This is a genomic window from Pseudoxanthomonas wuyuanensis, assembly GCF_900215535.1.
Lineage (GTDB): Bacteria > Pseudomonadota > Gammaproteobacteria > Xanthomonadales > Xanthomonadaceae > Pseudoxanthomonas_A > Pseudoxanthomonas_A wuyuanensis.
Window position 1 is genome coordinate 1 of the sequence record NZ_OCND01000001.1, and the last position, 229,517, is coordinate 229,517.

General features: G+C 65.5%; 202 protein-coding genes, 11 tRNA genes and 1 other RNA gene (1 of these 214 running past the window's edge). 113 read left to right on the plus strand and 101 right to left on the minus strand.

Annotated elements, in window-relative coordinates; all coding sequences use genetic code 11:
- Positions 1–425: 425 nt before the first annotated feature.
- The 15 genes from CRO39_RS00005 to CRO39_RS00065 form a co-directional block, all read right to left on the minus strand.
- Complete coding sequence (locus CRO39_RS00005) at positions 426–761, minus strand: immunity protein Imm33 domain-containing protein (protein ID WP_217991828.1); 336 nt, start codon at positions 759–761, stop codon at positions 426–428.
- A gap of 17 nt (positions 762–778) precedes the next feature.
- A complete protein-coding gene (locus CRO39_RS20310) occupies positions 779–1,144 on the minus strand; it encodes a hypothetical protein (protein WP_141400656.1) in 366 nt (121 codons plus the stop codon).
- A gap of 387 nt (positions 1,145–1,531) precedes the next feature.
- The gene (locus CRO39_RS00010) at positions 1,532–1,876 is read right to left on the minus strand and encodes a hypothetical protein (RefSeq protein ID WP_097119825.1); all 345 of its coding nucleotides are present in this window, start codon (positions 1,874–1,876) and stop codon (positions 1,532–1,534) included.
- A 57-nt stretch (positions 1,877–1,933) separates the two neighbouring features.
- Entirely contained in the window at positions 1,934–2,320 is a 387-nt protein-coding gene (locus tag CRO39_RS20315) for a hypothetical protein (RefSeq protein WP_141400657.1), read from the minus strand.
- An 873-nt stretch (positions 2,321–3,193) separates the two neighbouring features.
- The gene (locus tag CRO39_RS20320) at positions 3,194–3,619 is read right to left on the minus strand and encodes a hypothetical protein (protein ID WP_141400658.1); all 426 of its coding nucleotides are present in this window, start codon (positions 3,617–3,619) and stop codon (positions 3,194–3,196) included.
- Positions 3,620–3,677: 58 nt separating this feature from the next.
- Positions 3,678–4,088 carry a hypothetical protein gene (locus tag CRO39_RS00015; RefSeq protein WP_097119826.1) on the minus strand — a complete coding sequence of 137 codons (411 nt, stop codon included), beginning with the start codon at positions 4,086–4,088 and terminating at the stop codon, positions 3,678–3,680.
- 422 nt (positions 4,089–4,510) lie between these two features.
- The gene (locus tag CRO39_RS00020) at positions 4,511–4,891 is read right to left on the minus strand and encodes a hypothetical protein (protein WP_141400659.1); all 381 of its coding nucleotides are present in this window, start codon (positions 4,889–4,891) and stop codon (positions 4,511–4,513) included.
- Positions 4,892–5,334: 443 nt separating this feature from the next.
- A complete protein-coding gene (locus CRO39_RS00025; protein ID WP_097119828.1) occupies positions 5,335–5,730 on the minus strand; it encodes a hypothetical protein in 396 nt (131 codons plus the stop codon).
- A 58-nt stretch (positions 5,731–5,788) separates the two neighbouring features.
- The gene (locus tag CRO39_RS21470; RefSeq protein ID WP_484564489.1) at positions 5,789–6,241 is read right to left on the minus strand and encodes a YbbD-related protein; all 453 of its coding nucleotides are present in this window, start codon (positions 6,239–6,241) and stop codon (positions 5,789–5,791) included.
- A 578-nt stretch (positions 6,242–6,819) separates the two neighbouring features.
- Positions 6,820–7,368: an HAD family hydrolase gene (locus CRO39_RS00040; RefSeq protein ID WP_097119831.1), complete on the minus strand. Its 549-nt coding sequence runs from the start codon at positions 7,366–7,368 to the stop codon at positions 6,820–6,822.
- Between the two features lie 106 nt (positions 7,369–7,474).
- Entirely contained in the window at positions 7,475–7,816 is a 342-nt protein-coding gene (locus CRO39_RS00045; RefSeq protein WP_141400660.1) for a hypothetical protein, read from the minus strand.
- A gap of 1,102 nt (positions 7,817–8,918) precedes the next feature.
- Entirely contained in the window at positions 8,919–12,401 is a 3,483-nt protein-coding gene (gene mfd / locus CRO39_RS00050) for a transcription-repair coupling factor (protein ID WP_097119833.1), read from the minus strand.
- 91 nt (positions 12,402–12,492) lie between these two features.
- Positions 12,493–12,765 (minus strand): DUF4242 domain-containing protein, encoded by a 273-nt coding sequence (locus CRO39_RS00055; RefSeq protein ID WP_097119834.1) that lies wholly within the window; start codon positions 12,763–12,765, stop codon positions 12,493–12,495.
- 15 nt (positions 12,766–12,780) lie between these two features.
- Entirely contained in the window at positions 12,781–13,830 is a 1,050-nt protein-coding gene (locus CRO39_RS00060; RefSeq protein WP_097119835.1) for a class I SAM-dependent methyltransferase, read from the minus strand.
- A 189-nt stretch (positions 13,831–14,019) separates the two neighbouring features.
- A complete protein-coding gene (locus tag CRO39_RS00065) occupies positions 14,020–14,562 on the minus strand; it encodes a GNAT family N-acetyltransferase (protein WP_097119836.1) in 543 nt (180 codons plus the stop codon).
- A 265-nt stretch (positions 14,563–14,827) separates the two neighbouring features.
- Between CRO39_RS00065 and CRO39_RS00070 the strand changes: the two genes are divergently transcribed.
- On the plus strand, positions 14,828–15,772 hold the full coding sequence (locus tag CRO39_RS00070; RefSeq protein WP_097119837.1) for a cation diffusion facilitator family transporter: 945 nt from the start codon (positions 14,828–14,830) through the stop codon (positions 15,770–15,772).
- On the plus strand, positions 15,769–16,713 hold the full coding sequence (locus tag CRO39_RS00075; RefSeq protein ID WP_097119838.1) for a YwqG family protein: 945 nt from the start codon (positions 15,769–15,771) through the stop codon (positions 16,711–16,713). The genes CRO39_RS00070 and CRO39_RS00075 overlap by 4 nt, the downstream gene beginning before the upstream one ends.
- 315 nt (positions 16,714–17,028) lie before the next feature.
- On the opposite strand, the gene CRO39_RS00080 is transcribed toward CRO39_RS00075, so the two are convergent.
- Positions 17,029–17,883: a 23S rRNA (adenine(2030)-N(6))-methyltransferase RlmJ gene (locus CRO39_RS00080; protein WP_097119839.1), complete on the minus strand. Its 855-nt coding sequence runs from the start codon at positions 17,881–17,883 to the stop codon at positions 17,029–17,031.
- Positions 17,884–17,892: 9 nt separating this feature from the next.
- Entirely contained in the window at positions 17,893–18,840 is a 948-nt protein-coding gene (locus CRO39_RS00085) for a LysR substrate-binding domain-containing protein (protein ID WP_097119840.1), read from the minus strand.
- Positions 18,841–18,939: 99 nt separating this feature from the next.
- Here CRO39_RS00085 and CRO39_RS00090 point away from each other — a divergent pair, with 99 nt between their 5' ends.
- The 7 genes from CRO39_RS00090 (at position 18,940) to CRO39_RS00120 (ending at position 25,619) form a co-directional block, all read left to right on the plus strand.
- Complete coding sequence (locus CRO39_RS00090) at positions 18,940–19,635, plus strand: FMN-dependent NADH-azoreductase (protein WP_097119841.1); 696 nt, start codon at positions 18,940–18,942, stop codon at positions 19,633–19,635.
- 73 nt (positions 19,636–19,708) lie between these two features.
- Positions 19,709–20,383 carry a two-component system response regulator CreB gene (gene creB / locus CRO39_RS00095; RefSeq protein WP_097119842.1) on the plus strand — a complete coding sequence of 225 codons (675 nt, stop codon included), beginning with the start codon at positions 19,709–19,711 and terminating at the stop codon, positions 20,381–20,383.
- Positions 20,384–20,561: 178 nt separating this feature from the next.
- Entirely contained in the window at positions 20,562–21,992 is a 1,431-nt protein-coding gene (gene creC, locus CRO39_RS00100; RefSeq protein ID WP_097119843.1) for a two-component system sensor histidine kinase CreC, read from the plus strand.
- 216 nt (positions 21,993–22,208) lie between these two features.
- Positions 22,209–23,588 (plus strand): cell envelope integrity protein CreD, encoded by a 1,380-nt coding sequence (gene creD, locus CRO39_RS00105; protein ID WP_097119844.1) that lies wholly within the window; start codon positions 22,209–22,211, stop codon positions 23,586–23,588.
- A gap of 7 nt (positions 23,589–23,595) precedes the next feature.
- Entirely contained in the window at positions 23,596–24,024 is a 429-nt protein-coding gene (locus CRO39_RS00110) for a hypothetical protein (protein ID WP_097119845.1), read from the plus strand.
- Positions 24,025–24,135: 111 nt separating this feature from the next.
- Positions 24,136–24,741, plus strand: a complete 606-nt coding sequence (locus CRO39_RS00115) for a GNAT family N-acetyltransferase (protein ID WP_097119846.1) — start codon at positions 24,136–24,138, stop codon at positions 24,739–24,741.
- Entirely contained in the window at positions 24,738–25,619 is an 882-nt protein-coding gene (locus tag CRO39_RS00120) for a carbon-nitrogen hydrolase family protein (protein WP_097119847.1), read from the plus strand. Before CRO39_RS00115 ends, CRO39_RS00120 begins: the two co-directional genes overlap by 4 nt.
- A gap of 181 nt (positions 25,620–25,800) precedes the next feature.
- Here CRO39_RS00120 and CRO39_RS00125 read toward each other — a convergent pair whose 3' ends face one another.
- From CRO39_RS00125 to CRO39_RS00155, 7 genes are all read right to left on the minus strand, one after another.
- The gene (locus CRO39_RS00125; RefSeq protein ID WP_097119848.1) at positions 25,801–26,352 is read right to left on the minus strand and encodes a phosphatase PAP2 family protein; all 552 of its coding nucleotides are present in this window, start codon (positions 26,350–26,352) and stop codon (positions 25,801–25,803) included.
- The gene (locus tag CRO39_RS00130) at positions 26,330–27,469 is read right to left on the minus strand and encodes a glycosyltransferase family 4 protein (protein WP_097119849.1); all 1,140 of its coding nucleotides are present in this window, start codon (positions 27,467–27,469) and stop codon (positions 26,330–26,332) included. The genes CRO39_RS00125 and CRO39_RS00130 overlap by 23 nt, the downstream gene beginning before the upstream one ends.
- A gap of 87 nt (positions 27,470–27,556) precedes the next feature.
- Positions 27,557–29,086, minus strand: a complete 1,530-nt coding sequence (gene ppx, locus CRO39_RS00135; RefSeq protein WP_097119850.1) for an exopolyphosphatase — start codon at positions 29,084–29,086, stop codon at positions 27,557–27,559.
- A gap of 260 nt (positions 29,087–29,346) precedes the next feature.
- Positions 29,347–31,437, minus strand: a complete 2,091-nt coding sequence (gene ppk1, locus CRO39_RS00140) for a polyphosphate kinase 1 (RefSeq protein ID WP_097119851.1) — start codon at positions 31,435–31,437, stop codon at positions 29,347–29,349.
- Complete coding sequence (gene phoR, locus CRO39_RS00145) at positions 31,434–32,774, minus strand: phosphate regulon sensor histidine kinase PhoR (protein ID WP_097119852.1); 1,341 nt, start codon at positions 32,772–32,774, stop codon at positions 31,434–31,436. Before phoR ends, ppk1 begins: the two co-directional genes overlap by 4 nt.
- 326 nt (positions 32,775–33,100) lie before the next feature.
- On the minus strand, positions 33,101–33,790 hold the full coding sequence (phoB, locus tag CRO39_RS00150) for a phosphate regulon transcriptional regulator PhoB (RefSeq protein ID WP_097119853.1): 690 nt from the start codon (positions 33,788–33,790) through the stop codon (positions 33,101–33,103).
- Between the two features lie 83 nt (positions 33,791–33,873).
- A complete protein-coding gene (locus tag CRO39_RS00155; RefSeq protein WP_097119854.1) occupies positions 33,874–35,517 on the minus strand; it encodes a M48 family metalloprotease in 1,644 nt (547 codons plus the stop codon).
- 166 nt (positions 35,518–35,683) lie between these two features.
- On the opposite strand from CRO39_RS00155, the gene grxC reads away from it, so the two are divergent.
- From grxC to CRO39_RS00175, 4 genes are all read left to right on the plus strand, one after another.
- The gene (gene grxC / locus CRO39_RS00160; protein ID WP_097119855.1) at positions 35,684–35,971 is read left to right on the plus strand and encodes a glutaredoxin 3; all 288 of its coding nucleotides are present in this window, start codon (positions 35,684–35,686) and stop codon (positions 35,969–35,971) included.
- Positions 35,972–36,112: 141 nt separating this feature from the next.
- Positions 36,113–36,514, plus strand: coding sequence for a carboxymuconolactone decarboxylase family protein (locus CRO39_RS00165; RefSeq protein ID WP_097119856.1), 402 nt, complete (start codon positions 36,113–36,115; stop codon positions 36,512–36,514).
- A gap of 342 nt (positions 36,515–36,856) precedes the next feature.
- Entirely contained in the window at positions 36,857–37,864 is a 1,008-nt protein-coding gene (locus CRO39_RS00170; protein WP_097119857.1) for an isocitrate dehydrogenase, read from the plus strand.
- Positions 37,865–37,997: 133 nt separating this feature from the next.
- Positions 37,998–39,326: a Na+/H+ antiporter NhaC family protein gene (locus tag CRO39_RS00175; RefSeq protein ID WP_097119858.1), complete on the plus strand. Its 1,329-nt coding sequence runs from the start codon at positions 37,998–38,000 to the stop codon at positions 39,324–39,326.
- A 237-nt stretch (positions 39,327–39,563) separates the two neighbouring features.
- Here CRO39_RS00175 and CRO39_RS00180 read toward each other — a convergent pair whose 3' ends face one another.
- Positions 39,564–40,325 carry a Bax inhibitor-1/YccA family protein gene (locus CRO39_RS00180; RefSeq protein ID WP_162125939.1) on the minus strand — a complete coding sequence of 254 codons (762 nt, stop codon included), beginning with the start codon at positions 40,323–40,325 and terminating at the stop codon, positions 39,564–39,566.
- Between the two features lie 161 nt (positions 40,326–40,486).
- On the opposite strand from CRO39_RS00180, the gene CRO39_RS00185 reads away from it, so the two are divergent.
- The 13 genes from CRO39_RS00185 to CRO39_RS00245 all read left to right on the plus strand — a co-directional run bounded on the left by CRO39_RS00185 (position 40,487) and on the right by CRO39_RS00245 (position 50,864).
- Positions 40,487–40,563, plus strand: a tRNA-Pro gene (locus CRO39_RS00185).
- Positions 40,564–40,618: 55 nt separating this feature from the next.
- Positions 40,619–40,695, plus strand: a tRNA-Arg gene (locus CRO39_RS00190).
- A gap of 36 nt (positions 40,696–40,731) precedes the next feature.
- Positions 40,732–40,808: transfer RNA gene (locus CRO39_RS00195), tRNA-His, on the plus strand.
- Positions 40,809–40,883: 75 nt separating this feature from the next.
- Positions 40,884–40,959, plus strand: a tRNA-Lys gene (locus tag CRO39_RS00200).
- 610 nt (positions 40,960–41,569) lie between these two features.
- Positions 41,570–41,655 (plus strand) — tRNA-Leu (locus CRO39_RS00205).
- Between the two features lie 332 nt (positions 41,656–41,987).
- Positions 41,988–43,283 (plus strand): trigger factor, encoded by a 1,296-nt coding sequence (tig, locus tag CRO39_RS00210; protein WP_097119860.1) that lies wholly within the window; start codon positions 41,988–41,990, stop codon positions 43,281–43,283.
- A gap of 89 nt (positions 43,284–43,372) precedes the next feature.
- Positions 43,373–43,999 (plus strand): ATP-dependent Clp endopeptidase proteolytic subunit ClpP, encoded by a 627-nt coding sequence (clpP, locus tag CRO39_RS00215; RefSeq protein WP_097119861.1) that lies wholly within the window; start codon positions 43,373–43,375, stop codon positions 43,997–43,999.
- A gap of 126 nt (positions 44,000–44,125) precedes the next feature.
- Positions 44,126–45,409: an ATP-dependent Clp protease ATP-binding subunit ClpX gene (gene clpX / locus CRO39_RS00220; protein ID WP_097119862.1), complete on the plus strand. Its 1,284-nt coding sequence runs from the start codon at positions 44,126–44,128 to the stop codon at positions 45,407–45,409.
- 135 nt (positions 45,410–45,544) lie between these two features.
- The gene (gene lon / locus CRO39_RS00225) at positions 45,545–47,986 is read left to right on the plus strand and encodes an endopeptidase La (protein WP_097119863.1); all 2,442 of its coding nucleotides are present in this window, start codon (positions 45,545–45,547) and stop codon (positions 47,984–47,986) included.
- A 211-nt stretch (positions 47,987–48,197) separates the two neighbouring features.
- On the plus strand, positions 48,198–48,470 hold the full coding sequence (locus tag CRO39_RS00230; RefSeq protein WP_097119864.1) for an HU family DNA-binding protein: 273 nt from the start codon (positions 48,198–48,200) through the stop codon (positions 48,468–48,470).
- Positions 48,471–48,481: 11 nt separating this feature from the next.
- Positions 48,482–48,556: transfer RNA gene (locus tag CRO39_RS00235), tRNA-Val, on the plus strand.
- 86 nt (positions 48,557–48,642) lie between these two features.
- Positions 48,643–48,719 (plus strand) — tRNA-Asp (locus CRO39_RS00240).
- Between the two features lie 171 nt (positions 48,720–48,890).
- Positions 48,891–50,864, plus strand: coding sequence for a peptidyl-prolyl cis-trans isomerase (locus CRO39_RS00245; RefSeq protein ID WP_097119865.1), 1,974 nt, complete (start codon positions 48,891–48,893; stop codon positions 50,862–50,864).
- Between the two features lie 71 nt (positions 50,865–50,935).
- Here CRO39_RS00245 and CRO39_RS00250 read toward each other — a convergent pair whose 3' ends face one another.
- The 3 genes from CRO39_RS00250 to gloB form a co-directional block, all read right to left on the minus strand.
- A complete protein-coding gene (locus CRO39_RS00250; protein ID WP_097119866.1) occupies positions 50,936–51,730 on the minus strand; it encodes an enoyl-ACP reductase FabI in 795 nt (264 codons plus the stop codon).
- A 67-nt stretch (positions 51,731–51,797) separates the two neighbouring features.
- Positions 51,798–53,063 (minus strand): lytic transglycosylase domain-containing protein, encoded by a 1,266-nt coding sequence (locus CRO39_RS00255; RefSeq protein WP_097119867.1) that lies wholly within the window; start codon positions 53,061–53,063, stop codon positions 51,798–51,800.
- Positions 53,060–53,839: a hydroxyacylglutathione hydrolase gene (gloB, locus tag CRO39_RS00260; protein WP_097119868.1), complete on the minus strand. Its 780-nt coding sequence runs from the start codon at positions 53,837–53,839 to the stop codon at positions 53,060–53,062. The genes CRO39_RS00255 and gloB overlap by 4 nt, the downstream gene beginning before the upstream one ends.
- A gap of 54 nt (positions 53,840–53,893) precedes the next feature.
- Between gloB and CRO39_RS00265 the strand changes: the two genes are divergently transcribed.
- The 4 genes from CRO39_RS00265 to dnaQ are packed head-to-tail and all read left to right on the plus strand — an operon-like array spanning position 53,894 to position 56,299.
- Positions 53,894–54,547 carry a methyltransferase domain-containing protein gene (locus CRO39_RS00265; RefSeq protein ID WP_097119869.1) on the plus strand — a complete coding sequence of 218 codons (654 nt, stop codon included), beginning with the start codon at positions 53,894–53,896 and terminating at the stop codon, positions 54,545–54,547.
- 13 nt (positions 54,548–54,560) lie between these two features.
- On the plus strand, positions 54,561–55,013 hold the full coding sequence (gene rnhA / locus CRO39_RS00270) for a ribonuclease HI (protein WP_097119870.1): 453 nt from the start codon (positions 54,561–54,563) through the stop codon (positions 55,011–55,013).
- Positions 55,014–55,017: 4 nt separating this feature from the next.
- A complete protein-coding gene (locus tag CRO39_RS00275; protein ID WP_097119871.1) occupies positions 55,018–55,551 on the plus strand; it encodes a GNAT family N-acetyltransferase in 534 nt (177 codons plus the stop codon).
- Positions 55,552–55,561: 10 nt separating this feature from the next.
- The gene (gene dnaQ / locus CRO39_RS00280) at positions 55,562–56,299 is read left to right on the plus strand and encodes a DNA polymerase III subunit epsilon (RefSeq protein WP_097119872.1); all 738 of its coding nucleotides are present in this window, start codon (positions 55,562–55,564) and stop codon (positions 56,297–56,299) included.
- 144 nt (positions 56,300–56,443) lie between these two features.
- Here dnaQ and CRO39_RS00285 read toward each other — a convergent pair whose 3' ends face one another.
- Positions 56,444–57,148, minus strand: a complete 705-nt coding sequence (locus CRO39_RS00285) for a PP2C family protein-serine/threonine phosphatase (RefSeq protein ID WP_097119873.1) — start codon at positions 57,146–57,148, stop codon at positions 56,444–56,446.
- 197 nt (positions 57,149–57,345) lie between these two features.
- On the opposite strand from CRO39_RS00285, the gene CRO39_RS00290 reads away from it, so the two are divergent.
- Positions 57,346–57,436 (plus strand) — tRNA-Ser (locus CRO39_RS00290).
- A 486-nt stretch (positions 57,437–57,922) separates the two neighbouring features.
- Here CRO39_RS00290 and CRO39_RS00295 read toward each other — a convergent pair.
- Complete coding sequence (locus CRO39_RS00295; RefSeq protein ID WP_097119874.1) at positions 57,923–58,618, minus strand: SDR family NAD(P)-dependent oxidoreductase; 696 nt, start codon at positions 58,616–58,618, stop codon at positions 57,923–57,925.
- Between the two features lie 161 nt (positions 58,619–58,779).
- On the opposite strand from CRO39_RS00295, the gene CRO39_RS00300 reads away from it, so the two are divergent.
- Positions 58,780–59,187, plus strand: a complete 408-nt coding sequence (locus CRO39_RS00300) for a DUF6165 family protein (protein WP_097120716.1) — start codon at positions 58,780–58,782, stop codon at positions 59,185–59,187.
- An 87-nt stretch (positions 59,188–59,274) separates the two neighbouring features.
- Here CRO39_RS00300 and CRO39_RS00305 read toward each other — a convergent pair whose 3' ends face one another.
- Together CRO39_RS00305 and CRO39_RS00310 are read right to left on the minus strand one after the other, a co-directional pair.
- Positions 59,275–62,349 carry a spermine/spermidine synthase domain-containing protein gene (locus tag CRO39_RS00305; protein ID WP_097120717.1) on the minus strand — a complete coding sequence of 1,025 codons (3,075 nt, stop codon included), beginning with the start codon at positions 62,347–62,349 and terminating at the stop codon, positions 59,275–59,277.
- 22 nt (positions 62,350–62,371) lie between these two features.
- On the minus strand, positions 62,372–63,409 hold the full coding sequence (locus CRO39_RS00310) for a glycosyltransferase family 9 protein (RefSeq protein ID WP_097119875.1): 1,038 nt from the start codon (positions 63,407–63,409) through the stop codon (positions 62,372–62,374).
- 152 nt (positions 63,410–63,561) lie between these two features.
- On the opposite strand from CRO39_RS00310, the gene CRO39_RS00315 reads away from it, so the two are divergent.
- The 7 genes from CRO39_RS00315 to CRO39_RS00345 are packed head-to-tail and all read left to right on the plus strand — an operon-like array spanning position 63,562 to position 68,312.
- On the plus strand, positions 63,562–64,311 hold the full coding sequence (locus CRO39_RS00315) for a 3-deoxy-D-manno-octulosonic acid kinase (RefSeq protein WP_097119876.1): 750 nt from the start codon (positions 63,562–63,564) through the stop codon (positions 64,309–64,311).
- Complete coding sequence (locus CRO39_RS00320) at positions 64,311–65,069, plus strand: MBL fold metallo-hydrolase (RefSeq protein ID WP_097119877.1); 759 nt, start codon at positions 64,311–64,313, stop codon at positions 65,067–65,069. The genes CRO39_RS00315 and CRO39_RS00320 overlap by 1 nt, the downstream gene beginning before the upstream one ends.
- Positions 65,066–66,085 carry a GTP 3',8-cyclase MoaA gene (moaA, locus tag CRO39_RS00325; protein ID WP_097119878.1) on the plus strand — a complete coding sequence of 340 codons (1,020 nt, stop codon included), beginning with the start codon at positions 65,066–65,068 and terminating at the stop codon, positions 66,083–66,085. Before CRO39_RS00320 ends, moaA begins: the two co-directional genes overlap by 4 nt.
- Positions 66,086–66,126: 41 nt before the next feature.
- Positions 66,127–66,618: a cyclic pyranopterin monophosphate synthase MoaC gene (gene moaC, locus CRO39_RS00330; RefSeq protein WP_097119879.1), complete on the plus strand. Its 492-nt coding sequence runs from the start codon at positions 66,127–66,129 to the stop codon at positions 66,616–66,618.
- Complete coding sequence (locus CRO39_RS00335) at positions 66,615–66,860, plus strand: MoaD/ThiS family protein (RefSeq protein WP_097120718.1); 246 nt, start codon at positions 66,615–66,617, stop codon at positions 66,858–66,860. The genes moaC and CRO39_RS00335 overlap by 4 nt, the downstream gene beginning before the upstream one ends.
- A gap of 1 nt (position 66,861) precedes the next feature.
- The gene (locus CRO39_RS00340; protein WP_097119880.1) at positions 66,862–67,290 is read left to right on the plus strand and encodes a molybdenum cofactor biosynthesis protein MoaE; all 429 of its coding nucleotides are present in this window, start codon (positions 66,862–66,864) and stop codon (positions 67,288–67,290) included.
- Between the two features lie 20 nt (positions 67,291–67,310).
- Positions 67,311–68,312 (plus strand): YncE family protein, encoded by a 1,002-nt coding sequence (locus CRO39_RS00345; RefSeq protein ID WP_097119881.1) that lies wholly within the window; start codon positions 67,311–67,313, stop codon positions 68,310–68,312.
- 743 nt (positions 68,313–69,055) lie between these two features.
- Here the strand turns inward: CRO39_RS00345 and ffs are convergent.
- Both ffs and CRO39_RS00355 read right to left on the minus strand, forming a co-directional pair.
- An RNA gene (ffs, locus tag CRO39_RS00350) (signal recognition particle sRNA small type) lies at positions 69,056–69,152 on the minus strand.
- A gap of 201 nt (positions 69,153–69,353) precedes the next feature.
- Positions 69,354–69,446: transfer RNA gene (locus tag CRO39_RS00355), tRNA-Ser, on the minus strand.
- Between the two features lie 153 nt (positions 69,447–69,599).
- Here CRO39_RS00355 and dnaX point away from each other — a divergent pair.
- The 4 genes from dnaX (at position 69,600) to CRO39_RS00375 (ending at position 73,007) form a co-directional block, all read left to right on the plus strand.
- Positions 69,600–71,390, plus strand: coding sequence for a DNA polymerase III subunit gamma/tau (gene dnaX / locus CRO39_RS00360; RefSeq protein ID WP_097119883.1), 1,791 nt, complete (start codon positions 69,600–69,602; stop codon positions 71,388–71,390).
- 16 nt (positions 71,391–71,406) lie between these two features.
- Positions 71,407–71,727, plus strand: a complete 321-nt coding sequence (locus tag CRO39_RS00365; RefSeq protein ID WP_097119884.1) for a YbaB/EbfC family nucleoid-associated protein — start codon at positions 71,407–71,409, stop codon at positions 71,725–71,727.
- 206 nt (positions 71,728–71,933) lie between these two features.
- Positions 71,934–72,530, plus strand: coding sequence for a recombination mediator RecR (recR, locus tag CRO39_RS00370; RefSeq protein WP_097119885.1), 597 nt, complete (start codon positions 71,934–71,936; stop codon positions 72,528–72,530).
- Positions 72,531–72,653: 123 nt separating this feature from the next.
- Positions 72,654–73,007 carry a histidine triad nucleotide-binding protein gene (locus CRO39_RS00375; protein WP_097119887.1) on the plus strand — a complete coding sequence of 118 codons (354 nt, stop codon included), beginning with the start codon at positions 72,654–72,656 and terminating at the stop codon, positions 73,005–73,007.
- 163 nt (positions 73,008–73,170) lie between these two features.
- On the opposite strand, the gene CRO39_RS00380 is transcribed toward CRO39_RS00375, so the two are convergent.
- From CRO39_RS00380 to CRO39_RS00395, 4 genes are all read right to left on the minus strand, one after another.
- Positions 73,171–73,692, minus strand: a complete 522-nt coding sequence (locus CRO39_RS00380) for a Slp family lipoprotein (protein ID WP_097120719.1) — start codon at positions 73,690–73,692, stop codon at positions 73,171–73,173.
- 20 nt (positions 73,693–73,712) lie between these two features.
- Complete coding sequence (locus CRO39_RS00385) at positions 73,713–75,662, minus strand: transglutaminase TgpA family protein (RefSeq protein ID WP_097119888.1); 1,950 nt, start codon at positions 75,660–75,662, stop codon at positions 73,713–73,715.
- A complete protein-coding gene (locus CRO39_RS00390; protein WP_425479635.1) occupies positions 75,646–76,614 on the minus strand; it encodes a DUF58 domain-containing protein in 969 nt (322 codons plus the stop codon). Before CRO39_RS00390 ends, CRO39_RS00385 begins: the two co-directional genes overlap by 17 nt.
- A 292-nt stretch (positions 76,615–76,906) precedes the next feature.
- Positions 76,907–77,833, minus strand: a complete 927-nt coding sequence (locus CRO39_RS00395; protein WP_097119889.1) for an AAA family ATPase — start codon at positions 77,831–77,833, stop codon at positions 76,907–76,909.
- A gap of 74 nt (positions 77,834–77,907) precedes the next feature.
- On the opposite strand from CRO39_RS00395, the gene CRO39_RS00400 reads away from it, so the two are divergent.
- On the plus strand, positions 77,908–79,749 hold the full coding sequence (locus tag CRO39_RS00400; protein ID WP_097119890.1) for a glycosyltransferase family 39 protein: 1,842 nt from the start codon (positions 77,908–77,910) through the stop codon (positions 79,747–79,749).
- 11 nt (positions 79,750–79,760) lie between these two features.
- On the opposite strand, the gene CRO39_RS00405 is transcribed toward CRO39_RS00400, so the two are convergent.
- Positions 79,761–80,330 (minus strand): Maf family protein, encoded by a 570-nt coding sequence (locus CRO39_RS00405; RefSeq protein WP_097119891.1) that lies wholly within the window; start codon positions 80,328–80,330, stop codon positions 79,761–79,763.
- Positions 80,331–80,452: 122 nt separating this feature from the next.
- Here CRO39_RS00405 and CRO39_RS00410 point away from each other — a divergent pair, with 122 nt between their 5' ends.
- The 14 genes from CRO39_RS00410 to CRO39_RS00475 all read left to right on the plus strand — a co-directional run bounded on the left by CRO39_RS00410 (position 80,453) and on the right by CRO39_RS00475 (position 91,846).
- Positions 80,453–80,959: a YceD family protein gene (locus CRO39_RS00410; protein WP_097119892.1), complete on the plus strand. Its 507-nt coding sequence runs from the start codon at positions 80,453–80,455 to the stop codon at positions 80,957–80,959.
- Between the two features lie 65 nt (positions 80,960–81,024).
- Positions 81,025–81,219 carry a 50S ribosomal protein L32 gene (rpmF, locus tag CRO39_RS00415; RefSeq protein ID WP_097119893.1) on the plus strand — a complete coding sequence of 65 codons (195 nt, stop codon included), beginning with the start codon at positions 81,025–81,027 and terminating at the stop codon, positions 81,217–81,219.
- 84 nt (positions 81,220–81,303) lie between these two features.
- On the plus strand, positions 81,304–82,299 hold the full coding sequence (locus tag CRO39_RS00420; protein WP_097119894.1) for a beta-ketoacyl-ACP synthase III: 996 nt from the start codon (positions 81,304–81,306) through the stop codon (positions 82,297–82,299).
- A gap of 80 nt (positions 82,300–82,379) precedes the next feature.
- Positions 82,380–83,177 (plus strand): BUD32 family EKC/KEOPS complex subunit, encoded by a 798-nt coding sequence (locus CRO39_RS00425; RefSeq protein WP_097120721.1) that lies wholly within the window; start codon positions 82,380–82,382, stop codon positions 83,175–83,177.
- Between the two features lie 104 nt (positions 83,178–83,281).
- Positions 83,282–84,223, plus strand: coding sequence for an ACP S-malonyltransferase (fabD, locus tag CRO39_RS00430; protein WP_274382258.1), 942 nt, complete (start codon positions 83,282–83,284; stop codon positions 84,221–84,223).
- Positions 84,224–84,266: 43 nt separating this feature from the next.
- A complete protein-coding gene (fabG, locus tag CRO39_RS00435; RefSeq protein WP_097119896.1) occupies positions 84,267–85,010 on the plus strand; it encodes a 3-oxoacyl-ACP reductase FabG in 744 nt (247 codons plus the stop codon).
- Between the two features lie 146 nt (positions 85,011–85,156).
- On the plus strand, positions 85,157–85,396 hold the full coding sequence (gene acpP, locus CRO39_RS00440; RefSeq protein ID WP_014161144.1) for an acyl carrier protein: 240 nt from the start codon (positions 85,157–85,159) through the stop codon (positions 85,394–85,396).
- Positions 85,397–85,499: 103 nt separating this feature from the next.
- Positions 85,500–86,738, plus strand: coding sequence for a beta-ketoacyl-ACP synthase II (fabF, locus tag CRO39_RS00445; RefSeq protein ID WP_097119897.1), 1,239 nt, complete (start codon positions 85,500–85,502; stop codon positions 86,736–86,738).
- 114 nt (positions 86,739–86,852) lie between these two features.
- On the plus strand, positions 86,853–88,214 hold the full coding sequence (locus tag CRO39_RS00450; RefSeq protein WP_097119898.1) for an aminodeoxychorismate synthase component I: 1,362 nt from the start codon (positions 86,853–86,855) through the stop codon (positions 88,212–88,214).
- A 142-nt stretch (positions 88,215–88,356) separates the two neighbouring features.
- Complete coding sequence (gene mltG, locus CRO39_RS00455) at positions 88,357–89,385, plus strand: endolytic transglycosylase MltG (protein WP_425479653.1); 1,029 nt, start codon at positions 88,357–88,359, stop codon at positions 89,383–89,385.
- On the plus strand, positions 89,382–90,029 hold the full coding sequence (gene tmk / locus CRO39_RS00460; protein WP_097119900.1) for a dTMP kinase: 648 nt from the start codon (positions 89,382–89,384) through the stop codon (positions 90,027–90,029). The genes mltG and tmk overlap by 4 nt, the downstream gene beginning before the upstream one ends.
- Positions 90,026–91,003, plus strand: coding sequence for a DNA polymerase III subunit delta' (locus CRO39_RS00465; protein WP_097119901.1), 978 nt, complete (start codon positions 90,026–90,028; stop codon positions 91,001–91,003). Before tmk ends, CRO39_RS00465 begins: the two co-directional genes overlap by 4 nt.
- 14 nt (positions 91,004–91,017) lie before the next feature.
- A complete protein-coding gene (locus CRO39_RS00470) occupies positions 91,018–91,371 on the plus strand; it encodes a PilZ domain-containing protein (protein WP_097119903.1) in 354 nt (117 codons plus the stop codon).
- Positions 91,372–91,561: 190 nt separating this feature from the next.
- Positions 91,562–91,846, plus strand: a complete 285-nt coding sequence (locus tag CRO39_RS00475) for a DUF6959 family protein (protein WP_097119905.1) — start codon at positions 91,562–91,564, stop codon at positions 91,844–91,846.
- Between the two features lie 87 nt (positions 91,847–91,933).
- Here the strand turns inward: CRO39_RS00475 and CRO39_RS00480 are convergent, their stop codons facing one another.
- On the minus strand, positions 91,934–92,566 hold the full coding sequence (locus CRO39_RS00480; protein WP_141400661.1) for a hypothetical protein: 633 nt from the start codon (positions 92,564–92,566) through the stop codon (positions 91,934–91,936).
- Positions 92,567–92,835: 269 nt separating this feature from the next.
- Positions 92,836–94,911 carry a 3-hydroxyacyl-CoA dehydrogenase NAD-binding domain-containing protein gene (locus CRO39_RS00485; RefSeq protein WP_097119909.1) on the minus strand — a complete coding sequence of 692 codons (2,076 nt, stop codon included), beginning with the start codon at positions 94,909–94,911 and terminating at the stop codon, positions 92,836–92,838.
- Between the two features lie 231 nt (positions 94,912–95,142).
- On the opposite strand from CRO39_RS00485, the gene rpoE reads away from it, so the two are divergent.
- The 9 genes from rpoE (at position 95,143) to recO (ending at position 104,016) form a co-directional block, all read left to right on the plus strand.
- Positions 95,143–95,763, plus strand: a complete 621-nt coding sequence (gene rpoE / locus CRO39_RS00490; protein WP_097119911.1) for an RNA polymerase sigma factor RpoE — start codon at positions 95,143–95,145, stop codon at positions 95,761–95,763.
- Positions 95,760–96,665, plus strand: a complete 906-nt coding sequence (locus CRO39_RS00495) for a sigma-E factor negative regulatory protein (protein WP_097119913.1) — start codon at positions 95,760–95,762, stop codon at positions 96,663–96,665. Before rpoE ends, CRO39_RS00495 begins: the two co-directional genes overlap by 4 nt.
- Positions 96,666–96,755: 90 nt before the next feature.
- On the plus strand, positions 96,756–98,258 hold the full coding sequence (locus CRO39_RS00500; protein WP_097119914.1) for a DegQ family serine endoprotease: 1,503 nt from the start codon (positions 96,756–96,758) through the stop codon (positions 98,256–98,258).
- A 188-nt stretch (positions 98,259–98,446) separates the two neighbouring features.
- Entirely contained in the window at positions 98,447–100,240 is a 1,794-nt protein-coding gene (lepA, locus tag CRO39_RS00505; protein ID WP_162125769.1) for a translation elongation factor 4, read from the plus strand.
- 111 nt (positions 100,241–100,351) lie between these two features.
- Positions 100,352–101,146 (plus strand): signal peptidase I, encoded by a 795-nt coding sequence (gene lepB, locus CRO39_RS00510; protein WP_097119916.1) that lies wholly within the window; start codon positions 100,352–100,354, stop codon positions 101,144–101,146.
- 46 nt (positions 101,147–101,192) lie between these two features.
- A complete protein-coding gene (locus CRO39_RS00515; protein ID WP_097119919.1) occupies positions 101,193–101,573 on the plus strand; it encodes a DUF4845 domain-containing protein in 381 nt (126 codons plus the stop codon).
- A 3-nt stretch (positions 101,574–101,576) separates the two neighbouring features.
- A complete protein-coding gene (gene rnc / locus CRO39_RS00520; RefSeq protein ID WP_097119920.1) occupies positions 101,577–102,239 on the plus strand; it encodes a ribonuclease III in 663 nt (220 codons plus the stop codon).
- Positions 102,236–103,189 carry a GTPase Era gene (era, locus tag CRO39_RS00525; protein ID WP_162125764.1) on the plus strand — a complete coding sequence of 318 codons (954 nt, stop codon included), beginning with the start codon at positions 102,236–102,238 and terminating at the stop codon, positions 103,187–103,189. Before rnc ends, era begins: the two co-directional genes overlap by 4 nt.
- A gap of 92 nt (positions 103,190–103,281) precedes the next feature.
- Positions 103,282–104,016, plus strand: a complete 735-nt coding sequence (gene recO, locus CRO39_RS00530; protein ID WP_097119922.1) for a DNA repair protein RecO — start codon at positions 103,282–103,284, stop codon at positions 104,014–104,016.
- Between the two features lie 144 nt (positions 104,017–104,160).
- On the opposite strand, the gene CRO39_RS00535 is transcribed toward recO, so the two are convergent.
- Positions 104,161–104,865 (minus strand): Hpt domain-containing response regulator, encoded by a 705-nt coding sequence (locus CRO39_RS00535; protein WP_238394588.1) that lies wholly within the window; start codon positions 104,863–104,865, stop codon positions 104,161–104,163.
- Positions 104,866–104,899: 34 nt separating this feature from the next.
- Between CRO39_RS00535 and CRO39_RS00540 the strand changes: the two genes are divergently transcribed.
- The 3 genes from CRO39_RS00540 to rlmD all read left to right on the plus strand — a co-directional run bounded on the left by CRO39_RS00540 (position 104,900) and on the right by rlmD (position 109,548).
- Positions 104,900–106,918 (plus strand): hypothetical protein, encoded by a 2,019-nt coding sequence (locus CRO39_RS00540; protein ID WP_097119924.1) that lies wholly within the window; start codon positions 104,900–104,902, stop codon positions 106,916–106,918.
- 17 nt (positions 106,919–106,935) lie between these two features.
- The gene (locus CRO39_RS00545) at positions 106,936–107,571 is read left to right on the plus strand and encodes a YdbL family probable chaperone protein (protein WP_097119925.1); all 636 of its coding nucleotides are present in this window, start codon (positions 106,936–106,938) and stop codon (positions 107,569–107,571) included.
- A gap of 612 nt (positions 107,572–108,183) precedes the next feature.
- Positions 108,184–109,548 (plus strand): 23S rRNA (uracil(1939)-C(5))-methyltransferase RlmD, encoded by a 1,365-nt coding sequence (rlmD, locus tag CRO39_RS00550; RefSeq protein ID WP_097119927.1) that lies wholly within the window; start codon positions 108,184–108,186, stop codon positions 109,546–109,548.
- A 15-nt stretch (positions 109,549–109,563) separates the two neighbouring features.
- Here the strand turns inward: rlmD and CRO39_RS00555 are convergent, their stop codons facing one another.
- Complete coding sequence (locus tag CRO39_RS00555) at positions 109,564–110,175, minus strand: hypothetical protein (RefSeq protein ID WP_097119929.1); 612 nt, start codon at positions 110,173–110,175, stop codon at positions 109,564–109,566.
- Positions 110,176–110,284: 109 nt separating this feature from the next.
- On the opposite strand from CRO39_RS00555, the gene CRO39_RS00560 reads away from it, so the two are divergent.
- The 7 genes from CRO39_RS00560 (at position 110,285) to CRO39_RS00590 (ending at position 117,086) form a co-directional block, all read left to right on the plus strand.
- Positions 110,285–110,803, plus strand: a complete 519-nt coding sequence (locus CRO39_RS00560; RefSeq protein ID WP_097119931.1) for a CYTH domain-containing protein — start codon at positions 110,285–110,287, stop codon at positions 110,801–110,803.
- Positions 110,804–110,812: 9 nt separating this feature from the next.
- Positions 110,813–111,835: a beta-N-acetylhexosaminidase gene (gene nagZ, locus CRO39_RS00565; RefSeq protein WP_097119933.1), complete on the plus strand. Its 1,023-nt coding sequence runs from the start codon at positions 110,813–110,815 to the stop codon at positions 111,833–111,835.
- Positions 111,835–112,410 (plus strand): hypoxanthine-guanine phosphoribosyltransferase, encoded by a 576-nt coding sequence (locus tag CRO39_RS00570; RefSeq protein ID WP_097119935.1) that lies wholly within the window; start codon positions 111,835–111,837, stop codon positions 112,408–112,410. The genes nagZ and CRO39_RS00570 overlap by 1 nt, the downstream gene beginning before the upstream one ends.
- A gap of 92 nt (positions 112,411–112,502) precedes the next feature.
- Positions 112,503–113,249: an S-methyl-5'-thioinosine phosphorylase gene (locus CRO39_RS00575; protein ID WP_097119938.1), complete on the plus strand. Its 747-nt coding sequence runs from the start codon at positions 112,503–112,505 to the stop codon at positions 113,247–113,249.
- Between the two features lie 90 nt (positions 113,250–113,339).
- The gene (locus tag CRO39_RS00580; protein ID WP_097119939.1) at positions 113,340–113,546 is read left to right on the plus strand and encodes a cold-shock protein; all 207 of its coding nucleotides are present in this window, start codon (positions 113,340–113,342) and stop codon (positions 113,544–113,546) included.
- A gap of 70 nt (positions 113,547–113,616) precedes the next feature.
- Entirely contained in the window at positions 113,617–114,900 is a 1,284-nt protein-coding gene (locus CRO39_RS00585; protein WP_097119941.1) for an FAD-dependent oxidoreductase, read from the plus strand.
- A gap of 554 nt (positions 114,901–115,454) precedes the next feature.
- Positions 115,455–117,086: an acyl-CoA dehydrogenase family protein gene (locus tag CRO39_RS00590; protein WP_097119944.1), complete on the plus strand. Its 1,632-nt coding sequence runs from the start codon at positions 115,455–115,457 to the stop codon at positions 117,084–117,086.
- A gap of 67 nt (positions 117,087–117,153) precedes the next feature.
- Here the strand turns inward: CRO39_RS00590 and fabR are convergent, their stop codons facing one another.
- Positions 117,154–117,780, minus strand: a complete 627-nt coding sequence (gene fabR, locus CRO39_RS00595) for an HTH-type transcriptional repressor FabR (RefSeq protein ID WP_097120723.1) — start codon at positions 117,778–117,780, stop codon at positions 117,154–117,156.
- 115 nt (positions 117,781–117,895) lie between these two features.
- Here fabR and CRO39_RS00600 point away from each other — a divergent pair, with 115 nt between their 5' ends.
- Both CRO39_RS00600 and CRO39_RS00605 read left to right on the plus strand, forming a co-directional pair.
- Positions 117,896–119,005, plus strand: coding sequence for a ferredoxin reductase (locus CRO39_RS00600; RefSeq protein WP_097119947.1), 1,110 nt, complete (start codon positions 117,896–117,898; stop codon positions 119,003–119,005).
- Complete coding sequence (locus tag CRO39_RS00605) at positions 119,005–120,168, plus strand: fatty acid desaturase family protein (RefSeq protein WP_097119948.1); 1,164 nt, start codon at positions 119,005–119,007, stop codon at positions 120,166–120,168. The genes CRO39_RS00600 and CRO39_RS00605 overlap by 1 nt, the downstream gene beginning before the upstream one ends.
- 134 nt (positions 120,169–120,302) lie before the next feature.
- Here CRO39_RS00605 and CRO39_RS00610 read toward each other — a convergent pair whose 3' ends face one another.
- Genes CRO39_RS00610 through CRO39_RS00625 form a run of 4 tightly spaced genes read right to left on the minus strand, consistent with a single transcriptional unit; the run spans position 120,303 to position 124,303 of the window.
- On the minus strand, positions 120,303–122,096 hold the full coding sequence (locus CRO39_RS00610; protein ID WP_097120724.1) for an ABC transporter transmembrane domain-containing protein: 1,794 nt from the start codon (positions 122,094–122,096) through the stop codon (positions 120,303–120,305).
- Entirely contained in the window at positions 122,089–122,700 is a 612-nt protein-coding gene (locus tag CRO39_RS00615) for an IMPACT family protein (protein ID WP_097119949.1), read from the minus strand. The genes CRO39_RS00610 and CRO39_RS00615 overlap by 8 nt, the downstream gene beginning before the upstream one ends.
- On the minus strand, positions 122,697–123,746 hold the full coding sequence (locus CRO39_RS00620; protein WP_097119950.1) for a hypothetical protein: 1,050 nt from the start codon (positions 123,744–123,746) through the stop codon (positions 122,697–122,699). Before CRO39_RS00620 ends, CRO39_RS00615 begins: the two co-directional genes overlap by 4 nt.
- A complete protein-coding gene (locus tag CRO39_RS00625) occupies positions 123,743–124,303 on the minus strand; it encodes an RNA polymerase sigma factor (RefSeq protein WP_425479654.1) in 561 nt (186 codons plus the stop codon). Before CRO39_RS00625 ends, CRO39_RS00620 begins: the two co-directional genes overlap by 4 nt.
- 259 nt (positions 124,304–124,562) lie before the next feature.
- Between CRO39_RS00625 and CRO39_RS00630 the strand changes: the two genes are divergently transcribed.
- Positions 124,563–127,460, plus strand: a complete 2,898-nt coding sequence (locus CRO39_RS00630; protein ID WP_097119951.1) for a bifunctional diguanylate cyclase/phosphodiesterase — start codon at positions 124,563–124,565, stop codon at positions 127,458–127,460.
- A 76-nt stretch (positions 127,461–127,536) separates the two neighbouring features.
- Here CRO39_RS00630 and CRO39_RS00635 read toward each other — a convergent pair whose 3' ends face one another.
- The 6 genes from CRO39_RS00635 to CRO39_RS00660 all read right to left on the minus strand — a co-directional run bounded on the left by CRO39_RS00635 (position 127,537) and on the right by CRO39_RS00660 (position 135,752).
- A complete protein-coding gene (locus CRO39_RS00635; RefSeq protein ID WP_097119952.1) occupies positions 127,537–129,306 on the minus strand; it encodes a vWA domain-containing protein in 1,770 nt (589 codons plus the stop codon).
- A 116-nt stretch (positions 129,307–129,422) separates the two neighbouring features.
- The gene (xseA, locus tag CRO39_RS00640; protein WP_097119953.1) at positions 129,423–130,751 is read right to left on the minus strand and encodes an exodeoxyribonuclease VII large subunit; all 1,329 of its coding nucleotides are present in this window, start codon (positions 130,749–130,751) and stop codon (positions 129,423–129,425) included.
- Positions 130,752–130,789: 38 nt separating this feature from the next.
- The gene (locus CRO39_RS00645; RefSeq protein WP_097119954.1) at positions 130,790–131,332 is read right to left on the minus strand and encodes a response regulator transcription factor; all 543 of its coding nucleotides are present in this window, start codon (positions 131,330–131,332) and stop codon (positions 130,790–130,792) included.
- Complete coding sequence (locus CRO39_RS00650; RefSeq protein ID WP_097119955.1) at positions 131,329–132,561, minus strand: ATP-binding protein; 1,233 nt, start codon at positions 132,559–132,561, stop codon at positions 131,329–131,331. Before CRO39_RS00650 ends, CRO39_RS00645 begins: the two co-directional genes overlap by 4 nt.
- A gap of 89 nt (positions 132,562–132,650) precedes the next feature.
- A complete protein-coding gene (locus tag CRO39_RS00655) occupies positions 132,651–134,087 on the minus strand; it encodes an aldehyde dehydrogenase family protein (RefSeq protein ID WP_097119956.1) in 1,437 nt (478 codons plus the stop codon).
- 24 nt (positions 134,088–134,111) lie between these two features.
- Positions 134,112–135,752, minus strand: a complete 1,641-nt coding sequence (locus CRO39_RS00660; protein WP_097119957.1) for an acetolactate synthase large subunit — start codon at positions 135,750–135,752, stop codon at positions 134,112–134,114.
- A gap of 137 nt (positions 135,753–135,889) precedes the next feature.
- Between CRO39_RS00660 and ispG the strand changes: the two genes are divergently transcribed.
- Together ispG and CRO39_RS00670 are read left to right on the plus strand one after the other, a co-directional pair.
- A complete protein-coding gene (gene ispG / locus CRO39_RS00665) occupies positions 135,890–137,155 on the plus strand; it encodes a flavodoxin-dependent (E)-4-hydroxy-3-methylbut-2-enyl-diphosphate synthase (RefSeq protein ID WP_097119958.1) in 1,266 nt (421 codons plus the stop codon).
- On the plus strand, positions 137,136–137,861 hold the full coding sequence (locus CRO39_RS00670) for a phosphatase PAP2 family protein (RefSeq protein WP_097120726.1): 726 nt from the start codon (positions 137,136–137,138) through the stop codon (positions 137,859–137,861). The genes ispG and CRO39_RS00670 overlap by 20 nt, the downstream gene beginning before the upstream one ends.
- A 29-nt stretch (positions 137,862–137,890) precedes the next feature.
- Here the strand turns inward: CRO39_RS00670 and CRO39_RS00675 are convergent, their stop codons facing one another.
- The 3 genes from CRO39_RS00675 to CRO39_RS00685 form a co-directional block, all read right to left on the minus strand.
- A complete protein-coding gene (locus CRO39_RS00675; RefSeq protein WP_097119959.1) occupies positions 137,891–138,526 on the minus strand; it encodes a hypothetical protein in 636 nt (211 codons plus the stop codon).
- A gap of 63 nt (positions 138,527–138,589) precedes the next feature.
- Positions 138,590–139,996, minus strand: a complete 1,407-nt coding sequence (locus tag CRO39_RS00680) for a pectin acetylesterase-family hydrolase (protein ID WP_097120727.1) — start codon at positions 139,994–139,996, stop codon at positions 138,590–138,592.
- 274 nt (positions 139,997–140,270) lie between these two features.
- On the minus strand, positions 140,271–140,966 hold the full coding sequence (locus tag CRO39_RS00685) for an aspartate/glutamate racemase family protein (RefSeq protein WP_097120728.1): 696 nt from the start codon (positions 140,964–140,966) through the stop codon (positions 140,271–140,273).
- A 184-nt stretch (positions 140,967–141,150) separates the two neighbouring features.
- Here CRO39_RS00685 and CRO39_RS00690 point away from each other — a divergent pair, with 184 nt between their 5' ends.
- Entirely contained in the window at positions 141,151–142,095 is a 945-nt protein-coding gene (locus tag CRO39_RS00690) for a DedA family protein/thiosulfate sulfurtransferase GlpE (protein WP_097120729.1), read from the plus strand.
- A gap of 24 nt (positions 142,096–142,119) precedes the next feature.
- On the opposite strand, the gene CRO39_RS00695 is transcribed toward CRO39_RS00690, so the two are convergent.
- On the minus strand, positions 142,120–143,016 hold the full coding sequence (locus CRO39_RS00695; protein ID WP_097119960.1) for a GGDEF domain-containing protein: 897 nt from the start codon (positions 143,014–143,016) through the stop codon (positions 142,120–142,122).
- Between the two features lie 112 nt (positions 143,017–143,128).
- On the opposite strand from CRO39_RS00695, the gene CRO39_RS00700 reads away from it, so the two are divergent.
- The 4 genes from CRO39_RS00700 to CRO39_RS00710 all read left to right on the plus strand — a co-directional run bounded on the left by CRO39_RS00700 (position 143,129) and on the right by CRO39_RS00710 (position 151,539).
- On the plus strand, positions 143,129–145,846 hold the full coding sequence (locus tag CRO39_RS00700; RefSeq protein WP_097119961.1) for a serine/threonine-protein kinase: 2,718 nt from the start codon (positions 143,129–143,131) through the stop codon (positions 145,844–145,846).
- Positions 145,847–146,006: 160 nt separating this feature from the next.
- A complete protein-coding gene (locus CRO39_RS20325) occupies positions 146,007–147,764 on the plus strand; it encodes a hypothetical protein (protein ID WP_141400662.1) in 1,758 nt (585 codons plus the stop codon).
- An 11-nt stretch (positions 147,765–147,775) separates the two neighbouring features.
- Positions 147,776–150,898: an RHS repeat-associated core domain-containing protein gene (locus CRO39_RS21045; protein WP_162125762.1), complete on the plus strand. Its 3,123-nt coding sequence runs from the start codon at positions 147,776–147,778 to the stop codon at positions 150,896–150,898.
- A complete protein-coding gene (locus CRO39_RS00710) occupies positions 150,895–151,539 on the plus strand; it encodes an SMI1/KNR4 family protein (RefSeq protein ID WP_097119963.1) in 645 nt (214 codons plus the stop codon). Before CRO39_RS21045 ends, CRO39_RS00710 begins: the two co-directional genes overlap by 4 nt.
- Before the next feature lie 125 nt (positions 151,540–151,664).
- Here the strand turns inward: CRO39_RS00710 and CRO39_RS00715 are convergent, their stop codons facing one another.
- The 8 genes from CRO39_RS00715 to CRO39_RS00750 form a co-directional block, all read right to left on the minus strand.
- Positions 151,665–152,573: a DMT family transporter gene (locus tag CRO39_RS00715; RefSeq protein WP_097119964.1), complete on the minus strand. Its 909-nt coding sequence runs from the start codon at positions 152,571–152,573 to the stop codon at positions 151,665–151,667.
- Between the two features lie 54 nt (positions 152,574–152,627).
- A complete protein-coding gene (gene murB, locus CRO39_RS00720; protein WP_097119965.1) occupies positions 152,628–153,668 on the minus strand; it encodes a UDP-N-acetylmuramate dehydrogenase in 1,041 nt (346 codons plus the stop codon).
- Positions 153,665–154,720 (minus strand): quinone-dependent dihydroorotate dehydrogenase, encoded by a 1,056-nt coding sequence (locus CRO39_RS00725; RefSeq protein WP_097119966.1) that lies wholly within the window; start codon positions 154,718–154,720, stop codon positions 153,665–153,667. The genes murB and CRO39_RS00725 overlap by 4 nt, the downstream gene beginning before the upstream one ends.
- A gap of 3 nt (positions 154,721–154,723) precedes the next feature.
- Entirely contained in the window at positions 154,724–154,999 is a 276-nt protein-coding gene (locus CRO39_RS00730; protein ID WP_097119967.1) for a DUF4190 domain-containing protein, read from the minus strand.
- A gap of 46 nt (positions 155,000–155,045) precedes the next feature.
- Positions 155,046–156,578 carry an L-piperidine-6-carboxylate dehydrogenase gene (gene amaB / locus CRO39_RS00735; RefSeq protein ID WP_097119968.1) on the minus strand — a complete coding sequence of 511 codons (1,533 nt, stop codon included), beginning with the start codon at positions 156,576–156,578 and terminating at the stop codon, positions 155,046–155,048.
- A 206-nt stretch (positions 156,579–156,784) separates the two neighbouring features.
- A complete protein-coding gene (locus CRO39_RS00740; protein WP_238394587.1) occupies positions 156,785–159,130 on the minus strand; it encodes a DUF559 domain-containing protein in 2,346 nt (781 codons plus the stop codon).
- 6 nt (positions 159,131–159,136) lie between these two features.
- A complete protein-coding gene (cphA, locus tag CRO39_RS00745) occupies positions 159,137–161,926 on the minus strand; it encodes a cyanophycin synthetase (RefSeq protein ID WP_097119969.1) in 2,790 nt (929 codons plus the stop codon).
- Between the two features lie 368 nt (positions 161,927–162,294).
- On the minus strand, positions 162,295–163,140 hold the full coding sequence (locus tag CRO39_RS00750) for a cyanophycinase (protein WP_097119970.1): 846 nt from the start codon (positions 163,138–163,140) through the stop codon (positions 162,295–162,297).
- Between the two features lie 263 nt (positions 163,141–163,403).
- Between CRO39_RS00750 and CRO39_RS00755 the strand changes: the two genes are divergently transcribed.
- From CRO39_RS00755 to CRO39_RS00780, 6 genes are all read left to right on the plus strand, one after another.
- A tRNA-Arg gene (locus tag CRO39_RS00755) sits at positions 163,404–163,480 on the plus strand.
- A gap of 316 nt (positions 163,481–163,796) precedes the next feature.
- On the plus strand, positions 163,797–166,289 hold the full coding sequence (thrA, locus tag CRO39_RS00760; RefSeq protein WP_097119971.1) for a bifunctional aspartate kinase/homoserine dehydrogenase I: 2,493 nt from the start codon (positions 163,797–163,799) through the stop codon (positions 166,287–166,289).
- A complete protein-coding gene (locus tag CRO39_RS00765) occupies positions 166,241–167,206 on the plus strand; it encodes a homoserine kinase (RefSeq protein WP_176520156.1) in 966 nt (321 codons plus the stop codon). The genes thrA and CRO39_RS00765 overlap by 49 nt, the downstream gene beginning before the upstream one ends.
- Positions 167,207–167,894: 688 nt before the next feature.
- Complete coding sequence (thrC, locus tag CRO39_RS00770; RefSeq protein WP_097119973.1) at positions 167,895–169,190, plus strand: threonine synthase; 1,296 nt, start codon at positions 167,895–167,897, stop codon at positions 169,188–169,190.
- A gap of 273 nt (positions 169,191–169,463) precedes the next feature.
- Positions 169,464–170,474, plus strand: a complete 1,011-nt coding sequence (locus tag CRO39_RS00775; RefSeq protein ID WP_238394586.1) for a L,D-transpeptidase — start codon at positions 169,464–169,466, stop codon at positions 170,472–170,474.
- 64 nt (positions 170,475–170,538) lie between these two features.
- Positions 170,539–171,300, plus strand: coding sequence for a murein L,D-transpeptidase catalytic domain family protein (locus CRO39_RS00780; RefSeq protein WP_097119975.1), 762 nt, complete (start codon positions 170,539–170,541; stop codon positions 171,298–171,300).
- Here CRO39_RS00780 and CRO39_RS00785 read toward each other — a convergent pair.
- From CRO39_RS00785 to CRO39_RS00800, 4 genes are read right to left on the minus strand one after another with little or no spacing between them, the layout of a single operon-like run.
- Positions 171,297–172,160 (minus strand): MBL fold metallo-hydrolase, encoded by an 864-nt coding sequence (locus CRO39_RS00785; protein WP_097119976.1) that lies wholly within the window; start codon positions 172,158–172,160, stop codon positions 171,297–171,299. The two genes, CRO39_RS00780 and CRO39_RS00785, sit on opposite strands and share 4 nt — an antisense overlap.
- A gap of 4 nt (positions 172,161–172,164) precedes the next feature.
- The gene (locus CRO39_RS00790) at positions 172,165–172,515 is read right to left on the minus strand and encodes a rhodanese-like domain-containing protein (protein ID WP_097119977.1); all 351 of its coding nucleotides are present in this window, start codon (positions 172,513–172,515) and stop codon (positions 172,165–172,167) included.
- A 19-nt stretch (positions 172,516–172,534) separates the two neighbouring features.
- Positions 172,535–172,873: an ArsR/SmtB family transcription factor gene (locus CRO39_RS00795; protein WP_097119978.1), complete on the minus strand. Its 339-nt coding sequence runs from the start codon at positions 172,871–172,873 to the stop codon at positions 172,535–172,537.
- Positions 172,866–173,279 (minus strand): rhodanese-like domain-containing protein, encoded by a 414-nt coding sequence (locus tag CRO39_RS00800; protein ID WP_097119979.1) that lies wholly within the window; start codon positions 173,277–173,279, stop codon positions 172,866–172,868. The genes CRO39_RS00795 and CRO39_RS00800 overlap by 8 nt, the downstream gene beginning before the upstream one ends.
- Positions 173,280–173,439: 160 nt before the next feature.
- Here CRO39_RS00800 and CRO39_RS00805 point away from each other — a divergent pair, with 160 nt between their 5' ends.
- The 8 genes from CRO39_RS00805 (at position 173,440) to CRO39_RS00840 (ending at position 182,240) form a co-directional block, all read left to right on the plus strand.
- Positions 173,440–174,711 carry an NAD(P)/FAD-dependent oxidoreductase gene (locus tag CRO39_RS00805; RefSeq protein WP_097119980.1) on the plus strand — a complete coding sequence of 424 codons (1,272 nt, stop codon included), beginning with the start codon at positions 173,440–173,442 and terminating at the stop codon, positions 174,709–174,711.
- Positions 174,712–174,737: 26 nt separating this feature from the next.
- Positions 174,738–174,941: a YgaP family membrane protein gene (locus CRO39_RS00810; RefSeq protein ID WP_097119981.1), complete on the plus strand. Its 204-nt coding sequence runs from the start codon at positions 174,738–174,740 to the stop codon at positions 174,939–174,941.
- An 8-nt stretch (positions 174,942–174,949) separates the two neighbouring features.
- Positions 174,950–176,026: an efflux RND transporter periplasmic adaptor subunit gene (locus tag CRO39_RS00815; protein ID WP_097119982.1), complete on the plus strand. Its 1,077-nt coding sequence runs from the start codon at positions 174,950–174,952 to the stop codon at positions 176,024–176,026.
- Positions 176,019–179,261 carry an efflux RND transporter permease subunit gene (locus tag CRO39_RS00820; protein WP_097119983.1) on the plus strand — a complete coding sequence of 1,081 codons (3,243 nt, stop codon included), beginning with the start codon at positions 176,019–176,021 and terminating at the stop codon, positions 179,259–179,261. Before CRO39_RS00815 ends, CRO39_RS00820 begins: the two co-directional genes overlap by 8 nt.
- Complete coding sequence (trxC, locus tag CRO39_RS00825; RefSeq protein ID WP_097119984.1) at positions 179,258–179,713, plus strand: thioredoxin TrxC; 456 nt, start codon at positions 179,258–179,260, stop codon at positions 179,711–179,713. Before CRO39_RS00820 ends, trxC begins: the two co-directional genes overlap by 4 nt.
- Before the next feature lie 290 nt (positions 179,714–180,003).
- Positions 180,004–180,480 (plus strand): OsmC family protein, encoded by a 477-nt coding sequence (locus CRO39_RS00830; protein ID WP_097119985.1) that lies wholly within the window; start codon positions 180,004–180,006, stop codon positions 180,478–180,480.
- Positions 180,477–181,121 (plus strand): Tll0287-like domain-containing protein, encoded by a 645-nt coding sequence (locus CRO39_RS00835; protein ID WP_162125760.1) that lies wholly within the window; start codon positions 180,477–180,479, stop codon positions 181,119–181,121. Before CRO39_RS00830 ends, CRO39_RS00835 begins: the two co-directional genes overlap by 4 nt.
- An 81-nt stretch (positions 181,122–181,202) precedes the next feature.
- Complete coding sequence (locus CRO39_RS00840; protein ID WP_238394585.1) at positions 181,203–182,240, plus strand: LacI family DNA-binding transcriptional regulator; 1,038 nt, start codon at positions 181,203–181,205, stop codon at positions 182,238–182,240.
- Positions 182,241–183,008: 768 nt separating this feature from the next.
- On the opposite strand, the gene CRO39_RS00845 is transcribed toward CRO39_RS00840, so the two are convergent.
- Together CRO39_RS00845 and CRO39_RS00850 are read right to left on the minus strand one after the other, a co-directional pair.
- Positions 183,009–184,679 (minus strand): alpha-amylase family glycosyl hydrolase, encoded by a 1,671-nt coding sequence (locus CRO39_RS00845; RefSeq protein ID WP_097119986.1) that lies wholly within the window; start codon positions 184,677–184,679, stop codon positions 183,009–183,011.
- On the minus strand, positions 184,679–186,172 hold the full coding sequence (locus CRO39_RS00850; RefSeq protein ID WP_097119987.1) for an MFS transporter: 1,494 nt from the start codon (positions 186,170–186,172) through the stop codon (positions 184,679–184,681). The genes CRO39_RS00845 and CRO39_RS00850 overlap by 1 nt, the downstream gene beginning before the upstream one ends.
- 348 nt (positions 186,173–186,520) lie before the next feature.
- Here CRO39_RS00850 and CRO39_RS00855 point away from each other — a divergent pair, with 348 nt between their 5' ends.
- Complete coding sequence (locus CRO39_RS00855; protein ID WP_097119988.1) at positions 186,521–188,140, plus strand: alpha-glucosidase family protein; 1,620 nt, start codon at positions 186,521–186,523, stop codon at positions 188,138–188,140.
- A 507-nt stretch (positions 188,141–188,647) separates the two neighbouring features.
- Positions 188,648–191,410, plus strand: a complete 2,763-nt coding sequence (locus CRO39_RS00860; protein WP_097119989.1) for a TonB-dependent receptor — start codon at positions 188,648–188,650, stop codon at positions 191,408–191,410.
- Between the two features lie 162 nt (positions 191,411–191,572).
- Here the strand turns inward: CRO39_RS00860 and CRO39_RS00865 are convergent, their stop codons facing one another.
- The 3 genes from CRO39_RS00865 to CRO39_RS00875 all read right to left on the minus strand — a co-directional run bounded on the left by CRO39_RS00865 (position 191,573) and on the right by CRO39_RS00875 (position 195,133).
- Positions 191,573–193,792 carry a two-component system sensor histidine kinase NtrB gene (locus CRO39_RS00865; RefSeq protein WP_097119990.1) on the minus strand — a complete coding sequence of 740 codons (2,220 nt, stop codon included), beginning with the start codon at positions 193,790–193,792 and terminating at the stop codon, positions 191,573–191,575.
- Positions 193,793–193,971: 179 nt separating this feature from the next.
- Positions 193,972–194,364 (minus strand): response regulator transcription factor, encoded by a 393-nt coding sequence (locus CRO39_RS00870; RefSeq protein WP_097119991.1) that lies wholly within the window; start codon positions 194,362–194,364, stop codon positions 193,972–193,974.
- A gap of 190 nt (positions 194,365–194,554) precedes the next feature.
- On the minus strand, positions 194,555–195,133 hold the full coding sequence (locus CRO39_RS00875; protein WP_202926294.1) for a response regulator transcription factor: 579 nt from the start codon (positions 195,131–195,133) through the stop codon (positions 194,555–194,557).
- Between the two features lie 699 nt (positions 195,134–195,832).
- Here CRO39_RS00875 and CRO39_RS00880 point away from each other — a divergent pair.
- From CRO39_RS00880 to CRO39_RS00910, 7 genes are all read left to right on the plus strand, one after another.
- Positions 195,833–198,064, plus strand: a complete 2,232-nt coding sequence (locus CRO39_RS00880) for a patatin-like phospholipase family protein (protein ID WP_244904246.1) — start codon at positions 195,833–195,835, stop codon at positions 198,062–198,064.
- A 133-nt stretch (positions 198,065–198,197) separates the two neighbouring features.
- Positions 198,198–198,749 (plus strand): DUF4136 domain-containing protein, encoded by a 552-nt coding sequence (locus tag CRO39_RS00885; protein ID WP_097119994.1) that lies wholly within the window; start codon positions 198,198–198,200, stop codon positions 198,747–198,749.
- A gap of 525 nt (positions 198,750–199,274) precedes the next feature.
- Entirely contained in the window at positions 199,275–199,775 is a 501-nt protein-coding gene (locus tag CRO39_RS00890) for a Spy/CpxP family protein refolding chaperone (protein WP_097119995.1), read from the plus strand.
- Positions 199,776–200,017: 242 nt separating this feature from the next.
- Positions 200,018–200,773 (plus strand): hypothetical protein, encoded by a 756-nt coding sequence (locus tag CRO39_RS00895; protein ID WP_141400664.1) that lies wholly within the window; start codon positions 200,018–200,020, stop codon positions 200,771–200,773.
- Between the two features lie 57 nt (positions 200,774–200,830).
- Complete coding sequence (locus CRO39_RS00900) at positions 200,831–201,292, plus strand: glycine zipper family protein (protein WP_238394584.1); 462 nt, start codon at positions 200,831–200,833, stop codon at positions 201,290–201,292.
- Between the two features lie 26 nt (positions 201,293–201,318).
- Positions 201,319–202,131, plus strand: coding sequence for a transporter (locus CRO39_RS00905; protein WP_238394583.1), 813 nt, complete (start codon positions 201,319–201,321; stop codon positions 202,129–202,131).
- A 36-nt stretch (positions 202,132–202,167) separates the two neighbouring features.
- Complete coding sequence (locus CRO39_RS00910) at positions 202,168–202,932, plus strand: bestrophin-like domain (protein WP_141400665.1); 765 nt, start codon at positions 202,168–202,170, stop codon at positions 202,930–202,932.
- Between the two features lie 165 nt (positions 202,933–203,097).
- Here the strand turns inward: CRO39_RS00910 and CRO39_RS00915 are convergent, their stop codons facing one another.
- The 23 genes from CRO39_RS00915 to rnd form a co-directional block, all read right to left on the minus strand.
- A complete protein-coding gene (locus CRO39_RS00915; protein WP_097119999.1) occupies positions 203,098–203,763 on the minus strand; it encodes a MarC family protein in 666 nt (221 codons plus the stop codon).
- Between the two features lie 16 nt (positions 203,764–203,779).
- The gene (locus tag CRO39_RS00920; RefSeq protein WP_097120000.1) at positions 203,780–204,994 is read right to left on the minus strand and encodes a hypothetical protein; all 1,215 of its coding nucleotides are present in this window, start codon (positions 204,992–204,994) and stop codon (positions 203,780–203,782) included.
- Between the two features lie 221 nt (positions 204,995–205,215).
- Positions 205,216–207,534: an arylsulfatase gene (locus CRO39_RS00925; protein WP_202926293.1), complete on the minus strand. Its 2,319-nt coding sequence runs from the start codon at positions 207,532–207,534 to the stop codon at positions 205,216–205,218.
- A 128-nt stretch (positions 207,535–207,662) separates the two neighbouring features.
- Positions 207,663–208,025: a hypothetical protein gene (locus tag CRO39_RS00930; protein ID WP_202926292.1), complete on the minus strand. Its 363-nt coding sequence runs from the start codon at positions 208,023–208,025 to the stop codon at positions 207,663–207,665.
- Positions 208,026–208,074: 49 nt separating this feature from the next.
- The gene (locus CRO39_RS00935) at positions 208,075–208,566 is read right to left on the minus strand and encodes a YidH family protein (protein ID WP_097120003.1); all 492 of its coding nucleotides are present in this window, start codon (positions 208,564–208,566) and stop codon (positions 208,075–208,077) included.
- A complete protein-coding gene (locus CRO39_RS00940; protein ID WP_097120004.1) occupies positions 208,563–208,910 on the minus strand; it encodes a DUF1622 domain-containing protein in 348 nt (115 codons plus the stop codon). Before CRO39_RS00940 ends, CRO39_RS00935 begins: the two co-directional genes overlap by 4 nt.
- A 3-nt stretch (positions 208,911–208,913) precedes the next feature.
- Complete coding sequence (locus tag CRO39_RS00945; RefSeq protein ID WP_238394582.1) at positions 208,914–209,882, minus strand: formylglycine-generating enzyme family protein; 969 nt, start codon at positions 209,880–209,882, stop codon at positions 208,914–208,916.
- A 444-nt stretch (positions 209,883–210,326) separates the two neighbouring features.
- Positions 210,327–210,731, minus strand: a complete 405-nt coding sequence (locus CRO39_RS20330; protein WP_141400666.1) for a hypothetical protein — start codon at positions 210,729–210,731, stop codon at positions 210,327–210,329.
- Between the two features lie 124 nt (positions 210,732–210,855).
- Positions 210,856–211,020 carry an SEC-C metal-binding domain-containing protein gene (locus tag CRO39_RS21355; protein ID WP_097120735.1) on the minus strand — a complete coding sequence of 55 codons (165 nt, stop codon included), beginning with the start codon at positions 211,018–211,020 and terminating at the stop codon, positions 210,856–210,858.
- A gap of 317 nt (positions 211,021–211,337) precedes the next feature.
- Entirely contained in the window at positions 211,338–212,639 is a 1,302-nt protein-coding gene (locus CRO39_RS00955; RefSeq protein WP_097120005.1) for an aminotransferase class V-fold PLP-dependent enzyme, read from the minus strand.
- Positions 212,614–215,016 carry a TonB-dependent receptor plug domain-containing protein gene (locus CRO39_RS00960; protein ID WP_097120006.1) on the minus strand — a complete coding sequence of 801 codons (2,403 nt, stop codon included), beginning with the start codon at positions 215,014–215,016 and terminating at the stop codon, positions 212,614–212,616. The genes CRO39_RS00955 and CRO39_RS00960 overlap by 26 nt, the downstream gene beginning before the upstream one ends.
- A 350-nt stretch (positions 215,017–215,366) precedes the next feature.
- Positions 215,367–216,092 (minus strand): XAC0095 family protein, encoded by a 726-nt coding sequence (locus CRO39_RS00965; protein ID WP_102047681.1) that lies wholly within the window; start codon positions 216,090–216,092, stop codon positions 215,367–215,369.
- Between the two features lie 373 nt (positions 216,093–216,465).
- On the minus strand, positions 216,466–216,945 hold the full coding sequence (locus CRO39_RS00975) for a DUF4019 domain-containing protein (RefSeq protein WP_162125758.1): 480 nt from the start codon (positions 216,943–216,945) through the stop codon (positions 216,466–216,468).
- A gap of 63 nt (positions 216,946–217,008) precedes the next feature.
- Positions 217,009–217,794: a hypothetical protein gene (locus CRO39_RS20335; protein ID WP_141400667.1), complete on the minus strand. Its 786-nt coding sequence runs from the start codon at positions 217,792–217,794 to the stop codon at positions 217,009–217,011.
- A 57-nt stretch (positions 217,795–217,851) separates the two neighbouring features.
- Positions 217,852–218,196, minus strand: a complete 345-nt coding sequence (locus CRO39_RS00980) for a hypothetical protein (protein WP_097120008.1) — start codon at positions 218,194–218,196, stop codon at positions 217,852–217,854.
- A 52-nt stretch (positions 218,197–218,248) separates the two neighbouring features.
- Positions 218,249–218,614, minus strand: coding sequence for a DUF6404 family protein (locus tag CRO39_RS21360; RefSeq protein ID WP_425479636.1), 366 nt, complete (start codon positions 218,612–218,614; stop codon positions 218,249–218,251).
- 1,185 nt (positions 218,615–219,799) lie between these two features.
- A complete protein-coding gene (locus tag CRO39_RS00990) occupies positions 219,800–220,093 on the minus strand; it encodes a HigA family addiction module antitoxin (RefSeq protein ID WP_097120010.1) in 294 nt (97 codons plus the stop codon).
- A 141-nt stretch (positions 220,094–220,234) separates the two neighbouring features.
- Positions 220,235–220,735 (minus strand): nuclear transport factor 2 family protein, encoded by a 501-nt coding sequence (locus CRO39_RS01000; RefSeq protein ID WP_097120011.1) that lies wholly within the window; start codon positions 220,733–220,735, stop codon positions 220,235–220,237.
- A 140-nt stretch (positions 220,736–220,875) separates the two neighbouring features.
- The gene (locus tag CRO39_RS20340) at positions 220,876–221,181 is read right to left on the minus strand and encodes a hypothetical protein (RefSeq protein ID WP_141400668.1); all 306 of its coding nucleotides are present in this window, start codon (positions 221,179–221,181) and stop codon (positions 220,876–220,878) included.
- 81 nt (positions 221,182–221,262) lie between these two features.
- Complete coding sequence (locus tag CRO39_RS01005) at positions 221,263–221,772, minus strand: YybH family protein (RefSeq protein ID WP_244904247.1); 510 nt, start codon at positions 221,770–221,772, stop codon at positions 221,263–221,265.
- 457 nt (positions 221,773–222,229) lie between these two features.
- Complete coding sequence (locus CRO39_RS01015) at positions 222,230–222,496, minus strand: hypothetical protein (RefSeq protein WP_141400669.1); 267 nt, start codon at positions 222,494–222,496, stop codon at positions 222,230–222,232.
- A gap of 741 nt (positions 222,497–223,237) precedes the next feature.
- A tRNA-Ala gene (locus CRO39_RS01020) sits at positions 223,238–223,313 on the minus strand.
- 17 nt (positions 223,314–223,330) lie between these two features.
- Positions 223,331–224,446: a ribonuclease D gene (gene rnd, locus CRO39_RS01025; protein WP_097120015.1), complete on the minus strand. Its 1,116-nt coding sequence runs from the start codon at positions 224,444–224,446 to the stop codon at positions 223,331–223,333.
- 89 nt (positions 224,447–224,535) lie between these two features.
- Here rnd and CRO39_RS01030 point away from each other — a divergent pair, with 89 nt between their 5' ends.
- The 3 genes from CRO39_RS01030 to CRO39_RS01040 are packed head-to-tail and all read left to right on the plus strand — an operon-like array spanning position 224,536 to position 227,868.
- Positions 224,536–226,392 (plus strand): formylglycine-generating enzyme family protein, encoded by a 1,857-nt coding sequence (locus tag CRO39_RS01030; protein WP_097120016.1) that lies wholly within the window; start codon positions 224,536–224,538, stop codon positions 226,390–226,392.
- Between the two features lie 19 nt (positions 226,393–226,411).
- A complete protein-coding gene (locus tag CRO39_RS01035; protein WP_097120017.1) occupies positions 226,412–227,317 on the plus strand; it encodes a M48 family metallopeptidase in 906 nt (301 codons plus the stop codon).
- A complete protein-coding gene (locus CRO39_RS01040) occupies positions 227,314–227,868 on the plus strand; it encodes an SRPBCC family protein (protein ID WP_097120018.1) in 555 nt (184 codons plus the stop codon). The genes CRO39_RS01035 and CRO39_RS01040 overlap by 4 nt, the downstream gene beginning before the upstream one ends.
- A 177-nt stretch (positions 227,869–228,045) precedes the next feature.
- On the opposite strand, the gene CRO39_RS20740 is transcribed toward CRO39_RS01040, so the two are convergent.
- The 3 genes from CRO39_RS20740 to phaR all read right to left on the minus strand — a co-directional run.
- Positions 228,046–228,216, minus strand: coding sequence for a hypothetical protein (locus tag CRO39_RS20740; protein ID WP_162125757.1), 171 nt, complete (start codon positions 228,214–228,216; stop codon positions 228,046–228,048).
- A 53-nt stretch (positions 228,217–228,269) separates the two neighbouring features.
- On the minus strand, positions 228,270–229,010 hold the full coding sequence (gene phbB, locus CRO39_RS01045) for an acetoacetyl-CoA reductase (RefSeq protein ID WP_097120019.1): 741 nt from the start codon (positions 229,008–229,010) through the stop codon (positions 228,270–228,272).
- A 93-nt stretch (positions 229,011–229,103) separates the two neighbouring features.
- Positions 229,104–229,517, minus strand: partial view of a polyhydroxyalkanoate synthesis repressor PhaR gene (gene phaR, locus CRO39_RS01050; RefSeq protein WP_097120020.1) — the 3' portion only. 90 nt of this gene lie beyond the right edge of the window; the window shows 414 of its 504 coding nt (coding positions 91–504); its start codon lies beyond the right edge, outside the window — the gene reads right to left on this strand; its stop codon occupies positions 229,104–229,106.

Sequence of the window (229,517 nt, forward strand, 5' to 3'; positions counted from 1 at the left end):
AGACCCCAGAATATCGACTTCTGGGAGATGCAAGCCAGCTCAGACTGCCCATATGCCTTGGTGCTGCGGGCTTTCAGGGATTTTGCAGGGCCGACTAAATAGCGCGCCGTGCACGAAGAGTATAGAAACGCATAGCGGAACTACACCGCACCAGCAGGCCAACTTGTAATAGAGCGGAAGTGCTTTGTAGCGCTCGCCCTTTTCCGGGCAGCGATTGAACTCTCTTTTGTTTAGCAGCGCGACGAGCGCTAAGGCTACGGCATACGTTAGTAGGATCCATCCCAGTCTCATAACCTCTCCCTGAGCCCTAACGACTGAGTTAAGCCGACCCGTGGCGGGGCGGCGACTGGGTGCTAGCGTAGCGGAAAAGCACCCAGGCGTTGCCCCGATGCGGGTTCGGCTTGAACGAATTGTTAGGCCGCAGACTATGTGGCAGTGAGAGCCGGGTCATACCAGACATCCGTCTGCTCGGGCGCAAGCAAAACGCGCCAGCCTGGAGCAAGTGCAAGGTATGGAACCAACTTTGGTGCGTGCTCCACAATGTGATGCACATGCAGCGGCTGGAAAAAGTCTGGATCCTCCGAATAGTCGCCGCCCCAGATGTACCAGCCGCATGTCCCATGCTCTGGTGGGTGTCGAAGAGCATTGAGAGGCAGTTGCGAGAGCGTGGAGAGTGCGACTCCCAAACGATCGACCTCAGCGGGTGGCTGATAGAGCGATCCGAACTGTTTGCATGTGTCCGATTGCGACGCCTGCTTCATGCGGCCTAACACCTGAGTTAAGCCGACCCGCGAAGCGGGTTCGGCTTGAACGAATTGTTAGGTGATGACACGGATGCCATACGAGAGAGAAGAACAAGAAATAATCCAAGCACGATCATGAAGGCTCCTGAGGCGAACAAAACCCAGAATGTATTGCTTAGAACGTCGATCAAAGCGAGTCCAGCGCTATGAGAATCCTTGGCGATATAAGCCTTGTCTCCGGTGAGCGTACTCACAACCTGCGCCGAGTGGCGACGGAGAGGCGACCCCATGTGTTGTGAAGCATCCCAAGCGTAGAAGATCCAGACCCAGCTGAACAATCCAGCCGCGATCGAAGCTATACCGAGGATCAGGCTTGCGGAACTAGCAGGGGCTGATTTCATCACCTAACGCCTGAGTTAAGCCGGCCCGCCCTGGCCGACTGTCAGATCAAAGCCGTAACGATGCGGGCTCGGCTTGAACGAATTGTTAGGCACCGGACAAGGCCTCTCAAAGAGAAGTATCCCAAAGTACAAAGCTATCTGTCTCAGGGGACCGCAAAGGGAGTAACGGCTTTGGGTCAACGCACCAGCGGCGAAATACGATTAGGAGCTGCCGAACGGTGTCCGCACTCACCGGATGCGCCAGCTCCAAGTCCAAGGTGGTGCCTCTGCCGCGAATGTCCTTGTACTCAGGTAGCGAGTACAGCCACCCAAAGAACTGACCCTCGTCCTCAGATGCAAAGAATGTTGGACCTTTGAAGGAGATGATCACGGGGCCTAACGCTTGAATTAAGCCGCGCCGCGAAGCGGCGTCGGCTTGAATGAGTTGTTAGGGCTCATGCGGCGAGCGATGAAGCCCCAGGCCAGCCAAGTGAGCAGAACTAAAAATGTTGGCAGGACCCAGCCGAAGAGTGCTGCAAATGCATGGGCGGCTCCATTGATCCCGGAAACGTCTTTGGCCGTGATCGCTTGGGCCGCAATGGCGTACGCAAAATTGAATGACCAGCCTGTTGCCACTGCGGCAATAGCGGCGAACAAGCAACGCAAGTGGGAACGCGGACGAAAGAGCAGGAACACAATGACGGGCAGTGCCAAAGCGGTAAGCCACAGAACGGAGATGGCAAAACGTTCCATGGGGCCTAACGCCTGAAATAAGCCGACTTGCGAAGCAAGTTCGGCTTGATTGAATTGTTAGGCGCCATGCTGCAGATCTTCAAGGCTCAACTCAAGTGCCTGGGAGAAGTGTCCTGAAAATTCAGGAAGCCGGACGGCCACGAGCTCGGCCATGAGAGATGATAGTACTGAACCACCAGGAGTAGCCACGCGACAATACTGGCCCGTGGGCTCATGCCAGTCATAGGCGAAAAGGCCGGCAGCCGCATAACTTGCCCAGACTTGCGGCGAGCCCCACCCAGTCACCGGAATAAGATCATTAGCACTGCCGTGGAGCTCCAATGCCTCCAGGACGCAGTCCGGAACAGCTCCGTTACCCGCCGTGGCAAATAGTGCTAGTGCTCCCGACGAGTCCCGGGCAAACCAATCGAACTCTTGCCCTTGAACTACGGAGATGTTGGTCATGGTGCCTAACGCCTGAATTAAGCCGGCCCGCAGCAGGGCGGCGACTGAGTGCAAATATAGCCGAAGGCATGCACTTAGGCGCCGCCCTGATGTGGGCTCGGCTTGAATGAATTGTTAGGCGCCTGCACGTAACCGAATCCGCTATCCCGAACCGCCGAAGCCTAGTTGCTACACGTTGTGCCTGGGGTACCAAACGCCTTTTACTACAATGGGCCCGACGTTTGGAGCGATATGATCCTGATCTAGTTCGGCAAAGGTCACCCCTGGAATAACGCTCGTTACCTCCTCGCCAGCGTAGGGATAACCGTATCCCCTGAGCAGCTGCACAGCCTCACCTTGTGACGTGGCAGTTACGCCATATCCAAGACCGCGATTCGTGTTGAACCAGAAAGGAATAAGCATTTAGCGCCTAACACCGGAGTTAACCGGACCCGCCATGGGTCCGTCCCGAAGCCAATCATAGCCGGTTCTCTGGCGAAGACGCGGCCCTGAGGCGGGTTCCGGTTGAACGACTAGTTATGCGGCAGCGGTCCGGATGCGTGCGATGCGGAGCGTCCGCTTCCGTGATGCCGGCTACCTGGAACCCCTCCGCCGAAGCGCCCGGCAAAAGCGGCTGACCGGAGCACCGCAAGCCCCGGCTTGTGGCGCGCCGGTTGCGCCGCTTTTGTAGCAGGTGGTCAACGTCGCTGGCAATCGGAAAGCGGCGCGCAGTCATGTCGGACTTTGCCCACGTCACAGGGAGCTGATTCCGCTCTGCCGTATAACGCCTGAGTTAAGCCGGCCCGAAGCGGGGCGGCGACTGCGTGCTAGCGTAGCGTAGGCACGCAGGCGCTGCCACGATTTTGGCTCGGCTTGAACGAATTGTTAGGCGCGCTACGGCTCGCCAACCAGTGTGATCTGGCTTTCATTGCTGAGGACGACACGTAAGGCTGCGTCGAGGCGGGAAAGCTCTGGACCAGTGTCTATTCTTTTGAGCAGCCGAGACAAGAACGGAACCTCGGCGGCGGGGAAGCAGTGCCAAGTCACGGACTCTTTAGATGGCAACGGGTCGTCTGGCTTGGCATCGAAATCCTCGATGCTCCCGCATGCGACAAATAGTCTGTGCGATTCACAGTTGCACTCAACGCACCAACCCCAGTCCTCCGGGAAGACATCTGCAACGGCGTAGCCATGCCGTTCCAATTGAGGTTTCAGCCAATGGGCGAGTTGACGCCCATAGATACGCGGATTGACCTCCTCATCCTCGCCAGGTTCGATCTCAAACAATGTTGATTTGAACCAGTATCCAGGAAGTGTCATAAGCGCCTAACGCCTGAATTAAGCCGACCCGCGAAGCGGGTTCGGCTTGAATGAATTGTTAGCCCGCACGCGACGCACAATCGTCACCGGGCTCAGTGCAGACGAACTCAACATTTGCCATGCCGCGGATCGTTGGAACGGCAACAAACGAAATTGGCGTGGGGAGCGTTGTCTCTTGCACCCCAATCCATGTGTCACCCTCCCAGATGGAGATTGCCTCAAGTTGATCACTCTGGGAGTGGTAGCTGGCAGAGCCAATGATGTTGCTGCCCTTGACCATGAGGGTAATGACCGGCTCAGTCATTGCCTCAGAGACGTCCGATGTATCAAGAACAGGGCATTGCCAAGTCTCATCGTCAGCCTCTCCCTCTAACCCAGCCTCCCAGACCCAGAGCCAAATGGGATGCGTCTGCACGTCTTGTGCAGAGATCTCATCGAGTGGTTTTGGGGTTCCTACCTTGAACGCCATGAAGGCTCCTATGCGGGCTAACGCCTGAATTAAGCCGACCCGCGAAGCGGGTTCGGCTTGAATGAATTGTTAGAGCGCGCCAGCATGAACTGCAAGCCCTAGGAAGAAGATGATGCCGCCAACTAAACCAGCCAGAACAGACCCACGTGTTAGCTTCTTGGTGGGATGTTGGTAATAGTAGATGGGGACCGTGATCAAAGCCCAACCTAGTGCGCAAATTACGAGCCCAGGCTTCTCAGAAAGGATGCCGGAAGCTAGGAAAACGCCGGCGAATAAAGCGCTAGACGCGACCATCAAGCTGGCCGTTAGCCAGTGAACTGCATTTAAGAATCTTGATGTGGCGGGTTGTGTCATAGCGCTCTAACGCCTGAATTAAGCCGAGCCGCGAAGCGGCTTCGGCTTGAATGAATTGTTAGGTGTCACTAGTCCATGAAGACCGTGTGCACCTCGGCGATCAACTTGCTGTTACGGAACAGCCCGATGATATCGACACCTCCGGGCCCTCGGCGCGGAACGCACCAGACATTGCGCAACTCATCACCGGGCTCCATGATTTTTATCATCTCTATCCAATCGATGCGTTGATCAATTTGTGGAGCCCCGACCAACTCAGCACCCTTTACTGCCTCGTATAGCGTAAGCGGTACAGAAACCGCGCACTTAGGAAAGCCGAAGCGCGATATGAATTCTTGTTTGCTGATTTTTGAGGAAGTGTCAATCTTCGGGCCAAGAGTGTCGTGCGCACAGGCGGATAAGAGCCATATCAGCATGAATGCTTTTGTCAGATGGCTTGAAACTTTCATGTGACACCTAACGCCTGAATTAAGCCGGCTCGCAGCAGGGCGGCGACTGAGTGCAAATATAGCCGAAGGCGCGCACTTAGGCGCCGCCCTGATGTGGGCTCGGCTTGAATGAATTGTTAGGCCGCAACATCAGGCCCAATTTCCGATTCGTAAACCTCGGCGCCCCATCGATACTTTCCATCTCGCCCTACACAGTACACAAGGCATCCGGGCTCGCCGTCAGGAAAGGTGAAACCCTGGTCCAGCTCGACGACGTCACCGACTTGAGGCGTGCTCCCATCGTACGAACTGAATCGCGACGGGGGAATCTCTGCGATTAGCGGGGCCCTCTTCATCGCCTACCTCTGCAACGGTGCGACATCTGACCGCAGTACGGCCTAACGCCTGAGTTAAGCCGACCCGTAGCGGGGCGGCGGATAGGTGCTAGCGTAGCGTAAAAGCACCTAGGCGGTGCCCCGATACGGGTTCGGCTTGAACGAACTGTTAGGCTGCGCGCCGGCCAGCTTGCGGACCAGATACCTCACGGCAAACGCAACCACCTCAAGGACGATATACCAGATGCCGATGCCTGCTACGTAGATCCAGCCACTTGCCCGATTGGGGCCGCAGTGCTCACCAATGAGGCAGCTAAATATGCGCACAACCAAGTGCCCCTGTGCGACCAGAAGGGCTGTGGCTACAAGCGCAAAGAACACAATTGCGAGCTTGGCAAGAATTGAGACGTGCCAGTAGCCGACAATCTGCCGCATGACCAGAAAGGACCGTATCGGAATCAGTGAGATGCCCGCCAGTCCAACGAAACCAAGGGCATAGAAAGCAAACTGCAGAAGCGTGTCCATAGCAGCCTAACGCCTGAATTAAGCCGACTTGCGAAGCAAGTTCGGCTTGAATGAGTTGTTAGCGGGCATGCGCGCGCCAATGGAGCCCGTGCTGTCCGGATTTATGTCGGCCCACCCAGGTGGCCGCGGATGAGAACGGTACGTCGCCGTCGCAGCGATAAAAGTCGAACACGCGCTCGAGTGAGTCACGAGGTGGCCACCAGCTACGAGAGAACCGAGGCGAGGTCATTTGCGAGTACTTGACGGGCTGGCAATCATCAGGGACTTCCCAGCTCTCGGCGGGATCGTACTTGAAGGCCAGCATGCTCTCATTTGTGTCGATGTCATGCATCTCTTGGATGGCCGTTGCGCTGGAGGGAATCCACGCGGGGATCCAGCCCTTATCAACCGCCCCGGCACGTTTAGCTTCTGCGAAGGACGAGTAGGAGGATTCTGGCCGCTCCCAGAAGCATGACGACACGGCCACAGTGAGTAGCAGTACAAGTGGAAGTCGCCGTGGAAAATGCTTCATGCCCGCTAACGCCTGAATTAAGCCGAGCCGCGAAGCGGCTTCGGCTTGAATGAATTGTTAGGCCCCGCAGCCAATAGATGTGCAGACCATGTGCTGTTACAAGTTGAGTAGATGAATATGGTTGCGCAAAGGATCAGAAAAGTCGCACGTGGCAAGGGACTCATACAGAGCCACAGCCATTTCGCTGCGGTCGGGGTCTAGGTCCCGCTGGTGTGGCTCAACGATATCTCGGAATCGCCGGACGGAAATGTTGGACTCTTTTGTGTAGGTGTACTGGTCGTACGAGATGTTCCAGAGGAGGGCGCTAATAACTTTTCTGATGCCGATATGGTTGGTGTGAGCAAACGTGAATGACCAAAGATCTCCGTTTGAGTCAATCACATGGCAAGTCTTGTTGTTAAGCATGTTGTGACGGGTCTGCATGACGGCATTTAAGAAGACCCCGTCAAACTCCGTCAGTACTGCAAGATTATGCTGTCGAACTTCAACTATCGGAGTTTTCATCGCGGGCCTAACACCTGAATTAAGCCGAGCCGCGAAGCGGCTTCGGCTTGAATGAATTGTTAGGCTTGGCGCCCTTATCGATGCAGACGCTCACGCCAGTTACGCTTCTCGATAGCGCGGACGTTTGGTTGCGCACTAAGGTTCTCCAAGTAATGGGGGAGATGTGCCAGCTCGTCATCTGATGGGTCGCCGGTGAACTCTTGTACTAAAACGAGATTGCCGTAGTTCCTGGCGTATTTGCTGGGAGTGTCATCTATGCCAATTATCTGCTCGAGCTTGAACCCGAGCTTCTTGAGTTTGGCCAGGCGCTTCTGGGTCGAATGGGCACCTGTCTCCCAATCTCTGGCCAAGCTGCACCGCATAGAAGACCACACGAACTCTATTGAACGGTTTGGCATCAACTGTGCGACCAGCGGCTCTGCATAAAGCCTCCCAGATGATGTCCATACCCCGACTTTGAACCTAGAGAAGGCAAATTCTAGAAATGAGTCGAGGTGTGGGCGCTTGTACACGTGATAGCCGACGACGCTCAGGTCAGCGGGGCGATCTAGCTGCCGCTCAGTCGAAAAGACGAGAGTCTCATCGAGGTCAAGTACCAGCAGCTTTTGATCCTGAGTAATCATGAGCCTTCTTGCCAAGCCTAACGCCTGAATTAAGCCGGCCCGCTACGAGACGGCTGAAGTTTGCCGAGACCGCGAGGCGGGCTCGGCTTGAATGAATTGTTAGGCCCTACAACTGATCGCGTAACGACCATAAGATCAGTCCAAACGTTAGGGTCAGGGTAGCCAACAGCCAAACAACAAGAGCTGGAATAAAGGTGACTACGATCTTGAATCGATTGTTATAAAAATCCGCCTCCGAATATTTGCCTTTGGCAATACTGGCTCGCATATCGCGCCATAGGTAGCCCGTCAATGCCAGCGCCGATATCCAAAGGATGGCTATCGACCCGGAGGAAACATCAAACCCATTTGACTCATACAGCGCTAGGAGAATTACAGCGAAAGGGAGAGAGATCATCCCACAAACGATCAGGAATCGAGTCCAGCCAAGACTAAAGGTTCCAATCATCAAAGATCTCTCAAGGGCCTAACGCCTGAGTTAAGCCGGCCCGCCCTGGTCAGCTGTCAGATCAAAGCCGTAACGATGCGGGCTCGGCTTGAACGAATGGTTAGGCGGCACGAGAGACACTGTATGCCGCCCCGCAGTGAATGCAAACAAATTGCTGGCGCTTGACCACGCCAAGAACTACACCGGCCCAGCCATCCATAGCCGAAGTCCGAGCCTGCGGATGAACAGGAGCAAATCCTTGGATAGTCGGATGCTTTGAACACTCAGGGCATCTGTGTGCAAAGGCAAGTAGCAAATGGGCAGTTACCGAGAGCAGGAACAACGCGCCTGCCACAGAAAGTAGTGGCAGAAGTGGCAAGCCGACCAAAACTAGAACAAGAAGGATGGCTACCAAGCCCAGGCTCGCCCACGCGGCCACGACCGAGTAGGCATCAAATCTAATGACTTTGGATTGTGGGTACTCGCGCATAACCTTCCATGCCGCCTAACACCGGAGTTAACCGGACCCGCCATGGGTCCGTCCCGAAGCCAATCATAGCCGGTTCTCTGGCGAAGACGCGGCCCTGAGGCGGGTTCCGGTTGAACGACTAGTTATGCGGCAGCGGTCCGGATGCGTGCGGTGCGGAGCGTCCGCTTCCGTGATGCCGGCTACCTGGAACCCCTCCGCCGAAGCGCCCGGCAAAAGCGGCTGACCGGAGCACCGCAAGCCCCGGCTTGTGGCGCGCCGGTTGCGCCGCTTTTGTAGCAGGTGGTCAACGTCGCTGGCAATCGGAAAGCGGCGCGCAGTCATGTCGGACTTTGCCCACGTCACAGGGAGCTGATTCCGCTCTGCCGTATAACAACTATTCGACCCCTCAAATGGGGCGTTGCGCGGAGTATGGGGTAGTTTTCGGACAAATCCAATCAGAAGATTCCTACCTGTAAACAAGGGGTTAGGCGATAGGCGCGTGGTCGGAGAAAAGGCAAGCTCCATGCGTTATCGGACTGAAGTGGGGGCGTATGAAATACGCAGGTACCAAGGGGGTGTATCGGGTACGGGCAGCGGGGTGGTGTGGCATGCGTAGGGCCCGGCCTACGACGCGGTTTTGGGCGTTGGCGGTCCTCAAGCTGCCCGGCTCAACGTGGTCAGCAGGCCTTTGGCCGCGCTGAAGCGGTCGGGCGCTTCGGGTAGCGGCAGTTTGATGCGCAGTTTGTCCGGGCCGTCCATCGAGTACAGCCGGGGCTGTTTCTGAATCAGCTGGATGACGGCCATCGGGTCGATGTTGGGCTTGGCGTCGAAGGCGATACGGCCGCCGTTCTCGCCCAGTTCTAGCTTGCGGATGCCCAGGTCGGTGGCGGCGAGTTTGAGTTCGGCAATGGCGAACAGATACTTGGCCGGGTCCGGCAGCAGGCCGAAGCGGTCGATCATCTCGACCTGCAGGTCGCGCAGCTCATCGGCGTCGCGGGCGCTGCTGATGCGCTTGTACAGGGTCAGGCGGGTATGCACGTCGGGCAGGTAATCGTCGGGAATCAGCGACGGCACATGCAGTTCGACTTCGGCGCCGCGGTGCTCGTGCCCGGCATCCACGTCCGGCAGCTTGCCTTGTTTGATGCTGCGTACCGCGCGTTCCAGCAGTTCGGTGTACAGGCTGAAGCCGATCTCGGCCATCTGTCCGCTCTGGTCTTCGCCCAGCAGCTCGCCGGCGCCGCGGATTTCCAGGTCGTGGGTGGCAAGGGTGAAGCCGGCGCCCAGTTCGTCCATCGAGGCGATGGCATCCAGCCGGCGCTGCGCGTCGGCGGTGATGCCGCGCTTGTCCGGCACCACCAGGTACGCGTACGAGCGGTGGTGCGAACGGCCGACGCGGCCGCGCAACTGGTGCAGCTGGGCCAGGCCGAACTTGTCGGCGCGGTTCATGATGATGGTGTTGGCGTTGGGAATATCGATGCCCGATTCGATAATCGTCGTGCACAGCAGCACGTTGAAGCGCTGCTTCTGGAAATCCAGCATCACCTGTTCCAGCTCGCGCTCGGGCATCTGCCCGTGCACCACGCCGATGCGCGCTTCCGGTACCAGTTCCTGCAGTTCGCGTTGCATGCGGCCGATGCTTTCGACGTCGTTGTGCAGGAAATAGGCCTGGCCGCCGCGCGCCAGTTCGCGCTGGAAGGCCTCGCGCAGCATCGCGCCATCCCATGGCGTGACGAAGGTCTGCACCGCCATGCGGTTGGCCGGCGGCGTGGCGATGATGGAGAGGTCGCGCAGGCCAGCCATGGCCATGTTGAGCGTGCGCGGGATGGGCGTGGCGGTCAGGGTCAGCAGGTGCACATTGGCGCGCAGCGCCTTCAGCGCTTCCTTCTGGCGCACGCCGAAGCGCTGTTCCTCGTCCACAATGACCAGGCCCAGATCCTTGAACTTGACGTCCGGCTGCAGCAGGCGGTGCGTACCGACGATGACGTCGATCTTGCCTTCGGCCAGTTTTTCAAGCTCGGCCTTGATTTCCTTGGTGGTCTTGAAGCGCGACAGCACTTCCACCTTCAACGGCCAGTCGGCGAAGCGGTCGCGGAAATTGCGGTAGTGCTGTTCGGCCAGCAGCGTGGTCGGCACCAGTACTGCGACCTGCTTGCCGGCGCTGGCGGCGGCAAAGGCGGCGCGCACCGCGACTTCGGTCTTGCCGAAGCCCACGTCGCCGCAGACCACGCGGTCCATCGGCTGGCTGGAGGCCAGGTCGCGGATCACCGATTCGATGGCGTGGTGCTGGTCGGGGGTTTCCTCGAACGGGAAGCCGGCCGCGAACGGTTCGTACATGGCCCGGTCCAGATGCAGCGCCAGGCCGGCACGGGCCTGCCGGCGGGCCTGGATTTCCAGCAGTTCGGCGGCCACGTCGCGGACTTTTTCCGCTGCCTTTTTCTTGGCCTTGCTCCAGGCCTCGCCGCCCAGCGAGTGCAATGGCGCGGTTTCCACCGATGCGCCGGAATAGCGGCTGATCAGGTGCAACTGCGCCACCGGCACATACAGGCGGTCGCCCTTGGCGTATTCGATTTCCAGGAACTCGCCCGGCATGCCGCCGGCTTCCAGCACCACCAGGCCGCGGTAGCGGCCGACGCCGTGATCCTCGTGGACGATCGGCGCGCCTTCGCTCAGTTCGCCCAGGTCGCGGATGATCGCTTCGGGTTCGCGGCCGGTGCGCTTGCGCCGGTGCGCCTGGGTGGCGCGCTCGGGGAACAGCTGGCGTTCGGTCAGGACCGCAATCTGCGGCGCGTCAAGCGCAAAGCCGTCTTCAAGCGGGGCGACGGCGATGGCGAAACGGGCGTCCTGCTGCAGGAATTGCGGAAGACCACCAGTCGTCGGCGGTTGCAGATCCGCGGCCTGCAACACTTCCAGCAGCGCTTCGCGCCGGCCCGGGGAATCGGCGGCAATCAGCACGCGGCCGGGGTAGCTGGACAGGAACGACTTCAGCGCTTCGGCGGGCTGATGGTCCTTGGCCGCCAGCGGCAGCACCGGGACCGGTTGTTCGCCCAGCGGCCGCGCCTCGTCGCGGCGCGCGTGCTCGACCCCGCAAACCTCGATGCGCGCCAGTTGGTTGAGCCGTTCGCGCAGCTTGTCCGGCGGCAGGTAAAGCTCTTCCGGCGGCAGCAGCGGCCGTTCGATGTCGTGGCGGCGCTGCTCGTAGCGGTTCAGCGTCTGCGCCCAGAACGCTTCGGCAGCGTCGCTGGCGCCATCGCCCAGCACCGGCATCACCTTGTCGTCCAGGTAGTCGAACAGGGTGGCGGTCTGGTCGAAGAACAGCGGCAGGTAGTACTCGATGCCGGCAGGCACCAGGCCGGACTTCAGATCCTGGTACAGCGCGCTGCGCCGGGTGTCGACATCGAAGCGTTCGCGCAGCAGCCGGATCGCGCGTTCGGTCGCCGCGTCGTCCAGCGGCACTTCGCGGCCGGGCAGCATCTGCACCGCGTCGGTCTTTTCCAGCGAACGCTGGGTTTCCGGGTCGAAGGCGCGAATCGAGTCGATGCTGTCGTCCAGCAGTTCGATGCGCAAGGGCGAATCGGCACCCATCGGGTAGACGTCCAGCAGGCCGCCGCGCACGGCAAAGTCGCCCGGGTCCAGCACCTGCGGCACGTTGCGGTAGCTGGCCGATTCCAGCCGGAGTTTTTCGGCATCGAAGTCCAACTGCTGGCCGACCCGGTAGTCGAAGCTGCCGCCGGCGATATGGCGCAGCGGAGGCAGCCGTTGCATCAACGTCTGCACCGGCACTACCACGATGCCGTGCGTTAGCGTTGGCAGCGTATGCAGGGCGGCCAGGCGCTGGGAAATGATGTCCGGGTGCGGGCTGAACTGGTCGTAGGGCAGGGTTTCCCAATCCGGAAACGGCAGCACCGGCAGGTCGCCAGCAGGCCCCAGCAGCGTATGCAGATCCGCTTCCAACTGGTGCGCGTCATGGTTGTCGCGCGCGATGGCCAGCAACGGGCCGTCATGATTCTCGGCCGCACGGGCCAGGAACCACGCCAGCGCGGTGGGCGAGGTCGGCGCACGCCACCAGGCGCGGGTCTGGCCGCGCTTGGGCAGGGGAGGAATGGGGAATGCGGGGGGACGTGAGGTGGGTTTGGTCATCTGCGCACAAAACAACGGCAGCGCCGGGTGCGGTCGCACCCAGCGCAAGGGAGGCCAGTTTAACCGCTGCCGTCCGGCGGTGCGCCGCCGCTCACTCCGCGGTAAGCGGGTCGATGATGGTGTTTACTTCAGAAACCCGGTCGGCCGGAAATCCGCCCTGGCGGGCGTGTTCGCGGATCATCTCGGCGTTCGGTGCGATGTAGACGCAATACACCTTGTCGGCGGTGACGTAGCTGTGCTGCCACTGGATTTTCGGCCCCAGCGATTGCAATACATCGCAGGACTTCTGCGAGATGGCGTGAAGTTCCTGCGGCGACAGCTTGCCGGCGCCGGGGATGTCGCGTTCGATGACGTAGCGGGGCATGTCGGTCTCCTCATGTCAGGGGCGTGCTTCGAATACCAGGTTGAAAGGGGTTTGCGCGGCGCGGCGGAACTGGCTGAAACCGGCCTCTTCCATGACTGCCCGCAAGCGGACCTCGCCGGCCTGCGCGCCCAGCGCCGGTCCTTGGCGCGCCAGCGACACCGGCACGCAGATCTGCGAAGACGCGCCGTAGTACACGCGCCCCACCGGGTTGAGATTGTCTTCGACGCGGTCGCCGGCAAACGGTTCCACCAGCAGGCAGTGACCGTCGGCTTTCAACGCCTGCCGCGCGTGCCGCGCTGCGCCGGCCGGGTCGCCCATGTCGTGCAGGCAGTCGAAGAACGCGATCAGGTCGAAGTCGCTATCGTGGTAACCGGTCGCATCGGCCACCTCGAAGCGCGCATTGTCGGCGCCGACGCTGCGCGCGCGTTCGCCGGCGATGCGGATCGACTCGGGGTGATAGTCGTAGCCGACGAACTGCGACTGCGGGTAGGCCTGCGCCATCAGCACCGTGCTGGCGCCATGGCCGCAGCCCACGTCGGCCACCTTGGCTCCGCTGCTCAGCTTGGCGGCGGCGCCGTCCAGCGCCGGCAACCATTCGTTCAACAGATGCGCGTTGTAGCCGGCGCGGAAGAAGCGCTCGGTGCCGTGGAACAGGCACGGGTGGTGTTCGCCCCATTCCAGCCCTTCGCCGCTGCGGAAGTTGTCGACCGTACGGTCCAGCGCGTGGAACACCGCCTCGATGATGTAGTAGGCGCCGGGCAGATCGACCGGCCCGCCCGGGTCGGCCAGGCACAGCGCCTGTTCTTCCTCCAGCCGGTAGCGGCCGCTGTCGGGCTCGTAGCTCAGGTAGCCGCCGGCGGCCTGGTTGGCCAGCCATTCGCGCACGTAGCGCTCGTGGGTGCCGGTGCGTGCGGCCAGTTCGGCCGACGTGGCAGGGCCTTGCGCCAAGGCCTTGTACAGGCCCAGCCGGTCGCCGGCCAGGATCAACGTGGCGCTGATTGCCGCGCCCAGGTCGCCGACCGCCTTGCCGAGAAAATCGTTGAGTTTCGCTTCGCTGATGCTCATGGGACCACTCCCGCGCCGAACAACGGCAGGGCCTGCCGCGGGCTCCCCACTAGGGGCAACGGGGGCCGGGGCACAGGCAGGACAAACGGGAAGCGACGGCGAATCCGCCGGCGGTGCGGGCATTCAATCCGGCCGGACACCCAGACGGAGAATCGAGGGGCTCAGCCCCAAGCGGGCCAGGCCGTTCTGTCAGGGATTGAGATCCAGCACCACCCGCACCAGGCCGGGGGTATCGAGTTCGCGTACGCGGTTGAAGCCCAGCGACTGCGCCAGCTGCAGCATCGGCAGGTTGCTGTCCAGCACGTCGCCGTACAGCCGGTCCAGCTTCTTGGACTTGGCCCATTTGACCAGTTTGCGCATCAGGTGCCGGCCCAGGCCCTGTCCGGCGATGAAATGGCTGACCAGGATGGCGAACTCGGCATCGCGGCTGCGTCCGACGACCGCCGCGCGCGCCACCGCGCCAACCAGCGCTTCGCCGGGCGGCAGCGGCTCGGTGGCCACCAGCGCAAATTCGTTCTGCGGGTCCGGCTGACTCAGCCGCTGCGCCATTTCCGGGGTCAGTTCCTTGAGCGCGTACAGGAAACGCTGGCGGATTTCGTCCGGCCCCAGCAGGCTGAAGGCGCCGCGGATGGGACCGGCATCCTCCGGGCGAATCGGACGGATCAGCAGCTCGCGTCCGCTGGGAAGGCGGAACTGCTCGTGCCAGGGAGGAAGTCGCTTGTGGCCGGTCATGATGGCTGGATCATCCCACGTCTGCAGTGAATGGTTGCTCTAGGGCGTGTCGTCGATTCCCGAGCGGCCTGCCCGGGAAGCGACGACACGTTCTGGACCGATAGGGAAAGTCACGGTGTTTTCCAGCGGTTGCCAGGTGGTTGCGCATGGCCGACCCGAGCGACGACGGGCGCACCGGCCGGCGGCGGCGACCCGGGCACAATGCATCCGCCCCCAAAGTTAATGGCTCCGCCTAGAATTACCGCCGGACGAAGAGGATATTCCCATGGCAGGTGGCGGTGATTCTACGCGCGCGATTTTCTTTGCGCTGGGAGCGAATCTGGCGATTGCCGCCGCCAAGGGCGTGGCGGCCTTTGTAACCGGTTCCGGCGCGATGCTGGCCGAAACCGTCCATTCGCTGGCCGACTGCGGCAACCAGTTGCTGTTGCTGCTGGGCCTGCGCCAGGCGCGGCGGCCGGCCTCGTCGGAATATCCGCTGGGTTATGGCCGCGCCATTTACTTCTGGTCGTTTCTGGTGGCGGTGATGCTGTTCAGCATCGTCGGAATGTTCTCGCTGTACGAGGGCGTACACAAGCTGCAGCGGCCCGAGCCGCTGCGGCAATGGGGCTGGGCGGTGGGCGTGCTGGCCTTCGCCATCGTGGCCGAAGGCATATCGATGCGCGCCTGCCTGCAGGAGGTAAACAAATCGCGCGGCGGCCGTTCGCTGTGGCGCTGGTTCCGCGACAGCCGGCAGGCCGAACTGGTGGTGATTTTCGGTGAGGATCTGGCCGCGCTGCTGGGCTTATTATTCGCGCTGTTGGCGGTGGTGCTGTCGGTGATCACCGGCAATCCGCTGTGGGATGCCATCGGCACCATGGCGATCGGTGCGCTGCTGATCGTCATTGCGGTATTGGTGGCCATCGAAATCAAGGCCATGCTGATTGGACAGAGCGTCGATCCGGTGCTGGAACAGCGATTGCTGGACTATCTGAAAGCGCGCGCCGAAATCGAAAAGCTGATCCATGTCATTACCTTGCAGCAGGGCAATGAGGTGGTGGTGTCGGTGCAGGCGGTCATGCGGCAGCGCGAGGATGTGCATGCGTTGCTGTTGGACATCAACCGGGTGGAAGACGAACTGAAGGCCGATTTTCCGGTGGTGCGCTGGACATTCTTCGAACCGGATCTGCCGCGCGCCCAGCAGGTGGGCAGGCAGGGCGCACCGGCCGCATGAGAACTCCCGCCGCCATCGCCTTGTCCGCCGCCATCGTCCTGGCCGGCCTGGCCGCGCTGGCCGGCTTATCGTTTGTCGGTTACCGGGCAATGCAGGGGCCGCTGAAAACAGAATCGCAGAAGAACCGTGGGGGCGACATGACAGAATCGGCGCAACGCGCATTGCAACCCCATCAGGCGGCGCTGGCGGCGACGGTCCGCGCCAAGCGGGAACTGATCCCGCAGCCCTGGGCTGGAGACGAACTGCTGGCCAGCAAACTGGGCGGCCGCGCGTACTGGCCGGCTGGACAGCCATTCCCCGCCACCGCCGACGGTACGCCGATGACGCTGCTGGCGCAGATCGATCTGGCCGAAGCCGCGATGCCCGGCTATCCGCAGCATGGTCTGCTGCAGTTCTTCATTTCCGCCGGCGATTTCTATGGCGCCGGCCTCGATGGGCCGATGGAGATGGAGGCGCTGGCCGAGCCGCACGGTTTTCGCGTGGTGTACTGGCCGCAGCCGTTGTCCGCCGACGCCGCTCCCGTGCCCGAGCCGCGGCCGGGCGACTTCCTGCCGTTCGACCCGACCAGGCCGCGACGGATCCTGTTCGCCGCCGGCGAAGAGACCATCGGCGCCAACGATGCCGGTTTCGAACAGGTGGCCGGCGCTTCGGTCGACGAGATTGCCACCCGCTATGCCAGCGCCAACGGCTTGCCGCAGGATGAGGTAAGCGATGCGCTGTACGAATCGCTGGAACGTTTTGGCCACAAGCTGGGCGGCCACCCGGACTTTACCCAGAGCGATCCGCGCGCACCGGGCGGGGGCTGGCTGCTGCTGCTGCAACTGGACAGCGACGATCAGATGATGTGGGGCGATTCGGGCGTGGCCAATTTCTTCATTCGCCAGCAGGATCTGGTGCGTGCGGATTTCAGCCGCGTGGCGTTTCATTGGGATTGCTACTAGCCGGCGCCATGACGCTTCAAGGCTGCACGGTCGCTCCAGGGCGCCGGCGTTGCAGCGCGTGTAGGAGCGAGGTCAGCCGAGTGGGTCCCGATAGCCGCTCGGTGCGCAAGGCGAACAATGCGCCGCCGCGCACGCGGATGGCGAACAGGCAAGCGGCATCGTTGGCGGGCCCGCAATCGCGATTGAGGTTGCTCCGGACAGGCTTGTACGAACCAGCCCGCTTCCGTATTCGGCTGTTGTGGGAGCGACGTGAGTCGCGACGGGCTCCCGGAAACACTCCATCGCGACTGGTCCGCTCCACAGGGCGCGGATGGATTATTCCTGTTTCAACCACTCCAGCCGGGTGGTGGCGCCGGCCTCGCCCAGCACGCGTTTGAGCATTGGCAGGGCGGGGGCCAACTCCTGGTCGAACTGCCAGGGCGGGTTGAGGATCAGCATGCCGCTGCCGTTGAGCCGCAGCGGCGAATCGTCCGGGCGTATCTGCAGTTCGGCCAGCAGCACGGACTTGGCCGGCAGCGCTGCCGCCTTGCGGAAGAAATGCATCAGGCTGCGGCGCAGCTTGATCGGGTACCAGACCGCGTAGATCGCATTGGGCCAGCGCGCCATCGCCTCGCGCAGGGTGGCGATGATTTGCGGGTATTCGGCGTCCTGTATCTCATACGGCGGGTCGATCAGCACCAGCCCGCGTGCGAACCGGGTTTCGCCAATCCTGGGCGGCAGCAACGCCTTGATGGCGGCGTAGCCATCGCGCGCATGCACGGCCACCCTGCCATCGTGGGCGAACAGTTCCTTCAGCGCCTGCGCTTCCTCCGGTTGCAGTTCGCAGGCGGCCAGGCGGTCCTGAATGCGTAATGCCTGCGCCACCAGCAGCGGCGAGCCGGGGTAGGCGACCAGTGCGCCGACCGGGTTGATGGCCTGGACGGCGCGCAGGTAGCGTTCCACCGCTTCCGGCGCTTTCGGCTCGCCCATCAGCTTGAGGATGCCGGCATCGGCTTCGGCGGTCTTGCGGCTTTCCGCTGCGCTCAGCAGGTAATGCCCGCGTCCGGCATGGGTGTCCAGCACGAAGAACGGCGAGTCCTTGCGTTTCAGCGCTTCAATCAGCGCCAACAGCGTGATGTGCTTGAGGACGTCGGCATGGTTGCCGGCATGGAAGGCGTGGCGGTAGTTCATGCGATCAGTCTACGCGGTCGGCGGCCCGGGGCTGCGCAGCTGACAGGCTGCGGCTTCATTCTTCAACCATTGCCTTACCCGCAACAATGCAGGATCCGCATCGCGAGCCGATGGCCACACCAGGTGCGAGTCGAACCCGCGCAGTACCGGGCCGGGCAATGCCTGCAGCGTTCCGTCGCGCAGTTCGTCGGCCACCAGGACGCGGTTGGCCAGCACCGCGCCTTGTCCGGCGATTGCCGCCTGGATGGCATGCGCCTCGTCGGAAAACTGCAGCAGACGGATTCCTTTGGGCATGGTCAGCCCGGCCTCGCGAAACCAGCGCGGCCAATCCGGCGTGCGCTCATCCTGCAGGCGCCAGTCGTAGGCCAGGATGGACGTATGCGCCAGTTGCGCGGACGTCAGCGGTCCCAGCCAGGGGCTTGCGACGGCGACGAACTCGTTGGACAGCAGATATTCCGCGCTCAGGCCGGGGTACTGGCCGCCGCCGTAGCGCACCGCCAGATCCGCACCGTGGTTGTGCAGGTCGGCCGGCTCGTCGGAAGCGTGCAGGTGCAGATCGATGTCCGCGCCGGTAGCCGCAAAGCCGGGCAGGCGCGGCACCAGCCAGCGCGCGGCGAATCCGCGGGTGACCGACAGCGTGACGATCGGCCGCGCATGCCCGGGGCGCAGGCTGTCCAGCGTCTGCGCGATGTCGTCCAGCGCGTTGCGCACCACCGGAAACAGCATTGCGCCCGCCCGCGTCAGCTGCACCGCACGCGACTGCCGCTTGAACAACGACACCCCCAGACGTTCCTCCAGCGCGCGGATCTGGTGGCTGACGGCGGTGGGTGTGATGGCCAGTTCGTCGGCAGCGCGCCGGAAGCTGAGGTGGCGCGCGGCAGCCTCGAACACCCGCAGCGAACCCAACGGCGGCAGCTGGCGCCTGGGACGAGCCTGATCTGGATGAGAAATTTTCATCTTATGGCAGAGAAATCATCGCTTTTGTTGGTTGGCGCGGCTTGAAATCATGTCGCCAACGGGGCTGGTTGTCCCGGTCTTTCAAATGATAGGTGAGATATGTTCAGGATTCTGCATCTGGATGCCAGCGCGCGCCCCGGCCGGTCCGGCCAACAGGCTCATGGCTCCCATACGCGCCGGCTCAGTGCGCGTTTCGTCGAACGCTGGCGCACGCTGCGGCCGGGCGACACGGTGACCTACCGGGACATCGGCGCGGCGCCCCCTTCCCCCGTCACTGGCGACTGGATCCGCGCCGCGTTCACGCCGCCGGCGCGGCGGGAACCCTGGATGCAGCAGGCGCTGGCCGAGAGCGACAGCCTGGTCGATGAGCTGGTAGCCAGCGATCTGATCGTCGCCGGGGTGCCCATGTACAACTTCGGGATGCCCGCGCAGTTCAAGGCCTACATCGACAACGTGGTCAGGGTCGGGCGTACGTTCGGGTTCGACCGCAAGCGCCCGGGCGAGCCTTACTGGCCCATGCTGGCGGGGCAGGGCAAGCGGCTGGTCATCCTCAGCGCGCGCGGTGATTTCGGCTATGCGCCGGGACAGCGGCTGGTGCACATGAACCACGTCGAAAACGGCGTCGCCACGCCATTGCAGTACATTGGCATCGATTGCGCCGCCAGCGTGGCAGTGGAGTACGACGAGTTCGGCGATGAGCGCCTGGCGCAATCGTTGCGGCAAGCCGAAGCCGAAGTGGACCGCTGGGTGGACGTGCTGGCCGGGGATGCGGGCGCAGCAACGGCGTGCGGCTAGCGCGTGTCGTCAATTCCCGAGCAGGCCGCGCCGCGGCTGCCCAACGGCGCCATTGCCCTATATCCTGCCCGCCATGCCGACGATTCTGATTGCCGAAGACGAGCCCGCCATTGCCGATGCGGTGCTGTATGCGCTGCGCAGCGAGGGCATGCAGGCCGAACACCGTCTGCTGGGACGGGACGTGGTGCCGCGCCTGCGCGCTGGCGGCGTGGACCTGGTGGTGCTGGATGTCGGCCTGCCGGATGTCAGCGGTTTCGATGTGTGCCGCGAGCTGCGCGGCTTCAGCCAGGTGCCGGTGATCTTCCTGACCGCGCGCAACGACGAGATCGACCGCGTGCTGGGCCTGGAACTGGGCGCCGACGACTACATGGCCAAGCCGTTCTCGCCGCGCGAGCTGGTGGCGCGGGTGCGCGCGCGGCTGCGCCGCAGCCAGCCGCCGATGCCGCAAGGCTGGACCACGCATGGCGAATTCGCCGTCGACCGCGAAGGCCACCGCATCCGCTTCCGCGACCAGCCGCTGGAACTGACCCGCTACGAGTACGCGCTGATGGCTGCGCTGCTGCAGCGCCCGGGCGCCATCCTCAGCCGCGCGCAGCTGATGGACCGCGGCTGGGACAGCGATGCCGACAGCGCCGACCGCACCGTCGATACCCACATCAAGACGCTGCGGACCAAGTTGCGCGCCGCCGGGGTGGAGAACGATCCCATCCGCACCCACCGCGGCCTCGGCTACGCGTTCGAGATCTAGAGGATGTCATGGGCTTGGAGATGAGATGCATTGTCCGCCAGCGCCGTTGCAGCAGGACGCCCGGCGCCGTCCTTCCGGCGGCGCCCACGCCGGGCGGGTGCCCACGCCGGGCAGGTGCTCAAGCCGGGCAACGCGGCGGCGGCCTTCGCACTCGCTCCAACGTTGATAACACCCTCTGATGCGCCTGGGCCTGCGGCTGTTCCTGGGGTTCTTCCTGATCGTCGGGCTGGCCGCGTTCTTCGTGATGCGCGTGTTCGTCAACGAGGTCAAGCCGGGAGTGCGGCAGGCGATGGAGTCGACCCTGGTCGATGCCGCCAATGTGCTGGCGGTGATGGCTGCCGACGATCTGAAGGCCGGGCGCATCAATGACGGCAAGTTCATGCGCGACCTGGCCCAGGCGCAGCAACGCGACCTGCGCGCCACCATCTGGCGCTTTCCCAAGCGCCGCGTCGACTACCGCATCACCATCACCGATGCGGCCGGCATTGTCGTGTTCGATTCCGAAGGCCGCGACCTGGGCCGCGACAATTCGCGCTGGAACGACGTCTACCGCACCTTGCGCGGCGAATACGGCGCCCGTTCCAGCCCGGAAACGCCGGGCGACGATACCCGCACCGTGATGCACGTTGCCGCGCCGATCCGCGACGGCGATCGGCTGATCGGCGTGCTTACCCTGGCCCAGCCCAATGCCAGCATCGACCCGTTCATCACTGCCAGCCAGCGCAGCATCATTCGTCAGGGAGGATGGCTGATCGGCTTGTCGGCGTTGATCGGCATTCTGATGACGTGGTGGTTGATGCGCGGCATCAACCGGCTCAACCGCTATGCGCAGGCGGTCAGCGCCGGCCAGCCGGTGGCGCCGCCGCCGCCGCGCCGCGACGAAATCGGCGACCTGGGCCGTGCGGTGGAGCAGATGCGCCGCAAGCTGGAAGGCAAGGCCTATGTGGAGCAGTACGTGCAATCGCTGACCCACGAGATGAAGAGCCCGCTGGCGGCCATTCGGGGCGCCGCCGAACTGCTGCAGGAGCCGCTGCCGGAACAGGAGCGCCAGCGTTTTGCCCGCAACATCCAGACCCAGCAGCAGCGGCTGACCGAAACCATCGACAAGCTGCTGGCGTTGGCCGAAGTCGAACAGCACGGCTGGCTGCAGAAGCACGAACCGGTCGCCGTCGCGGCGCTGCTGGCGGAAGCAGGCGAAGGCGTATCGGCCAAGCTGGCGGCGGCGGGACTGGCATTGTCGGTGGAGGTCGAAGACCCCGCGGCGATCATCCATGGCGACGCCTATCTGCTGCGCCAGGCGCTTTCCAACCTGCTCGACAACGCCATCGCGTTCTCGCCGCCCGGCGGAACGATCTTCCTGTCCGGCACGATAGACGACGGCATGCTGGAGCTGCGGGTGAGCGATCAGGGGCCGGGCATTCCGGACTACGCCCACCAGCGCGTATTCGAACGCTTCTATTCGCTGCCGCGTCCCGGCGGCGAGCCGCGCAGCTCCGGGCTGGGCCTGCCATTCGTGGCCGAAGTGGCGCGACTGCACGGCGGCCAGGCGGATCTGACCAATCTGGAATCCGGCGGCGCGCAGGCGAGGCTGCGGCTGCCGTTGGCTTAGCGGACCGAAGCCTTTGTTTCTTTGTGGGAGCGACGTCAGTCGCGATGAAGCTCTCCCGGTAAAGCTTCATCGCGACTGACGTCGCTCCCACAAGGAGAAGGTTCTCGATTGGGCGCAGAATGCCGGGCGCCACTTCACACAGACTTCAAACCCGGCACAACGCCCGCCCACAACCGGGCCGCAAGCTGCGCCCTGTATTCCAACCGGGGCAAACCGATGAAGTCGCTGAAGTTGCTGTTGCGTTTTCTTACCGTGGGCGGGCTTGTGCTGCTGCTGCTGATTCCGCTGCTGATGATTCGCGGCACCGTGCACGATCGCGAACGCTACCGCGCGCAGGCCGAGGAGCGCGTTTCGCAGAGCATGGCCGGTCCGCAGCAATTGGTCGGGCCGTTGCGGGTCGTGCCGTGGACCGACACCCGCACCGTCGCCGCCACCGGCGCCGATGGCCGGCCGGAAACGCGGGTGGAAACCACCGAGGGCTATCTGTACCAGACGCCGGAAACGATGGATGTCAGCGGCGGCATGGCGCCGGACACCCGCCGCATCGGCTTGTACGACGTGCGCGTGTTCCAGTGGTCGGCGCAACTGCATGCCGGTTTTCCGGAACTGGCGCTGACCGAAACCGAAGGCCGCAAGTATGGCCAACCCTATCTGGTCGTAGGCATTGTCGACGTGCGCGGCCTGGTCGGTACGCCCAAGCTGACCATCGACGGCGCCGACCTGGCGCTGCAGTCCGGTACCGGTGCAATGTCCGCCAGGATGGCCGGCGTGCACGCGATGCTGCCGGCGCCGGGCGCCGACGCTGCGGCAACGCTGCCCGCCAGCCAGCTGCAACTGGATTTCGCGCTGGCCGGTACGCAGTCGCTGGGCATCGCGCCGGTTGCCGACAGCAACCGCATCCGCCTGCACTCGGAATGGCCGCACCCGCTGTTCGGCGGCCGCTTCCTGCCCAATGACCGCACCATCGACAGCAAGGGCTTCAGCGCAAGCTGGGAAATCTCGTCGCTGGCCAGCGATGCGCAGGCCCAGCTTGGCCGCCATGACGGCGAAAAGCTGACCAGCCGGCAGAAGGCCTATGGCGGCGCGGCCATGGAAGGCGCCAGCGTAACCGCCATCGACAGCATCGATGTCAGCCTGGTCGACCCGGTCGACGTCTACACCCAGGCCGACCGCGCCAGCAAGTACGGCATCCTGTTCGTGGTGCTGACCTTTGTCGGCTTCGCCTTGTTCGAACTGATCAAGCGCCTGCCGATACACCCGCTGCAGTACCTGCTGGTCGGCCTGGCGCTGGCGATCTTCTTCCTGCTGCTGCTCAGCCTGTCCGAGCACATTGAATTCTGGAAAGCGTATTTGGCTTCGGCGGGCGCGTGCATCGGTTTGCAGGCGGTGTACCTGTCCGGCGTGCTGAAGAGCTGGCGGCGCGCGGCGGGCTTTGCGGCGATGCTGACCGCGCTCTATGGCGTGCTGTACGGGCTGCTGGTGTCAGAAAACAACGCGCTGTTGATGGGCTCGCTTCTGCTGTTCGGCATCCTGGCCGCCATCATGTGGGTGACCCGCAAGGTCGACTGGTACGAGCTGGGCAGTTCGCTGCGCTGAGACCGACATGCTGGACCCGCAAATCCTGCACCAGCGTGCCAGCCGGGTGTTGCCCATACGCCTGCAGACCACTGCGCTGATGTCCGATGCGGATGGCGCCGAGCGGCCGGACGCGATGCGGTTGCTGATCCGGCGCTGCCGGAGCGGAGCCATCCGTTTCCGGCTGGCGACGGAAACCCTGGCCGGGCTGGCGCAGGCACCGCTGGACTATCTGAAGCAGGCGACCACGGCCCGGGAAGGCCTGGGCCGCAGGCGGCCGCCGCTGCGCTACGGTCCATGGCAGACGGTGGCGGCACCGCACGGGATGGGCTTTGTCACCTGCAGCGTCGATGGCCGCGCCACGCTGTGGCTGATCCCTGGCCAGCAGCTGGCGGTGTACGGATGGAACGACCGCGGCCTGTGCGCTGGCTGGGAGGCAGGCCCATGGACATGCTGACGCCGGCTCGGCTGGCGGCGTCGAGTGATTGGAGCCGGGCGGGTGCGGCAAGGACAAGCTGCCAACCCCCGGCGTTTCGCCCCGGCCGGTGGCGTGCGTTAGAGTTCAGGGATGGATTCTGCGCATGCCATCGGCCTTTTCCGCGGCCCGGAAATCGTTCCCTATCTCGATGAGGTCGCCCGCCTGCGCATTGCCGTGTTCGGCGACTGGCCGTATCTGTACCGGGGCGATATGGGCTACGAACGCGATTATCTGGCCGCCTATGCGCAGTCGAAGGACAGCCTGTTCGTGCTGGCCTTCGACGGAGGACAGGTCGTCGGCGCATCGACCGGGCTGCCGCTGGCCGACGACGGCGCGGCGTTCTCGCGGCCGTTCGTCACCGCCGGCATCGCGGTGCCGGACGTGTTCTATTTCGGCGAATCGGTGCTGCTGCCGCAGTACCGCGGACGCGGCATCGGCCATGCGTTCTTCGACCACCGCGAGCAGCACGCGCGGCAGCTGGGCCGGTTCCGCTGGACCGCGTTCTGTTCGGTGGATCGCGACGCCGGCGACCCGCGCAGGCCGCCGCACCACCGCGGCAACGAGGCGTTCTGGCAAAAGCGCGGTTACGTGCGCCAGCCGGGCATGACCATGCTGCTGCCATGGGAGGAAGCGGGAGAAGGCGAAGTGATCCATGCGCTGACCTTCTGGTTGCGTCCGCTGGAGCCAAGGGCATGAAGACAGCCGTGGCCAAATACCCGATTGAGCCGGTGCGCGACTTTGCCGCCTTTGCCGACAAGCAGGCCCGCCTGCTGGAAGCGGCGGCGCGGCAGGGCGCGCGCATCGCGGTGCTACCCGAATACCTGTCGCTGGAACTGGGGGCGGTCTTCGATGACGGCGTACGCGGCGATCTGGCCGCCTCGCTGCAGGCCATCCAGTCCCTGCATGCGCCGTGGCTGGAGCTGTTTTCGCGGATCGCAGCGGAACAGCGCATGCATGTGATTGCCGGCAGTTTCCTGTTGGCGTCCGGCGAAGGACGCTACCGCAACCGTTCGTACTGGTTTACCCCGGAAGGCCGCCACGGCTGGCAGGACAAGCTGCAGCTGACCGGCTTCGAGAAATCGGCCGGCAGCATCGACGGTGGCGATGTGTTGAAGGCCTTCCAGGCCGACGGCATCCGCGCCGGCATTTCGGTCTGCTACGACGTCGAGTTCCCGTTGCCGGTGCGTGCACAGTACGAGGCCGGCGTCCGATTGCTGCTGGTGCCCAGTTGCACGGACACGCTTGCCGGCGCCACCCGGGTGCGTGTTGGCTGCCTGGCGCGTGCGCTGGAAAACCGCATGTTCGTTGCGCAATCGGTCACCGCCGGCCACGCGCCGTGGAGTCCGGCGCTGGATGTGAATACTGGCGAGGCGACGATCTATGCGCCGATGGATGCGGGTTTCCCGGCCGATGGCATCGTTGCGCAGACAACCGGCGATCAGGTCTGGGCGATTGCCGATCTGGATTTTGCCGCGTTCGAAGCCAGCCGTGCCGTGGCGCAGGTGGCCAATGATCGCGACTGGCCGGCGCAGTCGCTGCCGACCATCGTGCGTGCGCAGGTCGAGCCGCTATAGCGCGCGGTATTTATCCCTACTGTAGGAGCGAGGTGAGTCGCGATGGCACCCCGCCAGCCGCTCGGGGCGCACGATGAAAACGCGCCGCGGCGTGCGCGGATGAACAGGCAGGCTGCCATCGTTGCCGGACTCGCAATCGCGACTCACGTCGCTCCTACAAGGACAGCGGGTATAGACGAACTCAGGCGAATAGACTGACGCCCGGTACGATCCAGATCGACAGCGCTGCCAGCAGCGAGCCGATTGCCGTGGCTGCCAGGACATCGCTGGGATAGTGCAACCCCAGCACCACGCGCGACACCGCCACGCAGGCGGCGAACGGAATCAGCAACGGCGCCAGCGATGGGTAATGCGCCAGCGCGACGATGGTGAAGGCGACCGCGTGCAGGGTATGCCCGGACGGGAACGAGAATTCGTCCAGCGGCGCAATCCAGGCGCGGATGCGCATGTCGGCGGCGAACGGCCGTGGCCGCCGGGTCCAGCGCTTCAGCAGTTTGTACAGCGTCAGCGCGATGACGCCGGTCGTAGCCAGATGCGCCGCCGCCGCCAGCCCATGCAGGCCGTCGAACGCGATCAGCGCGCCCATCAGCGCGTACCAGAACACGCCATCGCCCAGGCGGCTGACCGCGGCGAAGAAGCGCCGCACCGGGTGGCGTTCGCACCAACGGTTGGCGCGCAGGCACCAGCCGGTGTCGCGGCCAAGCAGAACGTTACGCGACGGCGGCTGGCGCATGGCGGTTCCTCGTGTCGACCAATCCGGAAAGCAGCTCATCGAAATCGGCGGCCACCTGCTCGGGCTGCAGCGACTGCACCGAGGCGCAGGCGGCAGCGCCCATCGCCTGGCGCAGCGCATCCTGTCGGCCCAGCTCGACGGTGGCGGCAATGAATCCGGCATCGCTGTCGACTGCCGCGCCGTGCGCGCCGTCGCGCAGATGCTCGCGCGCGGCGCCGTAGTTGAACGCCACCGTCGCCACGCCGCTGGCCATGGCCTCCAGCGTCACGTTGCCGAACGTCTCGCTGTGGCTGGGGAACAGGAACAGATCGCCGCTGGCGAAATGCCGCGCCAGGTCGTCGCCGCGCTGCACGCCGCAGAAAATGAAATCCGGGTTGGCGCGCGCCAGCGATTCGCGCATCGGGCCATCGCCAACCCAGATGAAGCGCGCGTCCGGACGGCTGCGCTGCAGTTCGCGAAAGGCGGCGACCGCCAGAAGCAGGTTTTTCTCGGCAGCGATGCGGCCCACGTAGATTGCCGCCAGCCCGTCCTGGCCCAGTCCCCATTGCGAACGCAACGCGTCGTCGCGGCGGCCTGGGCCGAACTGGCCGATATCGACCGCCCGCGCCAGCCGCACCACCCGTTCGAATCCATGCGATTGCAGGAATTCCGCCAGTTCGCGCGTCGGCACCAGCGTGGCCTGGGCGCTGTTGTGGAAACGGCGCATCCAGCGCAGCGCGCTCTTCTGCAGGAACGCGGCGCCGTAGTCGCGCATGTATTCGTCGAAGCGGGTATGGAAACCGGTTGCGGCGGGAATGCCGCAGCGCCGCGCCGCGCGCAGCGCCGACCACCCCAGCGGGCCTTCCGTGGCCACATAGATCGCATCCGGCGTTGATTCCTTCCACAATTGCATCAGCTTGCGGGTCGCCGGCAGGCCGAACTTCAGCCCCGGATAGCGCGGCAGGCTGGCGCCGCGGACCAGCAGGTCGCCGTTGGGCGCCGCATCGCCGTCCTGGCGCGGGCGCACCACCGAAACCAGGTGGCCGCGGTTGCGCAGCCCCTGTTCCAATCCCTGCACGGTCAGCGCAACGCCGTTGACCTCGGGCGGGTAGGTTTCGGTGACGATGGCATAGCGCATACGCGGCTCCACGTTTTGCGTATGCTGCGGCGGCGCAATGACCTGGTTGTTGCAGACAGATGACGCTGCGGTGACGGCGCCGCAGGTTCAGGCAACGAAGGGCCTGAAAACGACACCCAGGCCCTGCATGTCCTCCGGTTCTCCCAGCAGGTCCGATTTCAGCAGCGGCCGCGCGTGAATCCAGTCCTTGCCCACCACCAGCCGCAGTTCTTCGCCGATGGCGGTCAGATCCAGGGTCGGGATGGGTTCGGCCTCGTGCGCGCGGTGCAGCAGCACCGCCAGCCGCAGCAACGCGGCCTTGCGCTTGGCGCTGACCAACAGGCGGTCGGGAATGGCGTCGAAGGCATTCTTGGGGATGCCGCGGCGGTGGGTGCGCACCAGCGCGGCCAACACCTGCTGTTCCTGCCGCGAGAAGCCGGAAATATCCGAATGCTCCAGCACGTAGGCGCCGTGCGCATGGTATTGGCTGTGCGCGATGGCCAGTCCGATCTCGTGCAGGCGCGCGGCCCAGATCAGCATGCGCGCGTCGTCGTCGTCCAGGCCCCAGCTGTCCTCCACCTGTTCGAACAACCGCATCGCCGTGGCTTCCACGCGCGCGGCCTGGAATTCGTCGATGCCGTAGCGCTGCATCAGCGCGGCGGTGGACAGGTCGCGCGGGTCGTTGTCGCTGCCGCGGCCCAGCATGTCGTAGAGGATGCCTTCGCGCATCGCCGCCTTGCTGACCATCAGCCGTTGCAGCCCCAGCGCCTCGAACGCGGCCTCCAGCACCAGCACGCCGCCGGCGATGATCGGGCGGCGGTCGTTGGACAGCCCGGGCAGGTCGATGTCGTCGATGCGGTCCGCCTGCAGCAGCCGGTCGCGCAATTGCGGCAGCGCGTCGGCGGTGATGGCGCCCTTGGTCAGCTTCATCGCCGCGCAGATTTCGCCGATGGCCTTGTGCGTGCCGGAAGAGCCGACCGCTTCCTGCCAGCCCAGATTGCGGTACAGCCCGGAGAACTGCTGGAATTCCGAACCCAGTTCGGTCAGCGCGTCCTTCCAGCGCTTCTTCGACAGCTTGCCGCCGGCAAAGAAGCGGCGGGTGCTGGCAATGCAGCCGGCCTGCAGGCTTTCGCGTTCCAGCGTCTCGAAACCGCGGCCGATGATGAATTCGGTGGAACCGCCGCCGATATCGATGACCAGCCGCAGCTGCCCCGGCTTGGGCGGTTGCGCATGGGCCACGCCCAGGTAGATCAGGCGCGCCTCTTCGCGCCCGGACACCACTTCGATCGCCTTGCCCAGCGCCGCTTCGGCGGGCACCAGGAACTGCTGCGGCGACGACAGCTGGCGTACGGTATTGGTTGCCAGCGCACGTACGCGGGCGGGCGGCACCTCGCGGATGCGCTGGCCAAAGCGGGCCAGGCAATCCAGCGCGCGCTGGCGCGCTGCGTCCGAGAGTCCACCCTTGCCATCAAGCCCATCGGCCATGCGTACGGTTTCGCGCAACCGGTCCACCACCCGCAGCTGCCCCAGCACGTAGCGTGCGACCACCATGTGGAAACTGTTGGACCCCAGATCGATCGCTGCGAACAGATCGCCATCCTGAAGCGGCGGCGAGGCGGGAGGGGGAAGGGGCGGCATGGCGGGAAGTTTAGCGGGTGTTGGTTGCGGATGCCGCAATCTGCGGGAGTCGTACCGGCATGCCGACACGGATGAGTCGCGATCGTATCGCCCAAGGGTGTCGAAGGTCCTGCAAGAAGCGCCGCAGATGCCGTTGCGTAGGGCGGGCCCTGGCCCGTCGTTGCCATCCTTCGGACATCCCGGCAATCATCGGGACCATCCGGCAGCGGAAAAGACGGCGGGCCAAGTCCGGCACTGCCGGCGCAACGCCGGTCGGCGCGCTACACCTTCGACAGCAGCATCGCCTGCGCCGAGTGGGGCAGCTGTCCTTCCGCCGGGACCAGCTTGCGGTACTCGCCGTTGGCATCCAGCTCCCATGCGTTCACGTTGTCGTCCAGGTAGTTCTGCAACACGTCTTGATAGACCTGGCGGGCCAGGTCCGGGTCCAGAATGGGGAAGCAGGTTTCCACCCGGTGCAGCAGATTGCGTTCCAGCCAGTCGGCGCTGGCGCAATACAGTTCCGGCGCGCCGTCGTTGCCGAACCAGTACACCCGGCTGTGTTCGAGGAAGCGGCCGACGATCGAGCGTACGCGGATATTGTCGGAGATGCCGGGGACGCCTGGGCGCAGCGCACAGGCGCCGCGCACGATCAGGTCCACGCTGACGCCGGCTTGCGATGCGGCGTACAGCGCACGGATGATGCGCGGTTCGTTGAGCGCATTGATCTTGGCGACGATGCGGCCCGGCTTGCCGGCGCGCGCCAGTTTCGCCTCGCGTTCGATTTTCTTGAGCAGCCCGGCGTGCAGGGTGAATGGCGACTGCAGCAGGCGCTTGAGCTTGGTCAAGGGCGCCAGCCCGGACAACTGCTGGAACAGCAGGTGCACGTCGTTGCCGATATCGTTGTCGGAGGTGATGAGGCCAAGATCGGTGTAAGCGCGTGCGGTGCCGCTATGGTAGTTGCCGGTACCCAGGTGCACGTAGCGACGCAGTTTCTTGCCCTCGCGGCGCACGATCAGCAGCATCTTGGCGTGGGTCTTGTAGCCGACCACGCCGTAGACCACCTGCACGCCGGCTTCCTGCAGCCTGTCGGCCACGCCCAGATTGGCGTCCTCGTCGAAACGCGCGCGCAGTTCCACCACCACGGTCACGTCCTTGCCGTTGCGCGCGGCCTGCACCAGCGCATCGACGATGGCCGAGTCCTTGCCGGTGCGGTAAAGCGTCTGCTTGATCGCCAGCACATGGGGATCCAGCGCCGCCTGCTTGATCAGTTCGAGCACCGCCGCAAAGGAATCGAACGGATGGTGCAGCAGGATGTCGTCTTCGGCGGCCTTCTCGAAGATGGTGTCGCTGTCGCGCAGCGTGCGCGGGGTGAAGGCGGGATACTTCAGTTCCGGGCGTTGCACCAGATCGTAGACCTGGATGACCCGGTTGAGATTGACCGGGCCATCGATGGGGTACACCGCATTTTCGGTCAGGTCGAAGTTCTGCAGCAGCGTGCGGACGATGGGCTTGGGGCAGTCGTGCGCGATTTCCAGCCGCACCGCCGGCCGGTAGCCGCGCCCCACCAGTTCGTCGCGCAGCGCCAGCGCCAGGTTTTCCACTTCCTCCTCGTCGACCACCAGTTCGGAATTGCGGGTCACCCGGAACTGGTACGAGCCCTTGACCTCCATGCCGGGGAACAGCTCGTCCACGAACACCGACAGCACCGAGGACAGCAGCACGAAGTCGTTTTCGCCGCCCGAGACACGCTGCGGCAGGTGGATGATGCGCGGCAGCGAGCGCGGCGCACGCACGATGGCCAGGTGGCCGGCGCGCCCGAACGCATCCTTGCCCTTCAGCACCACCACGATGTTCAGCGACTTGTTGAGGATCTTCGGGAACGGATGCGCCGGGTCCAATCCCAGCGGCGACAGCACCGGCATGATCTCGTTGCGGAAATACGCGCGCAGCCAGCGCGTCTGCCGCGCATTCCAGCTGCCGCGGCCGAACACCCGCACGCCGGCCTCGTTCATCGCCGGGCGCAGCACTTCGTTCCAGCATTTGTACTGCGCATCGACCAGTTCGGCGGCGCGGTCGTGGATGCGGTTCAGGACCACCGCCGGGCTCAGGCCGTCGGCACCGGGCGGCAGGCCGAAATCCAGCGCATGGCGCACGGTGGCGGCGCGGATTTCGAAGAACTCATCCAGGTTGGTGCAGGAAATGCACAGGAAGCGCAACCGCTCCAGCAGCGGCACGGACGGGTCCTGCGCCTGCGCCAGCACGCGGAAATTGAAGTCCAGCTGCGACAGTTCGCGATTCAGGTACAGCGCCGGGTCGCGCAGCGCATCGTCGACATTGCCTCCGGCGGCAGGGGTTTCGAGGGCGGCATTCATGCGAGCTGGCTTTGATTGAGAGGGAGGGAAGCGTCATTGCGCGGATGCACGCGTTCGGGGCCGAAATGCACCGAGAACAGACTGCCGTGGCCCACCTCGCTTTCGATTTCCAGGCGCGCCTGGTGCAGGTTGAGCACATGCTTGACGATCGACAGGCCCAGGCCGGTGCCGCCGCTTTCGCGCGAACGGCTGGTCGAGACACGGTAGAAGCGCTCGGTGATGCGCGGCAGGTGCGAAGCGGGAATGCCGTAGCCGGTGTCGCGCACGCCCAGCACGGCGCTGCCGTCGGCCTCCCGGCTGAAACGGATGGTGATGGTGCCGTCGACCGGCGTGTAGCGCACCGCATTGCTGACCAGATTGGAGAAGGCGCTGTGCAGCTCCTTGTTGGAACCCCATAGATCCACGCCCGCCTCGTCCTGCACGATGATGGTGTGGCGCTTGTGGCTGAGCGCTTCGGCTTCGCGCCGCAGCGTGGCCAGCATCGGCGCCATCGCCACGCTTTCGTCGGGCAGGCTGTCCTGCGCTTCCAGCCGCGACAGCGTCAGCAGGTCCTCGACCAGTTGCGTCATCCGCTGCGACTGCTTCTGCATTTCCGCCAGCATCGGCGCCCATTCCGGCGATTCCGCCGGATCCAGCATGTCCAGATAGCCATGCACCACGGTCAGCGGGGTGCGCAGCTCGTGCGAGACGTTGGCGACGAAGTCGCGGCGCATCTGCTCCAGCCGCAGCATCTTGCTGACATCGCGCGCCACCAGCAGCCAGTACTCGTCCGAGTACGGAATCAGGCGCAGGTTCAGCCGCAGGTTGGAGTCCACTGGCGAAGCCGCGTCCAGCATCGGCTCGGCATTGCGGCCGGCGGCCAGCCAGTGCGACATCGGCAGCGGCTGCAGGCGGTCGCCGATGGCGGCGCCGATGTCGCCCGGGTACTGCAGCCCCAGCAGCGAAGTGGCGGCCTTGTTGAACCACTGCACCCGCTGGCTGTTGCGTTCGACCACGACCACCGCATCGGGCAGCGCCGCCGCCGCCGCGCGGTAGGCGCGCAGCATGTCCAGCAGGCGGCGCTTGCGCGCGCGCATCTCGGCCTGGCTGCGGTACAGCAGGCGGTCCAGTTCGTTCCAGACGCCTTTGCCCTTGGCCGGTTCAAGCCGCTGGCGCGCGGTCAGCCGTACCAGCACTTCGCGCAGGCGCCAGTAGTGCCACGCCACCACTCCCAGCGCCGCCAGCGTGACTACCGGCCAGACCTGGCCCAGCAACAGACCCGCCACCACCGCTGCGACCAGTATCGCGGCCAGCTGACCGAGCGTTTTGAACCAGGCGGAACGGGCGTAGTAGGGCATGGACCGATTGTGGCAGATGTGTATGACAGTGTTGGGGAATGGGGATGGGCTGGGAAGGAGAGATGAGGAGCGAGGAACGAGGAGTGAGGAGTGAGGAGTGAGGAGTGGAATTGGGCGGTGGGTCGCAGGCGGGCGGAGCTGCGCGCATCTCCTTGTGCTGGTCATCCCAGCGCAAGCTGGGATCCATTTTGACGTTTCTGTTGCCCCGATCTTCTCGGCGCATCCGGGGTCAGCGCCACGGGGTGCGGCACGCCCACCATGCCGAGCGCACGCCGCCCAGGGTGCCCGCGCCGCCGCCTCGATTCCGCGTTCGGCCGCTTACCGCCTCAGACCGAAGCCGAGAACCGGTAGCCGGAGCCGCGTACCGTCTGCACCATGTTTTCCAGTCCATGCGGCTCCAGCGTCTTGCGCAGGCGGCGGATGTGGACATCGACCGTGCGCTCCTCGACATAGACGCTGCCGCCCCAGACGTGATCCAGCAACTGGGTGCGGCTGTAGACCCGCTCGGGGTGGGTCATGAAGAAATGCAGCAGGCGGTATTCGGTAGGGCCGATCGGCACCGGGACGTCGCCGGCGAACACCCGGTGGGCCGCGCCATCGATGCGCAGCTCGCCCACGCCCACGCTGCCGTCCTCGTCGTCCTCGCGCGAACGGCGCATGACTGCGCGGATGCGGGCCAGCAGTTCGCGCGCCGAGAACGGTTTGACCACGTAGTCGTCGACGCCGGCTTCCAGGCCGCCGACGCGGTCGTTCTCCTCGCCGCGCGCGGTCAGCATGATGATGGGAACGTCGCGGGTCATCGTGTCCTTGCGCCAGCGCCGCGCCAGTTCCAGCCCGCTGGTGCCGGGCAGCATCCAGTCCAGCAGGATCAGGTCGGGGACGCGGTCGGCGATGGCGTTCTGCGCTTCGCGCGCGTCGCCGGCATGGATGGGTTCGTAGTCGCCCTTGCGCAGGGCAAAGGCGACCATGTCGCGGATGGCGGGTTCGTCGTCAACGATCAGGATGTGCTTCTGCACGCGGATACCGTTGCCTGTGGGGTCGGTGCCAGTAGACGACAATTTTATGACTAAAACATGACAGTCCCGGCCCTGTCATGTAATCAGCGGCGCCGCACATCCGGGTCGCGCACGCCTTGGCGGCGCAGTTCCAGCACCTGCGGGGTGATGAAGGCGATGCGGGCATCGATGCGGGCGCGGGCGTAGTAATCCAGGTCGTCGCGCTTTTTCAGGTTCTGCAGCTGGATCAGCGCCTGCTCGGGCCGCCCGTTCAGGAAAGCGGCCTCGGCGTAGGCCTCGCCGGCGCGGACCTGGTCGCCGGCCAGTTCGTTGGCACGGGCAAACGACTGCTGGAACACCGGATCGTCGCCCGAGCGGCCCAGCAACGGCCGCAAGACGGCCTGGGCGTGCCGGCCGGACTCGGGGCCGCCCTGTTCGTTCAGCACCTTGGCGAAGGTCAGCGCCACCGCGCGGTTGTTGGGCATCCGCTGCAGCAGCGCCGCAAAACGCTGGTTGGCCGCCACGGTCCGCCCGCTGCGCGACTCGGCCTCGCCCAGCGCCAGTTCCAGCCACAGATTGCCGGGGTGCTTGTCCAGCAGGGCGGCCAGTTCGGTGACGGCCGCGCTGCCGTTGCCGCCCTGCAGATGGGCCAGGGCCAGGCCGTAGTTCTGCGCGTCGTTGAGCGGCTTGCCGCTTTCCCGGCGCAGGCTCTCGTATTCGCGCGCCGCCGCCTGGGGGGTGGTGGCGCTGAGCACGCGCAAGCGCTCGCGCGCCCAGTCGAACTGTCCGCTGGCGCCGCCGCTGAACATCTCCGACGGCAGCCGCACGTTGAGCGGCATCAGCGGGTTGTCGCTGGCCGTTTCCGGCACGACGATGGCATTGGGATTGAAGCTTTCGATCCGCTCGCCGCCGCCGGGCACGCGGGTGATTAGGGTGACGTGATCCTTGCGCATCTGCTCGGCGCGTTGCTGGGCCTCGCTGATGCGGGTGGTGGTGACCGGGTGGGTGCGCAGGTAGTCGGGGACTTCGTAGTATTCGTTGCTGCGGTTGCCGCGCATGGCCTGCGACATCCGCGCGAAGAAACCGGCCATCGCGTCGGCATCGTAGCCGGCCCGGGCCAGGGTGCGGATGCCGACCCGGTCGGCTTCGGATTCGTTGGAACGGGTGTAGTCGATCTGGCGCTGCGCCATCAGTCCCATCGCCGAGGCGATGGCCGCCTGCGAGGCGTCGCCGCTGGAGGTGCCGCCGGCGCTCTGCGCGACCAGGATCGCCCCCAGCATGCCCAGCAGGATCGGAATCTGATCGCGCTGGGCGCGTTCGACCCCGCGCAGCACATGCTGCTGGGTGACGTGGGCGATTTCGTGCGAAAGCACCGCTGCCATCTCGTCCTCGCGCTCGGCGGTCAGGATCAGCCCGGCATTCATGCCGATATAGCCGCCCAGCGTGGCGAAGGCGTTGATCTGGCGGTCCTTCATCAGGAAGAACGTGTAGGACTGCCGGGGCAGGTCGCTATCGGCTCCCAGCCGGTTGCCGATGCCCTGCAGCCAGTCGTTGAGCAGCGGGTCCTCCAGCAGGTAACCGTAGTTGCGCAGCTCGCGCAGCATCATCGAGCCGTACTCGGCCTGGCGCGCGGGCGTCAGCAACTCGCCGGCCGACGAGCCGATGTCCGGAAGGCTGGAATCCTGCGACGATGCCAGCGGAGCGGCCAGGGCCAGGGTCAGTGCGGTACAGAGCAGCAGGCGGCGCAATCGGACACTCCATGGGAGATAATGACGGGCGCCGGCAGGATGACGTGTCCACCAGCGGAAGGCGTGAATCTGCGGTTAACCGGCCCGGGACGGGCCGCAGTGTTCCGCCACGCGACTGGAAACCGGCCAGCGGGCGACCCATATTGGACCTGAATCCCGCCGGAGAATTCCCTTGAGCGAAGGCAACACCGGTGCTGCGGCACCCGAAATCATCATATACACCATCGCCATATGCCCTTACTGCGTGGCGGCGAAGAACTTCCTGAAAAGCAAAGGGCAGTCCTGGAGCGAGGTCCGTATCGATCTGGACCCGGCCGCCCGCGAAACGATGCTCGGCAAGACCCGGCGCACCAGCGTGCCGCAGATCTTCATTGGCGAGACCCACGTCGGCGGCTATGACGACCTGATTGCGCTGCACCGGGCCGGCAAACTCGAACCGCTGCTGGCCGGCTGAGCAGGCGCGCGGGGCGGTATTGCCGCCTGCGCCCGCGAACGCCCGGCTACGGATGGCCGGGCCGGACGAGCCGCCAACCGGTTTTGCGGCGCCTGCGATGGCGACCGGCATCCCTCCCTTCCTCCCCCTTCTGGAACCGCCATGGGCAAAGACCGCGCCAACCCTACCGAAGACCGCCTGCGCGAATTCACCGAATTCCGTCAGCGCATGAACCAGCGCATCCTGGCCGAGCCCAACCAGGTGGTGCGCCGGTTTTTCGCGCTGGACACCCAGACCTACCAGGCCGGTGCGCTCGACGTGAAGACCAAGGAACTGCTGGGCCTGGTGGCGTCGATGGTGCTGCGCTGCGACGACTGCATCAGCTACCACGTAGCCCAGTGCAAGGAGGCCGGAGTGAGCCGCGAGGAGTTCTTCGAAACGTTCTCGGTCGGCCTGGTGGTTGGCGGCTCCATCGTCATCCCGCATCTGCGCCGGGCAGTGGATTTCCTGGATCAGCTGGAGGCCGGCGAGGCCGGTATGCCGGCGGCGCACGACCACGGCTGAGGGGTTGGGGACCCGGGACCGGGGACCAGGGACCACGGGCTTGGACGAGTTCCGTTCCTCTTGTTGCCGGGCTGGCTGGGCGGACCGGGGATTTGCTTGGCTGTTGGGGAGCAACAGCAACCCCTCCTCAAATGCTCTTCAACCGCCGAATGGCGGTCACCCCCTTGCCAGGAGAGAAGCAAGGCCAGAAGAGCACCTTCTGGTTCCTCGTTCCTCGTCCTTCAGACCAAGGTCGATTTGGGCCCCTGCCGACCGTTCAGGCATAATTGGTAAACCAATCTTCCTTTCGCGAGCGCGCCACGGCCCCGGCCGGCGCTCGCCCCCTGTTCGGAATACTACTCAATGACCCAGACGATTACGGTCATCCGCGGCGATGGTATCGGCCCGGAGATCATGGACGCCACCCTGCATGTGCTCGACGTTCTGAAGGCAGGCCTGACCTACGAGGAAGCCGATGCCGGCATGGTCGCGCTGGAAAAGCATGGCGAGCTGCTGCCGCAGGCGACGCTGGATTCGATCCGCAAGAATCGCGTGGCGCTGAAGAGCCCGTTGACCACGCCGGTGGGCGAGGGCTTCAGTTCCATCAACGTGGCCCTGCGCCGCCATTTCGACCTGTACGCCAACGTCCGCCCGGCCAAGTCGTTCCCCAACACCAAGTCGCGCTTCCCCTCGGGCGTGGACCTGATCACGGTGCGCGAGAACACCGAAGGCGCCTACATCGGTGAAGGCCAGTCCCTGTCCGAGGACGGCGAAACCGCTCTGCTGACCCAGAAGGTCACCCGCAAGGGTTCCGAGCGCATCGTGCGCTATGCCTTCGATCTGGCCCGCAAGACCGGCCGCAAGAAGGTCACCGTGGTGCACAAGGCCAACATCCTGAAGACCACCTCCGGCCTGTTCCTGAAGGTGGCGCGCGAAGTGGCTGCGCAATACCCGGAGATCGAGTGCAACGAGATGATCGTGGACAACACCTGCATGCAGCTGGTGATGCGCCCGGAACAGTTCGACATCATCGTCACCACCAACCTGTTCGGCGACATCATCTCCGATCTGTGCGCGGGCCTGGTTGGCGGCCTGGGCCTGGCGCCGGGGGCCAATATCGGCACCGAAGCGGCCATTTTCGAGGCGGTGCACGGTTCGGCGCCGGATATCGCCGGCAAGGGCGTGGCCAATCCGTGTGCGTTGCTGCTGGGCGCCGCGCAGATGCTGGACCACATCGGCCAGCCGGAGAAGGCCGAGCGCCTGCGCGCGGCGATCATCGCCACGCTGGAAGCCAAGGACTCGCTGACCCCGGATCTGGGCGGTACCGGCACCACCATGAGCTTCGCCAAGGCCATCGCCAGCCGGGTCTGAACGTCGCAACGGCTGCGGATACGGAAACGGGACGCAGGGCGTCCCGTTTTTGTTTCGTCGCTGTCCTATTCAGGGACTTGGTGCGGCCGGTGGCAGGCCGCAGAATCGCCGGATTGCCGAACCAGGTACCCCAATGACCGTCCGCCCCAATGCCGCCGCGCTGACCCCGATCCTGCTGTTCCTGGCGCTGTTCTTCGGCGCCGGCATCTATTACACGCTGCAGGGCGAGCCGATGGGCTTTTATCAGCTGCGCGCGCCGGTCGCGATCCTGCCCGCGCTGGCGTTGGGCGCGTGGCTGGCCAAGCGCCGTGGCGTTGCGCCAATGCCGACGCTGTTGTCGGGCATGGGCGAAAGCAACGTCATGCTGATGTGCCTGATCTTCCTGCTGGCAGGCGCCTTCGCTACGGTGTCGCGGGCCATCGGCGCGGTGGACGCGGTGGTGGCGCTGGGCCTGGGGGCGCTGCCGGCCAGCCTGATCCTGCCGGGGTTGTTCCTGGTGGCGGCGTTCGTGTCGCTGTCCATCGGCACCTCGATGGGCACGCTGGCGGCGGTGGTGCCGATCGCGCTCGGAGTGGCGGATGCGGCGGGAATGGACCGGGTGCTGGTGATCGGGGCGGTGATCGGCGGGGCCATGTTCGGCGACAACCTGTCGATCATTTCCGACACCACCATTGCAGCCACCCGTAGCCAGGGCGCGGACATGCGCGACAAGTTCCGCGAGAACTTCAAGATCGCCGTGCCGGCCGCGCTGGCGACGATCGCATTGCTGGTGGCATTTACCGATGCCGCGCCGGTACAGGCACCCGGCGGCGCGTCCGCCTGGCTGGTGCTGCCGTATCTGGTGGTGCTGGCGCTGGCGCTGCTGGGGCTGGATGTCGTCGTCGTGTTGGGAATCGGGCTGGTGGTGGCCGGATTGTTCGGTTTCTTTTTCGGCAGCGACTACGATCTGGTGGCCTTCGCCGGCGATATCTACACCGGCTTCGAGAGCATGCTGGAAGTGACCTTGCTGTCGATCCTGGTCGGCGGCCTGGCCGCGCTGGTGAAAGCCGCCGGCGGCATGGACTGGCTGGCGCAGACCATCGCCCGCTTCGCCCGCGGCCATACCGGACGGCGGTCGGGCGAGTTCAGCATTGCCGCGCTGGCCGCAGGGACGGACGTGCTGAGCGCCAACAACACCGTGGCGATCCTGATTTCCGGCAGCCTGGCCAAGGACATCGCCGAACGCCACGACATCACGCCGCGCCGTTCGGCCAGCGTGCTGGACATCTTTGCCTGCGTGATGCAGGGCGTGCTTCCCTACGGCGCCCAGATACTGCTGGCATCGTCGCTGGCGGCGGTGTCGCCGTTGGCGTTGGCCGGCAGCGTTTACTACTGCTGGCTGCTGGCGCTGGTGGCGGTCGGTTTCATGCTGTGGCCGGCAAGACGCCGCCATGCACCGGTGGAGCCGTCTGGCGGCACGTGAACGCCCGGGGTTTTGCCGGCATTGCCGTTGAAAAGCAATTCGACGTATCGCCAGTCTGCGCCGGTTCTTGCCAGAAGACCGGTTCCAAAAAAGGTTCTTCCCCCAAGAGCGGGGAAGGTATGTATGGAAGCCGGTGACCAGGGCAGTGCGGGAGAAGCCGACATTCCCGGAAGCGGGGGAAGAGCAAAGAAAAGGGGCGCCAAGGCGCCCCTTTCTCGACTCATTGCATCAACCGACTCAGTTGCGCGAATTCAACTTGGCCAGCAGGCGCAGGAACTCGATGTACAGCCACACCAGCGTCACCATCAATCCGAATGCCCCGTACCATTCCATGTACTTCGGCGCACCCTGTTCCACGCCGCTTTCGATGAAGTCGAAATCCAGCACCAGGTTCAGCGCCGCGATGACGATGACGAACAGGCTGAAGCCGATGCCGATCAGGCCGGATTCGTGGATCAGCGGGATCTGGATGTTGAAGAAGCCCAGCACGATGGTGGCCAGATAGACCAGCGCGATGCCGCCGGTGGCGGCGACCACGCCCAGCTTGAAGTTCTCGGTGGCCTTGATCAGGCCGCTGCGGTAGGCAAACAGCAGCGCGAACAGGGTGCCGAAGGTCAACATCACCGCCTGCATGACGATGCCTTCGTACAGGTGGTTGTAGATGGCCGAGATGGAGCCCAGGAAGAAACCTTCTACCAGCGCGTAAAGCGGCGCGGTGACCGGAGCCCAGGTCTTCTTGAACACGGTGACCATGGCCAGGATGAAGCCGCCGATCAGGCCGCCCCACATGTAAAGCGACGCGCCCGGGGCCACTTCGCCGGTCGGCGACAGGGTCTGGCTCCAGGCGAACGCGGCGGTCAGCACGGTCAGCAGCAGCAGTACGCCGGTCTTGTTGACGGTGCCGTTCAGCGTCATCGCCCCGGCATCGCGGGAGACGACGGTGCCGCTGCCCAGGTCGAGGAAGGTGGATTCTTTCAGTACAGGATTGCCGCTGCGCATATCGCTTCTCTCATCGGTTTTCGGACCGCAGTCCCCTGAACGCGAGGATATCGCATCGCGATGAACTGCACATGCCATTGCGACAGGTCCGTTGACAGCAGGCCCGCAGCTTCCGACAATACGCGGCCTTGTTGCACTTCGGTGCCACGCCGGGCCCTCGTCGGGGTATAGCGCAGTCTGGTAGCGCATCTGCTTTGGGAGCAGAGGGTCGGGGGTTCGAATCCCTCTACCCCGACCAGTCTGGCATTCCCGGGCGGGTAGGGTGCGACAATCCGGTGCGACGGAAGTTCCAGGCGCCCGTAGCTCAACCGGATAGAGCACCGGCCTTCTAAGCCGGCGGTTACAGGTTCGAGTCCTGTCGGGCGCGCCACCTTCGCGTTCCGGTGGTAGGTTAGACGTTTCAATGGTGGCTGTAGCTCAGCTGGTTAGAGTACTGGATTGTGATTCCAGATGTCGGGGGTTCGAGTCCCCTCAGCCACCCCATTCAAGTAGTGCCTCGCTCCGGCGGGGATTTGTAACAAGCGGATGAAGCGGTTACACTACGCGACCAGTTTTTCGGGGCCGTTAGCTCAGTTGGTAGAGCAGTTGACTCTTAATCAATAGGTCCAAGGTTCGAATCCTTGACGGCCCACCAAACCCGAAGCGCCCGGCACAGCCGGGCGTTTTCTTTATGCGGCAGTCAAAGCCACGGGCGCGCTGCGGCGCGTTCGTGGGTCATGGGGGGCTTGGAGCGGGTCGCGGCGCGGTTCGAATCCTTGACGGCCCACCAAACCCGAAGCGCCCGGCACAGCCGGGCGTTTTCTTTATGCGGCAGTCAAAGCCACGGGCGCGCTGCGGCGCGTTCGTGGGTCATGGGGGGCTTGGAGCGGGTCGCGGCGCGGTTCGAATCCTTGACGGCCCACCAAACCCGAAGCGCCCGGCACAGCCGGGCGTTTTTTATGGTTCTTTTCACATTCCCGGGGATGTCGGCTTCGGCGGGAGTCGCCGGTCGTCAGGCTGGGGGTGCTCCGCCCTCCTGACGACGTCGTGTCTTTACGTCGGGCCGCAGGCCATCGTGGCCTGCTCTCCGCACCCCCAGCCCGCCGACCGTCGCCTTTCGCGAGTTGGTAGATCGTGACTTCGGAAAGTCTTTCTTCGTGCGCCGACCTGGCCACCGGCTTCCACATAGACGTCCCCGCATTTGGGAGAAGGAGCTTTTCTGTGGCGACGGAGTACCGGCGGCGGGTTAGAATGTCGGCGCACCTGCGAAAGTGGCGGAATTGGTAGACGCACTGGATTTAGGTTCCAGCGGGTAACCCCCGTGGGGGTTCGAGTCCCCCCTTTCGCACCACGCCGCGCTGGACCTGGGCCGGCAGCGGCACCGAGCGCGCCGCGATGCCAGGCAACCGGCTTTTGCTCAAGGGCAGAGCCTGCATGAGCGCGCCGCAGCGCCTGGCCCCGTGCCAAACACTCGGCTTTATCCAGAATCCAGGCCCCTCAGCCGCGGACGTGGACCCCTCCCCAAGCCCCCCGGGCCTTCCGGGCGCCCCGGAGCGCTGGCAGCCAGCCCCGGAATCGGCCAAACTATGCAGTTCCGCCAGTACGCGCTGCCGCGCCCTGTCGGCGAACCAGATCATCAACATCATGCTGTGGCAGCGGCCATGGCAGCAGGAGTCAGTGAGTATGCAAGTTTCGGTCGAATCGGTCGGCAATCTCGAACGCCGCATGAGCTTCAGCCTGCCGGCTGAACAGCTGGATACGCATGTCGGCGGACGCCTGCGTGAACTGGCGCGCACCGCGCGCATCAAGGGCTTCCGCCCCGGCAAGGTCCCGACCAAGGTCATCGAGCAGCGCTACGGCCAGCAGGTGCGCGCCGAGGCGCTGGACGGCCTGCTGCGCGAAACCTTCAATTCGGCCGTGCGCGAACAGGCGCTGCAACTGGCCGGCAACCCGCGCATCGAGAAGCAGGGCGAGGACGGGCTGGATTTCGTGGCCACCTTCGAAGTGGTGCCGGATTTCGGCGATGTCGACGTGGCCAAGCTCAGCGTCGTCCGCCATACCGCCGAGGTCACCGAGGCCGACATCGACCAGATGATCGAGAACCTGCGCCTGCAGCGCCGTACCTTCCAGCCGGTCGACCGCGGCGCGAAGGAAGGCGACCGCGTCGCCCTGGAAACCTGGTCGCAGGCCGGCGATGAGCGCATGCCGGCCGAAGGCAGCGAGAAGGGCGCCACCCTGATCGGTTCGGGCGTGATGTTCGGCCAGATCGAACAGGCGCTGGTGGGATTGGCCAAGGGCGAAGAGAAGTCGGTTACGGTCGACTTCCCGGCCGACTGGCGGGTGCCGGCGCTGGCCGGCCGCCAGGTCGAAGTGCACGTCAAGGTCACCGAAGTCTCCGAACCGGTGCTGCCGGAAGTGGACAAGGAGTTCATCCGCAGCTTCGGCGTCAAGAACGGCGACGTCGAGCAGTTCCGCGCCGACATCCGCACCAATCTGGAGCGCGAGCTGAAAGGGGCGCTGATGACCCGGTTGCGCCGCGAAGTGGGCGAACAGCTGATTGCGGCCTACTCCCATGTGGAAATGCCGCCGCGTCTGGTCGAGAACGAAGCCCGGGCAATGGTCCAGCAGGCGCTCGAACAGGCCCAGCGCCAGGGCCAGCAGGTCCAGCAATTGCCGGAAAACGCCCACGAAGGCTTCATGGACCCGGCCCGCAAGCGCGTGCTGGTGGGCCTGCTGGTGGGCGAAGTGGCGCGCCGCAACAGCCTGAAGCTGGAGCCGAAGCGGGTGAACGAAACCCTGCGCTTGATCGCCTCGACCTACGAAGAGCCGGAACAGGTCATTGAGTTGTATCGCAACGACCCCCAGCTTATGAACGGTCTGCAGGCACGCGTGATGGAAGAGCAGGTGATCGACTGGATCGCCGAGCGCGCCCAACACACCGAGCAGGCGCTTTCGTTCCAGGAAGCCATCCGCAACTGAGGTTCCGGGCTGCACGCCCGGATCCGCCGAGGTCCGGTTATGGCTATGCTTGGCCGGACCTCTTTACAACACTAGGGCGCGAACAGCCGATGATCATTCCAACCAAAGCCTTGAACCTGGTGCCGATGGTGGTCGAACAGACCAGCCGCGGCGAACGCGCCTACGACATCTACTCGCGCCTGCTGAAGGAACGCGTGATCTTCCTGGTCGGCGGCGTCGACGACCACGTCGCCAACGTCATCGTTGCGCAGATGCTGTTCCTGGAAGCGGAAAATCCCGAGAAGGACATCAGCTTCTACATCAACTCGCCCGGCGGCGTGGTCACCGCCGGCATGGCGATCTACGACACCATGCAGTACATCAAGCCGGACGTCAGCACCATCTGCGTCGGCCAGGCCGCCAGCATGGGCGCGCTGTTGCTGGCTTCCGGCGCCAAGGGCAAGCGTTATGCGCTGCCGAACTCGCGGGTGATGATCCATCAGCCGCTGGGCGGCTTCCAGGGCCAGGCGACCGATATCGACATCCACGCGCGTGAAATCCTGACCCTGCGCGCGCGGCTGAACGAAATCCTCGCCCATCACACCGGCCAGTCGCTGGAAACCATCGCCCGCGACACCGAGCGCGACAACTTCAAGAGCGCGGTCGACGCGCAGGCCTACGGCCTGGTCGACCAGGTGCTGGAACGCCGCCCTGACGACTCCATCCAGGCGGCCTGACCGGCCTTGCGCCGGGCCTGTTCCGGCGGCATCTACCTCCATCGCACCTCCCGCCGACAGGGCGGGGGCGTGTGCTATTCTGCGATTGAAAGCCCGCCAGCGGGCAGGTGATTGGGTAAGCGAAGCATGAGCGAAGACCGTCAGGGCCGTACCGGCGACAGCACCAAAATCCTGTATTGCTCGTTCTGCGGCAAAAGCCAGCACGAAGTCCGCAAGCTGATCGCGGGCCCGAGCGTGTTCATCTGCGATGAATGCGTCGAGCTATGCAACGACATCATCCGCGAGGAACTGGAAGAAAAGGCCCAGTCCGCCCGCAGCAGCCTGCCCAAGCCGCGCGAGATCCTGGAGGTCCTGGACCAGTACGTGATCGGCCAGCAGCGCGCCAAGCGCACGCTGGCAGTGGCCGTCTACAACCATTACAAGCGCATCGAGAGCCGCAGCAAGAACGACGAGGTCGAACTGGCCAAGTCCAACATCCTGCTGGCGGGCCCCACCGGCTCGGGCAAGACCCTGCTGGCCGAGACGCTGGCACGGCTGCTCAACGTGCCGTTCACGATCGCCGATGCGACCACGCTGACCGAGGCCGGCTACGTCGGCGAGGACGTGGAAAACATCATCCAGAAGCTGCTGCAGAAGTGCGACTACGACGTCGACAAGGCGCAGCAGGGCATCGTCTACATCGACGAAATCGACAAGATCTCGCGCAAGAGCGAGAACCCGTCGATTACCCGCGACGTGTCCGGCGAAGGCGTGCAGCAGGCGCTGCTGAAGCTGATCGAGGGCACCGTGGCCAGCGTGCCGCCACAGGGCGGGCGCAAGCATCCGCAGCAGGAATTCCTGCAGGTGGACACCAAGAACATCCTGTTCATCTGCGGCGGCGCGTTCGCCGGGCTGGACAAGATCATCCAGCAGCGCAGCACCGAGGCCAGCGGGATTGGCTTTGGCGCCAAGGTCAAGAGTTCCGAGCGCAAGGTCGAAATGGGCAAGGTGCTGTCGGAAGTCGAGCCTGAGGATCTGATCAAGTTCGGCCTTATCCCCGAGTTCGTCGGCCGCCTGCCGGTGGTCGCCACGCTGGAGGAACTGGACGAGGCTGCCCTGGTCAAGATCCTGACCGAACCCAAGAACGCCATCACCAAGCAGTTCAAGAAGCTGTTCGACATGGAAGGCGTGGAGCTGGAATTCCGTCCCGATGCGCTGTCGGCGATCGCCCGCAAGGCGCTCAAGCGCAAGACCGGCGCCCGCGGCCTGCGCACCATCGTCGAGTCGGTGCTGCTGGATACCATGTACGATCTGCCGTCGCTGGAAAACGTCGGCAAGGTGGTGGTGGACGAGTCGGTCATCGAGCACAAGTCCGAGCCGTATCTGATCTACCAGAACCCGCCGGCCCCGAAGGTCGCCTCGGCCGAATAAGCCCGCCCGTGCAGCCTGCACAAGTGGCTGATTAGAAACGGGTTTAACGTTTCCTCTTGCATCCATACGGCAATGGCCCCATAACGGGGCCATTGGCATTTATGCCTGTCTTTCCGCAATCCGCTGGAGCCCCCCATGCCCCGTCGTCCCGAATCCGAAACCCTCGAACTGCCGGTGCTGCCGCTGCGCGATGTGGTGGTGTTCCCGCACATGGTCATTCCGCTGTTCGTCGGCCGCGACAAGTCGATGCGGGCGCTGGAGCAGGCCATGGAAGCGGACAAGCGCATCCTGCTGCTGGCGCAGAAGTCGGCTGAAACCGATGACCCCGGCGCCGCCGATCTGTATTCCATCGGCACCCTGGCCCAGGTCCTGCAACTGCTGAAACTGCCCGATGGCACCATCAAAGTGCTGGTCGAGGGCACTGCGCGCGTGGAAGTGTCGGATATCGGCGAGCGCGACGGTTCGCTGTACGGGCATGGCCGGGAACTGGAATCCAGCGACGGCCGCGAACCGCGCGAGATCGAAGCGGTCGCGCGCTCGTTGATGAGCCTGTTCGAGCAGTACGTCAAGACCAACCGCAAGCTGCCGCCCGAGTTGCTGCAGACCCTGGCCGGTATCGACGAACCCGGGCGCCTGGCCGATACCATCGCCGCGCACCTGGGCGTGCGCCTGAGCGACAAGCAGCGGCTGCTGGAAACGGTCGAGGTCGGCGAACGGCTGGAGTTGCTGGTCGGCTTCGTCGATGGCGAAATCGACGTGCAGCAGTTGGAAAAGCGCATCCGCGGCCGGGTCAAGTCGCAGATGGAGAAGAGCCAGCGCGAGTACTACCTCAACGAGCAGATGAAGGCCATCCAGAAGGAGCTGGGCGAGCTGGACGAAGCGCCCAACGAGCTGGAAGACCTGGCCCGCAAGATCGCCGAAGCCGGCATGCCCAAGCCGGTGGAAACCAAGGCCAAGAACGAGCTGAACAAACTCAAGCAGATGTCGCCGATGTCGGCCGAGGCCGCGGTCGTGCGCAACTACCTGGACTGGCTGCTGGGCGTGCCGTGGAAGAAGCGCACCAAGGTGCGCAAGGACCTGAAGGTCGCCCAGGACACCCTGGATGCCGACCACTATGGCCTGGACAAGGTCAAGGACCGCATCCTCGAATACCTGGCCGTGCAGTCGCGGGTCAAGCAGATGAAAGGCCCGATCCTGTGCCTGGTCGGCCCGCCGGGCGTGGGCAAGACCTCGCTGGGGCAGAGCATCGCCAAGGCCACCAACCGCAAGTTCGTGCGCATGAGCCTGGGCGGCGTGCGCGACGAGGCCGAGATCCGCGGCCATCGCCGCACCTATGTGGGCTCGATGCCCGGCCGCATCGTGCAGAACCTCAACAAGACCGGCAGCAAGAACCCGCTGTTCGTGCTGGACGAGATCGACAAGATGTCGATGGACTTCCGCGGCGACCCGTCCTCGGCGCTGCTGGAGGTGCTGGACCCGGAACAGAACAACGCGTTCAACGACCACTACCTGGAAGTGGATCTGGATCTGTCCGAGGTGATGTTCGTCGCAACCTCCAACTCGCTGAACATTCCCGGCCCGCTGCTGGACCGCATGGAAGTGATCCGCATTCCGGGCTACACCGAGGACGAGAAGCTCAACATCGCCCAGCGCTACCTGGTTCCCAAGCAGCTCAAGGCCAACGGCCTGAAGCCGGCGGAACTGAAGATCGGCGAAAGCGCCATCCGCGATCTCGTCCGTTACTACACGCGCGAATCCGGCGTGCGCAACCTGGAACGCGAGATCGCCAAGATCTGCCGCAAGGTGGTCAAGGAGATCGCGTTGGCCGGTCCGCAAGCCGCCAAGAAGAAAGGCAAGGCCGCCGCGGTCAACGTCACCTCGAAGAACCTGGAAAAATACCAGGGCGTGCGCCGTTTCGATTATGGCCGCGCCGAAGAGCAGAACGAGATCGGGCTGGTGACCGGCCTGGCCTGGACCGAGGTCGGCGGCGATCTGCTGCAGATCGAAGTTGCGCTGGTGCCCGGCAAGGGCGGCATCACCCTGACCGGGCAACTGGGCGATGTGATGAAGGAGTCGGCGACCGCTGCGTTGTCGGTGGTGCGTGCGCGCGCCGCGCAATTGGGCGTGGATACCGATTTCCTGCAAAAGCATGACGTGCATCTGCATGTGCCCGATGGCGCCACGCCCAAGGACGGCCCCAGTGCGGGCATCGCGATGGTGACGGCGCTGGTGTCCATGCTGACCAAGAACCCGGTGCATGCCAACGTGGCCATGACCGGCGAAATCACCCTGCGCGGACGGGTGTCGGCCATCGGCGGACTGAAGGAAAAACTGCTGGCGGCGCTGCGCGGCGGCATCACCACGGTCATCATTCCGGAGGAAAACCGCAAGGATCTGGCCGATATCCCCGCCAACGTCACCGCCGGCATCAAGATCGTGCCGGTCAAATGGATAGACGAGGTGCTGGACCTGGCGCTGGAACGGCCGCTGACACCGGCAGCCAGCAGCGGCGGCGATCAGGAGCGTGCGGTGCCGCCGCCGGACAAACCATCCTCGCAACCCGGCGTCAAGCACTGAACGCAGGTTTTCCGACGAACGAAAAACCGGCGAAACCCGCGCCAATATTGGGTTTTGCGGTTGCGTGGTATTTTCACCGCTGGTATAACAACGCCACCCGCGAGCGCGTCGGAACGATGCGCGTCGCGGCAAAATAGATCGGATTGCCGGCGCACATCGCGTCCGCAGGTCCGGTTACACATCCGCGGATATTCCGCTCAGGGAGTAATTAATGAACAAAACCGAATTGATTGATGCCGTTGCCGACGAAGCCGACATGTCCAAGGCCGAAGCCGGCCGTGCTGTCGATGCCGTCATCGCCAGCGTCACCAAGGCTCTGAAGAAGGGCGACACCGTGACCCTCGTCGGCTTCGGTACCTTCCAGGTCCGCGAGCGCGCCGCCCGTACCGGCCGCAACCCCAAGACCGGCGACACCATCAAGATCGAAGCCTCCAAGAACCCTGCGTTCAAGGCTGGCAAAGCGCTGAAGGATGCCGTAAACTAATCGACTCGCTTGGGTGCTTAGCTCAGCGGTAGAGCGTCGCCCTTACAAGGCGAGGGTCGGGGGTTCGAAACCCTCAGCACCCACCATCCCGGGGCGATGCGACGGCAGACGAAAAAATCTCGGTAGCTATAGCCGAAATATCGAAGTCGCCGTACAATAGCTGTCTCAAAGCGGAGTGGTAGTTCAGTCGGTTAGAATGCTGGCCTGTCACGCCGGAGGTCGCGGGTTCGAGTCCCGTCCACTCCGCCACTTATTTTCAGAAAGCCCGCGAAAGCGGGCTTTTTGTTTGCCTGGAGCCGGAGGCCGGATTCAGCCGCGCCCGGGCCGTCGGCCGGCAGGCCGTTCCCGCCCGGGCGGGCGGCGGAAACCGCTCAACCGCGGTAAACTGCATGGCTTAACGAAATCAGGCTCCGTGCACCGATGCTGCAAAAACTCCGCGACAAGACCACCGGCTGGATCGCCACCCTCATCCTCGGTTTGCTGATCGTCCCGTTCGCCTTCGTCGGCGTGAACGAATACATGGGCGGCGGCGCCGCCAACGATGTGGCCACGGTCGAAGCGCCGCCGAGCTGGTGGCAGTCCGCGCCGGCCTGGTGGCCGTTGTCGATGCTATGGCAGAGCAAGGAAGTCACGCTGGACGAATTCCGCACCGAGTTCGAACAGGTACGCGCGCAGGAGCGCCAGCGGTTGGGCGAAAGCTTCGACCCGCGCGAGTTCGAGAGCAAGGAAAACAAGCTGAAGGTGCTGCAGCAGCTGATCGACCGCAAGGTGCTGTCGCTGGCTTCCGAACGCGCCGGCATCGTGATCGGCAATGCCGCGGTGGCCAAGGCTATCGCGGCCGAGCCGGCATTCCAGGTGGACGGCAAGTTCAATGCCGAGCGCTATCAGTTGCTGCTGTCGTCGCAGGTGCCGGCGCTGACGCCGCTCAAGTTCGAGGAACAGCAGCGCGAGCAGCTGAAGATGCTGGTGATTCCGCAGGGCATCAGCGAGTCCGATTTCGTCACCGCATCCGAACTGGACCGCCTGCTCAAACTGCTGGGCGAAACCCGCGACGTCACCATGGCCATACTGCCGCCGGCCGAGGCCGATACCGCGCCGGTCAGCGACGCCGACATCAAGGCCTGGTACGACAGCCATGGCAACGACTTCCGCCAGCCCGAATCGGTGGCGCTGGAATATGTGGAGATCAACGCGGCCAACCTGCCGGCGGCTGCGCCTGACGAGGCGGCGCTGCGCAAGCGCTACGAAGACGAAAAGGCGCGTTTTGTCGCGCCCGAGGAGCGGTTGGCTGCACATATCCTGATTGCCGCGCCGGCCGACGCCGACGCCGCAACGCTGAAGGCGGCGGAAGAAAAGGCTGCGGCGCTGGCGCAACAGGCCAGGAGTGGCGCGGATTTTGCCGCTCTGGCGCGAGCCAACTCCGAAGACCCCGGTTCCAAGGACGCCGGCGGCGAACTGCCGTGGGTGGCGCGCGATGGCTCCATGGTCAAGCCGTTCGAAGATGCGCTGTTTTCGATGCAGGCCGGAGAAATCAGCGCGCCGGTGAAGACCGACTACGGTTACCACGTACTGAAGCTCAACGACATCCGCGGCGGCGGTGGCCGCAGTTTCGAGGAAGTGCGCGATGAGCTGGCCAGCGAGCAGGCCGCCAGCGAATCCGAACGCGCCTATAACGATGTTGCCGGGCGTCTGGTCAACGAGGTGTTGAAGAATCCGACCGAGCTGGCGCCGGCGGCGAAAGCGATGGATCTGCCGGTACAGCAGTTGGGACCGTTCCCGCGCAACGCGCCGACCGGCATTGCGCTGAATCCGGCGGTGTTGCGTGCGGCGTTCTCCGACACGCTGGTGCAGGATGGCACCGTCAGCGACCCGATCGAGCTTGCGCCCAATCACAGCGTGGTCATCCGGGTCACCCAGCACACGCCGGAACAGGCGCAGCCGCTGGAGAAGGTCCGCGACGCGGTGATTGCCGCCGTGCGCGCCGACCGCCAGCGGAAGGCCGCAGAAGCGGCGGCCGATGCGGTGATCGCGCGGGTGCAGAAAGGCGAGAAGCTGCCGGACATCGCCAGCAGCGAAAAGCTGCAGAGCGGCGAACTGCCGGGCTTGCAGCGCGGCATGCCGATGCCGTCGCCGGAAGCCAACGAAGCGATTTTTGCCGCACAACCGCCGGCCGAAGGCAAGCCGTCGGTGGGGAAGGTCGAACTGGGCAACGGCACCTATGCGGTCTTCGTGGTCGACAAGGTCAACCAGGCCGATCCCAAGGAAGTGCCGGCCGAGCAGCGCACGATGCTGCAGCAGCAGCTGACCCAGCTCAGTGGCGTTGGCGCCACCCAGGCCTACATCGACGCCATGCGCAAGCGGTTCAAGGTCAAGGTGATGGAGGAGCGGCTCTGAGCCGCTTTCCATAGCCCCAAAAAAAGCCCGGGATTGCCCGGGCTTTTTTATGGAAGCCGGACGGCGGCGCGCTACTCGCCGTCGCCGAGCCCGGTCATGCCGACGATGCTGTAGCCGCCGTCCACGTAGGTGACTTCGCCGGTGACGCCGGCGGCCAGGTCCGAGCACAGGAATGCGCCGACGTTGCCGACGTCCTCGATGGTGACGGTGCGGCGGATGGGGGCGTTCTGCTCGACATGCCCGAGAATCTTGCGGAAGCCGCCGATGCCGGCGGCGGCCAGCGTCTTGATGGGGCCTGCGGAGATGGCGTTGACGCGGATGCCTTCCGGGCCCAGGTTCAGCGCCAGGTAGCGGACCGTGGCTTCCAGGCTGGCCTTGGCCACGCCCATCACGTTGTAGTTCTGCAGCGCGCGCTCGGCGCCCAGATAGCTGAGCGTCAGTACGGCGCCGTTGCGGCCCTGCATCAGCGGGCGCGCCGCCTTGGCCAGCGCGGCCAGCGAATAGGCCGAGATGTCATGGGCCAGGGCGAAGTTCTCGCGGGTCAGGCCATCGAGGAACTGGCCGGTGATCGCTTCGCGCGGGGCGAAAGCGATGGCGTGGACCAGGATGTCGAAACCGTCCCAGCGCTGGCCCAGCGCATCGAAGCAGGCGGCGATCTGGGCATCGTCGGCCACATCCAGCGGCAGCACGATATCGCTGCCGAACTCGGCGGCGGCTTTCTCCACGCGCGACTTGAGCTTGTCGTTCTGGTAGGTGAAAGCCAGTTCGGCGCCTTCGCGATGCATCGCCTCGGCGATACCGGAGGCGATCGAGCGTTCGCTGGCGATACCGGTGATCAGGGCGCGCTTGCCTTGCAGAAAACCCATGGACGTTCTCACTGATTGAGCAATCGCTCTATTTTGCCACGGCCCAGCCGCAATCGCTTGCGCGCGGTCAGGGGACGCCGGTAGCGGCCTGGCGCGACGCGTCCTCGTCCACCTTCAGCACCATGCCAGGGCGCAGCACGCTGTCGGCCTTCAGCCCGTTGCGAAGCAGCAGTTGCCGCGGCGTGATGCCGTAGCGGCGGGCGATGAGCCAGGCCGATTCGCCGCTGCGGACGGTATGCGCGCGCAGTCTTGCCGCCGTGTCGGCGGTTGGCCTGCCGGCAGCAGGGGCCGGCGGCGCGCCAGCGGCGCCGGGCGGCGCGGCAACCGGGGGCGCGTTGCCGGTGGGCTGGACGGCAAGCGCGGCGGCCTCCAGGGCGGACGTGCGGCCGGTGACGGGCGCCAGCACCCGCATCGGCCGATCACCGCGGCTGAAGGCGTCGGCCAGCGCCGGATTGAGCCGGCGCAGCAGGGCGGCATCGTGGCCGTTTTCGGCGGCCCAGCGTTCCAGGCTGGCGGTGCCTTTCGGCCAGGCATGCGCGGCCAGCCGCGGCACCGGCCGGTCCAGTTGCTGCAACCATTCGTCGCGGTCGTCGGCCTGCTGGAAGATGCAGGCCAGGGCATGCAGCTTTTCGACATAGGCGTAGGTGATGCCGGCCAGACCCGGCAGTTCGGCCGGGCGCGCGTTCTGCGCGTTCATGCCGGCCCGGCGCATCGATTGCAGGATGCGGTACTCGCCGGCGTTGTAGGCCATCACCGCCAGCCGCCAGTCGCCGCCGAACATGCCATGCAAGGTCTTCAGGTAGCGCACCGCGGCGCGGGTGGAATCGACCGGCGACAGGCGCCCGTCGTAGCCGCCGCGGATCGGGATGTTGTGGTTGCGCGCGGTGACGCCAATGAACTGCCAGAGGCCGGCCGGGCCGTTGGGGTTGCGCGCACCCGGCTTATAGCCGCTTTCGACGAACGGAATCAGCGCGTATTCGGTAGGCAGGTGCGCTTCGCGCAGCGCGTCGACCACGTAGCCGAACAGCGGCAGCAGGTCGTCGTCGGGCTTGACCAGGCGTCCGGGTGCATGGCTGAACTGTTTTTTCCAGCGGCCGCTGCTGGCGTCCGCATCGCATTCCGGCTCGGCCAGGCCGTCGCGGAAACGCTGGTAGATTTCCAGGCCGTTGGTCTGCCAATTGAGCGGCAGCGAATCCAGCGGGATAGGCGGCACCTCGGGCAGTGCGGGGGCGGTACTGGCGGGCGATGCCGGTGGCGGCGGTTCGGCCGCAGGCGCCGGACCGGCCAGCAGCGCCAGCCACAGCGGCCATGCCGGCAGGCACCGGCGGCTCATGCGCGAAAACCGTCCTTCCACCGCCGCAATTCGGCGAAGGTCTCCACGCGGTCCGCCGGCGCGCGGCCCAGCCGGCGGCCAACCGCGTCCCGTACCGCGGGCGAATCGACGCGCAGGAACGGATTGCAGGCGGTCTCGCTGGCGAGCGTGGTGGGCAGGGTGGGGCGTCCGGCTTGGCGCATGGCCTGGGCTTCCTCGGTACGGCGACGCAGAGCGTCGTTAGCGGGATCGACGGTGCGGGCGAACGCCGCGTTGGCCAGGGTGTACTCATGGCCGCAGCAGACTGCCGTCTGGTCCGGCAACGCGGCCAGACTGTCCAGCGAAGCCAGCATCTGTGCGGGGGTACCTTCGAACATGCGCCCACAGCCCAGGCTGAACAGCGTGTCGCCGCAGAACAGGTGCGGCTGGCCGTTGTCGCTGCCGCCGTGGAAGGCGATGTGGCTGGAGGTATGGCCCGGCACCGCCAGCACCGACAATCGCCAGCGCTTGACGGCGATCTGCGAACCGGCGCCGACGCGCTCGCTGGCGTCCTGGATACGGGCGTCCTCCGGCGCGAACACCGGCAGGGTCGGCCAGCGTTCGCGCAGCGCCGGCACGCCGCCGCAGTGGTCCGGATGGTGATGGGTCACCAACACCGCCGCCGGCCACAGCCCGTGCGCGGTCGCCGCCAGCACCGGCGCGGCTTCGCCCGGATCGACGATCAGCGCATCGCCGTCGTCGTCCACCAGCGCCCAGATGTAGTTGTCTTCGAAGGCGGGAATGGCTAGCAGGCGCATGGCGAGGCTCGGAAGGTCGGGCGCGCGGGGGCGGGGTCCACTACAATTCCGACCATGCCTGCCTTCGCGTTCAACCGTCAACCCGTTGCCCTGGGATGGTTCGATACGGCGGCAGGCGAATCGCTGCTGACCGCCGAGCAAACGGTCATCGCCGCCGCGTTGAGCGGCCCGACCCCGCAACCCTGGCTGTGGCTGGCTCCGGAAACCGCGGCCGCGCCCGCCTTGCCGCCGCTCAAGGCCCGCGGTTTGCGGCTGCAAGCCGCAGATGGCGGCTTCAGCGGTCCGGTGCGCTGCGGACTGCCGCTGCCGCTGCATGGCGAGTCGTTCGACCGCATCGTCGTTCAGCATGCGCACGAATACGCCGATGGCGAGCTGCTGGAAGAATGCGAGCGGTTGCTGGCCCCCGGCGGCCGCCTGTGGCTGTTCAGCCTGAACCCGTTGAGCCCGTACCGGTGGCGTTGGCGCAAGGCCGGCCTGATTGCCCGCAACGCCGCCGGCTGGCGCCTGCGGCTGCAGGCGGTCGGCCTGCAGGTCGCCACGCCGGCCAGCCATCTGGGGCCGCTGTGGCGCATCAGGCACGACCGCGTCGGCAGTCAGCCGACGGGGTTGCGAGCGGTCTGCCTGTTGCAGGCGCAGAAGCGCGCATCGGCGATGATTCCCCCTTCTCCCGCCCGGCGCCGTTGGCACCCTGGCGCAGCCACCGCATGAGATCGAAAGCTGCATGAAAGAAATCAGTATCCACACCGACGGCTCCTGCCTCGGTAACCCCGGCCCGGGCGGCTGGGCAGCGCTGCTGCGCTACCAGGACAAGGAACGCGAACTGGCCGGCGGCGAAGCGCAGACCACCAACAACCGGATGGAGCTGATGGCGGCCATCGTTGCGCTGGAGACGCTGACCGAGCCCTGCGCCATCGCCCTGTACATCGATTCCCAGTACGTGCGCCAGGGCATCACCGAATGGATGCCGAACTGGGTGCGGCGCAACTGGAAGACCGCCGGCGGCGACCCGGTCAAGAACCGCGACCTGTGGGAACGCCTGCATGCGGCCACCCAGCGCCACCGGATCGACTGGCACTGGGTCAAGGGCCACAACGGCGATCCGGACAACGAACGGGTGGACGTACTGGCGCGCAATCAGGCGCTCAGGTTCCGCGCCGGCACGCCGGTAAACTGAGCGCATGACCACTGCCGTGCTTGAAACCGAGCGGTTGAGCCTGTTCCGGTTGTCGGAACGCTCGCCGGAAGATTGCGCGTTCACGCTGCGCCAGCTCAACGAGCCGTCGTTTCTGCGCAATATCGGCGATCGCGGGGTGCGCACGCTGGAGCAGGCGCGCGACTACGTGTTCTCCCGGATGGTCAGCAGCTATCGCAGCCATGGCTACGGCCTGTACGGAGTGCGGCTGAAGACGACCGGGCAAACCATCGGCAGTTGCGGCCTTATCCGGCGCGATGCCCTGGATGCGCCGGATCTGGGCTACGCGCTGCTGCCCGAATTCGAATCGTGCGGCTACGCCTCCGAAGCGGCCGCCGGCGTGCTGGCGCATGCGCGCACGACGTTGGGCCTGCACCGGATCCTGGCCATCACCGATCCGGCCAATGCAGGCTCGATCCGGGTACTGGAAAAACTCGGCTTCCGGTTCGAGAAAATGGTGCGGCTGCCGGCCGAGGATATCGACCTGAAGCTGTTCGTATCAGATGTAGCGGAGAGTTAGAGCAACCGACATGCGCCAGATCATCCTCGATACCGAAACCACCGGCCTGGAATGGAAAAAGGGCAACCGCGTGGTCGAAATCGGCTGCGTCGAACTGCTGGAGCGCCGGCCCAGCGGGCGCACCTACCACCAGTACATCAATCCGCAGCGCGATTTCGAGCAGGGCGCGGCCGAGGTGACCGGGTTGAGTCTGGATTTTCTCAGCGACAAGCCGCTGTTTGCCGACATCGCCGATGAGTTCCTGGCCTTTGTCGACGGGGCCGAACTGATCATCCACAACGCGGCGTTCGATATCGGTTTCCTCGATTACGAGCTGTCGCTGCTGGGCGAGCGCTATGGGCGCATGCGCGACCGGGTGCAGGTGGAAGATTCGCTGCTGTTGGCCCGGCAACGCTTCCCCGGCCAGCGCAATTCGCTGGATGCGCTGTGCAAGCGGCTGGGGGTGGACAACGCCCACCGCCAACTGCACGGCGCGCTGCTGGATGCCCAGCTGCTGTGCGATGTCTATCTGAACCTGACCGCCGGCCAGCGCGAAATCGGCTTTGGCGGCATGGACGAGCCCGGCCAGGCGACGACCAGCGTCGTTCAGGTATTCACGACCGTCGCCGCCGGCCCGCGCCCGCGCGTACAACCCTCCGCCGAAGAACTGGCTGCGCACGAAGCCCGGCTGGCCAAGCTGCGCAAGAAGGCCGGCGGGCAATGCCTTTGGGACGACCCTGAAGCCCTGCTGGAGGCGGCGGCAGTCTGAGCGGCGGTAGGTCGCCGGCGCGAGCCGGGCGGCCGAGATGCCCGAGCGAAGATTTCCTCCTGCCGCTTGCGGGGGGCGAGGTCGTATTGGGCAAGGGGCCGACCCCGCGAGCGAGGGAGAGGGGCTTGATTGAGCGCCGCAGGGCTACTGGCAGCGCACCAGAATGGCGGTGACGTTGTCCGAGCCGCCGCCGTCCAGCGCCGCGGCAATCAGCGTGTCCACGCATTCCTGCGCGCTGCAGTCGTTGTGGCTCAGCGTCTCGGCGATGCCCGAATCGTCCACTTCCTCGGTCAGCCCGTCGCTGCACAGCAGCAACTGCATGCCCGGGCGCAGATCGCCCGTCATCGTTTCCACGTTCAGATGGCGCGGGTCGGTGACGCCCAGCGCCTGGGTGACCACGTTGCGGTGCGGGTGCGAGCGCGCCTGCTCGCTGGTCAGTGCGCCCTGGGCGATCAGTTCCTGCACGTAGCTGTGGTCCTGGCTGAGCTGGGCCAGCTGGCCGTCGCGCCACAGGTAGGCGCGGCTGTCGCCGACCCAGGCCACCTCGAAACGGTTGCCATGCACGCGCGCGGCGACCACGGTGGTGCCCATCGGCAGGGTGTCGTTGCGGCGCCTTGAGGTGCGGATGATTTCCTCGTCGGCGATGCGGATGGCCTGCGCCAGCGGAGTGCCGTCGCGGATCTCGCGCACGATGGTTTCGCGCGCCAGCGCACTTGCCACCTCACCGCAGGCGTGCCCTCCCATCCCGTCGGCCACCAGCCACAGTCCCAGCTCGCTGTCGCCGTAGTAGGTGTCCTCGTTGAGTTCCCGTCGCAGGCCGACGTGGGTGATATGCCCGAATTCGATCATGGTGCCCTGATTGTAAGAGACGGGAATATCCTTACCCGTGTACACGGAATCATCCCGGGGAAGCGGACACCGGGCAAGGCTGAAGTGCTCGATCGCCGGATTCCGGTATGGATTGGGTCATCGAACAGGCCTATGGCTTGTCCGCAGCAGGTGCGACCCGTATCATTCTCGCCCCCGGCCGCGGCCGGGGAACCACCGGAGAGGTGGCAGAGTGGTTGAATGTACCTGACTCGAAATCAGGCATACGTTAATAGCGTATCGGGGGTTCGAATCCCCCCCTCTCCGCCAGATACGCAAAGGCCCCCGCAAGGGGGCTTTTGCGTATCTGGCGGAGAGGGAGGATCTGACGAGAACCCCTGGTTCGACAGAACGGCAGGATTGCCGTTCTGCACGGCGAAGCCGCCCGGCGGGCGAGGCACATGGATGTGCCGAGTGAATCCCCCCGCACCATCAGCCGAAGACTGATGCGAGAAGCCCCGCAAGGGGGCTCTGCGTATCTGGCGGAGAGGGGGGAGCTGACGAGAACCCCTGGTTCGACGGTTCGACAGAACGGCAGGATTGCCGTTCTGCACGGCGAAGCCGCCCGGCGGGCGAGGCACATGGATGTGCCGAGTGAATCCCCCCCGCACCATCAGCCGAAGACTGATGCGAGAAGCCCCGCAAGGGGGCTCTGCGTATCTGGCGGAGAGGGGGGATCTGACGAGAACCCCTGGTTCGACAGAACGGCAGGATTGCCGTTCCGCACGGCGAAGCGGTCGCGCTGCTCGGTTGCCTTCAAACCCGCCCGGTCACTGGAATCAGCGCGCCGGTGATCGCACGGGCCGGTTCCGAAAGCAGGAAGGCGATCGTCGCGGCCAGTTGCTCCGGCTTTACCCAGCGCTCGAATTCGGCCCCCGGCATGTCGGCGCGGTTGGCAGGAGTGTCGATGATGCTGGGCAGCAGGGCATTGACGGTGACGCCCTTGTCCTTGAGTTCTTCGGCCAGGGCCTCGGTCAGCTTGGCCACGCCGGCCTTGGAGGCGGCGTAGGCGCCCATGCCGGTGCCGGCCTTCAGCGCGCCGGCCGCGCCGATATTGACGATGCGCCCATCGCCCGAGGCCAGCAACCGCGGCAGGGCCGCCTGACTGGCGGCCACCGCGGTCCGGACATTGATCCGGTACATCAGGTCCCAGGTGTCCGGACTGCCGGCCTGCACGGTTTCCCAGCGGAAGGCGCCGGCGATATTGATCAGCGCGTCGATACCGCCGCCCAGCGCTTGCGCGGCGCGGTCGATTGCGTCGGTGGCCGCGGTCGGGTCGGCCAGGTCGATGCCGCCCAGGCTGGCGGCGGCCGGCGCGTGGGGATCGTCGGGCGCTGCAGCATGATCGATGGCAACCACGCTGCCGCCGTCCGCGGTCAGGACCCGTATCACCGCACGGCCAAGGAAACCGAAGCCGCCGGTTACCACGATGCGTTTGCCTTCCAGGTTCATCGGTCGTTGTCCTGTCATTGCGATGCGACATCTTAGAGCTTTGGGAGGCGCGGCACACACGCACGTTCGCCCGACAGGCGACACCCCGCATTCATGCCGTGCTCCGCAAACGGCGTCTCTTGGCCGTTAAACTGCGCCATTCCCTCATGTGGTGAATGGCCATGTCCGAAATCCTGGTTCCCGTCTCCTTCGGCGAGTTGCTCGACAAGATCGCCATCCTGCAGATCAAGTCCGAGCGCATCGCCGATGCGGCCAAGCTGGCCAATGTGCGCAACGAGCTGTCGGCGCTGGAGAAGACCTGGATGGCGCACCCGGCGGCCGGCGGCAACATCGCCGAGTTGCGCGCGCAGCTGAAGGCGGTCAACGAGCGCCTGTGGGTGATCGAGGACGACATCCGCATCAAGGAAAAAGCGCAGGCCTTCGACGAAGAGTTCATCAAGCTCGCCCGCAGCGTGTACTTCGAAAACGACGAACGCGCGCGCATCAAGAAGGACATCAACCTGGCGCTGGGTTCCAGCTACGTCGAGGAAAAGTCCTACCAGGACTACAGGACCGGTTCGGCGCCGTGATCCGAGTCCGGCGATGCCGCAGCCGTCGCCATGGCGCGGATTGCGGATTGCTGAAGCCCGCAGGGCGGAAGCGGTCGGGCGTTTGAGTCAACCCGGGGGCGGAACCGTTACCGGTACCGCATCCTGGATCTGCGGCTGCGGTTTCCCGGCCCCCGGCTGGCGGCGGTCCAGCGCCCAGACCCGGATCAGGTGGCGCACCAGCCGCAGCCGCTCGCTGTGCGGCAGCGCCACGCCGTAGCCCTGGTGCAGCGATTCCACCGCAGCGAAGTCGCGCTGGCCGATGGCGCCCAACTGTGCGATCAGCAGTGCCTGCTCCTGCATTTTCACCGGCAGGCTGTCAGGCAGTTGCAGCACCGCTTCGCCGGTTTGCCGCATGCCTGCGCTATCGCGGTGAGCGGCGGCGGCGTACATGGCCAGGATGTGGCGGACCGCCGGGTGCTGATCGCTGCCGCGATCGATCCAGCTCGGTGCGATCCAGGCGCCGCGCAAGTCATCGGCCGGCAGCAGGCCCAGGCTGGCTTCGGCAATGTCGGCTGCGGCCACCGACCATGACCACAGGTTGTCGATCGGGGTGCGGCCCGACATCGCCAGCAGCGCTTCCAGCCGCATCAGCCGGTCCTCGTCGCCGATGGCCAGCATGTCCGCGGTTTCCGGCCCGTTGCGCAACGCCCCGGCCAGCGTCGCCGCTTCGCGGTGGGCGATGGTGAAGCGATGATCGACGAATGTCTGGATGTCGGCCGAAGCCGGCAACGGCGTCCGACCGTCCAGCATGTCCAGCACCGGCAGCCCGCCATCGACCAGCAATTGCAGCGTTTGCGAGCTTTCGCCGCGAAAGCGTGCCGCGGGCGCCCGCAGCGCCACCAGCGGGTGCGCATCGGTATGCACCGGCGCGTTGAGCGCGCGCACGAACGCCTGCAGCACGTCGCGGCCGCCGATCCGGCGCAGCGCCAGCTCGTCGGCATTGCCCAGGCCGACGCGTTTCAGTTCGCGGCTCAAGTCCGGATGCTGCAGGCGCGCATGGTCGGCGCCGTGGCGGGTGCCGGGATAGGCGACGATGATCAGATCGACGTTGTGCGCCAGGTAGGCCTCGGCATCGGGGAATTCCTGCAGCACTGCCGCCAGCATCGTCGCCAGCAGCGCATCGTCGATTTCGTAGGTCTGCAGCCATTGCACCAGCACGCCGTCTTCGGCCAGATGGCTGCGCAGGAAGGCGTAGAACTCGCGGGTGAACAGGCTGGCCACGCCGCTGACCCAGGGATTGGACGGTTCGGAGACGATGACGTCGTAGCGGCGCTGGCCGCTGGCGAAGAAACGCCGCGCATCGTCGAAATGCACCCGCGAGCGCGGATCGCCATAGGCGCGGGCCACCCGCTCGCCGAACATCCGTGCGCCGGCATGGATGGCCGGTTCGATTTCCACCGTTTCCACCCGTTCCACCTTCGGGCTGCCCAGCAGCGTATGCGTGGACAGGCCCGAGCCCCAGCCGATCACGCCGACCGAACGCGGATGGGGATGCAGCGCCAGCGGCAGCGCGCCCAGCGCCACCATCGTGAACTCGTCGCCGCGCGGCGACGCGTCCAGCGACAGCGTCATCGCCGCGTCGGACTTGCCGTTGGTGATGATGGCGGCCGAATCGTGGGCGCCGGAACGCGCCACCGCGATGGTGGCGGTCTTGCCATCGCGCAGGAAAGCGATTTCGGACTCGTCGGAAAGCCGGACCGTGCCGCTGCGGAACACGCCCGCCGCCTGTTCGCGCGGGTCCGGTTTGCCCATCGCCATGCTCAGGCCCAGCGCGGCGCCCAGCGCCAGCGCGGCCAGGCCGGCGGTTCGCGCCAGCCCGCTACGCACGGTTCCCAGCAGCCAGAATCCCAGCAGCGCGTCGCCGACTGCGGCCAGGGTGATGCCCCAGCGGACGCCGATCAGCGGAATCAACACATGCATCATCAACAGTACGCCGCCAATGGCGCCCAGCGTATTGGCGGCATAGATGCGGCCGATGCCGGCTTCGCCGCCGCCGGCGCGCAGCAGCGATACCGTGAACAGCGGCAGAGCCATGCCGGCAAAGAATGCGGCCGGAAACATCACTGCGATGGCCACGGCTGCGCTGCCCAGCGAAAACAACAGGTAGCCGCTGTCGTTGCGCGATACGGCTTCCATCAGCCAGCCCACCCATTGGAACGACTGCGCGAATACCACCAGCGACAACAGCGCCGATACGCCCATCCAGATCTGGGCGAAGCCGGCCGCCTGCAACGGATTGGCCAGTGCCGCCGCGCGTCGCCGCACCCGCCAGCCGCCAAAGGCCAGTCCCAGCAGGAATGCCGCCAGCATCAGCTCGAACGCGTGCAGCGTGGTGCCCAGGGCCTGGTTGAGCAGCCGGATCCAGCCGATTTCGTAGACGAAGGAAAAGCCGCCGGACAGCGCGGCGACCAGCAACAGCTTGCGTGCCAGCCGGGTATCGGTGGACCTCGGGGGGGTGTGGGCCGCTTCGCGCGCGCCGACAGGGGCTGGCGCGGCTTGCTCGTGCAGGCGCAGCGAAACCAGCGCGGCGCCTGCGGCGACCAGCAGGTTGGCCACGCCGGCAAAGCGCATCGCGCCGGGCAAGCCGTAGGCAGGCAACAGCAGGAAGGTGGCGACCAGCGCTCCGGCGGCCGCACCCAGGCTGTTGGCGAAATACAGGCCGCCGAACACGCGCCCGTTGGGCTCGCCGCTGGCGCGCAGATAGCCGGCGCTGAGCAGCGGAAAGGTCGCGCCCAGCAGCACGCAGGCCGGCAGTATCAGCAAAGCCGCCGAAACCCACGGGTACAGCTGTCCCGCCAGGCCAACGCCGAGTGCCGGCAGCACGCGGTCCTGCGATAAAGCGGTATAGCTGGCGAACACGCCGGGAAACGCCAACCCGAACAGGCCGATCAGCGCCTCGGCAGCGGCATACAGCATCAGCAGCCGTTTCCAGCGCACGCCGCGCTGACCCGCCAGCCACGCGCCCAGTGCCATACCGCCCATGAAGATCGCCAGCACCAGTCCCTGCGCGTACGCCGCATGGCCCAGCGTCAGCCCCAGGTAGTGCGACCACAACGACTGGTAGATCAGCCCGGCTAAGCCGGAGACGACGAACAACGACAGCAGCATCGCGCCCAGGCCGGGCAGGGTACGCGCCGGCATGGCGCCAACCCCGTGGCCGAGTTCACCCGGCGGCATAACGCTCGAATGCGGCGATGGCGTCTTCCACGGTGATCAACGCCATCACATCGTCGAATTCGATCTTGCTGCCCCACTTGAGTTCGCTGGCCGGCTTGCCCAGGAACTTCCTGGCGGCGTCATCGTAGCGGTCCACGCAGTAGCGCCGGTCCGAATACGGCCCGCTGCGCTGCGGATTGCTGGCCGCGTGCAGTCCCAGCACCTTGGTTCCCATGGCGTTGGCGATATGCATCGGCCCGGAGTCCGGCGTCATCACCAGGTCCGCGCGCGCCAGCAGCGCCGGCAGCTGTTTCAGCGTGTCCTTGCCGACCAGATCCAGCGCCGGCTGCCGCATCGCGGCCAGTATGGCGTCGGCGGTGCTGCGTTCCAGATCGCTGCGGCCACCGCACAGCACCACCCGCCAGCCGCGCTGGACCGCGTGATCGGCTACGGCGGCGTAGCGGTCGGCATACCAGTTGCGGCGCGCATGGCTGGAGCAGGGGGAAATCATCAGCACCAGCTTGCCGTCCTGCGGCCACTGCGCGGCCGCCCAGGCATGGGCATCGGCCGGTACCGGCAGGTCCCAGACCACCTCGGTCTGCTGCAATCCCAGCGGCTCGCAGAAACTGCCGATGGCGTCCAGCACATGGATGCCGGGACGGTCGGGGATGCGTTCGTTGACGAACAGGCCATGCAGATCTTTCGAACGCGACCGGTCGTAGCCGATACGCCGGCGCGCCGGGATGAAACCCGACAGCACGTTGGCGCGGAACGCCACCTGCATCTGCAGCAAGGCGTCGAAGCCTGCCGCCGGCAGTTCGCGCCGCAGTGCGCGCATGCCGGCCAGCCCGGATTTCTTGTCGTAGATGTGGAAATCCACGCCCGCCAGTCCGTCCAGCAGCTTGTGGCCGGCCTTGTCGATGACCCAGTGCAGCCGCGTCTGCGGCCAGTGCTTTTGCAGCGTGCGGATCAACGGCACCACATGGGTGACATCGCCCAGGGCGGACAGGCGGAGCAGGCACAGCGAGGCGGGAATCTGGGACACGCTTCAGGACCACGGCAGCAGGGGTGGGCGGACCCGCCTGTTCAAGCACAAGCGCGGTGGCCGATGGTCGCCAGTGTATGACACGCCCGGATGCCGGGACGATGCGCGGGATCCGGTTGGCGCGACAGGCGCGCAGGCCCTAGACTCGTCGGATGGTCAGTTTCGACGCCAGCGAATCCCTGACGCCCTTTCGCCAAGGCAGCGGATACGGCGCGATCCTGTTCGATCGCAAGCATCTGCGGAAGGCCGAACCGGACTGGTTCGATCCTGAAAAGTGGGGCGAACGCGCCCGGCCGGTCGACAGCGGTGGACGTGGCGGCGCCTGGTTCGTCGACGCGCCTTCCAGCCAGTGCGTGCTGCGCAAGTACCGGCGCGGCGGCCTGGCCGCGCGCTTCAGCCGTGATCGCTACCTGTGGCATGGTTCGGACCGCACGCGCAGCTTCGCCGAGTTCCGGCTGACCCGCGCCCTGCTGTCGCGCGGCTTGCCGGTGCCCCAGCCGGTGGCGGCCAGCTACGTGCGCGAGGGCATGTTCTACCGTGCCGCAATCCTGGTCGAGCGCCTGGTCGGCGTGCGTTCGCTGGGCGATCTGATGGGCGCGGAAGACGCGTCCGTGCCCTGGGAGGCGGTCGGACGGCTGATCGCACGGTTCCATCGCGCCGGCCTGGACCATGCCGATCTCAATGCCCACAACATCCTGTTCGATGCGGCGGGCAAGGGCTGGCTGATCGACTTCGACCGCGGCGCGCTGCGGATTCCCGCCACCCACTGGCGCGAGAAGAATCTTTCCCGGCTCAAGCGCTCGCTGATGAAGCTGCGCGGTGCCCGCAGCGAAGAGCAGGTGCGCTACGACTTTGCCCTGCTGCGCCGCGCCTACGACGCCGCGTGGTCGCGAGGCTACTGATGGGTTGGCAACTGCGTTTCCATGGCGTGGGCAGCGCCAGCGCGGTGGCGCTGGGATCGGCCATGGCCACCATCGAACGCGGCGGCCAGCCCTGGCTGACCATCGACTGCGGCAGCGAAGGCCTGACCGCGTATCTGGCCGACTACGGCGACTATCCGCAGGCGGTCTTCATCACCCATGCGCATCTGGACCATGTGGGCGGTTTCGAGCGGCTGTTCGTCGCCAGCTATTTCGACCCGGAGCGCCGTGGCAAGGTGAAGGCCTACGTGCCGGCACCGCTGCTGCCGCTGCTGCATCAGCGCATCGGCGAATACCCGAATGTGCTGGCCGAGGGCGGGGCGAACTTCTGGGACGCGTTCCAGCTGATTCCGGTCGGCGCCGCGTTCTGGCATGACGGCCAGCGCCTGGAAGTGTTTCCGGTGCGTCATCACTGGCCGGACAGCGCATTCGCGCTGCGTCTGCGCGGCAGCCTGGTCTGGACCGGCGATACCCGGCCGATTCCGGAAATGCTGGCCCGGTACGCCGATGCGGACGAGCTGATCGCCCACGATTGCGCGCTGCACGGCAATCCCTCGCATAGCGGCATCGAGGATCTGGAGCGCGAATACGCCCCGGCATTGCTGCAGCGCTGCCTGCTGTACCACTACGCCAGCGCTGCCGACGGCGATGCGCTGCGCGCGCGCGGGCGGCGCGTCGCCAACCCGGGACAGGTGGTGGCATTGAACCCTCCTGCCAATCCTGCGGTCGATGTGACATGAGTACGCAAACAGCACCCACGCCGGTGGACCGGCTGCAGCGTCCGTTGCGGGACCTGCGGCTGTCGGTGATCGAGGCCTGCAATTTCCGCTGCGGCTACTGCATGCCGGCCGACAAGGTGCCCGACGACTACGGGCTGGATGCCGCCTCGCGGCTGTCGTTCGACGAAATCGAAACGCTGGTGCGCGGGTTCGTCCGTGTCGGAGTGACCAAGCTGCGCCTGACCGGCGGCGAGCCGCTGCTGCGCAAGCGCCTGCCGGAGTTGATTGCGCGGCTGTCGCGCATCGGCGAACTGGAGGATCTGGCGCTGACCACCAACGGTTCGCTGCTGGCCGGACAGGCCGGCGCGTTGCGCGAAGCCGGCCTGCGCCGGCTGACCGTCAGCCTGGATGCGTTGGACCCCGAATTGTTCCGCCGGCTTTCCGGCGGCCGCGGCGAGCTTGCCGATGTGCTGGCCGGTATCGACGCCGCGGTGGCGGCCGGTTTCCAGCGGCTGAAAATCAACTGCGTGATCCAGCGCGGCGTCAACGAAGACCAGCTGTTTCCGCTGCTGGCGCATTTTCGCGGCAGCGGCCATGTGCTGCGCTTCATCGAATACATGGATGTCGGCACCTGCAACGGCTGGCGGCCGGAACAGACGGTGCGTTCGGCCGAGCTGCGCGACCGCATCGCTGCGCGCTGGCCGCTGCGGGCGCTGGACGCCAACTACCGGGGCGAAGTGGCATCGCGCTACGCCTTCGCCGACGGCGGCGGCGAGATCGGCTTCGTCAGTTCCATCAGCGAACCGTTCTGCGGCGACTGCCACCGCGCCCGGGTCTCGGCCGACGGCCGCCTGTATACCTGCCTGTTCGCCGCCGACGGCAGCGACCTGCGCCCGACGCTCGCGCACGGCGAGCAAGCGCTGGCCGAACGGGTGGCCGGGCTGTGGTCGCGGCGCGCGGACCGCTACAGCGAACTGCGCGCGCTACCGGCAGTGCGTGGCCGCAAGCACGTCGAGATGTATCTTATCGGCGGATAGGCGCTGTCCTTCCGCGTCTTTCATTTGCAGGTCTGCTGACCATGGCCCGAAGACCCAAACAGGAACTGACCCATCTCGATGCCGCCGGCCGGCCCGCCATGGTGGATGTCTCCGCCAAGGCGGTCACCGCGCGCCAGGCGACTGCGGCGTGCCGGGTGCGTTTCCCCGCCGCGGTGGCGCAGCAGTTGCGTGCCAGCGGCCTGCGCAGCGCCAAGGGCGGCATCGTCGACACCGCCATTGTCGCCGGCACTCTGGCGGTCAAGCGCACGCACGAGCTGATCCCGTTCTGCCATCCGCTGCCGATCGACGGCTGCCGTTTCGGCATCGACTGGGAAAGCGACAACGCGCTGGGCATCGAGTGCACGGTGAATACCACCCACCGCACCGGCGTGGAGATGGAGGCGCTGATCGGTGCCACGGTGGCGGCTCTGACCGTCTACGACATGTGCAAGGCGCTGTCGCATGCCATCGTCATCGGTCCAGCCAGGCTGTTGGGCAAGCGCGGCGGCAAGCGCGATTTCGGAGCCGGCTGATGGCCACGGTGACACTGCTCTATTTCGCCAGCCTGCGCGAGGCCGCCGGTCTGGCCAGCGAACGGGTAGACACCGCCGCGGCGGATCTGCAGGGCCTGTATGCCGAAACCCAGGCCCGCCATGGTTTCCAGTGGCCGCTGGCGGCGTTGCGGGTGGCGGTGGATGGCGAATTCGCCCGCTGGCGCGATGCCGTTCCCGATGGCGCCGAGGTGGCCTTCATCCCGCCGGTCAGTGGAGGCTGAGATGCAGGGTTTTCGTCTGGCCGAGGTCGCTTTCGATATCGCCGCGCTGCGTGCGACGCTGCTGGACGATCGCGCCGGCGGTTATGCCAGCTTCGAGGGCTGGGTGCGCGATCGCAACGATGGCCGCGAAGTCTCCGGACTGCGCTATGAGGCCTATCCGGCGCTGGCCGAGCGCGAGGGCGAACGGATCATTGCCGAGGCATTGGAGAAATTCGACATCGTGCGGGTGGCCTGCGTCCATCGCATCGGCGAGCTGGCCATCGGCGATCTGGCGGTTTGGGTCGGGGTCAGCGCCGCGCACCGCGGGGCGGCGTTCGACGCTTGCCGTTACGTCATCGATGAAGTCAAATCGCGCGTTCCGATCTGGAAGCACGAACACTACCGGCAGGGCGATGCGGGTTGGCTGCATCCCGATTCCGGGGCGCCGTGAGTTGCGGGAGTAGCGATGCGATGAAGAAGCACCTGGGATTGTGGATCTGCCTGGCCTGCGCGCCGGCGGCGCACAGTGCCGAACTGCTGGTCGGCAACAAGTCGGCCGATACGGTGTGGCGGCTGTCGCTGGATGACGGCAGCAAGACCGGCGAATTCCGTACCCGCCAGGCGCCGCACGAGATCGCCGTTGCCGCCGACCGCCGCATCGCGGTGGTCAGCAACTACGGCAGCGAGCGATCCGGCAATTCGCTGTCGGTGCTGGATCTGGTGTCCGGCCGGCCCACCCGGCACGTCGATCTCGGTCAGCACGGCGCGCCGCACGGGCTGCGCTTCCTGTCCGGCGGCCGGCGCGTGGTGGTGACCACCGAGGCGTCGGGCAGCCTGCTGGTCGTCGATGTCGGCAGCGGCGAAATCGAGACCGTCATCGATGTCGGCGACGGCGGCGGCCATATGGTCGCGCTGGCGCCGGACGAGCGCACCGCCTATGTCACCAAAATCGCCAAGGGCACGCTGAGCCGCGTGGATCTGGGTTCCGGCAACAAGACCCACGAGCGCGCGGCCGGCCGCGGCGCAGAAGGCGTGGCGGTCCGACCCGACGGCGCCGAGGTATGGGTGACCAACCGCGAAGACGGCACCATCACCGTGCACGACCCCAGGACCTTGGCCATCAAGCGGCGGATGTCCAGCGCCGGGTTCCCGATCCGCGTGGCGTTTTCGCCGGACGGCAAGCTGGCGCTGGTAACCAATGCGCGCGCCGCCGAACTGGCGGTCTTCGATGCGCGGACCAAGGTAAGAATAGCGACGGTGCCGTTGGCGCAGCCGGGCACCGAATACCGGCAGACCATGCTCGGACAAGCGGCGCTGCCGATCGGCGTCATCGTCGCCGCCGACCGCCCGCGCGCCTATGCGGCCATCAGCGGCGGCGACCGCATCGCGGTCATCGATACGGCGACCTGGAAGATAGTCGACCACTGGGCAACCGGCCGCGAACCGGACGCGTTGGGTATCGTTCCGGATTGAGAGGCGCTTCCGAGGTCCCAAGTCCTGTTCGAGATCTCCGGCGACACCTGGCTTCCTGAGGACGAAAAAAGAAAGGCAAGCCGGAAGCGATGCGCGCTGAATAAATACCAGTCACCACGGGTTGACGCACTGATACCGCTATTCTGTGGGAGCGACGTAAGTCGCGACGGTGATGCTTGCATCGCGACTTACGTCGCTCCCACCGGGAGGTGCTCCGCGCTCCGCGATGCCTCCGTGCCGATGGCAATGATGCCCTCGCAACGGCGCGCCCCGCGGTCTTGCCGCGCCGGTAGCAACAATGCCGTCGCAACGGCAGGCGATAGTGAATAGCCGCTTTTATGCAAAGAGCCAACGGGCCCCAAAAAGGTGGCGGCCCCGCCGGCTGACCGCGCCCCGCGGTCTCGCCGCGCCGGTAGCAACAACGCCGTCGCAACGGCAGGCGATAACAACTAGCCGCCTTTTGACCAAAGCAGCGGGTTACCTCAGAAAGGTGGCGGCCCCGCCGGCTGACCTCGGCGCCCGCATCGCGCCCCGCGGTATACCCGTGTCAATGGCAATGATGCCGTCGCAACGGCAGGCGACAGCGAATAGCCGCTTTGTAAACGAAGCGACAGGACGATCCCAAAAGGTGGCGGCCCGCGCTCCACGATGCCTGCGCGCCGATGGCAATGAGGCCATCGCAACGGGAGGCGGTAGCGAATAGCCGCTTTTAACTTAAGGGACGGACTGCCAAAAAGGTGGCGGCCCCGCCGGCTGACCTCGGCGCCCGCATCAGTCGATACCGTTGCTGCCTTCCGGCCCTGGCGGGATTTTCAACCTAGCGTCGCGAGGGGCCGACGGGGCCACCATAGGACTAATGCGTGTTGCGACGCATTCATAAAACTGGCGGAGAGAGGGGATTCACTCGGCCCTTTCGGGCCTCGCCCTGCGGGCGGCTTCGCCGTGCAAACCGGCAAGCCGGTTTGTCGAACCCGGGGGTTCTCACCCCCTCCCGTGCTTCGGCAAAGCTAACAGCACGGAACCATCACTACACTTCAAAACTGGCGGAGAGAGGGGGATTCGAACCCCCGAAGCGCGGTTTAGACGCTTACACACTTTCCAGGCGTGCTCCTTCAACCACTCGGACACCTCTCCGGGACCGTCCAGCGACGCTCCGGCCGCTTTCTGGGTCGCAAATTCTAGCTGTCGCGGGGATTTATTGCGAGTCCCCGCTGAACCGGTTGCGGGCGGCGGCGTCCGGCCCGCCTGAATCGCGGCCGGCGCGACCGGCCATGGCACAATGTGGCCATGTCCTATCTCGTTCTCGCCCGTAAGTGGCGTCCCAAGCGTTTTGCCGAGCTGGTGGGCCAGGAACATGTGGTCCGGGCGCTCAGCAATGCGCTGGATACCGGCCGTGTCCACCACGCCTTCCTGTTCACCGGCACCCGCGGCGTCGGCAAGACCACCATCGCCCGCATCTTCGCCAAATCGCTGAACTGCGAGCAGGGCACCAGTGCCGACCCGTGCGGCCAGTGCCCGGCCTGCCTGGATATCGATGCCGGCCGCTACATCGACCTGCTGGAAATCGACGCCGCCTCCAATACCGGCGTCGACGACGTCCGCGAGGTCATCGAGAACGCCCAGTACATGCCTTCGCGCGGCAAGTTCAAGGTCTACCTGATCGACGAAGTGCACATGCTGTCGAAGGCGGCGTTCAACGCGCTGCTGAAGACGCTGGAAGAGCCGCCGGAGCACGTCAAGTTCCTGCTGGCCACCACCGATCCGCAGAAGTTGCCGGTCACCGTGCTGTCGCGCTGCCTGCAGTTCAACCTGAAACGGCTGGACGAACAGCAGATCTCCGGCCAGATCGACAAGATCCTCAAGGCCGAAGGCATCGAGGCCGACGACAGCGCCATCCGCCAGATCGCCAAGGCTGCCGACGGCAGCCTGCGCGATGGCCTGTCGCTGCTGGACCAGGCCATCGCCTATGCCGGTGGCGCGCTGCGCGAAGACGGCGTGCGCACCATGCTGGGCACGGTCGACCGCACCCAGGTGGCGGCGATGCTGGAAGCGCTGGCCAACGGCGATGGCCAAACCCTGTTGAAGGTCATCGCCGCGCTGGCCGATTTCTCGCCCGACTGGGGCGGCGTGCTGGAAGCGCTGGCCGAAGCCCTGCATCGCATCCAGGTGCGCCAGCTGGTGCCCAGCGCGGCCATCGAGGCCGAAGGCATCGATGCCGATGGTTTTGCGCAGCGGTTGCGTCCGGAAGTGGTGCAACTGTGGTACCAGATGGCGCTCAATGGCCGCCGCGATCTGTACCTGGCGCCCAGCGCGCGCGCCGGCTTCGAAATGAGCGTGCTGCGCATGCTGGCGTTCCGCCCGGCGCAGGCCGGCGAAATGAAGGCTGCCGATGCCGGCAGCGTAGCGGCCGCCGCACCGGCGAAACCGGCCAGCACCGCGCCGCGACCGGTTGAAGCGGCGCCACAGCAGGCGGTGCCGCAGCAGATGGCCCGCGAGGAACCGAAACCGGTGGCGCCGCCTGCGCCGCCACCGCAGGTTGCGCCGGCCGCCGCCGCCCGCCAGGCATCGCCGCCGTGGCCGGAACCGGAATCGGCGTCCATGCCCGTATCTGCTTCCGCTCAGGCACCCGTCCCGGCGTCTGCACCCGCATCCGCGCCGGCGCAGTTCAGCAGCGCCACCGCCGGCATCGGCATCATCGACAACGATACCTGGCTGCATTTTGCCGACAGCAGCGGCCTGAAAGGCGCGACCCGGCAACTGGCCGAGAACGCCGCATTCGCCGCCAGCGAAGACGGCGTGCTGCGGCTGTCGCTGGACGCCGGCTTCGATTACCTGCGCTCGGATCGCGCGGTCAACGAACTTGGCCAGGCCATCGCGCAGCGCTATGGCGCAGCGCCGAAAATCGTGTTCGTCCATGCCGCCGCGGAATCGGAAACGCTGAAGCAGCGCGCGCATCGCCAGCGCGATGAGCAGCAGAACGCCGCCGAGCAGGATTTCATTAACCACCCGGACGTCCAGCGCCTGATTCAGCATGGCGCCAAGGTCGTGCCGGACTCCATCCGTCCGTTTGAAGAATAAGCAGAAGAGAGCCGACATGCGTGGAAACATTGCCCAACTGATGCAACAGGCGCAGAAGATGCAGGAAAACCTGCAGCGTGCGCAGGAAGAACTGGCCAAGCTGGAAGTCACCGGCAATGCCGGCGGTGGCATGGTCAGCGTGACCCTGACCGGCACCAAGGAATGCCGCAAGGTGCGCATCGATCCGTCGGTGCTGGGCGACCAGGAAATGGTCGAAGACCTGATCGCGGCCGCGTTCAACGACGCTGCCAACAAGGTCGATGCCGAGTCGAAGGAAAAAATGGGCTCGGCCACGGCCGGCATGCCGCTGCCGCCGGGAATGAAGCTGCCGTTCTGAGAAGTCGGGGACCGGGGACCCGGGCCCCGGAAAAGCGAGCCTCGATTGTATGAGGCAAGCTGCCCCGCTATCGGCCCTGGGTCAGGACGAGCGCTGCAGAGCGAGGGCGCTATGCCTGTATTGCCCCGTTGCGTAGCGCATGGGTTTTAAGAGCCTGGAAAGCAGCCTTTCCCCGGTCCCCGGTCCCGAACGTCCCAGACATCCTGATGAGCCTTTCCCTGCTCGAACAATTGATCGAATCCCTGCGCGTGCTGCCTGGCGTCGGCCAGAAGACCGCGCAGCGGATGGCCTACCACCTGCTCGAGCGCGAGCGCGAGGGCGGCAAGCGGCTGGCCGAAACGCTGGGCGTGGCGCTGGAGAAGATCGGCCATTGCGCGATGTGCCGCGATTTCACCGAAAGCGAAATCTGCGCCACCTGCGCCAGCGCCAGCCGCGATCGCCATCAGCTGTGCGCGGTCGAATCGCCGGCGGACCGGCTGGCCATCGAGCAGGCCACCGGCTATCGCGGCCTGTATTTCATCCTGCAGGGGCGGCTGTCGCCGCTGGACGGCATCGGCCCGCGCGAACTTGGCCTGGATGCGCTGGCCGCGCGGCTGGCCGAAGGCGAGATCACCGAGATGATCATCGCCACCAATCCCACCGTGGAAGGCGAAGCGACCGCGCACTATCTGGCGCAACTGGCGCGCCAGCACCGGGTCCGCCCCAGCCGGCTGGCGCACGGCGTGCCGCTGGGCGGCGAACTGGAATACGTCGATCGCGGAACCCTTTCGCATGCGTTCGGTTCGCGCAGCGAGATGACTTGAGGGCGGTAATGCGTAAAGGGTAAAGGGTAAAGTAGGGCAACAGCGTGCAGTGCCGGTATCCGGCTCGCCCTGCTTCTGCCTTCACGCCTTCCAATTCCCCCTTCACTTCAGCTGGCCGCCCTCATGAACGACACCCTCTTCGGCAAGATCATCCGTCGCGAAATCCCCGCGACCATCGTCTATGAAGACGACGAGATCCTGGGCTTCAAGGACATCGCGCCGCAGGCGCCGGTGCACGTGCTGTTCGTTCCCAAGCACGAGCTCATCCCGACGCTGGACGATGCGACGCCGGAGCAGGCGGCACTGATCGGGAAGCTCGCTTTGGCCGCAGCCGAATACGCACGCCGTGAAGGCCTGGCGCAGGACGGCTACCGGGTGGTGATGAACTGCCGCGAACATGCCGGCCAGACCGTGTTCCACCTGCACCTGCACCTGCTGGCCGGCGCGCAGCTGGGGCGCTTCGGCTCGCCGTCGTAAGGCGCTTGCGACCGCAACCGCCCAAGCCCTTTTGATCCGTGTCCCACGCTTTCCGTTTCTGTAGCCGCAACCGGCCTCACGACAGGCTGCGTAGCTCCGCGGTTTCATTCCCGCATAAAAAAAGCCGCTCGATGAGCGGCTCTTTTGCTGGTTGCCGGAACTGTCACCACCAGCCGCGGCGGCCCCAACCCCAGTACGGGCCCCAGAACGGGTCGTAGTACGGGTACGGGTAGGGGCGGACCTCGACTTCGCGAACTTGCGGCCACAGATAGACCACGTCGGCGGCCACCCGCGGAAGGCGGTAGTCGTAGTCGCCGATGCGGGTGTTTTCGTAGCCGTCGATGCGGCCGACGAAGGTGACTTCGCGCCCCTCGGCGAACACCGCCGGGTCGTAGAAGCCGGCGCGGCAGGCGATGAAACGGCCATCGGTGGCGTCGGGCGCGGAGCTGAGCGGCCGTCCTGTGCCCGCCAGCGGACGCGACACCAACTGGAAGCAGGTGTTGTCCTGGCCAGGGATGGTTTCGATGATGCGGCCGCCCCAGCGGACCGGGGCGCCCACCTGGGCGGTGGCCACGGCGTCGCGCGGAGTCACTTCGGTATAGGCCCCCTGCAGCGGCTTGGGTGCGGTGGCGCAGGCCGACAACAGGGCAACGGTGGCGGCAAGCGCGGCGAAACGGATGTTCATGACCATACTCCCTTGTGAGGTTATGGGCGGTGCCGGCGCAGGTCGCGGATCAGCGCGGTACGGTCCCCAACTGCGCCAGCGTAGCGCGCTTCGACGAAACGCTGGCTGAGCGAAGCCAGCTCGCCGGCCCGCTCCGGCACCGCGGCCGCGATCCGTTGTGCCCAGGCCAGTGCGGGCTCGTGCGCCTCGCGGCCCAGGCCGCGGCGCGCGTAGCGGGCGCTCAGGCGGTGCCAGGCGCGCAGCAGCGGGTCGCGTTCGCGTTCGCTGCGCGCCAGCCACCAGCCCATCCACGCCAGCGCCAGCCCGGCGACCAGCGCAAACAGCAGGCTCAGCCGTTGCCCGCTCAGGCGGTCGATGCCGAAGCCGGCCAGCATTCGCTCCTGCCGCGAGGCGTCGAACCCGAGCACCAGATCGTTCCAGCCGCGGCGCAGCCAGTCGCCGAAGTCGCCGACCTGGATCAGTCGGCCGGCGACGCCGCCGCCGCCGCCCAGCCGATCTTCCAGGGTGTCGTAGATGCGTTCCGGCGCCACCGCGGCGGTCGGGTCCACCCGCACCCAGCCGCGCTGCGGCAGCCAGACTTCGGCCCAGGCGTGCGCGTCCATGTTGCGCACCACCCAGTAGTCGCCGAATGGATTGCGGTAGCCGCCGACGTAACCGGTCACCACACGCGACGGGATGCCCGCCGCACGCATCAGCACCACGAATGCCGAACTGAAGTGCTCGCAATAACCGTTCTTCTGTTCGAACAGGAATTCGTCCACCGAATGCCGGCCCGGCAACGGTGTATCCAGCGTGTAGCCGAACTCCGCCCGCACCCAGTCCAGCGCACGCTCGACGATACGCATATCGTCGCCGCCGGCTTCCCGCCGCCACTGCGCCGCCAGCGCCAGCGTGCGCGGGTTGTAGCCGGCCGGCAGCGCCAGTGCGCGCTGGCGCAGCATCTGCCGCAGCTGCGGTTCGAACTGCCGTGGCGGCGAGGACTGCATTCGCCAGCGGGTCAGCGAATTCAGCGCGCGTGGCGCGTAGAGGCCGTAGTCGAGCGACAGGCGGGTGTCGTCCGGCGCCGTCTGCAACAGTTCCAGGGCCACCAGTTGGCGGCGATCGGTGGGTTCCAGTTCCATCTGGTAGTCCCACACGGTTTCGCCAGCGGTTACCGGCTCGGCCGGCAGACCGCTCATCCACTGCGGCTGGGTCCAGCTGCGGCCGTCGAAATCCCACAGCACCGGGCCGCGCCAGTACATCTGCTCCGGCCGCGGCGTGGCGCCGAAGAACTGCACGCGCAGGGCCGGGTTGTCGTCGGCCATCAGGTCCAGCCAGCCGCCCGGGGTCATGCTGTCGGACAGGCCGGGCTTGGCCAATGCGCGTTCCGGCACGCCCCACAGCGGCGACGGGAAGCGCGGGAACAGCCAGAACGCGGCCAGCATCAGTGGCAGACCCAGCGCAACCAGGCGTCCCACCGCGGAAAGCCGTTGCGGCAGCCGGATTGGCGCGGTTTCCGCACCCCCTTCCAGTTCGGCCAGCCGTTGCAGCGTCATCAGGGCGCTGAGCACCGCCAGCAGGCCGATGACCATCGTCAGCGGCCCTTGGTCCAGCAGGAATGCGGCAAACGGCGCGAACAGCCCAAAGCCGATCAGGCTGCGGGCGTCGCGCAGGCTGCCGGTTTCGGCCGGCTTGATGGCCAGCATCGCCGCCAGCAGCGCGCAGCCGGTATCGCGGCCGAAACGCATGCCCATCACCGCGAACACGGCAGCCAGCATCGCCAACGCCAGCAGCAGGCGCAGCACGGCGTGCAACGGCTTGCGCCAGGACAACGCCGCGATCGCAACGGCGGCGGCGGCGATCGACCCTGCCAGCGCGCCCGGCAGTTGCAGCAGCAGGGCGGACAGGCACAGCCCGGCGGTGGCCAGCACCCAGATGCGGCTGCCGGCGTCGAGGACGACCGGGGCGGCGGCGTCAATGCGGTTGGACATGCGGCATCAGCGCCAGGGCGCGCAGGCAGAGATGGCGGTGCGCGGGACCCTGGTCGGGACCCAGCGGCGGGTGTGCGGGCAGCAGTAGCCGGTAGCGGCGATCGCCGCGTTCGGCCAGATCCACCCAGCGCGCCAGCCGACGGATGCGCTGCTCGTGGTCGAGTCCGGCCAGATCGTGCCAGCTCAGTACGACCTCGATGCTGAGCGGCTGTTCGTACTCGCGCACCAGCAGGAGATCGCGGCGGGCCGAAGGTTTCCAGGCGATCGCGCGCCGCGGATCGCCGGCGCGGTAGGCGCGCAGGTGGTGGACGTCTTCCCCGGCCGCATGCAGGCGCGTGCGCTGGCTCTGGCCGCCGCCCTCGGGCAACGGCGGGCCGTTGCTTTCCGGGGTGGGATAGACCAGCAATGGCGATTCCGGCCAGATCCACGCCCACGCGCGCGCCAGTCCCAGCGGCTGGGTGGTGGAAAGGCGGATGCGGTCCAGATCCAGCCATCCGCGTTGCGCAGTGGCCAGCGTAATCGCGGCCACGACCGGTTCTGCGCCCATCGCCGGCACCACCGTCGCCGATTGCAGGCATGCGAGCTGCAGGCCACGGCGGGTGCGCAGATCGCCGCTGGACAGCGCCACATGCACCAGCATCGGCGCGCCGGCGGCGACCGGTTCGGCCGCGATCGCATCGATGCGCAACCCCGACAGCTGCAGGTGCGCGGCAATCAGGCTGGCCAGTCCGGCAGCGGCCAGCAGCAGCGCCAGCAGCAGGGCGGGGTTGTTGTTGTAGTTCAGCGCGCCGATCAGCATCGTCAGCACGAGCGCGCCGAAGAACAGTCCGAACCGGGTCGGCAGCACGTAGACGCGCCGCCGATCCAGCAGGGCCGGCAGCGGTTCGGGCCGGCGCGGACGCGCCAGCAGCGCAAAGCGTCTGGCCAGGCGTTCGCGAAGACTCGGTGACACGCTAGGGCCTGTTAACGCTGTTGGGATGGGTCACGTGGCTACCCAGCGGTCGCCAGGTGATTGTGCGTGGCGCAGTGACAGGCTGGCGGCCTGTTCAAGCCGCGCGCGGCCGCCTGCCGACCGCTGGGTAGCAACCCAGAGAGCCTGCCCCGTACTTGATACGGGGGCCGCAACGGAGTGCGCGCGGTACGGCGTCATCGCTCGGGCATGTATCGACATACATTTTCTCACTCTTCCTTGTCCCGCACGCATTCCGTTGCGGCGTGACCTATCCCAACAGCGTTAACAGGCCCTAATCCACCGGCACCGTATGCAGGATCGATTTGGCCAGCGCGGCGGTCGATGCCGCTTCGGCTTCGGCCACCAGGCGGTGCGCGGCCACTGCCGGGAACAGCGCCTGCACATCCTCGGGCAGCACATGGCGGCGCCCCAGCAGCAGCGCATAGGCGCGCGCGCCGCGCAGCAGTGCGATGCCGGCGCGCGGCGACAGGCCCACGCGCACGCCGGGATGCTGGCGGCTGCGGGTCAGCAGCGCCTGCACGTAGTCGATCAGCGCGTCGCTGGCATGGACCTGATCCACGGCCTGCCGCAGCGCCAGGACATCGTCGGACGACAGCAGCGGCATCGTCTGCGCGATCAGTTCGCGGCGGTCGCTGCCGGCCAGCAGCGCGCGCTCGGCTTCGGCATTCGGATAGCCCAGGTTCAACCGCAACAGAAAGCGATCCAGCTGCGAATCCGGCAGCGGATAGGTGCCGGAAAGATCGACCGGGTTCTGCGTGGCGATGACGAAGAACGGTGCGGGCAAGGTGTGGGTCATTCCATCCAGCGTCACCTGGTGCTCGGCCATCGCTTCCAGCAGCGCGCTCTGGGTGCGCGGCGGCGCGCGGTTGATTTCGTCGGCCAGCAGGACGTTGGTGAATACCGGGCCTGGATGGAACTGGAACTGCCGGCTTTGCGCGTCGTAGATCGAAACGCCCAGCACGTCGGCCGGCAGCAGATCCGAGGTGAACTGCACGCGCTGGAATCCAAGTCCCAGCGTTGCCGCCAGCGCGTGCGCCAAGGTGGTCTTGCCCAGGCCGGGCAGATCCTCGATCAGCAGATGGCCGTCGGACAGCAGCGCCACGAACGCCAACCGAACCTCATGCGACTTGCCCAGCAGCAGCGAGTTGACCTGTTGTTGCGCACGCTTCAGGGCATTGTTGAGGCCATCGGATAGCATAGGGCCGGTGCTGGGGACTGCGGACATTCACTCGCTCTCGGCTTGATGACTGGATTTCAGGGAAGTGTAGCCGGATGCGGGAAGAACAACGCGCAAAGCAGATATTCCTGGCGCTGTGGACATTGGCGACTGTGATCAAGGTCCTGATTGCGGCGCGGCTGCCGCTGTTCGTGGACGAGGCGTTCTACTGGCAGGAAGGCCGGCACCTGGCGGCGGCGTATTCGGACCTGCCCGGACTGACCGCGTGGATGACCCGGCTGGGCACCGAACTGGGCGGGCCGCATGTGCTGGCGTTGCGGGCGCCGTTTCTGTTGCTGGCCGCACTGTTGCCGTGGCTGGTCGCGCACATCGCCGCGCGCTGGTTCGGCGATACCGCCGGCTGGCGCGCCGGCAGCCTGGTCGTGCTGATGCCGTTGTCGGGCACGCTGGGCCTGCTGGCGCTGCCGGATGTGCCGATGGCGTTTGCGACCGTGCTGTGCCTGGATGCCGGCGCGCGCCTGTTGCGCGAGGTGGACTCGGTGTCCGCCGCCGAACTGGCGCTGGGCCTGGCCATCGGCGCGCTCAGCCACTACCGCTTCATCGGCGTCATCGGCGTGGGCTTCCTGGCCTTGTTGTGGCTGCCCGAAGGGCGCCGGTTGCTGCGCGATGCGCGGGTATGGGTGGCGCTGGCATTCGGCATTGCCGCGTGGGCGCCGCTGCTGGCATGGAACCTGGAGTACGCCGATGCCGGGCTGCGCTTCCAACTGGTCGAGCGGCATCCGTGGGCCTTCCATGCCAGCGGCGCTTGGTTTCTGCTGATCCAGGCGGCGCTGGTGACGCCGCTGCTGTTCGTCGCGCTGTTGCAGGTCAGCGGCCGCGCATTGAGCGACCGCGGCGGCATGCCGGCGCAATGGCGCTACTTCGGGGTGCTGGGTGCGGTGTCCACGTTGGGGTTCTTCGTACTGGGTTTCTTTGCCGATGTGGAACGGGTGAGTTTCCATTGGACCTTGCCCGGCTATCTGGCGCTGATCGTCGCGGTGCCGGCGCTGCTGCGCGAATGGCCGCGCGCGCTGCGCGCCGCAACGTGGTTGTTGATCGGCGCGGGCATGACGCTGATGCTGGCGTACTACCTGACGGTTTCGGTGCCGCAGTGGCGCGCGCAGTTCGCCGCGGAAAAGTTCTATCCGTCCAATTTCGCCGGCTGGGACCAACTGGCCGCTGCGGTGCGCGAGCAGCGCGCCAGGATGCCGGCGGAAACCCGATTGCTGGCCGACAATTTCAAGGTCGGCGCCGAGCTTGGCTTCGCGTTGGACGATGCCGACATCGCGGTGCTGGATCATCCGCTCAACCACAAGCATGGCCGCGCCCCGCAACTGCGGTTGTGGGGACTGCAGAGCGACGGTACGCGTGACGCGCCGACGCTATTGGTGGTGGCCGCCAGCGAACTGCCCTACAAGTCGCTGCTGGCTCACTACCATTCGCTGTGCCGGCGGGTCGGTCCGCTGCCGCCGCCGCAGGTGGTCAATACCGATCATGGCGGCCAGCGCTTCCTGCTGTTCGCGCTGCCGGCCAGGCGGACCGAAGGCGAGTGCACCGCGCCGGCGATGGCGTGGCTGGATACCCCGGCCAGCGGTGCCACGCTGGAGGGCCGGCTCGATATCGCCGGCTGGGCATTCAAGGATGGGGTGGGGCTGGAACGGGTCGAGGTGCTGCTGGACGGCAAGGTGGTGGCGCAGGCGCAGTACGGGCTGGACAGTCCGGGCGTGGCCGCCTACTGGAAGATTTCCACCGACCCGCAGCACCCGGCGGTGGGTTTCCGCGCCAGCGTCGACACGTCCGCGCTGGCGCCGGGCCGGCACTGGCTGGGCCTGCGCCTGCACGGACGCGATGGCAGTGTCGAGGACTGGTCGGAGCAGCCGTTGACGTTGCGCAGGTAGTTTCCGGCAGCTCAGGGCAGCTCGAAACCGGCTTCGCGCAGCAGCCGCGACAGTGCGATCAACGGCAGGCCGATCAAGGCGGTGGGGTCGCTGGATTCGATTGCCTCGAACAGCGTGATGCCCAGCCCTTCGCTCTTGAAGCTGCCGGCACAGTCGAACGGCTGTTCGGCATCCAGATAGCGCCCGATCTCGGCCGCGGTCAGTTCGCGGAATCGCACTGTCGTGGTGTCCAGGGCCTCCAGCCTGCGTTCGCCGTGCAGCAGGCACAGGGCGGTGTGAAAGCGCACCTGCTGGCCGGACATCGCGCCGAGCTGGGCCAGGGCGGCCTCGCGATGCCCTGGCTTGCCGACCGGCTGACCGTTCAGCTCGGCGACCTGATCGGCGCCGATCACCCAGCTTTCCGGGTGCTGGACGGCAATCGCAGCGGCCTTGGCCTGGGCCAGGCGCTGCGCCAGTGCGATACTGTCCTCGCCCGGCAGCGGGCTCTCTTCCACGTCCGGGCGGGCGATATGGAATGGCAGCCGCAGCCGTTCCAGCAGTTCGCGGCGGTAGCGGGACGTCGAGGCGAGCAGCAGCGGCATGGAGGCATCCGGACGGGCGGGGCGGGGCAGTCTGCCGATCCGGGCGACGGCCGGCAATCCCCATCCTGGTGCTGCAGGCAGGTTTGACAGCTCGGCCCGCAGTCCTTAACATTCAGCGGCTTATGTCCGCGAATACGCCCGAGATGTTGGACGCTTGGCGCATGGTTGCGGCACGGCGCAGTTTTGATGGCCGCCTGCCGTTGTCTTCGATGACGCGGCTGCAGGGGCTGTTGCTGGATACGGAAGGCGAAGCGCGATTCACGATCGAATTCGATCGCGATTCGCTGCAGGTGCCGTACGTGGAGCTGAAAATCGAGGCCGAGCTGCCGCTGGTCTGCCAGCGCAGCCTGCAGCGATTCCTGTTGCCGGTCAGCATCGCGCAACGGCTGGGACTGGTGCGCGACGAAGCCGAGGAGGCGGGGTTGCCGCCGGACTATGAAGCGTTGCTGGTGCCGGAGGACGGCATGCTGCGCACCGCGGAGCTGGTGGAGGACGAACTGGTCCTCGCGGTTCCGGTGGTGGCGCTGTCGCCCGGGTCTGAAGCGGTGGAACGCGAATGGCCGGCGCAGGAAGAAGAATTGGCCAAGGCCAACCCGTTCGCGGGATTGGCCTCGCTGAAAAAGAACTAGCCGCTTCGGCGGTCTGGCAAAGCGAATCGACAGATTCATTACAAGTTTGGAGCTGGAGCAATCCCATGGCTGTGCAGAAATCCCGAGTCACCCCGTCCCGTCGTGGTCAGCGCCGTTCGCATGACGCCCTGACCGCCAAGCAGCTGTCCACCGATCCCACCAGCGGTGAGACCCACCTGCGTCATCACGTCACCGCTGACGGCTACTACCGTGGCAAGAAGGTCATCGCCACCAAGACCTCGGCGGTCGAAGAAGATTGATTGCGCGGGCGCGCCGGTGCGGCGCGCCTGCTGCAATGACGTGTGGTCCAGGGCCCCGTTGCGGGCCAAGCAACGGGAGCGGATATGAGTCAGCCGGAGTCCAACGGGCGCATTTACGCGCGTATCGCCGGTACCGGCAGCTATTTGCCGGACAAGGTCCTGACCAATGACGACCTGGCCAAACAGGTCGATACCAGCGACGAGTGGATCCGGACCCGCACCGGCATCCGCGAACGCCATATCGCCGCCGAAGGCCAGACTGCCGGCGACCTGGGCTACCGGGCCGCGCTGCGGGCCATGGAAGCCGCCGGCGTCGATGCCTCCGAGATCGACATGATCGTGGTGGGTACCACCACCCCGGACCTGATCTTTCCGTCCACCGCCTGCCTGATCCAGGCCCGCCTGGGCGCCGACGGCTGCGCGGCGATGGACGTCAACGCCGCCTGTTCCGGTTTCCTGTACGCGCTCAGCGTGGCCGACAAGTTCATCCGCTGCGGCGACGTCAAGACTGCGCTGGTCATCGGCACCGAGACCCTCAGCCGCATCATCGACTGGACCGAACGCACCACCTGCGTGCTGTTCGGCGACGGCGCCGGCGCGGCGGTGCTCAAGGCCGATACCGAAACCGGCATCCTCAGCACCCACCTGCATGCCGACGGCAGCAAGAAGGAACTGCTGTGGAACCCGGTCGGGGTTTCGGCCGGTTTCAAGGCCGATGAGCCCAACAACGGCATCCGCATCAACATGAAGGGCAACGACGTGTTCAAGTACGCCGTCAAGGCGCTGGACTCGGTTGTCGACGAAACCCTGGACGCCAACGGCCTGGACAAGCACGACCTGGATTGGCTGATTCCGCATCAGGCCAATCTGCGCATCATCGAAGCCACCGCCAAGCGGCTGGATATGCCGATGGAGCGGGTGATCGTCACCGTCGATCGCCACGGCAACACCTCTTCCGGTTCGGTGCCGCTGGCGCTGGACGAAGCGGTGCGCTCGGGCCGCATCCAGCGCGGCCAGTTGTTGCTGCTGGAAGCCTTCGGCGGCGGTTTTACCTGGGGTTCAGCGCTGCTGCGCTACTGAGCGGGCTTGCTCGCAGGAACGCATCAGCCGGCGCCGCGGCTGGTGCCGCGGGACAAGGATATGTCCAGGAGGGGATGGCGATGGTGGAATCTTTCGAAGTCCAGGGACATGCCGCCTGGCTCAAGCAATACGGCGATAGTCGCCGCGTATTTCGTCTGGGCGCGCTGGCGCGGGTAACCCGCTGGCTGGCGCTTGCGCCGTTGCGGCCGCCGCCGCGGTATACCCGAGAGCAGGCCAAGCAGGTGGAAATCCGACGTCTGCAGGAACTGCGCGCGCTGGGTGTGCGTGTGCCGGCCACGCTGGGCGAGGGCGAGCATTCGCTGATGCTCAGCGATATCGGGCCGACCCTGTCGTCGCAATTGCGCAAGCTCAAGAACGATCCGGCCGCACTGGATGCGCTGACCGGCAGAGCGTTGCAGGCGATCGCCGATGCGCACCGGCGCGGCGGCTACTTCGGCCAGCCGCTGCCGCGCAACATGACCCTCAGCGACGATGGCATCGGCTTTCTCGATTTCGAGGAAGACCCGCTGGAAGTGATGACCCTGGCGCAGGCGCAGGCGCGCGACTGGTTGATGTTCGCCTACGGCGTGGCCAGGTACTACGACGGTCGCCGCGAGGCGCTCGCTGCGCTGCTCAGGCAGGCCATGCGCGATGATCCGCCGACGGTGAGCCGCCATGCGCGCCAGGTCGGTTACCGGCTGCACTGGCTGGTGCGTTTCAGCCGCCGCTTGGGACGCTCCGCGCGCGCGCTGGGCAATGCGATTTTCGCCATCCGTTCGGCGACTTCGATGCTGCTGGTGTTCACCGTCCTGATGATGGACTGGGTCAGCGACGGCGATCTGGACCTGCTCAGATTGCTGGCAGAAGGGGTCGGCTGACGCCGCGGCTGCATACGCCTGGGTACAGACAATCCCGCCATTTCGCCCGTATCATCGCACGCTCGTTTTTGCTGCCGGATAACCGAGTGACGCAACCGTCGCCCATCTCCCCGAAGATCGCCTTCGTTTTCCCTGGCCAGGGTTCGCAATCGGTAGGCATGCTGGCCGAACTGGCGGAACTGCACCCGCAGATACGCGACACGTTCGCCGAAGCTTCCGATGGCGCCGGCGTCGACCTGTGGGCGTTGTCGCAGGGCGGCCCGGAAGAGATGCTCAACCGCACCGAATACACCCAGCCGGCGTTGCTGGCGTCCGGCATCGCCATCTGGCGGCTGTGGAACGCGCAGCGCGGCACCCGTCCCGTCGTCATGGCCGGACACAGCCTGGGCGAGTACACCGCGCTGGTGGCCGCAGGCGCGCTGTCGTTGCGCGAGGGCGCGCACCTGGTGCGTTTGCGCGGCCAGTTGATGCAGGAAGCCGCGCCGGAGGGCATCGGCGCGATGGCGGCGGTGCTGGGCGCCGAAGATGCGGTGGTCGCCGAAGTCTGCGCGGAAGCATCGGACAGCCGCGTGGTGGTGCCCGCCAACTACAACTCGCCCGGCCAGATCGTGATCGGTGGCGATACCGAAGCGGTGGACCGCGCGATCGCGCTGCTGAACGCGCGCGGCGTACGCAAGGTGGTCAAACTGGCGGTCAGCGTTCCCTCGCATACGCCGCTGATGCGCGAAGCGGCCAACCGCCTGACCGAGGCGATGGCCGGCCTGGACTGGCGCGCGCCGGCGCTGCCGGTGGTGCAGAACGTGGACGCGCAGGTGCATGCAAGCGTCGACGCCATCCGCGACGCGCTGGTGCGCCAGCTGTACCTGCCGGTGCGCTGGAGCGAATGCGTGCAGGCGCTGGCCGCGGCCGGCGCCACCGGCGTTGCCGAATGCGGTCCGGGCAAAGTGCTGACCGGATTGATCAAGCGCATCGACAAATCGCTGGACGCGCGTTCGTTGGCCGTACCCGCCGACTACGAAACCGCATTGTCCGATTGGATACACTAAGCGTCGTTCGCCCGCGCTACCGAACAAAGAAGAGGAACCCGGAATGACCCGACCATTGCAGGGTGAGATTGCGCTCGTCACCGGCGCCAGCCGCGGAATCGGCGCCGCCATCGCCGACGAACTGGCCGCGCTGGGCGCCACCGTCATCGGCACGGCGACCACGGAAGCCGGCGCGCTGGCCATCGGCGAGCGCCTGGCCGCGGCCGGCGGCCACGGCCGCGCGCTCAACGTCACCGACGCCGCCGCGGTGGAAGCCCTGCTGGAAGCCATCGCCAGGGAATTCGGCCCCATCTCGATCCTGGTCAACAACGCCGGCATCACCCGCGACAACCTGCTGATGCGGATGAAGGACGACGACTGGCAGGCGATCCTGGATACCAACCTGTCCAGCGTCTACCGTACCTCCAAGGCGGTGCTGCGCGGGATGATGAAGGCGCGCAAGGGCCGCATCATCAACATCGCCTCGGTCGTCGGCGTCACCGGCAACGCCGGCCAGGCCAACTACGCGGCGGCCAAGGCCGGCATCATCGCGTTCTCCAAATCGCTGGCCAAGGAAATCGGCAGCCGCGGCATCACCGTCAATGTGGTCGCGCCCGGTTTCATCGCCACCGACATGACCAAGGACCTGCCGGAGGAATCCAGGCAGGCGCTGACCCAGCAGATTGCGCTGGGCCGGCTCGGCGAAGCGGCCGATATCGCCAAGGCGGTAGCGTTCCTGGCCGGTCCTTCGGCCAGCTATATCACCGGCGAAACCCTGCATGTGAATGGCGGCATGTATATGCCGTGATCGATAATTGATGTAAGTGTTTGATTCGGCGGCAATTAAAGGCAGCTGCCCGTCGCCGCCGCTTTCCACTAAACTATCCACCGGTTTGCTCTCGCTGATGCGGGGCATCTCAAACTAGTCACCCATCTCCGTCTGGAGCGATATCCATGAGCAGCATCGAAGAACGCGTCAAGAAAATTGTTGTCGAACAGCTTGGCGTCAAAGAAGAAGAAGTCACCACCAGTGCATCGTTCGTCGATGATTTGGGCGCCGATTCGCTCGACACCGTCGAGCTGGTGATGGCGCTGGAAGAAGAGTTCGAGTGCGAAATCCCGGACGAAGAAGCCGAGAAGATCACCTCGGTGCAGCAGGCCATCGACTACGTCAAGGCACACGTCAAGGCGTAATCCCGTTGTTCTGATGATTCGTGTCGGGGCCGCGAATGCGGCCCCGCGCGTATTCGGCGTCAATCCGCCTGCGTAGGGTGCAAAGATTCATGAGGAGTTGCGTATGAGCCAGCGTCGCGTTGTTGTCACCGGCATGGGCATGTTGTCGCCACTGGGCAACGATCTGGCCAGCAGTTGGGACGGTATCGTCAACGGCCGTTCCGGCCTTGGCCCGATCACCGGTTTCGACGCATCCGCGTTCACCACCCGTATCGCGGGCGAAATTCGCGATTTCGATCCCACCGCCTTCGTGTCGCCGAAGGACGCCAAGAAGATGGATTCGTTCATCCACTACGGCATCGCCGCCTCGCTGATGGCGATGGAGGATTCCGGGCTGGAAGTGACCGAAGCCAACGCCGAACGCATCGGCGCGCTGATAGGCGCCGGCATCGGCGGCATCCTCGGCATCGAGGAAACCGCCATCAAGATGCACGAGGGTGGCCCGCGCAAGGTGTCGCCGTTCTACATCCCCAGCACCATCATCAACATGCTGCCGGGGCATCTGAGCATCATGAAGGGCATCAAGGGGCCCAATTTCTCCGCGGTCTCGGCCTGCGCCACTTCCAACCATTCCATCGGCATGGCGATGCGCATGATCCAGTACGGCGACGCCGACGTGATGGTGGCCGGCGGCGCCGAGCGCGGCTCGTCGCCGACCTCGGTGGGCGGCTTCTGCGCGATGAAGGCCATGTCCACCCGCAACGACGATCCCACCCGCGCCTCGCGGCCGTGGGACAAGGACCGCGACGGCTTCGTGCTGGGCGACGGCGCCGGCATCCTGGTGCTGGAGGAATACGAATACGCCAAGGCCCGTGGCGCGCGCATCTACTGCGAGCTGGCCGGCTTCGGCGCCAGTTCCGACGCTTACCACATGACCGCGCCCAGCGAGAACGGCGAAGGTCCGGCGCGTTGCATGGCATCGGCGCTGAAGGACGCCAGGCTCAATCCCGACCAGGTGGAATACCTCAACGCCCACGGCACCTCCACCCCGCTGGGCGATCTGGCCGAAACCCTGGCGATGAAGCGCGCGCTGGGCGACCACGCCTACGAGGCGATGGTCAGCTCGACCAAGTCGATGACCGGCCACCTGCTGGGCGCGGCCGGCGGCGTGGAAGCGATCTTCTCGGTGCTGGCGATCCATCACGGCATCATCCCGCCGACCATCAACCTGGACGAGCCGGGCGAAGGCTGCGATCTGGACTACGTGCCGAACGTGGCGCGCGAGAAGAAGATCGACGTTGCCATGTCCAACGGCTTCGGCTTCGGCGGCACCAACGGCACGCTGGTGTTCAAGCGCATCTGATCGCTGTACCGACGGCATCCATCACGTCGTCCCGGCGCAGGCCGGGACCCAGCGCCTCCGGCTTCATCCGAACACTACGACACTGGGTTCCGGCCTGCGCCGGGATGACGAGCGATGATCGAAACCCGCGCGCTGCCGTCCGACACCGACCTGCTGGCTTTGCACCGGCAGGATCCGCAGCGCTACCCGGCGCTGCTGGAATCGGTGGCCTCCGGCACCGCGCAGGGGCGCTGGGATCTGTTGCTGGTCGCCAACGGCGACGGCCTGCGGCTGGATGCCGACGGCATCACCCGCACGCTGCAGGGCGGCGTCGAGGCCGGCGATTTCCTGGCTGCCCTGGATCGCCAGTGGCAGGCGCAGCGGTTGCCGCGCGAAGAGCCGCGCTGGCCGTTCCGCGGCGGCTGGGCGCTGCTGCTGGACTACGAACTGGCCCAGCAGGTCGAACCGGTGTTGCAACTGCCGCAGGCCGATGACGGTCGGCCGGTCGCGCTGGCGCTGCGCTGCCCGGCGGCGATCCTGCGCGACCGCAGCAGCGGCGATTGCGTGGCGCTGGCAGAACCCGGCCACGCTGCGCTGCTGGATGCGCTCACCGACGACATCGCGGCCAGCGCATCGCTGCCGCCGTTGCCCGCCTGGCGCGAACCTTCGCGCATCGACGAAGAGCCGCCGCAACGCTTTACCGATGGCGTGCGCCGCATTCTCGACTACCTGGCCGCCGGCGACATCTTCCAGGTCAATCTGTCGCGCGGCTGGCGCGCGCGGTTCGATAGGCCGTTGCAACCGGCGGCGCTGTACGCGCGGCTGCGCACCGCCAATCCGGCGCCTTTCGCCGGCCTGTTCGCAGGCCCGGACTGGGCGGTGGCCAGTTCCTCGCCGGAGCGGCTGGTGTCGATCCGCGGCGAGGTGGTCGAAACCCGTCCGATCGCCGGCACCCGCCCGCGCTTTCCCGGCGACGACGACGCCGAACGCATCCGCGAACTGGTCGGCCATCCCAAGGAACGTGCCGAGCATGTGATGTTGATCGATTTGGAACGCAACGATCTGGGCCGCGTCTGCGTGCCCGGCAGCGTGCAGGTCGACGAACTGATGAGCGTGGAAAGCTACGCCCATGTGCACCACATCGTCAGCAATGTGCGCGGCCATCTGCGCGCCGACGCGACCCCGGGCGATGTCATCCGCGCCACCTTTCCCGGCGGCACCATCACCGGCTGCCCCAAGGTGCGCTGCATGCAGATCATCGCCGAGCTGGAACGGACCCCTCGCGGCGCCTATACCGGCGCGTTCGGCTGGCTCAACCGCGATGGCGATCTGGATCTTAACATCCTGATCCGCAGCGCCGAGGTCCTGCCGCAGGACAGCGGCAGCGAAGTCGTGTTCCGCACCGGCGCCGGCATCGTTGCCGACTCGCTCCCGGAAAAGGAACTGGACGAGACCCGCGCCAAGGCCCGCGGCATGCTGAAGGCCTTGCAGGGATAGCCGCTTCGCGTCCCGCGCCGTCGCAGCGGCGAGGACGCGACGCCTACAGCCTGAGACGGCGACCGGGTATCCTGCACGGCCGGAACCGGAATTCGAGGAACTCGTGGCTTCAGGTTGCAAACGCGGTTGCCGCACCATCGTTATCGCTTTCGTGCTGGTGCTGCTGGCAGCGGCCGCCGCCGGGGCCTGGTTGTGGCAGCGTTACCAGACGTTCGCCGACCAGCCCATCGCCGGTCTCGTCGCCGGGCAGGCCGTGGAAATCGCCCGCGGCGACTCCTTCGCCGGCGTGCTGCGCAAGTTGCGCGGGCAGGGCGTACAGACCGGCCACGATCTGGAATGGCGGTTGTTGGCGCGCCAGTCCGGCACCGACAGCCAGCTCAAGGTTGGCGAATACGCGCTGTCGCCCGGCATCACCCCGCGCCGGTTGCTGGCCAACATGCGCAGCGGCCGGATCATCCAGTACCGCTTCACCCTGGTCGAGGGCTGGAACATCCGCCAGTTGCGCGCCGCGCTGCGGGCAGCCGCGCCGCTGCAGCAGCGGACCGCCGAGCTGGACGATGCCGCGCTGATGGCGGCGCTGGGCCACGCCGGCCAGCACCCGGAAGGCCGCTTCCTGCCGGAAACCTATCTGTACTCGCGCAGCGACAGCGACCTGGACGTGCTCAAGCGCGCCCACGCCGCGATGCAGAAGGCATTGGACGAAGCCTGGGCGGCGCGCCGCCCGGATGTTCCGCTGCAATCGGCCGAGCAAGCGCTGATCCTGGCGTCGATTATCGAAAAGGAAACCGGTATCGCCTCCGAACGCCCGGAAATCGCCGGCGTATTCGCCCGCCGGCTCAAACTGGGCATGCCGCTGCAGACCGACCCCACCGTCATCTACGGCATCGGCAGCGCTTATGACGGCAATATCCGCAAGCGCGATCTGCTGACCGATACGCCCTACAACACCTACACCCGGCGCGGCCTGACGCCCACGCCCATCGCCATGCCGGGCAGGGATGCGCTGCACGCGGCGGTCAACCCGAAGGACGGCGATGCGTTGTTCTTCGTCGCCGTTGGCGATGGCAGCGGCCGGCATGTGTTCTCGGCCACGCTGGCCGAGCACAACGCCGCGGTGGTGCGTTATCTGGCCACGCGCCGGCGCACGCTGCAGGAGGCATCCGGGCAATGACCGAAGCCGTACTCAGCCATCCGCATTTCATCAGCCTGGAAGGCGGCGAAGGCGCCGGCAAGACCAGCGCGATCGCGGCCGTGCGCGAACTGCTGGCCGCGCGCGGGCACGAGGTGGCGCTGACCCGCGAACCCGGCGGCACGCCGCTGGCCGAACGCATCCGCGAGCTGTTGCTCAACCCGCAGGACGAAACGCTGGAACCGGAAACCGAGCTGCTGCTGATGTTCGCCGCGCGCGCCCAGCATGTGCGCCAGATCATCCGTCCGGCGTTGCAACGCGGCGCCTTCGTCGTCAGCGATCGCTTCACCGATTCCAGCTATGCCTACCAGGGCGCGGGCCGCGGTCTGGACCCGGCCTGGATCGAGGCGCTGGAACGGCGTGCGGTGGGCATCCGCCCGGGCCTGACCCTGTTGCTGGACCTGGATGTGCGCGAAGGCCGTGCGCGCACCAGCGGCCGGGATCTGTGGCCGGACCGCATCGAAAGCGAGCAGGACGATTTCTTCGAACGCGTGCGGGTGGGTTTCCGCCAGCGCGCCGCCGCCGAACCGCAGCGCTTCCGCCTGATCGACGCCAGCCGCTCGCCGGCCGAGGTCGGTGCGGCGGTGACCCGGGCGCTGACGGACTGGCTGGAGCAATTGCCGTGAGCGGCAATGCCGACACCGGCGCATTCTCGCCATGGCAGCAGCGCGCCTACGATCACGCCGTGGCCGCGCTGGATGCCGGCCGCCTGGGCCACGGCCTGCTGATTTGCGGACCGGCCGGACTGGGTAAACGCGCAGTCGCGCTGCGGCTGGCGCATCACGTATTGAACGGTGGCCAGCCGCCCGCCAGCGACCGCACCGCGCAACTGATCGCCGCCGGCACCCATCCGGATTTCCAGCTGGTTTCGTTCGTTCCCAACAGGACCGGCGACAAGCTGCGCACCGAGATCGTGATCGAACAGATCCGCGAGGTCTCGCAGAAGCTGTCGCTGACCGCGCAGTACGGCGTGGCGCAGGTGGTGTTGATCGACCCGGCCGATGCGATCAACCGCTCGGCCTGCAATGCGCTGCTGAAGACGCTGGAAGAACCCGCGCCGGGCCGCTACCTGTGGCTTGTCAGCGCGCAGCCGCAGCGGCTGCCGGCGACCATACGCAGCCGCTGCCAACGGCTGGAATTCCGCCTGCCCGCGCACGACGAAGCGCTGGCCTGGCTGCGCCAGCAGGGCCATGGCGCTGCCGATGCGGACGAAGCTTTGGCCGCAGCGCGCGGACATCCCGGCCTGGCCGATCGATGGCTGCGTGAAGACGGCCTGGCGCTGCGCAAGGCCGTCGCCAACGATCTGATCAAGCTCGAACGCGGCGACCTTGGCGTCATCGAGACCGCGCAGCGCTGGGCGGCCGACGATCTGGCCGATGCGCGTCTTCGTCACGCCGCCGACTGGGTGCTGGCGCAGGCCGGGACTGATGGCTTGACCGATGCGGCACGATTGCACAAGCTGGCGGCATGGTTCGATGCCGCCAACCGTACCCGCGATCTGTTGCGGACTACGGTGCGCGGCGATCTGGCGCTGATCGACCTGTTGTTGTCCTGGGCCGGTAACGACCGTCCGCGCAGCGCCGGCGCTATACGCAAATAACGGGAGAATCGCGAATGAATGCAGCAGGTGGACGCCAAGGCATCCTGTCGCTGGCGGTCAAGGACAAGGCCGCGCTCTACAATGCCTACATGCCGTACATGAAAGGCGGCGGCATCTTCGTGCCCACGCCCAAGCGCTATTTCCTGGGCGATGAGGTCTTCCTGCTGCTGACCTTGCCCGACTCCAGCGAACGCCTGCCGGTGGCCGGCAAGGTGGTCTGGGTCACCCCTGCGGGCGCCCAGGGCAACCGCATCGCCGGCATCGGCGTGCAGTTCGCCGACAGCAGCGAAGGCGAAGCGGTCAAGAACAAGATCGAAACCCTGCTGGCCGGCACCCTGAACGCGGAAAAGCCCACCCATACGATGTAGCCACCGCGCACCAGGCCGGCCCTGGGCAATGTTCAACGCCTGCTGGCGCTTCCTCCGTTTTCCGCCAACCGGCGACTCAACGCAGCGCTGTGGGATCTGTGCCGGCGGCGGGCGGATTTCCACTCCAGCGATCTGTTGGGCGTAGAATCCCGTCGACTCGTTTGCGTAGCGATCCTTGGGGAGGGGTTCTATGTATCGCGAAACTGTCGAGATCTATTCGGACCGCACCAATGCGGTGGTCCTTCGCCACCCGGGGCGCAAGTTTCCCGGTGTGCTGGTGCAGGGCGAGTTGCTGTATGCGCTGTTCCGGCAGGCGGACGAAGTCTGCGCGGCCGGCAGGCAAGCGCTGGCCGAGGACGCGTACGAAGCGTTGACCGAACTGCGCGATGGCCTTCTGGCCTACCTGGATCACTACAAGACGGTGCTGGGAGAGCATGACATTCCGGTGCCGTTTCGCGAACCGGACGCGTCGTAGCGGCCTGGAGCGAGGCGAGTCGCGACCGCCTGTAGGAGCGCCATCCCGGCGCGAGCCGCTGCCGTTGCCGTATCCGGACAGCGGCGGTTACTTCGCAGGAGCGTCCCAGATGCTGTCGTCCACCGGTTGGCCGGAGACGGCGCCCACCAGGTTCATCACCAGCTGGTTTTCGCTGATGCGGTGTTGCTCGGCCATCTGGGCGAACACGCTTTCGGACATGCGGATCACCGGCATCAGGTCGAATCGCCATTGCCCCTGCTGACGCTGGAATTCGAAGTTCATAGGAGTTTCCGCCTGGCCCATGCGCATGCCGGCGGTAGCGGTATCGCCATCCACGCTTACCTCGCCGATGCTGGTGCGTACGACGCTTTCGCGGCCAATCCAGCCGCGGTCGACGGCATAGATGAAGACGGCGCGCCCGTTCATCGCATGCAGTTGGCCGGTAGGAACGCGGTGACGGATGATCAGCACCTGCAGGCGGTCGGTGATGGGCAGCGCTTGCAGCGTTGCGCGGTCGCCGTTCAAGGCCAGCTCGCGATAGCGCTGGTAGGCGTCCAATGTGCCGGAGGTAACCCGATCGGCAGCATTGACGCCTTGCCGATCGAGGACGGCGGTCTTGTAGGCCTGGAAGGCGGCGCGCACCGCTTCCTCATCGGCGGGCGCGCTCCATGCGGCCGCGGACAACGTGCAAAGCAACAAGGCATACAGCCACTGGCGCATCGGAAAGACTTCCATGTTGTAGGGGGAGGGCGAAAGCCTGGAACCGCGGATTGGGCGGGAACCTCCGCAAACGGCAACGGGCTTTCAAACTTCGTTCACGACACCTTGCAGTGTTTCGCATCAAGCGCCGTTCTGGAATCGATAATTCGTCGTAGCCGCGTGCGCGGGGCCGACGAGTCCGACATGGCTTGATACCCGAACGCGACGATTGGCGCGACGCGAAAGCGGTCGCCATCGGCGCCCGCCTTGCCGGTGACCTTCGGTCGGACTCAGTCCGCCGGCTGCCGCAGCTCCGGCGAATCCCAGCCTGGGCGTGGCGAGAAGCGATCGCCATAACGGACCTGCAGGGCCTTGAGCTTTTCCTGCAGCGCATCGGCGCCGGTGGCGCGGATATGGGCGATGGGACCGCCGCGGAACGGGGCAAAACCGGTGCCGAAGATGACCCCGGCATCCAGCAGGTCGGCGTCGCTGACCACGCCATCGTGCAGGCAGGCCACCGCTTCGTTGAGCAGCGGCAGGATCAGGCGGTCTTCCAGGTCCGACGGCGCCTGGTAGTCCTTGGCCACTTCGGGTTTGACCGGCTTGCTGCCTTTATCGGTTTGTTCCCACTTGTACAAGCCCTGGCCGTCCTTCTTGCCGCGCTTGCCCTGCTCCACATTGCCCAGCGCGGCCGGCACGCTCAAGCCAAGGAAGGGGGCCAGTTCCTGGCCGACGCCGGCGGCCACGTCCAGGCCCACGGTATCCAGCAGCTCTATCGGGCCCATCGGCATGCCGAACCTGACCGCAGCCTTGTCGATGACCGGCGCCGGGATGCCTTCGGCATAGGCGGTGGCCGCTTCCAGCATGTACGGAAACAGCACCCGGTTGACCAGGAAGCCGGGCGTGCCGGCCACCGGCACCGGGAACTTGTCGATGGCCTTGCAGAACGCGGCCAGCCGCTTTTCGGTGTCGGCCGACATGCCGTCGTGGCGGATGATTTCCACCAGCGGCATCAGCGCCACCGGATTGAAGTAATGCAGGCCGGCGAACTGCGCCGGACGCTGGATGTGTTCGCGCAGTTCGACCAGCGGAATCGACGAGGTATTGGTGGTCAGCAGCGCGTCGGGCTTCAGGCGCGGTTCGACGGACTGGTACAGCTCGCGCTTGGCTTCCGGATTCTCGATGATGGCCTCGATCACCAGGTCGGCATCGGGTACGCCATCGCCGTTGAGATCGCTCTTCAGCCTTGCGGCCACCGCCGGGCGTTTGGATTCGTCCTTGATCTTCTTGGCGAACAGCTCATTGGCGCGCGCCATCGCGCCATCGATAAAGCGCTGCTCGCGGTCCTGCAGGGTGACCTCGAAACCCTTGTAGGCCGACCACGCGGCGATGTCGCCGCCCATCACGCCGGCGCCGACCACATGTACGTGGTTGATCCCATGCTCCCTGCCGCCCAGGCCCTTCAGGCGCTCGGTCAGGAAGAAGATGCGCACCAGGTTGCGCGCGGTCGGGGTGGAGGCCAGTTTCACCACTGCCTTGCGTTCGGCGTCCAGCCGGCCCTGGATGCCCTTGCCGCCGGCGTTCTGCCAGACGCCGATCAGCGCGTACGGCGCCGAGTAGTGCGCCTTGGGCGCCTTGCGCGCCACCTGCTTGCTCATCTGCGGCGCCAGGATCTGGCGGGCGATCCAGGTGTTGCTGATCCAGCCGGTGAAGCGCTGCTTGAACGGACGGGGTTGGCCGGATTGCAGCAGCGCGATGGCCGCATCTTCCAGCACCGCCTTGTCGGCGACCTTGTCGACCAGCCCGATGGCGCGCGCGGCCGAGGCCGACAGCGTACGCCCGGTCAGCATCATGTCCATCGCCGCCGGCGCGCCGACCAGGCGCGGCAGCCGTGCGCTGCCGCCCCAGCCGGGGAAGATGCCCAGCTTGACTTCCGGCAGGCCGATGCGGGTGGACGGGTCGTTGCTGGCCACCCGGTAGCGGCAGGCCAGCGAAATCTCGGTGCCGCCGCCCATGCAGTGGCCGTGGATTGCCGCCACCGTGGGGCAGGGTAGCTCGGCCAGTTTCTGGAACACCATTTGGCCGCGGCGGATGGCGTCGGTGACGGTGCCCTTGCGGTCGAACTCCTGGAATTCCGTCAGGTCTGCCCCGGCGATGAAACCGGCTGCCTTGGCCGAACGGATCAGCAGGCCCTTGGGCGGCTCGATGGCCAGACGCTCGATCACATCGCCCAGTTCGATCAATGCATCCTGCGAGAACGCATTCACGCTGGCGCCCTGACGGTCGAAGCTGAGCACCACGATACCGTCGCTGCGCAGTTCGGTCTGCCAGTGGCTGAATCGCAGCCCATCGAAGTTTGCGGCCATGTAGGGACCATCCGTTCACGTATGGACAAGACCGCTATCATCCCGAGGTTGTTTAACCCGCGTCAAATCCGCATATCGATGACAGGGTATGACCGGCGGCAGGGGCGATGATCCTTTGCCGCAGGTTAAATTCTTGATATTCCGGCGGTTTTGGATTGCCGCTGAACTTTTTTCCGCTTATGCGGTCACAGTGCCCGGTCCATGACCGAGCTGACAGGAGTGCGGCCCGGCATGGCCGGAACAGATTCGACACAGGAGTTGGACCTCGAGCTGGTCAGGCGCGTGCAGCGCGGCGACAGCGCGGCTTTCGATCTGCTGGTGCGCAAATACCAGCATCGGGTGCTGGCGTTGATCGGCCGCTACATCCGCGACTGGAGCGAGTGCCAGGACGTGGCCCAGGAAACGTTCATCCGCGCCTACCGCGCGATGGGCAATTTCCGCGGCGACGCCCAGTTCTATACCTGGTTACACCGGATTGCCGTGAACACCGCCAAGAATCATCTCGTCGCCCACAACCGACGCCCGCCCACCGAAGACGTGGACGCCAGCGACGCCGAGCAGTACGACGCCGGCAGCCGCCTGCGCGACACCGATACGCCGGAGCGCGAGCTGATGCGCCAGGAAATGGAGCGCACGGTGATGAAGGCAGTGGACCGGTTGCCGGAAGAATTGCGTACCGCCATCACTCTGCGCGAGGTGGACGGTCTGAGCTACGAGGAAATCGCGCAGAAGATGGATTGCCCCATCGGCACGGTACGTTCGCGCATTTTCCGCGCGCGCGAAGCCATCGATGCCGAGTTGCGACCCTTGCTCGATTCCAACAGCGCCACCCGGGAGCGTGCCCGCACATGACCGCCGAGTTCGACAAACTGGACAATCACTACCATCTGCAGCTTTCTGCGCTGATGGATGGCGCGCTGGCGCCGGACCAGGCGCGATTCCTGCTGCGCCGCCTGCAGCATGACGAAGAGCTGACCGGCTGCTGGGAACGCTGGCAGCTGCTCGGCGACGTATTGCGCGGACAGGCGCAGGCGCCGGCACCGGCCGATTTCGCCGGCCGCGTGGCGTTGATGGTGGCGTCCGAACCGGCCCTGGCCGCAGCGGGCGCTTCGGTGGCCAATGCGGCAATCGGCCGCAACCGCCTGGCCCGCTGGGGCGGCGGTGCGCTGGCGGCTTCGTTGGCGCTGGTCGCGCTGTTCATGGCGCGCCAGCAACTGGCCGACGACGGCGTCCCGGCGCCGGTGCCGAGCGTCGCCACCCAATCCCCCGGCCAGACCCCTGACGTTACCGAGGCCGGCGCCACCTTGGCTGAAGCTTCGACTGCCGCTTCGGCCGGCACCGAGGCGGCAGCATCGCTGGCCGCCGCCACGGTCGCGGTCGCCAGCGTGCCGCGGCGGCAGGACAGCGCCAGCCGCGGCAGCGCCACCCGCAACCAGCAAGCGGCACGCAGCGCGGCCGCGCGGGTCGCCCGCGAGCCTATCCGTGCGGTGGCCGCCGTTTCCGAGCCGCTGCCGCCGGCGAACGCTGCCGCGGCGCCCATTGCCGTGCAGCGGGTGGACAATCCGTTCGCAGCCACGCCGCTGGACACGCCGCAGGCACGGCCGTGGCCGCGTTCGGCGCTGCCGCAGTATTCGGCCGGTGGCTTCAATGCCGGACTCAGCAGCGGACAGTCCGGGCAGACCTTCTATCCGTTCGAGCCGCGCTTGCCGGCCTCGCCGCCGGTTGCCCTGCCCGAGTCGGACGCGCAGGACTGACCGCGACGTCCGCGCCTGCGCCGGTTCGCTCCACCGCGGCTGGGATGCCCGCCGCTCTCCGTTCTCTCTCACTATCGAGGCATGCTTTCGATGATCCACAGCGCCCGTAAGCCTTTGTTGACCCTGCTGATGCTGACCACGCCGCTGGCCGCGTGCGCGCAGCAGCCGGAGTCCGCGCCGCAGCCGGCAATCGCCGCGCCTGTCGCGGCGCAGTCCAGCGCCCCGCAGTTGGTGACCGGATTGCCGGATTTCACCGCACTGGTGGAACAGGTCGGTCCCGGCGTGGTCAACATCGAGGCGCGCAGCAGCGGCCGCCAGTCGACCCGCGGGCAGATGCAGGAAGACGAGATCCCCGAATTCTTCCGCCGCATGCTGCCGCCGGGCATCCAGATGCCCGAACCGGGGCAGGGCCGCCGCGGCGTTTCGATGGGTTCGGGCTTCATCATTTCCGACGACGGCTACGTGCTGACCAACCATCACGTCATCGACGGCGCCGACGAAGTGAAGGTGCGTTTGCCGGACCGCCGCGAATTCACCGCCAAGGTGGTCGGCAGCGACCAGCAGTACGATGTGGCGCTGCTGAAGATCGACGGCAAGAGCCTGCCGACCGTGCGCCTGGGCAGCTCGGCGACGGTCAAGCCCGGCCAATGGGTGGTCGCCATCGGTTCGCCGCTGGGGCTGGACCATTCGGTCACCGCCGGCATCATCAGCGCCACCGGGCGCAGCGCCTCGGCCGAGCAGCGCTACGTGCCGTTCATCCAGACCGACGTGGCCATCAACCAGGGCAACTCCGGCGGTCCGCTGCTCAATACCCGCGGTGAAGTGGTCGGCATCAATTCGCAGATCTTCTCGATGTCCGGCGGCTACATGGGCATCAGCTTCGCGATTCCGGTCGATCTGGCGATGAGCGCGGTGGATCAGTTGAAGAAGAGCGGGCGGGTCAGCCGTGGTCAGTTGGGTGTTATTGTCGAGCCGCTGGACAGCGCCAAGGCCAAGGGCCTGAAGGTGCCAGATGCGCGCGGCGCGTTGGTCAACCAGGTGCTGGACGATAGCCCGGCTGCCAAGGCGGGCATCGAGATCGGTGATGTCATAACTTCGTTCAATGGTTCTGCCGTCAACCAGTCCAGCGAACTCCCGCCCCTGGTCGGTGCATTGACACCAGGTTCGCGCGCCAAGGTCACGGTGCTGCGCGAGGGCAAGCCGCGCGAGTTCACGGTGACCTTGACGGAGCTGGACGAAGGCACGGGTACGGCGGCAGCGCCGTCGCAGAGCGCGCCTGGTGCGCCATCGGCGGCCCCGGCGACCAATGCGCTGGGCATCGTCGCGCAGGAAGTCGACGCCAACGCGCGCCGCCAGTTGGGCCTGAAGAGCGGCGAAGGCGTGATGATCAGTCGCGTGACCGGTACGGCGGCCCGCGAGGCAGGGTTGGCGCCGGGCATGGTCATCCTGCAGGTGGGGCGCACTGCGGTCGGCAGTCCGGCGGAGTTGAACCGCCAACTGGCCTCCGCCCGGCCAGGCGATACGGTGATGCTGCTGGTACGGCGCGGTGGCGCCACGACCTTCATCCCGGTAGTTGTGGAAAAAGCGGACTGAGTTCTGCTTGCCCTCCGGCCGCGTCCTGCGGCCGGCCAGCAGGCATCAGCCGCCAGGCCCGCCGCATCGCCGCGGCGGGCCTTTTGCTGTCGGGGCCAATCGACGGTCCCGGCCGTGCGATAATGCCGCGTTAATCCCGACCACTTCCGACGACGGCTGCGGCCGCCGCCCCTATGTCCTCTGATTCCATGCGGTTGATCCGCAACTTCTCCATCATTGCCCATGTCGATCACGGCAAATCCACCCTGGCCGACCGGATCATCCAGATCTGCGGCGGCCTGCAGGCCCGTGAGATGGAGGCCCAGGTACTCGACTCCAACCCGATCGAGCGCGAGCGCGGCATCACCATCAAGGCGCAGTCGGTGTCGCTGCCGTATACCGCGCGCGACGGCCAGACCTACCAGTTGAACTTCATCGACACCCCCGGCCATGTCGACTTCAGCTACGAAGTCAGCCGCTCGCTGGCCGCCTGCGAGGGCGCGCTGCTGGTGGTCGATGCCGCGCAGGGCGTGGAGGCGCAGTCGGTGGCCAACTGCTACACCGCGGTCGAGCAGGGCCTGGAAGTGGTGCCGGTACTGAACAAGATCGATTTGCCCACCGCCGACATCGAGCGCGCCAAGGCCGAGATCGAGGCGGTCATCGGCATCGATGCCGAGGACGCGGTGGCGGTCAGCGCCAAGACCGGCCTGAATGTGGAAGAGGTGCTGGAGGCGATCGTCCGCCGCATCCCGCCGCCGGTGCCGCGCGATACCGACAAGCTGCAGGCGCTGATCATCGATTCCTGGTTCGACAACTACCTGGGCGTGGTCTCGCTGGTGCGGGTGATGCAGGGCGAGATCGGCCCGAAGAGCAAGATCCTGGTCATGTCGACCGGGCGCACCCATGAGGTCGACAAGGTCGGCGTGTTCACCCCCAAGCGCAAGGAGCTGAAGAAGCTCGGCGCCGGCGAGGTGGGCTGGATCACCGCCAGCATCAAGGACGTGCACGGCGCCCCGGTCGGCGACACGCTGACGCTGGCCGGCGACCCGGCGCCGGGACCGCTGCCGGGTTTCCAGGAAATGCAGCCGCGCGTGTTCGCCGGCCTGTTCCCGGTCAATGCCGAGGACTACCCGGCGCTGCGCGAGGCGCTGGAAAAGCTGCGCCTGAACGATGCCGCGCTGCGCTTCGAGCCGGAAAGCTCCGAAGCCATGGGTTTCGGCTTCCGCTGCGGCTTCCTGGGCATGCTGCACATGGAGATCGTGCAGGAGCGGCTGGAACGCGAGTACGACCTGGATCTGATCACCACGGCCCCGACGGTGGTGTATGAAGTACTGAAGACCGATGGCACGGTGCTTTCGCTGGACAATCCGGCCAAACTGCCGCAGTCGAACCTGATCGACGAGGTACGCGAACCGATCATCCGCGCCAACATCCTGACCCCGGAAGCCTACATCGGCGCCATCATCAAGCTGTGCGAGGAAAAGCGCGGCGTGCAGATCGGCATCCAGTACCTGGCCAGCCAGGTGCAGATCAGCTACGAGTTGCCGATGGCCGAAGTGGTGCTGGATTTCTTCGACAAGCTGAAGTCGGTCAGCCGCGGCTACGCCTCGCTGGACTATGCGTTCCTGCGCTTCCAGCCGGGCCCGTTCGTGCGGCTGGACACGCTGATCAACGGCGACAAGGTGGATGCGCTGAGCCTGATCGTGCACCGCAGCCATGCCGACCGCCGCGGACGCGAACTGACCGAGAAGATGCGCGAACTGATTCCGCGGCAGATGTTCGATGTGGCCATCCAGGCCGCGGTGGGCTCGCAGATCATCGCCCGCAGCACGGTCAAGGCGATGCGCAAGAACGTGCTGGCCAAATGCTATGGTGGCGACATCAGCCGCAAGAAGAAGCTCCTCGAGAAGCAGAAAGAGGGCAAGAAGCGGATGAAGCAGGTGGGCCGCGTGGAGATTCCGCAGGAAGCCTTCCTGGCGGTGTTGCAGGTGGATAGCAAATAACGGGAGCAGGGAGTCGGGAATGGGGAATCGGAGCGCCATGAAACCCGGATGTCCGTTCCCGCTTTCTCCATTCCCGACTCCCTATTCTCGATTCCCGTTCTAGGAAAACGTATGGTCTGGTTCGAAACAATCCTCGTCGTGTTGACCGTGCTGACCGGCGTCATCTGGCTGCTGGACAAGCTGTTCTTCGCCAAACGGCGCGCCGCCCGCGGCGGCCTGCTCGACGAAGAGCCGGTGCTGGTCGATTATTCGCGCGCGTTCTTCCCGGTGCTGGCCATCGTGCTGGTGCTGCGCAGCTTCGTTGCCGAACCGTACAAGATTCCGTCCAGTTCGATGATGCCCAACCTGCTGATCGGCGATTTCATCCTGGTCAACAAGTTCGCCTACGGCCTGCGCCTGCCGATCAACAACCAGAAGGTTGTCGCCATCGGCGAGCCCAAGCGCGGCGACGTGGTGGTGTTCAAGCCGCCGCACGACCCGCAGAACAACTGGATCAAGCGGGTCATCGGCTTGCCGGGCGATCGCATCGGCTTCCAGGGCAATACCGTGTCCATCAACGGCCAGGCGTTGACCTACCAGACCATCGGCACCTACAGCGGCCGCGGGGTGGCCTTCGGCATGGACAGCGCGGCCCTGCTGGAAGAGCAGCTGCCGGGCCGTCCGCACCAGATCCTGGAGGGGCTGGACCGCCACGTCGGCGAGGGCGAGTGGCTGGTCCCGGCCGGGCACTATTTCGTCATGGGCGACAATCGTGATAATAGCGAGGACGGCCGGCTGTGGACCCAGAGCCACTTCCTGCCGGAAGAGAACCTGCGCGGCAAGGCGTTCCTGATCTGGCTGAACTGCGAAGGATGGTTCTGCAAGGGCAGTTTCGACGCATCGCGGATCGGCAACCGCATCCAGTAGCGCGGTCCGGCCACACACTTCAACGCGGTATTACGGGGGATAGGCAATGAAGCGCAAGCAGAGCGGCATGACGTTGATCGGCTTTCTGGTGGTGCTGGCGGTGGTCGGTTTTGCCGCCTATATCGGCATGAAGCTGTTCCCGATGTACCAGGAGTACTACGCCGTGCGGTCGGCGATGAAGGGACTGGCATCGGAGCCGGGTATCGGCGACATGGATCCTTCCAAGATCCAGGATCTGTTCTTCCGCCGCCTCTACATCAACTATTCGGAAAGCGTGAAGAAGAACAACGTCAAGATCGAACGCATGGAGGGCGGCTGGAACATGAAGGTCAGCTACGAAGTGCGTCGTCCGATGGTCGGCAACCTGGATGTGGTCGGCGTGTTCAACACCGAACAGGCGCTGACCCGCAAGGGTTCGGCGGAATAGGGTTTGCCTGTCGATCGCATCGGACATGGTTTCGCCAATCAGGGTTTGCTTGCGCAGGCCCTGACCCATCGCAGCGCCGGTGCGCCGCATAACGAGCGGCTGGAGTTCCTGGGCGACAGCGTGGTCAACCTGCTGGTCGCCGAGGCCCTGTTCGAGCGCTGGCCGAAGGCCGACGAGGGCGCACTGACCCGCGCCCGCGCCGAACTGGTGCGCGAAGCCTCGCTGGCCGCCATCGCGCGCCAGCTGGAGCTGGGGGCGCGGCTGACGATGGGACCGGGCGAGATGAAATCCGGCGGCCATCGGCGCGATTCGATCCTGGCCGATGCGCTTGAGGCGGTGGTTGCCGCCGTCTACCTGGATGCCGGGTTCGAAACCTGCCGCGCGGTCGTGCTGCCCTGGTTCGAGCCGCTGCTGGATGCGCTGCCGGTAGGGCGCCCGGAAAAGGATGCCAAGACCCGGTTGCAGGAGTGGCTGCAGGCCCGGCAACGTCCATTGCCGGCCTACGAACTGGTCGCCGAAAGCGGCGACGATCACGCCAAGAGCTTTCTGGTCAGATGCCTGACGCTGGACCCGCCGCTGATGGCGGAGGGCGAGGGAACCTCGCGTCGCAATGCCGAGCAGCTTGCGGCGGCGGCGTTGATAGAACAGCTGGATGCCTTCAGATGAGCACCGTGGTGAACCAGACAACACCCCATCGCAGCGGCAGCGTGGCCGTGATCGGCCGCCCCAATGTCGGCAAGTCGACCCTGACCAACGCCCTGGTCGGGGCCAAGATCAGCATCGTTTCCAACCGGCCGCAGACCACCCGCCACCGGCTGCTGGGCATCGCCACCTTTGCCGCCGGCAAGGACGCGCCGGCCGGGCAGATCGCGCTGGTGGACACGCCGGGCCTGCACAGGCAGCAGGGCAAATTTTCCGCCTCGGCGATGAGCAAGGTGATGAACCGGGCCGCGCGCGGCGCGCTGGAAGGCGTGGACGCGGCGATGCTGGTGATCGAAGCCGGGCGCTGGGACGACGAAGACACCCTGGCCTACAACGTGCTCAGCGATGCCGGCATCCCGGTACTGCTGATCGTCAACAAGATCGACCGTCTGCGCGACAAATCCGCGTTGCTGCCGTTCCTGGCGCAGGTCAGCCAGGGCCGTACCTTCGCCGGCGTGCATCCGGTTTCCGCGCTCAAGCGCAACGGACTGGACGCCCTGGTCAAAGAGTTGCTGATGCTGCTGCCGGAGGCGCCGCCGATGTTCGGCGAAGACGAGATCACCGACCGCAGCGAGCGTTTCCTGGCCGGCGAACTGGTGCGTGAGCAGCTGATGCGCCAACTTGGCGCCGAGCTTCCCTACGCCACGACGGTGGAAATCGAACGTTTTGCCGAAGACACCTCGTTGAAGCAGGGCGAACTGCTGCGCATCGGCGCGGTGATCTGGGTGGAGCGCGAGAGCCAGAAAGCCATCGTCATCGGCAAAGGCGGAGCGCGCCTGAAGGAAATCGGCAGCAAGTCGCGGTTGCAGATGGAGCGGTTGTTCGGCCGCAAGGTCTTCCTGGAAACCTGGGTGCGCGTACGCGAAGGCTGGTCGGACGACGAGACCGCGCTGAAAGCGTTCGGATATGAGTAGCGGCGAAGGGTAAACGGTAGATGGTGAAGGGCGGACAGCGCTGTTTCTCTTTACTCTTTACTCCTGACCCTTTGCCATTCGCTGCTTTCCTCATGCGCATAACCGGCGAATCCGCCTTCGTCCTGCATACGCGGCACTGGCGCGAGACCAGCCTGCTGGTCGAGGTGCTGGGCGAGGAGCACGGCCGCATCGGCCTGGTCGCCCGCGGCGTGCAGGGGCCCAAACGGCATGTGTTGCGCGCGGCGCTGCAGCCGTTGCAGCATATTCGCCTGGACGCGGAGTTGCGCGGGGAACTGGCGCGGTTGATGACTGCCGAGGCGCTGGACGCCGCCCCGCGCCTGGCCGGCGACGCCGCCTTGGCGGCTTTCTACATCAACGAACTGGTCTTGCGATTGGCGCCGCGCCATGACCCGCATCCGGAGCTGTACCGGGCCTATGCGCGGGCGCGCGCGGATCTGGGCAAGGGAGATTCGCTGGCGTGGACATTGCGCCGGTTCGAACGCGACCTGCTGGAAGCGCTGGGTTCGGGATTCGCGCTGGATTGCGATGGCGACGGCATCGCCATCGATCCTGCCGCGCGCTACCGGCTGGATCCCGAACACGGCCCGCGCCGGCTGCTCAGCGACCGCGGGCGCGAGGACCGCAGCCAGGCGGCGACCGGGCGGGCATTGCTGGCGCTGGCCGGCGACCGGCAACCGGACAGCGAGGATCTGGCCAGTCTCAGGTTGGCCTTGCGCTCGGTACTGTCCCATCACCTGGGTGCGAAGGGGCTCAAATCCTGGGAAATGCTGGGCGACCTGGCGCGGTTGACGCCGCGCCGCCCGTAGCGCCGGAAGTTCCTGCCGGTGGCTGCGAACGCCGGTGCGGGGGGCGATATCACGCCCCGATGAAGCCCGACCGCTGGCCGATTGCCCCTAGGCAGCGGGTCCCGGCGGGACCGACCGCATGGAATGTCCCCCGGGCGGCAATGCTCAACCGGCCGCGGCAAGCGCCCCGGCAGCGGCCTGGAATTCGGTCCGTGCCTGCGGCGATGCCGGCGCGGCCTGCAGTTGCTGGACCGCCGCAGCCAGCCGTGCCGCGCCAACGAAACCGCAACTGGCGCGCAAGCGGTGCAATGCCGCCTGCAGCCCGGCGACATCGTCCGAACGCAACGCATCGGCGATCTTTTCGCAGACCGATGGCAGTTCGGCCAGGAACAAGCCACGCAGCTGTTCGACATGCTGCGCGTTGCCATGCAGCGCGCGCAGCGCCGCTTCGTCGTCCCAGTCGGCCATGGCATCGGCAGCGGCGGCCGGCGCGGTCTTCGAGGTCGCGCCGGCGGCCCCGGTCAGCGCGTCGCGGACCGCGGTTTGCAGCGCCTGCGCCGTCAGCGGTTTGACCAGCACCTGCGCAAAGCCCGCGTCCAGCAGTTGCTGGTGCAGCGCAGCCGACCCGTCGGCGGTGTGCGCGATTCCCGGCGTGGCGGGCGACCGTTGCCGCAGCCGGGCCAGCAGTTCGCTGCCACTGCCGTCGGGCAGGTTGGCGTCGATCAGCCACAGTGCATGGCCGCCGGCGCTGGCAAGCGCTGCGGCGCAATCGCCGGCGATATCCACATCTGCGGGCAACGCCTGCAGGACCGTGGACAGAAAGCGGCTGCTGATGGGGTCGTCTTCCACCAGCAGCAGGCGGGGCTTCATTGCGTGCTTGTCCGACATCGCTATCCTGCACTCCATGTCCGCCCGCATCTTACCGCTGCTTTTGCTGTGCTGCCTGGCCGCGGCCAGGCCGGCGCAGGCGCGTACGCTGAGCGCGGAAATCGCACGGATCAGCACGCCGGTGGCGACACTGCAGGGCGTCCAGCTGCGCCTGCAATGGGACGCGGCGGCCGACAGCGGCACGCTGGAACTGGAAGCGGAGCGGGTGGTGGCGGCGGATATGGGCTACCGTTTCGACCGGCTCAGCTGGCGCTGTCCGCTGCAACGCAACAGTGAGCAGGGTTGGCGCTGCGCCGGCGAAGTACGCGCCGGCGGCGGCAAACCGTTGCGGCTGTCGCTGGATCTGGGCGCGGCGACCACCGATGCGGTGCTGTCGGGCGCGAACGCCACATTCGGCGTTCACCGCAACGCCGCCGCCCCGGACATCACCCGGCTGGATCTGACGGCGGTACCGGTGGCGTGGGCGCAGGCGCTGGTCAAACGGGTCTGGTCGGACGCCAACCTGACCGCCGGCACGCTGGGCGGACGGCTGGACGTGCATACGCCGGCCGATCGCCCGTTGCGTGTCAGCGGCCCGCTGCATGTCGCCGGCCTGGGACTGGACACGCCGGACGGCAGCATCGCCGCCGAAGGCGTCGATGCGCAACTGGCCATCGACTACCGCAGCTTTCCGCAGCGCTCGCTGGTCAGCGTGGAGGGCGAATTGCGCGGTGGCGAAATGCTGTTCGGTAACGGCTATATCGCGCTGCCGGCCGCGCCGGTGGCGGTGAGCGTCGCCGCGGCCTCGCAACCGGGAGGCGGCTGGCAGCTGCCGCAGCTGCGCTGGGACGACGGCAATCTGAGCGTGCAAGGCAGCCTGGGCGTTTCGCCCTCGCTGCAGCTCAGCGACGCGGCGCTGCAACTGCAGGCGCGCGACATCGCGCCGCTGCGCGAACGCTATCTGAGCGGCTGGCTGGGCCTGTTCGGCCTGGGCGGACTGCGGATGGATGGGGCGCTGTCGGCGGAACTGCTCCTGCAGCAGGCTCAGCTGCGCCGGGTTTCTATGCGCTTGCAGGATGTCTCGCTGGCCGATGCGCAGGATCGCTTCCGCTTCGACGGGCTCAACGGCAACCCGGCGTTTTCCGTGGGCGCAGGCGAGGACAGCGCGCTGCGCTGGCGTGGCGGCGAACTGCATGGGCTGGCGTTCGGCGCGGCTGAGCTGCCGTTGCACAGCGGCGAAGGCGTCATCGGGCTGCGGCAGGCGGTCGCGGTGCCGGCGCTGGGCGGTGCGCTGCGCTTCGAAGGCCTCAACCTGCAGCCGCCCCGTGCCGGCCGCGGCATGCGCTTCGATATAGGTCTGAGCCTGGAGAATCTGGATCTGGGCCGGCTGGCGCAGGCGCTGGACTGGCCGGCGTTCCGCGGCAACTTGAACGGCCGCATCCCGCGCGTGCGTTACGCCGACGAGCGCCTGGACCTGGACGGCGTGCTGACCGCGCATATGTTCGACGGCACCGTGCAGGTGTCGGGGCTGTCGATGGAGCGGCCGTTCGGCGTCGCGCCCACATTGTCGGCGGACATCGTGCTGGATGACTTGAACCTGCAGCCGCTGACCGAGGTGTTCGGGTTCGGCGAAATCACCGGCGCGCTGGATGGCCGCATCAGCGGACTGCGGCTGGTGGACTGGACCGCGCAGGCGTTCGACGCGGATCTGCACACCGACCCGGCCTGGCGCGGCAAGCGCCGCATCAGCCAGCGTGCGGTGCAGGACCTGTCCAGCGTGGGCGGCGGCGGCGGCCTGGGCAGCGGTCTGCAGGCGCAGGCGTTGAAGCTGTTCGATGATTTCGGCTACCGCGCCATCGGCATCCGTTGCCGGCTGGCGCAGGAGGTCTGCGCGATGGACGGGCTCGGTTCAGCCGGTGCGGGCTTTATTATCGTGCAGGGCGCGGGCATTCCACGCCTGACCGTGGTCGGATTCAACCGCCAGGTCGATTGGCCGACACTGGTCGAGCGGCTGGTGGCGGTGACGCAGGGCGAGAGCAGGCCGGTATTCGAATGAACCTTGGGAGATTGCAGATGCATCGTTGGATCGGTACCACTTTCGCCGCGGCGCTGCTTAGTGCCTGCGTCACCATCAATGTATATTTCCCGGCCGCCGAGGCCAAGGAAGCGGCGCGCGAATTCGTCGAGAAGGTGATCGGCGACGAAGCGGCGCCCGCCGCCCAGCCGGCGCCGGAACCCCCGCGCCCGGGTGGCGGCAGCGCATCGCTGATGCCGCAGCGCGATGTGGGCTTCGACTGGCTGGCGCTGGTCGGCATCGGCAGCGCGCATGCGCAGAGCACTTCTGGTCAAGGCAGTGCCGACATCAACATCAAGACGCCGGCGATCCAGGCCATCCAGAACCGCATGGCGGATCGTTTCCGCAACCAGCTGCAGGCCGGTTTCGATGCCGGCGCGCTGGGCCTGACCCGCGACGGCATGGTCGAAGTGCGCGACGCCTCCAAGCTGGCGCTGAAGGACCGCGTGGCCACCACCCAGGCCGTGGCCGACGACAACCGCGACCGCCGCGCGGTGTACAAGGAAATCGCCGTGGCCAACGGCCACCCGGAATGGGAAGACCAGATCCGCTCCACCTTCGCCCAGCAGTGGATCGCCAGCGCCCGCAGCGGCTGGTGGTACCAGGATGCCGGCGGGAGTTGGAAGCAGAAGTGAGGGAAGGGCGCCGGGAGGTAGGAGGCGGGAACGCTTCTGCTTTTTGAAAGGCAACAGCAAATCCCCCCAATTCCCTTTAGAAAAGATTCTTCTCCCGTTTCCGGGGATATCGGCTTCGGCGGGAGTCGCCGGCCGTCGGGCAGGGGGTGCTCCGCCCTTCTGACGACGTCGTGTCTTTACGTCGGGCCGCAGTCTCGTTCCGCTTCGCGGCCCGAACCGGCCCGGCGCAGCGCGCCGGGCGTTCGCCAAGGCGCGCGGCAGTGCCGCGCAAACCGCCTTGACTCACCCCTGGCCTGCTCTCCGCACCCCCAGCCCGCCGGCCGTCGGCTTTCGCGAGATGACAGGTCGCGACTTCGGAAGGCCCTTCTTCGAGCGCCGACCCGGTATCCAGGAGCCGGCGGCCAGGGCAGTGCGGGACCGTCCGCGGCATGGATGCTGCGGAAGAGCCCACAGGTCACCGGATTCCACATGACGTCCCAGCATTTGGGTGAAGGATCTTAAAAAGGGGGAGGTAAAATGCCGGCTTCCTCACTCCTCACTCCTCTACTTCCCGTTCCCCGCTTTCCGCCATGCGACAATACGCGCCCGTAGTCCGCACGCAGCCTTCGCCACGTGGCCCGTAACCGTTCCCCTCGCATAGACAAGACCCCGTTTGCAGCTGAAATAACCGATCTGAGCCACGATGGCCGCGGTGTGGCCCGCCGCGAGGGAAAATCGGCCGAAGAAAGCGGAAAAGCGGTGTTTATTTCCGGGGCGTTGCCGGGCGAGCGGGTCATGGCCGAGCAGACCGCCAAGAACCGTCATTTCGACGAGGCCCGCACCGTCGAAGTGCTGCAGGCTTCGCCGGAAAGGGTGACGCCGCGTTGCCCGCATTTCGGCACCTGCGGCGGCTGCGTACTGCAGCATCTCGACGAGGCCAGGCAGATCGCCGCCAAGCAGCATGTGCTGCTGGAAAACCTGGAACGCATCGGCCATGTCGCCGCGCAGGCGGTGCTGCCGCCGCTGACCGATGCCAGCTGGGGTTACCGGCGCAAGGGGCGGTTCTCGGTGCGCCGGGTCAACAAGAAAGACAGGACGCTGGTCGGCTTTCGCGAACAGGACCCGCGCTTTGTCGCCGACCTGGGCGAATGCCATACCGTGATTGCGGAAATCGGCAGCAGGATTGCCGCGCTGGCGCTGCTGGTGGAAAGCCTGCAGGCGCGCGCGGATATCCCGCAGATCGAGTTCATCGCCGGCGACCGCACGCCCGACTTCAGCGGCATCGCGCTGATTTTCCGCCACCTGCAACCGCTCGGCGAATCCGATCTGGCCGCGCTGACGGCGTTCGGCCAGGCGCACGATTTCGCCATCTTCCTGCAGCCCGGCGGCGTCGACAGCGTGCATGCGCTGTGGCCGCAGGCGCCGCAGTTGGCGTTCGCGTTGCCGCAATGGAACATCGAGCTGGCGTTCCGGCCGCTGGATTTCATCCAGGTCAATGCCGGGCTCAATCAGAAGATGATCGCGCGCACGTTCGAATTGCTGGACCCGCAGCCGCAGGACCGGGTGCTGGATCTGTTCTGCGGGCTGGGCAATTTCACGTTGCCGATGGCGCGTCTGGCCGGCGAAGCGGTCGGCGTGGAAGGCGAGGCCGGTCTGGTGGCGCGGGCGCGCGAGAACGCGCAGCGCAACGGCCTGGCCAATGCGCAGTTCCATGCCGCCGATTTGACCCAGGACCAGCGCGGTACGCCGTGGATGCGCCAGGGTTTCGACAAACTGCTGCTTGACCCGCCACGCTCGGGTGCCATCGAGGTGCTGCGCCAGCTGCCGCTGAAGCAGTTCGAGCGCATCGTCTATGTCAGCTGCCATCCTGGCTCGCTGGCGCGCGACGCCGGTTTCCTGGTCAATGAGGCCGGCTACAAACTCAGGTCGGCAGGCGTCATGGACATGTTTCCGCATACCGCGCATGTGGAGAGCATCGCGCTGTTCGAGCGCGGTTGAGCCGGCAGTAAGCGCTCAGTTCGGTTCGACCAGCTGCCAGCGCTCGCCGCTGAGCCGGAAGCGGAAATCGCCGACGGTGGCCGGCGCGTCCCGGTGCAGGCGATAGTCCAGCTCGCAACTCACGCTACCGTTCTGGGATGCCAGATCGCAGTCGCGGACAGCGGCAACCTCCAGTTCGGACGCGGCCCGATGCAGCTCGGCCGTGGTTTCGCCGCCCGTCTGCGCCTGGCTGGCCAGTTCGCGCATCAGCGCCTGCGCATGCTGCGGCGATGGCGGCGGCGGCAGATCGCCGTCGTGTTCGGGGTGCAGCCTCCACTGGCCATCCTGCCGGCTCAGCGCCAGCACCCGATGCTGATTGAACTTGAAGCCGCCGCTGACCGTCACGATGCACCAGAGTTGCCCGCCCACCGGCGCACAGCCAGCGACATCGTTGACGCGGATCGACTCGATCATGGCGCGCGCCAGCAGGTTGCCAGGCAGCGGCTCGCGAGCGACCTCGCGCCTGAATGCGGCCTCGATCTCGGCCGCATCGGGCAGGTCGACCGGCGTGGCGATGGCGGCGGCAGAGGCTGCCGACAGCACCAGCGAGATGGGCAGCGTGCCGGCACGCGAGCGAAGTAGTGGCATGGATCCTGACCGCGGATAAAACGCGCCATTCTACGGTTGCCGGCGGCGCCTGCGCCGCATCCGCAGCCAGCGGCGGCCCGGTTGTGCCAAAGCCTTGGCATAATGGCGCATGGGTACCGAGATCGAACGCAAATTCCTGGTCAATGGCGGCGACTGGCGCGCTGCCGCGCACAAGGTCGTGCCGATGGCACAGGGCTATATCAACGATCCGGCGGCGATGGACAGCGGCGCGCAGAAGGCTTCGGTGCGCGTGCGCATCCAGGGCGATGCTGCATTCCTGAATCTGAAATCCCGCCAATTGGGCCATACCCGGCAGGAATTCGACTACCCCATTCCGGTGGAAGACGCGCGCGCGTTGTTGGCGCTGTGCGTGGGCGGCGTCATCGACAAGCGCCGCCACTACGTCCGCCATGGCGGGCATCTGTGGGAAGTGGACGAATTTCTCGGCGACAACGCCGGGCTGGTGGTGGCCGAAATCGAGTTGCAGCACGCCGATGAGGACTTCGCCAGGCCCGACTGGGCCGGCAAGCAGGTCACCGACGCGATGCGCTATTACAATCTTGCCCTGGCGGCGCGCCCGTATTCGCAATGGCGCGACGACGAACGCGCCGCCAGCGATATTTCCTAGGACGCCTCAATGCTCATCATCGGCATCGCCGGTACCGAACTGACCGCGCAGGAACGCGACTGGCTGCAGCACGATGCGGTTGCCGGCGTCATCCTGTTTTCCCGCAACTTCGCCTCGCGCGCGCAGGTGGCCGAACTGTCGGCGGCGATTCGCCAGGCCGCGCCGCGCCCGCAGCTGATCTGCGTGGACCAGGAAGGCGGGCGCGTGCAACGCTTTCGCGACGGCTACAGCGCGCTGCCATCGCTGGAGGTGTTCGGCAAACAATACGCGCAGGACCCGCAGGCGGCGCTGGCGGCGGCAGAGGAGCATGCCTGGCTGATGGCCAGCGAGGTACAGGCCAGCGGCGTCGATCTGAGTTTTGCGCCGGTGGTGGATCTGGCGCGCGGCAACCGCGCCATCGGCGATCGCGCCTTTGCCGCCGACCCGCAGGTGGTCGCCGAATTCGCCCGCGCCTATGTGCGCGGGATGCACAGCGTCGGCATGCCGGCCACCATCAAGCATTTCCCTGGCCACGGCACGGTGTTGGAAGACACCCATTTCGACGACGCGGTGGATCCGCGGCCGCTGGACGTGCTGCGCGCCGAGGATCTGGTGCCGTTCGCGGCCGGCATCGAAGCCGGTGCCGATGCGGTGATGATGGGACACGTGAAATACCCGGCGGTGGCGCCGGAACCGGCCGGCTATTCGCCGTTCTGGATCCAGCAGATCCTGCGCGGAGACGTATCCAATGGAGGCCTGGGCTTCCGCGGGGTGGTGTTCTCCGACGATATCGGCATGGCCGCGGCGTTCTCGGCCGGCGGCATCAAGTCGCGCATCGACGACCACCTGGATGCCGGCTGCGACGTGGTGCTGGTGTGCGCGCCCAAGCTGGTGGAAGAATCGCTGAAGGCGGTCGAAGGCCGCGCTTTGAATACCGCCGCGCTGATCGGTCTGATTGGCCGCGGCGCCCTGGGCTGGGACGGTCTGCTGGCGGATGGCCGTTACGGTGCCGCGCAGGCGCGCCTGGCCCGCAATCCACAGGGAAACGCATGATGTCGACACTGGGTACTGCCCGTCCTTCGCTGGCCGATGCGCTGGCCAAGTCCGAATTGCTGATCGAACGCGCCACGCTGGAACAGGCCATTGCCGCAATGGCCGCGCCCATCGCGCGCGACTACGCCGGCGAAGTGCCGGTCTACCTGACCATCATGCACGGCGCATTGCCGTTCGCCGGCCTGCTGGCGCTGGAACTGGGCGGGCACGGACTGGATTTGGAGTTCGACTACCTGCACGCCACCCGTTACCGCGGCGCCACCAGCGGCGGCGAACTGGTCTGGAAACACCGTCCGGCCACCGCGCTGTACGGCCGCCGCGTGCTGCTGGTCGACGACATCCTCGACGAAGGCCACACCCTGCTGGCGGTGAAGCAGTGGTGCCTGGAGCAGGGCGCCACCGATGTGCGCATTGCCGCGATGACGGTCAAGCAGCACGAACGTTGCGTGGCCGGCATCAGTGCCGACTACATCGGCCTGCCGGTGCCGGACCGTTATGTGTTCGGTTTCGGCATGGACTACTACGAGCAGGGCCGCAACCTGCCGGGCATCTATGCGCTGAAAGACGGGGAATAGGAACCGCGGCCAGGGAATCGCAATGGCGGTTCCCGGTGCGCGACCTTCCGACTCTCCATTGCAGACTCTCCACTCCCAATTCCCGACTCCCCATGAGCGAAATCGCATTGGCTGTCATCGGCGGCACCGGCGTCTACCGGCTGGCCGCGCTCGAGGATGTGCAGAGCCGCGAAGTGCAGACGCGCTTCGGCGCGCCTTCCAGCCCCATCCGTACCGGCCGCTTGCTGGGCCAGCGCATTGCGTTCCTGGCGCGGCATGGCGAAGGCCATTCGGTGCCGCCGCACCGGATCAACTACCGCGCCAACCTGGCGGCGCTGAAGGAGATCGGTGCCCGCCGCGTGCTGGCGCTCAATACGGTCGGCGGCATTACCGAACGGTTCGGGCCGCGCGTGCTGGCCTGTCCGGATCAGCTGATCGATTACACCTGGGGCCGCATCTCCACGCTGTGCGAAGACCCCGGCGAGCCGGTGCTGCATGTGGACTTCGGCGAGCCCTACACGCAGTTGCTGCGGCACAAGCTGCTGGCCGCCGCGCGGGTCACCGGGGCGGTGGTGGTCGATGGCGGCTGCTATGGCGCCACCCAGGGCCCGCGCCTGGAAACCAAGGCCGAAATCGCCCGCATGCGCCGCGACGGTTGCGACCTGGTCGGCATGACCGGCATGCCCGAGGCCGGGCTGGCGCGCGAGCTGGGGCTGGATTACGTCTGCCTGGCCATTGTCGCCAACTGGGCCGCCGGCTGCGGCGACGGCGAGGAGATCACGATGGCCGAGGTACTGGCCAATGTCGACTCCGCTTCCACCGGCTTGCCGGAGTTGGTCGCAGAACTGGCACGTGGGTGATTGTCAACGCGGCCCGAGATTTGCATACTCGGCGCGTGTGACGGCATGTCACACATTCCACCCGCAATCACACAAGGAAACGCAAGCGCTATGCCGTACGGTACCGTGAAATGGTTCAACGATGCCAAAGGCTTCGGATTCATCGCGCCAGAAGATGGCAGCGCCGATGTCTTTGCCCATCACACAGCGATCAATTCCAAGGGCTTCCGCAGCCTGCAGGAAGGCCAGCGCGTCAGCTACGAAGTGACCCAGGGTCCGAAGGGCGCCCAGGCTTCCAACATCACCCCGGCTGCCTGAGCCGACTTGAAGATTTCTTCGAACCCCGCTCCGGCGGGGTTTTTTATGGAACTGCGCCGAAGGGAAGTCCGTGGCTGAGCGGGACATCGCCGTTGTCGGTTATGGCACCGCCGGCCAGGCCGCGGCGGTGCTGCTGGCGCGCGACGGGCATCGGGTGCAGGTGTTCGAACGCGCGCCGGTGCTGGGACCGGTGGGGGCCGGCTTCCTGCTGCAACCGACGGGGTTGCAGGTGCTGTGGGAGCTGGGATTGCTGGACGCGGCGCTGACGCACGGCCGGCCGGTGCACCGGCTGTACGGGGAGACGCCGTGCGGCCGGGCGGTGATGGACATGCGTTATGCCGGGCTGGCGGCAGATCTGTACGGGCTGGGCATGCAGCGCGGCGCGCTGTTCACGCTGCTGGCGCAGGCCCTTCCGCCGCAAGTGCCGGTGCATTGCGGCCGCCGCATCGTCGAAGTCGAAACCGCGGCCGGAAGGCTGCGCGACGAACACGGCCATTGGCATGGGCCGTTCGATTTGATCGTTGCCGCCGACGGCGCCGGTTCGCAACTGCGCGGGCTGACCGGCAGCGTGCGGCTGGATGCGCCGTATCCGTGGGGCGCGCTGTGGTGCCTGGTGGCGCAGGAAGACTGGGCCTGGTCCGATCAACTGCGCCAGCGTTACGTTTCCGCGCGCAAGATGATCGGCCTGTTGCCGGTCGGTACCCGGCCGGGCGATGCCACGCCGCGGCTGAGTTTTTTCTGGAGCCTGCCGGCCAGCGATTTCGACGGCTGGCAGCAGCGCGGTCTGCCGGCCTGGCGTGAGGAAGTGGCCCGCTTGTGGCCCGAGGCCGAGCAACGGCTGCATGCCATCGGCGAATGCGCGCAGCTGGCGCGCGCCAGCTATCGCGACACGGTGATGCGGCGCTGGCATTGCGGTCGGCTGGTGCTGGCCGGCGACGCCGCGCATGCGATGAGCCCGCAACTGGGGCAGGGCGTCAATATGGCGCTGATGGATGCATTGGCGCTGCGTGATGCCTTGCGCGCCGAGGCGCTGGTAGCAACGGCGCTGCACCGCTATCAACGGCAACGCCAGGCGCATGTGGGTGTCTACCAGTTCTGGAGCCGCTGGCTGACGCCGTTGTTCCAGTCCGAACGCGACACGGTGGCCAGGCTGCGCGATATCGCCTTCCTGCCGCTGGGCAAGCTGCCCGGTGGGCGTGGCCATATGCTGCGCGTACTCAGCGGAACCCAGCACGGCTTGCTTGGCAAATTGGAGCTGAAGCCGGAGTTCCTGGCGGCGCTGGTGCAGGGAGGGCAGCAGCGGGAAAGTCCTGGCGAAGGTTGGGCATCGATCAACGCGGATCAATACCGATAAGGCGTTACGCATGCCGCCTTGGCTCACGCCTAGCGCACTCTCCGCCGCCTCCATCCCGCCAGTCGTCGCCTTTGGCGAGCGTGACGGGGAGTACACCTTTGCCTTGCAGAAGTGGTGCCGGCACCGGAGTTGCGATGAAGCGTCACCGATAAAGCTTCATCGCGACTCACGTCGCTCCTACAAGGATTTGTGATTTCAGACGGTTTTTTTTCTCCGAGCGCCTGCAATCTGTTCAGAAGCCGATGGCCAGGGCGGTGCGGGACCGTACGCGGCATGGACGCCGCGTAAGAGCCTGCATGGGTGAGGCCAGCGCTTGCGAAGCACGGCTTCGCGCGCAGCCGAACGCCCGCCACCTGCGATGGTGGGCCGGCCCCGCATCGCGGGCATTTACGGCGTGTCCCGCACCGCCCTGGCCATCGGCTTCCACGTAGACGTTCCCTCACTTGGGAGAAGACCCAAAAAAATCTGTCCGCTTGTTGCGGTCGCGGCTCGCGCCGCTCCTGCAGGACGCGGCGAGATGCGGGAGAATCGCGGCAGACACCTGGGAGGGCGCGATGAACGGATTGCCACCATTCGAGACCCATGCGGTCGACAACCAGCCGCCGCCGTTCGAGCCGCGCGATTTATGGGCCGACGACGTGGCGCTGCGCGAGGCGGCCGAGCGCGAAGGCGCGCGCGATTTTGTGCCGACGCTGGCCGGATATGCGCGGCTGGCCGGCGATGAACTGTACCGGCTCGGCTTCGACGCCAACCGCGACAAGCCGCGGCTGAAGACCCACGACCGCTACGGCCAGCGCATCGACACGGTCGAGTTCCATCCGGCCTATCACCGGTTGATGCAGGCGGCCAAATCGCACGGCGTGGCCGGGCTGTCCTGGCACCAGGCGCAACCTGGCGGCCATGTCGCCCGCGCCGCGCTGAGCTATCTGCATCACCAGGTCGAAGCCGGCACCAGTTGTCCGCTGACGATGACCCACGCCGCCGTGCCGGTGCTGCAGCGCGAGCCGGCATTGCGCGAATGGGCGGCCAAGGCCGCCGCACCGGCCTACGATCCGCGCGATGTGTCCATCGCCGGCAAGGCCGGCATCACCATCGGCATGGGCATGACCGAAAAGCAGGGCGGCTCGGACGTGCGCGGCAACGCCACCGTCGCCACGCCGCTTGCCGGCGACGGCGAGTATTCGCTGGTCGGGCACAAATGGTTCTTTTCGGCGCCGATGTGCGATGGTTTTCTTGTGCTGGCGCAGGCACCGGGCGGACTGAGCTGCCTGCTGCTGCCGCGACGGCTGCCCGACGGCAGCAAGAACGCGTTCCGGCTGATGCGGCTGAAGGACAAGCTGGGCGACTGGTCCAACGCCTCCAGCGAAGTGGAATTCTGCGGCGCCTGGGCGCGGCGCATCGGCGATGAAGGCCGCGGTGTGGCGACCATCATCGAGATGGTGATGCTGACGCGGCTGGACTGCATGCTGGGTTCGGCGGCCGAAATGCGGATGGCATTGGCGCAGGCATTGCACCATGCGCGCCACCGCCGCACGTTCGGCAGGCTGCTGGTCGAGCATGCGCTGATGGGCAATGTGCTGGCCGATCTGGCGCTCGAATCCGAGGCGGCGCTGGCGCTGTCGATGCGGGTGGCGCGCGCAGTCGACGCCGCGCCGCAGGACCCGACCGAAGCCGCGTTCGCGCGCATCGCCACCGCCGTCGGCAAGTACTGGATCTGCAAGCGCGCACCGGCGTTCGTCAACGAGGCGCAGGAATGCCTGGGAGGCGCCGGCTATGTGGAAGAGTCGATGCTGCCGCGGCTGTACCGGCAGGCGCCGCTGAATTCGATCTGGGAAGGCAGCGGCAACATCCAGTGCCTGGACGTGCTGCGCGCGCTGACGCGCGAGCCGGAAACCGCGACGGCGCTGCTGGGCGAACTGGCGACCGCATCCGGTACCGACCCGGTGTTCGACCGGTTTGTCGCCCAACTGCGCGCCGGGCTTTCCGCCGTCGGCGAAAGCGGTGCACGCCTGCTGGTCGAACAGCTGGCGCTGGCGTTGCAGGCCGCGGTGCTGCTGCGCACCGGCAGTCCGGCCGCCGGCCCGTTCGTGCGCAGCCGGCTCGGCGGCGAACACGGGCTGGCGTTCGGCACGTTGCCCGCCAGCACCGACATCGCCATGGTGCTGGCACGGGCATTGCCGGATTGACGGAAGCGGACAACCACCGATAGCGCAGGGACGCCCGCGCAAAACGGCAGGCTTGCGGCGTTCGCCCTCAGCGCGTGGCCAGGGCGCGCGAGCCGGTAACGATCAGGCGCACCATTTCCGAGAGCTCTTCGATCAGCTCCGGGTCCTTCTCCGGCGGCAGATCCATCGCAACCGCGCCCATTGCGAATACCAGGCGGGTGATGGCGCGCGAGACCAGGGCGGGCTCGTGCAGCGGCGCGTTGTCGCGGGCAGCCAGGCGGATCAGGTCCAGCCGCAGTTCCTCCTCGAAGAACTGCAGTTCGCGTTCGACCGCGTGCTTGAACGCGTTGGAGCCCACGTTGCCCTCGCGCAGCAGCACATGCAGTAGCTTGTCGTCGGCGCGCAGCTGCTCGATGAAGGCTTCCACCGAACCGCGCACCACGCTGCGATCGCTGCTGGCGGCGCGGTGGCGGGCCTCGCCGATGATCTTGCGCAGCGAACGGCCGGCAAGATCGATCAACGCCACCGCCAGTTCGTCCATGTCGCGGAACTGGCGATAGAAGCTGTTGGGCGCAATCCCGGCTTCGCGCGCCACTTCGCGCAGGCTGAGCGTGGACACGCTGCGGTGCGGGCCCAGCAGCTTCAACGCCGCCGCCAGCAGGTCCTCCCGCGAAATCGAGGCTTTGCGGCCGGGGCCGTGGTCGTCGGGGGGCAGGAGATCGGCAGGAGCGTTCACGTGGGCGGGCTTGGGAGGGAGAAATGCATCATAGACCCAAGTATTAATATACAAGTGTATACACGGATGTCCTTACGACGGTATAGTGGCTGCCATGAACGCCCAGATCCGTCCCGCCGGCCGCCGCCGGCCCAGTCCGCTGAAACGGCTGATCCGCCCCCTGGTAAAGCCGGATGTCTTTGATTTCTGGGCTTCCCGGGTCAACCGCTGCTGGTCCTGGGAGCGCCCGTTGGCACGCCTGGTCGGCCGTGAGGCCGCCTCCTGCGACGCGGTGACCCTGTTGCTGAAGCCGAACCGCCACTGGGCCGGCCACCGGCCGGGGCAGCACGTCAACCTGGGGGTGGAAGTCGATGGCGTCCGTATGACCCGCAGCTACAGCCTGACCGCGCCGCCGCGCGCCGATGGCCTGCTGTCGGTCACGGTGAAGGCCATCGAGGGTGGCCGCGTCAGCCGCTATCTCTGCAATGAAGCCATGCCTGGTGCGGTGTTCGAGCTGGGCCAGGCGTTCGGCGGCATGACCCTGGCCTCGCCGCCGCAGGACCGCCTGTGGCTGCTGGCCGCCGGCAGCGGCATCACGCCGATGATGGCGCTGGTGCGCCAACTGGCCGGGCAGGGCATGCCGGCGGATCTGGCGCTGACCTATTGGGTACGCCGGCGCGAAGAAGCCTGCTTCCTCTATGAACTGCGCGCATTGGCGGCGCAACACCCGCGCTTCCGCTTGCGGCTGATGCTGACGCGCGAAGGCGCCATTGCCGATGACGAGGGCGAAGGCCGCCTGTGCGAGGGCCATCTGGAAGGCATGCTTGCCGATGCTCTGGCCGCGCAGCAGGTGATGGCCTGCGGCCCTGGCGGTTTCGTCGAAACCGCCCGCATCCTGCTGGCCGGGCGTACCGCATCGTTCCAGGCCGAGGCGTTCACTCCGCCACCGGTGACGGTGGTGGACGAAGGCGAGGTCGACGTGCGCCTGTTGCGCAGCGGCCGCACCCTGCGCCTGCCGCGCGGCCAGTCGCTGCTTACTGCGCTGGAAGCGCAAGGCCTGAAGCCCGCCTCCGGCTGCCGCATGGGCATCTGCAATACCTGCGCCTGCGGCAAGTCTGCCGGCAGCACCCGCCACCTGCCCAGCGGCGCGCTGGACCACGACATCAACCAGGCGCTGAAACTGTGCATCCACAGCGCCGCCACCGACCTTGAGCTGGACCTCTGATGAGCACTGCCGCACCCACCGTCCGCAACCGCGCCCTCAGCCCCGAAGAACTTGACCGCTTCGGCGAAGAACTGGATGCGCTGCGTGCGCGCACCGTCGCCTCGCTGGGCCCGCGCGATGCGCGCTACATCCGCAATGTGGTCAAGGCCGTGCGGTACAGCGGACTGGCCGGGCGGGTGCTGCTGTTCGCCGCGGCCATCGCCGGCGGACTGTGGCTGGCCGACAGCGCGGTGGGCTGGCTGTTCTGGGTGCTGTGGGCGGCCGGTGCGCTGGCGCTGGGCCTGGGCAAGATCCTGGAGAACATGGAACTGGGCCATAACGTCATCCACGGCCAGTACGACTGGCTGGGCGACCCGCAGCTCAATGGCAAGACCTACGACTGGGATATCGTGGCCACCGCCGACAACTGGCGCTACACGCACAACTACCGCCACCACACCTACACCAACGTGCGTGGCATGGACGACGACATCGGCTACGGGCTGCTGCGCATCTTCCCGGAACAGAAGTGGAAGCCTTTCTATCTGCTGCAGCCGCTCATCGCGGTGTTCTTCGCGCTGTACTTCCAGTGGGGCGTGGCTATCCAGGATCTCAAGCTGGGCCGCTGGTGGCACGGCAAGATGACCACCCAGCAGCTGCGCCGCAAGTCCGCGCCGGTGGTGCGCAAGATGGGCCGCCAGCTGGCCAAGGACTACATGATCTATCCGGCGCTGGCCGGTCCGTTCTTCCTGCCGGTGCTGCTGGGCAACCTGGTCGCCAATGGCCTGCGCAACGTGTGGACCTACGTGATCATCTTCTGCGGGCATTTCACCACCGACGCGGAAACCTTTTCCAAGGAATGCATCAAGAACGAATCGCGCGGCCACTGGTACCTGCGACAGCTGCGCGGTTCATCCAACCTCCGCGGCGGGTTCCTGATCAACGTGTTGTCGGGCAACCTGAGCCACCAGATCGAGCACCACTTCTATCCGGACATCCCGGCCAACCGCTATGCGGAACTGGCGGTGGAAGTGCGCGAAATCTGCGCCCGCTATGGCCAGCACTACAACACCGGTACGCTGCCGCGGCAGTTCGGCCAGGTGGTCTGGCGCATCCTGCGCCACGCCTTCCCCAGCCGGCCGCGCAAGGCCGTGCCGATGGTGCAGGCCGAAGCCGCTGCATAACCATAACCCCGCCCCGGCTGGCGCCGTGGCAGCGCCAGCTTGCGGGAGCGCCGTCCGCGGCGCGGGCCTGGTTTCAGGTTGGGGCCAAGGGAAAAGCTCGCGGCCGGGAGGCCGCTCCTGCTCAGGCGATAAGATCAATCCAGGAATTGCAACCGCGCCAGTTCGGCGTACAGGCCGCCCTGGGCTAGCAATTGCTCGTGCGTGCCCTGGGCGATGATGCGGCCGCGGTCCATCACCACGATGCGGTCGGCCTTCAGTACGGTGGCCAGGCGGTGGGCGATGACCAGGGTGGTGCGGCCGGCCATCAAGCGCTCCAATGCGTGCTGCACGGCGCGTTCGCTCTGGGCGTCCAGCGCGCTGGTGGCCTCGTCCAGCAGCAGGACCGGCGCATTCTTCAGCAACGCGCGGGCGATGGCGATGCGCTGCTGCTGGCCGCCGGACAGGCGCGCGCCGCGTTCGCCAAGCTGACTGTCGAAACCTTCGGGCAGCTCTGCGATGAAACCGTCGGCTTCGGCGGCTTCGGCGGCCGCGCGCAGTTCCTCGTCGCTGGCATCGAGCTTGCCGTAGCGGATATTGTCGGCGGCGCTGGCGGCGAAGATGGTCGGCTGCTGCGGCACCAGCGCGATCTGTTCGCGCAGTTGCGCCGGATCCAGCTGGCGCAGGTCGATGCCGTCGATGCGGATGCTGCCGGTCTGCGCATCGTGGAAGCGCAGCAGCATCGAGAACACCGTGCTCTTGCCGGCGCCGGACGGGCCGACCAGGGCGACGGTTTCGCCCGGCTGTACGCTCAGCGAAAAATCTTCCAGCGCCGGCAGATCCGGCCGCGATGGATAGTGGAAGCCGACGCGGTCGAAGCGGATCTCGCCGCGCACCGGCGCCGGCAGCGCTTGCGGATGCGCGGGCACCGCGATGGCGGAAGATTCCTGCAGCAGCTCGGCAATGCGGCCCATGCCGCCGGCGGCGCGCTGCAGTTCGTTCCAGACTTCGGCCAGCGCACCGACCGAACCGCCGCCGATCAGCGCGTACAGCACGAACTGGCCCAGGGTGCCGGCGCTCATGTCGCCGTTGATGACATCGTGCGCGCCGGACCACAGCACCAGCGTGATGGCGCCGAAGATCAGGGTGATGGCGCCGGCGGTCACCCAGGCCTGCGCACGGATGCGTTTGCGCGCGGTTTCCACCGCCACCGCCACCGCGGCGCCGAAACGGCCCTGTTCGTAAGGTTCGCGCGCATGCGCCTGTACGGTACGCACCGCACCCAGGGTTTCGCTGGCCAGGGTATTGGCATCGGCCACGCGGTCCTGGCTGGCGCGCGAGGCTTTTTCCAGCCGCCGCGCGCCCAGCACGATCGGCAGTACCGCCAGCGGGATACCCAGCAGCGCGAAGGCCGCCAGCCGCGGGCTGGTGACGAACAACATGGCCAGGCTGCCCACCACCGTCACGCTGCTGCGCAGCGCCACCGACATGCTGGTGGCCACCACCGTGCGCAGCAGCTCGCTGTCGGCCGACAGCCGCGAGACCAGCTCGCCGCTGCGGCTGCGGTCGTGGAATTGCGCATCCAGGCCAATCAGGTGCGCGTACAACTGCTTGCGCAGATCGGCAACGACTTTTTCGCCCAGCAGCGAAACGAAATAGAAGCGCGCCGCGCTGGCCAGCGCCAGCACCACCGCCACGACGAACAGCAGCAGGAATGCGCGGTTGATGTTGGCGCCGTCGCTGAAGCCCTGGTCGATCATCCGCCCGAACGCGACCGGCAGGCTCAATGTGGCCGCCGATGCCAGCGCCAGCGCGCCCAGCCAGGCCAGGAACAGACCGGTGTGCCGGCGCACGAACGGCCACAGCGCACGCAACGTGCCCAGCCTGGCGCGGGCGGTCTTGTCGGTCGCGGCGGCGACGGCGGAAGGCAGGGCGGGGGCGGGATCAGTCATCGGCATCCATTTGGGCCGTATCCGTAATGATCAGCCGCACCCGGTTACGGGTGGCGTCGCGCAGCCGGGTTTTCAAGGTGTCGACCTCGCCGGCCGGCAGGCTGACCGTCAACAGGGCGCCGGATTCATCGAAATCTTCGCGGATTTTTTCCGCGCCGTGCGCCGCCAGCGCGTTGTGGACGCTGCCCAGATCCTCGAACGGACAGGCCAGGCGCAGCGTATGCATCGCTACCAGCGGCTGCCGTTGCGCCAACCGCAGGCATTCGGCCGCAGCGGCGCCATAGGCGCGGACCAGACCGCCGGCGCCCAGCTTGATGCCACCGAACCAGCGCGTCACCACCACCATCGTCTGGTCGTAGCCCTGGCCTTCGATGGCCGCCAGGATCGGGCGTCCGGCGGTGCCGGCCGGTTCGCCGTCGTCGCTGGAGCGGTATTCGCCGCCGATACGGTAGGCCCAGCAGTTGTGGGTGGCATCGGGATCGGCGACCTGCTGCAGGAACGCCAGCGCCGCTTCCGGCGTGGTCGCCGGCGCGGCATGGGCCAGAAAGCGGCTGTGCTTGACCTCCAGCAGATGCGAGGCCGCAACGGCAAGGGTGTCGCTCATTCGGCCAGCAGCGGCCGCAAGTCTTCCGGCACCTTGCGGAACGGGTGTTCCTGCACGTACAGGCGCAGGCTGGCGGCGGCGCTGGCGCCGTCGCCCAGGTCGCGGCGCAGGCGGATGCGCTCCAGCCATTCGTCCGGCGCCAGACGGGCGTCATCGTGCACCGGCACCTGCAGATCGGTGCGCTGCAGGCGCGAGCCGGTGACGGCGATCCGGTCCAGCGTCTGGCCTTCCTCGGCGGCGGCGCGGCGTTCCTGCCGCTCGCGTTGCGCCTGGGCATCGCCAGCGGCGCTGCGTGCGCGCCGGAAACTGTCGCTCTCGGAGCGCATTTTTTCGGCGGACGCGTCATGGCCGGCGGCTGCGGCCAGCTCGGCCGGATTGCCGGCGAACGCCGCCCTGGCCTGGCTGGCCGGAGCGCTGGCAGGCGCGGGAGCGGGCGGGGGCAGCGGCAATGCGATGGTTTCCGACGGCGCGCTGGCGGCCGCAGGCGGCGGCGTCTGTGCCGATTGCCGCGGGGCGGCTGCCGGCGCGGGAGTGGCCTTGCGCAGGGCCGGCGTTGCCGTCGCTGGAGGTGCCGTATCGCGCGGTGGCGGCTCAGGCGGCGATTCCGGCCTGGGCGGCGCTGCGGGCGCCGCCGGCAGCAGTTTGCGGGCCGCAGGCGGTGCCTGCTGCGCAGAGGCGGGCGGTTGCGGTTCGGCCAACACCGCGCTGCGGTCTTCCGCTTCGGGCGCGGCGGCCGAATCTTCCGCCACCTTGGCGTCGGCGGCGTCGGCCATTTCCGCCGCAACCGGCGCCTCGGCGATCAAGGGCGCCTGGTCCACCGGCCGCAACTGCCAGGCCACGCCGATGGCCAGCAGCGCCGAGGCGGCCAGGCCGAAGGCGACCGGCCAGCGTGGTTTCGGCCTGGCGGACGGACGGGAGACCTCGGCACGCGCGGCGGCAAGGATGCGCGCATCCAACGCCGGCGAGGGATCGCCATGCGGCCCCAGCCGCGCCAGTTGCTCGGCCAGCGCACGTTCTTCAGGGGTCAGCGGTTGCTGGGGCTTCATTCGTTCAATCTCGCGCGCAACTTGTCCATCGCATACCGCAGCCGCGACTTGACCGTTTCCCGGCCCACGCCGGTGATATCGCCGATTTCCTCCAGGCTCAGTTCCTGCTCCAGCCGCAACTGCACCACTTCGCGCTGCTCGTCGGGCAGTTCGGCCAGCGCCAGTTGCAGGCGCCGGCGTTGTTCGAATGCCGACAGTTGCCGCTCCGGGGTGTCCGGATCGGCGACCCGGGCAGTGCGCTCTTCGGCGTCTTCCGGCGCCGGCGGACGATGCTTCGAAGCGCGCCAGTGGTCGTTGAGGCGATTGTGGGCGATCCGGAACAGCCAGGTGGTGAAGGCGGCTTCAGGTTTCCAGCCGCGCCGTGCCGCGATGACCCGTTGCCAGACGTCCTGGAAGAACTCGTCGGCCAGTGCCGAATCGCGCAGATTGCGCATCAGGAAACGGTACAACGCACCGCGGTGGCGGCCATAGAGCTGTTCGAACGCGCCTGCGTCGCCGGCCGCATAGGCCAGCATCAAGGTTTCGTCGGAGGGCTCGGCAAGGTCGTTCACCGCCATCAGCGTAAGCGGTTCGCGTGCGCTCGGGAAGCCGGTCGCCGGAGTGCCGGCGCGCCTGTTCAGCCAGAAAGCCGGCAGTGCGGCGGCGGCGGGCGAGGGCAGGGTTGGCAGGTAGGCAAGATTGGCCATGGCAGTGGTAACGGACCAGCGCCGGGTCCGGGGTTGGCCGCAGATTGCCGTCCCGGACGTCGCTGAGGGTATGCTCATCCGTCATGGGCTGCATCAACCCGAAACCCGACTTCAGGCCAGACCAACCCGAATGCCCACCCGAACCGTCATTGCCGACAAGCCGGCCGCTGCGGCGCCATCGCCGGCGGAAAGGATCCTGGCGGTCCTGGGGACGCGGCTGCCTGCAGGCGCCGAGTTGGCGGTGTGCTGGCGCGACTGGGCGCTGGGCTCGGGCGGTGCGGCCTCGTCGGGGGCGCCGCCGATGCTGCGTCGCCGCGCCGAGCAGGCGCTGTCCGAGCGCCATGGCCATGATCCCGGGAATCTGTTGCTGCACGTCTGGGACAACGCCGACGGCAACGCGCGGATGGCGGTGGCGGCCGCATTGCCGGCGCCGTTGAGCGCGCAGGAGCAGCGGTCCTGGCTGGCCCTGGCGCAGGCCTTCATCGATACGACGCTGGATGCGGAGCGGGCGCAGGCGCGGATCGTCTCGCTGGAAAAATCCAAGCGCCTGCAGCAGGCCCTGTACGAAATCGCAGACCTGGCCGGCGCGGATCTGGAAATGCCGGAAATGCTGCGCCGGATCCATGCCGTGGTCGGTTCGCTGATGTATGCCGAGAACTGCTACATCGTGCTTTACGACGACCAGCGGCGCAGCGTGCGGTTCCTTTATTTCGCCGACCAGAAGGACACCTACGTCGCCGAGCCGGAGCGCGAGTTCAGCGAAGAGGAGATGGCCAACAGCATGACCTTCGCGCTGCTGCGCCATGGCCAGCCGCTGCGCGGACCTTCGGCGGTGATCCGGCAGAAACTGGGGGTGATGCGGGATCCCTCGCACGGCCCGGACAGCCTGGACTGGCTGGGCGTGCCGATGCGCCGCGACGACCGCGTCTGTGGCGCGATCGTCGTGCAGAGCTACGACACCCCGGCCAGCTATGCCGACGAGGACCGCGCGCTGCTGGGCTATGTGGCCCAGCACATCCTGACCGCGCTGGACCGCAAGCACGCGCATGTGGAACTGGAGCGGCGGGTGGAGGCCCGTACGCACGAACTGCAACGCGCCAACCGCGAACTGCAGGCGGAGATCATCGAGCGCAAGCGCGCCGAGAAGCTGCAGGGCGCACTGTTCCGCATCACCGATCTGGCGATCACTTCGGAAAACCTGGAACGCTTCTATGCCGACGTGCATGCGGTGGTGGACGAGCTGATCAATGCGCGCAATTTCTATATCGCGCTGGTTTCCGACGACGGCCAGACCCTGCAGTTTCCGTATTCCATCGACGAGCACGACCATGTGCGCAAGTCGCGCCGGCTGGCCAAGGGGCTGACCGAATACGTGCTGGAAACCGGCAAGCCGCTGCTGGCCGACCGCGCGGTCACCCGCAGTCTGACCGAGCAGGGCAAGGTGATCCAGCATGGTCCGCCGGCGTACAGCTGGCTGGGCGTGCCGCTGTTCCGCGGCGAAGAGGTGGTCGGTGCCGCGGTGGTGCAGAGCTACGCGGAAGAGGTGACATTCACGCCGCACGATCAGAACCTGCTGATGTTCATCGCGCACAACATCGGCAACGGTCTGGGGCAGCAGCGTGCGCAGGAGAGCCTGCGCGCCGCCCACGCCGAACTGGAGCAGCGGGTCGAGGAACGCACCCGCGAGCTGGCCGAAGCGAACATGCAACTGCGCGCGCAGATAGGTGAGCGCCTGCGCGCCGAGCAGCGGCTGACCTACCAGGCCACTCATGATGCGCTGACCGGGCTGCCCAACCGTCCGCACCTGCTGGACCGGCTGTCGGCCGCCATCGAACGGGCCAGGCACGGCGATGGCCAGGCCTTCGCCGTGCTGTTCATGGATCTGGACCGCTTCAAGCTGGTCAACGACAGCATTGGCCACGCAGCCGGCGACGAACTGCTGGTCGAGGTCGCGCGCCGCATCAGCGGGGCCGTGCGCGGCAACGATGTGGTGTCGCGGCTGGGCGGGGACGAATTCGCCATCCTGATCGAGTACGCCGACGGCGAGGAGAACGTGCGCGATCTGGCCCAGCGCCTGCTGACGGTGCTGGGCGAGCCGATGTGGGTGGCCGGGCGGGAACTGTTTCCGTCGGCAAGCCTGGGCATTGCGGTCTGGCATCCGCGCTACCGCAACGGCGAAGAACTGCTGCGCGACGCCGATGCCGCCATGTACCGGGCCAAGGAAGAGGGGCGCGACCGCTGCGCGATGTTCGATGAGGCGATGCGCGAAGCGGCCATGCACAGCCTGGATCTGGAAGCGGACCTGCGCCGCGCCATCAACAGCGGCGACTTCGAGCCGTTCTATCAACCGATCTCCCGGATCGTCGATGGCACGGTGATCGGTTATGAGGCGCTGCTGCGCTGGCGGCACGAGCGCCGCGGCCTGTTGTCGCCCGCCGAATTCATCAGCCTGGGCGAAGACAGCGGCTTGATCGAGCAGGTGGACTGGCTGTTGTACGAGCAAGTGGTCAACCGGATCGCCCGCGGCGTGGAAGGTTACGTATCGGTCAACGTCTCGCCGCGGCATTTCCGTTCGCCGGACTTCGCCGACCGCCTGCTGGCGATGTTCGAGGCGGCGGGCGCGGATCCGGCGCAGATGCGGGTGGAGATCACCGAGGTGGCATTGCTGGACGACGCGCCGCGGACCCTGCGTACGCTCAGCCTGTTGCGCCAGCGCGGCATCCTGGCGCAGCTGGACGATTTCGGCACCGGTTTCTCCGCATTGTCGTACCTGCACCGTTTTCCCATCTCGGTGCTGAAGATCGATCGCAGCTTCATCGCCGGCATCGGTGGGAGTGGGCGGCCGGAGAGCCTGGCGCTGGTGCGCGCGATCCTGGCGCTGGCCGGTACGTTGGGGATCGAGACCATTGCCGAGGGCGTGGAAACCGAAACCCAGCGCGAGGCGCTGCTGGAACTGGGCTGCAGTTACGGCCAGGGCTATCTGTTCGGCCGGCCGACCGCGCAGATAGGCCGGATGGCGACCGCGTAGCCCGGGTTCTGCGTCCGGTGCAGGCTGGCGCGGCCGCCCGCACCTCCCTGTGCGGACCCATGGCCGTTGCTTCCCGCTATTCTCCGGCGATGGCCGGCGCCGCGCTGTCGCGCGCCACCATCTGCCGTCCCTGTTCCATCAGTTCGACGAATTCGCGACGCAGGCCGAAACGATCGCTGCCTTGCGCACGCCTTGCGGTATCGATCACCTCGTCCCAGGACCACTGATCGATGTGGCTGCCTCCGCGCAGCAGATCCGCGTAGGCGGCCACCGCGCTGGCGAAACGCAACGCCTCGCCCGGATTGCGGGTCAGCGACGAGCGCAGGATCGGCGTCTGGATCAGTTTGCTGGTGTCCTGGCCGGGCAGCTTGTAGCGCAGACGCAGGTGCGCCAGTTCATCCTTGTTGCCGCTGCCGGCGGCCGCCTTGCCATCGCCATAGCGCAACGGCGGCAGGCGGTCGGCGCCGGAACCGACCGGAGTGATTTCATACAGCGCGGTGACTTCGTGGCCTGCGCCGATGTCGCCGGCATCGACCTTGTCGTTGGCGAAATCCTCGCGCCTGAGCAGGCGGTTTTCGTAGCCGATCAGCCGGTATTCGGACACCGCTGCCGGATTGAACTCGATCTGGATCTTGACGTCCTGGGCAATGGTCAACAGCGTTGACTGCATTTCATCGACCAGCACCTTGCGCGCTTCCTGCAGCGTATCGATGTAGGCGTGGTTGCCGTCGCCGACGTCGGCCAGCCGTTCGGCCAACTGGTCGTTGTAGTTGCCCTGGCCGAATCCCAGCGTGGTCAGCGCAATGCCCGACTTGCGCTGGTCGGCGACCAGCGTTTCCAGAGCGTCCTGGCCGATGGTGCCGACGTTGAAATCGCCGTCGGTGGCCAGGATCACGCGGTTGACGCCGTCTTTTGCGAAGGCCTGGTTGGCCATCGAGTACGCCAGGCGGATGCCGTCGCCGCCATTGGTGCTGCCGCCGGCCTGCAGGCGATCCAGCGCGGCCAGAATGTCGTCATGGCGATTGCCGGGCGTGGGCGGCAGCACCAGTCCGGCCGAACCGGCATAGACGACGATGGACACGCGGTCCTGCTCGCGCAGCTGCGGTACCAGCAGCGAGAACGCCTGCTTCAGCAGCGGCAGCTTGTCCGGCGAGTCCATCGAACCGGAGGTGTCGATCAGGAACACCAGATTGGCCGGCGGCAGCGTCGGCTTGGGCACGTCGTAACCCTTGATGCCGATCATCAGCAGTTGGCGCTGCGCATTCCACGGTGCCGGCGCAAGCTCGGTGGTGACGCGGAACGGCTGTTTGCGGTCCAGTGGTTGCGGATGCCGGTAGTCGAAGTAATTGATGAACTCCTCGGCACGCACCGCATCGGCCGGCGGCCGCACGCCTTGGCGCAGCATCCGCCGCACATTGCTGTAGCTGCCGGTATCGACATCGATGGAGAAGGTAGACAGCGGCTGCTCGCTGGCGCGGTGGACCGGATTGTCGTCGTGGGCGGCGTATTTCTCGGTATTGGCGGGGGCGCCCCAGTGCGATGCCGGTGCGGTTGCGGCCGAAGGCTGCGCCAGCCGGTAGGCCATCGATGCCGGAGGTGGGGCGGGTGCCGGCAATGTGTAGCCTTGCTGGACATCGGCCAGCATCTTCTGTTCCGCGCGCGTCCGTGAGGCGGTGACCTCGATGCGCTGCAAGCCCGCCGCCTCGGCTTCGACGGCCGCTGCCGCTTCGGCAGCCGCAGCCGCAGAATCTGCTTCGGCTGGAGACTCGTAGGCGGTGGGACTGGAATGGCAGCCGGCGATGACGGCGACGGTCAACAGACTCAAACACAGATGGCGGCGTTGCATGGCATGACTCCCGTGATGGACAGGAGGTTGAACGCCCGGGCCGCGGGAGTGGGGTTAGCGGCCGTGGAGCCGTGGGGGCTGTTGGAAGCCGTCGCTCCTGCAAGGGAAGGTGTGCCTCACTCCACCCGCAACCGCAGCTTGCCGTCGCTCAGCTGCGCCTGGACCGCGTCGCCGCTGGCGACCTGGGCGACTGAACGCACCAATGTGCCGTCTTCGCGGGTCACCAGCGCGTAGCCGCGGGCGACGGTAGCCAACGGGCTCACCGCTTCCAGCGAACGCGCCAGCGCACGCAGCCGCAGCGCGTCGCGCTGCAGCTGCCGCGCCACTGCCGCCTGCGGCCGCGGTGCCAGCGCCGCCAGCCGCTCGCGCAATGCCGATAGCCGGCGCTGCGGCTGGCTTGCGCGCAGCACCGCCGCGGCATGCCGGAGCGCGGCCTGGCGTCGTTGCTGCCGCTCGCGCCAGGCCGCATGCAAGCGGCGGATGGCCTCCTGCTGGCGCCGCCGCAGCATGTCCAGCCGCGCCTGCGGCCGTAGCGCGTGCAGCCGCAGCGCGGCGCGGTCGGCACGCTGCATGCGCTGGCGCAGTTGCTGGGCATGCTGGTTCAACAGTTGCCGGTGCAGCGTGCGCAAGCGGTTGAGCAGATCGCGCTGCTCGGGCACCAGCAGTTCCGCCGCCACCGATGGCGTGGGTGCGCGCAGATCGGCGGCGAACTCGGCCAGGCTGAAGTCGGTTTCGTGGCCGACCGCGCAGACCACCGGCACCGGCGAGGCGGCGACCGCGCGCACCAGCCCTTCATCATTGAACGCCCACAGGTCTTCCAGCGAACCGCCGCCGCGGGTCAGCAGCAGCGCGTCGTAGCGCCCGGACGCGGCGGCACGCCGCAGCATGGCGACGATCTGCGCCGGCGCGGCTTCGCCCTGTACCTGTACCGGCAGCACATCGACCTCCAGCAGCGGGAAACGGCGACCCAGCACGCTCAGCACGTCGCGCACGGCCGCGCCGCTGGGCGAAGTGATGACGCCCAGCCGGCGGACATGCGCCGGCAGCGGCCGCTTGCGTGCGGCCTCGAACAGGCCCTCGGCGCCCAGTTTGGCCTTCAGCGCCTCGAACGCGCGCCGCAGCGCGCCTTCGCCGGCTTCTTCCAGATGATCGATGACCAGTTGGTAGTCGCCGCGCGCCTCGTACAGCGTCAACCGCCCGCGCGCCAGCACGCGCAGGCCCTCGCGCGGAACGAAGTTCAGCCACTGGCTCTTGGGCTTGAACATCGCGCAGCGCACCTGCGCGCGCGCGTCCTTCAGGGTGAAGTAAAGATGCCCGGAGGCGGGCCGGGTGACATTGCCCAGTTCGCCTTCCACCCAGATCAGCGGGAACGCGCTTTCCAGCAGATCGCGGGCCAGGGTGTTGAGCTGGCTGGGAGTCAGTATGTCGCGGGCGATGTCGGTCATGCGGCGGATTCCAGGTGGGTCAGGGGGCAGTCTGGCCATCATTCATCGATGCGGCGCCGCTCCGGCCCCGGCCGCTTGGCCAGTTTGCGCTGCAGCGAGCGGCGGTGCATGCCGAGCAGGCGCGCGGCGGCGGAGATGTTGCCGTCGGTTTCGGCCAGCGCCTGCTGGATGTGCTCCCATTCCAGGCGGTGCAGCGGGGTCATGGTGTCGTCGGATTCTTCCTGCGCGGCGGAGGTTTCCAGGCCCAGCGCGCGCAGGATCATCGATGTCGAGGCGGGCTTGGGCAGATAGTCGTCGGCGCCGCGCTTGATCGATTCCACCGCGGTGGCGACGCTGGCGTAGCCGGTCACCAGCAGGATGCGCATGTCCGCGCGCAGCGCACGCAGCGGCTGGATCAGGCCCAGGCCGGAATCCTCGCCGAGTTTCAGGTCCACCAGCGCAAAATCCGGCGGATCGGTGCGCGCCTGCGCCAGCGCGCTGGCCGCATCCAGCGCAATGGCGGTCTCGATGCCCTTGCGCGCCAGGCTGCGCTGCAGCGTGCGCGCGTACAGTTCGTCGTCGTCTATCAGCAGGCCCTTCACTCGTTCTCCTCGTCTGCGATGTCCAGCGGCAGGCGGAACCGCATGCGCACGCCGGGATCGGCCGCCTGCATGGTCAGGCTGCCGCCCAGGCGTTCGACCGTGGCATGCGACAGCGCCAGCCCCACGCCCAGTCCGTCGGGTTTGCTGCTGCGGAACAACGCCTCGGGATTGAATGGCATGTCGTCGTGGAAACCGCTGCCGTAGTCGCGCACCTCGCCGAGCAGTTCGTCGCCTTCGCAGCGCAGGTCCAGATCCACCCGCTGCGAATCCGCGCGCAGGCTGGCGTCGGCGGCATTGTTGAGCAGCGCCTGCAGCAGGTGGCCGACGGCGGGAGTCACCTGCAGCCAGGGCGGCAGGCTGCCGCTGCGGTGCAGCTCGACGGTCGGGCGCACCAGCTTCCAGCGCTGGATGACCCGGTCCAGGTCGACCCCCGCGTGGGCGCCCATGTCGGCCGACGCCGCCAGCGCACGCACGCGGTCGCGGCACAAGTCGATCAACTGGCGCATGGTTGCGGCGTCTTCGCGGATGTCGGGGCTGGCGGCGTGGTCGCCGATATCCTCGGCCAGCAGCGTCATCGTCGCCAGCGGCGTGTTCAGTTCATGCGCCACCGCCGCCGCGTGGGTGGCCAGCGCCACGATGCCTTCGTCGCGGGCGAAGCGTTCGCGCAGCGCCGCCAGTTCGCGTTCGCGCTGGCGCAATGCGGCGACCAGGCGGGTCGCGAAGTACAGCACCACGCCGGCCGACAGCACGAAATTGACCCCCATGCCCCACAGGTGCAGGTTGAAGCTGTCGCCATGGACATGCGGCAGCGGGCGCCCGAATGCGGCGGTCAGCGCATAAGCCAGCAGGCAGGCCAACGCCGTGACCAGAACCCAGCGCAGCGGCAGCGCCAGCGCCGCAACCACGATCAACAGCAGGAACATCGAACTGAACGGGTTGCCGACGCCGCCGCTCCAGCTGACCAGCCAGGCCAGCACCGCCACGTCCACCAGCATGTGCGCAAACGCTTCCCGCGGCGAATCGTCCGGCCGGTAGCGGCTGCGCCAGCTGGCATACAGGTTGAACGCCGCCAGCAACGCGATGCCGCCCCACAACGGCGCCTGCGGCAATGGAATCCGCATCAGCTGGACCGCCACCAGCACGGTGACCGCCTGCCCGACGATGGCGACCCAACGCAGATTGCACAGCGTGCGCAGGAACGAGGGAGAGGTGCCGGGGACGATGGGCATCCGCATATTTTACCGGTTGCGGCCCCGCAGCGATGGCCGGGCGCGGTTACGGCCCGCGCCGGCACGGTGGATTCGCTGCGGCCGACGCCCTAGCCGGTACTGTGCCTGATCACCATCAGCCGCAGTTCGCTCATGTCCTCGATGGCGAACTTGACGCCCTCGCGGCCCAGGCCCGAATCCTTGACTCCGCCGTAGGGCATGTTGTCGACGCGGAAGCTGGGCACGTCGCCGACGATCACGCCGCCCACCTCCAGCCGGTCCCAGGCCTGCATCGCATGCGCCAGGCTGTCGCTGAAAACGCCGGCCTGCAGGCCGAAATCCGAATCGTTGACCGCGGCGATGGCGGCATCGAAATCCTCGAAGCGCTCCAGCAGCGCGACCGGCGCAAAGGCTTCCTGGCGCTGCAGCTCGCAGTCGTGCGGCACGTTTTCCAGCAGCGCGGCCTGCAGCATGTTGCCGTTGCGCTTGCCGCCGACCAGCAGGTTGGCGCCGGCCAGCTGCGCCTTGCCGATCCAGCCTTCTATCTTCTTGGCCGCCGCCTCGTCGATCATCGGGCCGATGAACGTGTCTTCCTGTTTCGGGTCGCCCATCACCAGCGCGCCAATCCTTTTCACCAGCTTGTCGCGCAGCGCATCGTAGATGTCGGCATGGGCCAGGATGCGCTGCACGCTGATGCAGCTCTGCCCGGACTGGTAGTAGGCGCCGAACACCAGCCGCTCGACCACCGCATCCAGCTTGCCGGCCTGGTCGCCATCGACGATGCAGGCGGCGTTGCCGCCCAGCTCCAAGGTGACCTTCTTGCGCCCGGCGCGCGCCTTGAACTCCCATCCGATCAGGCCGCCGGTGAACGACAGCAGCTTGATGCGGTCGTCCTCGATCAGCGGCGCGGCATCCTCGTTGGAACAGCAGAAGATCGAAAACGCGCCCTTGGGCAGATCGGTCTCGGCCAGGATTTCGCCGATGATCAGCGCGCCGACCGGCGTCTTGCCGGCCGGCTTGAGCACGAACGGGCAGCCGGCGGCGATGGCCGGGGCGACCTTGTGCGCGACCAGGTTGAGCGGAAAGTTGAACGGCGTGATCAGGCTGCACACGCCTATCGGCACCCGCTTGCAGATGCCGCGGTAGCCGCGCGTGCGTTCGGAGATTTCCAGGTTCTGGACCTGGCCGTCGATGCGCACCGATTCCTCGGCGGCGATGCGGAAAGTGTCGATCAGCCGCGACACTTCGCCGCGCGCGTCCTTGATCGGCTTGCCGGCCTCGACGCACAGCGCCAGCGCCAGTTCCTCGGCGCGTTCGCGGAAGCGGCTGACGCAGTGCTCCAGCACGGCCTGCCGCTTGTACGGCGGAAACGCGGCCATCGCCGGGGCGGCGTCCACCGCCGCGGCAATGGCTTTTTCGATGATTGCCGCATCGGCCATCGCCACGCGGGTGGCGACTTCGCCGGAATACTTGTCCAGTACGTCGAGATCGGCGTTGGCGGCGACTGCGGTGTTGGCCAGGTATAGCGGGTAGCTCGGTTTCAGCATCGGGAGTCTCCAAGGCGTGGCGCGTCAGAGCGCATCGGCGCGCTCGCGCAGTTCGTGATTGAGGATGCGGACGTTCTGCGAATAGTCCACCGGCAGATCGATCAGGTGCACGCCGTCCTCGGCCAGGCAGCGCGCCAGCAGCGGCGCGAAAGCGTCGGCCGAACCCGGGCGGTGGCCGTGGGCGCCGTAGCTTTCGGCGTATTTGACGAAATCCGGATTGCCCAGCGTCATGGCGTAGTCGCCGAAGCCCATCTCTTCCTGCTTCCAGCGGATCATGCCCAGCGCATCGTCGCGCAGCACCAGCACGGTCAGGTTCAGGCCAAGCCGCACGCAGGTTTCCAGTTCCTGCGAATTCATCATGAAGCCGCCATCGCCGCACACCGCCAGCACCTTGCGTTCGGGGTGCAGCAGCGCGGCGGCCATCGCCGACGGCAGGCCGGCGCCCATCGTCGCCAGCGCGTTGTCCAGCAGCAGCGTATTGGGCCGGGCGGCGCGGTAGTTGCGGGCGAACCACAGCTTGTAGATGCCGTTGTCCAGGCAGACGAAATCCTGTTCGCCCATGCAGCGGCGGATGTCGGCCACCACCCGCTGCGGCAGCATCGGGAAGCGTGGGTCGTCGCCGCCTTCGCGGACCTGGTCGCACAGCGCCTGGCGGACGCGGTCGAAGAACGAGAAATCCCAGTGCGGCGAAGGTTCCAGTTCGTTCTGCAGCCGCCACATCGTGTTGGCGATGTCGCCGACCAGTTCGATCTGCGGGAAGTAGACGCTGTCGACCTCGGCGCTGACGTAGTTGATGTGGATGACGGTGCGGCGGCCTTCGCGCATGAAGAACGGCGGCTTCTCGACCACGTCGTGGCCGACCATCAGGATCAGGTCCGCCGCGGCGATGGCGCGGTGCACATAGTCGCCATCGGACAGCGCGGCGCAGCCCAGCCAGAGCGGGTGGTTCTCGTCGACCACGCCCTTGCCCATCTGGGTGGCGCAGAACGGCACGCCCAGCGTGTCGACGAAGCGCTGCAGCATGCGCGAGGAGGTCTTGCGGTTGGCGCCGGCGCCGATCAGCAGCAGCGGATGCTTCGCTTTTTCCAGCGCGCGCCGGGCCATCACGATGGCCTTCTGGTCTGCGACCGGACGGCGCGAATGGCTGGCCGGCAGCAGCAGCGCGTCGCAGTCTTCGCGGGCGATGTCTTCCGGCAGTTCCAGGTGGGTGGCGCCGGGGCGCTCCTCGGCGGCGCGGCGGAACGCTTCGCGCACCTTGGCCGGGATGCCGGCGGCGGCGACGATCTGGCGGGTGTACTTGGTGATCGGCCGCATCATGTCGACCACGTCGATGATCTGGAACGCGCCCTGCTTGCTGCTGCGGATAGGCTTTTGCCCGGTCAGCATCAGCATCGGCATGGCGCCCAGTTGGGCGTAGGCCGCGGCGGTGACCAGGTTGGTCGCGCCCGGGCCCAGGGTGGACAGGCAGACGCCGGGTTTGCCGGTCAGCCGGCCCAGGGTGGCGGCCATGAAGCCGGCGGCCTGTTCGTGGCGGGTCACCACCATGCGGATGGGGGAGTGGCGCAGGGATTCCAGCAGGTCCAGGTTTTCCTCGCCGGGCACGCCGAAAATGTACTCGACGCCCTCGGCTTCCAACGCGCGGACGAACAAATCGGAGGCTTTCATGCGGGGCATGGTCCGGTGCGGGTTCAGCCGACAGTATGCCGGCGCGGCCGCAACACCGTGTTAGGGATGGATGCAGAGCCGTCGCAGGATTTGCTTCCGCGTGCGGGAAGTGGCGGAGAACGGTCTAAAATAGCCGCATGAACGACGCCGTCAGCTCCCCCCCGTCTCCCGCCAGCGCCGCCGCCTCGCCGCGCCGGATTACCCAGGCCGTCTCCATCGGAGAGATCAAGGTCGGCGGCGGCCATCCGGTGGTCGTGCAGTCGATGACCAACACCGATACCGCCGATATCGCCTCCAGCGTCAGGCAGGTGGCCGAACTGTGGCGCGCCGGTTCGGAACTGGTGCGGCTGACGGTCAACAACCCCGAGTCGGCCGCCGCCATTCCGCGCATCCGCGAAAAGCTGGACATGATGGGCGTGCCGGTGCCGCTGATTGGCGACTTCCATTACAACGGCCATCAGCTGCTGGCCGGCGAACCGGCCTGCGCGCAGGCGCTGGCCAAGTACCGCATCAACCCGGGCAACGTCGGTTTCGGCAAGAAGCGCGATACCCAGTTCGCGCAACTGATCGAATTCGCCATCCAGTACGGCAAGCCGGTGCGCATCGGCGCCAACTGGGGCTCGCTGGACCAGTCGCTGGCCGCGCAGCTGATGGACGAGAACGCCAAGCGCGCCGATCCGTGGGACGCCGGCCATGTGCTGCGCGAGGCGCTGATCAGATCCGCGCTGGATTCGGCCGAACGCGCGGTCGAGATCGGCCTGCCGCGCGACCGCATCGTGCTGTCGGCCAAGGTCAGCGGCGTGCAGGAGCTGATCGCGGTCTATCGCGACCTTGCGCAGCGTTCGGATTTCGCCCTGCACCTGGGGCTGACCGAAGCAGGTATCGGCAGCAAGGGCATCGTGGCCTCGTCGGCGGCACTGGCGGTGCTGCTGCAGGAAGGCATCGGCGACACCATCCGCATTTCGCTGACGCCCGAGCCGGGCCAGTCGCGCACGCAGGAGGTGATCGTCGCACAGGAACTGCTGCAGACCACGGGCCAGCGCGCGTTCACCCCCATGGTCACCGCCTGCCCGGGTTGCGGGCGCACCACGTCCGAGTTCTTCCAGGAACTGGCCAAGGTGGTGCAGGAGCATGTGCGCGGCAGGATGCCGGAATGGAAGATCAGCCACCCCGGCGCGGAGAACATGACGCTGGCGGTGATGGGCTGCGTGGTCAACGGCCCAGGCGAATCGCGCCATGCCAATATCGGCATCTCGCTGCCGGGCACCGGCGAGGCGCCGGCGGCGCCGGTATTCGTCGATGGCGAAAAGAGCGTGACGCTGCGCGGAGAAAATATCGCGCAGGAATTCGTCGCCCTGATCGACAACTACGTCGAAACCCGGTATGCGCGTAGCGCCGGCTGAGGCCGTGGCGCAGGGCAGGCGGATCATCGCGGCGATTTTCCGCGACCACGGCTTGCGCATTGCGCTTCTGTTCTTCGGATTGCTGGTGCCGCTGTGGGTGTTCGTTGAACTGGCCGACGAGATCCACGAACTGGAGACGTTCTATTTCGACGAACCACTGCTGTGGGGCGCCAATGGCATGGCCGCACCGTTGCTGGACCGAACTGCCGTGGCGGTGTCGGCGATAGGCTATCAGTACGGCGTGGTTCCGCTGGACAGCCTGATCGTGCTGGCGCTGCTGTACGCGCGACGTTGGCGCGAGGCGGTGTTCGCCGGCGTTTCGTTCGCCGGTTCGGCACTGCTGAATCTGGCCACCAAGCAGTTCTTCCAGCGCGACCGGCCTTCGCTGTGGGAGTCGATTGCTCCGGAAACCACCTTCAGTTTCCCCAGCGGCCACGCGATGGGGTCGATGAGCCTGGCGATGGTGGCCATCCTGCTGGCCGCCCCTACGCGCTGGCGCTGGCCGGCGTTGCTGCTGGCCGGCCTGTTCGTCCTGGCGGTCGGCGCCTCGCGCGTCTACCTGGGCGTGCATTACCCGTCCGACATCCTTGGCGGCTGGGCGGCGGGCATGGCCTGGGTGGCGGGCGTCTACCTGCTGCTGTACGGCGTGCATCGGCGCCCCTGGCATCCGCTGCCCCGCCGCAGTGGCGGCGACCGGTTGCGCTAGCGGCAGCGCATCGCTGTTTGAGCGGGTTCTCAGGGCGTGTACGCGCGCTCGCGTTCCTGCTGCAGGCGCTGGCGCAGGTACTGGTCGCGGGTAAGCCCGGCAGGCATCGCCGTCATCGCCATCACCTCGGCAACAATCTGGCGTTCGCGCGATTTGTAGGACTGGAAGCTCGGGTCGGCCTGTTGCCTGGCCAGGTGATCGGCCATGCCGCGTTCGGCGCGCAGGCGGTAGCGCTCCATCAGATCGGCGATCCGCATGGCCTGTTCCTCGCCATCGGCAATGGTGGCCTTGATCAGCCCGGTGCGCAGCAGCAGCGCTTCGCCGGCGGACAGTCCGCCGCTTTGCTCGTAGCGATCGATGTCCGCCGACAGTTCGCGTGCGCGTTCGGAGCGCTGCACGGCTCCCAACGTGCCGGCCGTGCGCAGGAACTCGCGCGCCTGCCGTTCGAAACGCTGCCGCTGCCGGTAGCGGCGCGCCGGCTCCGATTCGGCGATCCCGGCAAGCGCGGCGGCTGGCGGCGCTGCCGATGGCGGTTGCGCGGCGGCGGTTACCGGCGCCGCGTTGGCCGTGGCGGCGCTCGCCGGCGCGTGCCGCGGCATCCATACCGCCGCCACGATCAGCAGCCATCCCAGCACAACGATAAGAACGGATGCGAACTTCTTCATGCAGGCGTTTCCGCAGGCGGCGGGTGCCCGAACCGCGCCGGCGATTCGGGCAGGCCGCTTCTATCAACCCAGCAGCTGATCCACCAGCCAGTACAGCAGGTTGAACGGTTTGGCGCGGTCGGCGGCATCGTCTTCCTCGCTGGCGTCCAGCACCTTGCCCTGGCCGTCGAGTACGTTGTCGATGAAGTGCTTCAGCTGCAGATTCTGCGCCTGAATGTCGGCGTTCTTGAAGTCGACAATCGTCGTGCAATGGCTTTCGTTCAGGGCGCGGTACTGCGGAAAATAGCCGCCGAAGTTGTCCAGCCCGTTCAGCCGCTGCGCCAGCCGCGCGGTATCGATGTCCCAGCGCGCATGGATCAGCGCCTCCTTGGCCTGCTGGCTGGGCGTATCGCCGATTTCGGGATAGAAACGCTCGTACGAATACGAGGAATAGTTCAGATCCTTCCAGAAGTGGGTATGGCCCAGGCGGTCGGCCGGGTACTTGGCCGACAGCGCGGTGTACAGGGAGCCCAGTTCGCCCAGATCGAACTGCGGCATGCCGCTGGCCAGGTACGGCAACGGGCCGCCCGGCGCATCCAGGCCCCAGGCGTTGCGTATCAGCGCCATCAGCGGCTGCGAGGGAAACTGCGCCGGATCGCCGTTTGCCGGGGTCGGGAAAATCGGGCCGGAATCGTCGATCAGATAGCCGCGCGTCGGTGCGATGTCGCGGCGGGTCGGGTGGTAGCTGGTCAGGCTGCCGGCGCCGCCGGCGCTGCAGCCGGTGGACAGCATCTGGGTGGGACGCGGCAGGTTGTCCTTCAGCCAACCGGTCACCGCACGCACGTTGCGAAGGCCGTTGTGATGCCAGATCAGCGGGGCGTTCTGGCCACTGGGGTCGTCATAGACCGCAACCCGGTCGCCGCTGTAGATGTCGCCGGTGCAGTACGGCACATAGACCATGTTCCAGCCCTGGGTCTTGACCGCATCGAACGGACTGACCCGGGTGACGAACGGACTGACCAGGCTGGAGCCGGGGTTGAGCAGGCTCATGTAGTCGTCGGGGATGCCGTTGGGATTGCGCGCGCCGCGGATACCGCTCTGGCCGCTGCAACTGGCGTAATCCCAGCAGGCGCCGCCGCCTTCCATGTAGATGATGGTGTTGCGGGTGTCGGCCACGCGGTTGACGAAGAACTTGTACGGCGAGCCGTCGCCGCAGACCGCACCGGTTTCCGGCGCCAACTGCACGGTCTGCCACTGGCTGTAGGCGCCGGGACTGAAACCATCGGAAAAACCGCTGGGATTGGCCAGCAGCGGGTAAGGCCCCTGGCGCTGGGCCGCGGTCACCTTGTTGTCCGCCTTCGGCGGCGACACCAGGTTGACCAGGGTCTGCCAGAAACCGTAGTCGCCTTCCTCGGCTTTCAGCGGCAGTGCGACGAGCAGCGTCACCGCGGCGGCGGTCAGCGCTACCGGGATGCGTCCGGATACGGCCATGATCGAACCCTCCATGAAAGATGATGGAAAGACTTCGGAAACAGGTGGGCAGCGATGCTCCCCGGCACCATACAGCGGCGCATGGATAGCACCGCGGCGGGACGGTTGCGGTGAAGGGCGCGTGATGGCGCCGAATTTGGCCGCTTACGCCCTGCCTGTGGCCGCTATTGCCCCGCCAATGCCGGCCGAGTCGGGCAGTGATCCTGCGTTGCAGCACGGCCGCCGCCGCGGCGGGTGTCCGCGGACTGTCGTAGCGGTGCGGGCGGCTGCGGCTTCAATCGGAAGCCAGGCTATGCAGCGCCGCGGCGCGGGCGTGCAGGGCGGTGGTATCGAACAACGGTACCGGCGCATCGTCCGCGCCGATCAGCAGGGTGATTTCGGTGCAGCCGAGGATCACCGCTTCGGCGCCGCTTTCGACCAGGCTGGCAATGACTTGCCGGTAGCGTTGGCGGGAGCTGTCGAGGATGCGGCCCTGGCACAACTCTTCGTAGATGATCCGGTGCACGTCGTCGCGGCCGGCGGCATCGGGCACCAGCACATCGATGCCCTGCGCGCGCATCCGCTGCCGGTAGAAGTCCTGCTCCATCGTGAAGCGCGTGCCGAGCAACCCGACCCGGCTCAGGCCTGCCTGATGGATCGCGGCGGCGGTGGCATCGGCGATATGCAACAGCGGGATCGGTACGGCGGCTTCGATGCTTTCGGCCACCTTGTGCATGGTATTGGTGCACAGGATCAGGAAGTCGGCGCCGGCCGCCTGCAGCGCCCGTGCGGCCTGCGCCATCGCCTCGCCGGCAAGTGGCCAGTCGCCGCGCCGTTGCAGTTGTTCGATGTCATGGAAGTCCACGCTGTACAGCACCAGCCTGGCCGAATGCAGCCCGCCCAACTGGTCGCGGATGGTCTGGTTGATCAGGCGGTAGTAGGGCAGGGTGGACTCCCAGCTCATGCCGCCGATCATGCCGATGGTCTTCATCGATTGCGTCGCCTGCGGTTGATCCATCGCCAGCTTGCGGCGGCGTGGCGGCTTCTGTCCAGGGCGAGCGGTGCGTTGCGGCAATGCATCGTTGCGCGCGCCGCACTTGCCGCAAGCCAGGTGCGGCCGCACCATGACGCAGCCGGCGCTGGACCGGCGGGTAGCCGCGAAACGGGAGGCGGACGTGCAGGAACTGGTCGAACGTTACGGCATGCTGCTGGTGTTCGCCAATGTGCTGGCGTTGTCGCTGGGACTGCCGGTGCCGGCCATGCCCACGCTGGTCCTGGTCGGTGCCAGCGTGGCGTTGCATGCCGATCCGCTGTGGCTTCCGCTGGCGGCCGTGCTGCTGGTTTCGGTAACGGCCAGCCTGATTGGCGATACCGCCTGGTACTACGCCGGACGCCGCTACGGCAACCGTACGCTGCAGTCGCTGTGCCGGCTGTCGCTGTCGCGCGACAGCTGTCTCAAGCAGACCGAACGCTTCTACGGCAGATTCGGCGTGCGGGTGCTGTCGGTGGCCAAGTTCGTGCCGGGCCTGTCGATGGTGTCGGTGCCGCTGGCCGGCGCGATGCAGGCGCGGCTGCCGCTGTTCCTGCGCTACGACGGCCTGGGCGCGGCATTGTGGGCCGGCCTGGGACTGGCGCTGGGGGCGATCTTCGCGCCGCAGGTCGAGGCCGTGCTGGAGACGCTGAGCCAGCTGGGCACCGGTGCCGGGGTCCTGGTCGGGCTGGCGCTGGCGGCCTACGTCGGGTACCGCTGGCAGCGGCGGCGCGCGCTGCTCAAGGCACTGGAATCGGCCCGGATCGAAGCCGGCGATCTGCATGGCCTGATCCAGGCCGGGCAGGCGCCGGTGGTGTTCGACATCCGCGCGCCCGGATTCCGCGACATCGATCCGTACATCATCCCGGGCGCGGTGTTCGCCGACGAGCGCAAGCTCGAAGGCATCCTGCAGACCTATCCGCGGCAGCAGAAGATCGTCATCTACTGCGCCTGTCCGGATGAAGTGTCCGCCGCATGGATGGCGGCGCGGCTGCGCGAACACCGGTTCACCGACGTGCTGCCGCTGCGCGGAGGCATCGACGCCTGGCGCGCGGCGGGGTTGCAGGTGGAACCCATCCCGGGCGGCTGAAAGCCGGCGCGCGCGCCGCCCCGGTCAGTCCTGGATGCAGACCCGGTTGCGGCCCTGGCTCTTGGCGCGGTACAGGGCGGCATCGGCGGCGGCCATCATGCGGCTGCAGGTGTCGCGTTCGGCGGTCATCGCGGCAATGCCGATGCTGACGGTGATGTGCTGCGGTTCGCCGCCGGGCTTGAAGACGACGTCGGCCACCGCCGCGCGCAGGCGCTCGGCGAAGCCGTAGGCCGCTTCCGGCCCGCATTCGGGCAGCAGCACCGCGAACTCCTCGCCGCCGATGCGCGCAGCGGCATCGTCGTTGCGCACATGCCGGTGCACCAGCGCGGCAATCTGGCGCAGCACGTTGTCGCCGGAGATATGCCCGTAGCGGTCGTTGACAGGTTTGAACAGATCCACGTCGATGATGCACATCGTCAACGGCCGCCGGTGGCGCATCGCACGGGCGATCTCCTTCTCGACCGTCTCGATGAAGTGGCGGCGGTTGTACAGGTCGGTCAGCGGATCGTTGATCGCCAACTGGTAGATCTCTTCGTGGTACTGCGCTTCCACGCTGGAGTGGCTGATGAACTTGAGGATGCTCTCGCCCAGGGTCAGGTGATCGCCATCATGCAGTACCGTTTCCTGCACCGCGATTTCGTTGACGCGGGTCGGGTTGGTCGCACCCAGGTCGCGCAGCCGGTATTCGTCGCCGTCGCGCCAGATCTCGCAATGCTGGCGCGAAACGCTCTTGTGCGGGATATGCAGGTCCGCTTCCTGGGATCTGCCGATGACGATGCGGCGCTCGTCGATATCGGCGCGTCGGCCCAGTCCCTCGCCGTGAATCACCACCACGCAGGCCGAACGTGGCGAATGCTCGCGCGGACCGTCGCTGAGTACGGTCCGCTGGGTGGTGTGGGGGTCGCGGTCGCTGGAGGCCATGCGCCAGGAGGGGAAGGGGGACAGACGAACAGCAGCAGTGTATCCGGAATGGCCTTGAGCCGCTGGCGCTTCCAGTAAGATGGCGCCTGTCCACCGGGGAAGTGGCGGTTAGATGCAGCATCCGAACGACGATCTGGAACCCACCGAGATCCTGGCGACCCGTTTGCCAGGCACCACGCCGGCTGGCGGCGACCCATTGGGCGCCGGCGCGCGGCTGGGCCGCTACCGGCTGCAATCGCTGCTGGGCCGCGGCGGCATGGGCGAGGTGTACCTGGCCGAGCAACTGGAGCCGGTGCGCCGCACCGTGGCGCTGAAACTGCTGCGGCTGCGCCGGCTGGAAGCCCGGCACCTGGCCTACTTCGAAGTCGAGCGGCAGTTGCTGGCGCAGATGCGGCATCCGGCCATCGCCCAGATCTACGACGCCGGCGCCACCGCCGAGGGCTTCCCGTTCTTTGCGATGGAGTACATCGAAGGCAGCCCGGTCACCCGCTTCTGCGACGAGCGCCGGTTGCCGCTGCGCCAGCGCATCGAACTGTTCATCCGCATCTGCGAAGGCGTGCAGCACGCGCACCAGAAGGGCGTCATCCATCGCGATCTGAAGCCGGGCAACATCCTGGTGGACGAAGTGGACGGCCGGCCGTTGCCGAAGATCATCGACTTCGGCATCGCCACCGCCGCTTCGCGCGCGCTGGACGGCAGCGGACACGAACGCGCCGGCACTCCCGCCTACATGAGCCCTGAGCAGGCCGGCGACGACCCGGCGGCGGTGGATACCCGCAGCGACGTGTACTCGCTGGGCGTGGTGCTGTACGAACTGCTGACGGGGCAGCGCCCTGGTGCCGCCGGGGAAACGGCCGGGACCTCCCGCCAGCGCCAGCCATTGCCATCGGAAAAACTCGCCGCGCTGCCGGCCGAAGAGGCCGCGCGCGTCGCCGTGGCGCAAGGCGGCAGCGTGGCCGGCCTGCGCAAACTGCTGCGCAACGAGCTGGACTGGGTGGTGGCCAAGGCGACGCGCCAGGAACGCTCCGAGCGCTATGCCTCAGCGGCCGAACTGGTCGATGACCTGCGGCGATTCCTGCACGGCCAGCCGGTCCTGGCGGTGCCCGCCAGCCGTGGCTATGTGTGGGGCAAGTTCTTCGGCCGTCACCGCACCGCATTGATCGCCGCAGGCGTCATGCTGGCCGCGTTGCTGGGCGGACTGACGATGTCGCTGTACGGCTTGAGCCAGGCGCGGATGCAGCGTGCGGTGGCCGAACAGCGCAGCGACGAACTGGAGAAAGTGGTCGCGTTCCAGCAGTCGATGCTGGAATCGCTGGACATGCAGACGATGGGCGTGCGCCTGGCCGAAGCGCTGAACCGCCAGGCGGCGTCGCTGGACCCGCTGGCCAGCGAAGGATTCGGCGCGCTGCTGGCGCGTGCCGACACCACCGATCTGGCGCGCGAACTGGTCGATCACAGCCTGCTGTCCAGCGCAGAAGCGGCCATCGAACGCGACTTCGCCGACGACCCGCAACTGGCCAGCGAACTGCGCGAATCGGTGGCGCGCGTGCAGGCGGCGCTGGGTCTTAGCGTCAAGGCAGCAAACAACTTCGGCCAGGTCGCCGACTACCGCAGCGGCGCACTGGGCGAATCCGACGCAGCTACGCTGCGCGCGCGCCAGGGCCAGGTATTCGCATTGCTGGCCGCCGCCGATCTGGAACAGGCGCAAGCGCTGTTGCAGCGTTCGCTGCCGCAGGCGGCATCGCTGCCGGCCAACGACGGCGTGCGCGTCAAGCTGCAACTGGCGCAGGCGCAGATCGCCCAGGCCAAGGGAGACCGCGAACGCTCCAAGACCATGCGCGAGGAGTTGCTGGCTGCCCTGGTAGGGCAGTTCGGCGAACGCGATCCGGCGGCGATGGAGGTGCTCAACGAACTGGCCGGTGCCCAGCGCGTGCTTGGCGAACTGGATCAGTCGCGCGCCAACCTGGAACGGCTGCTGCCGATGCGCAGCGAAGTGCTGGGCGCCGAGCACGAAGATACCCTGGCCACGCTGGGCAACCTGGCCATCCTGCGCATGGTGACCGGCGAGAAAGAGGGCGCGGTGGCGCTGCAACGCGATCTGACCGCAAAACAGATCGCACGTCTGGGCGCGGAGCATCCACTCAGCCTGCACGCCCGCGGCACGTTGGCCAACATGCTGACCGACTCCGGCCGCGCCGAGGAAGCACTGCCGCTGATGCAGTCGGTGCTGGAAGCGCGCATGCGCGTACTGGGCGGCGAACATCCGCAGACCATCCGTGCGCGCTTGAACCTGGCCACCAACTATGCACGGTTGCACGACTACGCGTCGGCGCTGCCGCTGGAAGAGCAGGTGATCGAATCGCGCAGCCGGCTGCTCGGGCCCACCCACCCGGACACGGTATCGATCCTGATCAATCACGCCGGTACCTTGCACCGCGCCGGCCGTTCCGCCGACACGCTGAAGATGCTCAACGACCTGGTACCGCTGGCGCGTCAGGTACTGGGCGAAAAACACCCGCAAACCCAGGCGTCCTTGCTGATCCGCGCCGAAGCCAACATGGCGCTAGGCCGCTCCGACGCCGCCATTGCCGCGTACACCGAACTGTTCGACATGCGCCAGCGCGTACTCGGCGACGAACACCTGGAAACCATCACCGCCGCCTGGAACCTGGTCGACGCCTACAACGCGCTGGGACAGCCAGAACGCGCCGCCTCCTGGCATCAGCGCTACCTGGCCCCGCTGCTGGCCGCCGCCCCGTCCACGCTCAACGAAGCGCAGACCAATCTGGTCGCCGCGATGCGTGAAGGACGGCGGCCGGGGAAGGAGTGATGGCGAAACATGGCGGGCAGGGAAACGTTGAACGTGCGAGCAACGAGGCCTGGCGGACACTCAGTGGATTTCCGGCGTTGTTTCCTCGAGCGAAGAAGCGTGCTTTCATAAGGTAAATTCCCCGCGACAATGCTCGTGGACTGATATGGAGAAAGGGAATATGGATGGAAAGTGGATAGGAAGTATTCTAGGGGTCACATTGCTCGTCATGCAGGGGGCGGCGCTTTCCCAGGAGTCATATGGACTGAACGAGCGCCATACCGAGCGTTTGGCGGAGGCAGCCAAGATTTCGCCTGTGACTGTCGAAACTGCTTTTGGGGAGAATCTGAGCCTCTACAACGGTGGCGTGAGATTCTCAAACATCGACGCTTCTATTCCAGGCGTCGGTCCTGCCGTTGAATTTAGGCGAACATTTCATGTTCGCGACCGTCGTGAAGAGGTCGGTGGCAATGGAGACTTGCGCGGCCTTGGAGATTGGAGTATCGATCTGCCGAGCATATCTGGTGTCTATGCCCGCGATTTGGGTTGGCAACTCGCTGGCAGCAATCCTTATGCACGTTGCAGTTCACATAATCAGTTGCGTGCACTCAACGGATTTGTGCCGAGTGAATACTGGGATGGTCATCGGCTCTATGTGCCAGGGCAGGTTGACGAAGATCTTCTCGCCAACACCATTGCGGGGCGCCCCAGCCCTACAGATGGGCTGTCATATCCGTGGGTCACCAAGAGCCGTTGGGTGATTACCTGCAAGTCAGCTACCAAGAATGGCTACCCTGGGGAGGCATTCATGGCTGTCTCGCCAGGTGGCGTTAAGTATCATCTGGATTGGGTAGTGAAGAAATTCTATCCAAGCCTAGTGGGATATCAGGTAAGAGAACTCACTAGCGGGAATCATTTGAATCTCCGCCTGGCACGAGAAAGAATCTATTTCCTAGTGTCTAGGGTCGAAGACAGGTTCGGCAATTTTGTTGACTACACATACAGTGGGGAAAAGCTAATAAGCATAGTCGGTAGTGATGGAAGGTCAATCACGCTTTCGTATGCGGGGAACAATGTTTCCTCGGTAAGTTCGTCGTTGGGTACCGTACATTACGGCTATGGCACGGGAACTCCCACTCCGTTGTCGAGTGTCACACTGCCGGATGCCAGTCGCTGGAGCTACGCCAGTTCCGGCGACCTAAAGGTAGAGCACGATGCTTTGCTGGAGCTGCAGATGCCGCAATGTCGGCACGATGCGCACGGTGGTGTGGCGTTCAATTACGAGATATCAAGTCCATCGGGAGCAAAGGCGAGCTACCGTTTTGAAGTTGTTAGACATTGGCGTCAGAATGTCCCCGAAGATTGCGTTGGGTGGAATGAGGGCAGTTTCTCAGACCCTTCTTCCATCAGATACATCAGGTACTGGCAGATTCCGCTGCATAGCGACTCCTATAGTCTTGCTCAGAAGACAATTACGGGTCCGGGCCTGCCTAGCGGGACATGGCAGTATTCCTATCCAAGTTCTGCTCACCCAAGGGGTTTTCAGCAGCTATGTGCGCAAACGCCCGCATCATGTCCGCTATTCAAGCAAGTGCTTGTAAATGGCCCTGAGGCTTCATTGACAAGGTACAAGTTCGGTACATGGTGGGGGCTTAACGATGGTCAGCTTCTGTCGATAGAGCGGGGGTCGGACACAGGCACACCACTGAGGCGTATCGAAAATTCCTATGTCACTTCCCAGGAAGCGCAGGCTTCGCCGTTCGGGGATATTGTCGGTAGCGATTTACATTACTTCAAAGACCCGTTATCCATATCAATTCGGCCACTGAAGAAAACTGAAATTGTCCAAGATGGTGTCATTTTTAGAATGATCGTCAATAGTTTTGATGCATTTGGGCGACCGGTTAATGTGACGAAGAACAGCTCGTCGGTGCCATAGGGAGAGGCATGATGAAGGCAAGGGTAGAAGCATGGTGGCTATTGTTGTGGGCGTTGGGGATGTCTTCGATTGCGCATGCCCAAACTTATACCAAAACTGAAACAATCGAGTACCACGATGATCTGTCACTGTGGGTGTTGGGCCAAGTAAAGCGCACCACCACCAACGGCATCGAGTCTTCGCGGACGGAGTATGCTTGGAAAGCGAGTCCAACCAAGACATATGCCTTCGGCAAGCTTCAGCAGACGATTGGATACAACACCAGCAATGGCACCGTATCGCACGTCGTGGACGGAAAGAACAATCTCACGATATTTCGCAGTTGGATGCGCGGCATCCCACAGCAAATCGAGTACGCGGATGGATATTCCCAGTATGCGACCGTCAACGATTCCGGCTGGATAACCTCGATTACCGACGAGAACGGCTACAAGACCTGCTACGGCTACGACACGATGGGGCGATTGAGCAGCATCACCTATCCGTCGGAAACCGCGGCCGGCGTCTGCGATACCTCCAAATGGACGGCCACGACATTCACCTGGGAGTACCGGAACCTGGTCGAGCATGGCCTGCCGGCCGGTCATTGGCTACGTCGCAACCATACCGGGAACCACCGTCGTAACACGTTCTACGATGCGCTTTGGCGACCTGTGCTGGAGCACTACTACGATGGCGCCAATGTGGATGCCACGCTACAGACCCGAGCCTGGTCCTACGACACCGAAGGCCGGGTGACGTTTGCGTCCTATCCGGTCGGGACCACCACCGGTGGCACCACAGGTACCTGGACGGAGTACGATGCCTTAGGCCGCGTAACCTCAGTCTCGCAGGACAGCGAGCAAGGCCTGCTGACTACTACCACGGCCTATCTAGCTGGCTTGCAGACCCGTGTAACAACCCCCAAGGGCTTGCAGACCACCACGGCCTATCAAGCCTACGACCAACCGACCTACGACTGGCCCAGGATAATCATCCACCCGGAGGGTACCTACACCCACATCACCCGCGATGTCTTCGGCAAACCCACTGCCCTGCGCCGCAGCAACAGCAGCAGCGCTACCGGCGGTACCGGGGTGAATCGCAGCTACACCTACAACAGCTACCAGGAATTGTGCCGCTCGGTGGAGCCGGAGACTGGCGCCACCTTGATGGGCTACGACGGTGCCGGCAACCTGGCCTGGTCGGCCACTGGCCTGCCTGCGGCCACCGCCTGTGACGCGACAGGCACCAGCGCCGCTGTAGTGGCGCGCAAGGCCAGCCGTACCTATGACACCCGCAACCGCGTCAAGTCCCTGACTTTCCCCGATGGCAAGGGCGACCAAGCCTGGACTTACACGCCGGACGGCCTGCCCGCGAGCATTGCGGTCACCAACCCGAATGTGTCCACGCCCATCACCAACACCTACAGCTATAACCGGCGCCGGCTTCTGGCTTCGGAGGCGACCAAGATTTCCACGCCGACGTACACGCTGAGCTATGGCTACAACGCCTACGGCCACCTGAGCAGTGTGACCTACCCCAACACCACCGTGGTGGGGTTGGCCCCCAACGGGCTGGGCCAGCCCACCCAGGCCGGCAGCTACGCCACCGGCGCGCAGTACTATCCCAACGGCGCCCTTAAGCAGTTCACCTACGGCAACGGCATCGTTCACACGATGACGCAGAACGCCCGCCAGTTGCCAGCGCGCAGCACCGATAGCAACGGCACGTTGGACCTGGGCTACGCCTACGACAAGCAGGCCAACGTCAGCAGCATCACCGACTACACCAGCGGGGCTCGGCAAAGTCGGAGCATGACGTACGACAATCTGGAGCGGCTGACCCAGGCCACCGGCGCCAGCTTCGGCACGGCCAGCTACACCTATGACGTATTGGACAACCTGAAGACGCTGAACGTCACCGGCGGCAACCACGTCCGCAACTACGGTTATGTCTATGACAGTAGCAACCGGCTGACCAACCTCACCAACGGCGTAGGCGGGGCCAGCATTATTGGCCTGGGCTATGACCCCCAGGGCAATGTCGTCAACAAGAACGGGCAGACCTACGAGTTCGACTACGGCAACCGGCTGCGGCGGGCAACCAACAAGGAATGGTATGCCTATGACGGCCATGGCCGGCGGGTACTGAGCTGCACGCCCACGGCCTGCGACTACCAGCAATACGCCGCCGACGGGAAGCTGTACTTCCATCAGGACAACCGCAATGGACTGAATTACGTCAATGTCTATTTGGGCGGCAGCCTGGTGGCCATCCGGGAGCAACCAACGGCCGGCGGCAGCGCCACCATCAAGTACCAGCACACCGATGCGCTGGGCACGCCGATTGCCGAGACCGATGCCAACAAAACCATCCTCCGCAAAAGCGAGTACGAACCCTACGGCCTGCTGACCAACCGCACCCTGACCGATGGCCCCGGCTTCACCGGCCATGTGCAGGATGCGGCCACCGGGCTGGCGTATATGCAGCAGCGCTATTACGACCCGCTGCTGGGTCGATTTTTGAGTGTCGATCCAGTGGGTGCATTAAGCAATCCGGTAGGATATTTTCATCGCTACAAGTATGCGAACAATAGTCCGTATAAGTTTACAGATCCCGATGGGCGCGGATGGTTTGACGAGTTTCTTCCCCCGAATCTGGAGGGGAGAACTAACCCTTATGCACCCATCGATGGCGCAAGTAGAGGTGACGTCGCATTTTTGAAGGTCGCTTCAGCGGGGCCGATTATAGGGGTATCTGCAGCCTTATGTGGGCCTGGTTGCGCTACGAGATCTGCGCAGAGAATTGTTGAAGAAACCATTACTGAGATTAGTATTCCTGCAGGCCGCTATCCCGAATCCGCAACGCATATTAAGGATGCACAGGAGGCTGGACAGCCGTCCGTGCTGACAGTAAACCGACAAGGTGCTGCCGCCAATAGACGTGAGGCACTAAGAGGAACTCCAACACGGGCAAATAAAGATCGCGACGAGTACCCGCCTGCAATGTTTAAAGAGGGGGGCGAGGGTTCGAGTGTTCGACATATTGGGCCGTCAGATAATCGCGGATCTGGCGCTTGCATTGGAGCGCAATGCCGCGGACTCCCGGATGGCGCGAAGGTCAGAATAAAAGTGGAGGACGCTATAAAATGACAATCGGTCCTTGGATTGCAAAACTTCTGGCGTTGGGATCAGCTTCTTTGAATCAATCGAAAGCGAAAATTGATGTCAATGTACTCAGGTCTGCGGGAACCCTTGGCGATGAACTAGCCCAAGTTCTTGACGCAAAGAATGGCTTTGACGCTTTTGAGTCAGCTCTCCACTTCTTTCCTGCGCAGACATCACTATTAAGTGTGGGGATTGATGAATGGAACGACCCGGATGGGTGGACAAAAGAATACGGTGATTTGGCTGCGGGGTGTCTTTTTTTTGCGGAAGATATTTTTGGTGGGCAGTTCTGCATTGCATCCAGCTGCGTTTGGCAATTTGATCCCGAAACTGGAGAGAAGAACCTAATGGCGGCATCGTTAGATGAATGGGCGAAGAAGGTGCTAGATGACTATGAAGTTCTGACCGGTCATCCGCTAGCGCACGCTTGGCAGAAGAAAAATGGACCGCTTCCAGAAGGAATGAGGCTGGTGCCTCGCATTCCCTTTGTGTGTAATGGTGAGTTTGCGCTATCGAACTTGATACTGATGGAGTCAGAGAAAGGTATGCGTATTCGTGGGAGCCTTGCTCGCCAGATTCATGATCTGCCAGATGGCGCTCAGATTAGTTTTCGGATCGATTCATAGGTTCCAACAAGACGTCGGTAACGGGGTTGGGTTTACTTACCAATAAAGACTTGTTTGTTCGGGCGATGCGCCGAACGACGACTCTGCCGGGGCCAGCCGTATGGTTTTGTGTCTGTCGCATTCCGTCACTCCCCCGGCTTCGCCGCCGAAGTCGGCGACTCGGTTGCAGCGCGTTTGGCCAGGGTGGCTTCGCGATGGGCGATATAGGCGTTGGCGGCGAAGATGATGCCGGCGCCGAGCAGGGTCCAGCGGTCCAGGCTTTCGTCGAACAGCCACCAGCCGAACACCGCCACGATGGGCAGTTGCATGAAGCTGATCGGGGTCAGTGCGGAGACTTCGCCCAGCTTCAGTGCTCGCGTCCACAGCATGTGGCCGCCGGTGCCCATCACGCCGGCGGCGACGACCCATAGCCAGGTGATGCCCTGTGGCCATTGCCACACGCTCAGCGCCGGCAGCAGCGACATCGGCACCCACAGCAGCGTGGTGTAGATGACGATACGGTCGGCCGGCTCGGTCTGCGAGAGCTGCTTGATCTGGATGGCGACGATGCTGCTCAGCACCGCCGCCAGCACCGCGACAATCGCGCCCATGCTGAACTCGGCGGTACCCGGGCGCACGATGATCAGCACGCCGATGAAGCCCAGCAGTACCGCGGTCCAGCGGCGCGCGCGCACCTGTTCGTTCAACATCGCGGCGGCGGCGATGGTGACGAACAGCGGTGTCGAATAGGACAGCGATACCGCCTGCGCCAGCGGCAGGTGGCCGATGGCCCAGAAGCCGGCCAGCATCGAGCAGATGCCGATCACGCAGCGGAACAGGTAGCGCGGGAACTGGGTGGTCCTGAGGAAACCGGGGCCATGCCGCAGCAGCAGCGGCAGCGCGACGATCAGGCCGAAGAAGTTGCGGAAGAACGCGATTTCGAACGTATGCAGCGTGGCCGATGCCAGTCGGATGGAGACCACCATCAGTCCGAAGAACATCGTGCTGCCCAGCATCAACGCAGCGGCGCGGAAATGGTGGGGAATGGCGGGCATCAGCGGCGAAGGATGAGGGCGGAATCGGGGAAGGATGCGTGTCTCATTCTGCGACTACCAACGCGCGCCAATAAGCTTCGGTTCCGGCTCTATCATCACGCCGAAGCGCTGTTGCACCGATTCGGCGATCCGCCGCGCCAGCGCCAGCAACTGCGCGCCGCTGGCCTGTCCGTGGTTGACCAGTACCAGCGCATGCGATTGCGCCACGCCGGCATCGCCATCGCGGAAACCGCGCCAGCCGCAGGTTTCGATCATCCATGCCGCCGAAAGTTTGCGGCTGCCGTCGTCGTTGCCGCGGAAGGTCGGCAGCGCCGGGTGCTGCTGCGTCAGCGCCTGGGCTTGCGCCGCCGGCACGATGGGATTCTTGAAGAAGCTGCCGGCGTTCCCCAGCACCGCCGGGTCCGGCAGCTTGCGGCGGCGGATGCGAATCACCGCTTCGGCCACCTGCGTTGCGCTTGGCGAAGAGATGCCCATTGCCGCCAGCTCGTCGCCGATGCCGGCGTAGTCCAGCCGCAGTGATGGCCTGCGCGGTAGCAGGAATTCCACCGCGGTGACGATGCGGCGATCGGGTTCGCGCTTGAACAGGCTATCGCGGTAGCCGAAGGCGCAGGAGGCGCGGTCCAGCCAGTGCAGGTTGCCGTCGGCCAGATCGAAGGCCTCGACGCTCTGCACGAACTCGCCGACTTCGGTGCCGTAGGCGCCGATGTTCTGGATGGGCGCGGCGCCGACCGTGCCGGGAATCAGCGCCAGGTTCTCCAGCCCGCAGAATCCCTGTTGCAGGGTCCACATCACCAGCGCATGCCAGGAAACCCCGGCATCGGCGCGGATCAGCCCGCGCGCGTCGTCCTGGCCAAGGATGCGGATGGCGCGGCTGGTCAGCGCCAGCACCGCCGATTCCGGATCTCCGGCGAACAGCAGGTTGCTGCCGCCGCCCAGCAGCAGCGGCGGGCTGGCCGAAACCGCAGGCAGCGCCAATGCCTCGGGCAAGGCCTCGCCGGCGGAAATTTCGACCAGCAACGGCGCGTTGGCGTCGATGCCGAAGGTGTTGCGTTGGCGCAGGGCGGCATTGGGGATCAGCCGCAGCGAGGGATTCATTCCGGCGCTACCGGTCCGCGGCTGGGCGCGTCGCGGCGGCGGCGGATGGCCTCCACGCATTCGCCGATCAGTTCCGGCCCGCGGTAGATCAGGCCGGTGTAGCACTGCACCAGCGAGGCGCCGGCCGACATCTTGGCCACCGCATCGGCACCGGACAGGATGCCGCCGACGCCGACCAGCGGAATATCGTGCGGCAATCGCGCACGCAGCCGGCGCAGCACGGTAGTGGACTGGCCCATCAGCGGCGCGCCGGACAGCCCGCCGGTTTCATGGGCGTGGCGATGACCCTGCACGCTGATCCGCGAGACCGTGGTGTTGGTGGCGATGACGCCATCCACCGACAGGTCGCCCAGCACGCGCGCCACCGCATCGATATCGTCCTCGGAGAGATCCGGCGCCACCTTCACCAGCATCGGCACGCGTTTGCCGTGCTGGGCGCCCAGTTCTTCCTGCGCCTCGCGCAGCGTGCCGATCAACTGCCGCAGCGCCTGTTCTTCCTGCAGTTCGCGCAGGCCGGCGGTATTGGGCGAGGAAATGTTGACGGTGATGTAGTCGGCAAGCGCGTAGACGCGCTCCAGGCAGTACAGGTAATCGGACGCGGCACGCTCGTTGGAGGTGTCCTTGTTCTTGCCGATGTTGATGCCCAGCAGCCCGTTCTTGCGGCGGGCGCGCTCGACATTGCGCACCAGCGCGTCGACGCCTTCGTTGTTGAAGCCCAGGCGGTTGATGATGGCGTTGTGTTCCGGCAGCCGGAACATGCGCGGCTTGGGATTGCCCGGCTGCGGCCGCGGCGTCACCGTGCCCACTTCGACGAATCCGAAACCCAGCGCGAACAGCGCATCGATATGCGCGCCGTTCTTGTCCAGGCCCGCGGCCAGCCCCACCGGGTTGGGGAATTGCAACCCCAGCGCCTTGACCGGCATCGGCGCGACCGCCCGCGCCAGCAGCGGGCTGGTGCCGGTGCGGTAGGCCAGTTCCAGCGCGCGCAGGCCCAGGCCATGCGCGCGCTCGGCGTCGAAACCGAAAAGAAAAGGGCGGGCGAGCGAATACATCGATCAGCGGGTGCTCAGCCAGGCCAGTCCGCCGAAGAACAGCAGGAACGCCACCACCGCCAGCACCCACAGCACCACCGAGGCCCAGCCCAGGATCAGACCGCCGACCGCCATGCCGTCGCCGCCCAGTTGCGGATTGCGGCGAATCTCGCCGCGCGCCATGTGGCCGGTGATGATGGCGCACACGCTGCCCAGGAAAGGCATCAGCGTCCAGCCGAGAATGCCGGCGATCAGGCTGACGATGGCCAACGTGCTGTTCTGTCTTGCTTGTGCGTTCACGGGTGCTGTTCCTTGCATTGCAGTGATGGAAACGAGTGCGTGCCGATTACAGATCGAACTTGATGCCCTGGGCCAGCGGCAGCGAGTCGGAGTAGTTGATGGTGTTGGTCTGCCGGCGCATGTAGACCTTCCACGCGTCCGAACCGGACTCGCGGCCGCCGCCGGTTTCCTTCTCGCCGCCGAACGCGCCGCCGATCTCGGCGCCGCTGGTGCCGATGTTGACGTTGGCGATGCCGCAGTCGCTGCCGGCCGCCGACAGGAACTGCTCGGCCGCCTTCAGGTTCTGGGTGAAGATGGACGAGGACAGGCCCTGCGGCACGGCGTTCTGCATGTCGATGGCTTCGTCCAGGGTGGCGTACTTCATCACGTACAGGATCGGCGCGAAGGTTTCGTGCTGCACCACCTCGTCGGAATTCTTCAGGCCGGTGATGATGGTCGGCAGCACGAAGTTGCCGGGGCGGTCGATGGCGGTGCCGCCGGTCTCGACGGTGCCGCCGCTGGCCTTGGCCTTTTCGATGGAGGCCAGGAACTGCTGCACCGCGCCCTGGCTGTTGAGCGGGCCCATCAGGTTGGCCGGATCGGTGGGATCGCCGATCTTGCCTTCGACCTGCTTGTACGCCTTGACCAGCGTGGCCAGCACGTTGTCGTAGATGGATTCGTGCACGATCAGCCGGCGCGTGGTGGTGCAGCGCTGGCCGGCGGTGCCGACGGCGCCGAACACGATGCCGGGAATGGCCAGTTTCAGGTCGGCGGTTTCATCCAGGATGATGGCGTTGTTGCCGCCCAGTTCCAGCAGGCTGCGGCCCATGCGACGGGCGACGCGCTCGCCGACGGTGCGGCCGACCTGGGTGGAGCCGGTGAAGCTGATCAGCGGAATGCGCTTGTCGTCGACGAACTGCTGCGCCAGCTCGACGCCGGCATCGTTGATCAGGAAGAAGATGTCCGGGAAACCGCCGGCCTTCAGCGCGTCGTTGCAGATCTTCATCGACGCGATGGCGGTGAGCGGGGTCTTGTTGGACGGCTTCCAGATGCAGATGTCGCCGCAGATGGCGGCCAGGAACGAGTTCCACGCCCACACCGCAACCGGGAAGTTGAACGCGCTGATGATGCCGACCAGGCCCAGCGGGTGGTACTGCTCGTACATGCGGTGGCCGGGGCGCTCGGAGTGCATGGTGTAGCCGTACAGCATGCGCGACTGGCCAACGGCGAAGTCGGCGATGTCGATCATTTCCTGCACCTCGCCGTCGCCCTCGGGCTTGCTCTTGCCCATCTCCAGCGCCACCAGCGAGCCCAGCGCGTCCTTGTGTCTGCGCAACGCGTCGCCGCACAGGCGCACGGCTTCGCCGCGGCGCGGCGCCGGCGTGGTGCGCCACACCTTGAAGGCGGCCTGCGCGCGCGCAACGACGGTTTCGTAGTCGGCCTGGCTGGTGGCGTGGACTTCGCCGATCACCTGGTTGGTGGTGGGATTGATCGACTGCAGCAGGCCGGCGTCGGTGGTGGTCGACCATTCGCCGCTGCCGAGGTAGGTGCCGGAATTGGTTTTGCCAAGGCCGAGCGCCTTGAAGATGTCTGCGGGCATGAAAAGCTCCAGAAAGCGGGGAAACAGGCCGTCAGCGGGGGATGGGCCCGAAAAGTCGGACAATTTTAGCAGAGCGGCGGTTTTTCCTGACTGCTTATTGCACCGGCCCGGCAACGGTTCCTGTGGGAGCGGCTGTTTGCGGCCTGGTCAATAGGGCCGGCAGGGCGAGCGGCTTGCGGCCGGCCGTGCCAACCGTCCATCGCGACTCACGCCGCTCCCGCGCCATCGGCACTGGGCAGCGGGTCGCCGGCCTGCCAGCCGATGGCCTGCATCCGGTCCAGCAAGGCCGTGACCCGGTCGCGCGCATCCATCTCGTGGATCGGCAGCACCAGCAGATCGCCGTCCCTGGCCCAGGCCAGTGGGATGCGGGCGGCTTCCACTTCGTCCAGGCAGGTGGCAATGGCGGCATCGGCCACGCCGTCGGCCAGCAACTGCGCGCGCATGATCGCCGCCACCTCGCCGGCGGCGCGGCCGCGTTCGTAGCCGGCGATGTCCTTCAGCACCACCTGCTCCGGCCTGGCGCTGGCGGCAACCGACGCCACCGCGCGCAGGTCGGCGTCCTCGCGATTGCCGGCATGTCCCAGCATGATGGCCATCCGGCCCGGCCGTCCCGATGCATCCACCGCGCGCAGCAATCCGCGCAGGCCGTCGGGGTTGTGCGCGTAGTCGACATACACCTGCAGCGCGCCGAATCGCCAGTGCTGCAGCCGTCCGGGATTGTCCGCACCGCTTGCGCCGAACCGCATCAGCGTGGCGGCCAGGGTGCCCGGTGCGATTCCCAGCGCGTAACCGGCCAGTGCGGCGGCGGCGATGTTGGCGATGTTGTAGCCGGCGCGTCCGCCCAGGGCTATCGGCATGGCGGCCGCTTGGCCCAGCGCGAAGGTGCTGCCATTGGCATGCAGGCAAAGCGTTCCATCGCGTACGCCGCAGGCGGCGCCGCCGCTGTCGCGCTGCGAGCGCAGCAGCGGATGGTCGAAATCCAGCGCAAACCAGCCGATGGGGCAGGCCAGCGTTGGCGCCTGTTCGCGCAACACCGCGTCATCGGCGTTGAGCACCAGCAGTCCGCCGGCATCAATGGCGCGTGCCACGGTCAGCTTGACCCGGGCCAGGTCCTGCAGGGTATGCACGCCGTATTCGCCGAAATGATCGACCGCGATATTGGTCACCACCGCCACATTGGCGCGGCATACCGCCAGCCCGCGCCGCAGCAGTCCGCCGCGCGCGGTTTCCAGTACCGCCGCCTGCGCCTGCGGATGGCGCAACGCGGTGCGCGCGCCGGTGGGGCCGGAAAAATCCCCGGCTTCCAGCGGCTGGCCTTCGAAATACACCCCATCGGTGCAGCTATGCGCGGTGCGCCAGCCATGCGCCCGCGCCATTGCCGCAAGCAGCCGCACGGTGGTGGTCTTGCCATTGGAGCCGGTGACCAGCGCGGTGGGAATATCGTGCAGATCGCGCCATGGCACCGATGACGGCGCAGGAAGACCGTCGATGAACCAGCTGCGGCTGCCGACGCCTTCGCCGAGCGAGAGCTCGTCGTCGTCGGCAAGGAAGGCGACCTGATGCGTCGCGGCCTGTTGCTGCAATGCGATCAGTTGCGGCAGCGCTTCCGCTGCGGCGGCCAGGCGCAGCGTGCGCAGGGCGCAGTCGGTATCCCACACCGCGGCGTGGCCAGGGGCGTGGTAGAGCATTTGTTCTTCCCTTCTCCCTTTGGGAGAAGGTGCCCAAACTGCGGATGAGGGAATGGGCTCTCCGGTTGCAGCATCGCCCTTCACAAGCGCAAGCACCCGATGGGAAATGTCGAACAGAACATCTTCCGTACGAGCGAGTACATCATGATTCCAGTACCGCAGCGTCATGACGCCCTGGCTGGCGACGAAAGCGTCGCGCTTGGCGTCGTTCACCAGTGGCTGCGGTTCGTTGTGCTGTCCGCCATCCAGTTCTATCGCTAGTTTCAACTCATGGCAGTAGAAATCGAGAACATACGGTCCCAGCGATTCTTGACGGCAGAATTTCTGGTCATGCAGGCGGCGGTCGCGCAGGAAGGACCAGAGGAGTTGTTCGGGTTGGGTGGAGTTCTCTCTCAGTTGGCGGATGAAATCTTTGGTTTCTTGGTCGAAAGGCAGCTTCTTTCGGAAAGTTGCGTTGGAGCTTTGGGCTTCCTCCCTCATCCGGCCTTCGGCCACCTTCTCCCAGTGGGAGAAGGGAACAACAGACGCACTTATCTCTCCTGCGCTGACTTGAGAATCAGGGTTGGCATCAGAATCCAGGCTCGCCGACCACCATGCCCATTCGTTGACTTCGGTGGCGGTGTACAGCTGATCCAGCGGTGCGGCGAAGGCCAGCGAGGCGCCGCTGGCGTGTCGGCGGATGACGGTGTCGGTCTCCGGCCAGCCCAGCGCCGCCCGAACGGCCGCGATATTGGCCTGCCAGCGGGCGAGCGCATCGTCGCCGAACGCCAGTCCGCGCGCGGTCTCCAGCGCCGCGCCGGTGCCGGCGAAATAGACGTTGCAGCCGGTCAGCCGGCGCGAGTCGGTAAAGGGTTCCGGCGCCACGGCGGTTCAGTCGCTGGCTTCGCGTTCGAACACCAGGCCGCGCTCGTCGCGGATCACGCCCTCCAGATTGTTCAGCGTGGCCTCGTCCAGCAGCGAGTGGGCGACCGGGATTTCGGTCCTGGGCAGGGGGCTGGGCGCTTCGCCGGCCGGCTGGAACTTGATGATCTGTTTCCAGGTGCGGGTCAGCGCGTCGGCGAACACCATCAGCAGGTCTCCCGGCTGGCCCATCCGCAACGCGGCATCGACGGCCTGCTGTTCGTCCGGAATGACGGTGATGGCGTCTTCACCGATCCCGCCGGCCTGCAGGGCCTTGGCGATGATGCGCGGCACCTCGTCGCCGTCGCGGCCGCGCAGCGCATCGTCGCGGCGCACCACATAGTGGTCGAATTTGCCTGCTACCGCATCGGCGATCGCACGCAGATCGTCGTCGCGGCGGTCGCCGGGACCGGCGACCACCACGATGCGACGGCCGCTCACGTCCAGCCGCTGCGCCAGATCCGCCATCATGCCTACCGCATGCGCATTGTGCGCGTAGTCCATCAGCACCTTGAACGGGTGCTCGCCGAACACGTTCATCCGCCCCGGCGCCTGGAAGAACGTGGTGTCGAACGTGCGCAGGCCCTGCCGGATCGCGTCGAGCTTGATGCCCAGCGAGAACGCGATAGACGCGGCGAACATCGCGTTCTGCACGTTGTGCAGGGCGCGGCCTTCCATCGTGGCCGGGATCAGGTGGGTCCACATCAGCGGGATATGGCTGCCCTTGTCGTACAGCGTGATCATGTGGCCGTTGATGCCGGCTTCCAGCGCGCAGGCGCGGCCGCCGGCGCGGATGTGCTCGCGCACCAGCCCGTGCGAGGGGTTCATCGTCACATAGCAGATGGTCCGGGCATCGGTATAGGCCGACATCTTCAGCACATTGCCGTCATCGGCGTTGAGCACGGCGCAATCGCGCGCCACTTCCACCACGATGCGCTTGATCTCGGCCAGTTGCTCCAGCGTGTCGATGCCTTTCAGGCCCAGGTGGTCGGCCTGCACGTTCAGGACCGCGCCGACGTTGACCTCCGGTACGCCCATGCCGCTGCGCAGCAGGCCGCCGCGCGCGGTTTCCAGCACGGCGATGTCGATCTGCGGATCGCTGAGCACCATCCGCGCCGACACCGGCCCGGTCATGTCGCCTTCCACCGTGCGCTGGCCGTCGATATAGACCCCGTCGGTGGTGGTCAGCCCCGGGGTGTAGCCGGCCATCTTGGTGATATGCGCCAGCATCCGCGCGGTGGTGGTCTTGCCGTTGGTGCCGGTGACGGCGGCAATCGGCACCCGCGACGGCGTGCCCGGCGGGAACAGCATGTCGATGACCGGGCCGGCGGCATCGCGCGGCGTGCCTTCGCTGGGCGCCACATGCATGCGGAAGCCGGGCGCGGCGTTGACTTCGCAGATGCCGCCGCCGATGGCCTTGTAGCTTTCGGCGATATTGGTGGAAATGAAATCGACCCCGCCCACGTCCAGGCCGATCGCGCGCACCGCGCGCACGGCCATGTCGCGGTTGTCGGGGTGGATGATGTCGGTGACGTCGGTGGCGGTACCGCCGGTGGACAGGTTGGCGGTCGAGCGCAGGTAGACCACTTCGCCTTCGGCCGGCACCGAGAAGTGGTTGTAGCCGACGCGTTCGAGCATCAGATCCGCCTGCGCATCCAGTTCCAGCCGGGTCAGCACTTTTTCGTGACCCACGCCGCGGCGCGGGTCCGAGTTGACGATGTCGACCAGTTCGGCGATGTCGTGCCTGCCGTCGCCGATCACATGGCCGGGCGTGCGGCGGGTGGCGGCGACCAGTTCGCCGTTGACGACCAACAGCCGGTGATCGTCGCCGCCAACGAAATTTTCGACGATGACCGAGCGCGAATGCTCGCGTGCGGCCGCGAAGGCTTCGCGGATTTCGTCGTCGCCGCTGATGTTGATGGTGATGCCGCGGCCATGGTTGCCGTTGTAGGGTTTCAGCACCACCGGGCCGCCGAGCCGCTTGGCTGCGCGCAGCGCGCCGGTGGCATCGGTGACCAGTTCCTGGCGCGGTACCGGCAGGCCCAGCGAGGCGAGGATCTTGTTGGTTTCCTCCTTGTCGCTGGCCAGTTCCACCGCGATGTGCGGCGTCTTGCCGGTGATCGTGGCCTGGATGCGCTGCTGGTATTTGCCGTGGCCGAACTGCACCAGCGACTGGTTGTTGAGGCGGAACCAGGGGATGTTGCGCTCTTCGGCCGCGCGCACCAGCGAGGCGGTCGATGGCCCCAGTGCGCGCCGCTGCGCGTAGCGGATGAAATCGTCGCGCGCGCTTTCCCAGTCCCAGTCCTCGGGCACGCTGCCCTTGGGCCGCAGTTCGACCGGCAGCAGCGAGGCCAGCAGCTTCAGCGCCAGTTCGCCGGCGGCGATGCCTTCTTCCTTCTGCGCGTATTCGTAGACCACCGAATAGACGCCGGGCCGGTCCGAACCGATGCTGCGGGTACGGCCGAAGCTGACATCTTCGCCGGCGACGTTCTGCAGTTCGATGGCGACGTGTTCCAGCACATGCCCCAGCCAGGTGCCTTCGTCCTCGCGCATGCGGCGGATGAAGCCGCCGGGTTCGCGGTAGGAACAGCCGTGCTCGGCCAGGCCGGGCAGGGCGGCGACCAGGCCGTCGACGAAAGCCGCGCCGAGCCTGCCGGTGGGCCAGGCTTCCAGCGCCTGCAGGTCCAGTTCCAGGCGGATGACCGGGAAGTGGGCGTACTGGGAGGGGCCGACGTAGACCGAGCGTTCCAGGATGCGCATGCTTTGCCTCTGTGTTGTGTTGGTCGGCCCGGCGGTTGCCGGAATGGGATTTGCCGGTTTCTTTGGCGACAGCCAAAGGCCAAAGCTTTCGCGCTGCGCGCGAGTTCCTTTTGTTACGGCAAAAGGAACCAAAACCATTGCGCCCGACAGCCGCCGCCTGCGGCGGTTCCCTGCGCTTCTCGCGACCAGCGGGCCGGCCCGGACTCGGGCCTTGCTCCCACTGGCCGCTGCGATGCTCGGCGGCCTTTAGGGCTGGGTGAAGCTGGTACGGCAACAGCAACAACAACAGCAACAACAAAAAAACAACCGCAACCACAACCACCTAGAAAGCCATGGTCATGGCCCTGGGTGAAGGTGTGGCCAATGCATCAACCGGTCCGCTTCCGGTCCAGGCTGCCGGCCGACGCCTGGCGGGTGTGCAGGTTGAAGGTAGCGCCGGCGGTCAGGATGTGGACGGTCAGGCCCAGCAGGCAGACCGGCTCGTCTTCGCTGACCTGGGCCATCGACGAGAACTCCAGCGCGCCGGCGTCGACCACGGTGACCGCGCCGCTGCCTTCGACTTCCACGGTGTTGTCCGGGCCGATGAAGGCGGCGGTGTCCTCGTCCAGGCCGATGCCGATGGCGAACGGGTTGTAGGCCAGCGCGGCCACCAGCCGGCCCAGCCGGTCGCGCTGGCGGAAGTGCTGGTCGATGATGAAACGGTTGGTCAGTCCCAGTCCCGGCGCCAGCCGCACGCTGCCGGCGTGCGGCGACGAACCTTCCTCGCCGAAGGCGATCATGTGTTCGCTGAGGATGCTGGCGCCGGCGCTGGTGCCGCCGACGGCGATGCCGCGCGCGTTCTGCTGGCGGATCAGCTTGGCCGCTTCGGTGCCACCCAGGATGGTGGAGATGCGCAACTGGTTGCCGCCGGTGAAGAAGATGCCGCTGGCCTGCTCGATGCGGCGCAGCCACTGCTCGCGTTCGCCGTCGTCGCGGCTGTCGAATTCCAGCGACTCGGCGCGGCCGGCACCCAGGCGGCCGAACACGGTTTCGTAGCGCGCGCCGGTGTCGGCCAGCCGGCTGGCGGTGGGGATCACCACGATGTCGGCGTCGCGGCCGCCGCAGAGTCTGACGAAACGCTCGAGGATCCTGGCGCTGTTTTCCTTTTCCTCGGCACCGCCGATGGGGACGATCCAGCCCCGCTCATCTCCGGCGGAGACCTTGCTTGGACACATGCAACACAACTCCATCTAATGGGCATCGCGCAACGCCGCCGCGACGGAAGCCGGCCAGTACGCTTCGCGCGCCCTGCGGCTCCCGATTTCCCCCCAAGCCCCCGGCGATCGGGGGCCGGAGCCCCGCGGTCCCGGCAAAGGTAGCACGCCGCGCGGCGCAGGGCCTGCCACGCTACCCGGATGGGGCAGGTTGCTTTGCGCCGGCCGTCAGGCGCCCGCGTGCGGCTTGAACAGGTGGCCAATCATGCGAGAATGCCGGCCTTGGCCCCGTAGCTCAGCTGGATAGAGCGTCCCCCTCCTAAGGGGAAGGTCGTGCGTTCGAATCGCGCCGGGGCCGCCATTGCAAACCTCGATACCGATTGCCGCGCCGCAGCACTTGACAGCGGGCCGCCTCATCGTGTCCTCTAACGCGTATGCGCCGCGCCGCCCGCCATTGCCCGCAAGCCCGTCCCCAGGCCCTGCCGCCTGCGGAAGGCCGTGCCGCCAGCGGTCGCGCGTCGTCCATTACCACCATCACCATTACCACGACGATTAGTCGGGTGCGGCTGGTTGTGTTCGCGTAATTCGCAAACCACGGCCCCGCACCCGAGTCAGGATGCGGGGCGACCCTCAGTCTGACGCGCGCGCGGGGCCTCACAACAGAGGTTCCAGGTTCCATGCCGTCCATTGCCGCAGTTCAAGATCCGTCTTCCCTACGCACCGTCGTGCACAAGTTCGGTGGCACGTCGGTGGCCGACGCCGAACGTTACCGCCATGTCGCCCAGTTGCTGCTGGCCCGCGACGAAGACATACAGGTCACCGTCGTCTCGGCGATGAAGGGCGTCACCGATGCCCTGATCGGCCTGGCCGAACTGGCTTCCGGCAACCGCCCGGAGTGGCGCGAGCGCTGGCACGAACTGCGCGCCCGCCACCGCGGCGCGGCGGTGGCGCTGCTGGGCGAACACGCCGGGCCGGTGCTGGAGTGGCTGGACGAGCGCTTCGGGAAGCTGGAAGAGATTCTGGCCGCGCTGGCGGTGATCGGCGAGCTGCCGGCGGAAGTGCTGGACCGCGTGCAGGGGCTGGGCGAGGTCTGCTCGGCGCGGCTGCTGGGCGAACACCTGCGCGCCTGCGGCGAGGACTGCGCGGTGCTGGATGCGCGCGAAGTGCTGGTGGTGGAAACCAGCGATCTGGGCGTGGACGTGGACTGGACCATCAGCGCGCAGCGGCTGGCCGACTGGCGCCAGCGCCATCCGCAGCGGCGCGTGGTGGTGACCGGCTTCGTCGCGCGCGACCACGCCGACCGCATCACCACGCTGGGCCGCAACGGCAGCGACTACTCCGGCGCCATCTTCGCCGCGCTGTACGATGCGGCCGAACTGCATATCTGGACCGACGTCGATGGCGTGCTGTCGGCCGATCCGCGGCTGGTGCCCGAAGCGGTGCAACTGGGCGCGCTGAGCTACGACGAGGCCTGCGAGCTGGCCTATTTCGGCGCCAAGGTCGTGCACCCGCAGACGATGGCCCCGGCCATCGAGCGCGGCCTGCCCATCATCATCCGCAACACCTTCCATCCCGAACATCCGGGCACCCGCATCACCGCCGAGCGCGAAACCGCCGGCCCGGTGAAAGGGCTGACGCTCAGCCCGGACCTGGCGGTGCTGAATCTGGAGGGCACCGGCCTGATCGGCGTGCCGGGCACCGCCGAGCGGGTGTTCGCGGCGTTGCGCACCGCGCGCGTTTCGGTGGTGATGATTTCGCAGGGCTCATCGGAGCACTCGATCTGCTGCGTGGTCAGGAGCGTGGAATCGCAGCGCGCACGCACCGCGCTGCTGACCGCGTTCGCGCACGAACTGGCGGTGGGCCAGGTGCAGCGCGTGCAGCTGACCGAAGGCGTCAGCGTGCTGGCCGCGGTCGGCGATGGCATGGCCGGCCAGCCGGGCGTGGCCGCGCGGCTGTTCGAATCGCTGGGGCGTGCGCGGGTCAACATCCTGGCCATCGCGCAGGGGTCGTCGGAGCGCAACATTTCCGTGGCCATCGACAGCGCGGACGCCAGCAAGGCGCTGCGCGCCGCCCATGCCGGCTTCTGGCTGTCGCCGCAGACGTTCTCGGTTGGCGTGATCGGGCCGGGCAATGTCGGCGGTGCGCTGATCGAACAACTGCGTGCCGCGCAACCGCAACTGCTGGGCAAGGCCAACCTGGATCTGCGTCTGCGCGCGATCGCGTCCAGCAGCCGTTTGCTGCTGGATGAGCGCGGCATCGGCGCGGACTGGCGCGAACGGCTGGCGGCCAGCCCCACGCCCGCCGATCTGGACAGGTTCACCGCGCATCTGACCTCCGCGCACCTGCCGCATGCGGTGATCGTCGACTGCAGCGCCAGTCCGCAGGTCGCCGAACGCTACGCGGACTGGCTGGCGGCCGGCATCCACGTGGTGACGCCCAACAAGCAGGCCGGCGCCGGGCCGATGCCGCGCCTGCAAGCCATCCGCGCTGCCGCCGACGCCAGCGGCGCGCGCTTCCGTTACGAGGCCACCGTCGGCGCCGGCCTGCCGGTGATTTCCACGTTGCGCGATCTGCTGGATACCGGCGATGCGGTGATCTCGGTGGAAGGCATCTTCTCGGGCACGTTGGCCTGGCTGTTCAACCGTTTCGATGGCAGCGTGCCGTTCTCGCAACTGGTGAGCGAGGCGCGCGGAATGGGGTATACCGAGCCGGATCCGCGCGATGACCTGTCCGGCACCGACGTGGCGCGCAAGCTGGTGATCCTGGCGCGCGAGGCTGGCCGCAATCTGAACCTGGAAGATGTCGAGGTGGAAAGCCTGGTGCCCGAGTCGCTGCGCCAGGCCAGCGTGGACGATTTCATGAGCCGCCTGCCGGAGGTGGATGCGGCATTCGCCGAGCGCCTGCAGTGCGCCCATGCCGCCGGCAATGTGCTGCGTTATGTGGCACGGCTGGATGCGCAAGGCCGCGCCAGCGTGGGCCTGGTCGAACTGCCGCGCGCGCACGCCTTCGCCAACCTGCGCCTGACCGACAACATCGTGCAATTCACCACCCGCCGCTACTGCGATAACCCGTTGATCGTGCAGGGGCCGGGCGCGGGCCCGGAGGTCACCGCGGCCGGGGTATTCGCCGATGTATTGCGGGTGGCCGCGGGGCAGGGGGCGAAGCTGTGAGCGAATGGGTCAAAGCGTTCTCGCCGGCATCGGTGGGCAATGTCGGCGTCGGTTTCGATATTCTGGGCCATGTGATCGAAGGCGCCGGCGATACGGTTGGCCTGCGCCGCATCGAAACCCCGGAAGTACGCATTGCCGCGATCCGCGGCACCACCGTGGATCTGCCGCGGGAGGCGGCGGCCAATACCGCCGGCGCCGCGCTGATGGCGATGCGCGAATCGCTGGCGCTGCCGTTCGGGTTCGAAGTGGAAATCGACAAGGGCATTCCGCTGGGCTCGGGCATGGGCGGTTCGGCCGCTTCCTGTGTGGCCGCGCTGGTGGCCGCCAACGCGTTGCTGGATGAGCCGTTGCCGGCGCAGGCGCTGTATCCGTTCGCGCTGGTCGGCGAAGCGGTCGCCAGCGGCGGCAGGCACGGGGACAACCTGGGACCGATGCTGCTCGGCGGGCTGGTGCTGGCCACGGCCGAACATCTGGTCCGCATTCCGGTTCCCCGGGACTGGCACTGCGTGCTGGTGCACCCGGAGGCGATCCTGGAAACCCGCCGCGCCCGCGCTGCTTTGCTGGGCGAATACCAGTTGAAGGAGTTCGTCGCGCAGAGCGCCAACCTGGCGCTGGTGCTGGCCGGTTGCCACGCCGGCGACGCCGCGTTGGTGCGCGCGGGCCTGAACGATGTGCTGATCGAGCCGCGTCGTGCGCCGTTGATCGGCGGCTTTGCCGCTGCCAAGCAGGCGGCGCTGCAGGCCGGGGCGATGGGAGCCAGCATTTCCGGTGCAGGCCCCAGCGTGTTCGCGTGGTTCGAGAGCCGTGGCCAAGCCGATGCGGCGGCGCCGGCCATCCAGGCGGCGTTCGCGCAGGCCGGTTTCGACAGCCAGGCCTGGGTCTCGCCAATCAATGCGCCGGCCGCGCGATTGCTGTAACCGCTCCGTCCCGCTTTTGCTGTTGCTGTTTGCCGTTGTTGTTGCTGTTGCTGTTGCTGTTGCTGTTGCTCTGGATTTTCGGATCCCGTGAGGCGCGGCAAGCGGACCGGGTTAAACCCCGCAGGGGCGGCGCGCACGACGCGCGCCGTTTCCGGAAGGCACATGGATGTGCCGTCCGGAAATTCCCGGTCCGCTTGCGGACCCGAAGGGCGCCGCCCGGGTGTGCTTTCTTTGGTTACCTTTCTTTGCACAAGCAAAGAAAGTAACTCGCGCGACAGCGCGAAACGCTTTGGAGCTTTGCCATTCGTTTTGTTGTTTAGAACGCGAGTAGAAAAAGACAAAGCAAAGGCTTTCGCACTGTCGTGCGACTTACTTTTCTTTGCGCGGCCAAAGAGGCGCTTTTCAACAGCCGGAGGCTGGTCAAAGTAAGCAAAAGAAAGGCCGCCCGGCGGTCCGCCCTCCGCTTCGCTGCGGGTGCGCGTACGTCACGGGAATTTTTCGACGGCACATCCATGTGCCTTCGAAAAACGGCGCGCGTCGTGCGCGCCGTCCCTACGGGGTTTAACCCGCGCCGTCCGCCGGACCTCAAGGGACCCGAAAATCCAGAGCAAAAGCAAAAGCAAAAGCGGACAGCAACAGCAACAGCAGTGGTACCGAACTCGTTCGACTAACTTCCGATGGACACGCAATGAACTTCATCTCCACCCGCTCCAACGCCCCCGCCACCACCCTCAGCCAAGCCATCGCCGCCGGCCTGGCGCCCGATGGCGGGCTTTATGTTCCCGAAACGCTGCCGGCCAGGCGCGAGCTGCAGGCCGGCGCCGACCTGGCCGAAACCGCCGCGCAGTTGCTGGCGCCGTTCTTTGCCGGAGACGGGCTGGAAGCGGAACTGCCGGCGATCTGCCGCGAGGCCTTCGACTTCCCGGCACCGCTGCAACCGCTGGCCGCGCCCGGCGATCAGGTGTTGGAGCTGTTCCATGGGCCGACCGCGGCGTTCAAGGACTTCGGCGCGCGCTTCCTGGCCGCCTGCCTGGCCCGCTTGCGCGCGGGCAGCGAGCGGCCGTTGACGATCCTGGTGGCGACTTCCGGCGATACCGGCGCGGCGGTGGCGGCGGCGTTCCATCGGCAACCGGGCCTGCGGGTGGTGGTGCTGTACCCGGACGGACGGGTGTCGCCGCGGCAGGCGCACCAGTTGGGATGTTTTGGCGACAACGTCACCGCGTTGCGGGTGGCCGGTTCGTTCGACGATTGCCAGGCCCTGGTCAAACGCGCGTTGAACGATGCGGCCTTGCAGGCCCAGGCGCCGCTGAGCTCTGCCAACAGCATCAGCCTGGGCCGGTTGCTGCCGCAGATGAGCTATTACGCCGACGCGGCATTGCGCCATCATGCCGCTAGCGGAGAAACGCTCAATTTCGTCATTCCCACCGGCAATCTGGGCAACGCGCTGGCCGCGATCCTGGCACGCGCGCTGGGCGTGCCGCTGGGCCGCATCGTGCTGGCGACCAATGCCAACCGGGTGTTGCCGGACTATTTTTCCGGCGGCGACTATGCGCCGCAGGCCAGCGTGGCGACCATCGCCAATGCGATGGACGTGGGCGCGCCGAGCAACTTCGAGCGCCTGCGCTGGTTGTACCGCGGCGATGACGCGGGGCTGCGCGAGGCGTTCACCTCGGCCAGCGTTGACGATGCCACCATCCGCGAAGTCATTCGCCGCCGGTACGCGCATTTCGGCGAAGTGTTCTGCCCGCATACGGCCACGGCGGTCAAGTTGCTGGAGGATCTTCGCGCCGGTGGCCAGAGCGGTCACTGGGCGGTAGCCGCCACCGCGCACCCGGCCAAGTTCGAAAGCGTCGTCGAGCCGCTGATCGGACGGGAAGTGGAAGTGCCGCCGGCCTTGGCCGCGTTGCTGCAAAGGCCGGCGCAGGCGCAACCGATTCCCGCCCAGTACGAAGCCCTGCGCGAGCGGATCCTCGCTCCCTTGTAGGAGCGATGTGAGTCGCGACCGGAACAATGACTGGTTTTAGACGCAGATGGGAGCGAAGGCCGGATAGAGCTTTCTACCGTGTTTTTGCGTTGGCTGATCGAAGCTTTCGAGCTGTTCTTTCCTGCCGTAGAAGGCGCATTGATTGCCGGCAAAAAGAGCCATTCGCTTCCCGGTCGCGACTCACGTCGCTCCTGCATGGCGATGGATGCGGGGCAGGGCAGATGCAGATGTCGAGATAGATCGGGTTAAGCTGAGGCCATGGGCAAGCGCTGGATGAAAACCGCAAGCAACCGATGGGCCGTTGGGCTGTGCCTGGGCGGTCTGCTGGCCGTCTTTGCGGCGCTGGCGCAGACACGGACGCCGGATGCGGTCAACCTCAAGCCGGGCGAATACCTGTGGTATCCGCAGATCGCGCCGGCCGGGCCCATCGTGCTGGTGGTCAGCCTGGACGAGCAGCGCGCCTATGTCTACCGCAACGGCATCGCCATCGGCGTGTCGACCATCAGTTCCGGCAAACAGGGCAAGGAAACCCCGACCGGGGTGTTCACCATCCTGCAGAAGAACAAGGATCACCGCTCCAACCTCTACAACGACGCGCCGATGCCTTATATGCAGCGGCTGACCTGGGACGGCATTGCGCTGCACGGCGGCACGCTGCCGGGCTATCCGGCTTCGCACGGCTGCGTGCGCCTGCCGCATGAATTCGCCGAGAAGCTGTTCGCCATCACCCAGCGCGGCGATTCGGTGGTGGTGGCCAATGCGCAGGCCTCGCCGGCCAGCGTCGTGCATCCGGCGGTGCTGGCGCCGGTGACCGCCAGCGGCGCGCCGGTGGCGTTTGCCGATTCGCCGTACCAGGTGTACTGGAACGAGAACGCGCCCAGCGAGGGACCGGTCAGCGTGCTGGTCAGCCTGTACGACCACCGCGTGTCGGTGCTGCGCGATGGCGTGTTGATGGGATCGGCGCCGTTGCAGATCGTCGACGACATCGGGCTCAACGGCACGGTGCTGTTTGTGATGACCACCGAGATGGAAGACATTCCCAGCCTGCTGGATCCGCAGCGCCGGCAGCATCGCTGGATCGCGCACCGGGTGCTGGGCGAAGACGCGGGCCCGATGCCGTCGCTGCGGACGCTGGCCGATTCGTTCTGGATTCCCGAGGATTTTTCGCGCCGCCTGTACGACATCCTGACCCCGGGCGCCACCGTGCTGCTGTCCGATTTGCCCGGCGTTCGCGCAACGCCGGCCGAACAGATGGAGCAGCCAGTCTTGGAATCGCTGCCGTGAGGCCCCAGTTCTGGCCTGCGGCGGTCCTGCCTGCTGCAATCTCCCGTATTTTCCGGTACCGCCGATGACCGCCTTCACACGACCATCCCGATGGGGAATTGCCGCCTGCGCATTGCTGGGGCTGGCGCCGCTGGCCTCCGCCCAGCAACGGCCTTCCGAAGCGTTGACCGAGCGGCTGGCGCGCAGCGCGCCCGCGCTGGACCGCAAGGTGCTGGCGCTGGCCACCCGCGCGTTGTCCTGCGCCGCCGGCCGACCGGGCACGGCGCCGGCAACGCTCAGCGTCATCGATTACTCGCTGCCTTCGACCAAGCCGCGCCTGTGGGTGTTCGATCTGGCGCAGCAGAAGCTGTTGTTCGAGGAATGGGTGGCGCACGGCCGCAATACCGGCGATAACCTGGCCACGCGTTTTTCCAACGAATCCGGAAGCTACATGTCCAGCCTGGGCGCGTTCCGCACCGAAGAAGCGTACGTGGGGCAGAACGGCTATTCGCTGCGGTTGAAGGGACTGGAGCCTGGCATCAACGACAAGGCGCGCGAGCGGGCCATCGTCATCCACGGCGCGCCCTACGTCAGCCAGGCGTTGATCAGCAGCCAGGGGCGGTTGGGGCGCAGCCTGGGCTGCCCGGCGGTGCGCAGTGCGGTGGCGCGGCCGCTGATCGACAGTATCCGCGATGGTTCGTTCGTGTTTGCCTATTACCCGGACCAGCGTTGGCTGAAACAGTCGCAACTGCTCAACAGCGACTGCGGCAATGCCGTGGTTCCGCCGCAGGGTTCGCGGACCGCGGCGATGCCCAGCGCCGGCTCGGGAAACCTAAACAGCCCCTAGGGCGTGAGCGGTATCTTCAGGTAGCGGGTGCCGTTGTCTTCCGGCTCTGGCAGCCTGCCGGCGCGGATGTTCACCTGGACCGACGGCAGCAGCAGTACCGGCGCAGGCAGGGTGGCATCGCGCTGTTCGCGCATGGTCACGAAGTCCTGTTCGCCAACGCCGTTGCGCAGATGCACGTTGCGCGCGCGCTGGTCGGCCACGGTGGTTTCCCAGGCGTAGTGATCCCGTTCCGGCGCCTTGTAGTCGTGGCACAGGAACAGGCGGGTGTCGTCCGGCAGCGACAGCAGCCGCTGGATGGAACGGTAAAGCGTGGTCGCGCTGCCGCCGGGGAAGTCGGTGCGCGCGGTGCCGTAGTCGGGCATGAAGATCGTATCGCCGACGAAGACCGCATCGCCGATGCGGTAGGACACGCAGGCCGGCGTGTGTCCCGGCGTGTGCAGCACTTCAACCTGCAACCGGCCCAATGGAAAGCTCTCACCGTCGGCGAACAGGCGGTCGAATTCGCGCCCGTCGCCGCTGATGTCGTCCAGGTTGAAGACGGGCGCGAAGATCCTCTGCACCTCGCGGATGTGTTCGCCGATGCCCACCTGCGCGCCGGTGCGGGATTTCAGGTATGGAGCGGCCGACAGGTGGTCGGCGTGGGCATGGGTTTCCAGAATCCAGGCGATTTTCAGGCCAGATTCGTCCGCTGCGGCCAGTACGCGGTCGGCAGAGGCGTGGCTGGTCGCGCCCGAGCGATGATCGTAGTCGAGCACCGGGTCGATGACGGCGGCCTGGCCGGTCGCCGGATCGGACACCAGGTGGGTGATGGTGTAGGTGGCTTGGTCGAAGAAGGAGCGGATTTCCGGTTTTGCGTTCATCGCCTCATCTCCGCACCGGCAGGCCGGCTTTCACCCAGGCCTGCATGCCGCCGCCGACATTCAGATAGCGGCGCGAGCGATCCCGAAGCAGGATGCGCTGCGCCAGCCGCGAGCGCACGCCGCTCTGGCAGATCAACAGGTATTCGCCACCCGCGGGAAGCTTCAGGTCGTCGGCCGCCGAATGGCCGCCGGCACGCAGGCGGCTCAACGGCAGCGATATCGCACCGGGCGGGCCGCCGCCGCGCAGTTCGGCCGGTTCGCGTACGTCCAGCAGCATGGCGCCTTGCGCGATGCGCTGCGCGACGTCCTGCACCGGCACGCTTGGGCGCAGCAGCGAGGCAATCAGTTTCCACATGCGGATTCTCCTTGCGTGTTCATGGCTTGCCGCCGCGGGTGCCGGTGGCGCAGTAGATGCCGTGCAGGGTCTGGATCAGTTCGAAAGCCGGTCCGGGCACCAGCGAATAGAAGATGCTCTGCGCGTCGCGGCGGGTGGCCACCAGTCCTTCCTCGCGCAGCACCGCCAGGTGCTGCGACAGCGCCGACTGGCTCAGGTCCAGCAGCGCATTGAGGTCGCCGACCGAACGCTCGCCTTCGGCCAGCAGGCACAGCACCAGCAACCGTTTCTCGTTGGCCAGCGCCTTGAGCAACTGCGCGGCTTCGCCGGCGTGTTCGCGCATGGCCTGGGGATCGATATCGCGCAATGGGCTAGTCATCTGGTCCGGACGAATCTGTGGGGGTATGAAGCGGCAACCCGGCTTCGCGCCAGGCGGTGATGCCGCCGGCCATCGACTTTACGCGCTCGAACCCCAGTTGCTGAAGACTGTCGGCCGCCAGGGCGGCGCGGCCGCCGGTCAGGCAGTACAGCACCAACGGCCGTTCGCGCAGCGACAGGGCCTCGCTGGCCTGGCAGGCCATGGCCGGGTGCGCCTGGATTTTGAACTCCAGCACTCCGCGCGGCAGGTTGATGGCCTGCGGCAGATGCCCGACGGCGAATTCATCCGGCTCGCGCACGTCGATCAGCAGCGCGCCGTCGGCCCGCGCGGCGGTCACCTCCAGCGGCGAAATCTCCTGGATGCGCGCCAGGGCCTGCCGAACCAGCGAATTCACGTCGATTGTCATTTCGGTTCATCTAAATTAGTTGACACTAATATAAGATAAGTCTAATTTAATGGCAAGCGGCCAGGTTGAGCCAGATCAAGGTCCCGGCCGCAGTACGGGCGCAGCCTGCCCAGACGGGCGGCTGACGGCCACGGCGCAGGTCTCTACTGGAGGGGTGGACATGGCAAGCATCGTGATTATTGGCGCGGGTATCGGCGGCATGAGTGCCGCTTACGAGATACGGGCGCTGCTGGGACAGGAGCATCGGGTCACCGTGGTGGGCGAGGGGCCGTTGTTCTCGTTCACGCCATCCAATCCCTGGGTGGCGGTGGGCTGGCGCAAACCGGCCGATGTGCAGATCGACGCGCCCAAGCACCTGGGCAGGAAGCACATCGCTTTCGAGGGATCCGGCGTGCAGCGCATCGAACCGGCCGCCAATCGCGTGCTGTTGGGCGACGGCCGCAGCCTGGACTACGACTACCTGGTGATCGCCACCGGCCCGCGGCTGGCGTTCGACGAAGTGCCCGGACTGGGGCCGGAGGGCGGCTACACGCAGTCGGTCTGTACCACGGCCCACGCGGCTTCGGCCTGGGATGCCTACCAGGCGTTCCTGAAGGACCCGGGCCCGATCGTCATCGGCGCCGCCGCCGGCGCCAGTTGCTTCGGTCCGGCCTATGAGTTCGCGATGATCCTCGATGCCGATCTGCGCAAGCGCAAGCTGCGCGACCGGGTGCCGATGACCTATGTCTCGCCGGAACCGTATATCGGCCACATGGGCCTGGGCGGGGTCGGCGATTCGAAGGGACTGATGGAATCGGAATTCCGCCAGCGGCATATCCAGTGGATCGTCAACGCGAGGATCGCCAGCGTCGCCGATGGCCAGATGACCGTGTCCGAACTGGACGCCGATGGCCAGCCAAAGAAGACCCATGTGCTGCCGTTCCGCTACTCGATGGTGCTGCCGGCGTTCACCGGCGTGGACGCGGTGCGCCAGGTCGAAGGCCTGGGCAATCCGCGCGGCTTCGTGCTGATCGATGAGCACCAGCGCCACCCGGCGTTCGCCAACATCTACGGGATCGGCGTCTGCGTGGCGATACCGCCGGTCGAGGTCACGCCGGTGCCGACCGGCGCGCCCAAGACCGGTTTCATGATCGAATCGATGGTCACCGCGGTGGCCGAAAACATCAAAGCCGAACTGGAGGGGCGGGCCGCCGCCAGCAAGGCGACCTGGAACGCCATCTGCCTGGCCGACATGGGCGACACCGGCGTGGCATTCGTGGCGCTGCCGCAGATTCCGCCGCGCAACGTCACCTGGGCCAAGGCCGGCAAGTGGGTGCACCTGGCCAAGGTGGCCTTCGAAAAATACTTCCTGATGAAGATGAAGTCCGGCAATACCGAGCCGGTCTACGAAAAGTACGTGCTCAAGCTGCTGGGCATCCTGCGCACGCGCTGACAACCCAACCCCACTGGAGAAACCCCATGAACCTCGACCGTGCCGTACTCGCCTTCGCCGGCGCCATGATTCTGCTCAGCGTGGCGCTGGTGTATTTCTTTTCGCCCTGGTGGCTGCTGTTCACCGCTTTCATCGGCCTGAACCTGCTGCAGTCCAGCGTGACCGGTTTCTGCCCGGCCGCGATCGTCTTCCGCAAGCTGGGCCTTTCCAGCGGTTGCGCCTTCAAGTGAGCGCGGCGATGGCCCCGTTGCGACGATGGTGGGTACCGCTGGCATTGCCGGCGCTGCTGGCTGCCTGCGGCGACGGGCCGTCGCCGGCGGCGCCGGCGCCGCTGGAGGGCGTGCGGACGCAACTGGTCGGCAGCGGCCAGGACGGCGCCGGCCGTAGTTGGGACGGTGTGGTCGAGGCGGTGCAGCAGGCATCGCTGTCCGCGCAGACCAACGGCCGGGTCACCGAGGTGCGGTATGACGTCAACGACCGCGTCGCCGCCGGCGAGGTGCTGTTGCGCTTGACCGCGGTGGAGCAGCAGGCTGGCGTGGACAGCGCGCGTTCGCAACTGCGCGCGGCCGAAGCCGCGGCGGCCGAAGCCGAAAGCAGCTACCGGCGCTACGCAGCCCTGGCCGAAGGCCAGTACGTATCGCGGTTGCAACTGGACCAGGCCCGCGCCACCCGCGACGCCGCCGTGGCCGCCCGCGATGCCGCGCGCGCGCAACTGTCCGATGCCGGGCAGCAGACCGCCTATACGGTGGTGCGCGCGCCTTATGCCGGCATCGTGGCCGCGCGCGAAGTCGAGCCGGGCGAGGCGGTGGTCAACGGCCAGCGCCTGATGGTGGTGTACGCCCCGGGCGCGCTGCGCATCGAGGTGCAGGTGCCGCAGGCCGACGCGGAACTGATCCGGCGCGATCCGACGGCCGCGGTGCGGCTGCCCGATGGCCGCCAGGTCGAGGCCGCGCAGGTGATCGTTTTTCCCAGCGCCGATCCGGCCAGCCACAGCGTGACCGTGCGGGTGCAATTGCCGGCGCTGGAGCAGCCGGTCGCGCCGGGCACGACCGCCAAGGTGGTGTTTCCCATCGGCCAGGCCGGCGGGTTGCCGCGCATCCCGCGCTCGGCGGTGGTCAGCCGCGGCGAAGTCGCCGGCGTCTATGTACTGGCGGACGGCAGGCTGGGGCTGCGCCAGATCCGCCTGGGAGCGGTGCTCGGCGATGAAGTGGAAGTGGTTTCGGGGCTGAAGGCCGGCGAGCGCATCGCCAGCGATCCGCTGGCCGCGCTGCAGGCGCTGGCGCGGCAGCGCCAGGCGGGAGCCGGGCATGACTGATGCATCGCCGCCACGCCTGGGATTCTCCGGCCGCATCGCGCGCACCTTCCAGCAGAACCCGTTGACGCCGATCATCGCGATCCTGGGCCTGTTGCTGGGCCTGGTGGCGGTGCTGATCACCCCGCGCGAGGAAGAGCCGCAGATCGACGTGACGATGGCCAATGTCATCGTGCCGTTCCCCGGCGCCGATGCGCACCAGGTCGAGCAACTGGTCAGCTACCCGCTGGAGCAGGTGCTGCAGGAAATCGAGGGCATCAAGCATGTCTATTCGATCAGCCGTCCGGGCATGGTGGTGGCGACCGCCGAATTCACCGTCGGCGTGCCGCGGCAGGAGGCGCTGGTGCGGCTGTACAACCAGATCTGGTCGAACCAGGACTGGATGCCGCAGGACGTCGGCGTCGGCCAGCCGGTGGTCAAGCCGATGGGCATCGACGATGTGCCGGTGATGACGCTGACGCTGTGGAGCGACGATCCGCAGCAGGGCGCCTTTGAACTGGCGCAGGTTGCGCATACGCTGGAAACCGAACTCAAGCGCGTGCCCGGCACCCGCGATGTCTATACCGTCGGCGCGCCGGATCGCGGCGTGGTCGTCACCCTGGACCCGGCACGGCTGTCCAGTCACGGCCTGGCGCTGGAGGATGTCGTCGCTTCGCTGCAGGCGGCCAACGTGGTCCGCCATGCCGGCGAGCGCACCGCCGGCGAAGGCGCAGTGCCGCTCACCGCGGGCCGGTTCCTGGCCGACAGCGAAGAAATCGCCGAACTGGTGCTGACCGTCGCCAGCGGGCGGCCGATCCGCCTGCGCGATGTCGCCGACATCCAATCCGGCGCCGATCTGCCCATCGCCTACGTCTGGCACGGCGCCCCCGCCGGCCGCGACGGCCCGGCCGCCGGCAGCGCGCCGGCGGTGACGCTGGCCATCGCCAAGAAGCCCGGCAGCAATGCCGCCGATATCACCGGCGCGGTGGCGCAACGGCTGCAGGGGTTGCGCGGGCAGACGATTCCCGACGGCGTCAACGTCGAGATCACCCGCGACTACGGCCTGACCGCCACCGACAAGGCGCAGACGCTGATCAAGAAACTGATCTTCGCCACCTTGTCGGTGGTGCTGCTGGTGCTGTTGGCGCTGGGCCGCCGCGAGGCGGTGGTGGTCGGCAGCGCAGTGGTGCTGACCCTGGCGATGACGCTGTTCGCCTCGTGGGCGATGAGCTTCACCCTCAACCGGGTGTCGCTGTTCGCGCTGATCTTCTCCATCGGCATCCTGGTCGACGACGCCATCGTGGTGGTCGAGAACATCCATCGCCATATGGCGATGGGAGGCAAGACTCTACGCGAGGCGATCCCGGAGGCGGTCGACGAAGTCGGCGGGCCGACCATCCTGGCCACCTTCACCGTGATCGCCGCCCTGCTGCCGATGGCGTTCGTCAGCGGGTTGATGGGGCCGTACATGCGGCCGATTCCGATCAACGCCTCGGTTGGCATGCTGTTGTCGTTGGGCGTGGCGCTGGTGGTGACGCCATGGCTGACCCTGAAACTGCTGGGGCGGCACCTGCACAGCGGCGGCGGCCACAGCGAGAGCCGCATGGCCGGGCGATTGCATTGGTTGTTCGAAAAGACCATGACGCCGTTCCTGCACCCGCAGTCCGGCGGGCGCCGGCGCCGGTGGCTGTTCGCCGGCATGGCGGGGCTGGTGCTGTTGGCGGCCAGCCTGGCGGTGCTGCAGCTGGTGGTGCTGAAGATGCTGCCGTTCGACAACAAGTCCGAGTTGCAGGTGGTGGTGGACCTGCCGGAAGGCCGCACGCTGGAAGACACCGCCGCGCTGCTGGCGGATCTGGCCGCGCTGCTGGACGACACGCCGGAAGTGGCCAACTACCAGGCCTATGCAGGTACTTCGGCGCCCATCAACTTCAACGGGCTGGTGCGCCAGTACTACCTGCGCAGCGGCGCCAATGTCGGCGATCTGCAGATCAATCTGGTCGACCGCCATGACCGTTCGCGCAAGAGCCATGACATCGCGCGCAGCCTGCGCCCGCGGATGGCGCAGCTGGGACAGCGCCATGGCGCGTCGGTCAAGGTGGTCGAGGTGCCGCCGGGGCCGCCGGTGCTGGCGCCTATCGTGGCCGAGATCTACGGGCCGGACTATGCGCGCAGCCGCCAGATTGCGCTGGAATTGCGCGATCGTTTCGCCGCCACCGCCGGCATCGTCGATATCGACACCACGGTCGAGAGCGATGCGCCGCGCGAAGTGCTGGTGGTGGACCGGGCGCGTGCGGCGCGCCTGGGTGTGTCGCAGGCCGGCATCGCCGAGGCGCTGGCCGCCGCGGTCGGCGGCATGAACGCCAGCTACCTGATGGATGCGGCCAGCAAGTATCCATATCCGATCCGGTTGCGGCTGTCGCCGGTGGATCAGGCGCAGCTGGCGCAGGTGCTGGATCTGCGCGTGCGCGGAAGCCAGGGCCAGCTGGTGCCGCTGTCGGAGCTGGTCAGCGTGCGGCGCGAGTCCTGGGATGGCGCGATCCACCACAAGGATCTGCTGCCGGTGGTGTACGTCACCGCCGACGAAGCCGGGGACCTGGACAGCCCGCTGTACGGCATGTTCGACATCGTTTCGCAGGTATCGGCGAACGCTATTGCCGGGCAGCGCCTGCAGCAGACCTATATCGCGCAGTCGGCCGACACCGCGGGCTTTGCGATCAAGTGGGACGGCGAGTGGCAGATCACCTACGAAACCTTCCGCGACATGGGCATCGCCTATGCCGCCGGCATGGTGCTGATCTACCTGCTGGTGGTGGCGCAGTTCCGCAGCTACACGGTGCCGCTGATCATCATGGCGCCGATTCCGCTGACGGTAATCGGGGTGATGCCGGGGCACGCGCTGCTGGGCATGCAGTTCACCGCCACCTCGATGATCGGCATGATCGCGCTGGCCGGGATCATCGTGCGCAATTCGATTCTGCTGGTGGATTTCATCAATCATCTGATCGCGCGCGGCCATAGCCTGGAGCAGGCGGTCATCGACGCCTGCGCCGTGCGTGCGCAGCCGATCGCGCTGACCGCGTTGGCGGCGATGGCCGGCGCATTCTTCATCCTGGACGATCCGATCTTCAACGGCCTGGCGATCTCGCTGATCTTCGGCATCCTGGTTTCCACGGTGCTGACCCTGGTGGTGATACCGTTGCTGTACTACGCGCTGCTGTCCTGGCAGCGGCGCCGGGAGTCCGGCGAGGCGACTTCATGAGCACAGCCAATACCGAATCGATGCAACTGGCCTGTCCGCATTGCCATTCGCTCAACCGCGTGCCGGTGGCGCGGTTGGCCGAGGCGCCGGCGTGCGGGCGTTGCAAGCGGCCGCTGTTCGCAGGCGAACCGTTCGAGCTGGATGCGGCCACCTTCGACGCGCACGCGGTGCGCAGCGAACTGCCGTTGCTGGTGGACTTCTGGGCGCCCTGGTGCGGTCCGTGCCGGATGATGGCGCCGGCCTACCGGCAGGCCGCTAGTGTGCTGGAACCGCGCCTGCATCTGGCCAAGGTCGACACCCAGGCGCAACCGGAATTGGGCGCGCGCTACGGCATCCGCAGCATTCCCACCCTGGTGCTGTTGCACCGGGGCCGCGAAATCGCCCGCCAGTCCGGCGCCATGTCGCTGCCCGGCATCGTGCAATGGGTGGGGCAGCAACCGTCTGTCCATTGATTCGGAGTGCAGGTGCATGGTTTTTCTTCCGGTGAGTGAGGTCTACGTGGAAGCCGAAGGCCATGGCGCTGCGGGACACGCCGTAAATACGTCCTTGTAGGCTCATACGCGGCGTCCCTGCCGCGTATGGTCCCGCAGCGCCATGGCCTCCGGCTTCTGCACGGATTGTCGGCGTTCGGGAAAGCGTCACCCGAAGCGGTGAACCCTTGCGCTTGCCAAAGGCGACTCACGCCTTGCAAAGTCGCCTTCGAAAGAACCCGGTATTTCCCCACAGTTACAAGGAGCCATCGATGAGCGACACCCAGGAGTTCTCCATCACGCTGGAACAGGAGTCGGACTACGTCTTCCGGATTTCTTTCGACGACACGCCGATTCCTTCGCTGGTCACCGATGAGTCGCCGCCGCTGGGCGGGGATGCCGGGCCCAATCCGTCGCGCCTGTTGACAGCGGCGGTGGCCAATTGCCTGTCGGCCAGCCTGTTGTTTGCGCTGCGCAAGTTCAAGAATACGCCGGGGAAAATCGTCACGCGCGCCACCGCGCACATGGCGCGCAACGAGCACGGCCGGCTGCGGGTGGAATCGGTCGATGCGACGATCACGCTGCCAGGGCTGGCGCAGGATTACCAGCAGCTGCCGCGGGTGCTGGCACAGTTCGAGGACTTCTGCATCGTCACCGAAAGCGTGCGTGCCGGGGTCGCCGTCAACGTCAGCGTGCAGGATCAGGACGGCACCCAGTTGCACGGCAGCCAGCCGCAGGCGCCGGCGTGAATCGCGCATCGCGACGTGCCGGCGTAGCTGGCGTTTTCGCCGCGGCGTTTGCGCTAGGCGGCCTGGCCGGCTGCAGCAAGCCTGCTGCCGGCATCGGCGGCGAAAACAATGCGCCCGCCATCGCTGTCGACACGGAGGCGGAGCGGATTGCCGCACAACGCGCCGAGGCGGCGGCAACCGATCTCGGCAAGGCGCTGCGCCTGGCCTTGCAGGCCAGGATGGCCGAGGGCGGGCCGGTGGCGGCGGTGGATTTCTGCCAGGCGCAGGCGCCGGCGATTACCGCGGCAGTGGGCCGGCAGCATGGCGTGACGGTGGGACGCACGTCGCTGCGCTGGCGCAATCCCGGCAACCGGCCTTCGCCGTGGCAACAGGCGGCGCTGGACGAATTCGCCGTGCGTGTGCAGGCCGGCGAGGCGCCGGAGCGGTTGCGCTATCAGCGGCTGCAGGGCGACCAACTGCACTATGCGCGGGGTATCCGCACCGAGGCAGGGTGCCTGTTGTGCCATGGAAGCACGGTGGCCGAACCGATTGCCGCCGCCATTGCCGCGCACTACCCGCAGGACGCGGCCACCGGCTTTGCCGAAGGCGATCTGCGCGGGTTGCTGTGGGTGGAGATACCGGTGGACATGCCGTCGCCGTGAGCGCGACGGCAGTCCTGTGCATGCCCTGGACAGGAGCGGCGTGGCATCATCGCAGTCCGGACGTTCCGTTGTAGACGCACTGTGACCGCACCCATCAAAGGCAAAGCCACCTCGCTGGACATCGCGCACCTGGCTGGGGTTTCCCAGCCCACGGTGTCGCGCGCGCTGCGCGGCAGTCCGATGGTCAACGAGGAAACGCGCAAGCGCATCCAGGCCATCGCCGAGCAGCTGAACTACAAGGTCGACAAGAACGCCTCCAACCTGCGCCGGCAGCATTCGGGCACCATTGCGCTGCTGTTTTTCGAGGACCCGACCCCGGACGATTCGCAGATCAATCCGTTCTTCCTGTCGATGCTGGGCAGCATCACCCGTGCCTGCGCGTTGCAGAGCTATGACCTGCTGATTTCATTCCAGCAACTGTCCACCAACTGGCAGGCCGACTACGAAGACAGCAACAAGGCCGACGGGTTGATCCTGCTGGGCTATGGCGACTACCTGCAGGCGCAGTCGCGGCTGGAGCAGCTGGTGCAGCAGGGCACCCATTTCGTCCGCTGGGGCGCGGTGCTGCCGGGGCAGCCGGGGGTGTCGATAGGCTGCGACAACTACCAGGGCGGGCGCGACATCACCGTGCACCTGTTGGAACAGGGCCGGCGGCAGATCGCCTTTCTTGGCGATGCCTCCAATCACTACCCGGAGTTCTTCGAGCGCTATCGCGGCTACGAGGCGGCGTTGCAGGGCATCGGCCAGGCGGCGCAACCCTCATTGCAGGTGGACGCCATCACGTCCGAGCAGTCCGGTTACGAAGCGGCGATGGAACTGCTGCAACGAAAGGTCGGCTTCGACGCCATCTTCGCCGCCAGCGATCTGATCGCCATTGGCGCGTTGAAGGCGCTGCACGAGCAGGGCTTGCGGGTGCCGGCGGACGTGGCGGTGGTGGGCTTCGACGACATCCCGCTGGCCAGCTTCGTCAATCCTGGCCTGTCCACCGTGCAGCAGGACACCAAGCTGGCCGGCACCATCCTGGTCGAAAGCCTGCTGAAGCTGATCAACGGCGAACCGGTCGAAAGCCGGACCATCCCGGTCAAGCTGGCGTTGCGCGGATCGTCCCGCGCCGCTTGAATCCCGCTTGGTGAATTGTGGGATGGTGGACTGTGGGAGCGACGTCAGTCGCGACAGACGACAGGTAAAGCTTCATCGCGACTCACCGGTGCCGGCATGCCGGCACCACTCCTGCAGGGAAGGGCATCGGCTCACCTTGGGTCAGGCGATTTGCGCGCCAACAGAAGCGTAGGGCGGGCCGGAGCCTGAGGTATCCCCACTTTTTTCCGAAGCCAGTCGTCCCCCAAGGCGGTTTGCGCGGCACTGCCGCGCGCCTTGGTGAACGCCCGGCGCGCTGCGCCGGGCCGGTTCGGCCGCGAAGCGGAACGAGCCCGCGGCCCGACGGAGAGCGTGTTATGGCCTTTGGGATGAGATGCGTTGCGCGCCAGCGCCGTTGCAGCAAGGCGGCCGGCGCCGTCCTTGGGTGGTGCCCAAGGCAAGCCGGGCAATGCGGCTGCGGCGGCGCTGGCACGCAACCCTTCGGGAAGGCCGCTGTCGCGGCGCCATGCCGCGTTGCACGCCTTGGCCAGGCCACCAGCCTGACCGGCGGCGTGCGCCTTGCCTGTCACCGCGACAGCAGCCTTCGCACTCACCCCAAAGGCCATAACACGCTCTTAAGACACGATACCGTCAGGAGGGCGGAGCACCCCCAGCCTGACGGCCGGCGACTCTCGCCGAAGCCGAGCTCCCCGAAAGTGGGCAGAGAAGAATCTGTGGGGATGCCTCGGGCCTTGGCGTGCCGCATGAGTCCATGCGGGTCCCAACAGGCGGGCCAAGGCCCGCCCTACGTCAATCGGACTTCGGCGACTTGCGCACCATCAGTTCGGCCAGGCGCTGGCGGGTGTCTTCGCGGCTCAGGGCCTTGTCGAAAAAGAACACGCGCACGCCGTGGGCGGGCACGTCCGCACGCAACGCACCGCGCACGCGCAGCTTGCGGCCGCTGAACGCGTCGAGCCAAGTGCCGGCTTGCAGGTAGTCGCTGACCGCCATCCGCGCTGGCGAATCGCCCTTGTTCAACAGCACCAGCGCGGTCTGGTACTGGCCGTCTTTCTGGTAGACGCGGTAGAACGCCGCTTCATCGCCCTTCAGCCGCACATTGAGCTGCAGGCCGCGTTGCAGGGCAGGGGAGGACTGGCGCAGCCTGGCGATGCGTTGCAGCGGCCGGTAGATCGGGCTTTGCGGCGCGACGTCGATGCGTTCCTGGCCGAAGTAGTTGCGGTTGCCCGCGTGTTCGGCGCGGCCGCGCATGAACCCGGTTTCCGAGCCGTAGTAGATGACCGGAATGCCGCGCGCGGTGAACAGCCAGTTGTGCGCGTCGATGAAGCCTTCATCGGAGGCATTCATGCGCGGCATGTCGTGGTTGTCGTAGAAGGTCATCAGATCGTAGGGATTGGCATACGGGCCGTCTTCCAGATACAGCGCCTGCTCCAGCGCGGCAAAGTCGCTGTCAGGCTTTTCGAACGTTTCCACCAGCTTGGCCCGCAGCGGGAAGTCCAGCACGCTGATGCTGCCGTTGCGTTTCCAGGTATGGGCGGCGATGGTGGCAGCGTCGTAGTCGAAGTTCTCGCCGAACATGAAGAAATCCGGGTGCTTTTCGCGGATGCGGTCAGCAAATCGCTTCCAGAAGCTGTGCGGCATCCAGCCGATGGTGTCGATGCGGAACGCGTGGGCGCCCTGGTCTATCCACTGTTCGTAGGCACCGGCCAGGTAGTCCAGCACTGCCGGATTGTCCTCGGCAAAATCGGACAGCTCGGCCACGCCCACCTTGCGGTTGTAGAAGCGGTGCAGGCGGTTCTTCGCCGGATCGAGTTTTTCCGGATGCAGATTCTGGTGGTCGGCCAGCAGCGCGCCGTCGCGGTCATAGATCTTGCCGAACTGGGGCTGGTCCTTGGGCATCGTATAGGCCGGCGAGCCATGGTTGCCGACGATATCCAGCACGATCTTCAGATCCTGCTCGCCCATCGCACGGGTGAACCCGGCAAAATCCAGCCCCGGGCTTGGCAGATGCTCGTCCAGCCGGTAGAAGTTGATGCCCCAGTAGCCGTGATAGCCGGTTTTGCCCTGGTCGGTCCAGAAGCTGCCCCAACTGACCGGCTTGCCGCCGCTGAAATGCTGGTCCGGATTGTCGACGATGGGCGTGATCCACACCGAGCTGAAACCCATCCCGCGGATATAGCCGGCGTTGTCCAGAACGCCTTTGAAATCCCCGCCCAGGTAACCGATGTTGGCGCTTTCGCCATCCGGGCCAGGGATGCGCCGGTCGAAGGTCGGGTAATCGCCGCCCTGGTCGCGATGATCGTTGGACGGGTCGCCATTGACGAAGCGGTCGGTCAGTACGAAATACACCGCTTCGCTGGCGAAGGGTTCGGTGGTGCCGTAGAACGCTTCGCCAGCCGGTTCGGCGGCGAACGCCGATGCGGCGCACAGCGCGGCGGCAAGTACGGAGAAGGGTTTGATCATCAGGCGGCCTGCGATGCGGATGGGAGCGGAGATTCGCGGACCCGCAACACGCACAGGCCGGAGATCAGCAGGCTGACGCCGCCGATGGCCAATGCGTAGATGGGTTGCCCGCCGGCGAAGGTCTTCAACAGGAATCCCAGGATGCTGGCGGCCACCAGCTGCGGAATCACAATGAAGAAATTGAAGATGCCCATGTAGATGCCCATCTTCTGCGCCGGCAGGCTGTCCGACAGCAGCGCGTAAGGCAGCGACAGGATGGACGCCCAAGCGAAACCGACGCCGACCATCGACAGCAACAGCCACTGCGGATCGCGGACGAACAGGAACGACAGAAGTCCCGCGCTGCCCAGGCAGACGTTGATCAGGTGGCTCACGCGCAGGCCCAGCATGCGCACCAGCAGCGGAATCACGATGGCGGCCAGCGCGGCGAATCCGTTGTAGGCGGCGAACAGCACGCCGACCCAGTTGGCGCCTTCGTTGTAGGCCGCCGATGAAGTGTCGGCGGCGCCGAAGTGGACCTGGGTGACTGCCGGCGTGGTGTAGATCCACATCGAGAACAAGGCGAACCAGGAAAAGAACTGCACCACGGCCAACTGGCGCATCGTGGCGGGCATGGCATGCAGGTCGGCGGCGATGGTGCTGAACATGTTGTGCGTGCGGCTCAGGCTGACCGCCAGCAGGATCAAGCCGTAGGCGGCAATGCCGCCGGCAAGCACGAACAACTGCTTGTCCAGTTTCAACGCCAGGATTGCAGCGATGCCGGCCGCACCGATCAGCAGCGCGAAGCCGCCTTCGCGCCGGGCCCTGCCTGCATCCAGGCTGGCGTGGCTTTCGTCGACGACGCCGGCATCGTCGAAACCGGCCAGTTGCTCGGGCGAATACTCGCGCGTGCTCAGCACCGTCCACGCCACCGCCAGGAACAGGATTGCGCCACCGGCATAGAACGCCCACTTGACCGTATCGGGAACGCCGCCATCGGCAGCCACATTGGCCACCCCCAGCCTGGTCAGCAGCCACGGCAGCAGACTGGCGACCACCGAGCCGATGCCGATGAAGAAACTCTGCATCGCATAGCCGGCCGGACGCTGCCGGGGTGCCAGTTGGTCGCCGACGAAAGCGCGAAACGGCTCCATCGAGATGTTGATGGACGCATCCAGCACCCACAACAGGCCGGCAGCGATCCACAGCGCCGGCGAGTTTGGCATGAAGAACAGCGCCAGCGTCGCCAGCAATGCGCCATACAGAAAGTACGGGCGGCGCCGGCCCAGCCGCGTCCAGGTGCGGTCGGAAAAATAGCCGACGATGGGTTGCACGATCAGGCCAGTCAGCGGTGCGGCCACCCACAGCATCGGGATGTCTTCGATATCCGCGCCCAGGGTCTGGAAGATCCGGCTGACGTTGGCGTTCTGCAGCGCAAAGCCGAACTGTATGCCCAGAAAGCCGAAGCACATGTTCCATATCTGCCAGAAGGACAGGCGCGGCTTTTCGGTCATGGGCGGGATTCCGGCGGAAGGCTAACGTGGGATGCGGCATCTTGCAGGCAACCGCTTCCAATTCCATGTTGCAGTGCAAACAGCGGCGGTTTCCGAGGCGGTGCAGAAAATGCTTCGCCGCAGCGCCGTAATCGGCCGCTAAACTATTGCCGTTGTTGGCGTTGCGGCGATCTGGTTGACGCGCAGCGGCATTCGGCGCGGCTTGCCGGTGCCGCGAAGGCGGTCCGGCTTGCATACGTATTCATCGGCTGTCTTGGCGGACGGCCCTCACCCCCAACGATGAGGCATGGAATAGTTGCGCCCGCTGAGCGCACCGAGGTCGGCGCGCGATTCAAGGATCGGGAAGCAATGACGAACAACAATTGGTGGCGCGGCGCGGTGATCTACCAGATCTACCCCCGCAGCTTCCTGGATACCAATGGCGATGGCGTCGGCGATCTGCCGGGCATCGTCGATCGGCTGGACTACGTTGCCAGCCTGGGCGTGGATGCGATCTGGATCTCGCCGTTCTTCAAGTCGCCGATGGCCGATTTCGGCTACGACATCGCCGATTACCGCGATGTCGACCCGTTGTTCGGGACGTTGGAGGATTTCGACCGGCTGCTGGGCAAGGCGCACTCGCTGGGCATCAAGGTGATGATCGACCAGGTGCTGAGCCACTGCTCGGTGGAACATGCCTGGTTCAAGGAAAGCCGCGAGAGCCGCGACAATCCCAAGGCCGACTGGTACGTGTGGGCCGACCCCAAGGAGGACGGCACCGCGCCCAACAACTGGATGTCGTTGTTCGGTGGCGTGGCCTGGCGTTGGGAACCGCGCCGCCAGCAGTACTACCTGCACAACTTCCTGGCCATGCAGCCGGATCTGAATTTCCACAATCCGGACGTGCGCCAGGCCACGCTGGACAACGTGAAGTTCTGGCTGGACAAGGGCGTGGACGGCCTGCGCCTGGACGCGATCAACTTCTGTTTCCACGACAAGCAGTTGCGCGACAATCCGCCAAAACCCAAGGAAAAGCGCGTTGGCCGCGGCTTCAGTCCGGACAATCCCTACGCATTCCAGTACCACTACTACAACAACACGCAGCCGGAGAACATCGGTTTTCTGGAGGACCTGCGCCGGTTGATGGACCAGTACCCGGATGCCGCGGCGCTGGGCGAAATCTCCTCGGAGGATTCGCTGGCAACCACCGCCGAATACGTCGGCGACCGGCGCCTGCACATGGGCTACAGCTTCGAATTGCTGACCGACGATTTCAGCGCGGCGTACATCCGCGGTACGGTCGAACGGCTGGAAGCGGCAATGACCGATGGCTGGCCGTGCTGGGCGGTGTCCAATCACGACGTGCAACGCGCGGTAACCCGCTGGGGCAACGGCGACAGTTCGCCGGCGCTGGCCGCGCAACTGGTGGCACTGGTGTGTTCGCTGCGCGGCTCGGTCTGCCTGTACCAGGGCGAGGAACTGGGACTGCCGGAGGCCGAAGTGCCGTTCGAGGCCATGCAGGATCCCTACGGCAAGGCGTTCTGGCCCAACTTCAAGGGCCGCGACGGTTGTCGCACGCCCATGCCATGGAATGGCACGGACAAAGCCGGTTTCAGCGATGGCCAGCCGTGGCTGCCGATTCCGCTGACCCACCAGACCATCAACGTGGCCGATCAGGAAGCCGATCCGCGGTCGGTACTCAACCAGGTCCGCGCCTTCCTGCGCTGGCGCAAAACCCAGCCGGCGTTGCAACACGGCAGCATCGATTTTATCGACGCGCCCGAGCCGGTGCTGGCATTCGTGCGCGAAACCCAAGGCCAGCGTGTGCTTGCCGTGTTCAACCTTTCGCCGTCGGCGATCGACTGGAGCTTGCCCGACGGAATGTCGCTGACCGCCATCGCCGGCCACGGCCTGTTGTCGGGCCAGGTGAACGGCGACCGATTGCACCTGCCGGCGCGCGGCCTGTTCTACGCCGCCGTGAACGGCTGAGCGGCAATCCCCGCGTTCTTTTTCGAGAGAGCAAGGCCACCGGAAGAGCTTTATGCACGCGCCGATAGCGTGAACAACACACCCCGAATCCCAACCCGGTGCTACAAAACACGAACAGAACTCTAGTGGGAGCGACGTGAGTCGCGACGTGATGCTTCCATCGCGACTTACCCGTGCCGGCATGCCGGCAGGACTCCCACAAGGTAGCCCCTGACGTGCAGCCGGAGATCGTGAACAGGTCCTTCGTCAGCGACCATCCAGCCGGTTCATCGCGGCCACCGCCTGTGGCCTGAACCATCGTGCCGGCAGCCCCGCGCATGGACAGCGATAGTTACCAAAAACCCTCTTTTCCCGCATGAATACGTATGCAGTGGCAATTGTGCAGCGCGACCGGCGACTACCATTGCCGCACGTTTTTGGGGCAGCAGCTCCGGCGTACAAGATTCAGGCGATTGCCCCGCGGCAACGTCCCTGTGTCACCGCAAACAACATCCTGGAGAGGGGAATATGTTGCAACTTAAGCGCAACCTGCTGAGCGTGGCTCTGGCGTCTGCCATGACGCTGACCGCAACCGGCGTGCTGGCCCAGACCGCCGACACCACACCTGACGAGCAGCCGCAGCAGGCCACCGAGCTGGACACGGTCGTGGTGACCGGCATCCGCCGCGGCATCGAAAGCGCCATTTCGGTCAAACGCGAATCCACGTCGATTGTCGAAGCCATCTCGGCCGAAGACATCGGCAAGCTGCCGGATGTCAGCATCGCCGAATCGCTGGCGCGCCTGCCTGGCCTGGCCGCGCAGCGCGTCGCCGGCCGCGCGCAGGTGATCAGCGTGCGCGGCCTGTCGCCCGACTTCTCCACCACGCTGCTCAACGGCCGCGAGATGGTCAGCACCGGCGACAACCGCAGTGTGGAGTTCGACCAGTACCCGTCCGAGCTGGTCAGCGGCGTGACCGTCTACAAAACGCCCGATGCCAGCCTCGTCGGCCAGGGTCTGTCCGGCACGATCGACATGCAGACCGTGCGCCCGTTGAGCTTCGACGGCCCCGTGGGCGCCATCGGTTTCCGCGGCCAGCGCAATTCCCTGGGCGCGGCCGCTGACGCATCCGCCTATGGCGAACGCATCAACGCCAGCTACATCACCCAGAACCAGGCCCGCACCTTCGGTTTCTCGATCGGCTATTCGCATTCGACCACGCCCATCCAGGAGAACCAGGTGGGCCTGTACGAACCGTGGAAGGACAGGAACGACGACGGAACGCCGCTTTATCGCCCGGGCGTGCCTGACTTCACGTACTACTCCGACGGCATCAAGGCCCTGCGCCGCACCGGCGAAACCAAGCGCGACGGCATCATGGCCACGTTGCAGTTCCGCCCATCCAATGCCTGGACCAGCACGCTGGATCTGTTCCACTCCGAGGCCGAGCAGGTCAGCACCGCCAACCAGTTCGAAGTCCATATCGGCAACTACAACGGCGGCTATGGCGATCTTGCCGTCACCAACCCGGTGGTCAACGGCAACAACACCTTCACAGGCGGCACCGCCAATAACGTCTATCCGTTGGTCCGTGGCATGTACAACTACCGCGAAGACGAGATCAACGCGTTCGGTTGGAACAACGAGTTCAACGTTGGCATGGCGCGCATCGTCGCCGATGTCAGCTGGTCCAAGACCAAGCGCGACGAGATCAATCTGGAAAACAACACCCAGCTGCTGCCTGCGCCGCAACTGGACTCGGTGGATCTGTCGTTCCGCAGCGGCGGGTTTTCTCAGCTCAATCCGGGCTTCGACTACTCCAATCCCGAATCGCTGTACCTGGCCAACACCATCTACGGTTCCGGCTACGGCAAGACCCCCAAGGTCGAAGACGAGCTCAAGGCTTTCAAGCTGGCCGCTTCGCTGCCGGCGCCAGAGATGCTGGGCTGGTTTGCGGATTTTGACGTGGGCGTGAACTACGCTGACCGCCACAAGCTGAAGCGCCAGCCGGAAGGCAATATCAACCTGGGTTCGCAGGGCGTCACGGCAATCGGGTCCGACCTGCAGTACGGGCTGGTGGATCTGGGTTTTGCTGGCGTCGGCTATATACCGTCCTGGAATGTTCCGGCCGCGGTCGCGCGCTATATGACCTTCAATCCGGTCGATAACCTGTCCTACCTGATTCCGAAGGCGTGGGACGTGAACGAGGAGATCACCACCGGCTTCGTGCGTGCCAACATCGATACCGAGTGGGGCTCAGTGCCGGTGCGCGGCAACATTGGCGTGCAGGTCCAGCACGTGGATCAGTCCTCGACCTCGCGCTACTGGGACAGCACGCAACCGGAAGGCAGCAACATCCAGCCCATCGAACGCGGCAAGACCTACACCGATGTGCTGCCCAGCATGAACCTTGCGTTCTCGCTGCCCGCCGATCAGACCCTGCGTGTGGGCCTGGCCGAGCAGGTGGCACGTCCGCGTGTGGACGAGCTGCGCGCATCGCTGGAGTTCGGTGTCAACACCGCCACCGGCGAACCCGGCGGCAGTGGCGGCAATCCGGAACTGGATCCGTGGCGTGCCTATGCCTTCGACATCTCCTACGAGAAGTATTTCGGCACCAAGGCATACGTGTCCGCGGCGTTCTTCTACAAGGACCTGCGCACCTACATCTTCACCGAAGCGCGCGACGGTTACGACTTCAGCGATTTCCTGGTGGATTACGTGCCCGGCCCGGGCGAGCCGCCAACGCAGACAACCGGCAGGTTCACCTCGCCCTTCAATGGCGAAGGCGGCACGCTGAAGGGTCTGGAGCTGACGGCCTCCATTCCGTTCGATCTGTTCAGCGAGACGCTGGCCGGCTTCGGCATCATCGCCAGCGCCGGCTTCAACGACAGCGACATCACCATCCCGCCGCCGCCGAATGCGCAGAGCAGCGTGGGCAGCGAGAACATCACGCTGCCGGGCCTGTCCGAGCGCGTGTACAACCTGACCGCATACTACGAGCGCAACGGATTCGAAGCGCGCGTAAGCCAGCGCAGGCGTTCGGACTATATCGGCGAGATCGGCAACTTCGACGGCGACCGCACGCTGCGTTACGTGGTCGGCGAGGACATCACCGATGCGCAGGTGAGCTACTCGTTCCCCGACGGCCATGCGTTGAGCGGCCTGAGCGTCCTGTTCCAGGTCAGCAACCTGACCAACGAGGCCTACGAGACCTACGCCGGAACGAAGGACCGTCCGCTCGAGTACATCGAGTGGGGCCGCACCTACCTGCTGGGTGTGAACTACAGGTTCTAAGCCCGGGCCCGCGACAAGCTCAAGAACCCGCCGGTGTCATGCCGGCGGGTTTTTCTATGCGTCGATCTCACCGAACCTGTACCGACGTCAGATCTACGAAGGGTCCTCTTCCGTAGCTGTAGGCGGACATTGGACCTCTGGATTCCAGCGATGGTGTGGTACTCAGGGACCAGGCTTGACATCAGCAGGAAGTTGAAAGTGAAACGTGGCGCCTCTCCCTTCATTGTTCGTTGCCCACAACTTGCCGCGGTGGGTCCGTGCGATCGTCCCGCAGATCGCCAAACCCAATCCAATTCCTTCCGGCTTGCTTGTGATGAATGGCATGAATATCCGTTCGAGGTCATCCGCGGGAATGCCGTGGCCCAGGTCGTTGACCGACACGGTGACTGTGCCGTCGTTCGTACTGGTGCTTATCCGCAGAGTGCGCCCGGTCTGCATGTTCCTCATGGCATCACAACCATTCACGATCAAGTTCAGCAGTACCTGCTGCAACTGAACCCGATCTCCGTAGATGAAGGGAAGACTTGAATCTAGTTCCAGAATCACGGAGATGTTTCTACTGAGAAAATCGCTATCCAGCAAATTCACAACGTCTCTAACGATGCCATTCAGTTCCAGCTTCTGATGGTCGACTCTCTCTTTGCGTAGCATTGCCCGCAGGCGGCGGATGACCTCGCTCGCGCGCTTGTCGCTGTCGACGATCTGGGTCAGGCTGTCCCTCACCTCGTCGAGATTGGGTGGGGAGTGCCCCAGGAACCGCAGCGCCGCCTGTGCATTACTCAGAATCGAGGTGAGCGGCTGGTTGAGTTCGTGTGCGAGAGAGCCGGATATCTCACCCAGAATAGCGACGCGGGCCAAGTGGGCCACCTCGTCCCGCTGCAGCGCAATTTCCTGCTCGGAACGCAGACGCTCGCCAATGTCTACAATTGAAGCAAGTACGAACATATCGCCGGAAACAGAGAGCGGCGTCAAGCCGATTTCCAGCGGCACCAAGGTGCCGTCCTTACGGCGTCCGAAAACGTCGCCGGCGACCCCCATGGGCCTGGTAACGGGGCTTTTCATATAGCCGGCTCGTTTGCGGGCATGGCTTGCGCCGGCGTTGTCGGGAAGCAGCATGTCGACGGAGCTCCCCAACAGCTCTTCTCGGCTGTAGCCGAACACCTTCTCGGCCTGCAGATTCGCCAGAGCGATGTTTCCGTTCGAGTCGGCCATGATCATCGCGGTCTGCGCCCCTTCCACCACCAACCGAAAGCGCTCATCGGCCTGGCGCCGCTCGGTGATGTCGTAGATGACGCCGTGCAGACATTTTGCGCGGCCATCCGGCGAGTATTTCACTTCGCCGTTCACCGTTAGCCAGCGTGTTCCGCCGCTCGGTGCCAACAGGCGAAACTCGCAGAAAAAGACACCGGTGCCGTTGACCGCCGTTTCCCGCGCCTTGCGCATCATCTTGAGATCGTCAGCATGGATCCGTGTGATGACATGCTCCCTGCCGATACGTTCATCTGTCGAGGGGAAACCGAGCAGATCGCTACCCTGACTGGTGAACCAGAAATCGTCGCTTTCCAGATCCCAGTTCCACAGGCCAAGTCCAGCTGCTTTCGCGGCAAGGGCCATCTGTTTTTCGCTGTCGCGCAAATCGGATTCGCTTTTCGTCAGGCTGCGCGCAAGTTTCGCGGCCCGAAGCACTTCGCCTCCCAACTCGTAACTCATGACCAGCACAATGCCGAAAAAGGACACATTGACCGTCATGGGGCCGGAAATCCATCCCAGCACTACGATTGCCGCCCAAACTGAGCTGAAGGCCACGAAGACTGCGATGCTGCCGCACACCAACAGTGCCCTGCGGCGCTCATGGAGATCTTGGCGACGCCAGACAGCGGCGATGGAACGAAGCAGGAACAGCAACAGGAATAGATTGCTCAGCTGACCCATGATCATCCATGGGTTGGGATCGCCGACAGGAGTGGCAACGCTCCCATGTCCCAAAATCTCGATGTGTTCGAGCGCGGTGATTCGCTCGAAATTGAGGTTTACGCCGGTGGTGAAATTGGGAACAAGGCTACCCACGCGCAAAGTGCACGCTGTCAGCCCCAGCCATGAGCGACCCAGGTGAAACTGCGTCTGGACGAAGGCCACCAGCGAAACGACCAGGACAGCCACTGCAGGATGTGCCCATCGCAGCACGGAAGCATATTGGTCAGGCGTCTTTGCCTGCATAGCCAACAACTCGCAAAGAGCGAGAGCGACCACCGAGAGTGCGACGACGCTGAATATGAGATGCGCCACGTTTTCCCGCTGACGGGCCCAGATCGTCAGATGGATGAGCCCCAACATCAAACTCGCGGCCCCCATCATCGGCCAGATCAGGTCGATCCCGTTCATGCAGTAACCCGTATGCCCCCGAGATTCGGGCTGAGTCTAACTGAGCGGCGTCATGTTGGGCACGTTAAGGATGTCCATTGCGGGGCTGGGTCCGCCGAAGCGGCCGGCCTGCTCCCGATTCGATGCCGACGCTGACTGCGGAGGTGTTGACGACAGATTGCAGACGGGGGAATTCCCAGTCATCTTGCCGCAACGCTGTCGACGACCCAGTTGATCGCATCCAGCAGAGCCTGATCGTCGACCGGTTTGCGAAGGAACATCCGTGCTCCCAGGCTGCGCGTCCATGCCCGGGTCTCTTCATCGTCACGCGCGGATACCGCAATCACCGGCAGGCGGATATCCCGTTCATTGAGGCGTGCCAATACCTGCGGGCCGGTCATATTTGGCATGGTGATATCGAGCAGGATGCAGGTACGTGGCGATTCGCGGACTTCAGCCAGAAACTCTTCGGCGGAATCGTAGGCCCGCGGCTCGAACCCCGAAGCCCTCATCAGGCGCGCGAAAGCCTGTCTGACGTCGCGGTCGTCGTCCACGATGTGCACGATGGCAGTTTTCGTTGCCCAGCCCACCATCGGAGCCCTCTGCTAACCATCAGTAATATTGCGACACGTCCGGTGCCTATCCGCGTTCAGCACCAGGCACGAGCCGTCGACGCAACTCCTGTTGCGGACATTAGATCGAAGGGAAGGGCATTGGTATGAGACTTTGATCTCATACAGCCGGGAATGGGACTTGCCTTGGCCTGGAGAGCGGTGCCGCCGCCTACAACCGGCAGCACAGATGCACAAGCTGGGCCACCGAGCGCACCTGCATCTTCGCCATGGCCCTTCCCCTGTGAACCTTGACGGTCTTCAGGGAAATGCGAAGGTCATCGGCGATCTGTTTGTTCAGGCGCCCCAGCATGACCTGATCGAGCACCTCGCGTTCCCGGGGGGAGAGCGTGCCGAGGCGGGCAGCAATGCTGTCCTTGGCGTCGCGGCGCTGGCAGTCCTGGCGATGCCGTTCCACCGCAGCGGCGATGGCCTGCAGCAGGATCTCGTCGTCGACAGGCTTCTCGAGCACATCGAGCGCCCCCCATTTCATCGCCTGCACGCTGGTGGCGACGTTGCAGCGCCCTGTCAGGTAGATGACGGGAAATGCATTGTCGGTTTCGCGTATGCGGTCGTGGAGCTCCGGGCCGGTCATGCCCGGCATGCTGACATCCAGCACCAGGCATCCCACGCCAGTGAAGGGCAACCGCGCCATGAATTCCTCGGCGGAAGCGAAGACCTCCGCCTTCCAGCCGACGGCACGCAAAAGCCGGGAGATCCCCGCGCGGACCTCCGATTCGTCGTCGATCAACAGTACGGTTGCATCGCCACAATCCATACGAAATCTCCCCACCGAATGATGGTCAGATCCACGTACGCGGAGGGGCAACCCCCAAGCTCGCCATCCCGCGCGTCCCAGACGTATAGCACGCCAGTCATCTCAACACGAAAATCGATTCTACGACAGGCCAGAAATCCCAACCCTCCGAGACCGGTCTGCTTCGGCAAGCAACACTCAAGAGCCCAAAGAAGCGTGGAGGTGACGTCAAGATGCAACTCGCCAATGGCGCATCCCGTGACCATAAGGCCCCAGCTTCACACGCAAGGACCGCATCGGGCATTGCACCTAGGTCCCATTGATGCGAATCGCCTGCCATTCCATGGTGCCGTTCGCAAGATGCGGGCAACTGGCACGGTTCTTGCCGCTCCTGGCCGCACCCTGTCGTCCCGCGTAAGGATTGGCCATGAACATCCTCATGAGCCAGTCACGCCATGTCTAGCTGGCAGGCCGGTGCAGCGGTTGGCAGCAAGCCAGAACTCGGCGATGACCTGGCGCGTAGCCGAAAGTTCCCGCAGGAGCAGCATGAAACCTATGTCCGGCATGATCGGGATGCACGTGGTGGGCTCCGCGTTCAGTGCATGGGACGTCCGTCCCATATCGACAGCCAAAACCCTATCCGCGCTTCCGCGATGCCGCCATGGCGCGTGCGCAAATACGGCGAAACGCCTAATGGCGGGGTTGGTCTTCTTGCTTGCCCATGGCGTGGACGCATTCGCGCAGGAAGCCGCCGCGGCAGTGCAAACCGAGACGGTCGTGTGCGAGGCGCGCGCTGTTGACGATACCAGACCGCGCATCGGTCTGGCGCTGGGTGGCGGCGGAGCACGTGGCTTCGCCCATATCAGCGTCCTGCGCTTGATAGAAGAACTACGTATCCCGGTGGACTGCATTGCCGGGACCAGCATGGGGTCTCTGGTCGGTGGACTTTACGCATCGGGCATGAGCGTAGACGAGTTGGAAAAGCTGGTTACCACCGCCGACTGGAAGCGCTTGTTCGACGATTCTCTGGAACGCCCGCAACGTTCGCTCCGACGCAAGCTCGACGACCGGGATGCGTTGTCCACGGTCGGCATCGGCTTCCGTGGCAACCGCGTCAAGCTGACGCCGGGACTGTTGCAGGGTGAACGCATACTTGCCCTGTTCGAGCGCTCCACCCAGCATGTCAGTTCGATAAGGGACTTCGATCTGCTGCCTATTCCGTATCGTGCCGTGGCCACCGACCTCAATAGTGGAGAAGCGGTAGTGTTGGATCACGGCAATCTGGCCTTGGCCATGCGCGCCAGCATGTCGCTGCCGGGCATCTTCCAGCCGGTGGAAATCGATGGCCGGGTATTGCTGGATGGCGGGCTGGTCAACCAGGTTCCGGTGGATGTGGTGCGCGCGATGGGGGCGGACATCGTCATTGCGGTGGATGTAGGAACGCCGCTGGCGAAGCTGGACCGCAATGCAAGCCTGCTGCAAGTGGTCTCGCAAATTTCCGGCATGATGACCACAGGAAACACCCGCAGGCAGAGCCAGACGTTAGCCGGGCGCGACGTGTTGATTGTGCCGGCCCTGGGCGATTCCGTGGCCACCGGTGATTTCACCAAAGCGCACGAGGCACTGGCCATCGGCACCGAGGCGGCCGAGCAGGCACGCGAGCGGCTGGCGCCGTTGTCCCTCGCCACTGACGAATACGCGGCGTTGCTTGCGCGCCGGCCCAAGGGGGCAACGGAACCGCCGGTCATCGAGTTCGTGCGACTCGAGAACCAAACCGACTACGCCGACGAAGTACTGATGGCCTATGTCTCCATTCCGACAGGCATGCCGCTGGACCCGCTGAAAACGGAGGAGGGATTGCTGCGCGCATACGGGCTAGGCACCCTGTCCGGCATCACCTACGAGGTGGTGCAGGAAGACGGCCGCTCGGGAGTGCTGTTGCGCGCACGTCCCAAGCCGCAGGGGCCGAACTACCTGCAGCTCGGGCTAACGGCCAGCTCCGACTTCGACGGCTCGTTCGAAAGCAATATACGCGCGGCCATCCTGTTCTCGCCACTGACACCGAACGGCGCAGAGGCACGCGTCACCGCTACCCTTGGCAGCGAACCTGGCCTGAAAGGCGAGTACTACCATCCTCTCGATCCAGCCAGTCGCAACATTCTGTATGCCAGCGCGTTCTACGAAAACCCCGGTCTGAATGCTTACGACGACAGCGGCAACAAGGTGGCAGCTTTCGACGTACAGAGGAAAGGCATCGAACTGCGTGCGATCCACGAGTTCGGCAACTACGGCGCTATCGGTGTCGGTGCCAACCGCGCCAGTGGCAAGGCGCGCGTTGAAATCGGAGATCCGCAACTGCAACCGTTCGAATTTCAGGACGGCAGCATGTTCGCGCAATTGGACATGGACCGCCTGGACAGCCTGTTCTTCCCGCGCAACGGCTACTACGCCCAGTTGGGTTACTCCATTGCGCGCGAATGGATGGGCAGCGACGGGGACTATGAAACGGTCGACATCGATGCGCTGGCGGCGAAGAGCTTTGGCCAGCATAGCTGGCAACTGGGAGGCAGATACCATTCCACTCTGTCCGGCCTGCTACCCATCCAGAACCGATATCGCCTGGGAGGTCGCGGCCGCCTGGCCGGCTTCCATACCAACGAACTCACCGGACAGCACTATGCCCTGGTGTTCGCCGGCTACACCTACGAGTTGGCGAAGCTGTTCGGGCGTTCCGCCCTTGTCGGCGGAACGGTCGAGTACGGCAATGCGTGGGAGCAGCGCCGAGACATGCGATTCGGAGATGGGCTCTTGAATGCCAGCATCTACACCGGCTTCGATTCCTGGATCGGGCCAATGCTGCTGGGCTATGGCTGGCGGGAAGACGGCAATGGCGTGCTGTTCCTGGAGATTGGCCGGCCCTTCTGAAAGCAGACGGCGATGGGATCAAGGTCCAATTCCACCTCCTGGCTTGGCGTCATAGGGTGCGAACGCAGCCGCTGCGCTGTGCCTGTCATCTTTTCTCCTGGCAACCGGAAGGAATACGTCAATGCGTCACCCCATGCGCACCCTCATCCTGGCCTTTTTTACCCTGCTGACCGTGGGCTGCGCCACGGGACCGGTGGCGACCGCCGACTACGATAGCGGCGCCGACTTCAGCGCTTATCGCAGCTTCGGCTTTTTCGAGCCGCTTGGCACCGATGTCGCTGGCTACGAATCGCTGGTGACGCAAACCCTGAAGGCGGCGACGAGGCGCGAAATGGAATCCCGCGGCTACCGGTATGCCGAGGCCAATCCCGACCTGCTCATCAACTTCAACGCCAAGCTGGCGCAACAGACCCAGGTGACGCAAACGCCGGCCCCGCCCGCGTACTACGGGTATCGCCGCGGCATCTATGGCGGGTGGAGCGGCTACGGCTATGAGACGCACGTGAACCAGTACACCGAAGGCACGATCAATATCGATATGGTCGATGCGCAGCGCAAGCAACTGGTCTGGGAAGGCGTGGCGGTCGGCCGGGTCACCGAAAAGCAGCGGCAGGACAGGCAAGCCGCAATCGCCGTAGCCGTGGCTGAAATCTTCACCAAGTATCCATTCCGGGCCGGTGGCTGAGTCAGTGCTCATGGGTCACTGGTTGATATCGTCAGCGACAGGCAGGACCTTGGCGTTCGCCTTTGCGCATGAGCGGACCTGGGCCGCCAGAAGGTGAATGGGCTGCGGCCAACGGCAAGCCCTACCATGGGATCAAGGTCCCATTCCGCCCATTCGCCTCCGGCCATACCCTCACCGCTATCGGCGACACATCGACTCACGGCCTTGCGTGAACGGCCACGGTCCCGATGCCGGAAACATCACGGAAAACCAGGAGACGAATTGAGAACGTCGGAAAGTCGTGACCGCGAGTTCCTGTGCCGCTACTGCGGCAGCGTCTACTGCCAGCAGACGTGGTCGGGAAACGGTTTCGTCCATGTCGTGGTACGGCCCTGAGCGCTGGACGGTGGCTTTCCTGCGCATGAATGGACCTAGCCAACAGGGGCGCTTCGGATAGCGCAACCCAAGCCGGCAATACGCGGGGCACGCGTTTTTTTTCGACAACCTGCTAGAGGCGTTTCACCAACAACCCAACAGGAGTTCACCATGCATCATTTCGCCCGCTTGATCTTTGTAACCGCACTGCTGGCCGCGCCGGCCTGGTCGAAGGAGGCGAAGCACGAGTACACCGCGGAAGAAGCGCAGATCTACGCGAACATGCGCGCACTGCAGGAGCAGGTAGGCGAGGGCAAACGTGCCTTCATCGAAGAGCAGTTGGCCCTGACTCCGGAACAGGCCGTGAAATTCTGGCCGGTTTACGACGCCCACCAGGCAGGGATCGCCTCCCTCAACAAGCGTCGGCTGGACAACATCCTAGCCTACGCGCGCGACTGGAACACGGACACGCTGGACGATGCCGCAGCGGACAAGCTCGCCAGGGAAGCTCTGGATATCGAAAGGGACGAAGCCGCACTGATGGAGAGAAGCTATCGCAAGCTGAAACATGCCGTGCCCGCCTTGAAGGCAGTGCGCTACCTGCAGGTCGAGTCCAAGGTGCGCGCCATCGTCCGCTTCGAGCAAGCGGCGGAAGTGCCGCTGGCCATGTAGCGCCCAACCGTTTCCGGCCACCACGCGGGACATGCAATGAGAACGCGCTTTCGATACGGATCCATTGCATCCCTGCCCGGGTTGAATCGGGGCAGGCGCGCAGGAACGCCTCGCGCCTGGGGCGGAAGAGAGCGCTCTGCAGGGCAGTCGGTGCTCCAAGGACAAGGATTTCAGCCTGCTTCGCAGGCTCAACCACCGGCCCGCCTTCCGAAATCGATCCCAACGCTACCCAAGGAGTTGCAATGAAAAAGATCCTACGACACTCGACCTTCGCGTCCGCAGTCTCCTGTCTGGCGATACTGGCTCCCGCCGCGCAAGCCGCCGAAGGCGGGGGGTGGGACTGGATGGTGGCGCCATACGGATGGGCGGCCTCCATTGGCACCGATCTGCGTTCGGGAGAGCCGCCGTCCGGCGGCGTCAGCAGCGATGTCGACTTCGACGACATCATCGACAAGATCGATGGCGCTTTCCAGATTCACGTCGAGGGGCAGGGTGACCACTTCGGCGTGTTCGCCGATTTCACCTTTCTCGGCCTCGCCGACGAGAAAGATCATCCGCGCTTCCATTCCGAGTCGGATCTGGATACCCGACTGTTTGAAGTCGCGGCGGTATGGAGCCCGGGAGAACAGCGGCACCAGGGCATCGAAGTGTTCGCGGGTCTGCGCTACATCGACGTCGACGCCACCGTGCAACTGGAACCGGAGAATCCGCTGTTCGACACCACCCGGATCGATGGCGGCGCCTCCTTCAGCGATTTCATGCTCGGCGTCCGTTACACCTGGGCGATTTCCGACCGGTGGGGAGTGACGTTCCGTGGCGACGGTTCCTTCGGTGACACCGAAGGCACCTGGAACGCCAGCGTCGTTGCCGATTACAAGATGAAGCATGGCGCCTGGCTGTTCGGCTATCGCTATCTGGACGTGGAGCTGGAGACGCGCGGCAACCGGTTCGACATCACCATGAATGGTCCGATGGTTGGTTACGGATTCATGTTCTGAGCGAGGCGTCCATTCTTCGCATGCGCCGACAACTGTTCAACACGCTGGGAGATGCAAGTGGAAAAATTGACCTTCACCATGCTGGCAACGCTCGCGTTTACGCTGCCGGTCGCCTCCTGGGCGCAGAAGCCAAGCGCCTACCCTGCAAAGGGTCAGACCGCCGCGCAGCAAAGCGCCGATGACGACCAGTGCCTGGCCTGGGCCAAGCAAAGCACCGGGATCGACCCCGCCGCGGTTGCAGCCGCACCGCCCCCGCCAGCGGGTCCGCAAGGCGAGCGCCTGCGCGGTGCCGCACGGGGTGCAGCGGCCGGCGCCGTGGTAGGAGAAATCGTGGATGGCGATTCCAGTAAAGGCGCAGGCGTCGGCGCTACGGCCGGCGTAGTGGCTGGCGGTGTACGCGCGCGGCATAACAGGGCGGCCCAGGCGCAGCAGGCACAAGCTGCCCAGTCGCAGGCGTTGGGCACTTACTACACCGCATATGGCGCGTGCATGCAGGGACGGGGCTATACGGTCAGGTGAGCTCGCCTGCGACAAGGAGAAGCGAAATGGGTTCGCAATGGGGCCGCTTGCCTGCCTTTCTCTTGCTGCCGATCGGTTGTGTGCCATTGCTCATCCACGCCCAGGACACCGAGGCGCTGGCCAAGCAGTTGGCCAACCCGATTGCGAGTCTGGTCAGCGTGCCACTGCAGTTGAACTACGACGGCGGCATCGGTCCCTTCGATGACGGCGCAAAATTCACCCTGAACGTTCAACCCGTCATTCCGGTTTCGATTGGCGAGGACTGGAACATGATATCGCGCACCATCATCCCGGTCGCCAGCCAGTGGGACGTCTTCCCGGGCGCCGGCAGCCAGTTCGGGCTTGGCGATACGGTGCAGAGTCTGTTCTTTTCGCCCAAGGCCCTGACCGCCAACGGCTGGACTTGGGGTATCGGTCCGGCATTCCTGATTCCGACCGCTACCGATGAACTGCTGGGCGGCGAGAAATGGGGCGTGGGCCCCACCGGCGTGGCGCTCAGGCAAACCGCCGGCGGCTGGACCTATGGCGCGCTGTTCAACCATATCTGGTCGTTCGCTGGCGACGACAATCGTGCCGACATCAACGCCACCTACCTGCAGCCGTTCCTGGCCAGAAGCCTCGGTGCGGGCCACACCGTCTCGGCCAGCCTGGAATCGACCTATGACTGGGAAGGCGGGCAGTGGACGGTGCCCTTCAACATCGGCTACAGCAAGGTCAGCCGCATCGGCAGGCAACTGGTGAGCTACCAGGGCGGCATCCGCTACTACCTGGAAGCGCCCGGCAACGGCGCCGAGTGGGGCGTACGTTTCATCTTCACCCTGCTTTATCCCAAGAAATAGCCGAAGGACGCTATGAGCGACTATCTACTCGGATCCATGCCCATCGCGGCCGTCTATCTTTGCGTCGCATTGCTGATCCTGTCGGCATGCGAGACCGGCTTCCGGATAGGCAGTCGCCACCACCGGACGCATCAGGACAAGGAAGCACCGGGTTCGGTCGGACCGATAGTGGGAGGCTTGCTGGGCATGCTCGGCTTCGTCCTTGCGTTCACGTTCTCGATGGCGGCCAACCAGCATGACCTGCGCAAGCAGAATGTGCTCAACGAAGCCACAAAGATCGCCACGGCTTACCTGCGGATGGATCTGATAGCTCCTGAGCACGGCAGCAAAGCCAAGCATTTGCTGCGCGAATACGTAAGTGTCCGTTTACAGGCCGCACAGAAAAGAACGGACTGGCAGTCGGCCCTGAACCGCTCTCTCGAAATCGACGACCAGTTGTGGGCCGAGGTGGCGGCTGCGGCGGTCGCCCATCCCACCTCGAGTACCTCGCTGGCGGTTCAAGGTGTCAACGAAGTGATCGACATACACGAGCGGCGCGTAGTCGGCGCGCGTTACAACCGGATTCCGGGCAGTGTCTGGGTAGGACTGATGGCCATCACCCTACTGACCATGTTGACCATCGGCATGCAGATTGGCCTGACCGGCAAACGAAGGCTGCTGGCGATAACGCCGCTGTCGTTGGCTTTTGCGATGCTGGTGACCCTGATCGTGGATCTGAATCGTCCCGACGGTGGATTCATCACCGTAAGCCAACAGCCAATGATCGACCTGCAGACCATGATGGATAGGTCACCAGAATAGTTGCAAGCCTGTTCCACAAGCCGCGCCGGGGTGGCGGTTACGGGCGTCGACCTGGTGCTTCTGCACGCCGCGGACGCATCCGAAGCGGCGGCTGATTCGATTGTCGTCGCTCGACGCAGCAGCGCAGCCAGTTTTCGGTCCTGGACGAACCTGTAGACCAGCTCGTCAGCCGGCAACCTTGGTCATCAGGACACCATAGGACCGAAGAAACTCCACCAGACCGTTGAAGAACATCCCCATCCCCATCGCCGAGACGAAGAAGCCGGTGATGCGGGAGGCGGCATCGATCCCTTTCGGGCCAATCTTTTTCAGTATCGGTCCGGCATAGGCCAGCGACAGATAGGTGACCACCATGGTGGCCATGATCGCCAGGATACTGATGGCATAGGTTTCCAGGGTGGCCAGTGTCAGATGCATGGGAGTTGCCATGCCGATCAGCGTGGCGATACCGCCAGGGCCGAACATGATGGGCATCGCCAGTGGAACGAATGCCATATCCATTCCGTCTGCTTGCCGACTGCCCGCGGTGGGAATAAGCCGGCCCTGCGACGGTGCGAACAGCTCAAAGCCGATACGGGTAAGGATGATGCCGCCCACCACCTGCACCATGCTCAGCGAGACGCCGAATGCCTCCATGACCAAGGTTCCGAACAACAGGAAAAACACCATCAGCCCCATCGCGTAGAGGCACGACTTCTGGGCAACCCGGCGGCGCGTCTGCCGATCCTTGTCTGCCATAAGATTCAGGAAGACGGGGATGGCCTCCAGAGGATTGATGATGGCCAACAGAGTCAGGAACAGGCTGACGAAGTGGACGATGAACGGGTTCAAGACGGCTCCTTTGCTGTCAGAACATCATGCCCAACACGCGCTTGACCAGTTCGGCGAATGGAATGACGGTCAGCACCAGCGGCAGGAAAGGTGTCGCTGTCGCCGCGACGAGTTGGAGCAATGTGCGCAGATCGAAAGCAACCGGCCACATCTCGCGTACGATGTCGCTGCTGCCCGCCAGGTCGGCCAGCGACTGGATATCGGCGCTGCCGACCAGCGGATCGCCAGCCGGCACATGGCCGCCTTGCAGCCATTTACGTTCGAACTCACGTACATAGGTGGTGGCCAGCGCGCCGTACTTGCGCAATCCCACACGCCGCGCCTCCATCAGGTCGGGCGAGAAGAACAGCAAGGGCACCACGACCATCGCCACCAGCAGGATGACCAGCACCACGATCTCGTTGCGGAACTCGAGCGCGTCGTTGGCGCCGGTCAGCACGCGGCTGAAGATGATGCCGGAGACAACCACACCCTGCCCGAACAGCACCGGCATGAAGCCGGACACGCTTTCGCCCAGGAAGCCCAGACCGCCGGCACGGTCGGGATGGGTGGCTTTCAACTCCAGCGGGAGCCGCGAAACCTGCCAGAGGAAGCGCCACCAGAGAGCCAGCCGGAAGTACCAGCGTAGCAGCAGGAACTGGAATATGGGCGCGCTGATGTGGACGAACCACCACCCGGCACGGTTCAGGTCGATGCGACCGGCATCGGCGCTGGCGTACCAGGTGTCGGTCTGCAGCGCCAGACCATGTTGCCAGACCCATGGCCCCAGCAGAAACACCAGCGCAAGCAGTGCGATTTCCGCGGCTATCGAGTTGCGCCAGCGCATTGCGCCGGCGATGGCTTCCTCGAATCGAGGCATCGATGCTTCGGCCACGATACCGCGTTCGCGGAATTGCCAGACGATTTCCCGCACCCGCGCATGCACCATAAGTTCCGCAAACAGCAGGATCGGCAATGCGACCAGGAACCTCGCATAGGTTTCCACATCCTGAAGGAACGGCACGACCACGCCGCTCACGGCGTTGCCTTCGGCGACAGTCAGCGCCAACAGCGGTAGCCAGGCCAGCGCCGGAATCACCAGCATACGCCGGTGCACCAGATCCAGCGGCGGCCGAACCAGTCGCGTCTTGAGGAACAACCGGTACAACGGCCCGCCGACAACCAGCGAAAAATCCCCGGTGTCGGCTGCCGTTGCGATGCTGCCATCTGCGGTGGTTTTTGGCGGTTTCATCTGCAACCTGGCAACGAAGGCAGGGAATGCGCAGGGAGATCAAGATGCCGGGCTGAATCCGACAGCTTCCTGCGACGCTTCACGAGCCTCCTCGGGAAGGCCGGACTCGCCCCATACCCTTTGCAGGCGCAGGACGAATCCGGATGCGGCAATCTATGACAAAAGAGCTGCGGCGATGATTACTTCCCAGTGCCTTGTGAGGTATATGGAACGACCGCTCTCTAGGCGGTTACATACCTCACATGCACCTGATCGATGGTGCCGTTGAACTTGAACGGCACCTTGTCGCAGTAGTCAAGAGACACCGGCGATCCGAGCGCTTTTCCGATGTCAAGGCAATCGTTGGCGGTGAACAACAACGGCGCGCTTACCGGAACCGTTCCTTCGGCGAAGAGCTGGCCGTTTGCTTTCAAGGTCACCTTCAGCGGACCGGCAGGCTTGAGCTCGACGTAGGCGGTCTCGACTTCGATCTTGACCTTGCCTGTCGGCAGTTTGTCCTTGGCGCGAATCTTCGTACGCTGGATCAGGAACAGGTTGTACTCGTAGCAGAGGATGCCGTCCTCGACGAAACATGTGAGGCCACCGGAGTTGGAACCCAGTTTGTAGAGCACGCCGTTGGCGTCTTCGGGAATGTCGGCATCGATGGTGACCACATTGGGCTTGTTGCCGAGCGCCGGCGCGCAGAATTCAGGCATGCGCACCGTGCTCCCCGAGAAGGTCCACTCCTTGTAGGGAGGTGCGATGCGCATCTCGGGATGCAGCGCTACCACCCACAGCCCGCCACCGATCGGCAGCACGTTGTTCTTTGTCGCTTCAACCAGGAAGATGTCCTTCATCTGCGCCACTTTCTCCGGCATCTTCGCAGCCAGATCGTTGGCCTGGCTCCAATCCTCTTCCAGGTTGTAGAGTTCCCATGTGTCGGCATCGGGTGTCCACTCGTGGATGCCCGGAGGCAGGCCGGGCAGCCACGGCGTGCGGGGCCCGAATGCCGATGCCATCCAACCATCATGGTAGATGGACCGACTTCCCATGATTTCGAAGTACTGCGTCAGCAGCCTGCCTTTCGCCTTCGAATCGTCGAACGAATACGCGAAGCTCACGCCATCGATGGGGTCCTGGGGGATGCCGTTGACCACCGTGGGCGGAGTGATACCGATTACCTCGTAGATGGTCGGCACCAGGTCGTTGCAATGGTGGAACTGGGTACGTGGGGTGGAATCAGGCTTGATCTTCGCCGGCCAACGCACGGCCATCGGATTGCGCGTGCCACCGAAGTGCGAGGCCAGAAGCTTGGTGCCTTTGTAAGGCGTGCTTCCGGCCCAGGCCCAGCCGGCGTGGTACTGGTTATCGGTCTTGGGCGAGCCAAGCGCGTCCAGACCGCCGAGTTCCTCGAGCGCTGCGATGTGTTGGTCCACCGTGGTCGGAATTCCGTTTTGTGCCAGCAGCTCGCTGATGGTGCCGTTCTGCCCCTCCGACGACGAACCGTTGTCGCCCCAGATATAGAACACCAGCGTGTTCTCTGCGTAGCCGAGCTTGTCGATCTCATCGAGCAACCGACCGACCTGCACGTCCACATGCTCGGCATAGCCGGCAGCCACTTCCATCAGGCGGCGCTGGAACGGCCGCTGGTGCTCCGGAATGCTTTCCCACGACGGCATCGTCTCGTGCCGCGGCGTCAGTTGCGCATTGGCGGGAATCCATCCTTTCTCTTTCGCCCGCTTGAATACGCGTTCCCGGTACGCGTCCCAGCCATCATCGAACTTGCCCTTGTATTTGTCCGCCCATTCCTTCATGACATGGTGCGGGCCATGGATCGCGCCACTCGCCCAGTACATATAGAACGGCTTGTCGGGCTGCATGCCCTTGTGCTTCTGCAACCAGTCGATGGCGTCGTCGGCCAGGTCTTCGCTGAGGTGATAGCCCTCTTCGGGCGTCTTCGGCGGCAGCACTACCGTGGTGTTGCGCACCAGATTGGGTTCGTACTGCGATGCTTCGCCAGCGAGAAATCCGTAGAAGTACTCGAAGCCAAGCCCTGTGGGCCAGCTGTCGAATGGACCAGCGACGGTCGTCTCTTCGGCCGGAGTATTGTGCCACTTGCCCCACGCCGCGGTGCAATAGCCGTACTGTTTCAGGACCTCGGCCGCGAGTGCGCTGCTTTTGGGTATGTGACCGGAGTAGCCGTCCCAGTCATTGGCCAGTTCCGCGATCTGGCCGTTGCCGACGCGGTGGTGGTTGCGGCCGCTCAGCAGCGACGCACGCGTCGGCGAGCACATCGCCGTCGTGTGGAAGCGGTTGTAAGCGATGCCTTCCTTGACGACACGATCCAACGTTCTGGTCTGGACTTCGCCGCCGAACGTAGTGGGAAGGCCAGGGCCCGCGTCGTCGATCAGGATGACCAGGATATTGGGCGCATCTTCTGGCAAGTGCCGCTCTTTCGGATTCGGCTTATAGACCGACTCCTGCATGGTGCGTCCGGCGATGCTGCCCGACCGTTCGCGCGGGAATGGTAGAGAATCCTGCTTTGCAGTCTTTGTGCTCATTTCCTTGCTCCTGATGATTTGACGACAAGACAACCTTCCGGAAACAGATAGCTACGCTCAAGACCGATGCCTGATCTCCCAGCCCGCACGATGCAAGATGACTTCTTCACATCTTCGTGAGGGCGGCATCAGCGGTCGGCATTGCGCACTTTCCTGTGCGCGATCCGTGTGACCAATCCGCGCAGAATCAGGTAGGGCAGGATCGCCAGCACGAACGCGACGACGATCGCCTCGCCCGGATAGACAAAGCGCAGGACGATGACCTGGTAGACAACGTCCAGGATCAGCGCCAGAACGAACACCTTGCCGACGCTCTTCCATCCGTCCTTGACCATGTCCCTGCGGTGGACCGGGTCGGTCAGCAAACTCCAGAAGTACGGCGGTTTTCCGGCCTTGGCGTCTTTGAGCCCCGAGACGACCGCAAAGACCGAGGCCATGACCGGTTGCAGAAGCAGCCTGAACTTCATCGGCCCGCTGACGCGGTCGGTCAAGTTTTCGACGAATCGCATCCACATCTCGTCCATATCGGAGTCCTCGGGACTACTGCTGAAGGAACAGCCAGGCCGAGGTAAATCCACCGGCCAGGATCAGCAGCACCGTCAGCATGATCACCGCACGATGAAGCGGCCTGAAGATCGCCTGCTCAATGTCCCGGTTGACGTGCCAGTAGCGGTACAGCGACCACGCGATAAGCGCCAGACCGATGATGACCATGCCGGCACCGGCGTGCTCGGAACTGCGCAGCATTGGCCCGGTCTGGTCAGAGGCCAGTTTTCCGTGTTCCTGCAGGAACAGGCTGAAGCGGTTGATGGTGATGCCGAAGCCGATCAGCGATATCGATGTGCGCAGGTACGCCAGGTGCGTACGCTCGTTGGCCAGGTGCGAGCGCAGGTCGGCCAGTCCGGTGCGCTTGATCGACAGCTTGGTGCGGTGCGTCGACAGCAAGGTCGAGGCGGTGCCGCTGTCTTTTCCTTGAATGGAACTGGCCAGCTCCTCGGGCAACCCGGGGTCGGGCGACTGCGTCGTATTCATGAGGACTCCTGGGTCAAGCTTGCGGCCTCGAGGTCGCGTTCGAGAAAGAAATTGAGGAAAGTGCGTATCACCGCTATTGCGCCGAGTTGGCCAATGGCTTCCCAATCCGGAGAGATGGCGGTGCGTACAACGTCGGCGGCCAGCATGAATTCCAGACCCAGCAGCAGCCAACGCGCCAAACTGAGCCAAGCGGCGCGGCGCATTCCGTGGGTGACGCGGCCACGCAATAGCGGCCACAAGGAGCGGTAGGCCGCTTCCAGGCCGCCGACCGCGACGACCAGAATGGAAATCGCTTCCAGCGCCAGCGCAACGTATGTCGCGATATTCTTGAAGATATCTTCCACGGTCTACGCTCCGCGGATGACACAGCGGAAGCCAAGATGCGAGGTGGACGTATCCACCGGCTGCGACAGGCGCGCGGCAGGACGATAGCGTTGGCAGTAGTTCGGCGCGCACAGGTGCGATCCGCCCTTTATCACCTTGCGTGGAATGCGGACGTGCGGCTGCGCAGGATCATAGCTGGCGTCCTGCGTACCGCCGCGAGGATTGTTGGGAATGCAGCACGCCTTGGGCGCAGGTTCGGCGTGGCGCGGGCTATACCAATCGCAGGTCCATTCCCACACGTTTCCGATCATGTCCGACAGACCGTACGCATTGGCCGGGTAAGCGCCCACCGGCGAGGTGCCGGCGTGACCATCGTCGGCAAGGTTCTGCCAAGGGAAATCGCCTTGCCAAGTGTTGGCCAGATGCCGTCCGCCCGGAGCCAGCTCATCACCCCAGGCGAATTCGGTATCGCCGCCAGCACCCCGCGCCGCCCATTCCCACTCGGCCTCGTAAGGTAGTCGCTTGCCCACCCAGTCCGCATATGCCTCAATGTCTGCGTATGCCAAGTGCACGACCGGATGGTCGTCCAATGCGGTGATCGAACTGTCCGGACCTTGCGGATGCCGCCAGTTCGCGCCCGCTACGAACTGCCACCATTGATAGGCGTCTCCCAAACTCACCCGGCCCGGCGGCGGCACGAACACCGCCGAAGCTGCCACCAACATCTCCGGATCCGCGTCGGGATAGTCGGAAGCATCGGGAGCCCTCTCGCAGAAGGTGACGTAACCAGTTGCCTCGACGAAATCCCGGAACTGCGCATTGGTCACAGGAGAGGCGTCCATCCAGAAACCATCCACCTTGACCGGATGCGCCGGCGCCTCTTCGGGGTAGTGGCGGTCGGATCCCATCCGGTAGGTGCCCGGTGGAATCCATACCATGCCGGGCAAGCCGGCGAAGTCAGGAGAAGTGGCGGCGGTCGACTGCGCGTTCATCGGCGTTCATCCCGAAGTGAATCGATTGCACTACCCTGGATTTGCATGCCGATGATGCGGAAAGTAAACGGTGCGTCGTGCATCGCTATCGCCACCTCAGTTGTAGGATTACCAAGCCGCGGCTCAGCGGCGTTGGCGAATCGGTGGTTATCGGCAAGCCCCCCATAGCGCACGCGCCCCGTCCGATCGGCCGAAACAGCAACCAACAGCTATGCGCATCCCAAAACCGGGAATCACCGAAGAGCAGTGCGGTCTTGCGCGTTGACGGAAGCCATCATCCTGCCCCCGCTATACGCCTGCCATTGGACCTAGGGCGTACCGCTTGTTCTTGGCCAAACGCTTGGCAGGGGAAACCCACATGCCCTGGCTGTCGCCAGTGGTAGCCGGCGCATTTTGTTTCAGGTTAGCAACCTGGCCGACTCAAACTTCACCGCCCAGGCGGGATCATGACTGACTACGTGAATCATGGTGCGCTCCAGCGTGTTTGCGTAACGCTTTCGCTAGATTCTGTCCAAACAATGCTCCGATCCCTACAGCGGAAAGCGAGGTGGCAATAGGCACAGCGTTGCTTGAAACGAGATCTGCATACGTCAGGCCAAGAGGGAATCTATGCACGTAGTAGATCGCAAGTGCCCAAAAGACCGTGTATACGGCCATGGCGATGGGTGCGAAGTGGGCTCGGCGAGCGATAAATCCTCCGCAGGCGGCTGCAAGCAAGCCGAGTAGTGCGGTGGCAAATTGTGGCGAGGCATGGGCGGTTGACGCCGCGGCCGTGACATGCAGGTCCAGAACACTGCCAAGCGCAATAACAATGGTCAGCATCGCGACGGTGCCAATGACTATGCGCATGACTGTATCCTTTGATTTCGACCTAATCATTGTCTGCCTTGCCACGACAGCGCCACACCCTCCACAGGGCGTGGCGCCGGAGACGCCTAACGGAAGTAGTCATGGCGGTTGATGCCATCAAAAGCTACCTGAAACCAGGCAGCACCGCTTGAAACGACCTCCCAGAGCCGCAGGGGCAGGGATCGTTGCGGCCAAGCTTTTCGCAAAGTTCTTTGTCTCCGTGGACGAATCTGCGCCCCTTCTTGACGTTGGTCTCGGACGGGAATCCTTTGCGGCGCTTGCTCGTTATCTCAAAAGGAAGCCGGGTTGTGGTTGTGACGCTTCATGGGACACCTCCTATGTTGCCCGGAATGGGCTGCGGCATTGTATCCGGAAGCTGGCCTGACGCTTGAATCAGGAGGTCGACCCACGAAGCGGCTTCGGGTCGAAATGGAACCGCGCCTTTTGCGCCGGAGCGGTGTTGCAGATCCGCGCGATACCACACGGTAGCGCTGTCGTTTGCGCCTTGCCCTGGCACAAGATCCATCGGGTTGATCTATCCCAACAAGCGTCGAACACCGCATCAGCTTCCAGGAACATCGGAGACGCGGCCCAGACCAACGGTTCTCAAGCCGTCGCGGCAATCTCCCGCAACGCCTCGACCAAGCGGTCGATCTCGTACTCACGGTTGAACAGTGCCGGCGTCACCCGTACGCACGCGCCTGAGGCCAGGCCGTCGCGATGCACCACCTGGATGCCGTAGGCATCGTGCAGGCGCATGGACAGTGCCTGGTTGTCGGCCAGCGAGGTCCGGCCGCGCAGACGGAACGCGGCGATGGCACTGTGCAGCCGCGGATCATCGCCGCCGAGCAGTTCATAGGCTCCGGTGGCACGCGCCGCATCGACCCAGCGATTGCGCAGCGACAGTAGACGCGCGCGACGCGTCGACATGTCGATCCGGGCATGCAAGTCCAACGCCTCGGGCAGGGCCATGAACGCGGCAAAGTTGGCCGTGCCGGTATGCACCCGCGCCTGTACCGAGCCGTGCGGGTCGGGCTCCCCCATGTACGGGTCGATCCGTCCGGCGCAACCGCGGCGGATATACAGTCCACCCACGCCCACCGGCGCGCCAAGCCACTTGTGGAAGTTGACGCCGACAAAGTCGGCGCCGAGCGCGGCCACCTCCAGACCGACCTGGCCGATGCCATGCGCGGCATCGACGATGACATCGATGCCGCGCGCACGTGCCAGCGCTGCAATCTCGGCCACCGGCAGCAGCAGGCCGTTGCGATGGCTGACCTGGGTCAGCAGCAGCATGCGCAGATTGGGATGACGCTCCATCGCCTGCGCGTAGCTGTCGATCACGCCCTGCCAGGTCGCTGGTTCGGGCAGGGCGATCTCCACCACCTCCACGCCGCGGCGCTGCCGCAACCAGCGCATCGCGGTGATCATGCTGTCGTAGTCGACATCGGCGCAAAGCACCGCATCGCCAGGCTGCAGCCGGTTGTAACCGCCGATCAGGGCGTGCAGCGCCTCGGTCGCGTTGCGGGTCAGCACCAACTCATCGCTGCCGATACCGAGCGCTTCGGCCGCCCGCGCCTGGGCGGCCCGGTAGCGTGCGGGGTACTCACCCCGGGCGAACGACGCGCCTTCGCGATTGACTTGCGCAAGATAGCCCAGGTAGGCCTGTTCGACAGGCCGCGCCATCAATCCCCAGTAGCCGTTCTCCAACGGCACCGGGGAGCGGGCGACGTCGTACAACGCCGCCACCCGTGCCCAGGCATCGGCCGGCACCAGCGCATCGATCTGCGTGCCGGCACCGGCACGGATACCGCCGGCAGCCGCGACCAGCGGCAGCGCGGCGGTGGCCTGCAGCAGGCGGCGACGCGCCGGATCGGCGGACTCAGAAGCGGTAGTGCAACTGCGCATGGACGTTGCGGCCATCGGTATCGTAGGGCGCATTGCGCGAATAGATCAGACCGCGGCTGGCCTGGAACACGGCTTCGTCGGGATAGCGGTCGAAAAGGTTGTCGGCGCCGATCCGCAATGACAACGCGGCGCTGGCCTTCCAGGTCACCGCCAGGTCGAACATCAGCATGTCGCCGAAGTCCTGGAAGATCTCGCCGGTGCTGTTGCCGGTCGAATCGGTCCACTTGCCGTAGTAGCGCGCGCGTGCCATCCATTCCCACCGCGACTGGCCCAGCGTCGCGGACAGACTGCCCTTGTTACGCGGCAGGCGGTCCTCGAAGATCCGCTTCTGTGCCTCGTTGGTGGCCAGCGCGGTGCTGCCTGACGTCACTTCGGTCCGGTTGTGGTTCCAGGCCAGGGTCATGCGCAGATCACCCAACGCCAGCTGGCTGCGGTGGTTGGCGACCAGGTCGACGCCGCGGGTCACGGTATCGAAATCGTTGGTGAACCAGTACACCGAGGTGTAACGCATCGGATTGGACATCGACGCCGGCACCTGCTGGGAGGCCGACGTGCCGAAGCGGTCGTCGACCGCGATCCGGTATAGATCGAGCGAGCCGGAAAATCCGCCCGGGCCCTGCCAGGCCAGGCCCAAGGTCAGCGATTCCGATTCCTCCGGCTGCAGTGGTTTGGCGCCCAGCGCCTGCGCGATCGGATCGTCGGGCGACAACCGGCCAGTGTTGAACACCAGCAGGGTATTGGTGTCCAGGCCCTGGGTAGTGGAGGTCGAATACAACTGACCGGGCGTCGGCGCGCGGAAGCCGGTCGACCAGGCGCCGCGCAGGGCCAGCCCATCGGCCATTTCCCAGCGCGCCGACAGCTTGCCGTTGAGGCTGTCGCCAAAACTGGAGAAGTCTTCATAGCGAAGCGCACCGCCGAGCGAGAAGCGCACGCCCAGCGGCACTTCGACATCGACATAGGCGGCGCGGCTGGTCTGGTCCCAACTGCCGGACTGGGACGGACTGAAACCGGGTGCGCCGCTGGCGTTGGGAGCCAGACCGGCCGCCGCGCCGGGACCGACCGCCCACGATGCGGCGTCGCCCTGGCCGACGGTATAGGTTTCCTTGCGATGCTCGGCACCGAAGGCGACATTGACCGGCGCCTGCAGCGTCGCCAGTTGCCACGGGTAGACGAAGTCCAGATTGAGGTTGGTCTCCTTCTGCTCCAGGTTGCCCAGGTAGAAGTCGGTCGGACTGTCGGGTCCGAGCGAGCCGTTGAAGGAATTTCCCAGGGTGTAGTCGATGCTGCTGCGGCCATGGCCGACGCTCGCATCCCAGCTCAGATTGTCGCCAAGGAGGCCGCGCAGACCACCGAGCACATGCAGGTCCTTGGATTCGTTGCCATACTGCGGCGAGAACCCGACCGGATAAATCGTGCGCAGGTCGAAACCCGGAAACACCGTGGTCTGCCGGTACAGCTCGCTGTTGGTATCGGGGTTGCGCCAGTTGAAGTCGCTGAGCCCATCGCTGGTGCCATACAGGCCGTAGCCGTACAGCGTGGTGTAACCGCCCAGCGACAGGTCGAGATTGAAACCGAACTTGCTGCTTTCCAGTTCCGGCTGGCCCCAGCGCTGCACCGGGTTAGGCACGTCGAGCTCGGGATGGGCCTGCTGGAAGGCGATTGCATCGGGCCGCTGACGCGAGCGCGAGGTGGGATCGGACTGGTTGTGGCTGGCGAACAAGCGTAGCGTCCCACGTTCACCGAGGGCGAAGCCGTAGCCCACATCGCCGCCCCAGGCACGGCCGTCGCCTGCGCTGTACTCGGAGGTGTTCAACGTCACGCTGCCTCCGACGCTGTCGTCGAGGATGATGTTGATCACGCCGGCAATCGCATCCGAGCCGTATTGCGCCGCGGCGCCATCACGGAGCACTTCGATGCGCTTGATCGCCGCAGCCGGGATCTGAGCAAGATCCGGTCCCTGCGCGCCGCGCGCGCCAAGCAGGGCCGAGCGATGGAAGCGGCGGCCATTGACCAGCACCAGGGTGTGATCGGGCGATAGTGCGCGCAGTGTTGCCGGACGCACAAACACCAGACCGTCGCTCATCGGAAGGCGCTGGACCACGAACGAGGGCACCAACTGGGCAAGGATGTCGTTGACATCGCTGGACTCCACCGCGCGCACGTCGTCGGCCGTAAATACATCGATCGGCACCATGGTGTCGAACTGGGTGCGGGTGCCACCGCGGGTACCGGTGACGATCACCGCATCCAAATCGGCGGTGGCCGGTGCGGCGGCTTCGCCGGAGGCGGCAGTTTCGTTGGCGGCAAACGTCGGCGCACAGATAGACATGGCCGAAAGCGCGGCAAGGACCGCGCTGGCAAGGGTGGTTGGTCTCATGGGCTCAAACAGTGGGGAAGGGATGCGGAAGCTTCCGTGCCAAACCGCAGCGCGCATGCTGGACTGCGCTGTTTACCTGCAGATGACAGCGACGGCAGCGCATGCACCTCATGCTGATCTCACCATTGATTGCGCGGATTACCGCATGTTCGGCTCAGAGACCATCGCCAGCGGCCCGGCCGGCCGCCAAGTCTTCGGTACGCCGTGTTTGCGAGGATCACGCGCCTATCATCATCACCCGCGGTGGCCAGCAGGCCGTGAGCAACCCGGCTGCGCAGGTCGCGAACAATCCAACGTGCCGGAGTGTCGGCCCGGACAAGCCGGGCCGACGGTGGAACACGGCAGGCGCGTTACTGCAGCGTCCGGTTCTGGCCATAGTGGACGCTGGGTTGTACCCCTGGCCTTGCGGCCGGGCCCGCATAACCCGTGTCGTACACCGCCCGCGTTTCGCCCACGCGGTTCAGCGGACGCCGCGACGGCCCGAGTGGCTGGTCTTCCACCTCGTCCAGGATGGCGCGCACGGCTTCCACCCCGTCATAGATGGCCTGTCCTATCAGCGGCAGCGTGCGGTCGGCGAACTCGGCCTCGTGGCTGCCTGCCACCACATCGCCGTGCGCCGAAATGGTCTGAGTCAGAAGGTCCAGTGAATCAATCTGGTCCAGGGTAACGCCAAAGGAATAACGTTCGGCGACCGCGACAGAAATCTCCTGCAACTTCTCAGGCGCATCATCTTCGTCTTCGTCTTCGTCTTCGTCCTCTTCCTCTTCCTCTTCCTCTTCCTCTTCCTCTTCCTCTTCCGCAGTCGCTTCCACGTCCGCCGTCTTCGCCTTTCGCTCTGCAGGCTGCGACACCTCTTCCAGCAACAGCTCAACCTGCTCTGACAGCAACGCCAGGCAGACCGCAAGCTCGCCCATGCGTACCTCGGGTGCACTCTCGTCCGCCTCGTCCGACGTGCGCGGCTGCGCCAGCCGGGACAGGAACTCCGTGTAATCGCGCAGCTTATTCAGCCGGAACTGGCTGTTCTCCGGCAGGAAATAACCGGGCATGTCCATCTCATTCGAATCGAATTTCGACATCGTTGCGTCCTCTTTCCATGAAGTGACCCGCAGCCGAACGGCGACGGGAAGTCGGGAGGTTAGAAACCGCTAACAGTCGGCGGGCGTATTCCCCCGAAGGGTGTTGTATTAGCCGCCCTCCCGACGCAGGCATCGCGTCGGCTTGCGCCCGAGGATTGGGCACAAAAAAACCACCGGTTTGACGGAGGTGGGTACCGCTGTTAGAGGAGTTTCTACGCTCCTTGGGACGGAGTCTGCTACTGCGAATGGATGGTGTCAACAGCTGGGCTTTTGCAGGTGTTCTGGGCGTCTGACGGATAGAAGTGGTTGTTCGGCGATATGCGAACGCTTGAGGTAAGCCGTGCCGCGGAGCGGCTTCGGATCGAACGAATTGCTAGGTTTGTTTGCTAACACCGAATGTGACCTTTTTGGACAGCCAGTAGCCAATCAGCTTCCATTCGGTTCCAACGCGCTGGAACACGAACTTCTCCTCCACTGCGTTCGCATTGGTAAAATCTGTACGAACTCCAATTAGGCCGTACTCGCCGGGTGGAGCGCCATCCAACTCTTTGGGGAAGCCAAAACCCTCAATGGTTCGTTTGCCGGCAGCGCCTAGCGGCTTGCGTAGCGTTGCGACGTGACGCGCCCATTCCTGCTGAGACGTCTGCGATTTCAAGACGGGTCCGGCTAATGCCCATGACTCAGCAAATCTGCCCTCGTCGAATAGTGCCGCAATTGTCCTGGCAGCAGCGCGAACTTCCTCTTGCTGGACAGCGGTGCCGGTGTTCACCTGTTCGTCCTCCGCGCTGCCGCCCACTTGAACTGTGCAGGCGGAAAGTAGGGCAACGAGGACTAGAGGAAATCTGGAGATCATGTTCAACGTGCCTGTCATCTGAGCTAGACCGTGCCACGAAACCGGTTCGGTTTGAACGAACTGTTACCCATCCGCCGGCTTACGCTCAACGAGCTTGATGTTGTTGCCTTCAACCAGCCAAAGCGTTCCATTGGGTGGAGTCGAAACGTAGAGAGGTTTTTGGGCCCAGATGCTCCAAAAAACATGAGCCTCCGTAGGGATCGGATCAAGTAGATGGGTAACCACGAGGGCGGCTGCCCGCGGATCGGTCTGCAAAGAAATGCAAGTACGGGTGAATGCTCGCTGCGATACGATATTTGAACCACTAATTTCCATGCGGTACGTGCCGCCAATCGGAACAATATTGTTCTTGGTTGTTCCAGGTATTAAGTAAACAAGCCAATTGCCGTCAACGGGGGACGGAAGAACCACCGAATTGTAGCTGCTGGAGCAAGGTTCGAAATTCGACGCCAAAGCTGCCTGACGAGCAGCGGCCGCACCTGCCTCATAGGCGGTAAGGGGCGTTGGTGACTCTAGCGAGGCTAAGGACCCAGCAACCCCATTTGCAACGGTAATTCGATATAGCGCGGCGGGAGTTTTATCAATGAAAGTTACGACGACACTTCCCTGCTGTTCCTCGGTGATCCAACCGTTGATGCGTTTGTCTTTCTTGAAGCTTCGGACCTTAAAGGCAGCATCGGTAGCGACGGCAGCGGCTTGATCATGGCGATAGATAGTCAAGCCGGTAGTTTCGGCAGAGAGAAGCGCCGGCACTTCTTGTTCTGATGGTAGCTCTTCAGGCAAGGAATCATCAGCGAAAGCGGCGAGGGAGCTGGCGATGAGAGTAATGGCGAGAATGAGACGAGTCATATGGGGTCTCGGAAAGGGCGGCGCCTGAGCTAAGGACGACGGGCTGGACTGAACGAACTATTGGGCGCCATGCTGGGACGTGCGGGTAGCAATTGCAAAATGTGTTCGGACGGCGGACAAATCTGCGAAGTACGGATTGGCTTCCAGATGGTTGATCTCCGTGATGACCTCTGCAAGTAAAGGTCTGTGTGGGGCGGGGACCAACTGATAGGTCCCGCTACCGACGGTGAATTTGTCGCGATAATTTGAGGTGAGGAATTCAGGCGCCAGGGCTGTACCCGCCTCATCCCAGAACAGCCAACCGCCGTCCTCAACGTCGATGCCTTCGCAGTAGGCGTTGGCCGCCGCGGCGGAGGAAAATACAAACAGGGTTCTCTCATCGGTAGCGACGGCAAATATCATGGTGTGTCCAGCGATTGAATTGAACCGATCCGCGAAGCGGCTTGAGTGAGTATCAGGTCTCTGTCTCAGTTGAAATGGAAGACCAGCGAGGCAGATTGTGCTTCTCCGCTGCATACGAAAAATACAAAGCAGTGAAGAAAGAAGCACAGAAGCCTGAAACTACGGCCGTTTCAAGGATGCTTGTCACCACGTCTCCGTACCGAATCCATCGACAGAGCCAAGAAGCCCCTGCAGATGCCGCAACGGTGAGCGGCGCAGTGAATAAGAAGTTCCAAAAGAATCCCGCGAAGTGCGGAGGCGCGACGGCAATGCCGTGGCGCCACATCAGTTTGTGGAGCGGTGGGGCATAGTGACGGGAGCTCAATCCAGAACTAGCCAGGATTTCAAGAGCAACTTCAACGCGCGGCGGGTAGCACATGGGGGCTTGGCGACTGAGTTAATTGGGCGGCGATCAGCTTCGGCTTGAATGAACCGTTGGCCCGCGGGGTTACCGTGGGTGGCTCTCTGCATACGGATGATCTCCAGCACGCCCAAGCCAAGGCGTGAGCGAGGCGAGAGAAATCTCTGTTGCTTTGAAGGAAATCTCCAAATACTGTTGATTGCACCACTGTGGATTTCGACTCCCCGCTTGAATCAAGTCCCCGCTAATGGACACATCAAAGGCGTCACCGTTAGGAGAAACTTGGATGGATCCACTTGTCATGACGCCTGAGCATGCCGACTGTGGCCAAGCAGAGCCACCTTTTGTGTGAACTACGACAACGGAGTCACTGATAGGCGTCGTGCCCGTTACGGGTAGTGGCTGATCGAACCAAATCGTTACCTTCTCGAACGCTTCGTCGTCTACCGTCAGCAGCCGGCCAGGCGAATAGAAGCGGTAAGCGAAAATCGTACCTGTCCCTGCAGCTAGTCTGTGAGCGAACAGACCCATGGAAGTACGATTAGGTGCAGCATCCTTCTCCGGTAGGGCATCGAGCTTGCTGAGGTACGCTGGAACCGCAAAGACGGCGTTCTGAATGAAAAATCCATCGACCCTTTTCCTTTGCACTGGCGAGGACGCGCAGGAGGACAAGAGTGCCAGTACGGCGAATGAGAGGGGTATGGATCTTGTCATGCAACGGCTGACGCCCAAACCGAGCCGCCCCGCAGCAGGACAGCAACCAAGTGCGAATATAGCCGAAGGTTTGCACTTTGGGGCCGCCCTGATGCGGATCGGCCTGAATTGTTAGACCCTGAGCCCGAACCAAGTAGCCAAGCTCGCCACGGTCAGAAGCTGAGCGCCAAGAATAAGAGTAAGCAGATTGTGCCGGAACGCCAAGGCAGATAGTGCCGATCCCGGTATGGAAGCGACCAACACCCCGGCCGCCACAACAAGCAGCCGTTCGGGTTCTTTGAGCGTATGAAGTTGCATGGACAGCGAGCAGGCGAATACAAGAACAGCTGCCGAGCACAGCGCGATCGCAAAGCGTTTCCAGTAAGGCTGTGTTAGAACTTTCTACATGCTGATCCTTGAGGCCTCAACGCTGGAGTTAAGTCGGCTCGCCCTGGCCAACTGCCAGATCAAAGCCGTAACGATGCAGGCGAGAGCTCCTTTACGGAACTGTCAGGCCGCGGCCAGCTTGAGCTTGACAACCCTTTGCAGGTTGACGCTCTGGCGTGCCAACCAAAGATCATGCATGTCCTGCATGGCAAGCCAGCTCTCGGGGCTACGGCCAAGGGCCTTGGACAAGCGGAGCGCCATCTCAGGCGTGACCCGGCTGGTTCCCTTGAGAATACGGCTAAGCGTAGAAGCAGCTACGTCCAGCTTGTCCGCAAGCTCGCGGCCGCTGATGCCATTGGACTCAAGGTAGATGTCAGTGATGAACTCACCCGGATGGGGAGGATTGTGCACAGCCATTAGTGATAGTCCTCATAGTCAAGAACAAATGCGTTTCCGTCCCTGAAATCGAACGTGATCCGCCAGTTGCCTGTAAAAGGGGGGGCGAAGGAAATATCCGTTTGAATTCGATATTTTCTCTGGCCTCTTTTCGGACCCTGGCTAGTTGTTGGGCCTGTGGCCGTAGCTAAGAACCCGGGTGATTTGCCAGTTCCCGTTCTGATTGCTCCACACGATTGCGAAATCAGCGACTCCCTCGCACTTGCCACTTGCGAACTGGCAGAAGCGATGAGATCCCTGTGCAATGGCTCCGAAGTCCTTGACTGGGGAAACCTTGAAAGTGCCAGGGACGAGCTCGCGACGGAAGTTGCCGCACACATATTTCTCTGTGTTGGCGAGCATCTCCTGCCGCGACCAAGTGACGCCACCAGTGTCGTGATAGAACTCAACGTCAGGCGCGAAGTAGCCGGCGTGCTTTTGAAGTTGCTCTGGGGAGCTGCAATTATTGAAAGCGTCGAATACAGCGCTGTCGAGCGCCGAGACAGTCTCAAACAAAGGATCGGCGACTTGTCTGGCGGTTGGGGCGCCGCTTGAGGTGGCGGCGGATGCCCCTAGCGCGGTGGTAGCAATCAAGGCGGCAATCAGCGAGATGAGATTTTTCATGTATGTCTCTGAGAAGGGTGTGACAAGATTTAACACCTGAAATAAGCCGATTTGCGCAGGAATTTCGGCATGAATGAAATAGAAAGAGACTTTTCGCTACTCTCGTGAGAGTGTTGCATTTGGAGCGTTAATTTACCCCGTCATTCCTTGAGTAGCCTTGTCGCCACGTCGCGATTGTAGAGCGTGAAGAACGCAAGAACTGCAAGTGGAGGCAACAAAGATGCCAGCCCGTACAGCAATGCGCTACGACCCTGCCTTTGGGCCGCTTGTGACATGAGCCATGCTGCAAATGGAAACGCGGCCAATGCAAACAGCATGGCCCAGGCAGGGCCATAGCCAAGCTCTTTCAATGCGAGAGACAGCGCTGCTGTGCCGAGAATTGCCAGGACAAGCGCAAATCCGGCTCGTCCTAAGTTTGCTTCCGACTTTACCAATAGATTGAACATGAACCTAGACGCCTGAACTGAGCCAGCCGCGAAACGGTTTCGGATTGAATTGTTGGACCGCGCGTTGCCCTGGATGCAACGTCATTGTGTGGGCGGGCTATCGGGTGATGACGGTGTATGCGGCGCGTCCCGATGTGGAGGTGCAGCGTTCTGATTGTCCATGTCCGAGTAGATCAGCCATGGTTCGCCGGGTGCTCGTCGCAGAGTGAGGGTGAACTTCCCTGTATCGCTCGGCTTGTTGCCGTAACCGTAGCCACCGATGATGTAGGCGACGGTGTCTTCGGCAGCAAAAGCGAACGCGCGTAGCCGTAATGGGCCGCCCCCTTGGCCGTCATAGGCTGCCTGGATAGCTGCGCGTCCGCGAATTGGCGGACGGTTGCTTTGCAGCACGAATCCATCCTCGGCAAACAGCAAGGCCAGGGCTGCCGCGTCGCCCGCGCGCCATGCGCGCTCATAATCGCGAATCACCCGCTCCAAGTCAGGCGGTAATGCGACATTGGGAAGCTCTTTGACGGTGCTTGGTTCTGGTGCGTTCTGCCCAAGTAGCGGCCCCGTCACCAGTATCAAGGCAAAGGCGAGAACGGCGGGCATCAAACGACTCATAGGTCTCAATCCCTTCGGAGTGTTAGCGGTCTAACGTTGAAATAAGCCGCGCCGCGAAGCGGCGTCGGCATGAACGAATTGTTAGGCACGTCCCGTCCAGAGACGCACCAGTTTTACAAACCTATGTTGAAGCACCATTGGCAGTAAGCCAAAAAGAGTGACGCAGAAGACGATACAGCCAACAAATACACCAGCCAAGTTGAGAGCGTAAACGAGCCAGCCGTAGAAGCTGTCTGGCCCAGCGACTCGCTCAGAGCGAATGGCGATGCTGCCCAAGACAGGCAGGATGCCAACCACAGCCCCAACGGAGGCGGTGCCTATGATTGTCTGCTTGAACTGGACTTTATCTATCACGGAACGCGCATAGCGCTGAACTAAGCCGATCCGCGAAGCGGCTTCGGCTTGAATGAATTGTTATGACCCGCGCCGCGAACGCAAAACTTGCTCATGCCTCCTCCATTGGAAAGAACAGATACTCCGTGTCTTTCATAAGGTTTGACTCGGGAAGCTGGTGAACGACGTTGACTGTTACGGTGGGCTCTACGAAGGATGATTGGGAAAACTGAGGGTCGGCCTTAACAGCTGCGACAGCTTGTGCCGCTGCGACCTCCTCACTAGAAGCCTCGACCCTCTTGGTGATGAAGAAGCCTTGTAGCTTGGGCCGCCCAGCGACGGGGAAATTCTCTCCCATCAAGAGTACGGCAACGTTCAATTCGCTTCTCCTGATGATGCGGTGATGCTACTGCCGGGCCTAACGCCTGAATTAAGCCGTGCCGCGAAGCGGCATCGGCTTGAATGAATTGTTAGCCATCACTATGGCTGGTTGGCGTGTGCCTGAGAAAATTCACGCACATCCGCACAAAGCTAATAGAGAACAAAGTGGCAAAGAGTGCGTACACGATTACCGCCACTAAAAGCGCTGCTGGACCGAAAGTCATCTCTAAACTGCCCCCCATGGACTGCTCGAAAATCCACCAAATTGGGAGCAGGAGAATACTGGCGAGAACTCCATACCGCCCAGGGAGGCGTGTCTTGGCGGCTACAAGCGAGGCGGCTACTACAACACAGAGAAAGGCCAGAACAGCAACGGCGAAACTAATCGTACTAAAGGTACTGAGCGCATCAAGCTCATCTGGCGTTGGCGGCCTTACATCAACGACTTGCGGGGAAGTGGGCATGATGGCTAACAGCTATTGGATCGCAATAATGCGACATAAACCCGATTCTGAAGAGCGCCGAGGGTGGCGTCAAACGATGGAACGGTTTGGATATCAATCGCTTGCGAAAGGGATGGACTGCGCTGGGGTGCCGGGATATCCGGTGTTATCTGACCGGGTTGTCGTCGTGAGACTTATGACAGACTCCTGGTGCCGCAATAGCGGGCGTTCCGGGCCACAGCAATCCGCGGCAAAAAACAAAAAGGCCGGACTCGCGTCCGGCCTTTCTGGTGTTTTGGTGGAGAGGATGGGGATCGAACCCACGACCTCGTCATTGCGAACGACGCGCTCTCCCAGCTGAGCTACCCCCCCACGGGGCGAGGCGAAGTTTAACGCTCCGGGGCTGCGGCTGCCAAGTCTGGGACTGGCTGGTTCAGCAACGGGCTCAGCAGCGGTTCCAGCTCGGTGCGCCGCCAGCCGCCCAGCGCGGCCGGCCATTGGCCGGTGTCCAGCAGCGCTTCCAGGTAGCGGCGCGAGGCCAGTACGCCGTCGGGCAGGCCCAGCTCGGCGCTGCGCTGCGATACCGCGTCCTGCAGCCGTTTCAGCGCCGCCTTGTCGCTGTCGCGTGCGGCGCGGGCCAGTGGCGCCTGGGCTTCGTCGTCCAGCGGGGTGGTCAGCGCAGCCCAGATGGCATCGCCCAGCTTGCGCGGCGCCTTGGGGTGGCTGTCCAGCTGCGATTGCAGCGCGGCGCGGTCGCTGGGCGGGTTGCGGGCCAGCATTACCGCCAGTTCGTTGTCCAGAATCCAGCTGCGCGGCTTGTCGCTGGCACGCGCCTGCGTATCGCGCCAGCGCAGCAGGCGCACCAGCCGGCGTTGCGCATCCGGTTCCAGGAACTGCGCGCTGCGCATGGACAGGTGCGGCCAGCGTTCGGCTTCGTCCAGGGCGGCCTGCTCGGTGAAACGCTGGCAATCCTGAACCAGCCAGGCCTCGCGGCCGGCCGCGCGCAGTTTTTCCTGCAACGCATCGTGCAGCGCGAACAGGTATTCGACGTCGTCGGCGGCATATTCCAGTTGCGCGGAACTGAGCGGGCGGCGCAGCCAGTCCGAGCGGGTTTCGCCCTTCGGCAGGGCCACGCCGGTGATCTGCTCCACCAGCTTCTGGTAGCCGATGCCGCCGGCCACGCCGGCCAGGGCGGCGGCGATCTGGGTGTCGAACAGCGGCGTGGGCACGGTGTTGCAGGTGAACTTGAAAGCCACCAGGTCTTCGCTGGCGCTATGCATGATCTTGAGCACCGAGGTGTCGGCCAGGATGGCCTTCAACGCATTGGTCATTCCGGGCGCCAGCGGGTCGATCAGCAGGATCTGGTCGCCGATCGCCATCTGTACCAGCGCCAGTTGCGGCCAGTAGGTCCGTTCGCGGACGAACTCGGTATCCAGGCCGATGCGGGTGGGCTGTTGCTGCAGATGCAGTCGCAGGGCGTCGGGGGTATCGATCCAATGGGGCACGCAATCTCCGCTGAATGCAGGGTTTGATCAGGCAGGCGACAATAGCCTAACGTCGCACGGCCGGATACCTTCGCGCCGGATGGAGGAGCATGCGAGCCGCCCGAATCCTGTTGTTGCTGCTGTGCCCGCTGGTGGCCGCGGGCGGCTGTTCGCGGGATCCGGACGCCTCCGGAAAAGGCGCGGCGGCGGCGGATGCGGCCCCGCGCATGCCCACGGTCACTGTGACCGGCGACGACAGCGGCACCGCGGCCTTGAACTGGCAGTCGCCGGTGGTGGTGATGGCGGAGGGCGAAGAAGGCCTGGCCGCCGCCCGCCGCGCCGCCGCCAGCGCGCTGCAGGAAGGGCGGCTGTACGCCGACGGCGAATCGGCGATTCCGCTGTACCTGGCCATTCTGGCCCGCCAGCCGGACGATGCCCGCGCCACGCAGGGACTGGAGAAGGCGCTGGACCAGTTGCTGAAACAGGGCAACGAGGCGTTGCAGAGCGCCGATGACGACGATGCGGCGTTGCAGCGGGCCAGCACCATCGCCGCGGTGGCGCGCACGCTGAAAGCGGACGACGAGGCGGTAGTGGCCTATCTGGGCCGGGTCGATGAAGCCGACCAGTGGGCGCGGCTGAATGCGGCCAGCGAACGCGAACTGCGCGAGGGAAGGCTGGGCGAGCAGGGCGGCGGCGCGCTGGCCGGTTTTCGCGAAGTGCTGAAATGGAAACCGGGCCAGCCGCGGGCGCTGCAGGGCGTGGCGGCGGTGGAAAGCGCGCTGATCCGGCGCGCCGAGGACGCCGCGCAGGCCAGCGATTTCGAGGCCGCAGAAGCCTGGCTGACGCATGCGGCCACGGTGCGCGAGGCCTCGCCGACCATCGACGACGCGCGCGAGCGCATCGCGGCGGTGCGACTGGCCCGCATCATCGAACTGCGCGACGGCGGCCTGCGCGATATCGCCAACCCGCTGGGGCTGAAGGCGGCGCGGGAAAAACTGGCCGAAGTGCTGCGTATCGCCGAGCCGGGCGACCATGTGGCCGCCGATTTCCGCGAACGTATCGACCTGGCGACCTACTACGGCCTGTTCCGCCCGGGCCAGGCCTTCACCGACAACCTGCGCAACGGCGGCCGCGGCCCCGAACTGGTGGTGGTGCCGCATGGCGGCTACCGGATGGGCGCAGAAGAAGACGAACTGGGCGCCAGCGAGGCCGAGCGGCCGGCCCATTACGTCCGCTTCAACCGTGGTTTTGCGATGTCGCGGCACGCGATAACGGTGGGGCAGTTCCGCCGCTTCGTCGAGGCCACCGGCTACCGGCCGCGCGCCACCCGCCGCGGCCATTCCATCGTCTACGACGAGCGCAGCGGCAATTTCGCCCGCCGCAGCGGGGTGGACTGGCAGTCCGACTACAGCGGCGCCAAGGCCGCCGACGACATGCCGGTGCTGCATGTCAGCGTCTACGACGCCGAGGCCTATGCCGACTGGCTGGCCCAGCAGACCGGCCACAGCTACCGCCTGCCCAGCGAAGCGGAGTTCGAGTACGTGCTGCGCGCCGGCACCCAGGGCCGCTACCCGTGGGGCGGTTCCGGCGTGCCGCCGGCCGATATCGGCAACCTGACCGGCGGCAATGACGTTTCCCCCAGCGGCCGGCGCTGGAACAACGCCTTTGTCGGCTACGGCGATGGCTACTGGGGGCCGGCGCCGGTCGGAAGGTTCCGCGCCAACGCCTGGGGCCTGCACGACATCAGCGGCAATACCAGCGAATGGGTCGCCGACTGCTGGCATGCCAGCTACCGGCGCGCGCCGGCCGATGGCGCGGCCTGGTTCAATCCCGGCTGCCGTTCGCGGGTGGTACGCGGCGGTTCCTGGGCCAGCGCGCCGGTGCAGGCGCGGGCGGCATGGCGTTCGTCGTCGGATTCGGATATGACTAATGCGCGGGTGGGTTTCCGCGTGGTGCGGGGCATCTGAGCAGGGCAAGGAGAGGGCGATGAGGAACGATCCGTTCGGCCGCGGGCGCCAGGACCCGCGCGGCGCGCAAAGGCGCGGCCTGTTCGGCAATGTGCGCTGGTGGGTGCTGCTGGCATTCGCCGGCTATGCGGCTTTCTATTGGTTCTCCAACCGGGTGGTGGATCCCTACACCGGCGAGAAGGTGCTGATCGACGGTTCGATCGGCATCGAGGAAGAAAAGGCGCTGGGCCTGCAGGCCTACCAGGAAATCCTGTCGCAGGAGCGCCCGCTCGATCCCAACTCGCAGGTGGCCCGGCAGGTGCGGGAAATCGCCCGCCGGCTGATCGACAAGGTCGGCGTGGTCGAAGCGGCCATCGCCGCCGAGCACGGCCAGCAGCCCAATGGCGCCTGGAAGACCTTCGACTGGGACGTCAACGTCATCCAGTCCGACCAGGCCAACGCGTTCTGCCTGCCGGGCGGCAAGATGGCCGTCTACACCGGTCTGCTGCCGGTGGCGCAGAACGCCGACGCGGTGGCGGTGGTGATGGGCCATGAAATCGCCCACGCTTTGCTGCGCCACGGCGCGCAGCGCATGTCGCAGCAAAAGCTGACCCAGATCGGGCAGATGGCCGGTGCGATGAGCGGCATGGACCCGCAGCAACAGCAGATGGTGATGGCGGCGATGGGTTACGGCTACCTGCTGCCGTACGCGCGTTCGCACGAAACCCAGGCCGATGAGGTCGGGCTGATGCTGGCCGCTGCGGCCTGCTTCAATCCGCAGGAAGCGGTGCCGCTGTGGCAGCGCATGGGCGAAGCCAGCGGCGGGCAGGCGCCGCCGGAATTTTCCTCCACCCACCCCAATCCCGGTACCCGCATCCAGAACCTGACCGCGCTGATGCCCAAGGCGATGGCATACCGGCAGAAGTTCTGCGAGTCGGCGCAATGAAAGCTTTTGCCGGATTGCCGCTTGCGCTGGCCGCGCTGGCGTTTGCGTTGGCGCTGGCCAGTCCCGCCGCGCACGCCGAGGTCAGGGACACGGCGCCGAATGGATTCACGCTAGAGAATTCGCAGTGGGTGCCGGCGCCGCCAGATGTCGCGTGGCGGGCCTTCGTCGATGACGTCGGCCAATGGTGGCCGGCCGATCACACCTGGTGGGGCGATGCGTCCAGGCTGTCCATTTCGGAGAAGGCCGGCGGCTGTTTCTGCGAAACCGATGGCCCGCGCCAGGCCTGGCACATGAGCGTCAGCTTCGTCGATCCAGGCAAGCTGATGCGGATGACCGGCGGCCTGGGCCCGTTGCAGGGGATGGGCATCGGCGGCGCGCTGGAATGGCGCTTTGTGCCGGAGAACGAGGGCACCCGCATCACCCTGTGGTACCGCGCCGGCGGCTACACCCCGGACGACCTGAGCCAGTTCGCACCGGTCGTCGACCGCGTGCAGAGTCTGCAGTTGGGCGGACTGGCCGAGCATCTGCGCAACCAGGTACCGTCGCCGTAACCCTTCCTGTAGGAGCGACGGTTTTCAACAGCCGAATGGCTGGTCAAGTCGCGATGAGGCTCTACCGGTGAAGCCTCATCGCGACTTATGTCGCTCCTGCAAGTAGGCGACATGGCGCATTGTGGGGGTCGCGCCGGCATGCCGGCACCGGTGAGTCGCTCCTACAACCCGCGGGGATTACAGCCGGGCAAACAGCGTGCTCAGCACCAGCAATCCGAAGCCGGCGACCACCAGCCAGAACGCATGCGGCGCCAGCACTGGCAGGTAGCCCAGCCGTGCGGCGATGCCGCCTGCGCCCAGCAGCAGCGCGATCAGCCAGACGCCGAAAGTGGGAGGGGTGAGTCTCATCGGAAAGCTCCTGTCGGATCAGTGGCGAGTGGGAACGATGCGGCGGGCAGGGCTCAGAAGCCCATCAGCAGACCGCCGTTGACGGGAATATTGGCGCCGGTGATGTAGCCGGCCGAGTCTTCGGCAAGGAAGGCCACCGTGCGTGCGATATCGGCCGGTTGGCCGATGCGGCCGACCGGCACCGAGGCGACGATGCGCTCGCGCACCGCATCGGGCATGGCGCGGGTCATCGGGGTTTCCACATAGCCGGGCGAAATGCTGTTGACGGTGATGCCCTTGCTGGCGACTTCGCGCGCCAGCGACATCGTGAAGCCATGCAGGCCGGCCTTGGCGGCTGCGTAGTTGCTCTGGCCGAAGTTGCCGGTCTGCCCGCTGATGGAACTGATATTGATAACCCGCCCGAAGCCGCGCGACTGCATGCCTTCGATGGCGTGCCGGCACAGGTTGAAGGCGCTGTCCAGGTTGACCCGCAGCACCGCGTCCCACTGCGCGAGTTCCATCTTGCGCAGCGTGGCATCGCGGGTGATGCCGGCGTTGTTGACCAGGATGTCCAGCGCGCCGAACCGCTGCTGGACAGTGCCCACCAGCGCAGCGCAGGCGTCGAAGTCGCTGACATCGGTGGCTTCCAGATGGATGTCCAGGCCGGCGATGGCCTGTTCGAACCCGGCTTGGCGCTCGGGCGTTGCCGGCAGATCGACGGCCACCACCTTGCAACCGGCCGTGGCCAGCGTGCGGCAGATTTCCAGGCCAAGCCCGCCGATGCCGCCGGTGACCAGCGCGATACGTTGATGCATTGTGACTCCCCAGACTCCAGACAGCGCCGGCCGGTGCCGGGCATTAAAAAGCCCGCACGCTGCCGTGCGGGCCGTGCATTGCGATAGCGGGCTTCAGCGTACGCGCGATTTGGGCGGGGCTTCCCGCGGCGCATCCTTCTTGACCGTGGTCGGGCGACCCATGCCGCCGCTGAGGTTGCGCTGGAATTCCTGCCACAGCTCCAGGTTGCGCTCGGTCAGCTGGTTCATCATGGTCCAGGGCGTCTGCCCCAGCAGGTTGCCCATCTGGCTGCGGAACTGCTGCTGCTGTTCCATGAACAACTGCATGCTGCGCTCCAGGTAGCTGCCCATGAAGCCCTGCAGCGAGTCGCCGTAGAAACGGATGATCTGGCTCAGCAACTGGGTCGACAGCACCGGCTCGCCGTCCTGTTCCTGCTCGCTGATGATCTGCAGCAGCACGGTACGGGTCAGATCATCGCCGCTCTTGGCGTCGCGGACTTCGAAATCCTCGCCGTCGACAATCAACTG

Excerpts from the sequence above, each read along its gene's own strand:
- CRO39_RS00005 (WP_217991828.1), bottom strand. The coding sequence starts at position 761 with ATGAAGCAGGCGTCGCAATCGGACACATGCAAACAGTTCGGATCGCTC.
- CRO39_RS20310 (WP_141400656.1), bottom strand. The coding sequence starts at position 1,144 with ATGAAATCAGCCCCTGCTAGTTCCGCAAGCCTGATCCTCGGTATAGCT.
- CRO39_RS00010 (WP_097119825.1), bottom strand. The coding sequence starts at position 1,876 with ATGGAACGTTTTGCCATCTCCGTTCTGTGGCTTACCGCTTTGGCACTG.
- CRO39_RS20315 (WP_141400657.1), bottom strand. The coding sequence starts at position 2,320 with ATGACCAACATCTCCGTAGTTCAAGGGCAAGAGTTCGATTGGTTTGCC.
- CRO39_RS20320 (WP_141400658.1), bottom strand. The coding sequence starts at position 3,619 with ATGACACTTCCTGGATACTGGTTCAAATCAACATTGTTTGAGATCGAA.
- CRO39_RS00015 (WP_097119826.1), bottom strand. The coding sequence starts at position 4,088 with ATGGCGTTCAAGGTAGGAACCCCAAAACCACTCGATGAGATCTCTGCA.
- CRO39_RS00020 (WP_141400659.1), bottom strand. The coding sequence starts at position 4,891 with ATGAAAGTTTCAAGCCATCTGACAAAAGCATTCATGCTGATATGGCTC.
- CRO39_RS00025 (WP_097119828.1), bottom strand. The coding sequence starts at position 5,730 with ATGGACACGCTTCTGCAGTTTGCTTTCTATGCCCTTGGTTTCGTTGGA.
- CRO39_RS21470 (WP_484564489.1), bottom strand. The coding sequence starts at position 6,241 with ATGAAGCATTTTCCACGGCGACTTCCACTTGTACTGCTACTCACTGTG.
- CRO39_RS00040 (WP_097119831.1), bottom strand. The coding sequence starts at position 7,368 with ATGATTACTCAGGATCAAAAGCTGCTGGTACTTGACCTCGATGAGACT.
- CRO39_RS00045 (WP_141400660.1), bottom strand. The coding sequence starts at position 7,816 with ATGATTGGAACCTTTAGTCTTGGCTGGACTCGATTCCTGATCGTTTGT.
- mfd (WP_097119833.1), bottom strand. The coding sequence starts at position 12,401 with ATGACCAAACCCACCTCACGTCCCCCCGCATTCCCCATTCCTCCCCTG.
- CRO39_RS00055 (WP_097119834.1), bottom strand. The coding sequence starts at position 12,765 with ATGCCCCGCTACGTCATCGAACGCGACATCCCCGGCGCCGGCAAGCTG.
- CRO39_RS00060 (WP_097119835.1), bottom strand. The coding sequence starts at position 13,830 with ATGAGCATCAGCGAAGCGAAACTCAACGATTTTCTCGGCAAGGCGGTC.
- CRO39_RS00065 (WP_097119836.1), bottom strand. The coding sequence starts at position 14,562 with ATGACCGGCCACAAGCGACTTCCTCCCTGGCACGAGCAGTTCCGCCTT.
- CRO39_RS00070 (WP_097119837.1), top strand. The coding sequence starts at position 14,828 with ATGGCAGGTGGCGGTGATTCTACGCGCGCGATTTTCTTTGCGCTGGGA.
- CRO39_RS00075 (WP_097119838.1), top strand. The coding sequence starts at position 15,769 with ATGAGAACTCCCGCCGCCATCGCCTTGTCCGCCGCCATCGTCCTGGCC.
- CRO39_RS00080 (WP_097119839.1), bottom strand. The coding sequence starts at position 17,883 with ATGAACTACCGCCACGCCTTCCATGCCGGCAACCATGCCGACGTCCTC.
- CRO39_RS00085 (WP_097119840.1), bottom strand. The coding sequence starts at position 18,840 with ATGAAAATTTCTCATCCAGATCAGGCTCGTCCCAGGCGCCAGCTGCCG.
- CRO39_RS00090 (WP_097119841.1), top strand. The coding sequence starts at position 18,940 with ATGTTCAGGATTCTGCATCTGGATGCCAGCGCGCGCCCCGGCCGGTCC.
- creB (WP_097119842.1), top strand. The coding sequence starts at position 19,709 with ATGCCGACGATTCTGATTGCCGAAGACGAGCCCGCCATTGCCGATGCG.
- creC (WP_097119843.1), top strand. The coding sequence starts at position 20,562 with ATGCGCCTGGGCCTGCGGCTGTTCCTGGGGTTCTTCCTGATCGTCGGG.
- creD (WP_097119844.1), top strand. The coding sequence starts at position 22,209 with ATGAAGTCGCTGAAGTTGCTGTTGCGTTTTCTTACCGTGGGCGGGCTT.
- CRO39_RS00110 (WP_097119845.1), top strand. The coding sequence starts at position 23,596 with ATGCTGGACCCGCAAATCCTGCACCAGCGTGCCAGCCGGGTGTTGCCC.
- CRO39_RS00115 (WP_097119846.1), top strand. The coding sequence starts at position 24,136 with ATGGATTCTGCGCATGCCATCGGCCTTTTCCGCGGCCCGGAAATCGTT.
- CRO39_RS00120 (WP_097119847.1), top strand. The coding sequence starts at position 24,738 with ATGAAGACAGCCGTGGCCAAATACCCGATTGAGCCGGTGCGCGACTTT.
- CRO39_RS00125 (WP_097119848.1), bottom strand. The coding sequence starts at position 26,352 with ATGCGCCAGCCGCCGTCGCGTAACGTTCTGCTTGGCCGCGACACCGGC.
- CRO39_RS00130 (WP_097119849.1), bottom strand. The coding sequence starts at position 27,469 with ATGCGCTATGCCATCGTCACCGAAACCTACCCGCCCGAGGTCAACGGC.
- ppx (WP_097119850.1), bottom strand. The coding sequence starts at position 29,086 with ATGCCGCCCCTTCCCCCTCCCGCCTCGCCGCCGCTTCAGGATGGCGAT.
- ppk1 (WP_097119851.1), bottom strand. The coding sequence starts at position 31,437 with ATGAATGCCGCCCTCGAAACCCCTGCCGCCGGAGGCAATGTCGACGAT.
- phoR (WP_097119852.1), bottom strand. The coding sequence starts at position 32,774 with ATGCCCTACTACGCCCGTTCCGCCTGGTTCAAAACGCTCGGTCAGCTG.
- CRO39_RS00165 (WP_097119856.1), top strand. The coding sequence starts at position 36,113 with ATGGGCAAAGACCGCGCCAACCCTACCGAAGACCGCCTGCGCGAATTC.
- CRO39_RS00170 (WP_097119857.1), top strand. The coding sequence starts at position 36,857 with ATGACCCAGACGATTACGGTCATCCGCGGCGATGGTATCGGCCCGGAG.
- CRO39_RS00175 (WP_097119858.1), top strand. The coding sequence starts at position 37,998 with ATGACCGTCCGCCCCAATGCCGCCGCGCTGACCCCGATCCTGCTGTTC.
- CRO39_RS00180 (WP_162125939.1), bottom strand. The coding sequence starts at position 40,325 with ATGCGCAGCGGCAATCCTGTACTGAAAGAATCCACCTTCCTCGACCTG.
- tig (WP_097119860.1), top strand. The coding sequence starts at position 41,988 with ATGCAAGTTTCGGTCGAATCGGTCGGCAATCTCGAACGCCGCATGAGC.
- clpP (WP_097119861.1), top strand. The coding sequence starts at position 43,373 with ATGATCATTCCAACCAAAGCCTTGAACCTGGTGCCGATGGTGGTCGAA.
- clpX (WP_097119862.1), top strand. The coding sequence starts at position 44,126 with ATGAGCGAAGACCGTCAGGGCCGTACCGGCGACAGCACCAAAATCCTG.
- lon (WP_097119863.1), top strand. The coding sequence starts at position 45,545 with ATGCCCCGTCGTCCCGAATCCGAAACCCTCGAACTGCCGGTGCTGCCG.
- CRO39_RS00230 (WP_097119864.1), top strand. The coding sequence starts at position 48,198 with ATGAACAAAACCGAATTGATTGATGCCGTTGCCGACGAAGCCGACATG.
- CRO39_RS00245 (WP_097119865.1), top strand. The coding sequence starts at position 48,891 with ATGCTGCAAAAACTCCGCGACAAGACCACCGGCTGGATCGCCACCCTC.
- CRO39_RS00250 (WP_097119866.1), bottom strand. The coding sequence starts at position 51,730 with ATGGGTTTTCTGCAAGGCAAGCGCGCCCTGATCACCGGTATCGCCAGC.
- CRO39_RS00255 (WP_097119867.1), bottom strand. The coding sequence starts at position 53,063 with ATGAGCCGCCGGTGCCTGCCGGCATGGCCGCTGTGGCTGGCGCTGCTG.
- gloB (WP_097119868.1), bottom strand. The coding sequence starts at position 53,839 with ATGCGCCTGCTAGCCATTCCCGCCTTCGAAGACAACTACATCTGGGCG.
- CRO39_RS00265 (WP_097119869.1), top strand. The coding sequence starts at position 53,894 with ATGCCTGCCTTCGCGTTCAACCGTCAACCCGTTGCCCTGGGATGGTTC.
- rnhA (WP_097119870.1), top strand. The coding sequence starts at position 54,561 with ATGAAAGAAATCAGTATCCACACCGACGGCTCCTGCCTCGGTAACCCC.
- CRO39_RS00275 (WP_097119871.1), top strand. The coding sequence starts at position 55,018 with ATGACCACTGCCGTGCTTGAAACCGAGCGGTTGAGCCTGTTCCGGTTG.
- dnaQ (WP_097119872.1), top strand. The coding sequence starts at position 55,562 with ATGCGCCAGATCATCCTCGATACCGAAACCACCGGCCTGGAATGGAAA.
- CRO39_RS00285 (WP_097119873.1), bottom strand. The coding sequence starts at position 57,148 with ATGATCGAATTCGGGCATATCACCCACGTCGGCCTGCGACGGGAACTC.
- CRO39_RS00295 (WP_097119874.1), bottom strand. The coding sequence starts at position 58,618 with ATGAACCTGGAAGGCAAACGCATCGTGGTAACCGGCGGCTTCGGTTTC.
- CRO39_RS00300 (WP_097120716.1), top strand. The coding sequence starts at position 58,780 with ATGTCCGAAATCCTGGTTCCCGTCTCCTTCGGCGAGTTGCTCGACAAG.
- CRO39_RS00305 (WP_097120717.1), bottom strand. The coding sequence starts at position 62,349 with ATGCCGGCGCGTACCCTGCCCGGCCTGGGCGCGATGCTGCTGTCGTTG.
- CRO39_RS00315 (WP_097119876.1), top strand. The coding sequence starts at position 63,562 with ATGGTCAGTTTCGACGCCAGCGAATCCCTGACGCCCTTTCGCCAAGGC.
- CRO39_RS00320 (WP_097119877.1), top strand. The coding sequence starts at position 64,311 with ATGGGTTGGCAACTGCGTTTCCATGGCGTGGGCAGCGCCAGCGCGGTG.
- moaA (WP_097119878.1), top strand. The coding sequence starts at position 65,066 with ATGAGTACGCAAACAGCACCCACGCCGGTGGACCGGCTGCAGCGTCCG.
- moaC (WP_097119879.1), top strand. The coding sequence starts at position 66,127 with ATGGCCCGAAGACCCAAACAGGAACTGACCCATCTCGATGCCGCCGGC.
- CRO39_RS00340 (WP_097119880.1), top strand. The coding sequence starts at position 66,862 with ATGCAGGGTTTTCGTCTGGCCGAGGTCGCTTTCGATATCGCCGCGCTG.
- CRO39_RS00345 (WP_097119881.1), top strand. The coding sequence starts at position 67,311 with ATGAAGAAGCACCTGGGATTGTGGATCTGCCTGGCCTGCGCGCCGGCG.
- dnaX (WP_097119883.1), top strand. The coding sequence starts at position 69,600 with ATGTCCTATCTCGTTCTCGCCCGTAAGTGGCGTCCCAAGCGTTTTGCC.
- CRO39_RS00365 (WP_097119884.1), top strand. The coding sequence starts at position 71,407 with ATGCGTGGAAACATTGCCCAACTGATGCAACAGGCGCAGAAGATGCAG.
- recR (WP_097119885.1), top strand. The coding sequence starts at position 71,934 with ATGAGCCTTTCCCTGCTCGAACAATTGATCGAATCCCTGCGCGTGCTG.
- CRO39_RS00375 (WP_097119887.1), top strand. The coding sequence starts at position 72,654 with ATGAACGACACCCTCTTCGGCAAGATCATCCGTCGCGAAATCCCCGCG.
- CRO39_RS00380 (WP_097120719.1), bottom strand. The coding sequence starts at position 73,692 with ATGAACATCCGTTTCGCCGCGCTTGCCGCCACCGTTGCCCTGTTGTCG.
- CRO39_RS00385 (WP_097119888.1), bottom strand. The coding sequence starts at position 75,662 with ATGTCCAACCGCATTGACGCCGCCGCCCCGGTCGTCCTCGACGCCGGC.
- CRO39_RS00395 (WP_097119889.1), bottom strand. The coding sequence starts at position 77,833 with ATGCTATCCGATGGCCTCAACAATGCCCTGAAGCGTGCGCAACAACAG.
- CRO39_RS00400 (WP_097119890.1), top strand. The coding sequence starts at position 77,908 with ATGCGGGAAGAACAACGCGCAAAGCAGATATTCCTGGCGCTGTGGACA.
- CRO39_RS00405 (WP_097119891.1), bottom strand. The coding sequence starts at position 80,330 with ATGCCGCTGCTGCTCGCCTCGACGTCCCGCTACCGCCGCGAACTGCTG.
- CRO39_RS00410 (WP_097119892.1), top strand. The coding sequence starts at position 80,453 with ATGTCCGCGAATACGCCCGAGATGTTGGACGCTTGGCGCATGGTTGCG.
- rpmF (WP_097119893.1), top strand. The coding sequence starts at position 81,025 with ATGGCTGTGCAGAAATCCCGAGTCACCCCGTCCCGTCGTGGTCAGCGC.
- CRO39_RS00420 (WP_097119894.1), top strand. The coding sequence starts at position 81,304 with ATGAGTCAGCCGGAGTCCAACGGGCGCATTTACGCGCGTATCGCCGGT.
- CRO39_RS00425 (WP_097120721.1), top strand. The coding sequence starts at position 82,380 with ATGGTGGAATCTTTCGAAGTCCAGGGACATGCCGCCTGGCTCAAGCAA.
- fabG (WP_097119896.1), top strand. The coding sequence starts at position 84,267 with ATGACCCGACCATTGCAGGGTGAGATTGCGCTCGTCACCGGCGCCAGC.
- acpP (WP_014161144.1), top strand. The coding sequence starts at position 85,157 with ATGAGCAGCATCGAAGAACGCGTCAAGAAAATTGTTGTCGAACAGCTT.
- fabF (WP_097119897.1), top strand. The coding sequence starts at position 85,500 with ATGAGCCAGCGTCGCGTTGTTGTCACCGGCATGGGCATGTTGTCGCCA.
- CRO39_RS00450 (WP_097119898.1), top strand. The coding sequence starts at position 86,853 with ATGATCGAAACCCGCGCGCTGCCGTCCGACACCGACCTGCTGGCTTTG.
- tmk (WP_097119900.1), top strand. The coding sequence starts at position 89,382 with ATGACCGAAGCCGTACTCAGCCATCCGCATTTCATCAGCCTGGAAGGC.
- CRO39_RS00470 (WP_097119903.1), top strand. The coding sequence starts at position 91,018 with ATGAATGCAGCAGGTGGACGCCAAGGCATCCTGTCGCTGGCGGTCAAG.
- CRO39_RS00475 (WP_097119905.1), top strand. The coding sequence starts at position 91,562 with ATGTATCGCGAAACTGTCGAGATCTATTCGGACCGCACCAATGCGGTG.
- CRO39_RS00480 (WP_141400661.1), bottom strand. The coding sequence starts at position 92,566 with ATGCGCCAGTGGCTGTATGCCTTGTTGCTTTGCACGTTGTCCGCGGCC.
- CRO39_RS00485 (WP_097119909.1), bottom strand. The coding sequence starts at position 94,911 with ATGGCCGCAAACTTCGATGGGCTGCGATTCAGCCACTGGCAGACCGAA.
- rpoE (WP_097119911.1), top strand. The coding sequence starts at position 95,143 with ATGGCCGGAACAGATTCGACACAGGAGTTGGACCTCGAGCTGGTCAGG.
- CRO39_RS00495 (WP_097119913.1), top strand. The coding sequence starts at position 95,760 with ATGACCGCCGAGTTCGACAAACTGGACAATCACTACCATCTGCAGCTT.
- CRO39_RS00500 (WP_097119914.1), top strand. The coding sequence starts at position 96,756 with ATGATCCACAGCGCCCGTAAGCCTTTGTTGACCCTGCTGATGCTGACC.
- lepA (WP_162125769.1), top strand. The coding sequence starts at position 98,447 with ATGCGGTTGATCCGCAACTTCTCCATCATTGCCCATGTCGATCACGGC.
- lepB (WP_097119916.1), top strand. The coding sequence starts at position 100,352 with ATGGTCTGGTTCGAAACAATCCTCGTCGTGTTGACCGTGCTGACCGGC.
- CRO39_RS00515 (WP_097119919.1), top strand. The coding sequence starts at position 101,193 with ATGAAGCGCAAGCAGAGCGGCATGACGTTGATCGGCTTTCTGGTGGTG.
- era (WP_162125764.1), top strand. The coding sequence starts at position 102,236 with ATGAGCACCGTGGTGAACCAGACAACACCCCATCGCAGCGGCAGCGTG.
- recO (WP_097119922.1), top strand. The coding sequence starts at position 103,282 with ATGCGCATAACCGGCGAATCCGCCTTCGTCCTGCATACGCGGCACTGG.
- CRO39_RS00535 (WP_238394588.1), bottom strand. The coding sequence starts at position 104,865 with ATGAAGCCCCGCCTGCTGCTGGTGGAAGACGACCCCATCAGCAGCCGC.
- CRO39_RS00540 (WP_097119924.1), top strand. The coding sequence starts at position 104,900 with ATGTCCGCCCGCATCTTACCGCTGCTTTTGCTGTGCTGCCTGGCCGCG.
- CRO39_RS00545 (WP_097119925.1), top strand. The coding sequence starts at position 106,936 with ATGCATCGTTGGATCGGTACCACTTTCGCCGCGGCGCTGCTTAGTGCC.
- CRO39_RS00555 (WP_097119929.1), bottom strand. The coding sequence starts at position 110,175 with ATGCCACTACTTCGCTCGCGTGCCGGCACGCTGCCCATCTCGCTGGTG.
- CRO39_RS00560 (WP_097119931.1), top strand. The coding sequence starts at position 110,285 with ATGGGTACCGAGATCGAACGCAAATTCCTGGTCAATGGCGGCGACTGG.
- nagZ (WP_097119933.1), top strand. The coding sequence starts at position 110,813 with ATGCTCATCATCGGCATCGCCGGTACCGAACTGACCGCGCAGGAACGC.
- CRO39_RS00570 (WP_097119935.1), top strand. The coding sequence starts at position 111,835 with ATGTCGACACTGGGTACTGCCCGTCCTTCGCTGGCCGATGCGCTGGCC.
- CRO39_RS00575 (WP_097119938.1), top strand. The coding sequence starts at position 112,503 with ATGAGCGAAATCGCATTGGCTGTCATCGGCGGCACCGGCGTCTACCGG.
- CRO39_RS00580 (WP_097119939.1), top strand. The coding sequence starts at position 113,340 with ATGCCGTACGGTACCGTGAAATGGTTCAACGATGCCAAAGGCTTCGGA.
- CRO39_RS00590 (WP_097119944.1), top strand. The coding sequence starts at position 115,455 with ATGAACGGATTGCCACCATTCGAGACCCATGCGGTCGACAACCAGCCG.
- CRO39_RS00600 (WP_097119947.1), top strand. The coding sequence starts at position 117,896 with ATGAACGCCCAGATCCGTCCCGCCGGCCGCCGCCGGCCCAGTCCGCTG.
- CRO39_RS00605 (WP_097119948.1), top strand. The coding sequence starts at position 119,005 with ATGAGCACTGCCGCACCCACCGTCCGCAACCGCGCCCTCAGCCCCGAA.
- CRO39_RS00610 (WP_097120724.1), bottom strand. The coding sequence starts at position 122,096 with ATGACTGATCCCGCCCCCGCCCTGCCTTCCGCCGTCGCCGCCGCGACC.
- CRO39_RS00615 (WP_097119949.1), bottom strand. The coding sequence starts at position 122,700 with ATGAGCGACACCCTTGCCGTTGCGGCCTCGCATCTGCTGGAGGTCAAG.
- CRO39_RS00620 (WP_097119950.1), bottom strand. The coding sequence starts at position 123,746 with ATGAAGCCCCAGCAACCGCTGACCCCTGAAGAACGTGCGCTGGCCGAG.
- CRO39_RS00625 (WP_425479654.1), bottom strand. The coding sequence starts at position 124,303 with ATGGCGGTGAACGACCTTGCCGAGCCCTCCGACGAAACCTTGATGCTG.
- CRO39_RS00630 (WP_097119951.1), top strand. The coding sequence starts at position 124,563 with ATGCCCACCCGAACCGTCATTGCCGACAAGCCGGCCGCTGCGGCGCCA.
- CRO39_RS00635 (WP_097119952.1), bottom strand. The coding sequence starts at position 129,306 with ATGCAACGCCGCCATCTGTGTTTGAGTCTGTTGACCGTCGCCGTCATC.
- xseA (WP_097119953.1), bottom strand. The coding sequence starts at position 130,751 with ATGACCGACATCGCCCGCGACATACTGACTCCCAGCCAGCTCAACACC.
- CRO39_RS00650 (WP_097119955.1), bottom strand. The coding sequence starts at position 132,561 with ATGCCCATCGTCCCCGGCACCTCTCCCTCGTTCCTGCGCACGCTGTGC.
- CRO39_RS00655 (WP_097119956.1), bottom strand. The coding sequence starts at position 134,087 with ATGCTGAAACCGAGCTACCCGCTATACCTGGCCAACACCGCAGTCGCC.
- CRO39_RS00660 (WP_097119957.1), bottom strand. The coding sequence starts at position 135,752 with ATGAAAGCCTCCGATTTGTTCGTCCGCGCGTTGGAAGCCGAGGGCGTC.
- ispG (WP_097119958.1), top strand. The coding sequence starts at position 135,890 with ATGAACGACGCCGTCAGCTCCCCCCCGTCTCCCGCCAGCGCCGCCGCC.
- CRO39_RS00670 (WP_097120726.1), top strand. The coding sequence starts at position 137,136 with ATGCGCGTAGCGCCGGCTGAGGCCGTGGCGCAGGGCAGGCGGATCATC.
- CRO39_RS00675 (WP_097119959.1), bottom strand. The coding sequence starts at position 138,526 with ATGAAGAAGTTCGCATCCGTTCTTATCGTTGTGCTGGGATGGCTGCTG.
- CRO39_RS00680 (WP_097120727.1), bottom strand. The coding sequence starts at position 139,996 with ATGGCCGTATCCGGACGCATCCCGGTAGCGCTGACCGCCGCCGCGGTG.
- CRO39_RS00685 (WP_097120728.1), bottom strand. The coding sequence starts at position 140,966 with ATGAAGACCATCGGCATGATCGGCGGCATGAGCTGGGAGTCCACCCTG.
- CRO39_RS00695 (WP_097119960.1), bottom strand. The coding sequence starts at position 143,016 with ATGGCCTCCAGCGACCGCGACCCCCACACCACCCAGCGGACCGTACTC.
- CRO39_RS00700 (WP_097119961.1), top strand. The coding sequence starts at position 143,129 with ATGCAGCATCCGAACGACGATCTGGAACCCACCGAGATCCTGGCGACC.
- CRO39_RS20325 (WP_141400662.1), top strand. The coding sequence starts at position 146,007 with ATGGATGGAAAGTGGATAGGAAGTATTCTAGGGGTCACATTGCTCGTC.
- CRO39_RS21045 (WP_162125762.1), top strand. The coding sequence starts at position 147,776 with ATGAAGGCAAGGGTAGAAGCATGGTGGCTATTGTTGTGGGCGTTGGGG.
- CRO39_RS00710 (WP_097119963.1), top strand. The coding sequence starts at position 150,895 with ATGACAATCGGTCCTTGGATTGCAAAACTTCTGGCGTTGGGATCAGCT.
- CRO39_RS00715 (WP_097119964.1), bottom strand. The coding sequence starts at position 152,573 with ATGCCCGCCATTCCCCACCATTTCCGCGCCGCTGCGTTGATGCTGGGC.
- murB (WP_097119965.1), bottom strand. The coding sequence starts at position 153,668 with ATGAATCCCTCGCTGCGGCTGATCCCCAATGCCGCCCTGCGCCAACGC.
- CRO39_RS00725 (WP_097119966.1), bottom strand. The coding sequence starts at position 154,720 with ATGTATTCGCTCGCCCGCCCTTTTCTTTTCGGTTTCGACGCCGAGCGC.
- amaB (WP_097119968.1), bottom strand. The coding sequence starts at position 156,578 with ATGCCCGCAGACATCTTCAAGGCGCTCGGCCTTGGCAAAACCAATTCC.
- cphA (WP_097119969.1), bottom strand. The coding sequence starts at position 161,926 with ATGCGCATCCTGGAACGCTCGGTCTACGTCGGCCCCTCCCAGTACGCC.
- CRO39_RS00750 (WP_097119970.1), bottom strand. The coding sequence starts at position 163,140 with ATGTGTCCAAGCAAGGTCTCCGCCGGAGATGAGCGGGGCTGGATCGTC.
- thrA (WP_097119971.1), top strand. The coding sequence starts at position 163,797 with ATGCCGTCCATTGCCGCAGTTCAAGATCCGTCTTCCCTACGCACCGTC.
- thrC (WP_097119973.1), top strand. The coding sequence starts at position 167,895 with ATGAACTTCATCTCCACCCGCTCCAACGCCCCCGCCACCACCCTCAGC.
- CRO39_RS00775 (WP_238394586.1), top strand. The coding sequence starts at position 169,464 with ATGAAAACCGCAAGCAACCGATGGGCCGTTGGGCTGTGCCTGGGCGGT.
- CRO39_RS00780 (WP_097119975.1), top strand. The coding sequence starts at position 170,539 with ATGACCGCCTTCACACGACCATCCCGATGGGGAATTGCCGCCTGCGCA.
- CRO39_RS00785 (WP_097119976.1), bottom strand. The coding sequence starts at position 172,160 with ATGAACGCAAAACCGGAAATCCGCTCCTTCTTCGACCAAGCCACCTAC.
- CRO39_RS00790 (WP_097119977.1), bottom strand. The coding sequence starts at position 172,515 with ATGTGGAAACTGATTGCCTCGCTGCTGCGCCCAAGCGTGCCGGTGCAG.
- CRO39_RS00795 (WP_097119978.1), bottom strand. The coding sequence starts at position 172,873 with ATGACTAGCCCATTGCGCGATATCGATCCCCAGGCCATGCGCGAACAC.
- CRO39_RS00800 (WP_097119979.1), bottom strand. The coding sequence starts at position 173,279 with ATGACAATCGACGTGAATTCGCTGGTTCGGCAGGCCCTGGCGCGCATC.
- CRO39_RS00805 (WP_097119980.1), top strand. The coding sequence starts at position 173,440 with ATGGCAAGCATCGTGATTATTGGCGCGGGTATCGGCGGCATGAGTGCC.
- CRO39_RS00810 (WP_097119981.1), top strand. The coding sequence starts at position 174,738 with ATGAACCTCGACCGTGCCGTACTCGCCTTCGCCGGCGCCATGATTCTG.
- CRO39_RS00815 (WP_097119982.1), top strand. The coding sequence starts at position 174,950 with ATGGCCCCGTTGCGACGATGGTGGGTACCGCTGGCATTGCCGGCGCTG.
- CRO39_RS00820 (WP_097119983.1), top strand. The coding sequence starts at position 176,019 with ATGACTGATGCATCGCCGCCACGCCTGGGATTCTCCGGCCGCATCGCG.
- trxC (WP_097119984.1), top strand. The coding sequence starts at position 179,258 with ATGAGCACAGCCAATACCGAATCGATGCAACTGGCCTGTCCGCATTGC.
- CRO39_RS00830 (WP_097119985.1), top strand. The coding sequence starts at position 180,004 with ATGAGCGACACCCAGGAGTTCTCCATCACGCTGGAACAGGAGTCGGAC.
- CRO39_RS00845 (WP_097119986.1), bottom strand. The coding sequence starts at position 184,679 with ATGATCAAACCCTTCTCCGTACTTGCCGCCGCGCTGTGCGCCGCATCG.
- CRO39_RS00850 (WP_097119987.1), bottom strand. The coding sequence starts at position 186,172 with ATGACCGAAAAGCCGCGCCTGTCCTTCTGGCAGATATGGAACATGTGC.
- CRO39_RS00855 (WP_097119988.1), top strand. The coding sequence starts at position 186,521 with ATGACGAACAACAATTGGTGGCGCGGCGCGGTGATCTACCAGATCTAC.
- CRO39_RS00860 (WP_097119989.1), top strand. The coding sequence starts at position 188,648 with ATGTTGCAACTTAAGCGCAACCTGCTGAGCGTGGCTCTGGCGTCTGCC.
- CRO39_RS00865 (WP_097119990.1), bottom strand. The coding sequence starts at position 193,792 with ATGAACGGGATCGACCTGATCTGGCCGATGATGGGGGCCGCGAGTTTG.
- CRO39_RS00870 (WP_097119991.1), bottom strand. The coding sequence starts at position 194,364 with ATGGTGGGCTGGGCAACGAAAACTGCCATCGTGCACATCGTGGACGAC.
- CRO39_RS00880 (WP_244904246.1), top strand. The coding sequence starts at position 195,833 with ATGGCGGGGTTGGTCTTCTTGCTTGCCCATGGCGTGGACGCATTCGCG.
- CRO39_RS00885 (WP_097119994.1), top strand. The coding sequence starts at position 198,198 with ATGCGCACCCTCATCCTGGCCTTTTTTACCCTGCTGACCGTGGGCTGC.
- CRO39_RS00890 (WP_097119995.1), top strand. The coding sequence starts at position 199,275 with ATGCATCATTTCGCCCGCTTGATCTTTGTAACCGCACTGCTGGCCGCG.
- CRO39_RS00895 (WP_141400664.1), top strand. The coding sequence starts at position 200,018 with ATGAAAAAGATCCTACGACACTCGACCTTCGCGTCCGCAGTCTCCTGT.
- CRO39_RS00905 (WP_238394583.1), top strand. The coding sequence starts at position 201,319 with ATGGGTTCGCAATGGGGCCGCTTGCCTGCCTTTCTCTTGCTGCCGATC.
- CRO39_RS00910 (WP_141400665.1), top strand. The coding sequence starts at position 202,168 with ATGCCCATCGCGGCCGTCTATCTTTGCGTCGCATTGCTGATCCTGTCG.
- CRO39_RS00920 (WP_097120000.1), bottom strand. The coding sequence starts at position 204,994 with ATGAAACCGCCAAAAACCACCGCAGATGGCAGCATCGCAACGGCAGCC.
- CRO39_RS00925 (WP_202926293.1), bottom strand. The coding sequence starts at position 207,534 with ATGAGCACAAAGACTGCAAAGCAGGATTCTCTACCATTCCCGCGCGAA.
- CRO39_RS00935 (WP_097120003.1), bottom strand. The coding sequence starts at position 208,566 with ATGAATACGACGCAGTCGCCCGACCCCGGGTTGCCCGAGGAGCTGGCC.
- CRO39_RS00945 (WP_238394582.1), bottom strand. The coding sequence starts at position 209,882 with ATGAACGCGCAGTCGACCGCCGCCACTTCTCCTGACTTCGCCGGCTTG.
- CRO39_RS20330 (WP_141400666.1), bottom strand. The coding sequence starts at position 210,731 with ATGCGCATAGTCATTGGCACCGTCGCGATGCTGACCATTGTTATTGCG.
- CRO39_RS00955 (WP_097120005.1), bottom strand. The coding sequence starts at position 212,639 with ATGCGCAGTTGCACTACCGCTTCTGAGTCCGCCGATCCGGCGCGTCGC.
- CRO39_RS00960 (WP_097120006.1), bottom strand. The coding sequence starts at position 215,016 with ATGAGACCAACCACCCTTGCCAGCGCGGTCCTTGCCGCGCTTTCGGCC.
- CRO39_RS00965 (WP_102047681.1), bottom strand. The coding sequence starts at position 216,092 with ATGTCGAAATTCGATTCGAATGAGATGGACATGCCCGGTTATTTCCTG.
- CRO39_RS00975 (WP_162125758.1), bottom strand. The coding sequence starts at position 216,945 with ATGATCTCCAGATTTCCTCTAGTCCTCGTTGCCCTACTTTCCGCCTGC.
- CRO39_RS20335 (WP_141400667.1), bottom strand. The coding sequence starts at position 217,794 with ATGACTCGTCTCATTCTCGCCATTACTCTCATCGCCAGCTCCCTCGCC.
- CRO39_RS00980 (WP_097120008.1), bottom strand. The coding sequence starts at position 218,196 with ATGATATTTGCCGTCGCTACCGATGAGAGAACCCTGTTTGTATTTTCC.
- CRO39_RS21360 (WP_425479636.1), bottom strand. The coding sequence starts at position 218,614 with ATGTGCTACCCGCCGCGCGTTGAAGTTGCTCTTGAAATCCTGGCTAGT.
- CRO39_RS00990 (WP_097120010.1), bottom strand. The coding sequence starts at position 220,093 with ATGGCTGTGCACAATCCTCCCCATCCGGGTGAGTTCATCACTGACATC.
- CRO39_RS01000 (WP_097120011.1), bottom strand. The coding sequence starts at position 220,735 with ATGAAAAATCTCATCTCGCTGATTGCCGCCTTGATTGCTACCACCGCG.
- CRO39_RS20340 (WP_141400668.1), bottom strand. The coding sequence starts at position 221,181 with ATGTTCAATCTATTGGTAAAGTCGGAAGCAAACTTAGGACGAGCCGGA.
- CRO39_RS01005 (WP_244904247.1), bottom strand. The coding sequence starts at position 221,772 with ATGCCCGCCGTTCTCGCCTTTGCCTTGATACTGGTGACGGGGCCGCTA.
- CRO39_RS01030 (WP_097120016.1), top strand. The coding sequence starts at position 224,536 with ATGCGAGCCGCCCGAATCCTGTTGTTGCTGCTGTGCCCGCTGGTGGCC.
- CRO39_RS01035 (WP_097120017.1), top strand. The coding sequence starts at position 226,412 with ATGAGGAACGATCCGTTCGGCCGCGGGCGCCAGGACCCGCGCGGCGCG.
- CRO39_RS01040 (WP_097120018.1), top strand. The coding sequence starts at position 227,314 with ATGAAAGCTTTTGCCGGATTGCCGCTTGCGCTGGCCGCGCTGGCGTTT.
- CRO39_RS20740 (WP_162125757.1), bottom strand. The coding sequence starts at position 228,216 with ATGAGACTCACCCCTCCCACTTTCGGCGTCTGGCTGATCGCGCTGCTG.
- phbB (WP_097120019.1), bottom strand. The coding sequence starts at position 229,010 with ATGCATCAACGTATCGCGCTGGTCACCGGCGGCATCGGCGGGCTTGGC.